Here is a 223,627-nt window from a genome sequence, read left to right as displayed (position 1 = left end):
GTACATCCAGTACGAGGGCTTGCACCCGGCACGCCGAGAGCACGCGCCGGACGCCGCTCCTTGACGGGCAAACGCTGCCTGCCGCGGCACTAGTGCGTGTTTGATGGATCTCCGTCCATGACCGACCCGCACCACCCCGGAATCCCCTCGCAGGCCTCCCGCCAGGACGTCGGCACATCCGCGGTTCCGGTCCTCGCCGCCACCACACCTCCCGCCATCGCGCACGTCGTGTCCCGGTCGCCCCATCCGCCGACCGTCTGCCACAGCGCTTCGGGCAGGTCGTCCAAATGGCCGGCCGCGGACCAGAGGGCGAAGGGGACCGTGTCCTGGGCGGAGAGCCGTATCCCGGAGCCGAGCACGGCCGCCGCGTGGCGCACCGACGTCCGGGAGGGGAAACCCGCCGCCCGCAGCAGGGCCGCGTGGACCTCGCCGGCCGGGACGTGCGACGCCACCTCCCGCAGGAACTCCCCACGCGAAGCCCCCCGTGTGTCCCCCGCCGCCAGCCCCGCCGCCACGGCCACCGCCACCGCTCCCGCCACCGCCTCCGGGTGGGCGTGGGTCGTCAGTGCGGAGAGGCGGGCCTGCTCGGCGGCGATCGCGAGGTCGTCGTGGAACCACGCCCCCAGCGGAGCCACCCGCATCGCCGCCCCGTTGCCGTGCGAACCCTGGCCGCCGAACTGGCCCTCCGTCACCGCCCGCCAGTCCTCGCCCTCCGCGATGCGCCGCAGCAGCCCGTGCATCGACGGGCCGTAACCGCGGTCCGGGTCGCGTGCGTACTCCGCGGCGAACGCGCGCGCCAGGATGTCCGGGCGGACCTCCCCGTGCTGCGCCAGGTGGGCGAAGAGCACGAACGCCATGGCCGAGTCGTCCGTCCAGAGCCACGGCGCCGGGCGCGGGACCCGCGCGGCCCACGGACCCTCCGGGTCCTCGTCCGAGCGGGTGAACCAGCTGTCGCCGAAGGCGTCCCCGAGGACGAGCCCCTCAAGACTTCTCCTGCCGAGTACGGCGCTCATGTCACTCCGGCCCCCCTGATCCACGAAAAGAACATCTTCGTGCGCCCTTCGGCACCCTGTCACCTCGGTTTTCGGCGCCGTGGCCCTCACCGCCCTCCTCGCCACCCCCGCCGGTCGATCACCCTGCACGACCCGGCGAGCGACGAGTGCGTCACGACGCGCGGAAGGGCCCCGTCCGCCGATGTCCGGTGGACGGGGCCCTTCCTCATGTCCGTTACGACGCCTCCGGTCCCGCCTCCGTCATGCCGTGCACGGCCGGGATCGTGCCCAGGCGGCCCTTCTGGAAGTCCTCGAAGGCCTGCTGCAGCTCGTCCTTGGTGTTCATGACGAACGGGCCGTAGTGGACCATCGGTTCGCGGATCGGCTGCCCGCCCAGCAGGACGACCTCCATGTCCGGGGTGTGGGAGTCCTGCTGCTCGTCCGCGCGGACGGTGAGCGAGGAGCCCGCGCCGAAGACCGCCGTCTGGCCCAGGTGGATCGGGCGGCGTTCCGCGCCGACGGAGCCCTTGCCCGCCAGGACGTACGCGAGACCGTTGAAGTCCTCCCGCCAGGGGAGGGTGATCTCGGCGCCGGGCGCCAGCGTCGCGTGGATCATGGTGATGGGGGTGTGGGTGATGCCGGGGCCCGCGTGGCCGTCCAGTTCACCGGCGATGACCCGCAGGAGCGCGCCGCCGTCGGGGGTGGTGAGCAGCTGGACGTTGCCGCCGCGGATGTCCTGGTAGCGCGGGGCCATCATCTTGTCCTTGGCCGGGAGGTTCACCCACAGCTGGAGGCCGTGGAAGAGACCGCCCGACATGACCAGGTGCTCCGGCGGCGCCTCGATGTGGAGGAGACCGGAGCCGGCCGTCATCCACTGGGTGTCGCCGTTGGTGATGGTGCCGCCGCCGCCCTGGCTGTCCTGGTGGTCGAAGATGCCGTCGATGATGTAGGTGACGGTCTCGAAGCCGCGGTGCGGGTGCCAGGGGGTGCCCTTCGGCTCTCCCGGCGCGTAGTCCACCTCGCCCATCTGGTCCATCATGATGAACGGGTCGAGGTGACGGTAGTGGATCCCCGCGAACGCCCGGCGAACCGGGAAGCCCTCGCCCTCGAATCCGCTCGGCGCGGTCGTGACGCCGAGCACGGGGCGGGACACGGCGTCGGCCTGCGCGGCGATGCGCGGAAGCGTCAGCGGGTTCTCGACGGTCACTGCGGGCATGGTCGGTACCTCCTTGGGCGACGTACGTCCCAGATTAGTTGAGCGTTGAACTTTCTGCCACCCCACAACGACGAAAGCCCGGAGGACATTCCCTCCGGGCCACGACGTCCCCCAGACGGGGTCAGTTGCTGAAGTAGAGGTACTTCCACGCGCCGGTCGTCGTCGAGTTCACGGTGTCACCGGACGAACCGTTGACGTACACCGAGCGCACGCGCACCTTCCAGCCGGCCTCGCCGGGCGCCCCCAGCGACACGGCCGACTTCCCGTTCGACCCGACCGGGGCCCAGAACGGGTCGGCCGGGTACCACGAACCCTGGTAGTAGACCTGCAGGTCGAAGCGCTGCTGGCGACCCGGGTAGTAGGTCATCGTCGTGGTGAGCAGCGGGTCGGTGTTCTTGTGGAACCAGTAGTACGACGTCGAGCCGATCTTCGCCGTCTTGTAGTGCTTGGACACGGCGGTGGAGATCTTGACCCGGGCGTAGGACGTGACCTTCACGGTCTTCGGCTTGTAGCGGGAGTCGCCCGAGAAGACCGCGGTGACGGCGGTGTCGCGGGTCATGTCCACCCACGCGGCGATGTTGCCGCTGGAGTTGACCTTGCCCCGCTTGATCAGCTTCTTCGGCTTGTCGCCGCCGAAGGGGTCCGCCCAGATCTCGACCGTACGGTTCTTGTACGTCGTCCCCAGGTGCGCCGTGAACTTGACGTCGGCGCCGTAGTTGTACAGCTTGCCGTTGTTGTTCAGGCTCAGCGCCGTCGAGGCGCGGGAGACCGCGACCTTGTCGGAGGCGGTGGCGCCGGTGTGGTCGGCGTCGCCCGCGTAGGTGACCTTGTAGGTGACCGTGCCGCCGGCCGGCGGGGTGTCGGTGAAGGAGTACGTGCCGTTCGACGCGACCGTGACGGCGGCCAGCTTCTTGCCGCTCGGGCTCTCCAGGTCGGTCCGGGTGACCGCGAGCTTCGTGCCCGCCGCGAACGGGACGTTCGCCGTGATCTTGCCGGTGACCGTGAGCTTCTTGGCGCGGGGCGCGGACGCGGGGGCGTTGACCGTGAGGGTCGGCACGCTCAGCGCCGGGCCGGTGAACGCCTTCAGGGTGTAGGTGTTGTCCGCGTTGCCCGCCAGCGCGAACACCCGGGAGGAGTCGGGGGCCCAGGTCACGTCGCCCATGCTGGAGGACCCGGCCTCGAAGCTGCGCACCGGCTTGGTGGCGCCCGGCTTGTAGACGTTGACGTGACGGTCGTAGGCCGATGCGATCAGGCCGCCCGGCGACACGTCGCCCACCCAGGCCGTCTCGGAGAGGGCCGTACCCTCCGTGAGGGCGCCGTCGGCGTACGACAGCTTGCGGTAGCCGTTCCACAGCAGCTGGGTGGTGCCGGGCACGAGGTCGATGTCGTTGGACCAGCGGTCGCCGTCGGTCTTGGCGACCACCTGCGGGGTGGCGCCGGAGACGTCGAGGAGGTTGATCGCGCCCGAGCTGGTCCCGTTGTCGGTGTAGGACAGGAGGCCGGGGGCGGCCGGGTTCGCGTCGAGGAGTCCCGAGTTGTAGTACGGGGCGACCGTCTCCGGGAGCTGCGCCAGGGTCACCGCGGCGGCGGTGTCGGTGGCGGACGGGTCGACGGAGCCCAGGTTGCCGTGCATGCCGTCCGCGTCCGTCGTCCGGTACGAGAACCAGAGCCTGCCGCCCGCGAACGCGACCTGGTGCGGCTCGGCGCCGACACCGATGTCGTACGTGGACTTGATCTCCAGGGTGGCCGCGTCGAGCGCCACGATCGCGTGCCCGGCCGGCAGGGCCGCGTACAGGGTGGCGCCGTCGTCCGCCACCGCCAGGTCGCTGACGTCGCCGAAGCCGACGTTCAGGTCGACGAGGGTGCCGCTGTAGTCGGTGGCCAGGATCCGGCCGTTGGCCTGGTCGGCGACGAAGACGCGCTTCAGCGCGCCGTCCGCTACGAGACCGACGGGCGTGGTGAGGACGGCCGGGGCGGCCGAGGCGGTACCGGCCGCGGCGATACTCAGAGCCGCGGAGCTGAAGAGGACCGCGAGTGCCGTCGCGGCCGACGTGCTGCGCATACGCACAGTGATGAACCCCCACAGGAAAACCCGGGATTGCCGGGTGTGATGAGAGCGCCGCGCGGCACCCGGACGCGACCGCGGTGAAGCGGTGACGCACGGGGCGCGGCTGCCGAGGGCAACCCTATGGCATGCCTGTGACAAAGAGGGAGGGGATTTATACGGAGGGGGACATACCGGGCGAGCGGCCGAACGCGCCGGTCAGCGGTCGGCCATCCATCCGAAAAGGCCGGGCGGTGATCGCCGGTCGCCGGTCAGCCGTACATCCGCCGCATCGCGAAGTCGACCATCTGTTCGACCGCCTTCGCGTCGAAGACCATCCGGTGCTCGCCCTCCATGTCCAGGACGAAGCCGTAGCCGGTGGGGAGGAGGTCGATCACCTCGGCGCCGGTGATGACGAAGTACTTGGACTCCTTGCCCGCGTACCGGCGCAGCTCCTTGAGGGAGCTGAACATCGGGATCACCGGCTGCTGGGTGTTGTGCAGGGCCAGGAAGCCGGGGTTGTCGCCGCGCGGGCAGTAGACCTTGGAGGTCGCGAAGACCTGCTGGAAGTCCTCGGCGGCGAGCTGCCCGGTGGTGAAGGCGCGGACGGCGTCCGCGAGCGAGGGCGGGGACGGCTCGGGGTACAGGGGCGGCTGCTGCTGCCCGTAACCGCCGCCCATCGGCTGTCCCTGCGGCGGCGGGGCGTACTGCTGCTGCTGGCCCATGTTCTGGTCGTAGCCGTACATGCGCGCAAGCGTACCGAGCGCCCCGGGCCCGTGTGAGCCGGTGTGCACCGGTGGGGCCCGTCACAGTTCGACGGATCGGGTTGCGACTTATTACCGGCGGGTAGCATCATCGGGAGCCACTAGTAGGTACTAATCGGTAAGCGAACTGCGCGAGGATCCAAGTGCCTCGCCGATCTCTCTACGGAGCCGTCGCCATGGGGCACTACAAGTCGAATCTCCGCGACATCGAGTTCAACCTCTTCGAAGTACTGGGACGCGACAAGCTGTACGGCACCGGCCCGTTCGGGGAGATGGACACCGAGACCGCGAAGAGCATCCTCGAGGAGCTCACCCGCCTCGCGGAGAACGAGCTGGCGGAGTCCTTCACCGACGCCGACCGCAACCCGCCGGTCTTCGACCCGGAGACGAACACCGCGCCGGTCCCGGCGTCCTTCAAGAAGAGCTACAAGGCCTTCATGGACTCGGAGTACTGGCGCCTCGGCCTGCCCGAGGAGATCGGCGGCACCACCGCCCCGCCATCGCTGATCTGGGCGTACGCGGAACTGGTCCTGGGCGCCAACCCGGCCGTGTGGATGTACTCCTCCGGCCCGGCCTTCGCCGGCATCCTCCACAGCGAGGGCAACGAGGCACAGAAGAAGATCGCCCAGATCGCCGTCGAGCGGACCTGGGGCTCCACCATGGTCCTCACCGAGCCGGACGCCGGTTCGGACGTCGGCGCCGGCCGCACCAAGGCGGTCCCGCAGGAGGACGGCTCCTGGCACATCGAGGGCGTGAAGCGCTTCATCACCTCCGGCGAGCACGACATGGAGGAGAACATCCTCCACTACGTGCTGGCGCGCCCCGAGGGTTCCGGCCCCGGCACCAAGGGCCTGTCCCTGTTCCTCGTCCCCAAGTACCTCTTCGACTTCGAGACCGGCGAGCTGGGCGAGCGCAACGGCGTCTACGCCACGAACGTCGAGCACAAGATGGGCCTGAAGGCCTCCAACACCTGCGAGATGACCTTCGGCGACCGGCACCCCGCCAAGGGCTGGCTGATCGGCGACAGGCACGACGGCATCCGCCAGATGTTCCGGATCATCGAGTTCGCCCGCATGATGGTCGGCACGAAGGCGATCTCCACGCTGTCGACCGGCTACCTCAACGCGCTCGAGTACGCCAAGGAGCGCGTCCAGGGGCCCGACCTGGCGAACTTCATGGACAAGACCGCGCCCAAGGTCACCATCACCCACCACCCCGACGTCCGCCGCTCGCTGATCACGCAGAAGGCGTACGCGGAGGGCATGCGCGCCCTCGTCCTCTACACCGCCTCGATCCAGGACGCCATCGCCGTCAAGGAGGCGAACGGCGAGGACGCCAAGACCGAGCACGCGCTGAACGACCTGCTCCTGCCGATCGTCAAGGGCTACGGCTCCGAGAAGGGCTACGAGCAGCTCGCCCAGTCGCTGCAGACCTTCGGCGGCTCCGGCTTCCTGCAGGAGTACCCGATCGAGCAGTACATCCGCGACGCCAAGATCGACACCCTGTACGAGGGCACGACCGCGATCCAGGGCCAGGACTACTTCTTCCGGAAGATCGTCCGCAACCAGGGCGCCGCGCTGAACTCGCTCGCCGAGGACATCAAGAAGTTCCTGGCGCTCGGCACCGGCGGCGAGGAACTGGCGGGCGCCCGCGAGCACCTCGCCAAGGCCGCCGTCGAGCTGGAGGCGATCGTCGGCCTGATGCTGACCCACCTCGCGGCCACCGAGCAGGACGTCAAGAACATCTACAAGGTGGGCCTGAACACCACCCGCCTGCTGCTCGCCTCCGGTGACGTGGTCGTCGGCTACCTGCTGCTCAAGGGCGCCGCGGTCGCCGCCGAGAAGCTGGAGAGCGCCTCCACCAAGGCCGTGTCGTCGAAGGACGTGGCCTTCTACACGGGCAAGATCGCCGCGGCGAAGTTCTTCGCCGCGAACGTCCTGCCCGGCGTCACCCTGGCCCGCAAGGTCGCCGAGGGCGTCGAGCTCGACCTCATGGAGCTGGACGAGGCCGCGTTCTGACGGACTCCGCCACCACGCTCACGAGGACCCGCTCCCACCACCGGGAGCGGGTCCCGGTACGTCGTTAAGGTGAACCCATGAGCGAACCCTCCCGCTTCGACCGCGGCCACACCGACGACCTCATGTCCTTCCTCACGGTGAGCCCGTCGCCGTACCACGCCGTGGCCAACGCCGCCGCGCGGCTGGAGAAGGCCGGCTTCCGGCAGGTCGCCGAGACGGACGCCTGGGACGGGACGAGCGGCGGCCGGTACGTGCTGCGCGGAGGCGCGATCGTGGCCTGGTACGTCCCCGAGGGCGCGGCGCCGCACACCCCCTTCCGGATCATCGGCGCGCACACCGACTCACCGAACCTGCGGGTCAAGCCGCTGCCCGACACCGGTGCGCACGGCTGGCGCCAGGTCGCCGTCGAGATCTACGGCGGCCCGCTGCTCAACTCCTGGCTCGACCGCGACCTCGGCCTCGCGGGCCGGCTCACCCTGCGCGACGGTACGACCCGGCTGGTGAACGTAGGCCGCCCGCTCCTGCGCGTCCCCCAGCTCGCCATCCACCTCGACCGCGCGGTCAACACCGACGGCCTCAAACTCGACAAGCAGCGCCACCTCCAGCCGGTCTGGGGCCTCGGCGGCGATGTGCGCGACGGAGACCTGATCGCCTTCCTGGAGGAGGAGGCCGGGCTGCCCGCGGGCGAGGTCACCGGCTGGGACCTGATGACGCACTCCGTGGAGCCGCCCGCCTACCTGGGCCGCGACCAGGAGCTGGTGGCCGGGCCGCGGATGGACAACCTGCTGTCCGTGCACTCCGGTACGGCGGCGCTGGCGGCCGTGGCCACGGGCGGTGCGGACCTGCCGTACATCCCGGTCCTCGCCGCCTTCGACCACGAGGAGAACGGCTCGCAGTCCGACACCGGCGCGGACGGGCCGCTCCTCGGCAGCGTCCTGGAGCGCTCGGTGTTCGCGCGTGGAGGATCGTACGAGGACCGGGCGCGCGCCTTCGCGGGCACGGTCTGCCTCTCCTCCGACACCGGCCACGCCGTCCACCCCAACTACGCGGAGCGCCACGACCCGACGCACCACCCCCGGGTCAACGGCGGCCCCATCCTCAAGGTCAACGTCAACAACCGCTACGCCACGGACGGTTCGGGCCGCGCGGTGTTCGCCGCGGCCTGCGAGAAGGCGAACGTCCCGTTCCAGACCTTCGTCTCCAACAACTCCATGCCGTGCGGCACGACGATCGGCCCGATCACCGCGGCCCGGCACGGCATCCGCACGGTCGACATCGGAGTGGCGATCCTCTCGATGCACAGCGCCCGCGAGTTGTGCGGCGACACCGACCCGTATCTGCTGGCGGCCGCCCTGACGGCGTTCCTGGAAGGCTAGTGCCCCGGCAGGCAACGTTCGCCCCGTCGGCAATCGTTCCTGCCGGGGCACTAGTTCGCGAACATCGGGGTACCCGGAGGCGGAGGCCGGAACGTCCGGCTCACCGACAGGGAGGCGACGCCATGGGCCTCGGCGGATGCATCATCCTCATCGCCGTGGGAGCCATCCTCACGTTCGCGACCGACTGGCACATGCAGGGGGTCAACCTCGACCTGGTCGGCGTCATCCTGATGATCGTCGGCCTCATCGGCGTGACGACGTTCAGCAGCATCGCCCGCCGCCGGCGCGTGGTGGTGCCACCGCCCACCACGACGGTGGTCGAGGACCACCAGCGCAGGGAGCCCCCTTACTGACTCTTCATCACGAAACGGACGCACAGGAAAATTAAAGACAACCGTGAGCAGTCCGTTACTCGGGACAACTTGTCGGCTTATAGAGACTTCGTGAAGACTTGTGGGGACTGAGGGCCCGGCGTGCACAGTGCCGGGCCCGCTTTCTTCGCAACAGGGGGTCCCGGCGTGCTCGACCTCGCGGCACCCAGTGGTCCGCGACCGCACCGCGCGCGTCGCCACGCCTCCCGCCGGGCACACGCGGCCCCCGAGGAACCGGCCACGAGACCACGCCTCGCCGTCCTGATACCGGCCCACAACGAGGCGGACCGCATCGCCGCCGCCATCGACGGACTGCGCGACCAGACCCGGCGGCCCGACCTCGTCGTCGTGGTCTGCGACAACTGCACCGACGACACCGCAGAGATCGCCGTCGCGCACGGTGCCCAGGTCTTCCACACCCAGGGCAACACCCACAAGAAGGCCGGCGCCCTCAACCAGGCCATCGCCTGGATGCTGCCCCATCTCGACGACCGCGACCTGCTCCTGGTCCAGGACGCCGACACCGTCCTCGACCCCTGGTTCGCCGAGACCGCGCTCGCCACCTTCAACCGCAAGGTCGGCGCCGTCGGCGGCGTCTTCTACGGCGAGGAGGGCGGCGGCCTCCTCGGTCTGCTCCAGCGCATGGAGTTCCACCGCTACGCCTGGGAACTGGAGCGCACCGGCGGCAAGGCGCAGGTCCTCACCGGCACCGGCACCATGTTCCGCGCCCGCGTGCTGCGCGAGGTGCGGGCCGCCCGCCGCGCCGGCGTCATCGGCGGCGGCACCGGCTACTACAGCCTCGCCTCGCTCACCGAGGACGACGAGATGACGAAGGCGGTCAAGACCCTCGGCTACCGGGCCATGTCCCCGGCCGCCTGCGCCGTCACCACCGAGGTCATGCCGACCCTGGGCAAGCTGTGGCACCAGCGGCTGCGCTGGCAGCGCGGCGCCCTGGAGAACCTGCGCGACTACGGCTGGACCCGGGTCACCGCCCGCTACTTCGCCCAGCAGTTCCTGATGGGCTTCGGCGCGCTGTCCTTCCTGGTCTACCTCACCTACATGGTCACGTACACCACCCTGTACGGCTGGCCGGGCTTCTCGCCGTTCTGGACGGCGATCGGCCTGATCTTCGTGGTCGAGAAGACCGTCTCCGTACGCCGCGCCGGCCCCAGGGCCGTCCTGGTCGCGGCGCTGATGCTCCCGGAGATGCTCTACGACCTCTTCCAGCATGCCGTCTACTTCACCTCGCTGTGGGGGATGTTGCGCCGCAGCGAGGAGAAGTGGGTGGCGACATGACCCCGCCCCCCACCATGCACCCTCTCTAGGAGAAGCACGATGTACGGAAGAGTGATCGGCGCCGGAACCACGGGCGCCGGCGGCGCCACGCTGGCCGCGACCGGCCTGTGGTTGAACAGCATGGCGCTGCTCGTCACCGCCACCACCCTGGTGGCCGCGGGCGCGGCCCTCTACAAGCTGGCCCCGCGCCCGCGCCGCCGCTGAGCCCCGGGGGGCCTACTGAGGGTCCATCCCGGCCAGGACCAACGGCAGCCGGTCCGCCCCGCCCTCGGTGAGGCGGACCGGAACGCCCCAGTCCTGCTGGTGGACATGGCACGCCGGATACTCGATGGCCGGGTCGTCGTCGCACGAGGCCGCCATCGCGGAGACGTGCAGGACCCCTTCCTCGATCCCGGGGTTGAGCTCCAGCGTCCGGGAGAGGTCGGTGTCCGCGCCCTCGCCCTGGAGGAGCAGGTCAGCCGGGGTGGAGGAGACCAGCAGCCGGGTCGACGGGCCGTACCGCGTGTCGAGCTTCTGGCCGGCCGGGGCCTGGAAGACGACGTCCAACCGCAGCTTGCCCGGCGCCACTTCGGTGGCGGCGCGCTGCGTCCGATGGGCGACGGCCTCCACTCGCACCGCCTCCTCCGGCAGCCGCAGCCGGGTCAGCCGGTGCCGGGCGGACTCCACGACCACGACGTCCCCGCCGACGAGCACCGCGTCGCTGGGCTCCCGCAGGTCCGTGGCGAGGGTCGTGACCTCGCCGGTCGCGGGGTCGTAGCGGCGCAGTGCGTGGTTGTAGGTGTCGCTGACGGCGACCGAGCCGTCGGGCAGCGCGGTCACGCCCAGCGGATGCTGGAGCAGCGCCTGCCCCGCGGCCCCGTCCCGGTGCCCGAAGTCGAACAGCCCGGTGCCGACGGCGGTGTGGACGACGCCCTCCCGGTCCGCCCACCTGAGCGCGGACGTCTCGGAGTCGGCGATCCACAGCCGCTGCCCGTCGGCGGAGACCGCGAGCCCGGACGGCTGCGCGAACCACGCCTCGGCGACCGGCCCGTCGACGAGCCCCTCGTTGGTGGTACCGGCGGCGACGGCCACGGTCCCCGCCTCGGGGTCGTAGGTCCACAGCTGGTGGATGCCGGCCATGGCGATCCACACGCGCCCGTCGAACAGGGCCACGTCCCACGGCGAGGAGAGGTCGGTCTCGCGCCCGGGACCCGAGACCGGCGACCCCTGCCACCACTGCCTGCCCGTGCCCGCCAGCGTCGTCACCGCTCCGGAGGCGAGGTCGAGGCGCCGCAGCGCGTGATTGACGGTGTCGGCGACGACCACGGAGGTGTCGTCGAGGAGCGCGAGCCCCTGCGGCTCGTTGAAAGCCGCCGTGCCGGCGCCGCCGTCGGCGAAGCCACGCGCCCCGGACCCGATCCTCCGGACGACGCTCTCGCCGTCGGCGGCCAACTCGACCAGCTGATGCCGTGTGGTGTCACTGACGAGGAAGTTCCCGCCCGGCAGCACGAGGGCCTTGCCGGGGAAACGCAGGGCCGTCGGCTCCGGCTCCGGTGCCACGTACGGTCCGTCGCCGCGCCGCAGCGTGCCCTTCGCCTCGTGCTCGGCCTCCAGCTCCGCCACCAGCCGCTCGATGGCGTGCACATGCCCCTCACCGGCGTGCTGCGCGACGACGTACCCCTCGGGGTCGATCACGACGAGCGTGGGCCAGGCGCGCACCGCGTACTGCTTCCACGTCGCGAGCTCCGGGTCGTCCAGCACCGGATGCCCGACTCCGTACCGCTCCACCGCGTCCACGACGGCCTGGTGCTCCGCCTCGTGCACGAACTTCGGCGAGTGCACCCCGATGACGACGACGGTGTCCCGGTGCTTCTCCTCCAGCTCCCGCAGCTCATCGAGAACATGCAGACAGTTCACACAGCAGAAGGTCCAGAAATCCAGGACGACTATGCGTCCGCGCAGGTCGGCGAGGGTGTACTGCTGCCCGCCCGTGTTCAGCCAGCCGCCCTTGCCGATCAGCTCGGGGGCGCGGACACGAACGCGGCGGGGGGCCTTGTCGGGTGCGGAGTCGGTCATGCGTCAAGAGTGCCACCCGCCACCGACAGTCACGTCGGCGCGTGCCCCGCCGCCGCGTCCGCAGGACGACCGTGCGCGTGCGGCGCGAGACCGGACTCGGCCCGTCGGCCTACAGCCGGCGTTTCGGACCGGCCGCCGGGGAACCGGTGACGACATGAGATTCCTCGTACGCGAGCGGCTGCTCGCCTTCGGTGACGACTACTGGATCGAGGACGACCGCGGCAACAGGGTGTACCTCGTCGACGGCAAGGCGATCCGGCTGCGGGACACCTTCGAGCTGAAGGACACGCAGGGGCGCGTCCTGATCGACATCCACAAGAAGATGTTCGCCCTGCGCGACACGATGGTGATCGAGCGGGACGGCGAGCCGCTGGCGACCGTACGGCGCAAGCGGCTGTCACTCCTGCGCAACCACTACCGGGTGACCCTCGCGGACGGCCGCACCGAGCTCGACGTCAGCGGGAAGATCCTCGACCGGGAGTTCGCCGTCGAGTACGACGGCGAACTGCTCGCCGTCGTCTCCCGGCGCTGGCTGCACGTGCGCGAGACGTACGGCGTCGACGTCGTGCGGGAGGACGCGGACCCGGCGCTGCTGATCGCGGTGACGGTGTGCGTGATCCACCTGGCCGACAGGGAACGGGACGACGGCTGAGGGCCGGGCGGGCCCACCCGGCCGTCCGGGCCCGGCACGGGCTGTGGGCCGTACAACCATCCTTCGGCCTGGCATGTCTGACCTCATGTCAGACGCCGACCTCGGTTGGCTTTCCGAACCTGTCCGCCGGGAAGGCCGGCCCTCTCGCCGTTCCCGGCACTTCTCCTGTGGAGAGTGCATGCGTATTCGCGTTCCCGCGGCCGCCGCCGTCGTCTGCGGCGCTCTCGCGCTGACCGGCGCCACCGTTCCCACTGCCCAGGCGGCCGACACGGCGGGTGCCGCGCGCCCCTGGCAGCTAGCCCACTCCGCCCCCGCAACGGGGAAGTCCGCCTTCACGGCATCCGCCGCCGAGCCGTACAAGCTGGCGGTGACCTTCTCGAACGTGAAGATCGCGGGCAACAAGTCCGCGGTGTCCGTGGGCACGAGTGCCATCGTGCACGTGCCCTACAGCTTCACCCTCACGGCGACCAACGTGGACGGCCTCACCGACGACGACTTCTACGTCGGCCTGGACCTGTACCGGGGCTCCGCCTCGTCCCCGACGGCCGACCTGTACGGAGACAACGCGGCGACGTGCAGCGTCACCTCCTCCACGTCCTCCTCCGAGGGGGTCGTCACCGTGGAGACCTGCAAGGGGACCGTCGACATCTACCCCAAGTACGACCTCCACAACTCCGACGCCGGAACGAGCTGGCATTCGGTGGCCTGGGCCGTCGCCTACAACGGCCAGAACCCCAGCAACCCGGCGGACGTCAGCAAGATCGGCACCGCTGCCAGGACCGGGCTCTCCTCACCCGCGGTCCAGCGCCTGTCCAGGCTCACGACGAACGCGGCGCCCGAGCCGGTCAAGAAGGGCAAGACGGTCACGGTCACCGGTGCTCTCACCCGCGCGAACTGGGAGACCCACAAGTACGCCGGTTACACGGGCCAGAAGGTCAGGCTGCAGTTCCGCAAGAAGGGCACCAGCGTCTACAAGACCCTCAAGACCATCAGCTCCGACAGCCACGGCAACCTCAAGACGACCTACAAGGCGACGGCCGACGGTTACTGGCGCTACTCCTTCGCGGGAACGTCCACCACCCCGGCCGTCTCGGCCGCGGGCGACTACGTCGACGTCAAGTGACCACGCGCCCGTGCCGGGCGTCGCGAGCCGGTGAACCTTTCCGGTCGCAGCACTACGCCGTGTAAGGCCTGGTGGGCGGCTGGAGGGCGGGTACCCGGTCCTTCAGGGCCGGGAACTGCTCGCGGGTCGTGGCGACCTTCGCCGGGTCGAAGTCGACCGTGAGGACCTCTTCGCCCGGGCCCGCCTCGGCCAGCACCTCGCCCCACGGATCCACCACGATCGAGTGACCCGCCTGTGGAACTCCGGCATGCGTCCCGGCCGTTCCACAGGCGAGCACGAACGCCTGGTTCTCGACCGCCCGAGCCTGGGCCAGCAGCGTCCAGTGCGCCCGGCGGCGCTCCGGCCACCCCGCGGGGATCACCAGGGTCTCGGCACCGGCGTCGACGAGACCGCGGAAGAGTTCGGGGAAGCGGAGGTCGTAGCAGGTCGCCAGGCCGAGCGTGGTGCCCGGCAGCCGGACCGTCACCAGCTCCCGCCCCGCGCCCATCAGCACGGCCTCGCCCTTGTCGAAGCCGAAGCGGTGGATCTTGCGGTAGGCGGCGGCCGGCTCACCGGAGGGGGAGAAGACGAGAGACGTGTTGTAAAGGGGGCCCTCGGGGTCCCGTTCCGGGATCGATCCCGCGTGCAGCCACACGCCCGCGTCGCTCGCGGCCTTGGCCATCGCCTCGTACGTCGGACCCTGGAGCGGCTCGGCCTCGGCGGCGAACTCCTCGTAGGCGAAGGCCCCGGTGGTCCACAGTTCCGGCAGCACCACGAGGTCCGCCGCGCCGGCCTGCTCCCGCACCAGCGAGGCGACCCGAGCCCGCCGCGATTCGACCGATTCGCCCTCTTCTACGGCGATCTGGATCAGAGAGGCGCGCACACTACCACCGTCCTGGCATTCGAGCCGTCCACACGGGCCTACGATCGTCACACGAAAGCACTGCCGGGGTGCCTCACAGCAGCGTAACTTAGCGTTTCACGACACCCGCCGACAGCCGCCGACCGTCACCGTCTCCCGCTGGCAACGCCGCCACCCGCCGCCATCACTGCCCGTGCACCGACCGCCGAGGGGTCCCGTTCCGTGAGTCTGCATCCCACCCTCCAGCCCTACGCCGACGCCTGGACCCACTCCATCGAAGCGATATCCGAGCTGGTGCAGCCGCTCGCGGAGGGCGAGTGGAACCGGCGAACCCCGTGCCCCGGCTGGTCGGTCCGCGATGTGGTCTCGCATGTGATCGGTCTCGACAGCGAGATGTACGGCGACCCGCGCCCGATCCACTCACTCCCCCGCGATCTTTTCCACGTCACCAACGACATCCAGCGGTACATGGAGATGCAGGTCGACGTCCGCCGCCACCACACCGCGCCGGAGATGACCTCCGAACTGGAACTGATGATCATCCGGCGCAACCGGCAGCTGCGGGGCGAGTCGCGCCAGCCGGACGCCGTCGTGCGCGGCCCCCTCGGCACGGAGCTGACGTTCGAGGAGTCGATGCGGGCGCACGCCTTCAACGTGTGGGTACACGAACAGGACCTGCGCGCCGCCCTCGGCCACCCGGGCAACCTCGACTCCCCGGGCGCGCACATCGCCCGTGACGTGCTGCTCGCCGAGCTGCCGGCCGTCGTCGCCGACCGCGCCGACGCCCCGCGCAGCTCCGCCGTCGTCTTCGACGTCAACGGCCCGATCGAGTTCCTGCGCACCATCCGGGTCGACATCCAGGGCCGCGGCACCCTGGAGACGGTCCCCGCGCTCGGCCCCGCCGCCTCCTTCACCCTCGACTGGGAGACGTACGTCCGGCTGGCATGCGGCCGGGTGTCCCTGGAATCCGTCGCGGACCGGGTGAAGGCGGAGGGCGAACCGGAACTGACGGCGGCGATCCTGCGGAACTTCGCCGTCACGAAGTAACCACGTGGCGGACAACGGAACGGGCCCGCCGCGTGGATCACGGCGGGCCCGTCCTGTCACGGGTCAGCCCAGCTTTGCGAAGCCGTAGTTCAGCAGCTTCGTGGCGTCCGTGGCTCGCTGCGTGACGGAGCTGGAAGCCAGCACCGTGCCGACAACGGTCTTGCCGTTGCGGGTGGCGGCGAAGACGAGGCAGTACTTCGCCTCCGGGCCGGAGCCCGTCTTCACACCGATGGTGCCGCTGTAACTGCTCAGCAGCGTGTTGGTGTTGGTCCAGGCACCCATGGTGCGGATGGAGCCGGTCTTGGTGACCGTCTTGGCGGTGTACGACTTGGTCTTGACGACCGTGCGGAACGTCGAGTTCTTCAGCGCCTTGCTGGCGAGAACCGTCAGGTCCTTGGCGGTGGAGTAGTTGGAGCCGTTGCCGATGCCGTCGAACGAGTCGAAGTGCGTGTTCGTCATACCGAACGACTTCGCCTTGTTGTTCATCTTGGCGATGAAGTTCTTCACGCGGGCGGCCCGCGTCGTACCCGTGCCGAACTTGTCGGCCAGCGCGTAGGCGGCGTCGCAGCCGGACGGCAGCATCAGCCCGTAGAGCAGCTGACGGACGGTGACCTTGTCACCCACGATCAGGTGCGCGGACGACGCGTTGTTCGCGACGATGTAGTCGCTGTACGCCTTCTGGATGGTGACCTTGGCGTCCAGATTCAGGTTCGTCTGCGACAGCACGACGGCCGCGCTCATGATCTTCGTGGTGGATCCGGTGGAAAGCTTGGTGTTGGCGCCCTTGCCGTACAGCTGCGCGCTGTTGGCGTTGTTCATCACGTAGCCGGTCTTGGCAACGATCGTGGGCGTCGTGACGGCCTGCGCGGGTGCCGCGGCGAGGACTCCTCCGGCGAGCACTGCACTGGCCGTGGTGAGGACGGCGGCGGCTCGGCGAACTCGGATGCCCTTGATGGCGGTTATCAACTGAAATACCCCGATTATGTCGGATTTCCGTGAGGTGCGGCCGAGTTGGCATGGGGAAAGTTGGTGGGGCCGCACGTGTGTGACACGTAAGTAGCACAGAAGGTTGTGCGCCCGCTGGGGCGAATTTCTGATTACCCCTGGTTCCCTCGCAGTCGGCTGTCCGGGGCACGGGCCAACTCGGTCCCGCATGCTGGACCTTCCTCGCGATGCGTACGTGTTGTATCTATCCTGTGGCCATGCCGTCCTCAGCCCCGCCCGCGCTCGTGAAGGATCCGTCGCCGATCAAACAGCCGCCCGCCGCCGAGCGGGTCTACGCCCACGTCAAGCAGGGTGTCCTGGACCGTCGTTACGAAGGCGGCACCCTCCTCACCGAGGGCGAGCTCGCCGAGGCCGTCGGGGTCTCCCGCACCCCCGTGCGGGAGGCGCTGCTGCGGCTCGAGGTGGAAGGGCTGATCAAGCTCTACCCGAAGAAGGGCGCGCTGGTCCTGCCGGTGTCCGCGCAGGAGATCGCGGACGTGGTGGAGACCCGGCTGCTGGTCGAGGAGCACGCGGCGCGCAAGGCCGTGCCCGCGCCCGCCGGCCTCATCGAACGCCTCGAGGAACTGCTCGCGAAGCAGAAGGAGCAGGCCGCGGCCGGCGACCTGGCGGGCGCAGCGGTCACGGACCGCTGCTTCCACGCGGAGATCGTCCGCAGCGGGGGCAACGAGATCCTGTCCCGGCTCTACGACCAGCTCCGCGACCGCCAGTTGCGCATGGGCGTCGCCGTCCTGCACTCCCACCCCGACCGGATCGCCAAGACGCTGACCGAGCACGAGGAGATCCTCGAGGCGCTGCGCGCGGGGGATGCCGAGGGGGCCGTCGGGCTCGTCCACCGGCACATCGGCTGGTTCTCGCACCTGGCCCGCGGGGAGGTCCGATGAGCACCGCCCGGCCCGGAGCGAACTCCACCCTTCCGGGTGACCCGCCCGGCGGCCGTCGCGCGATGACCGTCTGGGGGATAGGCGTCTCCGTCTACTTCGTCGCCGTCATCTTCCGTACGTCGCTGGGAGTCGCCGGTCTCGACGCGGCCGAACGCTTCCAGGTGAACGCCTCGGCCCTGTCGACCTTCTCGATCCTCCAGCTCCTCGTCTACGCGGGCATGCAGATACCGGTCGGCCTGCTGGTGGACCGGCTCGGCACCAAGAAGGTGCTGACGATCGGCGTCGTCCTGTTCACCGCCGGACAGCTGGGCTTCGCCCTGTCCCCGACGTACGGCACGGCCCTCGCCTCACGCGCGCTGCTCGGCTGCGGTGACGCGATGACGTTCATCAGTGTGCTGCGGCTCGGGACCCGCTGGTTCCCGGCGCGGCGCGGACCGCTGGTGGCACAACTGGCGGGCCTCGCCGGGATGGCGGGGAACCTGGTCTCCACCCTGCTGCTGGCCCGTCTGCTGCACGGGGTCGGCTGGACGGCGGCGTTCGCGGGCAGCTCCGTGGCGGGTGTCGTCGTCCTGGTGCTGCTCGTCCTCTTCCTGAAGGACCACCCGGAGGGTCACGAACCGGAGCCCTTCCCGCACCGGGGCGCCGCGTACGTCCGCCGTCAGATCGCCGCGTCGTGGCGGGAGCCGGGGACCCGGCTGGGCCTGTGGGTGCACTTCACCACACAGTTCCCGGCGATGGTGTTCCTGCTGCTGTGGGGGCTGCCGTTCCTGGTGGAGGCGCAGGGGCTGTCGCGGGCCACGGCCGGCGAACTGCTGACCCTGGTCGTCCTGTCCAACATGGTCGTGGGCCTGGTCTACGGCCAGATCGTCGCCCGCCACCACGGGGCGCGGCTCCCGCTGGCGCTGGGCACGGTGGGCGCCACGGCGCTGATGTGGGCGGTGACCCTGGCCTACCCGGCCGAACACGCCCCCATGTGGCTGCTGATCCTGCTCTGCTCGGTGCTGGGCGCCTGTGGCCCCGCCTCGATGCTCGGCTTCGACTTCGCGCGACCCGCGAACCCGCCGGAGCGTCAGGGAACGGCCTCCGGGATCACCAACATGGGTGGTTTCGTGGCGTCCATGACGACGCTGTTCCTGGTCGGTGTGCTGCTGGACGCGACCGGCGGGGACTACACGATCGCGTTCTCGGTCGTCTTCGTCCTCCAGGCCCTCGGTGTCAGCCAGATCCTGCGACTGCGCAGGCGGGCGGCGAAGCGGGAACGTGAGCGGCTGGTGGCGAGCCGGGTGGAGACGGTGCACGTGCCGGCGTAGTCGGCAGCACGGCCCTCCGACCCCGCCCTGCCGGTGGCGGCCCCCGCCGGAACAGGGGCCGCCCGTTGCTCCGGCTCCTACGCCCAGGTGATCAGCCGCTTGGGCTGTTCCAGGATCGCCGCCACGTCCGCCAGGACCTTCGAGCCCAGTTCGCCGTCGACCAGCCGGTGGTCGAAGGAGAGCGCCAGGGTCGTCACCTGACGGGGCTTGACCTTGCCCTTGTGGACCCACGGCTGGAGCCTGATCGCACCGACCGCGAGGATCGCGGACTCGCCGGGGTTGAGAATCGGAGTGCCGGTGTCGACGCCGAACACGCCGACGTTGGTGATCGTCACCGTGCCGCCCTGCATGGCGGCGGGGGACGTCCTGCCCTCGCGCGCCGTGGAGACCAGCTCGCTCAGCGACTCGGCCAGCTGGGGCAGCGTCATCGCCTGCGCGTCCTTGATGTTGGGGACGAGCAGGCCCCTGGGCGTGGCGGCGGCGATGCCCAGGTTGACGTAGTGCTTGACCACGATCTCCTGCGCGGCCTCGTCCCAGGAGGCGTTGATCTCCGGGTGGCGCCGGATCGCGACCAGCAGGGCCTTGGCGATCAGCAGCAGCGGATTGACCCGCAGCCCCTGCATGTCGTACTTCTCGGGGGCCTGCTTCAGCTCTTCGACGAGCTTCAGCGTGCGGGTGACGTCGACCGTCACGAACTCGGTGACATGCGGCGCGGTGAACGCCGAGCCGACCATCGCCGCCGCCGTCGCCTTGCGGACGCCCTTGACCGGGACACGGGTCTCGCGGGCCGAGTCGTACGACACCACCGGCGCCGCCACGGGGACGGCGGCCGGCGCGGGAGCCGGGGCCTGCGGGGTGGCGGTGACCGGCTCGGGGGCCTGGGCCGGGGCCGCCGCCGCGTGGACGTCCTCGCGGGTGATGACGCCGTCCGGGCCGGTCGGGACCACCGCCGTGAGGTCCACGCCGAGGTCCTTGGCCAGCTTGCGCACCGGCGGCTTCGCCAGCGGGCGGTCCTTCACGGCGGCGCCCCCGTGGCCGTTCAGCTCGGCCTGGACGGCGGCCGCCGCGGGCTCCTGGGCCGGGATGCCGGTGCCCGTGCCCTTGCGGGGGCGGCGCTTGGTGGAGGAGGCGGCCACGCCGTAGCCGACGAGGACCGGCTGACGGCCGGAGCCCGCCGGCTTCTTCTCCTCGGCGGGTGCCTTCGCGGGCGCGGGAGCCCCGGCCGCCGCGTCCGCGGGGGCGCCGCCCGCGCCCGCCACTTCCACCGCGATGATCGACGTGCCCACGTCGACCGTGGTGCCCTCGGCGAAGTGCAGCGCGCGGACCACGCCGTCGTAGGGGATGGGCAGTTCGACGGCGGCCTTGGCCGTCTCGACCTCGCACACCACCTGCCCGTCGGTCACCGTGTCACCGGGCTGGACGAACCACTTGAGGATCTCGGCCTCGGTGAGGCCCTCGCCCACGTCCGGCATCTTGAACTCGCGTACGGACGCTTCCGTCATCGTCGTCACGACCCTCTCCTCAGTACGCCAGGGCACGGTCGACGGCGTCGAGTACCCGGTCCAGGCCCGGCAGGTACTCCTCCTCCAGGCGGGCCGGCGGGTACGGGGCGTGATAGCCGCCGACCCGAAGCACCGGGGCCTCCAGGTGGTAGAAACACCGCTCGGTGATCCGGGCGGCGATCTCCGCGCCGGAACCGAAGAACACCGGCGCCTCGTGGACCACGACCAGCCGGCGGGTCTTCTCCACCGACGTCTGGATGGAGTCGAAGTCGAGGGGCGAGACCGAACGCAGGTCCAGGACCTCCAGGTCACGGCCCTCCTCGGCGGCCGCGGCGGCGACCTCCTGGCAGAGCTTGACCATCGGACCGTACGCGGCCAGCGTCAGATCGGTGCCCGCACGGACCACCTGGGCCTTGTGCAGCGGGCCGGGGATGGCCTCGGTGCTGACCTCGCCCTTGTCCCAGTAGCGCCGCTTGGGCTCGAAGAAGATCACCGGGTCGTCGCTCTGGATGGCCTGCTGCATCATCCAGTACGCGTCGGACGCGTTGGACGGGGAGACGATCTTCAGTCCGGCCACGTGCGCGAACAGCGCCTCGGGGGACTCCGAGTGGTGCTCGACCGCGCCGATGCCGCCGCCGTAGGGGATACGCACGACGACCGGGAGCTTGACCTTGCCCAGCGAGCGGGCGTGCATCTTCGCGAGCTGCGTGACGATCTGGTCGTAGGCCGGGAAGACGAAGCCGTCGAACTGGATCTCCACCACCGGCCGGTAGCCGCGCAGCGCCAGGCCGATCGCCGTGCCCACGATGCCGGACTCCGCGAGCGGGGTGTCGATGACGCGGCTCTCGCCGAAGTCCTTCTGCAGACCGTCCGTCACCCGGAAGACACCGCCGAGCTTGCCGACGTCCTCGCCCATGATCAGGACCTTGGGGTCGGTCTCCAGGGCGCGGCGCAGCGACTCGTTGATCGCCTTGGCCAGGGCCATGTTCGTGAACGTGGTGTCGGCCATCTCACTTACCCCCGTCTTCGTCCGCGAACGACGCCTGGTAGGCGGCGAACTGGGCACGCTCCTCGTCGACGAGCGCGTGCCCGTCCGCGTACACGTTCTCGAAGATGGCGAAGTGGTCCGGGTCCGGCATGGCACGGACCACTTCGCGCACTCGCCTTCCCAACGCCTCGCTCTCGGCCTCGAGTTCCGCGAAGAATCCCTCGTCCGCGTGGTTTGAGGTCTCCAGGTGGCGGCGAAGGCGCAGGATCGGGTCCTTCGCCTCCCACGCCTCGCGCTCCTCGTCGGCCCGGTACTTCGTCGGGTCGTCGGAGGTGGTGTGGGCGCCCATGCGGTAGGTGTACGCCTCTACGAGGGTGGGGCCCTCGCCGCTGCGGGCCCGCTCCAGGGCCCAGCGGGTGACGGCGAGACAGGCCAGCACGTCGTTGCCGTCGACGCGGACGCCGGGGAAGCCGTAGCCCTGCGCGCGCTGGTACAGCGGGACGCGGGTCTGCTTCTCGGTCGGCTCGGAGATCGCCCACTGGTTGTTCTGGCAGAAGAACACCACCGGCGCGTTGTAGACGGCGGAGAAGGTGAACGATTCGGCCACGTCGCCCTGGCTGCTGGCGCCGTCGCCGAAGTAGGCGATCACCGCGCTGTCCGCGCCGTCCTTGGCGACGCCCATCGCGTATCCGGTCGCGTGCAGCGTCTGGGAGCCGATGACGATCGTGTAGAGCTGGAAGTTGTTGCTGTTCGGGTCCCAGCCACCGTTGTTCACCCCCCGGAACATGCCGAGCAGGTTGGTGGGGTCGACCCCTCGGCACCAGGCCACACCGTGCTCGCGGTAGGTCGGGAAGACGTAGTCGTCGTCGCGCAGGGCCCGGCCGGAGCCGATCTGGGCGGCCTCCTGGCCGAGCAGGGACGCCCACAGGCCCAGCTCGCCCTGGCGCTGCAGTGCGGTGGCCTCGGCGTCGAAACGACGGGTGAGCACCATGTCGCGGTAGAGGCCGCGGAGCTCTTCGGGGGTGACACCGGCGACGTACTTGTCGTACTCGGCGTTCTTCACGCGCTTGCCCTCGGGCGTCAGCAGCTGTACGAGTTGGGGCTCGGCGCCTGGCGCGTTCCTTGCGGTCGTGCGCTTGCCGGCCGTGCTCTTGGTTCCGGCGCTGCGTCGCGGTTTGCGCGCGGCAGTGCTCTCCACGGTCACGTGTGCTCCTCCGTCGGTCCGGCTACCCGGGTTCGCCGGGAGCCTGGGGGTCCCCCCAGCTCCGTTCAGGAGCCTGGGGGAGGCTCACCTGCACCCCCGCGGTCGCACGGGGTGGGTGCGGCCAGACGGGCACAGGCGTGACAGGTGCCCCGGCGAGCGCCCTGCAACAGGCACGTTACCCACAGCTCCACATTTCTGTGAAACCCCTCCTGACCTGCGTTTTTGCTTGGATTTCCAAGTAAATCGCCAAATCGGGGACTCTGCCTGGTCACAGCCTTGCAGGGGGCCGGAACAACGGCACGTTATCCCGGTGACCCAGGTCACGGGAAGGGTTCACTTACGGGAACCGCGTCCGAAAATCCGATGCGAATTTCAGCCATCCGGCCGCAGGAGCCCCCGCCCGCCCCTCGCCTCCCGGAACGAACATCCCGCGATCACCTGTGACAGCCGATGACCTTCTGTGACAGTTCCCAGTTCACGTGCAGGCGCACGCCATCCTCGACATCCCGTGCTCAGCCGGGGCGACACCCCCGTCGGCGTTCGCCGACCGAGCGGACCGAGCGGACCGAGCCCGAGCCGCACGAAACACACACGCGCGCGTGGAGCCTTGTCACGGCTCCACGCGCGCGTGGTGGAAAAATGGCCGAAATCGGCGGAAACGACAGACGGTGGACGGGGCGGCGGACGCCGGTCAGTTGCCGAGGTTGCCGAGGGTCGTCGTCCCCTGGTCCGTACCGCTCGTGGTCCCCTCCGTCTCACCGGTCCCGCCGTCCGCCCCGGGGTCGCCGGTGCCGGGGTCCGTGCCCGTCGGCTCGCTCGACGGCGCCGACTCCGTGTCCGTCGCCGTCGGCTGGCTGGTGACCGTCTGGGACGGGGTGTACGACGGGGTGTGGGAGGGCGTGTACGACGGGGTGTAGTTCTGGCCGGCCCCCGAACCCGTGCTGTCGTCCGTGTTGTCGTCCGTGGAGGTCTCGCTCTCCTCGTCCGTCGGGGACGCGCTGGGCTGCTCCTCGGTCGCGGACTGCGTGGCGCTCGGCGACTTCGTGGTGCCGTTGTCGCCGGTGCCCGAACTCTTGTTGTTCAGGGCGAGCGCGACGCCCGCGGCGATGGCGATCACCGCGAGGACGGCGAGAATCCACAGCTTGCCGCGGCCGCTGCCCCTGTTGCCGTGCCCCTCGAACCCGCCGTCGTCACCGCCGCCGTACCCCGTGGGCAGGATCGGCTGGGGGATCTGCGAGGTGCTGGAGCCGTCGTGGTGCGGCATCACCGTGGTGCCCGCGTAGCCGCCCGCGGCCGCGCCCCCGGCGACCGGTCCGGTGTTCCAGGTGCCGGTGTGGCCGCCCTGGTCGTAGAGCATCTGCAGCGCGTACTGGACGAGTCCGCGCATCTCCTCGGCCGTCTGGAAACGGTCGTCGGGCTCCTTGGCGAGGGACCGCATGACGAGGCCGTCGAGTTCCGGCGGGCACTCGCCGCCCGAGGTCTGGGACGGCGGCACCGGAATGTCCTGGACGTGCTGGTAGACCACCGACAGCGGAGTCTCGCCGGTGAACGGCGGGCGCAGCGCCAGGAGTTCGTAGAGCAGGCAGCCCGTCGCGTACAGGTCGGAGCGGTGGTCGACGGCCTTGCCCAGCGCCTGCTCCGGGGAGAGGTACTGCGGGGTGCCCATGACCATGCCGGTCTGCGTCATCGTCGTGGACGCGCCGTGCAGGGCGCGCGCGATGCCGAAGTCCATCACCTTGACGGCGCCGTTGTGCGTGATGATCACGTTGGCGGGCTTGATGTCACGGTGCACGATGCCGTGCTGGTGCGAGTAGGCGAGCGCCTCCAGCACCCCGGAGGTGATGATCAGGGCCTGCTCGGGGCCCGGTGCCTCAGCGTTGAGGAGCAGGTCACGGATCGTGCGCCCCTCGACGATCTCCATCACGATGTACGGCACGCTCTGGCCGCCCACGAAGTCCTCGCCGGAGTCGTAAACGGCGACGATCGCGTGGTGGTTGAGGCCGGCCACGGACTGCGCCTCACGCGTGAAGCGGGCCTTGGACACCGGGTCCTCGGCGAGGTCCGCGCGCAGCAGTTTGACCGCTACGGTCCGGCCGAGCCGTACGTCCTCGGCCGCGAAAACCTCGGCCATACCGCCCCGGCCGAGTCTGCGGGTGAGCCGGTACCGGCCGTCGCCGACCAGCCCGCCGTTGCCCCAGTTCTCCGGCGCGTCTGACATACCGCCGCCAGCCGCCTCGGGGTCGGACGGGCCCTGAGCGCGCTGCTGTGCCATCAGTCCTCGCCGTCGTTTCTGCCCGCGGTGCGCGCGGTGTTGTCACGGTCTCCGTCGGCCACGCTACAGCCTCCGCGCAAGCCGCCGGTCCGGGATGAGCCCCTGATGAGCCCCGCGGCCGTTCCAGGGCGGACCGGCCATCAAACCCGGACAACGGGTCGGCGTGCAAATTGTGTGTACCGGCCGTACGGCACCTGTAACGCTTGCGCGACGCTTCTTTCTCGTAGGGTCACGGAACGGGCACCGAGCTTGACGTGTCAGTGCCCTGCGGCAGACTTGGCCGGGAATAGCACTATCGATCAACGATGGTCAACGGCATCGGCGACAGTCCACGGCACCGTCGACGGCGTCCGAAGGCCTACGGGGGACTCAGAGGATGAGCCAGGACGGCGCACACGGCCAAGGCCCCGGGCGGGCCATCGCCGGCGGCCGCTATCAGCTGCGCGACTTGCTCGGCCAGGGCGGCATGGCCTCGGTGCACCTCGCGTACGACTCCGTGCTGGACCGCCAGGTCGCGATCAAGACACTCCACACCGAGCTGGGCCGCGAACAGGCCTTCCGCGAGCGGTTCCGCCGCGAGGCCCAGGCAGTGGCCAAGCTCACGCACACCAACATCGTCTCCGTCTTCGACACCGGCGAGGACGACGTGAACGGCCTGACTACGCCGTACATCGTCATGGAGTACGTCGAGGGCCGCCCGCTCGGCTCGGTGCTCGACGAGGACGTACGGCAGCACGGCGCGATGCCCGCCGACAAGGCGCTGAAGATCACGGCGGACGTGCTGGCCGCGCTGGAGATCAGTCACGAGATGGGGCTGGTCCACCGCGACATCAAGCCGGGCAACGTGATGATGACGAAGCGCGGTGTCGTCAAGGTCATGGACTTCGGCATCGCGCGCGCGATGCAGTCCGGTGTGACGTCGATGACGCAGACCGGCATGGTCGTCGGCACCCCGCAGTACCTCTCGCCCGAACAGGCCCTGGGCCGTGGTGTGGACGCCCGCTCCGACCTGTACTCGGTCGGCATCATGCTGTTCCAACTGGTCACCGGGCGGCTGCCGTTCGACGCCGACTCGCCGCTGGCGATCGCGTACGCGCACGTGCAGGAGGAGCCGGTGGCGCCCTCCTCGATCAACCGCTCGCTGCCGCCGGCCGTGGACGCGCTCGTCGCCCGCGCGCTGAAGAAGAACCCGAACGAGCGTTTCCCGACCGCCGTCGCCATGCGTGACGAGTGCCTGCGCATCGCCGCCTCCCTCCAGCCGGCCGCGCCGAGCATCGTCCCCGGCACCCCGCCGCAGAGCGGCTCGGGCGTCGGCTCCGCCGTGTTCCCGCCGGTCGGCCAGAACACCCCCCGGCCGCCCGTGGACCACGTCCGGACGCCGTACCAGCCTGCCCCAACGCCCGCCCCGAACAACCCGTACGGCACCCCGGCGCCCGCCCCTGCGTCGTACGGCTACCCGCAGCAGGGCGGCTACCAGACGCCCGCTCCGGCCTACGGCCACCAGCAGGGGCCGCCGACGCCCCCGGCGTACCACCTCCCCCCGCAGCACCCGACGGCGGTGCCGCCGGGCGGCGGCAGGAACAGCAAGCTGGTGGTCATCGGCTCGGCCGTGGTCGCGGTGGTGGCGGTGGGCGGGTTTCTGATGAGCCTCACGTTCAACAGGAGCGACAGCAGCGGCGGCGGCAGCGCCGACTCCAGCGCCTCGGCGTCGGCGACGAAGGCGGCGGGCTACCGCGGCCCGGACACGTCCAAGACGATCGAGTCGACCGAGTGCACCGAGCCGGAGGAGTCGTACAACGACCCCGACAAGGTCCGGATCCCGAGCTTCAAGTACAAGTACCTCGCGTCGGTCAAGGAGTGCTTCCAGGCCGCCGGCTGGAAGATGAAGATCAAGTACGTGGACGAGAACACGTACGGCGACGGCGCGGTCATGGACCAGTTCCCGTCCGCCGGTACGGACGTCGACCCGGACGCCGTGCCGGAGATAGAGCTGAGCGTGTCGACGGGCAACCCGGCGTCGTCCTGAGAGGGAAAGAGGGGCAGAGAAAGAGGGCCCGGCTCACCGCCGGGCCCTGCGTCGTCCACGGCTCTGACAGCGTGGTCGGTCCTGGGTGTACTGATCACGAGCGTTGTCGACGCCCGGTACCCGGGTCACCCGAAGGCAACCGACTAGAGGTACGGCCCGCCCGTCCGGCCGCCCGCGCGCGGGTCGTCACCGCCCTCGTGGCCCCCCACCCCCGGCGGCAGCGCGCGGCGCATCTGCTCCAGCTGGGCACGCGCGGCCATCTGCTGCGCGAACAGCGTGGTCTGGATGCCGTGGAACAGGCCCTCCAGCCAGCCGACCAACTGGGCCTGGGCGATCCGCAGTTCCGCGTCGCTGGGCGTCGACTCCTCGTTGAAGGGCAGTGAGAGCCGCTCCAGTTCCTCGACGAGCTCCGGCGCGAGACCGTCCTCCAGCTCCTTCACCGAGCTTGAGTGGATCTCCTTGAGCCGGGCCCGGCTCGCCTCGTCCAGGGGGGCCGCGCGCACCTCCTCCAGCAGCTGCTTGATCATGCTGCCGATCCGCATGACCTTCGCCGGCTGCTCGACCTGCTCCGTCACCGGGATCTCACGGGAGTCCTCGTCCGCGTCCACGCCACCGAGTGCCATGCCGTCCTGGCCCACGACCAGGATCTTCTGGGCGGTCTCCGGCGACCTTTCGTTCCTCGGCATCTCCATGCCGCCATTCTCTCGCACTGCCCCACCTCATCACCGTGGAGCCCCCCAGGGAAGGTGATCCACAGTTTCCCGCCCGGATCCTGCCGGGATCTCGCCCGGATCCTGCCCGGATCCCGCGCGGAGCAGTCCGGAATGCGGGTTGATGAGGCGAATGTGAATCTTGTTCCCTGAATCGTCGACTTCTTGTTCCGTCGGCGACCGGACCCGGGAGGAGGGAGCGAGCGTGACTCCATGGCGGCGGGGGTTGTGCGCGGTGGGGGTGGGAGCGGCGGTGGTCCTGCCCGGGTGCGGCCCGGCCTACGCCGCCGGGCCGGCGAACGCCGCCATGTCGGCGTCGGCCGCTCCGTCCCCCTCCCCATCTCCCTCCGAGCCCGAGCGCGCCGGGAGCCGGGCCGGTGAGGGGCGGGCACGGCCGGGACGCCCGGACGAGGACCGCGACGAGCACGCCGAGGACGAGGACACCGGCGACGGCACGGGCGGGGAGGGGGTGGGCGAGGACGACTCCGAGGCCACCGGCGATCCCGACGCCGAGTCGACGCCCGACGGCGATGCCGATCCGGACGCGGAGAGCGACACGGGGACCGACGCGGGGGACGGCTCCGAGTCGCCCGCCGGCGTCGCACCGGAGGGGTCCGAGGCGCCGCAGGACGGGCTGCGGCAGGCCGCAGCGCCGGGCGAGCGGGCCGACGGGCCGGTGCTGCGGATCCTGCCGCTGGGCAGCGGACTGGTCCTCATCGGGCTGGGCCTCGCCCTCGGCCTCGCCGCCCTGCGGCTGCGGCGGTCCTGAACCGTCGGCTCTCCGGGAGAGCTCAGGGTGCGACGAGCAGCACCTTGCCGACGTGACCGCTGTCCTCGAGGATCCGGTGCGCTGCGGCCGCTTCGCTCATCGGGAGTTCGCGGTCGACGACGGGGCGGATGTGGCCGTCCGCGATCAGCGGCCAGACATGTTCGCGTACGGCCGCGACGATGGCCGCCTTCTCCTCCAGCGGGCGGGCCCGCAACGAGGTCGCGCTGATGGCGCCGCGCTTGCCCAGGAGCGCACCGATGTTCAGCTCGCCCTTGATGCCGCCCTGCATGCCGATGATCGCGAGTCGTCCGTTGACGGCGAGGCTCTGGACGTTGCGGTCCAGGTACTTCGCGCCCATGTTGTCGAGGATGACGTCGGCGCCCGCGCCGCCGGTGGCCGCCTTCAGCTCTGCGACGAAGTCCTGGTCGCGGTAGTTGATCAGGATGTCGGCGCCGAGTTCGGCGCACTGGTCCAGCTTCTCCTTCGTGCCCGCGGTGACGGCGATCCGCGCTCCGGCCGCCCTGGCGAGCTGGATCGCCATGGTGCCGATGCCGCTGGAGCCGCCGTGCACGAGCAGCGTCTCACCGGGTCGCAGGTGGGCGATCATGAAGACGTTCGACCACACCGTGCAGGTCACCTCGGGCAGCGCGGCCGCCCGCCGGAGGTCGGTCCCGTCCGGCACGGGCAGCAGCTGGCCGGCCGGCACCGCGACCTTCTCGGCGTAGCCGCCGCCCGAGAGCAGCGCGCACACCTCGTCCCCGACAGCCCAGCCGGAGACGCCGGTCCCCAGCGCGATCACCCGTCCGGAGCACTCCAGGCCGGGGTAGGGGGAGGCGCCGGGCGGCGGGTTGTAGAAGCCCTGCCTCTGCAGGATGTCGGCACGGTTGACGGCGCTGGCCACCACCTCGACCAGGACCTCGCCCTCGCCGGGTACGGGATCGGGGACCTCGTCCCAGACCAGCGCCTCGGGACCACCAGGTTCAGGAATCGTGATCGCATGCATGAGGGCGACGCTACCCCTCCACCCCGGGCCGGGATCCGCCGGGGAAATCGGCATGCCGCAGGTGACTCAGCCGACGCGGACGATCGTGATCAGCCGGTCCGTCGGTTCCAGGACGCCGATGGCGGGATCGTCGTAGGGGAGAACCCGGTGCCCGCGTACGACACTGACCACCAGGTCGGTCATGTCGCGCGGGCCGCGGCCCGCCTCCGCCTTGGTGACGGTCCGCTCGACCAGGTCCAGGCCGCTGCCCTGCTGTATGAGGTCCTCCATGACCAAGCCGGCCGACGGGCTGAGCACGGAGAGCCCCAGCAGCCGGCCGGCCGCTCCGGCGCTGGTGATGACCTGGTCGGCGCCGGACTGCCTGAGCAGCGGCGCGTTCTCCTCCTCCCGCACCGCGGCCACGATCTTCGCCTCGGGGTTGAGCTGGCGTGCCGTCAGCGCCACCAGGACGGCCGTGTCGTCGCGCTGGGTCGCGATGATGATCCGCCCCGCCCGCTGCACCTCCGCCCGCCGCAGCACGTCACTGCGGGTGGCGTCGCCGACCACGCCCTCGTAGCCCTCGGCGGTGGCCGCGTCGATCGCCTTCGCGCTGGGGTCGATCACCACGACCCGGTCCTTGCGCACCCCCGACACGCACACCGTCCGGATCGCGGACCGCCCCTTCGTGCCGAAGCCGACGACGACAATGTGGTCGCGCAAGGGGACCTCCGGGATCGGGAACAGGTCGCAACAGGCGTGGCTCGCCGGACGTGTTGCTTCACGACGGGCGCGAACCCGCCGGGAACCATGGTGCCCATCGATCGGACCGCGACCACAGGGGGCACGCGATGAAGGACCAGGAACGACATTCCGCCCGGCCGGTGCGGCTCTCCCTCTTCAGATCCCTCTGGTACCGCTCCCGGACCGAGGCGCGGGACGACGCCGAGGCGGGACGCTCCATCACGATGCCCGTGAGCGCCGGCGTGCCACCGCTCCAGCAGGTGCTGCGCCGGCTCGCCCTCGGCCTGCTGGTACTGGCCCTGACCACGCTGATCGTCTACGCCGACCACGACGGCTACAACGACAACTCCGACGGCTCCGTCGACTTCCTGGACGCCGCCTACTACGCCACCGTCACGCTCTCCACCACCGGCTACGGCGACATCACCCCCGTCAGCGACACCGCACGGCTGGTCAACATCCTCGTCATCACCCCGCTGCGGGTGCTGTTCCTGATCATCCTGGTCGGCACCACCCTGGAGGTGCTCACCGACCGCACCCGCCAGCAGGTCCGCATCCACCGCTGGCGAATGCGCACCCGCGATCATGTCGTGGTCGTCGGCTACGGCACGAAGGGCCGGCACGCCGTGCAGACCCTCGTGGGGCAGGGCATCACCAGGAACCGGATCGTGATCGTCGACGTACAGCACAAGGCCGCCGACCTGGCCGGCGACGACGGGCTGGTGACGGTGATCGGGGACGCCACCCGCAGCGAGGTGCTGCGGCGGGCCGAGGTCCAGCATGCCTCCCGGGTGATCGTCGCCTCGCAGCGCGACGACACGGCCGCCCTGGTCACCCTCACCGCCCGCCAGCTGAACCCTCGGGCCACGATCGTCGTCGCCGCCCGGGAGGACGAGAACGTGCCGCTGCTCAAGCAGTCCGGCGCGGACACCGTGGTCACCAGTTCCTCGTCCGCGGGCCGGCTGCTCGGTGTCTCCATGGTCAGCCCGACCGTGGCGAAGACCCTGGAGGACCTGATGACCCTGGGCAGCGGGCTGGACCTCGTCGAGCGTTCCGTCACCGAGAAGGAGGCGGGACAGCCGCCCCGCAGCTCCAAGGACCTGGTCGTGGCCGTGGTGCGGGACAGGCAGCTGCTCGACTACACCGATCCCCGGCTCGAGCGGCTCCAGCAGGGGGACCGCGTGATCACGGTCCGCCGGGCCACGGCGCGGGCCCCCGAGCGGGCGTGACGGCGATTCACCGGGCAGACGGACGATGTTTCACGTGAAACCGGGGATGTTTCGCGCGAACGGCCTGTTTCACGTGAAACAGGCCGCGACCCCGGCCGAAGCCCACGGCAGGTCGAGGAGTTCCGTCTCCTGACCCGCCCGGACACCGCCAGGCGGTACGACGGCCAGCGCGTCGGCCGCCGCGACGCCCCGCAGCATGGCCGGCCCGTTGTAGTGCAACGGCACGGCGTGGTCACCCCGCAGCACCACCGGGACGAGCCGGGTGTCGGAGGGATGCCCGTGCGCCGCCTCCCTCAGGGGCAGCGTGTACGGCTCGGGGGCCGGTCGGGCGGCCAGGGTGCCCAGCAGCGGTTCGGCAAGCGTGAGCAGCCCGGAGACGGCCGCGAGGGGGTTGCCGGGCAGTCCGACGAGGTGCTGGTCCTCCCGGATGCGGGCCAGCAGCATGGGGTGACCGGGACGTACCTGGACGCCGTCGACGAGGAGTTCGGCCCCGACGCGGCGCAGCACGGGGTGGACGTGGTCGACGGGACCCGAGGCGGTCCCGCCGGTGGTCACGACCAGGTCGGCGGTGGAGGCCGTGACGGCCCGGTGCAGAGCCTCCGCGTCGTCGCCGAGCCGGCGCACGGCCGTGACCTCGGCGCCCAGGGCCCGCAGCCACGGCGGCAGCATCGGGCCGAGCGCGTCCCGGATGAGCCCGTCGTGCGGACGGCCCTCGGTGAGCAGTTCGTCACCCAGGACGAACACCTCGACCCGGGGGCGCGGGACGACGGCCAGCGTGTCGTACCCGGCGGCGGCGGCGAGTCCGAGGACGGCCGGGGTCACCATCGCACCGGAGGGCAGCAGCTGGTCGCCGCTACGGCACTCCTGGCCACGTGGGCGGATGTCCTGGCCGTGGCTCATGTCCCGGACGGGGTGGAGCCGGTCCTGTGCGTCGATGCGGCCGTGCTCGCTGCGCAGTACCGCGGTGGTGTCCGGGGGGATGCGGGCGCCGGTGGCGATCCGGGCGGCCTCTCCGTCGGCGAGAGGGCCTGGCGCGGCGCTCCCGGCCAGCACGCCCTCGTCCCGGACGCGCCAGGGGCCGGGGCCCGCGACCGCCCAGCCGTCCATGGCGGACGTGTCGAAGGAGGGCAGGTCGGTGAGGGCGGTCAGAGGGGCGGCGAGGACGTGTCCCAGGGCGTCTCCGAGGGTCACCGAGACGGGGGCGCGGCGGGCCGCCCGGGGGCGGGCGGCCCGGCCCGCGATCGTGCGGGCCTCGGGCCAGGGGGTGGCCCGGGAGCGGCCGGGCCGGTCGTTCCGGTCCTCCGGCGCACGGGAGGGACGGGACGCGTCCTTCCCGGCCGGGCCGTTCGCGTCCCGGGTGGGGGACTTGCCGTCGTTCACCAGGGCGAGCACCTCCTCGACATCGAGTTCCTCGTCGTCGCAGGTCTCGTCATCGCGAATCCCGGTGTCCTGGCCGCCCCGGGTGCCGCGGGCGGTCATCCGGCGTCCGGTCCCGTGGCGTCGCCGGGCTTGGCCTCGGCCTCCTGCTCGGCCTCCGCGGCCCAGCGCAGGGCGAGGGCGGCTGCCTTGCGGGCGGCCTCGGCGACGGCCTCGGGTCCTCCCTGGGTCTGTGCGGCCGCGTAGCCGACCAGGAAGGTCGTCAGCGGCGCCGCGGGCCGGGCGACCCCGTGCGCGGCGTCGCGGGCGAGGTCGAGGAGGACGCCGGTGTCGACATCGAGGTCGATGCCCAGTTCGTCCTTGACTGCGGAAATCCATTCATCCAACACGTGCCCATGCTCCCTGATACGTGCTCTGGCGGCGGCGATGTCGTCCCAGGTGTCGCAGTCGAAGGCGGCGACGGGGTCGGGGACGCGGGTGAGGTCGAGCCCGGCGGTCAGCCGGCGCAGCGGCAGCCCGGCGAGAGTGCCGTGAGCCGCGCCGAGCAGCCCCAGCTCCCGGCGCAGGGCGGCCGTGCGATAGGCGGCGACGAGTGGCTGGTCGCGGCCGTCGGCGTCGGTGAGCAGCGCGCCTTCGGCGCGGCCGGCCCGCAGGGCGCCCAGGAGGCGCCGTACCGTGCCGGGCGCGAGGAAGGGCAGGTCGGCGGAGAGGACGAGGACGTCGTCGGCCGTGGTGGGGCGCAGTCCGGCGTCGAGCGCGGCGACGGGGCCCGCGCCGGGCGGGTCCTCACGCGCCCAGCGCACCGGACGGGCGGTGGTCCTGGGGTCCGCGACGACGACCGTCGTCCGCGCGTCGGCGCAGGCGCCCAGCACCCGGTCGAGCAGCGGGCGCCCGCCGACCCGCACCCCGGGCTTGTCCGCACCGCCGAGCCGCCGGGCGCCTCCGCCGGCGAGCACCACGGCGTCGTACGCGCCGGTGGTGCCGCCGGGCTCGTTGGAGGTCATCCCCCGAGTATGCGGGCCGCCGTGGGGGTGAGGGCACCCCCGGCCATGGGGAACCCGGGAGCGGACACGGGGTCACAGTGTGCGCAGCAGCACCGCCGGCTGTTCGACGCAGTCCGCGACGTACCGCAGGAATCCCCCGGCCGTGCCGCCGTCGCACACCCGGTGGTCGAAGGTCAGCGAGAGCTGGACGACCTGGCGGACGGCCAGCTCGCCCTCGTGCACCCAGGGCCTGGGGACGATCCGGCCGACGCCGAGCATGGCCGCCTCCGGGTGGTTGATGATCGGCGTGGAGCCGTCGACGCCGAACACTCCGTAGTTGTTGAGCGTGAAGGTCCCGCCGGTCAGCTCCGCGGGGGTGAGGCGGCCGGCCCGGGCGGCCTCGGTGAGCCTGGCGAACTCCGCGGTGAGCCCCTCGGCGCCCCGGGCGTGCGCGTCGCGGACGACGGGCACGACGAGTCCCCGCTCGGTCTGTGCGGCGAAGCCGAGGTGCACCTGCTCGAAGCGGACGATCTCCCTGGCCTCGAGGTCGACGGTGGAGTTGAGGTCGGGGAACCGGGCCAGGGCGGCGGTGCAGATCCGGGCCAGCAGCGCGAGCAGGGAGATCTTCGGGCGGCCCGGTGCGTTCATGGCGGTGCGGGCGCGCATGAGCTCGGTCGCGTCGGCGTCCACCCAGCAGGTCGCGTCGGGGATCTCGCGACGGCTGCGGGAGAGCTTGTCGGCGACGGCGCCCCGGACGCCCTTGAGGGGGATGCGGTTGCCGTCGGCCGGAAGGGCCACGGGCGCCGGCTCGGGTGCGGGTGTCCGCAGCGCGTTCTCCACGTCCGCGCGCAGGATCAGTCCTTCGGGGCCCGAGCCCCGGAGTTCGCGCAGATCGAGGCCGTTCTCCCGGGCGAGGCGGCGCACCAGGGGCGAGATGACGGGCACGGGCCCGCCCGTCACCGGCGGAGCGCTCGCCTGCACGACGGGGCCGGCCGGAGCCTGCCGTACCCGGCGCCTGCGGGCAGGCGCCTGCGAGGTGCCGTATCCCACCAGCACGTTCCCCGAGCTCTCCGCCTCGTCGCCGGAGGCCGGGGGACCGACCGCGACCGTGATCAGCGGGGCGCCCACGGGCAGTTCGGCGCCCTCCTCGCCGAAGCGGGCGGTGACCACACCACCGTAGGGGCAGGGCACCTCCACCATCGCCTTGGCCGTCTCGACCTCGACGACGGGCTGGTCGACGGCGACCACGTCTCCGACCTGGACCAGCCAGCGCACGATCTCCGCCTCGGTGAGTCCCTCGCCGAGGTCGGGGAGCTTGAACTCCAGCACCTGTGCCATCAGTCCCCCGCTTCCCACTGCAGCCGTGCCACGACGTCCAGGACACGGTCGACGCCGGGCAGGTGATGCCGCTCCAGCATCGGCGGCGGGTAGGGGATGTCGAAGCCGGCGACGCGCAGCACCGGTGCCTCCAGGTGGTGGAAGCAGCGTTCCGTGACCCTGGCCGCGATCTCCGCGCCGGGACCGCCGAAGGAGCCCGACTCGTGGACGACGACCGCCCTGCCGGTGCGCCGTACGGACGCGGCGACCGTCTCGTCGTCGAAGGGCACCAGGGACCGCAGGTCGACGACCTCGAGGTCCCAGCCCTCGGCGCGTGCGGCCTCCGCGGCCTCGAGGCAGACCGGCACGGACGGACCGTACGTGATGAGGGTGGCGCTGTGGCCGGGGCGGCGGACCACCGCACGGCCGATCGGTTCGACAGGCGTCGGCTCCTGCGGGTTCCAGGCGTCCTTCGACCAGTACAGGCGCTTGGGTTCGAGGAAGACGACCGGGTCGTCGGAGGCGATGGCGGCGCGCAACAGGCCGTAGGCGTCGGCGACCGTGGCGGGCGTGACGACATGGAGCCCCGGAGTCGCCATGTAGTACGCCTCGGACGAGTCGCTGTGGTGCTCGACGCCGCCGATGCCGCCCCCGTAGGGGACCCGGATGGTGAGCGGGAGCGGCATCGCGCCCCGCGTGCGGTTGCGCATGCGGGACACGTGCGAGATCAGCTGCTCGAACGCCGGGTAGGCGAACGCGTCGAACTGCATCTCGACGACCGGGCGCAGACCGTACATGGCCATGCCGACGGCGGTGCCCAGGATGCCGGCCTCGGCGAGCGGGGTGTCGGTGCAGCGGTCCTCGCCGAACTCCTTCGCGAGCCCGTCGGTGACCCGGAAGACGCCGCCGAGGGTGCCCACGTCCTCACCCAGGACGTGCACGGCCGGGTCGGCGGCCATCGCGTCCCGCATGGCGCGCGTGAGGGCCTGCGCCATGGTCGCGGGCTTGAGGGCGACCGTCGTCATCGGTGGCCGCCTTCCGGGTCGTCCCGTTCCGCGTCGAGTTCAGCGCGCAGCAGGGCGCGCTGTTCGCGCAGGTGGGGCGTGTCCTCGGCGTACACGTGGGCGAAGAGGTCCATGGGGTCGAGCACCGGGTCCTCGTTCATACGGGCGCGCAGGTCGGCGGCCATCGCCTCGGCGGCGTCCCGCGCGGCCCGCCTGACGTCCTCGTCGAGCAGCCCGCGCGCGGTGAGCTCGCGTTCGATGAGCAGGACTGGGTCGTGCTCGCGCCAGGTCTCGACCTCCGCGTCGCCGCGGTAGCGGGTGGCGTCGTCGGCGTTGGTGTGGGCCTCGATGCGGTACGTGACGGCCTCGACGAGGGTGGGGCCGCCGCCCTCGCGCGCACGGCGTACGGCGTCGCCGAGGACCTCGTGCACGGCGGCCGCGTCGTTGCCGTCGACCAGGCGGCCGGGCATGCCGTAGCCGACGGCCTTGTGGGCGAGGGAGGGTGCGGCGGTCTGCTTGGCGAGCGGCACGGAGATCGCGAAGCCGTTGTTCTGGACGAGGAAGACGACCGGGGCCTGCCAGACCGCGGCGAAGTTCAGCGCCTCGTGGAAGTCGCCCTCGCTGGTGCCGCCGTCGCCGACCAGGGCGAGCGCCACCACGTCGTCGCCCTTGAGGCGGGCGGCGTGGGCGAGGCCCACCGCGTGCGGGAGCTGGGTGGCGAGCGGGGTGCACAGGGGGGCCACGCGGTGTTCGTGGGGGTCGTAGCCGGTGTGCCAGTCGCCGCGCAGCAGCGTGAGCGCCGCCACCGGGTCCACGCCGCGGGCGACGACCGCGAGGGTGTCGCGGTAGCTGGGGAAGAGCCAGTCACGGTCCTCGAGCGCCAGTGCGGCGGCGACCTCGCATGCCTCCTGGCCGGTGCTGGAGGGGTAGACGGCGAGCCGGCCCTGTTTGGTGAGGGCGGTGGCCTGGGTGTTGTAGCGGCGGCCGAGCACCAGTTGCGCGTACAGCCGCAGCAGCAGCTGCGGGTCGGCCTGCGCGGCCTTCTCGGTGCCGAGAACGCGGTAGGGCTGGGCATCGGGCAGCAGCGGCGCGGGGTCGCTGCGGGGCTGCCAGGCGGGCGGCGGGGTCGGCCGGTAGGCGCCCCGCTGCTCCATGACCGTCATGACGGCACCTCCTCGTGGGAGCGGTGTGGGAGGCGGGGCATTCTGTGACCCGTCTCACCTACCGATTGTTCGGTCGTCGGCACAATTTGGCTACTGGCCCCCCGAGGCTGTGGACAAACGGTTCTCCACAGCTTGAGATGGACGCAGTACGTCCACGGCGGAGAGGCGGGGCCACGTGGCACCTGAACAAATGGCCGAGGGCCCGGAGGGCAGTGCGGTGCCGACGCTGTCCGAAGGGCCGCAGAGCGGTGCCGCACTGCCGCCGCCGCGTCCGCTCGACGCGATCGACCGGGACATCCTGCAGATGCTCCAGGCCGACGGCCGTGCCTCGATACGGTCCGTCGCCGAGCGGGTGCACGTCTCCCGCGCCAACGCCTACGCCCGGATCAACCGGCTCGTCGAGGACGGGGTGATCCGCGGCTTCGGCGCCCGGGTGAACCATGAGCGCGCGGGGCAGGGCACGAGCGCGTACATCACGCTGAAGATCGTGCAGAACTCCTGGCGTACCGTGCGCGAGCAGCTCAGACAGCTGCCCGGCGCCTCCCACATCGCCTTGGTCGGGGGCGATTTCGATGTGCTGCTCCTGGTGCACACGCCCGACAACCGGGCGCTGCGCGAGGTGGTGCTCACCCGGCTCCAGGAGATCCCCGAGGTGCTCAGCACCCGCACGCTGCTGGTGTTCGAGGAGGAGGACCTCGAGCCGCAGGGGTGAGCCCCCTAGACCGTGCGCAGGCCGCCGAAGACCAGCCGCGCCACCGCTTCGGCCACGTCGTCCTCCGCCATTCCTCGGCCGCCCGGGCGGTACCACTCCACGATCGAGTTGATCATGCCGAAGACCAGCCGGGTGGCGAGCCGCACCTCCACGTCCGGGCGGACGTCCCCGTCGGCGGCGGCCGCCTTCAGCAGTTCGGCCACCCGGTGGTCGAAGTCGCGGCGGCGCTCCAGGGCCCACCGCTCGGTGTCGGTGTTGCCGCGAACGCGCAGCAGCAGCGTCACATAGGGCAGTTCGCCGATGAGCACCTCGACCATCCGCCGCACGACGTACTCCAGGCGCTCGACGGACCGCCCCACGCACGCGTGCTCCTCGTCGAGGATCCCGAACAGGCCGTCCAGGGCGCGGCTGACCGCCCTGCGCAGCAGTTCCTCCTTGCCGGCGACATGGTGGTAGATCGACGACTTGGAGATGCCGGCCGCCTTGGAGAGGTGCTCCATGGAGGTGCCGTCGTAGCCGCGCTCGTTGAAGACCTGGACGGCGACGGAGAGCAGGGTCTCCGGGGTGTACGTGTCGCGTTTGACGGTGGTCACGAGGCGCCCTCCCGCTTCTCGGTGGCGAAGGAGTGCCGGTAGAGCGCGAGGGACGGCGCGTAGCGGCCGGAAGGGTCGCGCTCGTGCAGGTCGTCGAGGAGGGAGAAGGCCCACATACGGCCCAGGCGGCGGCTCCATTCGAAGGGACCGAGGGGGTAGTTCACGCCGAGGCGCATCGCGGTGTCGATGTCCTCCTCGGTGGCGACGCCCTTGGCGACGGCGTCGTGCGCGAGGTCGACGATCCGGGCGACCGTGCGGGCGACGATCATGCCGGGGACGTCGCCGATGACGCTGACGTCCTTGCCGAGCGCCTGGAACAGGCCGATCGCCTCGGCGAGGGTCTGCTGCGAGGTGTCCTGGGAGGCGGACAGGGCGATCCGGGTGGCCTTGCGGTAGTCCAGGGCGAGGTCGAAGTAGACGACGTCGCGGAACTCCACGGAGGTCTGGCCGTCGGCCAGGGCGAGCTGGCCGCCGCCGGGCAGCACCAGGCGGGTGCCGTGGTCCTCCTCGTCGTCGCGGACCTGGATGCCCGCCTCGCGGATCAGCGCCAGGAGTTCGCAGGCGGGGCCCAGGTCGCCCTCGGCGACGACGTAGGCGGGCGCCTGCTGCTTCTCCGCGGTGTGCGGCTCGTCCCGCTCGGCGTCACCGGTCTCATCGGGATAGTCGTACCAGCCCTGGCCGGTCTTGCGGCCCAGGCGGCCGGACTCGACCAGGCGTCGCTGGGCGAGCGAGGGGGTGAAGCGCACGTCCTGGAAGAAGGCCTGCCACACGGAGTGCGTCACCGACTCGTTGACGTCCTGCCCGATCAGGTCGGTCAGCTCGAACGCGCCCATCCGGAAGCCGCCGGACTCGCGCAGCACCGCGTCGATGGTGGCCGGGTCGGCGCCCTGCGCCTCGTAGACGGCGAACGCCTCGGCGTAGAAGGGCCGCGCGATGCGGTTGACGATGAAGCCGGGGGTGTCGGCGCAGGCCACGGGGGTCTTGCCCCAGGAGCGTGCGGTCTCGTACGCGCGCGTGGCCGACGTGACGTCGGTGGCGTACCCGGAGACGACCTCGACCAGCGGCAGCAGCGGCGCGGGGTTGAAGAAGTGCAGGCCCACCAGGCGGCCCGGGCTGCGCAGGGCACCGCCGATGGCGGTCACCGACAGGGACGAGGTGTTGGTGGCGAGCAGACAGTCCTCGCCGACCACGTCCTCCAGCCGGCGGAACAGGTCCTGCTTGGCATCCAGCTGCTCGAGGACGGCCTCGACGACCAGGCTGCAGTCCGCGAGGTCGGCGAGGCTCTCGGCGGGCAGCAGACGGGCGCGTGCGGCGTCGCGGTCGGCGGCGGCGAGACGGTTCTTCCCGACGAGCCGGTCGAGGCGCTCGCCGATCGCGGCGGCCGCTTCCCGGGCCCGGCCGGGGACGGCGTCATACAGCCGTACGAGGTGGCCCGCGACCAACGCGACCTGGGCGATGCCCTGGCCCATGGTGCCGGTGCCGACGACGGCCACGGGGCTGCTGAGGTCGAGTGCTGTCATGTGCGCGATCCTCCCGCACGGGGTTTTCCACAGATGCGGCAGGCCCCCTTGTCCCGACCGATCGTTCGGTTACTCTAGCCCTGACTGGCCGTTCCTGCCCAGGTTTCCGCCAGGTCACGGGCTCGAAGAAGAGTTCTCACCACGAGGAGTTGGTCCCGCATGGCCACCGCCGAACTGTCCGCGCACGACCTGATCGCCCAGCACCGGCCCACCCTCGACCAGGCCCTGGAAGCGATCCGCACCCGCGCGTACTGGTCCCCGCACCCGGAGCACCCCAAGGCCTACGGGGAGTCCGGCAGCCTGGACGCCGCGGCCGGCAAGGCCGCCTTCGACGCCGTCCTCGGCACCCGGCTCGACCTCGGCCAGCCCGGCACGGACGACTGGGTGGGCGGTGAGGTCTCGCCGTACGGCATCGAACTCGGCGTCACGTACCCGCACGCGGACGTGGACGTGCTGCTGCCCGCCATGAAAGCCGGACAGCGCGCCTGGCGGGACGCGGGCCCGGAGGTCCGCGCGCTGGTCTGTCTGGAGATCCTCAAGCGGATCAGCGACCGGACGCACGAGTTCGCGCACGCGGTCATGCACACCTCCGGCCAGGCGTTCATGATGGCGTTCCAGGCCGGCGGCCCGCACGCCCAGGACCGCGGTCTGGAGGCGGTGGCGTACGCGTACGCGGAGCAGGTCCGCACGCCCGCCGCGGCGGAGTGGAGCAAGCCCCAGGGCAAGCGGGACCCGCTCACGATGACCAAGAGCTTCACCCCCGTCCCCCGCGGCATCGCCCTGCTGATCGGCTGCAACACCTTCCCGACGTGGAACGGCTATCCGGGCCTGTTCGCGTCCCTCGCCACCGGCAACGCGGTCCTGGTCAAGCCGCACCCGCGCGCGGTGCTGCCGCTCGCGCTGACGGTGGGCGTCGCGCGCGAGGCGCTCGCGTCGGCCGGCTTCGACCCGAACCTGGTGGCGCTCGCCGCCGAACGGCCCGGCGAGGGCATCGCCAAGGCCCTGGCGACCCGCCCCGAGGTCAGGATCGTCGACTACACGGGCTCGACCGCCTTCGGCGACTGGCTGGAGACCAACGCCCGCCAGGCGCAGGTCTACACGGAGAAGGCCGGCGTCAACACGGTCCTGGTGGAGTCGACCGCCGACTACAAGGGCATGCTCGCCAACCTGGCGTTCTCGCTGTCCCTCTACAGCGGCCAGATGTGCACCACCCCGCAGAACCTGCTGATCCCCCGCGACGGCATCCGCACCGACCAGGGCCCGAAGACCTACGACGAGGTGGTCGCCGACCTCGCCCGCTCCGTCGACGGCCTGCTCGGCGACGACGCGCGCGCGAACGCGCTGCTGGGCGCGATCGTCAACCCGGACGTCAAGGCCCGCCTGGAGGCGGCCGCGGGCCTCGGCGAGGTCGCTCTCGCCTCCCGCGAGGTGACCAACCCGGAGTTCCCGGACGCGGTCGTGCGCACCCCGGTGATCGTCAAGCTGGACGGCGCGCGGAAGTACTGGGAGGGAGCCGACGACGAGGCGGCCTACCTGAGCGAGTGCTTCGGCCCGGTCTCCTTCGCGGTCGCCGTCGACTCGCCGGCCGACGCCCTCGCCCTGCTGCGGCGCACGGTGCGCGAGAAGGGCGCGATGACGGTCGGCGCGTACACGACGGACGCCGAGGTCGAGCGGGAGGTCGAGGAGGTCTGCTTCGAGGAGGCCGCCCAGCTCTCCCTGAACCTCACCGGCGGGGTGTACGTCAACCAGACGGCCGCCTTCTCCGACTTCCACGGCTCGGGCGGCAACCCGGCGGCGAACGCCGCGCTGTGCGACGGCGCGTTCGTGGCGAACCGCTTCCGGGTGGTGGAGGTCCGCCGGGACTCCTAAGACTCCAGTCGGGTCAGAAGCCCTGTGCGCTCCAGTGGTACAGCGTCATCGCCACGCTGGTCGCGAGGTTGTAGCTGGAGACCTGGGGGCGCATCGGCAGGGACAGCAGGTGGTCGGCCCGCGCGCGCAGCCCGGCGGAGAGCCCGCTGCGCTCCGAGCCGAAGGCCAGCAGGGCGTCGTCCGGGAGCTTCACGCCCCGCAGGTCGGCGCCCTCCGCGTCGAGCGCGAACACCGGGCCTGCCGGCAGGTCCGGCACGTCCAGCCGCTCGACGGCGGTCGCGAAGTGCAGTCCCGCGCCGCCGCGCACCACCGTCGGATGCCAGGGGTCGAGCGTGCCCGTGGTGATCACGCCGGTCGCCCCGAAACCGGCCGCCAGCCGGATCACGGCCCCCGCGTTGCCCAGGTTGCGCGGGTTGTCGAGGACCACGACCGGCGCGGTGCGGGGGGTGTGCGCCAGCCTCGCCAGCCGGTCCGCCCGGGAGGGCCGTACGGCCAGGGCGGCCACGGCCGTGGGATGCGGGCGGGGCACGAGCGCGGCGTACGTCGTCTCCGGCACCTCCGTCAGGAGGGCGGCCAGGCTCTGGCGCACGTCGGGGGCCAGCTCGTCGGCGAGGGCGAGTGCCGCCGCCCGGTCGGCGGTGACCGCCACCGGGACCTCGGCGCCGAAGCGCACGGCGTGCTTGAGGGCGTGGAAGCCGTCGAGCAGCACATGCGAGTCGGCGAGGCGGTGCCAGCGGCTCAGCGGGTCGGTCATGGCGCGGAGCCTACGTGGCTGGGCTCGGGATTCTCCGGGGCCCGCTGCTCCGGCACCGGGGTGCGGCCGTCGGCGGAGAACACCAGCGCACGCGCGCGTGCCGTCCAGCCGCCCAGCCGGCGCAGGAACGAGGTCGGCAGGAAGACCGCGTCCGTCGCGATCATCGCCAGCGAGAAGAACGGCAGTCCGAGCACCACGGCGATCACCGCGTGCTCGGTCATCATCGCCACCAGCAGTACGTTCTTCACCCGTCGATTGAACAGCGTGAAGGGGAAGGCGACCTGCACGATCACCGTGCCGTAGGTCGCGAGCATGACCAGGGTGCCGCTGGTGGCCAGCAGGTGGCCGAGCTCGGGCCAGGGGGAGAAGTAGTCCAGCTGCAGGGGGTAGTAGACGGCGGTGCCGTCCTGCCAGCGCGAGCCCTGGATCTTGTACCAGCCGGCCGTCGAGTAGATCAGACAGGCCTCGGCCATGATCACGAGCAGTGCGGCGTTGTGCAGGATGTTGCCGATGACGTCGAGCAGGATCCGCGGCTCGGCGGACTTGGTACGGCGTCCCACCGCCCACCACAGGGCCTGCGCGACCCACACCGCCCACAACAGCGCCGGAATCGTCCAGGCGCTGTGGAACCGGCCCGCCACCGTCACGATGGTCAGCGCGACCCCGGAGACGAGCCACAGGGCGGGCCCGACCCGGTCGGCGACCCGCTCCCCACGCGCGCGTGCCGCCCGGCGCGCGTCGAGCGACCACACCTGGCCGCAGCGCGTGAAGACCAGGTAGATCGCCATCAGGTGCAGGACGTTGTCGCCGCCGTCCCCCATGAAGACGCTGCGGTTCTGCAAGGACAGCACACCGACCATGAACAGCACCGACATGGTGCGGGTGCGCCAGCCCACCAGCAGCAGCGCGCTCGCCAGCACGGCGAGCAGGTACACGGCCTCGAACCACACCCGCCCGTCCGACCACATCAGCGCCGTGAAGGCGCCGTTGGTGCCGATCAGCTGCCGGGCCAGGACCGAGTTCCAGGGGCCGTCGGGGCCGTAGAGCTCCTCGCGGTGGGGCAGTTCACGCAGCAGGAACAGCAGCCAGGTCGCGCTGAAGCCGATCCGGACCAGGGCGCTCTGGTACGGGCCGTGCGCCGCCTCGGTGACCCGGGCTATCGCGGCGGACACCGTCAGGGTGAAGCGGTTCACCGCACGCCTCCCTCTGCCTCGCCGTCCGGCACGGCCCACCAGGGCAGCACCCGGTACACCGGCGTCGTCGACACCTTCTCGTCGCTCCACTTCGGCGGAGTCACGTTGGTGGTGCTGGAGCGGACCTGGACCCGTTCGATCACACCGTCGCCGCCGGCCGCGCCGCCGCGGTCCAGCCGCAGCACCACGATGCGGCGCAGATAGGTCTCGGAGAGGGCGCCGCGCAGGCCGACCCGGCGGTTGTCGCTGCCGTGCGAGCCGGTGAAGAAGTCCCAGGCGCGCCGCAGCTCGTTCTGCTGGGTGTGGCTGGGCAGCAGGTTGCCGTCGATCTCCCTGCCGTCCTGTGCGGACAGGTCGTACCAGCCGGTGGTGCGCGAGCCGCCGTCCGCGTCGGTGATCTGGGCGCGGACCTGGACGTCGATGTTCTGCTGCAGCGGGTTCGGCGCGAACAGCTTCCAGTTCTGTTCGAACTCGGGGTAGACCCAGTCGTCGATCGCAGTGCCGTGTGCCTTGGTGACCGTGTTCGACGGGGCGACGTGCAGGAAGACCATTCCCAGGTGCACGCAGACGGTGACCGCCACGACGGCCAGCGCCAGGGCGGCGCCTATCTGGTAGCGCGGGGAGAGTGCCGCCACGCCGGTGCGGGGTTCGGGCGGCGGCGCGTCGTCACCGGGTGGCCCCGCTTGGGGTTCCCCCGTCGGCCTCTGGGCCAGGGAGGCGTCGGAGCCTCCGTCGTACGCGTCCATTCCGCCCGTCCCCGCTTCCGGTCGTCTTCCCTTGCCGCTGTCGCCCCGTGCCCGCTGCGTCGCGCAATCGCGAACGGTACTCAGGCCCACCCGTCCGGCGCAGCCCCTCCCCGGTTATCCACAGCGGTTGACACCTTACGACGGCCGTCCCACCATGGAATCGCACGGACCGAACGATCGGTCGGGACATCTGGGAGTGATCGAGGGGGACCGCATGGCGACAGCAGCCGCGCACCGGACGACCGACACGCGAAGGGACGCGACGGCGGACGGCGAGGCGTACCAGCGTGCCTTCGACGCCGCCGTGGCCGCCGAAGAGCGCATCGAGCCCCGCGACTGGATGCCCGACGCCTACCGCGCGACGCTGGTGCGCCAGATCGCCCAGCACGCCCACTCCGAGATCATCGGCATGCAGCCCGAGGCCAACTGGATCACGCGCGCGCCCTCACTGCGCCGCAAGGCCATCCTGATGGCGAAGGTCCAGGACGAGGCCGGGCACGGCCTCTACCTGTACAGCGCGGCCGAGACCCTGGGCGCATCCCGGGAGGACCTGCTCGACAAGCTGCACACCGGCCGCCAGAAGTACTCCTCGATCTTCAACTACCCGACCCTGACCTGGGCGGACGTCGGCGCGATCGGCTGGCTGGTGGACGGCGCCGCGATCACCAACCAGGTCCCCCTGTGCCGCTGCTCCTACGGCCCGTACGCGCGCGCGATGGTCCGCATCTGCAAGGAGGAGTCCTTCCACCAGCGCCAGGGCTACGAACTGCTGCTGGCCCTCAGCAGGGGCACCCCCGAACAGCACGCGATGGCTCAGGACGCCGTGGACCGCTGGTGGTGGCCGTCGCTGATGATGTTCGGTCCGCCCGACGACGAGTCCGCGCACTCCGCGCAGTCCACGGCCTGGAAGATCAAGCGCCACTCCAACGACGAGCTGCGCCAGCGCTTCGTCGACATCTGCGTCCCGCAGGCGGAGTCCCTCGGCCTCACCCTGCCCGACCCGGACCTCAGGTGGAACGAACAGCGGGGGCACCACGACTTCGGCCCGATCGACTGGACGGAGTTCAAGGAGGTCCTCAAGGGCAACGGCCCGTGCAACGAACAGCGGATCACCCAGCGCCGGCGGGCGCACGACGAGGGCGCGTGGGTCAGGGAGGCGGCCGCCTCCTACGCGGCCAAGCACACCGGCGAGAGGAAAGTGGGACAGGCATGACGAACACCGACTGGCCGCTGTGGGAGGTCTTCGTGCGCTCCCGGCGCGGCCTGGCCCACACCCACGCCGGCAGCCTGCACGCACCGGACGCGGAGTTCGCCCTGCGCAACGCCCGCGACCTCTACACCCGGCGCGGCGAGGGCGTCTCCATCTGGGTCGTGCCGTCCTCGGTGGTCACCGCCTCCTCACCGGACGAGAAGGACCCGTTCTTCGAGCCGTCGGCCGACAAGCCCTACCGGCACCCCACGTTCTACGAGATCCCGGAGGGGGTTGAGCACCTGTGACGGCACGTGTGACGACCGCGCAGACCGGCACCGCCGCGCTCGCCCTCGGCGACGACGCCCTGGTGCTCTCCCACCGCCTCGGGGAGTGGATGGGCCACGCGCCCGTGCTGGAGGAGGAGGTCGCCCTCGCCAACATCGCGCTGGACCTGCTGGGCCAGGCCCGCATCCTGCTGTCGACGGCCGGCGACGAGGACGAACTGGCCTATCTCCGAGAGGAACGCGCCTTCCGCAACCTCCAGTTGGTCGAGCAGCCCAACGGCGACTTCGCGCACACCATCGCCCGCCAGCTGTACTTCTCGACCTACCAGCATCTGCTGTACGCCGAACTGGCCGCCGGCGACGGGCCGTTCGCCGGTCTCGCCGCCAAGGCGGTCAAGGAGGTCGCCTACCACCGCGACCACGCCGAGCAGTGGACCCTGCGGCTCGGCGACGGCACCGAGGAGAGCCACCGGCGGCTCGGGCGGGCGTGCGCGGCCCTGTGGCGGTTCACCGGCGAGATGTTCCGCCCGGTGGACGGGCTGGACGTCGACCCGGCCGGGCTGGAGGCGTCCTGGCTGGAGTCCGTCGGGGACGTGCTGCGGCGGGCCACCGTGCCGCTCCCCGAAGGACCTCGGTCCGGGGGGTGGACGGCCGGCGCGGGCCGCGAGGGCCTGCACACCGAGTCCTTCGGACGGATGCTCGCCGAGATGCAGCACCTGCACCGCAGCCATCCGGGGGCGGCATGGTGACCACCACCGCGCTGGAGGCGGAACTCCTCGAGATCGCCGGTTCGGTCCCCGACCCCGAACTGCCGGTGCTGACCCTCCAGGAGCTCGGCGTGCTGCGCGCGGTGCACCTGAGCGGGGCGGACGCCGTCGAGGTCGAACTGACCCCGACGTACACCGGCTGCCCGGCCGTCGAGGCGATGTCCCTGGACATCGAGCGGGCGCTGCGCGCGCACGGCATGCGCGAGGTCACCGTCCGCACGGTGCTCGCGCCCGCCTGGTCGACCGACGACATCACCGCCGAAGGCCGCCGCAAACTGCGGGAGTTCGGCATAGCGCCACCGCGCGCGGTGCGCGACAAGGGTCCCGTGTCGCTGGACCTCGGCCCGACCCGCACCCTGGAGGCCCGCACCCTGGAGGAGCCGGACCCGGTGCGCTGCCCGCACTGCGGCTCCGCCGACACCGAGCTGCTCAGCCGGTTCTCGTCCACCGCGTGCAAGGCGCTGCGGCGCTGCCTCGCCTGCCGTGAACCCTTCGACCACTTCAAGGAGTTGTGATGGCCCGCTTCCACCCGCTCCCGGTGGCCGCGGTGGACCGGCTCACCGACGACTCCGTCGCCCTCACCCTCACCGTCCCCGGGGAACTGCGCGAGGAGTACCGGCACGCGGCCGGCCAGCACCTCGCCCTGCGGCTCCTGGCCGACGGCACCGAGATCCGGCGGACCTACTCGATCTGCTCGCCCGCGCCCGACCCGGCCGGCGAGGGACCGCGCACCCTGCGGGTGGGCGTGCGGCTGGTCGAGGGCGGGGCGTTCTCGACGTACGCGCTGAAGGAGATCGCCGTCGGGGACGAGCTGGAGGTGATGACTCCGGCGGGGCGCTTCACCCTCGCCCCGGCACCCGGGCTGTACGCGGCGATCGTCGGCGGCAGCGGGATCACCCCGGTCCTGTCCATCGTCTCGACCCTGCTGGCGCGCGAGCCCGGCGCCCGGTTCTGTCTGATCCGCGGCGACCGCACGGCCGCGTCGACGATGTTCCTGGAGGAGGTCGCCGACCTCAAGGACCGGTATCCCGATCGACTGCAGCTGGTCACCGTCCTCTCCCGGGAGGAGCAGCAGGCGGGGCTGCCGTCCGGGCGGCTGGACCGGGAGCGGCTGACCGCGCTGCTGCCGGCGCTGCTGCCCGTGGCGGACGTGGCGGGCTGGTTCCTGTGCGGGCCGTTCGGCCTGGTGCAGGGCGCCGAGCGGACCCTGCGGGAGCTGGGCGTCGGCCGGTCCCGGATCCATGAGGAGATCTTCCACGTGGACAGCGCGGCGCCCGCGCCGGCCGCGGCACCGCCCGCGGACGCCACCGTGACGGCCCGGCTGGACGGCCGCGGCGGCAGCTGGCCGGTGCGCGACGGGGAATCGGTCCTGGAGACCGTGCTGCGGGGCCGGCCCGACGCTCCCTACGCGTGCAAGGGCGGGGTGTGCGGGACCTGCCGGGCCTTCCTGGTCTCCGGCGAGGTGCGCATGGACCGCAACTTCGCGCTGGAACGGGAGGAGACGGAGGCGGGATACGTGCTGGCGTGCCAGTCGCATCCGCTGACGGAGACGGTGGAGGTGGACTTCGACCGCTGAAGCGCCCACGGTGACCGACGACCGACCGTTCCCTTCTTCTAGAACCTGTTCTATCTTGACGCGCGATCGACACTCCGTCAGATCAGCTCACCCGTCGGAAGGACAGGCCGTGGACTTCACCTTCACCGAGGAGCAGCAGGCGGCGGCGGAGGCGGCGCGTGGCGTGTTCGCCGACGTCGCGCCCGACGGTGTGCCGAGCCCCGCCCTCACCCAGGGCTCCGCCGTCGCCGACGACCTCGACCGGACACTGTGGGACAGGCTCGCCGCCGCGGACCTGCTGAGCCTGCTGCTCGACGAGGAATCCGGCGGGGCCGGCCTGGACGCCATCGCGCTGTGCCTGGTGCTGCGCGAGGCGGGGAAGGTGCTCGCCCGGGTACCACTGCTGGAGAGCAGCGCGGCGGCCGCCGCCGTACAGGCCTACGGCGGCCAGGAGCTGAGGTCCTCGTTGCTCGCCCGGGCCGGGCGGGGCGAGACCGTGCTGACCGTCGCGGCCAGTGGCCGCACCGGGCACGACGCGGCCGAACTCGCCGTCAGCGCACGGCGGGACGGGGAGGCGTGGGTGCTGGACGGGACACAGACGGCGGTGCCGTGGGCGTACGAGGCGGACTTCGTCGTCGTACCGGCGCACACCGGGGACGACCGCACGGTCCTCGCGGTGATCGCGCGCGGACACGAGGGGGCCGTGCTCGCCGAACAGATCTCCACCACCGGTGAGCGGCTCGGTGAGCTGCGGCTGGAGTCGGCGCGGATCCCGGACCGGGACGTCATCACCGCCGAGGGCGCCTGGGAGTGGCTGCGGGCGCTGCTGGCCACCGGCACCTGCGCGCTGGCCCTCGGCCTCGGTGACCGCGTCCTGGCGATGACCAGCGACTACGCGAGCAAGCGGGAGCAGTTCGGGCACCCGATCGCGAGTTTCCAGGCCGTCGCCGTACAGACCGCCGACCGCTACATCGACCTGCGGGCGATGGAGGTCACCCTGTGGCAGGCGGCATGGCGGATCGCCTCCGGGGCACCCGGCGCACTGCCCGCATCCGGCGATGTCGCGGTGGCCAAGATCTGGGCCTCCGACGGGGTACGGCGGATCGCGCAGACGGCACAGCACCTGCACGGCGGGTTCGGCGCCGACGTCGACTATCCGCTGCACCGCTACCACGCCTGGGCCAAGCATCTGGAGCTGTCGCTCGGCCCGGCGGCGGCACACGAGGAGGCCCTCGGCGACCTGCTGGCCGCCCACCTCCTCGGAGCCTGAGAGTCCCGCGCCAGGGACCGCGCCACGGACTACACGACGGAACCGGGCTGTCCGCCGTCCGTCACGACGGGACGGCCCAGGGCCTGCCAGAGCTGCATGCCGCCGTCGACGTTCGCGGCGTCGACGCCCTGCTGGACCAGGTACTGGGTGACCTGGGCCGAGCGCCCGCCGGAGCGGCAGATCACGTGGACCCGTCCGCCCTCCGGGGCGGCCTTGGTCAGCTCGCCGAAGCGGGCGACGAACTCGCTCATGGGAATGTGCAGGGCCGCCGCGGCGTGACCCGCCTGCCACTCGTCGTCCTCCCGGACGTCCAGCAGGAAGTCGCCGTCCTTGAGGTCGCCGACCTCGACCGTGGGCACACCAGATCCGAACATCATGCGCCCGACGCTACCCGACCAGCTCGGCCAGCTCCGCCTCCCGGGCGGCGACGTCCGACAGCAGCTGCTCGGCGATCTCGTCCAGGAGGCGGTCCGGGTCGTCCGGAGCCATCCGCAGCATGGAGCCGATGGCACTCTCCTCGAGGTTGCGGGCGACGAGCGTGAGCATTTCCTTGCGCTCGGCCAGCCACTCCAGGCGGGCGTAGAGCTCCTCGCTGGGCGTCGGGCGGCGCTCGGCCGGCGCCGGGCCGGCCGCCCACTCCTCGGCCAGCTCCCGCAGCAGGGCCTCGTCGCCACGGGCGTAGGCGGCGTTGACACGCGTGATGAACTCCTCACGCCGGGCCCGCTCCGCGTCCTCCTGTGCCAGGTCGGGGTGGGCCTTGCGGGCCAGCTCGCGATAGAGCTTGCGGGCCTCCTCGCTGGGCCGTACCCGCTCGGGGGGCCGCACCGACTGGTCCGTGAGCATCGCCGCGGCCTCCGGGAAGAGCCCCTCCCCGTCCATCCAGCCGTGGAACAGCTCCTCGACCCCCGGCATCGGCAGCACCCGTGCCCGTGCCTCCTGAGCCTTGCGCAGGTCCTCGGGATCGCCGGAGCGGGTCGCCCTGGCCTCGGCTATCTGAGCGTCCAGCTCGTCGAGCCGGGCGTACATGGGCCCGAGTTTCTGGTGGTGGAGCCGCGAGAAGTTCTCGACCTCGACGCGGAAGGTCTCCACCGCGATCTCGAACTCGATCAACGCCTGTTCGGCGGCCCGCACGGCCTGTTCCAGCCGCTCCTCGGGCCGCGACTGCTCAGCTTCGGGGGTCGTCACGCGACCAGCCTAGGCCAAGGCCGGGGCGGCCGACGCGACGCAAGTCATCCGCTCACCCCGTGGCAGTCGTCCGCTCACACCCCTGTCTCCGCCGCGATCCGCCCCGCCCGGACCGCCGTCAGCAGATCCGCGTGGTCGGCCTCCGTGCGGTCGGCGTAGGTGACGGCGAAGTCGGCGATCGCCTCGTCCAGTTCGTCGTTCTTGCCGCAGTAGCCGGCGATCAGGCGCGGGTCGGCGCTGTGGGAGTGGGCGCGGGCCAGCAGGGCGCCGGTCATCCGGCCGTAGTCGTCGATCTGGTCGGCGGCGAGCGCGGCGGGGTCGACGCTGCCCTTGCGGTTGCGGAACTGCCGTACCTGGAAGGGCCGGCCGTCGACGGTCGTCCAGCCCAGCAGGATGTCGCTGACGACCTGCATCCGCTTCTGGCCCAGGACCACCCGGCGGCCCTCGTGGTCGACGGCCGGGGTCTCGAAGCCCGCGGTCAGCAGATGCGGCAGCAGAGCCGAGGCGCGCGCCTCCTTCACCTGGAGGATCAGCGGCTCACCGCGGTGGTCCAGCAGCAGGACGACGTACGAGCGGGTGCCCACGCTCCCGGTGCCGACGACGCGGAAGGCGACGTCGTGCACGGCGTGCCGGGACAGCAGGGGGTGGCGGTCCTCGGAGAGCGTGGCCACATACGGTTCCAGGGACCGGGCCACCGCCGCGGCCTCCGCGTCGGGGATCCGGCGCAGCACCGGCGGGGCGCCGACGAAACGGCGGCCGCCGTCCTCGGTCGCCTCGGTCGACTTCGCCGCGAACCGTCCGCTCGTGTTGGCCCGCGCCTTCTCCGAGACCCGCTCCAGGGTGCCCAGCAGATCGTGGGCGTCGGTGTGGGAGACGAGCTCCTCGTCGGCGATCGCGTTCCACGCGTCCAGCACCGGCAGCTTCGCCAGCAGGCGCATCGTCCGGCGATAGGACCCGGCCGCGTCATGGGCCGCCTTGCGGCACATGTCCTCGTCGGCGCCGGCCTCCCGGCCGGCGAGCACCAGGGAGGCGGCGAGCCGCTTGAGGTCCCACTCCCAGGGACCGTGGACCGTCTCGTCGAAGTCGTTCAGGTCGATGACCAGGCCGCCGCGGGCGTCTCCGTACAGGCCGAAGTTGGCCGCGTGGGCGTCGCCGCAGATCTGGGCGCGGATCCGGGTCATGGGGGTGCGGGCGAGGTCGTGGGCCATGAGGCCGGCCGAGCCGCGCAGGAACGCGAAGGGGGTGGCCGCCATCCGTCCGACCCGTATCGGCGTCAGCTCCGGGATACGGCCCTGGTTGGACTCCTCGACCGCCGTCACCGCGTCCGGGCGGCCGGCGTCCAGGTCGAGCCCGGCGTGCGTGGCGCGCGGCACCAGCTCGCGCAGCGCCTTGCCCTGATCCTTGGGCGAGGCCGACTCCGCCCCTTCGCGACGCCACTCGGTGAATCCCCGCACCGGAGGCAGTCTGCGCGCCGCCCCGTCCACCCTTGCCCCGACCTCGGTCAAGACGACCGCCTCCCCCGCTCACACGGTCCGCATCGATCAATTCGAGCCGACCGTACAGCGCGACGGCCCAAAGGCGTGAGCCCCTGTCGCCACCGACGTGTTTCACGTGAAACAAGCCGTCACCGGGACAAGCGTCACCACAGACACGGCAGCTCCACGACCACCACCGTCGGCCCCCCGGCCGGACTGCTCACCCTCATCTCCCCGTCAAGAGCCGCCACCCGCCGCCGAACGCCCGACATCCCGGTGCCCGCCCCCTCCTCGGCCCCGCCGAACCCCTCGTCCCGTACGACGGCCCGCAGCCCCTTGCGCAATCGCTCCAGCTCGACGGTCACCAACGGTGAGCCGCTGTGCTTGGCGGCGTTGGTCAGCGCCTCGGTCACGGCGAAGTAGGCGGCGGTCTCCACGGCAGCAGGCGCCCTGACGCCGTCCTCGAGGCCCTTCACCGTCACCGTCGCCTCCACACCACTGCCGGCCGCCAACGCCCGCACCGCCCCCACCAGCCCCCGGTCGGTGAGGATCGGCGGGTGGATGCCCCGGACGACGTGCCGCAGTTCCGTCAGCGCCTGCTCCGCCTGGCCCTGCGCGTCTGCCATCAGCCTGCGCGCCGCGCCCGGGTCACGGTCGAAGGCCCGCTGGGCCAGCCCGAGCCGCATGGACAGAGCGACCAGACGGGCCTGGGCACCGTCGTGCAGATCGCGTTCGATACGGCGGAGTTCGGCCCCGTGCGCGGCGATCGCGTCGGCGCGGGTCTCGGTCAGCACGCGCACCCGGGCGGCGAGCCGTGCCTTCGGGGACGGCTTCAGCAGCACGGTCGACCAGCGGGCCTCGAGGTCGGCGAGCCGCACGATCCACGGCAGGACCAGCGGAGCGCGACGCAGCAGCCCCACCCGCACGCCGTCGACGGGCAGCGCGAGCAGCCACAGCGGCACGGCGGGCAGCACCAGCCAGCCGTAGACGTAGTGGGCGGCCATCCAGCGCAGATCGGCGAGGGTCGCGGGGTCACGGACGGCCGTGCGCAACCGCTCCCGCAGCGGGCCGGTGAGCGGCTCGTACGCCTCCGGGATCTCCCGGCCCGTCCAGGCCCGCACCTGGCGGCGCTTGGCACCGGCGATCCGGCGGATCAGCAGCACCGTCTCGGGCAGCAGCCACGCGCCGACGACGGTGAGTGTGCCGACGATCGCGATGAGCAGCACGGCGGTGAACAGACACGTGCCGAAAGCCATCACCGCGGCGACCCCCAGCCGCCCGGTGCCCCGCGCTGCCGGCCGGAGTGATGTGCCCATACGCCCACGCTAGGTGGCGCCCCGCCCGGACGCGGGGTAGCAGACCACCGCGGACATGGTGTAGCCCACTACACCGGGTCGTAGGACCTGGATCGATCCTGAGATGTTCCTCACACACGGTGACCATCGCGGACAACGCAAAAGCCCCGCAGGTCCGAGACCTACGGGGCTTTCAGCTGTGCGCGAGGGGGGAGTTGAACCCCCACGCCCTTGCGGGCACTGGAACCTGAATCCAGCGCGTCTGCCTATTCCGCCACCCGCGCATTGGGTGTGTCTTCCGGCTCCTGGACTCTTCGGCCCGGCGCCTTCCGACACGCAGAACATTAGCACGCGGGGCAGGGTGCGTTCACATCCCTTATCCGGGGCAGAGGTCACGTGAGGAGGCGCGCGGCAACCCCGTACGTCTCGGCGGTGACTGGTTCACGTATCAACCTCGTACCTAAGGCGGCCGTCTCCCCAGGAGCCGGACGAGGTCCACAGTCGGGTGCGGGACACTGGTCCTCGGCCGCCTCTACGATCCTGGGCAGAAAACAGGTACGGAAGAGGGCGTCGACACCGCGTCGACGGGGCCGACAGGGGGAACCAGCCGATTCGACGGCGCGTGGATACGATCAGTAAGCAGTACCAGGTAAGCAGCACAGGCAGCAGGACACAGGACGCAGGTCACGACGGAGGAGGTGCCCCATGGGAGTCCTGAAGAAATTCGAGCAGCGTCTCGAGGGTCTGGTCAACGGCACCTTCGCCAAGGTCTTCAAGTCCGAGGTCCAGCCCGTGGAGATCGCCGGAGCGCTCCAGCGCGAGTGCGACAACAACGCGACGATCTGGAACCGGGACCGGACCGTCGTACCCAACGACTTCATCGTGGAGCTGAGCGCGCCGGACTACGAGCGCCTCAGCCCGTACTCCGGCCAGCTCGGCGACGAGCTCGCCGGCATGGTGCGCGACTACGCGAAGCAGCAGCGCTACACCTTCATGGGACCGATCAAGGTCAACCTGGAGAAGGCGGACGACCTCGACACCGGTCTGTACCGGGTACGCAGCCGTACGCTCGCCTCCTCCACCAACCAGCAGGCACCCACCGGCGCACCCACGGGCGCACCGGCCGGCGGCGGCCGTCCGGCCGGCGGCTACGGCTACCCGCCCGCCGGCGCACCGGGCGCGCCCCCCATGCCCGCCGCCCCGCCCCCGGGCGCCGGCGGCTACGGCTACCCGCCCACCGCGGGCGCCCAGCGCCCCGGCGCGGCAGGCGGCGGCCTCGCCGGCGCACCGGCACCCGGCGCGCGGACCCGGCACTGGATCGAGATCAACGGCGCACGCCACCAAATCTCCCGAGGATCACTCGTGCTGGGCCGCTCCACCGAGGCCGACGTGCGGATCGACGACCCCGGCGTCTCCCGCCGGCACTGTGAGATCCGGACCGGTTCGCCCTCGACGATCCAGGATCTCGGCTCCACCAACGGCATCGTGGTGGACGGGCAGCACACCACCCGCGCTACGCTCCGCGACGGCTCGCGGATCGTCGTGGGCAGCACCACCGTTATCTATAGGCAAGCCGAAGGGTGAAGCGGGGGCAATGTCAGAGCTGACCCTCACGGTCATGCGGCTGGGTTTCCTGGCCGTACTGTGGCTGTTCGTGATCGTGGCCGTGCAGGTCATCCGCAGCGACCTGTTCGGTACGCGCGTCACTCAGCGCGGCGCCCGCCGGGAACCCGCCCGACCGCAACAGGACCGGCGCCAGCAGGCGCCCCCGCAGCAGCGCCAGCAGCCTGCCGCGGGTGGCCGCCGTGGGCGCAACGCCCCGACCAAACTCGTCGTGTCCGAGGGCATCCTCACGGGCACCACCGTCGCGCTCCAGGGGCAGACCATCACCCTGGGCCGCGCACATGACAGCACGATCGTGCTGGACGACGACTACGCCTCCAGCCGCCATGCCAGGATCTACCCGGACCGTGACGGCCAGTGGATCGTCGAGGACCTGGGCTCCACCAACGGCACGTACCTCGACCGGACACGGCTGACGACCCCCACACCGATCCCGCTGGGCGCGCCGATCCGTATCGGCAAGACCGTCATCGAGCTGCGGAAGTAGTGCTACATCATGAGTGAGCGCGAGCGGAGCGAGCACGCCACGGTGACCGGCACCCCGGGCCCCGGCGCGCTCCCGACCGGAGGGTGGGCAGTGTGGCTCGACACGACCGGCTGTACCCGGGGCCGACAGGCGAGGTGCGCATGAGCCTCTCACTGCGCTTCGCCGCCGGATCGCACAAAGGCATGATCCGGGAGGGCAACGAGGACTCCGGTTACGCCGGTCCCCGCCTGCTCGCGATCGCCGACGGCATGGGCGGCGCCGCCGCCGGTGAGGTCGCCTCCTCCGAGGCCATCTCCACCATCGTCGCCCTCGACGACGACGTCCCCGGCTCCGACGTCCTCACCTCGCTAGGCACCGCCGTCCAGCGCGCCAACGACCAGTTGCGCTCCCTGGTCGAGGAGGACCCCCAGCTCGAGGGCATGGGGACCACCCTCACCGCCCTGCTGTGGACCGGCCAGCGCCTCGGCCTGGTCCACGTCGGCGACTCCCGCGCCTACCTGCTCCGCGACGGCGTCCTCACCCAGATCACCCAGGACCACACCTGGGTGCAGCGCCTCGTCGACGAGGGCCGCATCACCGAGGAAGAGGCCACCACCCACCCCCAGCGCTCCCTGCTGATGCGCGCGCTCGGCAGCGGCGAGCACGTCGAGCCCGATCTGTCGATCCGCGAGGTCCGGGCAGGCGACCGCTATCTGATCTGCTCCGACGGTCTGTCCGGCGTCGTCTCCCACCAGACGCTCGAGGACACCCTCGCCAGCTACCAGGGCCCGCAGGAGACCGTGCAGGAGCTGATCCAGCTCGCGCTGCGCGGCGGCGGCCCCGACAACATCACGGTCATCGTCGCCGACGTCCTCGACCTGGACACCGGTGACACCCTCGCCGGACAGCTCTCCGACACCCCGGTCGTGGTCGGCGCCGTCGCCGAGAACCAGCACCAGCTGCACGACAACGGCATCATGCAGACCCCGGCAGGGCGTGCCTCGAACCTGGGCCGCCGACGCCACGGCAACGGCGGGGGCGGCGAGTTCGGCCCGCCCGGCTCCGGCGGCGACATCACCGGCTTCATCGACACGGGCGGCTTCCCCGAGTACACCGACGACGACTTCGTCAAGCCCCGCAAGGGCCGCAGGTGGCTGAAGAGATCCTTCTACACCGTGCTCACCCTGGCCGTCATCGGCGGCGGTCTGTACGGCGGCTACCGCTGGACGCAGACGCAGTACTACGTCGGCACCAACGGCGAGCACCTCGCGCTGTACCGGGGCATCAGCCAGGACCTGGCCTGGGTCTCGCTCTCGAAGGTGGAGAAGGACCACCCCGAGATCGAACTCAAGTACCTCCCGCAGTACCAGCAGAAGCAGGTCCAGGCCACGATCCCCGAGAACGACCTGAGCAGCGCCCGGAAGAAGATCGACGAACTGTCGGTGCAGGCGTCCGCGTGCAAGAAGCAGGCGCAGTCCGACGGAACCAAGACCACGGCCAGTTCGAAGACCGGCTCCGGCCAGGCCGCCGGCGGCACGGGAACCACTCCCGTGTCCCTCACGTCCAAGGCATCACCGAGCCCGACCTCGACCCCGACACCGAACTCGAGCGAGACTCCGGGTTCGCCGTCCCAGTCCCCGTCCGCGTCGCCCACTCCCAGCCCCGGCCCCACTCTCTCGGAGGAAGAGCAGAAGGTCGTCTCGCGGTGCGGTGAGCAGTAGGCAAGCCGTGAGAGGCCCTGTCACGCCATGAGCAGTTCTACCAACACGTCGACGCACCACACGTCCACGATCGGCTCGATCGGCACCCCGAGCCGGCGCAACACCGAGCTCGCGCTCCTGGTGTTCGCCGTCCTGATCCCGGTCTTCGCCTACGCCAACGTGGGCCTCGCGATCAACGAGCAGGTACCGGCCGGTCTGCTGAGCTACGGCCTCGGCCTCGGCCTGCTGGCCGGCGTCGCCCATCTCGTCGTACGCAAGTTCGCGCCGTACGCGGATCCGCTGCTGCTGCCGCTTGCCACCCTGCTCAACGGGCTCGGCCTGGTCGCCATCTGGAGACTCGACCAGTCGAAGTACCTCCAGCAGGCCCAGCAGGCCGGCACCGCCGCGCCGCGCCAGCTGCTGTACACGGCGATGGGCATCGCGCTCTTCATCGTGGTGCTGATCTTCCTCAAGGACCACCGTGTCCTGCAGCGCTACACCTACATCTCCATGGTCGGCGCGCTCTTCCTGCTGCTGCTCCCGCTCGTCCCCGGCCTCGGCCAGAACATCTACGGCGCCAAGATCTGGATCTCGGTCGCCGGCTTCTCCATCCAGCCCGGTGAGTTCGCGAAGATCGTGCTGGCGATCTTCTTCGCCGGCTACCTGATGGTGAAGCGCGACGCGCTCGCGCTCGCCAGCCGCCGCGTCCTCGGCCTGTACCTGCCGCGTGGCCGCGACCTCGGCCCGATCATCGTGGTCTGGATCATCTCGATCCTGATCCTGGTCTTCGAGACGGACCTCGGCACCTCGCTGCTGTTCTTCGGAATGTTCGTCATCATGCTGTACGTCGCCACCGAGCGGACCAGCTGGATCGTCTTCGGTCTGCTGATGTCCTCGGTCGGCGCCGTCGGCGTGGCCCAGTTCGAGAGCCACGTCCAGCAGCGTGTCCAGGCCTGGCTCGACCCGATGAACGAGTACAAGCTCTCCCAGAAGGGCATCATCGGTCACTCCGAGCAGGCCATGCAGGCGCTGTGGGCGTTCGGCTCCGGCGGCACCCTCGGCACCGGCTGGGGCCAGGGCCACTCCGAGCTGATCAAGTTCGCCGCCAACTCCGACTTCATCCTCGCCACCTTCGGCGAGGAGCTGGGCCTGGCCGGCATCATGGCGCTCCTGCTGCTGTACGGCCTGATCGCGGAGCGCGGTGTGCGCACCGCCCTCGCCGCCCGCGACCCGTTCGGCAAGCTGCTCGCCATCGGCCTCTCCGGCGCCTTCGCCCTGCAGGTCTTCGTCGTGGCCGGCGGTGTGATGGGCCTCATCCCGCTGACCGGTATGACGATGCCCTTCCTCGCGTACGGCGGTTCCTCCGTGATCGCCAACTGGGCCCTGATCGGCATCCTGATCAGAATCAGCGACACCGCGCGCCGCCCGGCGCCCGCCCCTGCCTCCAACCCCGACGCCGAGATGACCCAGGTGGTCCGCCCGTCATGAACAAGCCCCTGCGCCGGATCGCGATCTTCTGCGGCCTCCTGGTCCTCACCCTGCTGCTGCGCGACAACTACCTGCAGTACGTCAAGGCGGACAGCCTCGCGAGCGACACCAAGAACCGCCGCGTCAACATCACCCGCTACTCCACCCCGCGCGGCGACATCATCGTCGACGGCAAGGCCATCACCGGTTCGGTGGAGACCAGCGGCGACTACAAGTACAAGCGCACCTGGACCAACGGCGCCATGTGGGCGCCGGTCACCGGCTACTCCTCGCAGGCCTTCGGCGCCACCCAGCTGGAGAAGCTCGAGGACGGCATCCTCAGCGGCAACGACGACCGGCTCTTCTTCCGCAACACCCTGGACATGATCACGGGCAAGCAGAAGGAGGGCGGCAGCGTCGTCACCACCCTCAACGCGGCCGCGCAGAAGGCCGCCTACGAGGGCCTGGGCAGCAAGAAGGGCGCCGTCGCCGCGATCGAGCCGTCCACCGGCAAGATCCTGGCCCTGGTCTCCACGCCGTCGTACGACCCGTCGAAGTTCGCCGGCTCCTCCGACAAGGACTCGGAGGCCTGGCTGAAGGTCCTGAAGAAGAACGACCCCGACGAGCCGATGCTGAACCGCGCGCTGCGCGAGACCTACCCGCCGGGCTCCACGTTCAAGGTGGTCACGGCCGCGGCCGCGCTGGAGAACGGCGAGGTCGACGGCATCGACGACAAGACCGAGACGCCGGACCCGTACCAGCTGCCGCAGTCCACCTACAAGCTCCACAACGAGGGCAGCGGGTGTGAGAACGCCAGCCTGCGGTTCGCGCTGATGGTCTCCTGCAACACCGTCTTCGCGAAGATGGCCGACAACGTCGGCAGCGCGAAGATGATCGAGCAGGCGGAGAAGTTCGGCTTCAACGAGAACAAGCTGGACACCCCGGTCCGCGCCGCCGAGAGCGTCTACCCCAAGGACAACCGGCCGCAGAACGCCCAGGACGGCATCGGCCAGGCCTCCAACCGCGCCACCCCGCTGCAGATGGCCATGGTCGCCTCGGCGGTCGCCAACGACGGCAAGCTGATGAAGCCGTACATGGTCGACGAGCTCAAGGCGCCGAACCTGGACACCCTGGAGACGACCGAGCCGCAGGAGCTGTCCCAGGCCGTCTCCTCGGAGACCGCGCAGAAGCTGCAGCAGATGATGGAGACGGTCGTCAACGACCCGCGGGGCACCGGCAGCAAGGCGAAGATCGACAACGTCACCGTGGGCGGCAAGACCGGTACCGCCCAGCACGGCCTGAACAACAGCGAGAAGCCGTACGCCTGGTTCATCTCGTACGCGAAGCTGTCGGACGGCAGTGCGCCGGTGGCCGTCGCGGTCGTCGTCGAGGACGGCGCGGCCAATCGCGAGGACATCACCGGCGGCGGTCTCGCCGGTCCGATCGCAAGGGACGTGATGAAGGCAGTCATCGACAGCAAGAAGTGACCCCCATCACGTTGCCTGCACATCGGTGCACGTTGCGATACCGGTCCTGCATCGGGTGACGGGCTTGGCCAGGTCACGACGCGCGGTCCGGGTACGGTATGCCCGGACGGCAGCCTCCGACCGCACACGTGTGCCGGTCGGGACCGACGGAGAGGGCTGGTAGGTAGCTATGGAAGAGCCGCGTCGCCTCGGCGGCCGGTACGAGCTGGGCCATGTGCTCGGTCGTGGTGGCATGGCGGAGGTCTACCTCGCGCATGACACCCGCCTCGGCCGCACCGTGGCGGTGAAGACGCTGCGCGTGGACCTCGCGCGCGACCCTTCCTTCCAGGCCCGGTTCCGCCGGGAGGCCCAGTCGGCCGCCTCGCTCAACCACCCCGCGATCGTCGCGGTCTACGACACGGGCGAGGACTACATCGACGGGGTCTCGATCCCGTACATCGTCATGGAGTACGTCGACGGCTCCACACTCCGTGAACTGCTCCACTCCGGCCGCAAGCTGCTGCCGGAGCGGACGCTGGAGATGACCATCGGCATCCTCCAGGGCCTGGAGTACGCGCACAGAAGCGGCATCGTGCACCGTGACATCAAGCCGGCGAACGTCATGCTGACGCGGGGCGGCCAGGTCAAGGTCATGGACTTCGGCATCGCCCGCGCGATGGGCGACTCCGGGATGACGATGACGCAGACGGCCGCGGTGATCGGCACCGCCCAGTACCTCTCGCCGGAGCAGGCGAAGGGCGAGCAGGTCGACGCGCGGTCGGACCTGTACTCGACCGGCTGTCTGCTGTACGAGCTCCTGACGGTACGGCCGCCCTTCGTCGGGGACTCCCCGGTGGCCGTGGCCTACCAGCACGTCCGCGAGGAGCCCCAGCCGCCGAGCGTCTTCGACCCCGAGATCACGCCCGAGATGGACGCCATCGTCCTGAAGGCGCTGGTCAAGGACCCGAACTACCGCTACCAGTCCGCCGACGAGATGCGCGCCGACATCGAGGCCTGCCTCGACGGCCAGCCGGTCGCGGCGACGGCGGCGATGGGCTCCGTCGGCTACGGCTACGGCGACGACCAGGCCACCACGGCCATGCGCTCCGCGGGCGTCGGCGCCACCTCGATGCTGCCGCCCATGAACCCCGACGACGGGGGCTACGGCTACAACGACTACGACGACCGGCCCGACCGGCGCCGCCAGAAGAAGTCGAACACCTCGACGATCCTGCTGGTCGTGGCCGCGGTCCTGGTGCTGGTCGGGGCGATCCTGATCGGCAAGTGGGCGTTCAGCGGCGACGGCGTGAACAACGAGAACGTGGCGGTGCCCAGCCTGGTCGGCCAGACCGAGGCGGACGCCAGACAGCAGCTGACGAACATCGACCTCAAGGTCGGGGAGGTCACGCAGAAGGCCTGCGAGGCCCAGCCCAAGGGCAAGATCTGCACTCAGGATCCCGACCCCAAGACCAGTGTCAAGAAGAACACCGCGGTCAACCTGGTGGTGTCGACGGGCGCGCCGAAGGTGGCGGTGCCGAGTGTGCTCGGCAAGACCCTCGACGAGGCGAAGACGGTCCTCGAGGACGACAAGTACCAGTTCACGGTGGAGACGAAGGAAGAGGTCTCCACCGAGACGGCGGGCACCGTCATCGACCAGGACCCGAACCTCGGCGACGAGGTGGAGAAGGGCACCACCGTCACCCTCACCATCGCGAAGGCCGAGGCGAAGGCGACCGTCCCGGACGTCTCCAACCAGACCTGTGACGCGGCCAAGGCCCAGATGCAGGCGAACAACCTCACCGGCAACTGCGTCGAGGTCGACACCCAGGACCAGAACCAGATCGGCAAGGTCATCTCGACCAGCCCGGCCATCGGCTCCCAGGTCGACAAGGGCTCCACGGTCACGATCCAGATCGGCAAGAGCAGCCAGACCCAGGTTCCGTCCAACCTCCAGGGCATGAGCCTGAAGGACGCCAAGCAGGCGATCCAGGACGCCGGCCTGACGGTCGGCAACATCACCGGCTCCCAGGACGACAACGCCCAGGTCATCAGCTCGGACCCGAGCCCCGGCAGCACGGTAGACAAGGGGACGGCGGTCAACCTGATCGCCTTCGGTGGCGGCGGCAACAACGGCGACAACGGCGGCGGCGGCGGCTTCAACTAGCCACCGGCCTGGCCTGAACAGCGAGTGAGGGGCTCCCCCGGACGTTTCCGGCGGGGCCCTTCACTCGTTTGCAGCACATGATCGACGAAACCGTGCTGCTGGAATCCAAGTCCCTCCGCGAGAGGGTGCGGGACCGGACCGAGGTCCTCGACCGGGTGAAGGCGCTGTCGCTGTTGCCGGACGGGGTGCATGTGACTACGGCGATGGTGGCGGCGTACTTCAACGTCACCGTGGATGCCATCCGGCACCTCGTCCAGGACCATCGGACCGAGCTGGAGAACAGCGGCTACCACGTTTTGGCAGGTTCACGACTGAGTGACTTCAAGTCACTCAGTGGTGTCGCAACCCGCACCCGCTCCCTCGCCCTCTTCCCCCGCCGAGCCGTCCTCAACGTCGCCATGCTGCTCCGGGACAGCGAAGTCGCACGTCAGGTGCGTACGTACCTGCTCGACATGGAGTATCTGGCCCGTTCACAGCCTGTGGATAACTCTGTCCACAGGGGGATCGAGTCGCTCGACCGGCTGGTGGACGAGCGCATCGACGAGCGCATCGTCCACATCCTGGGGACGACGGTCGTCCCCCTGTTCAACGCCCTGATCGAGACGTCGGGCGAGCACCGCAGGGAGCTGATCGCGCTGCGGACGGACGTGCGGAGCGTGCAGATCAGGCTCCGTCAGCATCGGGCTCGGCTGCGGAGGCTGGAGGGACGGCAGACCTCCTGAACGGAGGTCTGCCGCGTCAGCTCAGTTCCTTCGGCGGAGTCCGGTCCGCGTTCACCTTGTCCACGCGGACCAGCTCCCCCCACACCACGTACCGGTAGCGCGAGGTGTACACGGGGGTGCACGTCGTCAACGTGATGTAGTGGCCGGCCTTCGACCTGCCGGACTCCTTCGGGATCCCGCCCAGCACCTCGACGTTGTACTTCGAGGTCTCGGGGAGGACGGCGTAGACCTTGTAGACGTACCAGTCGTCCCGCGTCTCGAAGACGATCGGGTCGCCCTTCTTCAGCTTGTCGATGTTGTGGAACTTCGCGCCGTGGCCGTCGCGGTGGGCGGCGAGGGCGAAGTTGCCGTTCTTGTCGCTGCTGGGGAGCGTGGCCTTGACGGGGTCGGTGTAGTAGCCGGCGACGCCCTCGTTGAGGATGTCCGTCGAGGTGCCCTTCTCGACCAGGACCTCGCCGTTCTTCATGGCCGGGACGTGCAGGAACCCGATGCCGTCCTTGGTGTCGAGCGCGCCGGGCCCGGTGTCCTCCTGGGCCCAGGTCTCGCGCACCTTGTCGGCCTGCTTGTCCGCGTGCCGGTCGGCGATCACGTTCGTCCACCAGAGCGAGTAGACGACGAACAGGCCCAGTACCAGACCCGCCGTGATGAGGAGTTCCCCGAAGACGCTCACGGCGAAGGCGATCCGCCCGCGTCGGGGTTGTCCCGGCGCGGGCGAGGACGCGTCCCCTTCGTCGGCGTACCCGGCGTGCCCGGTGTCGCCGGTGGTCGCTGCCACGTTCACTCTGCCCCTACTCGACTGCTCGACCTCGACAACATGCCCAGCTACTGGACGAGCGCATCCGGCTTGCCCTTGCTGCGCGGCCGTTCCTCGACCATCTTGCCCCAGACGATCAGCCGGTACTTGCTGGTGAACTCCGGCGTACAGGTGGTGAGGGTGATGTAGCGGCCCGGACCGGTGAAGCCGGACTGCGGGGGCACGGGTTCGAGGACGCTGGTGTTGCTGGGCGACGTCACCGGCAGCGAGGACGCCATCTTGTAGACGAAGTACTCGTCCTGCGTCTCCACCACGATGGCGTCACCCGGCTGGAGCTTGTTGATGTACCGGAACGGCTCGCCGTGCGTGTTGCGGTGCCCCGCGAGTCCGAAGTTGCCGGTCTTCGCGTCGGGCATGGCGGTCGTGAGGTCGCCTTCGCCGTAGTGCCCGACCATGCCCTTGTCGAGCACCTTCTTGTTGCTGACGCCCTCCGCGATCGGCACGACCACGTCCAGCTTGGGGATGTGCAGGATCGCGAAGCCCTGCCCGGGGGAGAACGTCCCCGGGTTGCGTTTGCCGCTCGCCCAGTCGTCCTGGAGGCTGCTGGCCTCCTTGCTGGCCTGCGCGTGCGCCCGCACGTTGGTCCACCACAGCTGGTAGCTGACGAACAGCAGCATCAGCACACCGGTCGTGATGAACACCTCACCGACCGCCCGGCTGACCAGCACCCCCGTGCTCGGTTTGCGCGCCTTCGCCTGCCGCCGGGCCTCCACCCGGGACAGCGGTCGCTCGTCCTGGGAGAGGGCGTCCGGCGAGTCCTCGACGTCCGGGGAGCCGCCGTGACGGCCGTGACGGCCCTTGGCTGCCTTTCTGCGGGCCGCTCGGCCGCCCGCTGGCGTTCCGGGCCGGGGCCCGGCCGCCGAGGCGCCAGAGGCCGATATGGGCGCATCGTCGAACGGGGACGGCGGCGGCTCCGGTATCCGCAGCGCCACCGTCTCCTCGTCGATGGGCGGAAGCTGCCGCTGATACGCCTCTGCGCCGTACGGGTCGCCGTACGCATCGCCGCGCGCCTCCCCCTGGGGATCGCCGTAGGCAACACCGCCGAAGGACTCGTACGGCGCCGTGCCGTACGAGTCCTCGCGCTCGGGGCGCAGCGCGGTCACGCCGTGGCCCTGCCCACCACCGGGGCGAGCCCCGCCGACCTCGCCACGGCGCCCTGGTCACCGCACTCCACCAGCCAGTTGGCCAGCATCCGGTGGCCGTGTTCGGTCAGCACCGACTCCGGGTGGAACTGCACGCCCTCGACGGGCAGTTCACGGTGGCGCAGCCCCATGATGATCCCGTCGTGGGTGCGGGCCGTGACCTCCAGCTCGGCCGGGACGGTCTCCGGCTCGGCGGCCAGGGAGTGGTAGCGGGTCGCCGTGAAGGGCGTGGGCAGGCCGGCGAAGACGCCCCGGCCCTCGTGCTCGACCAGCGAGGTCTTGCCGTGCAGCAGCTCGGGCGCCCGGTCCACGACACCGCCGTAGGCCACCTGCATCGACTGCATGCCCAGGCAGACGCCGAAGACGGGGACGCCGGTGGCCGCGCAGTGGCGGACCATCTCGATGCAGACGCCGGCCTCCTCGGGCGTGCCGGGGCCGGGGGACAGCAGGACGCCGTCGAAACCGTCCTGGGCGTGTGAGGTGGAGACCTCGTCGTTGCGCAGGACCTCGCACTCGGCGCCCAGTTGGTACAGGTACTGGACCAGGTTGAAGACGAAACTGTCGTAGTTGTCGACGACGAGAATGCGCGCGCTCACTGGTTGTCCACCGTCACATCGTTGAAGGGAAGCAGCGGTTCGGCCCACGGAAAGACATATTGGAACAGGACATAAACGACAGCCAGGACCAGCACGAAGGAGATCAGCGCCTTCACCCAGGCGTTTCCCGGCAGATGCCGCCAGATCCAGCCGTACATGCCGTCCCTTCCGTCGCACCACGGCACCTGACTCACGCCGTACGCCACCAGACTAACGGCGCAGGGCCTTCGGTTCGCCTGCCTCCACAGGCTGTGTGGAGTCGAGGTGCGCCCAGACGATCAGCCGGTGACTGTGGCCCCATTCGGGATCGCACGTGGTCAGCGTCAGATACCGGCCCGGACGCGTGTACCCCGACTTACGTGGCACAGCGTCGATCACCTCGATGTCGGAGGGCACGGTTTTGTAAGGCCCTTTGTCGATCCGATACGTGAACCAGGTCGTGCCGTCCGTCAGCACCACCGCGTCCCCGCGCCGCAGCTTCGGGAAGTCCTTGAAGGGGTCGCCGTAGGTGCGCCGGTGGCCCGCGACGGAGAAGTTGCCCGTCTGCCCGAGCCGCGCGGTCCCCGCGTAGTGGCCCAGCCCCTTCTTCAGGGTGCCGGTCGCCGTCCCCTCGAGAACCGGTTTGTTCCACGTGGAACCGAGCCGCGGGATGTACATCACGGCGAAGGGCTTCCCGCTCTTGTACGGCGCCGGCGGTACGGGTGCGCTCGGGCGCGCGGCCGGCTGCTGCCGCGCCCACTGGTCGTGCAGGTCGTCGATCTGGTCACCCATGACGCGGTCGGCCTGGACACCGGTCCAGAACAGCACATAGCCGACGAACAGCACGATGACGGCGCCGACGGTGATGCACAGCTCGCTGAACGTCCTGACGATCACCCGTAACGACACAGGCGCCCCCGCAGGCGGTTTACTCCACAGGCTTCGCGTAGTGCAGATCCACTGTGCCCGAGTAGCCCGGCAGAGTCACCGTCCCGTCCTCGGTGACTTTCCAGCCGAGGCCGTAGACGTTCACGTAGACCATGTAGTTCTGGATCGACGACGAGTCCGCGAGGGCCTTCTGCAGCTTCTCCGGGTCGCCGATCGCCTGGATCTTGTACGGCGGTGAGTAGACGCGGCCCTGGAGGATCAGGGTGTTGCCGACGCAGCGCACGGCGCTGGTGGAGATCAGCCGCTGGTCCATGACCTTGATGCCCTGGGCACCGCCCTTCCACAGGGCGTTCACCACGGCCTGGAGGTCCTGCTGGTGGATGACGAGGTAGTCGGGCTGCGGTTCGGGGTAGCCGGGCAGCTTGGCCGTGGCGTTCGGCGGGGCGTCGTTGAGGGTGACGGTGATCGCCTTGCCCTTGAGTTTCTGGGTGCCCGCGTTCTCCTCCAGGGCGGCCAGCTTCCTGTCCTCGGCACTCGTGCTGCCGTCGTCGGCCTCGGCCAGCGACTCCACGTCCGCGCGCAGGGTCGCGTTCGACTCGTCCAGTTCGCCGTTCTTGCGGCTGTGCTCCTCGATGAGGTCGGACAGCTTCAGCAGGGAGGCGTCCGTGCGGATGTTGGTGCCCTTGGCGGTGTTGAAGCTGGTCATGAAGAGGAGACCGGCGAGGGCGAAGACACCCGCGGTGAGTATCCGCACGGGCCGGAGGCGACCACGGGAACGGGGCGTTGATCCCGTCCCGGGGGAGTCGGCAGAATTGCTCAACGTACCCTTATCTCCTTCGGCGCCGTAGAAGCACTACGCTAACGGACGCCCGGGGGAGCCCTTCAGTACCCTCCACACAGGCCCCGAGCCCGACCCAGCACCTGCGCGGCCACGCAGCGCATCGACAGGAGAGACCCTCGTGCCGAAGTCACGTATCCGCAAGAAGGCCGACTACACGCCGCCGCCGGCGAAGCAGGCGACCGCACTCAAGCTGAACAACCGTGCCTGGGTCGCGCCCGTGATGCTGGCCATGTTCCTGATCGGGCTGGCCTGGATCGTCGTCTTCTACGTCACCGACGGCTCGCTGCCGATCGACGGCCTGGACAACTGGAACATCGTCGTCGGCTTCGGGTTCATCGCGGCGGGGTTCGGCGTCTCCACTCAGTGGAAGTAGCCGGCCCCAGCAGCTCTCCCCAGGGCTGTTCAGTGAGTTATCCACAGGCCTGAGGTCGCTTTCCACAGATGGGGAAAAGAAACGACGATCTGTGGATAACTCACCGGAGGTTGACGCCGGTATGACGTGACTACCGGCAGTCACCACCCCTCGAAAATCCGTTCGCCCCCTGCCTGACCTGCGAAAACAGCGGTCGTCGACAGGGGGCTTCGCCATCCCCGCACGTTGTGCACAAGATTCACCACCCACTGTGGACAACAGTGCGCTCAGGTGAGCTGGGCGGTCCTCAGGATCGTCGTCACGACCACGGCCACCAGCACCAGGGCACAGGCGCCGTACTGCACCAGGGCCCGGCGCTCACGCGGCGCGTGGACCATGCCGTACCCCACGATCACCCCTGCCACGAGGCCGCCGATATGGGCCTCCCAGGAGATGTTGAAGGCCGGGTTGAACGTGAAGATCAGGTTGATCACGAGCAGGGCGATGATCGGCCGCATGTCGTAGCGCATCCGGCGCATCAGGACGGCGGTGGCGCCGATGAGACCGAAGATGGCGCCGGAGGCACCGAGCGACGGCTGGTTCGGTTCCGCGATCAGGTAGGTCAGGGCACTGCCCGCCAGACCGGAGACGAAGTAGAGCGTCAGATAGCGGGCCCGGCCGAGCGCCTGTTCGAGGGGGCCGCCCAGCCACCAGAGGCTGAGCATGTTGAACAGGATGTGGACATAGCCGCCGTGCAGGAACATCGCGGTCAGCAGCCGGTACCACTGGCCTTCCGACACACCCTGCACCTCGCCGTAGCCGAGGGCCGGCATGATCGCCCGGCCGACCAGCTCGAGGTGCTCGGTGAAGCGGTCGCCGACGGCGAGCTGGACCAGGAACACCGCGAGATTGACGCCCACGAGGATCTTGGTGGCCAGCCGCGGATCCGCGGCGACCGAGCCGCCGGCCAGGGTGCGCGGCCGGGACGCGGCGGGAGGGTGGTCCGTACCCGCCGCCCGGCGGACGCACTCGGGGCACTGGAAGCCGACGGAGGCGCTGACCATGCACTCGGGACAGATCGGCCGCTCGCAGCGGGTGCAGCGGACTCCGGTCTCGCGGCCCGGGTGCCGGTAGCAGGAGGACGGACCGCTGTGGGTGTCCTCCGGCCGACTGCCTGGCGCCTGGTCCATGGGCTCCCCCGGGTCGTCGTCGTGCAGGGCGTCGTACAGGGCCTTCTCCCGCTCATCCTTACGGACGAGCGGGGCGAATGGTTCCCGCCGACGCCGTCAGCGCCTCTCGACGACGACCGACTGGATGACGACGTCGTGCACCGGGCGGTTCGTGCGCGGGTTGGTCTCGGTGGCCGCGATCTCGTCCACGACCTTCTGGCCCGCCTTGCTCACGACCTCCCCGAAAATGGTGTGCTTGCGGTTGAGCCAGGCGGTCGGGGAGACGGTGATGAAGAACTGGGAGCCGTTGGTGCCCGGGCCGGCGTTGGCCATGGCCAGCAGGTAGGGCCGGTCGAAGCGCAGTTCCGGGTGGAACTCGTCGGGGAACTGGTACCCGGGGTCGCCGGTGCCGTTGCCCAGCGGGTCGCCGCCCTGGATCATGAACCCGCTCATCACGCGGTGGAAGACGGTGCCGTCGTAGAGCGGGGTGTTGGACCGCTCGCCGGTGGCCGGGTGTACCCACTCGCGCGCGCCCGTGGCCAGCTCGACGAAGTTGTCGACCGTCTTCGGGGCGAAGTCCTTGAAGAGCCGGATCTCGATGTCGCCCTTGCTGGTCCTCAAGGTGGCGTAGAGCTGCTCGGCCACGATCGTGCCTTCCGTTGTGCTCGTGTGATCCGCCGATCCTTGCACGGACGGGAGCGGGTCGCGCCGATCCGTGGCATTGTCGACGAAAGGGCCTTTCTTCCGGATCAGGCCGGCTCCGAACGACGGTGCCTTCCGGCCCGGCCGGGCGGGGTCCGGTGCGTGCAGCTGCAAGGCGGAGGAGGGCGGCGACGCGATGGGGGTTCCCCCCGCGCCTTCGGGGCAGTCGGGGAGCGTGTGCCGGCCCCGGCAGGATCCGGCAGACAGGCCCTGGGTGCCGTCGCCCCCGGTTCGTCCGCCATTGCACACGATCGACACCCGTATGCCCGCCCGCACATGCCGGGACGGCCATCGGGAGGCATGATCCGTAAAAGGGTGGAAAGTCGAAATACCGTACGCCACCGAGGAGGAGGAACCCGTGACCCGCATCGACAGCGTGCGCGCCGCGACCGGCTCGGCGAAGGACAGCGTGCTGCACGCCGCGGAAGTGGTGGCGCCCTACGCCGACACGGCCAAGGAGAGGGCCGCGCTCTACGCGCAAGAGGCCCGTGTACGACTCGCGCCCAAGGTGTCGCTGGCCGCCGAGCAGGCCCGCACCCAGTTCGACACCCGTGTCGCGCCCCGGCTGGAGCAGGCCAGGACGCATGTCCCGCCGAAGGTCGACCATGCTGCGCAGGAGGCGGCCGCCCGGACCCTGCTGGCCGCCCGCCAGGCCGCCGAGTACTCGCGCCAGGCCGCCGAATACTCCCGGCCGAAGATCGAACAGGCGGTGGCCGCGGCCGGACCCGTCAAGGACGAGGCCGCCGCACGGGGCGTCGCCGCGCTGGCCGCGCTGCGCGGCCAGGTGACCCCGAAGGAGATCGAGAGGCTGGTCCGCAGGCACCGGCGCAGGGCGCGGGCGGGGAAGGTCGGCAAGACCCTCGTGATCCTCGCCGCGGCCGCCGGCGGCGCCTTCGCGGCCTGGAAGTGGTGGGACAAGCAGACCAACCCCGACTGGCTGGTCGAGCCGCCGGCCGCCACGGAGGTTCCCGCCCCGGGCGGGCTGACCTCGGTGGACGGCAGCACGGATCCGTCCGCCCTGGATCCGGAGGTCCAGGCGAAGCAGGCCGAGGACGAGGCCGCGCGGCGCGACGACGACCGCGGCTGAGCCCGAGGCACGCACCCGGCACCCGCAGTGGGCGGAGGACTTGGAGGTCCTCCGCCCGCTGTCGCGCTTCGTCCCTGCGAACAGGGGCGTGGCGTCACGGGTTTCACGCCGGGTGCGTGCGACGTTCGCGCGGGTCGAAGTCGGCCCACAGCATCTCGGAGTCGTGGACCTCGCCGGTCGGCCTCATGCCCAGGGCCTTCGCGATGCCGGCCGATGCCCGGTGGCCGGGATGCACATGAGCCACGAACCCGGAAACCCCTTGCGCGCGCAGCCAGGCAACCATGGTGCAGGCGCCTTCCTTTCCGTAGCCGGCGCCTTGGAAAGCGTGGCCGACGACCCATGCGAGCTCGGCCTCCACACGGTCGGGGCGGGGTCGGTGGAGCGTTGCCTGAACTGTTCCGACCAGCCGCCCGCCGGTTCCCTTCCGCATCATCCAATTCAGCCAGCCCTGCCGCCCGTCGGGTGAACTGCCGACGACCTGCCGCCGATAGCGCTGCTCCAGTTCCCCTCGGGTCGGCGGAGCGCCACCGATCCATGCATGCAAACGCTCGTCGTTGAGGATCTCCGCAGCTTCTTCGGCATGTGCGATCGTCAGGGGTTCCAGGTGCAAACGCTCCCCTTGGAGGGGTACGGCGGCAGGCCAGGAATCCGTTTCGGGCATGGGGCGATCCTAATCCGGGAAGTCCTGTCAGCTTTTCCACTGTTGGGGCGTACCCCGGGAAGACTGCCGCGCCGACACCGGCACGGAACTGGCTGGCGACAGCCTCCTACCGCACGGCGAACCTCACAGCGGTGCCCGTGGGACCTGCGGTCGGTTCGGGAATCCGAGCCCGCCGCGGCCCGACCGCCCCCGCTCCCGCACTTTCGGGTGCGCGTACATGCGCGTAGGTGCGCGCACCGCGTGTGCACCGAAAAACGCCCTCCGACTCTGCGTTTCCGCAGGTCAGAGGGCGTTTGGACAGTGGAGCCTAGGGGAGTCGAACCCCTGACATCTGCCATGCAAAGACAGCGCTCTACCAACTGAGCTAAGGCCCCGGAAGGGACGCCCGGCCAGTGACCATGTACTGGCGGCCGCCGCAGACCAGAGTACCGGGTCACCGGGGGTATCTCGCAAAAAGATTGGGGGTCCCCCCGGATGACCACTCTCCGTAAGATGCTCGGCGTGGTTCGCTACAGCGAACCGGGGATTTTCCGGGGAAGCGATGGGGAGACGCAATGGACGCCGCACAGCAGGAAGCGACCGCGAGAGCGCGGGAGCTTCAGCGGAACTGGTACGGAGAGCCACTGGGGGCGCTCTTCCGTAAGCTCATCGACGATCTTGGCCTCAACCAGGCTCGTCTCGCGGGGGTGCTGGGGCTGTCCGCACCGATGCTGTCCCAGCTGATGAGCGGTCAACGGGCGAAGATCGGCAACCCCGCCGTGGTGCAGCGGGTGCAGCTGCTCCAGGAGTTGGCGGGTCAGGTCGCGGACGGCAGCGTCAGTGCCGCCGAGGCGACCGAGCGCATGGACGAGATCAAGCGGTCGCAAGGGGGCTCGGTGCTCAGCAACACCACGACTACTACCAGCAGTTCGGGGGCGCCCACGGTCAAGCGGGTGGTCCGCGAGATCCAGTCGCTGCTGCGGTCGGTGGCCGCCGCGGGCGACATCATCGACGCCGCCAACAGCCTCGCCCCGACCCACCCGGAACTGGCAGAGTTCCTCCGGGTGTACGGCGCCGGCCGCACCTCGGACGCGGTCACGCACTACCAGTCCCACCAGAGCTGATCCCCGCGCGCTGACGGGAGCGCGGAGCACGGCGACGGGGGACAGGGGCAGGGGAAGAGGCAGGGAGAGGCCACGAGGAACTCGGGGTACGAGGACTCGGGGTACGGGGGGCTCGGGGGCACGGAGGCTCGGGAGACTTCGGTGGATGTCGGGGGACATGCACGAGGCTCAAGGGGACACGGCGGGGTACGGCGGGATACGGCGGGGCAGGCACGAGGGCTCGGGCGAAAACCGGGAAGACGCGGGGGACACGGGGGTCGTATCGCTCGTCGCGGGGGTAGCGAGGGGGTAGCAGGGGGACACCTGAGGGGGAGGAGCGACGCACTGCCATGGGTGAGGTCTTCGCCGGACGCTACGAACTGGCCGACCCGATCGGACGCGGAGGGGTCGGCGCCGTGTGGCGTGCCTGGGACCACCGCCGCCGCCGGTACGTGGCCGCGAAGGTGCTCCAGCAGCGGGACGCCCACTCCCTGCTGCGGTTCGTCCGCGAGCAGGCGCTGCGGATCGACCACCCTCATGTGCTGGCGCCCGCGAGCTGGGCCGCCGACGACGACAAGGTGCTGTTCACCATGGATCTGGTGGGCGGCGGTTCACTGGTCCACCTCGTCGGCGACTACGGACCGCTGCCGCCGGGGTTCGTCTGCACCCTGCTCGACCAGTTGCTGTCCGGGCTCGCCGCGGTGCACGCCGAGGGGGTGGTCCACCGTGACATCAAGCCGGCGAACGTGCTGCTGGAGGCCACCGGCACCGCCCGCCCCCGTCTGCGCCTGTCCGACTTCGGCATCGCGATGCGGCTGGGCGAGCCGCGCCTGACCGAGACCAACCTCGTGGTGGGCACCCCCGGTTACCTGGCCCCCGAGCAGATGCTGGGCTCCGAACCCGACTTCCCCGCCGACCTGTTCGCCGTGGGACTGGTCGCGCTGTACCTCCTGCAAGGCGCCAAACCGGACGCCAAGGCGCTCGTCCAGTACTTCGCGGAACACGGAACTCCGAGCGCTCCCAAGGGGATTCCCGAGCCGTTGTGGCAGTTCGTGGCCATGCTGCTGCAGCCCGACCCGCAGGCCCGGTTCCGTACGGCCACGGGGGCGCGCAAGGCGCTGGCGGCCGCCGCCGAACTCCTTCCCGAGCCCGGCCCCGACGACGAACTGATCGAGATCTTCGACCAACTCGGCCCCCTGCCCAAGGGGTTCGGGCCCGACGGCCCGCTGAAGCCGCCGGCGCGGAGCACCACCGGACCGACACCCCTGCCCGCCCCGCCGGACACGCCACCCAGTACGGGCCAACCGGCCTCAGGGTCAGTGCCGGCCCGTCCGGAGGCACCTCCGGAACCGGTCCGTCCGGGCACAGATTCGCTGCCCGCCCGACCCACCACACCCCCGGTGCCGGCCCCCCACCCGTCCTGGACCGGCACAGGAGCCGCACAGCAGCCCCCCACTCCCTCCCCCAGCCCGACGCCCACCCCACCTCCCTCCATGTCGGACACCGGCAGTTTCCATCTGCCGCCCCCACTGCCGACGGTCACGGGCACGCCCACCCCCACACCGACACCCACTCCAACGCCGACACCCACACCCACCCCGACACCCACACCGGTCCCGTACGAGACGACCCTCGCCCTCTCCGCCCTCCCAGGCCCCGGTGGCCCCGGAGGTCAGCGCATCGACACCGGCACCGCCTCCTACACCGCCCAGGACCCCCACCGGACCCCGTCGGCTCCGCATCCGGAGCTTCCGAGGCGCGGGCACCGGCGGGCCGTACGACGCGCCCGGCCCGGGCCGCCCGCCAAGGTGGCCGTACCGCTGCTGCTGCTCGCACTGGCGTGTTACGCCGTGGGGTTCTGGGCGCTGACGAGAATCTAGGCGGACTGAGCGGACCGGGCCGACCGGGCGGCCTGGGCGGACCGGGCCGGCGTCCTGCGGCGGGCGGTCAGGGTCCACACGCCGAGGAAGAGCAGCAGCGCGCTCCCCGTACCGATACCGCCCACCGCCACCGCCGTCATCACGGGGTCGGCGCCGCCCGCCACGCCCGTGCCGTCGCCGTCGTCGCCCAGCGTGCCCGTGGCGATGGCCCCGTGCGGCACCGACTGTCCCAGGTACCCCGGCCCGGCCTCCGCGGTTCCGTCCAGCCGGACACGCAGCGTCACCTCGTAGGGGCCGTCACCGAACTGCTCGCCGATGCCGGAGGCCAGGTGGACGACCAGGTAGTAGGAGCCGGCGAATCGCAGGCTGCTCACCGGGTCGGTGGGCGCGTACCGGTTGCCGTACCGGACCGGCGGGACGGGGTCCAGGGAGGCCGACTTCTGGGTGCCCGCATAGCCGATGCCCCGGGCCTCGACCTTGGCACGCACCGGGTTGTAGAGGGTCAGTTCCAGCGCGTCGACCACGTACGCGGTACCCGGGTCCCGGCCCGCCGCGGCGCTGCTCACCTCGGCCTCGGCGTACAGCTGCTGCCCCCAGCCGACGGGCACCTTGTAGAAGACGGTCTCACCCGGGACGGCCTCGTCCCGCCAGACGCCCGGCTGTACGGCGACCGCCCGGCTGAAGCCCGCGCCGCCGGGGCGGCTGACCGGCTCGCCGGCGGGTGGCGCGGGCGTCGCCGAGTTCCACGCCCCGGGCCCGGTCGTGGCGGCGGCCTTCGCGAGCGCCGGCTCGGAGACGGGGGCGAGCTCCAGGGTCCAGGGGTCCGCGGAGCCCTCACCGGTGCCCGTGTCCAGCCGTTCGACGACCACGTAGTAGGTGCCCGGGTCCTGGCACAGCCCCATCCCGGGCCGGATCTCCCGCGCCGCCAGGGCCGTCACCGGCTGCGGGCTGAGCGCGGCGCCGACCGTCGCGGAGTCGCTGGAGCAGGTCGCGCTGTTCGCGTCCTGTATGGAGACGCTGATGCCGTCGGCGACGGCGGGCGTGGCACCGGAACCGGGGACCGCGGTGACGGAGACGTACGTGGTGGACTTCCCGTCGAGTGTGAGGCGGTAGTAGGCCTTCTCACCGGCCGGGAGGGTGCTGCGGTAGGTCGCGCCGGACCGCAGGCTGTCGGCACCGGCGGTGCTCTTCGCGGCCTGCGCGTCCTGGACGTCGTCGGCGAAGGCGTACGCCGGGACGTCCGGTGCGGCGACGGCGCGGGGGACACCGGGCGCCGCCACGCACAGCAGCGCGCCCACGAGCACGGCGCACAACCCAGCCGCCGCACGCCCCGTACGCCCCGTACGCCGGGCCATCCGCACCCGCCCCCTCGTCTTGGTCCGAACGTGGCCCATCCTGCCCCGCGGCCCCGGACTCCGCCCCCCGATTCCGTGCGGACGTCCGAAACACCCGCCTCGAGCCGCCCTAACCGCAACCCGAGAACTCCGCAACCCGAGAACCAGGGACACACAAAACCCCGACCGCTACGGCGGTCGGGGTCTGATTCGATCTCAGTCTCTGGTGTCGGTACTCACGAACCCGTGGGCACGGAGTCAGTCGCCTCCGTCCACAGATCCTGCTCGGCGCGATCCGCCTGGATCTGGCGGTACACGAGGAGCCCGCCGATGGCGGCCAGTGCGACCAGGAGAAGCTTCTTCACCGCGCGACCTCGTCTTTCCTTGACGTAGGGGACCTCTGGCGCCCGACTATACACACGACCGATACCGATCGGTGACCTGCGTCGGCCTCCCAACTCCCGCCCACGGCAGCTCGTAAACCTGTCTTCCCTCATGCACCCGTCCGGGTGGTGTTCATCGGAACATCGCCACGCCGCGTGCGTCGGTCCCGCACTTCCCGACCCCCATACACATCATGAGGAAAGTACGCAAATCGACCAACCCGAAAGTGAGGGTCATGACCGAGAACCGGGTCATGAAGCTGTGGACCGCCATCGTCACCGCCTTCCTCGCGCTGGCGACGGCGCTCGGATTCGCCGCCTCGACCGCCGCCCCCGCGGCCGCGCAGACCGGACCGGCGCACCCCGGCAGCGAGGCCACCACCGGCGAGCGGAGCGCCTCCGCCGCGCGGACGACGACCTGGCCGGCCGCCTCCCCGTGGAACCGGCCGCACGCCCGGTCCCTGCCCCCCACGATGAAGCAGCGCATCCGCGCCGAGGCCCACGGCAAGTCCCCGGGCTGCCGCCACCGCCCCCTTCCCGACGAGGAGGCGGCCGAGCACACCGACGACGCCTGCGAGTCCGACGAGTCCCCGGAGGCCCTCGAACCCTCGATCCCCCTCCAGCGCTGAGACCGGGACACACCGCCTCGACTTCGCTTCGACTTCTTCCTCACCCTCTGTACCACCCGACGTGACGGCGACTTGCGTACAGCCCGCACGATGCAGGCCCGGCGGCTCCCCGGAGCGACCGGGCCTTCGCCGCGCCACCACGCCCGCGCATAACCTGAGACCGTGTCATATGACTGCCAACGCACCCCCGTCGTCCGCGACAACGGCCGGCACCAGTGGGAGAAGGACCGGGCGCGCGCGCCGAAGGCGGTGCGCTTCACCAGCGGGGCGACGGAGCACGACACCGGACTACACCGTCCCGACCTGATCTTTCACGCGCGGTACCGCGAGATCGGGGCACCGGCCGAGCTGGCGGACGCGTTCGGCGTCCCGGCGGGCACCATGCTCCTGGAGCGTTCCTACCGGACCCGGCACGGCGCCGAGAACGCGCCCTTGGCCCTGGTCACCTCCTATCTCGTGCACGCGATGATCGCCGTCAACCCCGCCCTCCTCGAAGAGGCGAACGAGCCCTGGCCCGGCGGCACCCAGAGCCAGCTGCACAGCGTGGGCATCGAGCTGGACCGCGTCGAGGAACGCCTCGTGGCCCGTCCGCCGACCCCCGCCGAGGCCCGCGACCTGGACCTGCCCTCCGGCGCGCCCGTGATCCTGCTGCGCAAGACGTCGTACGACGTCGGCGACCGCGTCGTGAACCTCGCCGACGTGACCCTGCCCGCGGACCGCACGGAGCTGCTGTTCACCACCCGTCTGGAAAGGTGGTGAGGGCCACCATGGCCGCCACGACAGCCACGACAGCCACGACAGCCACGACAGCCACGACCAGGCGTGTCGTCGTCGTCACCGCCGTGCACGCCCCCTCCGCCCGGCATCTGCCCGAGGCCTGGACGTCGCTGCGCGAACAGGAACTGCCCGCCGGCTGGGAGTGGCACTGGGTGATACAGGAGGACGGCAGGAGCGACGACGTCGCCGCGTACGTCCCCGACGACACCCGGGTGACCTTCCGCCAGGGGCGCCCCGGCGGGCCCGGAGTCGCCCGCACCATCGCGCTGGCGCACGCCGAGGGCGAGTACGTGAAGGTCCTCGACGCCGACGACCGGCTCACGCCCGGCGCCCTCGCGCGGGACCTGGCCGCGCTCGAGGCCGACCCCGCCCTCGGCTGGGCGACCTCCCGGGTCCTGGACCTGCTGCCCGACGGCAGCACGGTCGGCTTCCCGGACGATCCCGAGGGCGGCCCGGTGGAGCGCGGCGCCGTACTCGACCACTGGCGGGCGCACGACTACCGCGCACAGGTCCACCCGGCGTCCCTCTTCGTCCGCCGCGACCTGCTGACGGCCCTCGGCGGCTGGATGGCGTTGCCCGCGTCCGAGGACACCGGCCTGCTGCTCGCGCTCAACGCGGTCAGCCGCGGCTGGTTCACCCCGGAGGCCGGGCTCCTCTACCGCAAGTGGGACGGACAGGTCACCGGCCAGGCCGCGCACGTCGACCCCGCCGAGCGGACGGCCCGGATGGCGGTCGTGGAAACCAGGGCACGCGCCCTCGCGAACTCCGGCTGGAGCTACCCGACGGCCGGCTGACCCACGGCCGGAACTATCCGGCGGCGGCCTGGCCTGCGGCTGCGGCCATCCAGTGGGCGACCCTGCGCAGGGTCGTCTCGTCCACCTGGTCGACCAGGGCGCGTACGGCGGTGGCGTCGTCCTCGGTGAGGTCGTAGAGGCCCGCCTTGCTCAGGCCCGCCATCAGGACCTGGTGCCGCCGGTCCTCCATGCGTTCCGCGAGCTTGGTCGGGGCCTGAGCGCCGGCACCGGGCGAGGAGACCCCTGAGTCCCCTGGCTCCTCCGCCGGCTCTTCCGCGGCGGCCGCGGGGGCGGGGGCCGCGTCGAAGCGGTGCCAGTCCCCGCCCTTCGGGCCCCACAGGGCGACCGTCACCTCCTCGCCCCGCGCCCGTTTGACCTGGGTCATCTCGCCCATCGCGTACAGCACCGGCGTCCTGTCCGGCGACTCGGCGGCGGGCCGCCAGGACGCCGAGGGCGGGTCGTAGAACATCGCGACCCAGCGGGGAGCCCCCGACGGCTGCGGGCTCTGGGGACGGGTCTCCATGGCGCTCATCCCTTCCGTATCGGCACGTTCCGTATCGGCACGGCAGGGCGACCATATCTGACGGACCGTCAGCTATCCAGAGCCCGAGGCCTCCGGGGGCCCGGACCGTTCACTGCCTCGCGGCGATCGCCGCCCGCGCCCGCTGCCGGAACGCCTCCAGCTTGTCCACCGGCTCCGTCAGCTGCCGGCTGCGGGAGCGGATGCTCACGTCGTGCCCCCCGGCCGCCCGGCGCAGCGCGCCCACCGTGGCCCGCTCACGCGGGATGTGCCGGAAGGGGTCGAAGGAGTACCAGCGCATCGCGTTCTCGTGGGTCATCTTCGCGATGTCGGAGTCCGGGACCGCGCAGTCCGTCAGGACGCCGTGGAGCTGCTCGGGCGCGTCCGGCCACAAGGAGTCGCTGTGCGGGTAGTCGCCCTCCCAGGCGATGTTGTCGATCCCGATGTCGTGACGCAGCCGGATGCCCAGCTTGTCGGTGATGAAGCAGGTCAGGAAGTGCTCCCGGAAGACCTCCGAGGGGAGCTTGCCGCCGAAGTCCTGGAGGGTCCAGGCGGCGTGCATCTCGAAGGTGCGGTCCACCCGCTCCAGGAAGTACGGGATCCAGCCCGTGCCGCCCTCCGACAGGGCGATCCTGAGGTCGGGGAACTCCTTCAGCACCCGGGACCACAGCAGGTCGGACGCGGCCGAGACCAGGTTGATCGGCTGGAGCGTGATCATCACGTCCGGCGGCGAGTCCACGGCCGGGATGGCGAGCCGGCCCGAGGAACCGATGTGGATGGACAGGACGGTGCCCGTGTCGGAGGCCGCCTGCCACAGGGGGTTCCAGTAGGGATCGTGGAAGCTCGGGTAGCCGAGCACCGCCGGGTTCTCCGGGAACGTCATCGAGTGACAGCCCTTGGCGGCGACCCTGCGCAGCTCGGCCGCGCACAGCTCGGCGTCCCAGATGGCGGGCAGAGCCATTGGGATGAAGCGCCCGGGATACGCCCCGCACCACTCGTCCATGTGCCAGTCGTTGTACGCGCGCACCAGGGCGAGCGAGAACTCGGAGTCCTCGGTGGCGAACATCCTGGCCGAGAAGCCGGGAAAGGACGGGAAGTTCATCTGGGCGAGGATGCCGCCCGCGTTCATGTCCTTGATCCGCTCGTGGACGTCGTAACAACCGGGCCGGATCTCGTCCATGCCCTGGGGATCGAGGCCGTACTCCTCCTTGGGCCGCCCGGCGACCGCGTTGAGCGCGGCGTTGCCCACGGTGTTGTCGCGGAACTGCCAGACGTCGCTGCCGTCCTCGCGGTGGACGAGCCGCGGGGCGTCGTCCCGGTACCGCTTCGGCAGGTGGTTCACGAAGATGTCCGGCGGCTCGATGATGTGGTCGTCCACGCTGATCAGGATCAGATCGTCCCGTTGCATGTCGGTCCTCCCGCACGCCCTGCTGGATCCGCACTCTCGATTTTTGAAAACTACATTCTCATAAGAGGCGAATCAAGCATCCGGGCAGACAGAGCGGTCGCCGAACGGGAGGGTCCCGTTCTCAGCCAAAGGTGATCGAGAAGTGGCCCCTGAAGGGAATCGACGCTTGAGGACGGCGGCTCCTGGGTAGCTCGACCCGGTTCGGAACCGAGGAGCAGAAGTGACCCGTGCGTACCGCCCGTGCCGCCGGGCACGCCACACCGTTCGGCACCGGTCCCTCCCCTCGTGCGGACCGCTGCCGAACGGTGCGGGTGCCGTCGGACCGTGCCCGGGAATCCTCCCAGCCATACCCCCGCGCGAGGAGACCCCCGACATCCGGTCACTGATGTAACCGCAGGTCAGACGTATAGAGTGAGTTTTCCGGTCCGGATTCCAGGCCCGGATCCAGGTGCGGGGGAAGTAAGGGGTGGAGGCCTTGAGTTTCGACTCAGGGGCACGTACGGCCTTCGCGGAACGTCTCGCGCTGCTCTACCGGGAGGCCGGCAATCCGCCTCTCAAGCGGGTGTCCGAGGCGGTCGTCCGGCTGCAGCGGGTCGACGAGCGGGGACGGCCCGTCCGGGTGTCCGCCCAGCGGATCAGCGACTGGCGCCGGGCCCGCAACGTGCCCGCGCAGTTCGCCGCCCTCGCCGCCGTGCTGGCCGTCCTCATCCCCGAGGCCCGGCGTGCCCGGCCCGCCCCCGTCTCCCCCGGTCTCTACGACACGGTCCAGTGGCAGCGCCTGTGGGAACGCGCGCTGGCCGACCCGGTCGGAGCCGGCGAGGCCGCCGAGGCGACGGAGAAGGAACCGCACCCCGCCGAGGCCGCCGGCGTCCCCGGAGGCGTGTGCCCCTACCGGGGCCTGGCCTCCTACCGTCAGCAGGACGCCCGCTGGTTCTACGGCCGGGAGCGCAGCACCGACGCGCTGGTCGCCCAGCTGCGCGCGGCGCAGCGCTCCGGCGGCCTGGTGATGCTGGTGGGCGCCTCGGGCGCGGGCAAGTCCTCCCTGCTGAGCGCCGGCCTGGTCCCCGCGCTGCGCGACGGCGCGCTCGGTGACACGAACGGCGCGGGGAGGGACGTACTGCACCTCGTCCCCGGAGCGGATCCGCTCGCGGAACTGACCGACCGGATCCCGGAACTCGCGCCGCTGGTCGGCACGGCGCCCCCGCCCCCCGGCACCCCCGCCTTCGCCCGGGCCGTGCGCCAGGCCCTGTCCTCGTGGGCGCGCCGGGACACGCCGGACCCCGCCCGGCCGGTCCTCATCGTGGACCAGTTCGAGGAGGCCTTCACCCTCTGCTCCGACGAGGTGAGCCGCCGTACCTTCGTCCGGTTACTGCACGCCGCCGCCACGCCCGCCGGGCCCGGGGAGCAGGCCCCGGCGCTCGTCGTCCTCGGGGTCCGCGCCGACTTCTACGAACCCTGCCTCACCCACCCCGAGCTGGCCGACGCCCTCCAGCACCGGCACATGGTCCTCGGTCCGCTGACCTCCGCCGAGCTGCGGGAGGCGGTGACCGGTCCCGCCAAGGCCGTGGGCCTGGAGCTGGAACCCGGGCTGGCGGAGCTCATCGTCCGGGAGGTCAGCGCGGACGGCCCGCGCGGGGCGCACGACCCCGGTGTCCTGCCGCTGCTCTCGCACGCCCTGCTCGCCACCTGGCAGCGCCGCAAGGCGGGCCGGCTGACCCTGGCCGGCTACCGCGCGGCCGGCGGCATCCAGGGCGCGGTCGCCGCGACGGCCGAGCGCGCCTGGTCCGGCCTGGACCCGGCCGCCCGCACGGCGGCCCGGCTGCTCCTCCTGCGGCTCGTCCGGCTCGGCGAGGACACCCAGGCCACCCGCCGACGGGGCACCCGCCGCCAGCTCGCCGCGGAGTCGACGGACCCCGGCAAGACCGAGGAGTCCCTCGAGGCGCTGGTGCGCGCCCGGCTGGTGACCCTGGACGCGGAGTCCGTGGAGATCACCCACGAGGCGCTGCTGACCGCGTGGCCGCGGCTGCGGGAGTGGATCGACGAGGACCGCAGCGACCATCTGCTGCGCCAGCGGCTGGAGGAGGACGGCCGGGCCTGGGAGGGCTCGAACCGCGACTCGTCCCTCCTCTACCGGGGCTCCCGCCTCGAACAGGCCCACAGCTGGGCGAAGTCGGCCGGTGACACCTTCCTGACCCGCGGCGCGATGGACTTCCTGGCCGCCTCCGTACGGCTGCGCCGGCGCACGGTGTGGATCAGCCGGGCCGCGGTGTCCGCCCTCGTCGTCCTGGCGATGCTGGCGGTCGGCGCGGCGGTGGTCGCCTGGCAGCAGCGCAACGACGCCGTGTTCGAACAGGTGGTCGCCGAGGCGGACCGCGTCCAGTACACGGACCCGTCGCTGTCCGCGCAGCTCGACCTGGTCGCCCACCGGCTGCGCCCCGGCGACGAGGGCGCGCGCAACCGGCTCCTCTCGATCGTCAACGCCCCGCTGGCCACCCCACTGCTCGGCCACACCGGCGCCGTCTACCTGACCTCGTTCAGTCCGGACGGCAGAACGCTGGCCACCGCGAGCTACGACCGCACGGTCCGCCTGTGGAACGTGGCGGACCCGTCCCGCCCGAGGCCCCTGGGCAAACCCCTGACCGGCCACGGGAGCTGGGTGAGCACCGCGGTCTTCAGCCCGGACGGCAAGGTGCTCGCCAGTGCCGGCGACGACGGCACGATCCGGCTGTGGGACGTGAGCGACCCCGCGGCCCCCCGCCCCGTGGGGCGGCCCCTGACGGCCCGCGGCGGCGGCACGGTCTACCTGGTGGCCTTCAGCCCCGACGGCCGCACCCTGGCCTCCGCCCACGAGGACGGCAGGGTCCGTCTCTGGGACGTCCGGAAGCCGGACGCCGCCAAGGCGTCGGCCACCCTCACCGGCCATACGGCGGCCGCCCGCACCGTCGCGTTCAGCCCCGACGGCAGGACACTGGCCTCCGGCGGCGACGACAACGCCGTCCGGCTCTGGAACACGGCCGACCCGCGCCACCCGCGCCCCCTCGGCAGGCCGCTCACCGGCCACGACGACACGGTGCACTCCGTGGCCTTCAGCCCCGACGGCCGTACGCTGGCCAGCGGCAGCGCGGACGACACCGTACGGCTGTGGAACCTGGCCGACCCCGCGCACGCGGCCGCCCTCGGCGCCCCGCTCACCGGCCACACCGGCCCGGTCTGGTCGGTGTCCTTCAGCCCGGACGGCAGGATGCTCGCCGGCGCCAGCGCGGACAGCACGGCGATCCTGTGGAACGTCAGCGACCGGGCGGACCCCTCGCAGGTGGGCGAGCCCCTCGCGGGCAGCAGCGGCGAGATGTACGCCCTGGGCTTCAGCCCCGACGGCAGAACCCTGGCCACCGGCAGCGGAGACAACAAGGTGCGCCTGTGGTCGATCCCGCGGTCGGACATGATCGGCCACACGGGCGCGTTCCGCGCGGACGGCCGGCTGCTCGCCACGGCGGCCCGCGACGGCCGGGTCCGCCTGTGGAACGTCGAGAGGCCCGGCCGTCCCCAACCCCTCGGCAAGCCGTTCATGCCCGCCGACGGCGGCTACCGCTCCCTCGTCTTCTCCCCGGACGGCCGCACCCTCGCAGTGCTGACCGGGAACCGCGCGGTGTACCTCTGGAACATCGGCGACCCCGCCCGGCCGGTCTCCTACGGCCCGCCCATCACCCTGCGCACCCGCTTCACGGGCCCCGACGCGCTCGCCTACAGCCCCGACGGCCGCACCCTGGCCACCGGCTACAACGACCGCACCATCCGCCTCTGGAACGTCACCGACCCCTCCCGCATCACTCCCTACGGCGACGCCCTCACGGGCCACAAGGGCTACGTCAACGCCCTCGCCTTCAGCCCCGACGGCCGCACCCTGGCGAGCGGCAGCGCGGACGGCACCATCCGCCTCTGGAACGTCACCGACCCGAGCCGTACGACCTCCCTCGGCAGCCCCCTCAAGGGCCATCTCGGCCCGGTCAACGCACTCGTCTACAGCCCCGACGGCAAGACCCTCGCCTCCGGCAGCGACGACGACACGGTCCGCCTCTGGAACATCGCGGACCCCGCCCGCGCCACCTCCCTCGGCTCCCCCCTCACCGGCCACACCGAGGCCGTCGTCTCCCTGACGTTCAGCCGGGACGGCGCCACCCTGGCCAGCGGCGGCAACGACAACACGGTCCGCCTCTGGAACGTCAGCGTCCCCTCCGACGCCTCCCCCATCGGCCAGTCGATGAGCCCCAACGCCAAGACCGGCAACTTCCTCTCCTTCAGCCCGGGCAGCCGCATGCTCGGCGTCTCCAGCGGCGCCGACACGATCCGCATCTGGAACCTCGACGTCGACCAGGCGATCACCCGCATCTGCTCCACCACCGAGAACGTCCTGACCTCCGAGAAGTGGCACGAGTACCTGCCACGCCTCTCGTACGACCCCCCGTGCGACACCTGACGGGACAGTGATCCCGATCACAACTCGGCACCGAGCCCCACCAGTCACCTCCCGCCGACCAGCCACCCTTGTTAGCCTTGGCCCAAGCCCGGTCGCTAGTGCATCCCCCGTCACCAGCGACCGGGCCTTTTGTATGCCGTGTCGCATGTCCTGTTGTATGCGCCGCGGGCCGATCGTCGGAGCGGACCGTTCACTCGTGACCCGGATCGGTCGGCCGGCGCAGCGTTGGCGGCAGCGGCTGGGTCGATGCCGCCAGGATCTGTTCGTTTCCCGTCCACTGGCGGCGAATCCAATTTTCTGCCTACTGAGATTTAAGAAGACAACCCGCTCGACCCATAACGTGCAACGCGGGGCGCAGATTACATAAATTAAAAAACGCTCTCAGCAAAGTCTCCCTCGCCACGGTCACTCATTTGCCGCGCAACTGGAGGAGCCGACGGGGCGTTAGCAGGACATGACGAAACCAATGCCCCTTGGCCTGCCCCGCCGCGGAGCGCGGACGGAGAATTCGTCCTGTGCCAGTGATATGACAGTGGGGAGATACGCCTACACGCCTGGTACGGCGTACTCGACCCTGGAGGTCCGGGGCACCCTGCACCGGGGCACCCGGCACGGGGACGGTGAACGGGTCGAAACCCGGGTCACCGAGTCACTGCTCATCGAGTTTCTCACGCTGTTGGACGCGGTCCAGAAGGAACTCGATCAGCGGTGGAGCGGCCAGAGGAAGTCTGACTGCCACGCGGACCGCATGTGACTGGGTGAATCACCATGAATCACGACTACCCGGATCTCTCATTCACGCAGCGTGAATGGTACCCCGACGCATACTCTTTCGGGTCGGGTACGGGCTGGCACAGCAGTCCTGTCGAGGGCCTGCACTCGGGAGCCCCCTTGGAACCCCCTGATACAGGGTGGGACCCGGTCGAGGAACTTGCCTATCTCCTGCAGGACGCCGTACCGGCGGAGCGGGCGACCACCGTGCCGCCGCCGCGCAGCGAGCCGCCGTCCGACGTCGACTTCGCCGACCCGTTGGAGAACCTGGCACAGATCACGGCGCAACTGCCGCCCATCCGACGTTCTTCCGCGGGGCACCGGAAGATCCGGGGCGGAAAACTGCAATGCAGGTGGATGCAGACCGGCAGCTTCGTGATCGTCGCATTCGTTGCCGTCATCGTGGCGATGGTCAGCGTCTTCGGAGCCATGGCGGCCTACGCACCTCTGCAGCACATCACGGCCGGCGCGAAGGGCGGGAAGAATTCCTGGTGGCCCGTTCTCGTCTACGGCCCCTGGATCGTTGCTTCTCTCTCCATCCTGCGCACGGCCCTGCATCAACGCCGGGCTCTGCACTCGTGGTTCGTCGTTCTCATCTTCTCCTCTGTCGCGATGATGCTGTGCGTCGCGCAGGCCGAACGGACCTTCGCCGGTATCGCCGGAGCGGCCCTGCCTGCCATCGCGTCCCTGGCCTGCTTCCAGCAACTCGTCCGGCAGATCACATTGACTCTGCCGCCGCGAAAGAGCACGTCCCGCCATCGGCAGTAGCCGAACACAGAGCCGGCCGCCCAGCCTCGGGCCGGCAACGTGATGGAACCTCCGAGGAGATCCGGAACAGCTCGGAAGCACGGGCGGGCCGGCGACAGCGCGCGCGAGGCCGTCTGCATGCCCGCCGAGCCGCTGGAAGATCCACTCATCGGCCGATGTCAGCCGTGACCGTCGTCGATACAAGCCGTGGACGGCAAAGACCCCCGGTCCATCCGGACCGGGGGTCTTCTCGCTGTGGGGCTAACAGGATTTGAACCTGTGGCCTCATCCTTATCAGGGATGCGCTCTAACCAACTGAGCTATAGCCCCGCCGCGCTCTGCGGTGTGTGTCCCGCGCGCTGACTCCTGAAGGTTAGCGCACGACGTGGGCAGTCCCAAAATCGATACCCCGGGGACCGCCCACGGATGGTTTAGCCGCAGTTCACTCGTCCTCTGCGAGCGTCAGCTCGATACCGCCGACGAAGCCCGCGGAGAGGTTGTAGATGAAGGCGCCCAGGGTGGCCAGCGCCGTCGCGAGGACGACGTCGATGACCGCGATGATCGAGGTGAACGTCAGGACGTGGGGGAGGGACAGGAAGGCCTGCAGGTCGAAGCCGTTCGACTCGTTGGAGCCGGTGGCCTCCGAGATGGTGCCGCCGACCGACGAGAAGACGCCCATCGCGTCCATGACCATCCACAGCACCGCCGCCGCGACGATCGTGCAGATGCCGAGCGCGATCGACAGCAGGAAGCTGACCTTCATCACGGACCACGGGTCGGCCTTCGCCACCCGCAGCCGCGCCTTGCGCACACGCGGCACGGTCCGCGCACCGGCACCGGTGCGCGGGCGGCGTACCGCACCGGTCTGGGCCGGCTGCACGGCCGCCGCCGGCTGCGACGGGTAGGCCTGCGGCGGGTGGTAGGGCCCGGCGGCCTGCTGGGGCTGCCGCTCACCGGGCAACGGTGAGGCGGGCTGCTGCTGGGCCTGTGGGCCTCGCGTGTCCGTCACGGATCCCCCTTGGGAGCCCTTGGATCCCTTGGTTCCTTGTGTGTCGGGCGAGGAGGAGGACGAGTCGGCCGCCGAGGGCTTGATCGCCTTCAGCTGGGTCGTGTGGGTGTCAGCCACCGGCCCTTCCGTGCTCCGCGCGCCGGTCGTGCGCGCGTCCTCCGCCGGCGCGGCGGAGCCACGGCCGCCGCCGTCCTTGTCCGTACCGGCGGACGTCTCGGCGCCTGTGGCTCCGCTCACGATGACTCTCTCCTCGTGCTACTCGGCCGAGGGCGTCTCACCCTCGTCCGTGCCGCTGGTCGCGGCGTCCTCGGCGGTCTCGTCCACGGTGTCCGCACCGTCGACCTCCTCCGCCTCCCGCCCTGCCTCGGCGTTACGTGCGATGCCCACGACGGCATCGCGCTTGCCCAGGTTGATCAGTTGGACGCCCATGGTGTCACGGCCCGTCTCCCTGACCTCGTTGACTCGCGTACGAATCACACCACCTGACAACGTGATGGCGAGGATCTCGTCGGTCTCCTCGACCACCAGCGCGCCGACAAGCGAACCACGGTCCTCCACGATCTTGGCGGCCTTGATGCCGAGGCCGCCGCGACCCTGGACGCGGTACTCGTCGACGCCGGTCCGCTTCGCGTACCCGCCGTCTGTGGCAGTGAACACGAACGTACCGGGTCGAACAACATTCATCGAGAGGAGCTGGTCCCCTTCGCGGAAGCTCATGCCCTTGACACCCGAGGTGGCGCGGCCCATGGGGCGGAGTGTTTCGTCCGTGGCGGTGAAGCGGATCGACTGTGCCTTCTTGCTGATCAACAGCAGATCGTCGTCGGCCGAGACGAGTTCGGCGCCGATCAGTTCGTCGTCCGAACCGTCCTCCGTCTCACGGAGGTTGATCGCGATGACACCGCCGGAGCGGGGCGAATCGTAATCCTTCAGCGGCGTCTTCTTGACCAAGCCGCCCTTGGTGGCGAGCACCAGGTAGGGCGCCGCCTCGTAGTCGCGGATCGCGAGGATCTCGGCGATCGCCTCGTCCGGCTGGAAGGCGAGCAGGTTGGCCACGTGCTGGCCGCGTGCGTCCCGGCCGGCGTCGGGGAGTTCGTAGGCCTTCGCGCGGTACACGCGGCCCTTGTTGGTGAAGAACAGCAGCCAGTGGTGCGTGGTCGAGACGAAGAAGTGGTCGACGATGTCGTCTTCCTTCAGCTTCGCGCCGCGCACGCCCTTGCCGCCGCGCTTCTGCGCGCGGTAGTCGTCCGCCTTGGTGCGCTTGACGTAGCCGCCGCGCGTGACGGTGACGACGATGTCCTCCTCGGCGATCAGGTCCTCGATGGACATGTCACCGTCGTAGGGCACCAGCATGCTCTTGCGGTCGTCGCCGTACTTCTCGACGATGGCGGCGAGTTCCTCGCTGACGATGCCGCGCTGGCGGACCGGCGAGGCCAGGATCGCGTTGTACTCCGTGATCTTCGCCTGGAGTTCGTCGTGCTCCTGGATGATCTTCTGGCGCTCCAGGGCGGCGAGGCGGCGCAGCTGCATCTCGAGGATGGCGTTCGCCTGGATCTCGTCGATCTCCAGGAGCCCCATCAGGCCCGTACGCGCGACGTCGACGGTCTCGCTGCCCCGGATGAGCGCGATGACGTCGTCGATGGCGTCCAGGGCCTTGAGGAGGCCGCGGAGGATGTGGGCGCGCTCCTCGGCCTTGCGCAGACGGAAGCGCGTACGGCGGACTACGACCTCGATCTGGTGCGTCACCCAGTGGCGGATGAACGCGTCCAGGGACAGCGTGCGCGGGACGCCGTCGACCAGGGCCAGCATGTTGGCGCCGAAGTTCGACTGCAGATCCGTGTGCTTGTAGAGGTTGTTCAGGACGACCTTGGCGACCGCGTCCCGCTTCAGGACGATCACCAGGCGCTGGCCGGTGCGGGACGACGTCTCGTCGCGGACGTCCGCGATGCCGCCGACCTTGCCGTCCTTCACCAGGTCGGCGATCTTCTGCGCGAGGTTGTCGGGATTGACCTGGTAGGGCAGCTCCGTGACCACCAGGCACTGGCGGTTCTGGATCTCCTCGACCTCGACGACCGCCCGCATGGTGATCGAGCCGCGGCCCGTGCGGTAGGCCTCCTCGATGCCCTTACGGCCGACCACGAGCGCACCGGTGGGGAAGTCGGGGCCCTTGATGCGCTCGATGAGGGCGTCCAGGAGCTCCTCGTGGGAGGCCTCCGGGTTCTCCAGGTACCACTGGGCGCCGGCCGCGACCTCGCGCAGGTTGTGCGGCGGGATGTTGGTCGCCATGCCGACCGCGATGCCCGCCGAGCCGTTGATCAGCAGGTTGGGGAAGCGGGCCGGCAGGACGGTCGGCTCCTGGGAGCGGCCGTCGTAGTTGTCCGTGAAGTCGACGGTCTCCTCGTCGATGTCGCGGACCATCTCCATCGACAGCGGCGCCATCTTGCACTCGGTGTACCGCATGGCGGCCGCCGGGTCGTTGCCCGGGGAGCCGAAGTTGCCGTTGGAGTCCACCAGCGGCATCCGCATCGACCACGGCTGGGCGAGGCGCACGAGGGCGTCGTAGATCGAGGAGTCGCCGTGGGGGTGGTAGTTGCCCATGACGTCGCCCACGACACGGGCGCACTTGTAGAAGCCGCGCTCGGGGCGGTAGCCGCCGTCGTACATGGCGTACAGCACGCGGCGGTGGACGGGCTTGAGGCCGTCCCGTACGTCCGGCAGGGCTCGGGACACGATGACGGACATCGCGTAGTCGAGATACGAACGCTGCATCTCCGTCTCGAGCCCGACGGGCTCGATGCGCATGGCGATGTCGCCGCCCTCTTCAGGGGTGACGGGGGTGTTGTCGTCGGTCATTGCTGGTGGGGATCCTTCCTGATGCGGTCAGCTGAGACCGACTCAGATGTCGAGGAAGCGGACGTCCTTGGCGTTGCGCTGGATGAACGCGCGGCGGGCCTCGACGTCCTCGCCCATGAGGACCGAGAAGAGGTCGTCGGCCTGGGCGGCGTCGTCGAGGGTGACCTGGCCGAGGACCCGGTGTTCCTGGTCCATGGTGGTCACGCGCAGCTCCTCGGCGTTCATCTCGCCGAGACCCTTGAAGCGCTGGATCGAGTCCTCCCGCACGCGCTTGCCGCGCTGCCGGCCCATCTCGATCAGCGCGTCGCGCTCGCGGTCGGAGTACGCGTACTCGATGTCGTCCCGGCCCCACTTGATCTTGTACAGCGGGGGACGGGAGAGGTACACGTGCCCGGCCTCGACCAGCGGCCGCATGAAGCGGAACAGGAAGGTCAGCAGCAGGGTGCTGATGTGCTGGCCGTCCACGTCGGCGTCCGCCATCAGGATGATCTTGTGATAGCGCAGCTTCTCGATGTCGAAGTCCTCGTGGACCCCGGTGCCGAAGGCCGAGATCAGCGCCTGGATCTCCTGGTTCTGCAGGATCTTGTCGATCCGCGCCTTCTCCACGTTGAGGATCTTGCCGCGGATCGGGAGGATCGCCTGGTACTGCGGGTTGCGGCCGGACTTGGCCGAGCCGCCGGCGGAGTCACCCTCGACGATGAAGATCTCGCACTTGATCGGGTCGTTCGACTGGCAGTCCGAGAGCTTGCCCGGCAGCGACGCCGACTCCAGGAGGCCCTTACGACGCGTCAGGTCCCGGGCCTTGCGGGCCGCCACGCGCGCGGTGGCCGCCTGGATACCCTTGCGGACGATGTCGGCGGCCTCGACCGGGTTGCGGTCCAGCCAGTCGTTGAGGTGCTCGTAGACCGCCTTCTGGACGAAGGTCTTCGCCTCGGTGTTGCCCAGCTTGGTCTTGGTCTGGCCCTCGAACTGCGGCTCGCTCAGCTTGACCGAGATGATCGCGGTCAGACCCTCGCGGATGTCGTCACCCGTGAGGTTGTCGTCCTTCTCGCGCAGCAGCTTCTTGTCGCGCGCGTACTTGTTGACCAGGTTGGTCAGCGCCGCGCGGAAGCCCTCCTCGTGGGTACCGCCCTCGTGCGTGTGGATGATGTTGGCGAAGGAGTACACGCCCTCGCTGTAACCGCTGTTCCACTGCATCGCGACCTCGAGGGAGAGGCTGCGCTCCCTGTCCTCGGCCTCGAGGTCGATCACCGTCGGGTGCACCACGTCGCCCTTGCGGGAGTTGAGGTACTTCACGAAGTCGACGATGCCGCCCTCGTAGTGGTACGTGACGGTCTTGACCTCGTCCTTGACGTCGGCGCCCGCCTCGTCCGCCCCGGCCGTGGCCTTCGCCGACTCGCGCTCGTCGGTGAGTTTGATCGTCAAACCCTTGTTGAGGAACGCCATCTCCTGGAAGCGCCGCGAGAGCGTCTCGAAGGAGTACTCGGTGGTCTCGAAGATGTCCGGGTCGGCCCAGAAGGTGACCGAGGTGCCGGTCTGCTCGATGGCCTCGTGCTTGGCCAGCGGGGCGGTGGGGACGCCCATCTTGTAGTCCTGCGTCCAGCGGTGCCCGTCGGTCCGCACCTCGACGGCCACCTTGGACGACAGCGCGTTCACCACGGAGACGCCCACGCCGTGCAGGCCGCCGGAGACCGCGTAGCCTCCGCCGCCGAACTTGCCGCCCGCGTGCAGCACGGTCAGCACGACCTCGACGGCGGGCTTGCCCTCGGAGGGGACGATGCCCACCGGGATGCCACGGCCGTTGTCGATGACGCGGACGCCGCCGTCGGCCAGGATCGTCACGTCGATCGTGTCCGCGTGGCCGGCCAGCGCCTCGTCGACGGAGTTGTCCACGACCTCGTAGACGAGGTGGTGCAGACCACGCTCGCCCGTGGAGCCGATGTACATACCGGGGCGCTTGCGGACCGCGTCCAGGCCCTCGAGGACGGTGATGGCGCTGGCGTCGTACGAGGCGGTGACCTCGGCGTTCGAGGTGCCCGCCGCGCTCTTCGCGCCGGCGTCGGTGGACGGGATGTTCTCGTTGGGGTTGCCGGAATCGGCCACGAAGCGCCCTTTCTGGCACAGCACGAGCCAGGCTCCTCGGCAGGTTGCCGGAGCGGCTGCGGCATGTTGCGTTGGTAAGCCTTGATCAGCGTTGCTCAGCTTTTCCCGGGCGGTCCCCACGTTCGGGGCGGGATTGGCTTCCAGTCTACCGGTAGCGCCGACAGTGATGGGGGTTTGCCGGTACCTGAGTCCGGATGTGGCGCCCTCAACCGGTCTCCGACGGGTCCCGATATACGGAAGGGGGCTCCAAGAGGCTCACAGCGGCACTCAGCGCTTCCGGGTGTCAACCCTTGGCTACCGTGGAGTCAGGTCGGAATTCGCAACCGCGTGCGGGCTGTTCACAGCCCTCGGCGGGACGTTCGCGCACCCACGGGAAAACGGCCGGGGCGGTACACGATCACCGCCCCGGCCATCCCCCACACGTGACACAGATCACCCATAGGTATCGCCGGGACCCGTGCTGCCGGGGGCCCGCAGCGGGCCGTAGCGGCGGGGCGGACCGCCCGGCCCCTGTACCTTGATCAGCTTCACCCGGCCGTGCCCGAGGTCCTGGTTGAGCCGAGCGACCAGGGTCGGCGCCAGCAGTCGCAGGTTCGTCGCCCAGGCCGTGGAGTCGCAGCGCACCACCAGCACCCGTTCGTCCTCGTCGTAGCGCTCCGGCACACAGTGCTTGGCCACGTCCTCACCGACGATCTCCGGCCAGCGCCCCATCACCCCGCCCACCGCGGCCGGCGCCTCCCAGCCGCGCTCGGTGAGCAGCCGGTTGATCGCCGCCCCCAGCGCCATGGGGTCCCGCCCGTCCGCCCGCGCGCCGGAGCGCAGGCCGCCCCCGCGCCGCGCCTGCTTCTTCTGCTGCGCCGCGTCCCCACGCGCGCGTGCCTGTTCCCGTGCCGCCCTGAGCGCCACGCGTGCGAGGTCGACACCCGAGGGCTCGGCCGGCTTCCCCTGCTCCGGCTGCTCGCTCATACGCGCTCCACCGCCCCGTCCGCCACGGTGTACCGCGCCCCGCTCAGCAGCTCCGGTACGTCGTCGTCGACCGCGGCCGTCACCAGCACCTGTTCCCCGGGCGCGACCAGCTCCGCCAGCCGCTCCCGCCGGCGCGCGTCGAGCTCCGCGAACACGTCGTCGAGCACCAGCACCGGCTCGTTGCCCTCGGCCCGCAGCAGATCGTAGGAGGCCAGCCGCAGCGCGAGCGCGTACGACCAGGACTCGCCGTGCGAGGCGTACCCCTTGGCGGGCAGCTGGCCGAGTTTGAGAACCACATCGTCCCGATGAGGCCCCACGAGGGTGACGCCCCGCTCGATCTCCTGCTTGCGGGCGTCCGCGAGCGCGGCCGTCAGCTGCGCGTAGAGGTCCTCGCGCGTGTGGGCCTCCCCGGGCGCGGACGCCTTGTACTCCAGCGCCAGCGGACCGCCGCCCGGCGCCAGTTGCTCGTACGCCTTGTCCGCGAGCGGCTGGACCGCGGCGACCAGGTCGAGCCGCTGCGCGAGCAACTCCGCCCCCACCCGTGCGAGATGCTGGTCCCACACGTCGAGCGTGGACAGGTCCATGGATCGTCCCCCGTGCCGCCGGGCCAGGGCCGCCGTCTTCAGCAGGGTGTTGCGCTGCTTGAGCACCCGCTCGTAGTCGGACCGCACGCCCGCCATGCGCGGGGAGCGCGCCGTGATCAGCTCGTCGAGGAACCGCCGCCGCTCCCCGGGGTCGCCCTTGACGAGCGCGAGGTCCTCGGGCGCGAACAGCACGGTCCGTACGATGCCCAGCACGTCCCGGGGCCTGACCTGCGAGGACCGGTTGATGCGGGCGCGGTTGGCCTTGCCGGGGTTGAGCTCGAGCTCGACCAGTTGCTGCCGCTCGCCCTGCCGCACCTGGGCCCGGATGATCGCGCGGTCGGCGCCCATGCGGACCAGGGGGGCGTCGGAGGCGACCCGGTGGCTGCCGAGGGTGGCGAGATAGCCGACGGCCTCGACGAGGTTCGTCTTCCCCTGCCCGTTGGGGCCGACGAACGCGGTGACGCCCGGGTCGAGCGGGACCTCGACCCGGGCGTACGAACGGAAGTCGGCCAGCGACAGATGCGTGACGTGCATGGTCGTTCGCCGACCTCCCCCAGCGTTCAGTAGGTGACTGGTTACTTCGTCTCGACCGCGTGGCCGCCGAACTGGTTGCGCAGCGCCGCGATCATCTTCATCTGCGGGGAGTCCTCCTGGCGGGAGGAGAACCGCGCGAACAGGGAGGCGGTGATCGCGGGCAGCGGCACGGCGTTGTCTATCGCCGCCTCGACCGTCCAGCGTCCCTCGCCGGAGTCCTGCGCCCAGCCCTTCAGCTTGTCGAGGTGCTCGTCCTCGTCGAGGGCGTTGACCGCGAGGTCCAGCAGCCAGGAGCGGATGACCGTGCCGTCCTGCCAGGAGCGGAAGACCTCGCGCACGTCCGTGACGGAGTCGACCTTCTCCAGCAGCTCCCAGCCCTCGGCGTAGGCCTGCATCATGGCGTACTCGATGCCGTTGTGGACCATCTTGGCGAAGTGGCCGGCGCCGACCCTGCCGGCGTGCACCGCGCCGAGGTCGCCCTCGGGCTTGAGGGCGTCGAAGACGGGCTGCACCCGGGCGACGTGCTCCGCGTCGCCGCCGTACATCAGCGCGTAGCCGTTCTGCAGGCCCCAGACGCCGCCGGAGACACCGCAGTCGACGAAGCCGATGCCCTTGGCGGCCAGTTCCCCGGCGTGCTTCTCGTCGTCCGTCCAGCGGGAGTTGCCGCCGTCCACGACGACGTCGCCGGGTTCGAGCAGTTCGGCCAGCTCGTCGATCGTGGACTGGGTCGGGGCGCCGGCCGGGACCATCACCCACACCACGCGCGGGCCCGCGAGCTTGCCCACAAGCTCTTCGAGGCTGTGGACGTCGGCGAGGTCCGGGTTGCGGTCGTATCCGACGACGGTGTGGCCCGCGCGGCGGATCCGCTCGCGCATGTTGCCGCCCATCTTGCCGAGGCCGACGAGACCGAGCTCCATCAGTTGTTCCTTAGGTCGCTGTGTGGCGTGTGGGGCACCTTCGTACCCATGTCCGAGCCTAAACCCGGACCGTCACGCACAGCTGTGGGCATACGCGCTCATACGTAGCGGCCCACGCGCGAGCGCACCTGCGGTTTCGTCTGCTGTCCCACCCACAGGCCGGGCGGTCCTTCTCCACGGCCTGTGGACGACTTCAGGCGGCTCAGGCGCTCCGGAGCCCCGGGCTCAGCCGCTGAGACGCACCGGCATGATCAGGTACTTGTAGGCCTCGTCCGCCTCGGCGTCCACCGCCGGCTTGCCGCTGAGCAGCGCGGGCTTGGTGGAGGTCGTGAAGGACAGCTGGGCGACCGGGGAGTCGATGGCGCTGAGGCCGTCGAGCAGGAAGGTCGGGTTGAAGGCGATCGAGATGTCGTCGCCCTCCAGGTGGGCGTCGACCCTCTCCACAGCCTGTGCGTCGTCGCTGGAGCCTGCCTCCAGGATGAGCACGCCCTGCTCGAAGCTGAGCCGCACCGGGGTGTTGCGCTCGGCGACCAGGGCCACACGCTTGACGGCCTCCACGAAGGGGGCGGTCTCGATCACGGCGACGGAGTTGAACTCGGTCGGGAACAGCGTGCGGTACTTCGGCAGGTCGCCCTCGAGCAGACGCGTGGTCGTGCGCCGCCCGGCGCCCTCGAAACCGATCAGACCCTCGCCCGCACCCGAGCCGGAGAGCGCCAGGATGACGCTGTCGCCGCTCGTGAGGGCCTTGGCGGTGTCCAGGAGCGTCTTGGCGGGCACCAGGGCGACCGCGGAGGCGTCGGGGTTCTCCGGCTTCCACAGGAACTCGCGGACCGCGAAGCGGTAGCGGTCGGTGGAGGCGAGCGTGACGGTGTCGCCCTCGATCTCGATGCGCACACCGGTCAGCACCGGAAGGGTGTCGTCACGTCCGGCGGCGATGGCGACCTGGGCGGCGGCGGAGGCGAAGACCTCGCCGGGGACGGTGCCCGTCGCGTTCGGCATCTGGGGCAGTGACGGGTACTCCTCCACAGGCAGTGTGTGGAGGGTGAAGCGGGAGGAGCCGCAGACCACCGTCGCCCGTACACCGTCTGTGGAAATCTCGACCGGGCGGTTGGGGAGAGCGCGGCAGATGTCGGCCAGCAGGCGGCCGGAGACCAGGACCGTGCCCTCTTCCTCGACCTCGGCCTCGACGGACACGCGCGCGGAGACCTCGTAGTCGAAGCTGGAGAGGCTCAGCGCGCCGTCCTCCGCCTTCAGCAGCAGGCCGGCGAGGACAGGCGCCGGCGGACGGGCCGGGAGGCTGCGCGCCGCCCAGGCCACGGCCTCCGCGAGTACGTCGCGTTCCACCCGGATCTTCACTCTTGCCGCCTCCTGCTGTTGCCGGCGCTTCTCGCCCTGCCTGGCCTTCGTCGTCTGTCTCGGTGTGGTCACTGCCCGGGGAGGGAAGGACCACCGGGACCAGTCTGACGCACCGCACTGACAGTAGGTGCCTCTCGGGGTCAAGTCGTGACGAGGGGCAGCCGGGCACCGGAGGGCGAGTTGTGCACAGGCCCCGCTTCGAAACGGATTCCGAGCTCTCTCTAGTTGTTAGTAGTAGTAGGGCCTGTGGATACCGTGGATAACTCCGTTTTCGCAGCTCAGAGGCGAGATTTTATCCACCGGGCCTGGGGACGGAGGCGGTGGATAACCGGGTCCGTCTGTGGAGAACAGAAAGTTCTGCACACTCCATGCACAGGGAGGGGCGACTTGTCCCCAACGTCGTCCCCAGCTTTACCCACCTTTCCCACAGCCCAACCCGGCAACTTCATGTGACGCCTTTCACTCGTCCCGGCGAGAAGGCGCGTCGGGTTGCCGAACAGTGGACAGCGATGTGGAGAAGCGGCCGATCGCTGGGGACAACCGCCCAGATCCTGTGGGCAAGCGGTGGACAACTTCACGCACAGGCTGTGGACGATCTCTCCGTCCACAGCCTGTGGAGATCTTTTGTCCACGAATCCACAACCTGTTGAGCTGCACCGATCGTCCATCGGCAGGTCCGCCTGTGGATACAGTCTGGACAACTTCCCGGTCCCCAGGGTGTGGACGGAAAAAACTCACCGAATCTGTGGAGAGAGGCCGTAACCCGGCCCCGATTCGAACACCGCGACTCCGGCCCCGAGCCCGGGGCCGGCCCGTTCCCGGCCCGAGCCGGCTCCCCCGCCCCGGCCCGAACCCTCCGCACACCGAAAAAGGGCGCCCCGGGATCGCTCCCGGGGCGCCCAGCGGCGGACGGGCGGGCCTCAGCCGGCCTTGATGCGGTTGGTCAGCTCGGTCACCTGGTTGTAGATGGAGCGACGCTCGGCCATCAGGTTGCGGATCTTGCGGTCCGCGTGCATCACCGTCGTGTGGTCGCGGCCCCCGAACAGCGCGCCGATCTTCGGCAGCGAGAGGTCCGTGAGCTCGCGGCACAGGTACATGGCGATCTGGCGGGCCGTGACCAGCGCGCGCCCGCGTGAGGTCCCGCACAGGTCCTCGACCGTGAGACCGAAGTAGTCGGCGGTCGCGCCCATGATCGCCGTGGAGGTGATCTCGGGGGCGGAGTCCTCGCCGCCGGGGATCAGGTCCTTGAGGACGATCTCCGTCAGGCCCAGGTCCACCGGCTGCCGGTTGAGCGAGGCGAACGCCGTCACCCGGATCAGCGCGCCCTCCAGCTCGCGGATGTTGCGCGAGATGCGGGACGCGATGAACTCCAGCACCTCCGGCGGGGCGTTGAGCTGCTCCTGCACGGCCTTCTTGCGCAGGATCGCGATCCGCGTCTCCAGCTCGGGCGGCTGGACGTCGGTGATCAGCCCCCACTCGAAACGGTTCCGCAGCCGGTCCTCCAGCGTCACCAGCTGCTTCGGCGGCCGGTCGGAGGACAGCACGATCTGCTTGTTGGCGTTGTGGAGCGTGTTGAAGGTGTGGAAGAACTCCTCCTGCGTCGACTCCTTGTCCGCCAGGAACTGGATGTCGTCCACCAGAAGGATGTCCATCTCGCGGTACCGCTTGCGGAAGCTGTCGCCCTTGCCGTCGCGGATGGAGTTGATGAACTCGTTGGTGAACTCCTCCGAGCTCACGTACCGCACGCGCGTGCCGGGGTAGAGGCTCCGCGCGTAGTGTCCGATCGCGTGCAGCAGGTGCGTCTTGCCGAGTCCCGACTCGCCGTAGATGAACAGGGGGTTGTACGCCTTCGCCGGTGCCTCGGCGACGGCGACCGCGGCCGCGTGCGCGAAGCGGTTGGAGGCGCCGATGACGAAGGTGTCGAAGAGGTACTTCGGGTTGAGGCGCGCGGTGGGCTCACCCGGCCCGCTCGGGGACGGGGACGGGCCGCCCGGCAGTCCGGGGCCGCCGGGACGCTGCGGCGGACCCGAACCGGCGTTCGGCTCGGGCAGCTCCCGCCGGCCCGCGTCCCGCTGGTCGTAGTCGGGCCGCTTCTGCTCGTAGGGCGAGGAGTCGTACGGCGGCCGCTCCATCGCCTGGGGGCGGTAGTCCTGCGCCGGCTGACCGTAGGAGTCCTGGCCGTACGAGTCCTGGGAGTAGGTGTCCTGGGACGGGGAGCCGTACGGGTCCTTGGCCGGGGGGCCGTAGGAGTCCTGCGACGGCGAGGCGTAGGGGTCGCGCTCCGGGAAGCCGAGCCGCTGCTGCTGCCAGCTGTACTCGTCCTGCTGCGGCCGCGGCCAGGCCCCGGGCTCGGGACGCTGGTACTCCGACGGGTACGCGGGACGTGCGCTCGGCAGCTGGTCCCCGCGCGAGCCGTCGCCGGAGGGGCCCGGGCGCTCGGCGCGGTGCCGGCCGTAACCGTCGTACGAGTTGTCGTACGTGCTGTCGTAGCGGCCCTTGGGCTCGTCGTACGGGCCGGACGGGAGCTCGGGCTCCTCGTAGCGCGGCTGCGACTGCTGCTGGACCGGGGGCGTTGGCGGGGCCGGGGGTTCACCGACGGAGTCGTCGACTGTGATCGCGATGCGGATGGGGCGGCCGCACTCGCGGCTCAGCGACTCGCTGACGATCGGGGCGAGCCTGCCCTCGAGTACGCCCTTCGCGAATTCGTTCGGCACCGCGAGCAGGGCGGTGTCGGCGACCAGCGCGAGCGGCTGGCAGCGCCGGATCCAGCGCTCGTCCTTCGCCTCGACCCCCTGGGCACGACCCTCCCCGAGGAGCTGCTCCAGTACTCGTGGCCACACTGCGGCAAGATCGGCAGGCACATCAGCCACAGGGCACGCTCTCTCGTGGGTCCCACGAACGTGTGGTTGCGGGACGGGTCGGGATTCGACTCGGCGGGAGCCAAGAACAGGGGACAAAGGAACGAATCGGAGTCCAGTCACGGTAGTCAGGGCGGCGGGTGCGGTTCAAGTTGTTGTCCCCAGGCTGTGGATAGTGTCTCCCGGTGCCCCCTGGTTTGACCGGATGGCGCAGCCGCGCGTACCGTAACCAGGTCGAGTTGTCGATGGCTGCTGCCGCCTGCCTCCGATGGGCACAGATCGCGTCAGGTGATCGGGAAGCGGTGCACTCGGGCGTAACGAGAGCTACTCGTGGGCGCACGGTGACAGCCAGGACGGCACCCGCCACACCGATTTGATTTCTGGAGCCCCCGAGTGAGCAAGCGCACCTTCCAGCCGAACAACCGTCGTCGCGCCAAGACCCACGGCTTCCGGCTGCGTATGCGTACCCGTGCCGGCCGCGCGATCCTCGCGTCCCGCCGTAGCAAGGGTCGCGCCCGTCTGTCCGCCTGATCCCGGTCAGGTCATGCCGTCGTGCTGCCCACCGAGAACCGGCTGAGGCGGCGCGAGGACTTCGCGACCGCGGTACGACGAGGTCGTCGGGCCGGACGCCCGACCCTCGTCGTCCACCTTCGAAGCGGTGCCACGGACCCGCACGCGCCTGGGGAGAGCGCTCCCCCGACGCGTGCGGGTTTCGTCGTGAGCAAGGCAGTGGGAGGCGCGGTCGTCCGCAACCAGGTGAAGCGCAGGCTTCGCCATCTGATGCGGGATCGAGTCGTCCTGCTGCCCCCCGGTAGCCTGGTAGTCGTACGGGCGCTGCCCGGTGCGGGCGACGCCGACCACGCACAGCTGGCCCAAGACCTGGATGCCGCCCTTCAACGGCTGCTGGGAGGGGGCGCGCGATGAAGTACCCGCTGCTGGCTCTGATCAAGCTGTACCAGTGGACGATCAGTCCACTGCTCGGGCCGGTGTGCAAGTACTACCCGTCGTGTTCCCACTACGGCTACACGGCGATCGACCGGCACGGCGCGATCAAGGGAACGGCACTCACCGCCTGGCGCATCCTGCGGTGCAACCCGTGGTCGCTGGGAGGCGTGGACCATGTCCCGCCGCGGAAGCGCCCGCGGTGGCACGAAATGCTGCGCGACGCCTGGCGTGCACGCAGGGGCGGGACCTCCGCCGCCGAAACGGCCACCGAGGAGAATCCTTCTTCGAGCCCGGCCGCAGAGACACCGTCCCATGCCCAAGGAGCATGATTAGTGGACACGATTGCCAGCCTTTTCAGCTTCATCACGACACCCGTTTCGTGGGTCATCGTCCAGTTCCACACGGTGTACGGCGCCATCTTCGGCCCCGACACCGGGTGGGCCTGGGGCTTGTCCATCGTGTCCCTGGTGATTCTGATCCGTATCTGCCTGATCCCGCTCTTCGTGAAGCAGATCAAGTCGACGCGGGCCATGCAGACGCTGCAGCCCGAGATGAAGAAGATCCAGGAGCGCTACAAGAACGACAAACAGCGTCAGTCCGAAGAGATGATGAAGCTGTACAAGGAGACGGGCACCAACCCGCTCTCCTCGTGCCTTCCCATCCTGGCGCAGTCCCCGTTCTTCTTCGCCCTGTACCACGTGCTCAACGGCATCGCGACGGGCGACACCATCGGCGTGATCAACCAGAGCCTGCTGGAGAGCGCCCAGAAGGCGCACATCTTCGGTGCTCCGCTGGCCGCGAAGTTCACCGACGGCTCCGCGAAGGTGGAGTCGCTCGGTGCCTCGCTCACCGACGTCCGCGTGGTCACCGCGATCATGATCGTCCTGATGTCGGCCTCGCAGTTCTTCACCCAGCGCCAGCTGATGACGAAGAACGTCGACACCTCGGTGAAGACGCCGTTCATGCAGCAGCAGAAGATGCTGATGTACGTCTTCCCGGTCATGTTCGCCGTCTTCGGCATCAACTTCCCCGTCGGTGTCCTCGTCTACTGGCTGACCACCAACGTGTGGACCATGGGCCAGCAGATGTACGTCATCCGCAACAACCCGACCCCGGGTTCCAAGGCGCAGGCCGCGTACCTGGAGCGCCTGTACAAGCACGTCACGCACGCCGGCAAGACGCGCCGCCGCAGCGAGAAGACCATCATCAAGGCCATCGTCGCCAAGGGCCGCGACCGCAACGAGGCCGAGCGCAAGTTCATCAACGGTCTGACCAAGGCGGGCCTCGCGGCCCAGGCGGACGGCACCGTGATGAAGAGCGACGCCCAGACCGTTGTGGAGACCGAGGACGGCACGACCGCGACCGCGGCCACCGCCAAGCGGCAGCAGCCCAAGCGGCAGACGAAGTCCCAGCGTCAGTCCGGCGGCCCGAAGGCGGCCGGCGAGACCACCTCGCTGAGCAAGGCCGACGAGCCCGAGGACGCCAAGCCGTCCGACGCCCCCCGGCAGACCGCTCCCAAGCCCGGCTCCTCAGGCCGCAGCAAGGCGCAGTCCGGGCAGCGCAAGGGTGGCCCGCAGCGCCCCAAGTCCCCGTCCAAGAAGTAAGAAGGAGCTCATCCCGTGACGGAAGGCACCACCTCCGCCGCCGCCGAGGGTGCAGACACCCTGACCCGCCTGGAGCAGGAGGGCGAGATCGCGGCGGACTACCTCGAGGGTCTGCTGGACATCGCCGATCTCGACGGCGACATCGACATGGATGTGGAGGCCGACCGCGCCTCCGTCTCGATCATCAGCGACGCGGGCACCCGTGACCTGCAGAAGCTGGTCGGCCGGGACGGCGAGGTGCTGGAGGCGCTGCAGGAGCTGACGCGCCTGGCCGTGCACCGGGAGACCGGCGACCGCAGCCGGCTGATGCTGGACATCGCGGGCTACCGGGCCAGGAAGCGCGCCGAGCTCTCCGAGCTGGGTGCCAAGGCCGCGGCCGACGCGAAGAACAGCGGCGAGCCGGTGAAGCTGAAGCCGATGACGCCCTTCGAGCGCAAGGTCGTCCACGACGCCGTCAAGGCCGCAGGGCTGCGCAGCGAGTCCGAGGGCGAGGAGCCGCAGCGCTTCGTCGTCGTACTCCCCAACTGATTCGGTACGTACGTCTCTCCCGGCCCCGTCTGCCCGCAGGCGGGGCCGGTCTTTGTCAGCCTGGTAGTTCTGGTGGTCGGTGCCAGAAACGCCGACGCGGTACGGAAGGACGGTCCCCGTGACGGAGGCAGCGGAGCTCCCCCCTGCGCCCGACGTGGCACGCGAGGTATTCGGTGATCGCTACACGGATGCGGTCCGCTATGCCGAGCTGCTCGCCGAGGCAGGCGTGCAGCGCGGGCTGATCGGCCCGCGAGAGGTGCCCCGCCTGTGGGAGAGGCACATCCTGAACTGTGCCGTGCTCTCCGAGGTCGTGCCTGACGGCGTGACCGTGTGCGACGTCGGCTCGGGCGCCGGGCTGCCCGGCATCCCCCTGGCGCTCGTGCGCGAGGACCTGAAGATCACCCTTCTGGAGCCGCTCCTGCGGCGCACGAACTTCCTGACCGAAGTCGTCGAGCTCCTCGGCCTGGACCATGTCACCGTCGTGCGGGGCCGGGCCGAGGAGGTCATGGGCCAGCTCCCTCCCGTCCATGTCGTGACCGCCCGTGCCGTAGCGCCTCTGGACCGCCTGGCCACCTGGGGGATCCCTCTGCTGCGTCCCTATGGCGAGATGCTCGCCCTCAAGGGTGACGCCGCCGAGGAGGAGCTGAAGAGTGCGGCCACCGCACTGACCAAGCTCGGTGCGGTCGGCACCTCGATCCTCCAGGTCGGCGAGGGCATCGTCGACCCTCTCTCCACGGTGGTACGGGTCGAGGTCGGAGAAAGCCCCGGCGGAGTGCGGTTCGCGGCCAAACGGGCGAAGGCGGCCCGGACGGGGAGGGCTCGACGTCGTCGTTGACGGTGGGGACGCTGTGCCGTCGCTGTTGACGGTGAGGCGTACTCCACACCAGCTGCCAAACCTGCGCATGACGGAGTGTCGCGACAGTTCGGGTACGAGCGCTGTGCATCGTGTTTCACGTGAAACGTCGCTCCCTGCTCCACGGCATCATCAGCCGCGGCCGCGCCGCAGCCGAACCCCGCGACCGTAAGCCACTCGGTTCACTCGATAAGGGACGGGAGTTGTCCACAGAGGTGGATTTCTCCACAGAACCCCAGGCCTCACTGGTTCGCGACCCCGAAGACATGGCAGGCTCTGTTCATTGCGAGCTTGAAGTCGAGGAGAGTGAATCCTTGCGGTCCGACGCCAACATCGCGGGACCGATGGCCGATCCGGTCCCCGGTCCCCGTACCGAGTCCTTGGGGGAGGATGTTTCACGTGAAACACCACCTCCGATGGACGACACTCCGATCGGTCGTGCTGCCCAACTGGCGGTGGAGGCACTGGGCCGCGCCGGCGAAGGGCTGCCACGCCCTGAGCAGACCCGGATCATCGTGGTCGCCAACCAGAAGGGCGGAGTCGGCAAGACGACGACGACCGTCAACCTTGCCGCTTCCCTGGCCCTGCACGGCGGCCGTGTCCTGGTGATCGACCTCGACCCGCAGGGCAATGCGTCCACAGCCCTGGGAATCGACCACCATGCCGAGGTTCCGTCCATCTACGACGTACTGGTCGAGAGCCGCCCGCTTGCGGAGGTCGTCCAGCCGGTCCCCGATGTCGAAGGCCTCTTCTGTGCCCCTGCCACGATCGATCTCGCGGGTGCGGAGATCGAGCTCGTGTCCCTGGTGGCCCGAGAGAGCCGGCTGCAGCGGGCCATCCAGGCCTACGAGCAGCCCCTCGACTACGTCCTCATCGACTGCCCGCCCTCGCTCGGCCTGCTGACGGTCAACGCGCTGGTGGCCGGCGCGGAGGTCCTCATCCCGATCCAGTGCGAGTACTACGCGCTGGAGGGGCTTGGGCAGCTGCTGCGCAATGTCGACCTGGTGCGGGGGCACCTCAACCCTGACCTGCATGTGTCGACCATCCTGCTCACCATGTACGACGGCCGGACGCGCCTGGCGTCCCAGGTCGCGGAGGAGGTGCGCACCCACTTCGGTGACGAGGTGCTGCGGACGAGCATTCCTCGCTCGGTCCGTATCTCCGAGGCGCCGAGCTATGGACAGACGGTGCTGACGTACGATCCGGGATCGAGTGGTGCCCTTTCCTACCTTGAGGCGGCACGAGAGATCGCGCTGAGGGGTGTGGGTATCAGCTACGACGCCACTCACGCCCATATCGGCGCCCAGAACAACCCGAGCATGGTGGAGGGGATCCAGTGAGTGAGCGACGCAGGGGGTTGGGCCGAGGCCTCGGTGCACTGATCCCTGCTGCCCCGACGGAGAAGATGCCGACGCAGACGTCCGGGGGAAGCGGGGGCTCCTCGTCCTCTGCGGGTGGTCCCGTCCTGACGACGGACCGTGGGGTGGCGGCGGCGAAGGTGGCCACGCTCCCGCCTGTTTCACGTGAAACAGAGGAGCAGGCGGCGTACGGGACGGTGGGCACTCCTGCGGCACCCATCGGCGCGTACTTCGCGGAGATCCCCCTCGACGCGATCTCGCCCAACCCTCGCCAGCCGCGTGAGGTCTTCGACGAGTACGCCTTGGAAGAACTGGTCACCTCCATCAAGGAGGTCGGCCTTCTCCAGCCGGTCGTCGTACGCGAGGTGGGTCCGGAGCGCTATGAGCTCATCATGGGTGAGCGGCGCTGGCGCGCCTGCCGGGAGGCCGAACTCGAAGCCATTCCGGCGATCGTGCGGGCCACGGACGACGAGAAGCTTCTCCTGGACGCCCTCCTCGAGAACCTCCACCGGGCCCAGCTCAACCCGCTGGAAGAGGCGATGGCCTACGACCAGCTGCTGAAGGACTTCAACTGCACGCACGACCAGCTGGCGGACCGAATCGGCCGGTCCCGCCCGCAGGTCTCCAACACCCTGCGTCTGCTGAAGCTCTCGCCGGCCGTGCAGAACCGGGTGGCTGCCGGGGTGCTCTCCGCGGGGCACGCCCGCGCGCTGCTCTCCGTGGAGGACTCGGAGGAGCAGGAGCGGCTGGCCCACCGGATCGTGGCGGAGGGGCTCTCCGTGCGCAGTGTCGAGGAGATCGTGACCCTCATGGGCTCCCGACCGCAGACCGCTCAGCGCTCCAGGAAGCCGCGGGCCGGTGCCCTGGTCAGCCCGGCGCTCTCCGACCTCGCGACCCGGCTCTCGGACCGCTTCGAGACCCGGGTGAAGGTCGACCTGGGGCAGAAGAAGGGAAAGATCACCGTCGAGTTCGCCTCGGTGGAAGACCTGGAGCGGATTCTCGGCACCCTTGCCCCCGGGGAGGGGTTCGCCCTGCAGACGGGCATCGACGAGCGGGACTCCGAGGAAACGGAAGACTGAGCCTCGGGTCGGGTGTGTGACCGACCGACCGAGCGAGCCGTGTCCGGTGCGTCCGGAACACGGCTCGCTCTTTGCGTTCAGCCGGTATCGACGGGAATCGCATCGCGGATACGATGCGGTGGGTTATGGCGCATCCACCAGGCAGCACCTCGGACTGGGAGGCGGGGGCCATGCGAACGATGAGCCGGACCGGACTGGTGAGCGCGGGGCTGGGGCTGGGCGCGGTCGGCGGATTCGTCGGCAGTCTGCTCAGGGAACGCAGCGCTCTGACAGCCGCTCGCGACGCGCGGGCGAAGGAAGCGAGGAACAGCCTTCATGGGGCGTCGGCTCGTACCGCTCACGCTGGACAACCTTCAGGACCTTCCCAGACGCTGTCGCTCGTGTGTCTTCTGGGAGCTGGATCCCGTCAGCGGTGAGGCCGCGCTGAGAGCGGGCACGGCCACCTTGGAGAAGGAGTCCTGGATCTCCGCCGTCCTGCTGGACTGGGGCTCGTGCGGCCGGGTCGTCTACGTCGACGACGTGCCCGTCGGGTTCGTGCTCTACGCCCCGCCCGCCTATGTGCCGCGCTCGACCGCGTTTCCGACAAGCCCGGTGTCACCGGACGCCGTGCAGTTGATGACCTCGTTCATCATGCCGGGGTATCAGGGGCAGGGGCTCGGCCGGGTGATGGTGCAGACGGTCGCCAAGGATCTGCTGCGCCGGGGGTTCAAGGCGATCGAGGCGTTCGGTGACGCCCGCTGGAAGGAGCCCGCCTGTCTGCTGCCGGCCGACCATCTGCTGGCGGTGGGCTTCAAGACGGTACGCCCGCATCCCACCCACCCCCGGCTGCGGCTGGAGCTGCGCACCACGCTCTCCTGGAAGGAAGACGTGGAGATGGCCCTTGACCGATTGCTGGGCGCGGTGCAGAAGGAGCCTGTGCTGCGGCCGTTGTAGAGAGGTGCGGGTACGACGATGGGCCGACCCTTCGGGCCGGCCCATTCGTGTTTCACGTGAAACAGTGCGTCACTCGGAGATGAAGGTCTCCAGGTCGCGAACGAGCGCGGCCTTCGGCTTGGCGCCGACGATCGTCTTGGCGACCTCGCCGTCCTGGTAGACGTTCAGCGTCGGGATCGACATGACGCCGTACTTGGCGGCAGTGTTCGGGTTCTCGTCGATGTTGAGCTTGACGATCTCGATCTTGTCGCCGTGCTCGGCCGCGATGGCCTCGAGCGAGGGAGCGATCTGGCGGCACGGGCCGCACCACTCCGCCCAGAAGTCCACCAGAACGGGCTTGTCGCTCTTGAGGACGACCTCATCGAAGTCGGCGTCGGTCACATGCTTCAGGGTGCCGGCCACTGGGGGCTCCTTATGTTCCTTGTGCGGTGAGGGTGGGAGAGGAAGGTCAGACGGTGGTCTTCTCGGGCTCTGCCTGCTCCTCGTCCGCGAGAGCGGCGAGGAAGCGCTCGGCGTCGAGAGCGGCGGAACAACCGGTGCCGGCTGCGGTGATCGCCTGGCGGTAGGTGTGGTCGACCACGTCACCGGCGGCGAAGACACCGGTGAGGTTCGTCCGGGTGGAGGGGGCGGCGACCGTCAGGTAGCCCTCCTCGTCCAGGTCGAGCTGTCCCTTGAAGAGCTCGGTGCGCGGGTCGTGGCCGATCGCGATGAACAGGCCGGTCACCGCCAGGTCGGAGAGCTCGCCGGTCTTGAGGTTGCGCAGCTTCAGTCCGGCCAGCTTCGGGTCGCCCTGGATCTCGGCGACCTCGCTGTCCCAGACGAACTTGATCTTCGGGTCGGCGAAGGCACGCTCCTGCATCGCCTTGGAGGCGCGCAGGGTGTCCCGGCGGTGGACGATCGTGACGGACTTGGCGAAGCGCGAGAGGAAGGTGGCCTCCTCCATGGCGGTGTCGCCACCGCCGATCACGGCGATGTCGTGGTCCTTGAAGAAGAACCCGTCACACGTGGCGCACCAGGAGACACCGCGGCCGGAGAGGGCGTCCTCGTTCGGCAGTCCGAGCTTGCGGTGCTGGGAGCCGGTGGTGACGATGACGGCCTTCGCGCGGTGGACGGTGCCGGCGGTGTCCGTGACGGTCTTGATCTCACCGGTGAGGTCGACGGAGACGATGTCGTCCGGGACGAGCTCGGCGCCGAAGCGCTCGGCCTGGGCACGCATGTTGTCCATGAGCTCGGGGCCCATGATGCCGTCCTGGAAACCGGGGAAGTTCTCCACCTCGGTGGTGTTCATCAGCGCGCCGCCCGCGGTGACGGCCCCCTCGAACACCAGCGGCTTCAGCGACGCGCGCGCGGTGTAGAGGGCCGCCGTGTAGCCGGCGGGCCCGGAGCCGATGATGATCACGTTACGGACGTCGCTCACGGCTTGTTCCTCGTCTCTGGTCTGCGTCGTTCGACCGGGGGAGCTTCTCTGACTCTCACCCCACCCAACGGATCCTAAGGGGCGCGCATTCCCGGTGTGTCCGGGCACACCACGGGACAACCCCGTAGGGAACGCTCATGGGGAGGGAGTCGCAGGTGGGACGTCAGCGGCGCGGGTAGGAGGCCCTCAGAAGGATCTTGGCGGCGCCCACCGACGGGTGCTGCACACAGGTCCGGTCCATGAGGTAGGCGTCCACCTTGGTGCTGTCCGAGGAGTCGGGCAGCACGACGAGCAGAGCGGGGGTCCTCTGGTACGTCCCCTCCGCCGTGGCGAGGGCCGCGTCGTCGCGGCCGATGCCCTTCTGGACGCAGGCGGGGACCGTGGGCAGCTGGAAGATCTTGGTCTCGGGGGACGCGGCGCCGCCGTCGACTCCCAGACTGTCCGGCTGCTTGGAGCCCTGAGCCTTGTCGAGAAGATGCGTGACCCGCTGTTCCAGCGTGCCCTTGGCGAAGGTGTCCGCGGTGGAGGGCTGCCCGTGCGCCGTCGTGCTGGAGTCATCGTCGTGCGTCAGGGAGGACACCAGGACTCCGCCGAGCCCCAGGGCGGCGACGCCGAGGAGAGTGCCCAGGACGGCGATCCTTCGGCGGGGACCGCCTCGCTTGCGCCCCGGGCCGGTGCCGGCTCGGGCGCGCCCTGCGGGCCGGTCCGCTGCCGACGGTGTTTCACGTGAAACATGGGGCACCTCGGCCGCCAGGGCGGCGTCGATGCGCTGGGCGATGTCGTCCGGCATCCGTGACGGGCCGGGGACGTCGCCCAGAAGGCCGCGGATCTCTTCGAGGGAAGCGTGGACATCGGCGCAGAGGGCGCAGTCCTCCAGGTGCCGGCGTACGTCGTCACTCCGGGCGGGGGTGAGCAGGCCCTCGGTGAGGTCGGAGATCTCCGCGACATCCGGGTGCCCGGTCGTGTCCGTCGTCGATGTCACGTTCGCCCACCTCCGCCCTTCACAGCTGCTGAATCGCCTGTCCCGGCGCCGTCCGGCCCCTCGTCCCGAGGTTCCGCTGCCGGTGGGACGGATGTCCCCTGCGCCCGGTTCCGCCCCCCACCGCCTTCCTTCTCGTCGCCGGTGCTTCCCGGTCGTAGATGGGTGAGCAGCGGCAGGAGTCTGGCTCTGCCCCGGGCACAGCGGCTCTTGACCGTGCCGGTCGGGACATCGAGCATTCGGGCGGCCTCGGCGACGGGATAGCCCTGCATGTCCACCAGGACGAGGGCGGCCCGCTGGTCGGGCGGGAGCGTGCCGAGCGCCTCGCAGAGCTGGCGGTGCAGGTCGTTGCGTTCCGCGGGGGCGGAGGCCGACTCGTGCGGCTCGAGCAGCTGCTCCAGGCGTTCGGTGTCGTCGACCGGAGAGGTCTTGCGGGAGGCCGCCTTGCGGGCCCGGTCCAGGCAGGCGTTCACCGTGATGCGGTGCAGCCAGGTCGTGACGGCGGACTGGCCCCGGAAGGTGTGGGCGGCCCGATAGGCGGACACGAGGGCGTCCTGGACGGCGTCAGCGGCTTCCTCGCGGTCCCCCAGGGTTCGCAGGGCCACCGCCCACAGCCGGTCCCGATGCCGACGCACAATCTCCCCGAAGGCCTCGGGGTCACCCTCCACATGCCGGGCGAGGAGGTCCTGATCGCTTGCTGCGGCATGCCCGCCGCCTTCCGCCATCAGATCCCCTCGCCTTCCCGTGAGACATCAGCCCGTGAACTTCACGTCGGTGATGGCCTGCTTGTAGCCGGCGCTACTGTAGCCGTCGGACGGGGCGTTCGGGACGGCTGTGATCCAAAGCAGCACGTAACGCGTCTTCACGGACTTGGACGCCTTCACGGCGAGCGAGGTGCCGCTCGTGGTGGAGGTTCCGATCTCCTTCATCCCGGAGATCCCTGTGGAAGGGCTCAGCGAGTCCGTGCCGTACAACTGCACCGTGGTGTGGTCTCCGCCGTACCGCAGCCCTATCGACGCTGCGGAGATCTCCTTGGCCGAGCCGAGGTCGTAGACGATGCCCACGCCGGGCTTGTAGGGAGCCAGAGCGGGACCGGCGTTGTACCGCTTCGTCCGCCAGTACGTCGAGCTGTCCCCGTCGTACGTGTTGGCCACGTCACCCGGAGCCTGGGCGTCCCCGCTGGCGACGTACTCCTTGGCGCCTTGGATCTTCAGCGTCGTGACCGGCTCCGGCGAGGCGCTGTTCTTGTCGCCGTCGTCCGTCGTCTGGGTCTTGTTGGTGTCGTCGGACTTGCCCTGGTCCATCAGGGCGTCCGCGAGCTGCCAGCTGCCCAGACCGAGCGCCGCGATGAGCAGGCCGGAGACTGCCCACTTCAGGGCGCGGCCGGTACGGCTCTGCAGCGGGGGAGGCGGGGTCGGCACCGCCTGGGTGCTGCCCGGGTGGGGTGCGGGGCGGCCGTAGGTGCCCTGTTGGTAGGTCGTGCGCTGGTACTCCGGCGGCGCGGTGAACGCGGGCTCCGGCGGGCGGATGCGGGGCATCTCGCCGATCGCCTTCACCAGCTCCTCGGGCGTGGTGCACGCCGCCTCGTGCCGGGAGGCGGTCGCACCGTCGTTGGCGAGGGCGCGCATGGCGAGCTCGGACAGGCCCCGGTGGACTCCAGCGCGGACCTGGTCGGGAGCGATCAGACCGACGTCCTTGGGCAGCCCGGACAGGCCGTGGGCGTCGTTCTCGTACGGCCAGCGCTGGGTGAGCGCCGCGTACAGCAGGGCGCCGATCGCCTCGGTGTCGGTGCGCTGCGGAGTGTCGGAGCTGATGCCGCGCAGAGCGGCGTTGACCGCGAGCCCGCGGATACGCCACTGACCGGTGGAGGTGCGCAGCACGGCGCTGGGGTTCAGCCGCAGATGCGACAGGCCCTCGCGGTGCGCGGCAGCCATCGCGGAGGCGATCTGACTGACCATCTGGTACGCGTCGTGCGGCTCCAGCGGGCCGGACGCCAGCAGTGCGGTCAGTTCGGTGGCGTCGGGCAGCCACTCGTGGACGACGTAGACGAGGTCGTTCTCATCGACGGCGTCCAGTACCTGGACGAAGCGAGGGTCGCCGAGCAGCGCCGAGGAGCGGGCCGCGGCCAGCACCGTACGGGCGCGCGCGTGGTCCGCGGGCAGCACATGGACGCCCACGGCACGACGCAGTTTCTCGTCGACGGCACGCCAACTGCTGAATCCGTCCAGACGGGTGACGCACTCCTCGAGACGGTAGCGTCTGGCGAGCTTGTGGCCGCTGTGCAGTTCAGGCGGTGAGGTCTTGCCGGGACGCTCCGTCCCGTCACTCCCCTGCGCCTCGTCGCTGTCCGTGTCCCGCTCCCGGTTCTTGGCCACCCCGTCGGCCGTGGACTGGTCCGCCTGTGCGGTCAGCGGCTCGTCGCCGCTGTTGTCTGCCACGTCGACGGCAGCCGTGCTCCGTTCCGCCACCGTCGTTCCTGCCTCCCCATCCAGTGCGCGCCGTCCGACCTCGTGCGCGCCGTCCGACGCCGGATCCAATTGTGCCCACAGTCCGCCGCTATGCACGACACGCGGCGGCGAACGATGGTTGTGCGCTTGCGGTCCCGTTCAGGGTCTGTCCGGGAGATCATGCCCGAGAAGGGGGGTCCGGCGCGCGCTCCCCCGGATGAGGGACCCCCGGCTCCCGCTCAATCTCGTTCATGAGGCACTGTCCTTTCCCGCGATCCGGTCTGCCGGGGCACTAGCGACCCAGCCGTCCGCGGACCATGCCGACGAGGGAGTTGAGCTCCTCGATGCGCATGCGGCGGGCGGCGACGAAGAAGATGCCGAGCAGCAGCACTCCGCCGGCCAGCAGGGCCGCGAAGGAGCCGACGACACCCTGGCCCAGGCTGTGCGCGATGCCGTAGCAGGCCGCGCCGCTCACGAGGGCGGCCGGTACGGAGGCGATGCACAGCCGGGCGTAGGTGCGCATGACGTGCGAACCGTCGAGGTCGCCGCCGAGCCGCTTGCGCAGCCGGTTCCAGGCGACGCCTACACCGATCGCGTAGGCCAGGCCATAGGCGGCCGCCATGCCCGCGACGGCCCAGCGGGCCGGCAGGACGAAGTAGCAGACCGCCGAGGCGCTCGCGTTCACCGCGGCCACGATGACCGTGTTGTAGAAGGGGGTGCGGGTGTCTTCGTAGGCGTAGAAGGCGCGCAGGACGACGTACTGCACGGAGTAGGGGATCAGGCCGAGGCCGAAGGCCATCAGCATGAAGCCCATGTTGGTGGCCTCGCTGGTGCCGGAGGAGCCGAAGATCAGGGTGCACATCGGGATGCCGAGCGCGAGGAAGCCGAAGGCGATCGGCACGATCGCCACGGCCGTGGTGCGCAGGCCCTGGGAGATGTCGTCGCGGACCGCGCCGGCGTCGCCCTCGGCCGCCGAGCGGGAGATGCGCGGCAGCAGGGCGGCCATCAGGGAGACGGTGATGATGGCCTGCGGCAGGCCCCAGATCAGCTGGGCGTTGGCGTAGGCGGCGAAGCCGGTGCCGTCGACGGGCGAGTCCTTGCCGGCCGACGTGGACAGCTGGGTGACGACGAGGGCGCCGGCCTGGTTGGCCAGGACGAACAGGACGGTCCACTTGGCGAGGGTCGCCGCCTTGCCGAGGCCGTGGCCCTTCCAGTCGAAGCGCAGTCGCAGCCGGAAGCCGGTCTCGCGCAGGTACGGGATCATCGCGAGGGCCTGCACGACGAGGCCGAGCAGGACTCCGATGCCGAGGAGCCGCTCGCCCTCCGGGGGGATGGTGGTGACCTTCATGCCGGAGTCGGCGGCGGTGCCGTAGACCCAGATGAACATGCCCAGCGTCACGATGATGACGATGTTGTTCAGGACCGGAGTCCACATCATCGCGCCGAACTTTCCGCGCGCGTTGAGGATCTGCCCCATCACCACATGGACGCCCATGAAGAAGATCGAGGGCAGGAAGTAGCGGACGAAGGTGATGCCCACCTGGTTGGCCGCCGGGTCGCTGGCGACCGAGTCGGACAGGAGGCGGATCAGGACGGGCGCCGCGGCGATCGCGGCGACCGTGAGCACGCCGAGCGCCACCATGACCAGGGTCAGCAGACGGTTGGCGTAGGCCTCGCCGCCGTCCTCGTCCTCCTTCATCGCGCGCACGAGCTGCGGCACGAAGACGGAGTTGAGGCCGCCGCCGACGGTCAGGATGTAGATCATCGTCGGCAGCTGGTAGGCGACCTGGAAGGTGTCGCCGAGGAGGCCGACGCCGAGGGCCGAGACGATCAGCGCGGAGCGGACGAACCCGGTGAGGCGGGAGACCATCGTGCCCGCGGCCATCACGGCACTGGACTTCAGCAGCCCGGCGGCGCGGCCGCCCTTCTTCGCGGCGGGGGCGGCGGCCGGGTCGGGAACCTCGGCCGGCGTGGCGGTGAGGTTCATGGTCTGGTCGGTCGCCGACGGCGTGGCCGTCGGGGCCTGGTACTGCGCCGCTGCCTGCCCGCCCGGGGCCTGGGCGGGGCCCGGCACCGCAGGGGACTCCGTCGGCGGCCGGTGGCCGCTCTGCTGCTGGTCCCGGAAGAGATGGGCGAACGCGTCGGGCTGGTGCTGCTCCTCGGCGGAGTGCGACACCAGGTCGTCCACGCCCACGAACTGGGTGGTGCGCGGGTCGTCGCCGTACGGCAGGTACTGGGTCGGCCCGGCGGGCTCGGGCGCGGGCGGCTGGGCCCACACGCGCGGATCGGGCGCGTACGGGGACTGCGCGGGAGGGCCGTACAGAGGCTGTTGTGGCTGGTAGGTGCCCGGAGGCGGCGGGGGGTGCGCGGCACGGTCGTAGAGCGCCTCGGCGACCGGGTCCTGCGCGGTGAGGTCCTGGGACCGGTAGGGGTCCTGGTCGTAGGCGTCCTGGAGGTACATGTCCGCGGAGTGCTGCGGCGACGGCCGGCCGTGCGCGGGCGGCGGGCCCTCGGGGTGACCCGAGTTGCCCGCGGCCTCGCCGCGGTCACCCTCGTACGGCGCGTTCATGGTTACCCCACCTCATCGTCCCGGGCCGACCGGCCACGACATCCTCAACGGTCCACTCTCTCACCCGTCCCCGAAGGGTCCGTGCTTTCCGCTGCGGTGTCCGGGGTCCCGTCACTCGGCTGCTGCGGGTCGTCTGCCCCGGACAGGCTGCCCGATTCCTGCTCGCAGCGGTCCTCGTGGGCCTCGGCGCCGCCCGGCTGCTGCGGGCCGCCGTCGGGCTCGCCCGCCTCCTCGGCGCCGCCCTCCTCGGCCTCGCGGGCCGCTGCCCTCTTGCGCTGGGTGTACATGCGGAAACCGGCCAGGACGAGCAGGAGGACACCGCCGCCGATGACCAGCATCACGGTGGGTGTGATCTCGGTGACCTTCACATCGAACTGCACTGCGTCGCCGTACTTCTGGCCGTCCAGGGTGTACAGCTGGGCGGTCACCGTCGTCTGGCCGTTCACATTGGCGGACGTGGTGAACTTCACCGTCGTGCTGTGCCCGCCGGAGACCTCGATGGGCTGCTCGTCGAAGACATGGCCGCCGATCTCCAGGCGGGTGTCGTTGGCCGAGGTGAGCCGCAGGATCAGGTGGTCGACACCCTGCACCAGGTTGTTCTGCACGGTCACCGGGATCGTGGCGCTGCGCCCGGAGAGCTTGGTCTCCGACTTGTCGATCAGTTTGACCTGGTCGGTGAGGGTGTCGAGGTAGGCCTGCACTCCCTGGCGGAAGGTGCTCGCCGCGGTGGACAGGCCCCGCCAGGACGTGGACATCTCCCGGTTGACGGCCCGCCCGAAGGGGGTCACCACGCGGGACTGGTCGGAGAGGATCACCTTGAAGTTGTCGAGTGTGTCCTGCGTGATCGCGATCTGTTCGAAGGCCGACCGCGGCAGTTCCTGTCGGCGCAGCGAGGAGGGGTACGCCGACCGCGGCGGCACCCTGGTGGTGGCGTCGCTGTCGGGCTTGGCGGCGGCGGCCGCCGAAAGCTCCTGGGACTGGGACCAGCTGCCGCCCTGGAGCGCGGTGACCGCCGCCGCCATCGCCTGGGCCTGGCTCGCGGTCGGCATCCGCTGGGGGGCGACCACGATGCTGCGCTGCTTGTGCGTCTGCAGGTTCATTTCGAGGCTCTGGGCGAGGAACTCCTGCACCGCGAGCGTCGACGCGGTCGCCTTCGTCAGATCGCCCTGGAACGCCGTCGACAGGCGGGCGTCCGCGACCACCGCCGTGGTGCCGCCGCCGATGGGCCGGGCAGCGGACGGGGTGTAGGACAGCCCCCCGGTCTCGGTCAGGCTGTCGCTGCGCGCGATCACCTTGTCGGCGCCCGCGGACGTGGCGACCTTCACGATCGACGGGTCGACGGCGCCCTCCACCGGCCAGGCGAAATCGGTGCTCGGAGTCACGTGCAGCACCGTCTCCACCGTGGTGGCGGCCACGTCGGTGGCGGCCTTGAGCTGACTCAGCGAGCCGGCGACACCGGTCCCGTTGTGCGCCAGGGAGGCCAGGTCGGGGTCGGCGAAGGGCAGAGCCACGACCTCCCGGTCCGTCACGGCGTCCTGCAGGTCGGCGAGCCACTTCTTGGCGATCGCCTGGTGGGTGCCGGCCGTGGTGGTGTTGCCGTCGGTGCGGATCCGGTAGCTGCCGGTCATCGCGTCCACGGCGGCCAGCAGGTCCGGGTCGATCACCCAGGTGACGTCGAGTTCCCTGCCCAGGCTCAGGAGCTGGTCGAGGCGGCCCCCGGGGGCGATCTCCTCGGCCAGGTCGTCGTCGAGGAAGACCGGCGTCTGTTGTGCGTTCGAGCCCGTCTCCGCCGTCATGTGGACGGTGGAGACCAACGGCCACAGCACGGTCGTCTTCGTCGCCGTGTCCGCCCCGTCGGGCTGCCAGGGCAGGAAGGTCCGCTGGATGCCCAGCACCTGATCCCACGGCTGCGCCGACGTCTCCCCGGAGAGGAGGACCCCGAGCGGATAGACACCGTCGTCGCCGAGATCGAGCTTGTCGACCGGTACGGAGATGCTGAAGTGCTCGGCCACGCCCGGCGTCAGTTTGGAGAACTCGGCGACGTACTTGCCCCCCACCTCCGAGCCGTAGCCGCCGCTGACGACGTCCGCGTTCTTGGCTGCGTCGTCGATCGACGAGCGGGTGGTCAACGCGGGCCCCACCGACAGGCCCACGTGGGCGTCCGTGACGGCCTGCTTGCCGTTGTTGGTCACCGTCCCGGAGACGGTCACTGTGTCGCCGTCGGAGGGGACGGCCGGGCTGAGGGTGTCGACGGCGACGGCCACCGTGTTCCCGCCGGAGGCCTCCTTGGGGGCGGCGGGGGTGTCCGCGTGCGCGGGCAGCTGGAGCAGACCGGCCAGCAGGGGCGCCCCGGCGAGCAGTGCTCCGGTGCGCCGCAGCCACCGGCGGGCAGGTGAGGGACTCATCCCCGGGAAGTCTGCCGCCTCGGCCACGCGTTCGCCCGTCCCTAGTCGTCGTCAGTGGTCGTCGGATTGTGCGTCCACGCATGGTAACGATGTGCGCTGAGGGGAAGTGCCGCGGACTGCTCCACAAGATCAGATGGAGACGGTCGGCCTGTCCTCTATGTTCCCGTATAGGGGAACCGGCTGTGAAATGAAGTCAAATGCTGATCTTCAGCGGCTATCGGGCGAGGTGTCCGGCGGACATAACCGGGGCGCCCCGGGGCGGCCGGGCCACGTACCCTCTTCTGTTGTGCCGAACGCCAACGAAGACATCTCCCCTGCCCTCAGCGAGGCGCAGCACCGCGCCGTGAGCGAGCTGCTGCGGGTCGCGCCGGTCGCCGACGACCTCGCCCGCCGTTTCCAGGAAGCCGGGTTCTCCCTCGCCCTGGTCGGCGGCTCGGTCCGGGACGCGCTCCTCGGCCGGCTCGGCAACGATCTGGACTTCACGACGGATGCCCGCCCCGAGGACGTCCTGAAGATCGTGCGGCCGTGGGCGGACGCGGTGTGGGATGTCGGGATCGCCTTCGGTACGGTCGGTGCCCAGAAGGGCGCCCGTGTCGGAGACGTCGACCGAAGCTTTCAGATCGAGGTCACGACGTACCGCTCCGAGGCGTACGACCGCACCTCGCGCAAGCCCGAGGTGTCCTACGGTGACTCCATCGAGCAGGACCTCGTCCGGCGTGACTTCACCGTCAACGCGATGGCCGTGGCCCTGCCGGAGAAGGACTTCATCGACCCGCATGGCGGCCTGGAGGACCTCGCCGCCCGAGTGCTGCGCACCCCGGGCACGCCCGAGGAGTCCTTCTCGGACGACCCGCTGCGGATGATGCGGGCCGCCCGTTTCGCCGCCCAGCTCGACTTCGAGGTCGCACCCGAGGTCGTCACGGCGATGAAGGGCATGTGCGACCGTCTCGACATCGTCTCCGCGGAACGTGTACGGGACGAGCTGAACAAGCTGATCGTCTCCGCCCACCCGCGCAAGGGCCTGAGCCTGCTGGTCGACACCGGTCTCGCCGATCATGTGCTGCCGGAGCTGCCCGCCCTGCGGCTGGAGAGCGACGAGCACCATCGGCACAAGGACGTCTACGAGCACACGCTGATCGTCCTGGAGCAGGCGATCGCACTCGAGGAGAACGGCCCGGACCTCGTTCTGCGGCTTGCCGCGCTGCTCCATGACATCGGCAAGCCGCGCACCCGCCGGTTCGAGAAGGACGGCCGGGTCTCGTTCCATCACCACGAGGTGGTCGGGGCGAAGATGACGAAGAAGCGTATGACGGCGCTGAAGTACTCCAACGAGCTGGTGAAGGATGTCTCCCGTCTCGTCGAGCTCCATCTGCGTTTCCACGGCTACGGCACCGGCGAGTGGACCGACTCGGCCGTCCGGCGTTACGTCCGGGACGCCGGACCGCTTCTGGAGCGTCTCCACAAGCTGACCCGCTCGGACTGCACGACCCGCAACAAGCGCAAGGCGGTGGCGCTGTCCCGGGCGTACGACGGCCTGGAGGAGCGCATCGCCCGGCTCAAGGAGCAGGAGGAGCTCGACTCCATCCGCCCCGACCTCGACGGCAACCAGATCATGGACATCCTGGGTGTGGGTCCCGGCCCCGTCGTGGGCAAGGCGTACAACCTTCTGCTGGAACTCCGCCTGGAGAACGGGCCGATGGAGTACGACGCGGCGGTGGCGGCCCTCAAGGAGTGGTGGGCCGAGCAAGGCTGAGTCCGTGAAACGGGGTCATGTTTCACGTGAAACATGACCCCGGGAGATGGCGAAGGGCCGATGTTTCACGTGAAACATCGGCCCTTCGGCGTGGCAGCCGGGCTACTGGCTGACTTCCTTCAGTGCTACTTGACTTCCGTCAGGCAGAGCACCACGTCGTGCCCACCGCCGTACTGGACGTAGGAGATCGTTGCCTCCGTGACGGCCTCACACTTGCTGTCGTCGCTGGAGCCGTCGAACTTCTGGACGACCTTGTACTGGGCGTCACCGGAAGAGCAGTCGACCTCGTTGAGGTCCGCGTTGGAGTCGGTGCCGTCGTTGTGCATGCAGGAGCCCACCGAGGTGGTCTCCGCGTCGTCACGTGTCAGGAACCAGCCAGCGCCGAACTTGAGGAGGCCGACGATGACGGCAATGACGATGGCGCCGATGATGCGTATCGCCTTCTTGCCCATGCGCTTGCCGGCCGGCGCCGGCGGCGGAACCGGGGTGGGGGCGCCCTGGTTCGGGAACGGCGCGTAGGGCTGCTGCGGCGGCACACCCGGCTGGCCGGGCTGCTGCGCCACGGGGCCGGTGGGCGTCTGGGCGTACGGGTTCTGGCCCTGTGGAGGCGGCGGAGTAGTCACTTCTGGGTCCCCCCTGGAACGTGGGTGCGCATGGCGCGTCGGAGCGCATGGCGCGAAATAAGACCCACGTAAAGTACAACCCGCCACTGACAGCCCAGTGCCCCTATGGATACTCCGTGTCTTTGATGTGACACTTACGGACGCTCAAAGCGGGCCATAGCCGCAGCAATTGCTCCATAGATAACGGCAACTGTTATGACCAGCGCCGCCGATCGGCCGTCCGGCGGCAGCATCAGGGCGGCGACTCCGGCGGCTCCGACGAAGGCGACGTTGAACAGGACGTCGTAGAGGGAGAAGATCCGGCCGCGGAAGCCGTCCGCCACGGAGGACTGGACGACCGTGTCGGTGGCGATCTTCGCGCCCTGGGTGACGAGCCCCAGGACGAACGCCGCGACGAACGTGGTGGCCCGGGTGAACGGGAGCATCAGGGCGAGTTCCAGGACGGCTGCGGTCGCGGAGCACACGACGATCCAGCGGCCCGGGCCCAGCCGTCCCGCCGCCGGCGGAGTCAGCACGGCCGCGACGAAGAAACCGACCCCGGAGATACCCACCGCCAGGCCGAGCAGGGCCAGTCCCTGGTCGGGGTCCGAGGACCAGGCGTACCGGCAGAGCATCAGCACCACGACGGTCAGGGCGCCGTAGCAGAACCGCATCAGCGTGATCGAGCCCAGCGCCCAGGCGGCCTCCCTGCGCTTCGGCTCGGTCAGGTGGCGGACGCCGGAGGCGAGGCCGCGGGCCGTGCCCCGCAGAGCGGCCGTCAGCCGGGCGGGGATCCGTTCCCGGTCCGGTCCGAGCAGATCCACGGCCATGGTCAGCGACATGAACGCGGAGCACAGGTACAGCCCGCTGCCCAGCAGCACCACCGCCGCGTCGGTGTCCGCGACCACCAGCCGCACGACGAAGGCGAGGCCGCCGCCCGCGACGGCGGCCAGCGTCCCGGCGGTCGGGGAGAGGGAGTTCGCCAGGACCAGCCGCTCGGCGTCGACCACGCGGGGCAGGGCCGCCGACAGACCGGCGAGGACGAAGCGGTTGACCGCGGTGACGCACAGGGCGGAGGCGTAGAAGAGCCAGTCGGGGACGTGGCCGAGCATCAGGACGGCCGTCGCGGACGCCAGCAGGGCGCGCAGCAGGTTGCCGTAGAGCAAGACCTGGCGGCGGCGCCAGCGGTCCAGCAGGACGCCGGCGAAGGGGCCGACGAGGGAGTACGGCAGCAGCAGGACCGCCATCGCGGAGGCGATCGCGCCGGGCGAGGTCTGCTTCTCCGGGGAGAAGACCACGTAGGCGGCGAGTGCGACCTGGTAGACGCCGTCGGCGCACTGGGAGAGCAGCCGTACGGCGAGCAGGCGCCGGAAGGTGCCGATGCGCAGCAGGACGCGCAGATCACGGACGACGGCCATGGGGCACAGCCTCACACACGGGGAAGGTCCCCGGGTCATGCGACCCGGGGACCCTTCTCAGCCCTGGCAGGAGCGAATTTCAGTGGGGGGTCGGGCTAGCGCTCGACCTCGCCACGGATGAACTTCTCGACGTTCTCGCGGGCCTCGTCGTCGAAGTACTGGACCGGCGGGGACTTCATGAAGTAGCTGGAGGCCGACAGGATCGGGCCGCCGATGCCGCGGTCCTTGGCGATCTTCGCGGCGCGCAGGGCGTCGATGATGACACCCGCGGAGTTCGGGGAGTCCCAGACCTCGAGCTTGTACTCCAGGTTCAGCGGGACGTCACCGAAGGCACGGCCCTCGAGACGGACGTACGCCCACTTGCGGTCGTCGAGCCAGGCGACGTAGTCGGACGGGCCGATGTGGACGTTCTTCTCACCGAGGTCCCGGTCGGGGATCTGGGAGGTGACGGCCTGCGTCTTGGAGATCTTCTTGGACTCGAGGCGGTCACGCTCGAGCATGTTCTTGAAGTCCATGTTGCCGCCGACGTTCAGCTGCATCGTGCGGTCCAGGATGACGCCGCGGTCCTCGAACAGCTTCGCCATGACGCGGTGCGTGATGGTGGCGCCGACCTGGGACTTGATGTCGTCGCCGACGATCGGGACGCCCGCCTCGGTGAACTTGTCGGCCCACGCCTTGGTGCCGGCGATGAAGACCGGGAGGGCGTTGACGAAGGCGACCTTGGCGTCGATGGCGCACTGGGCGTAGAACTTCGCCGCGTCCTCGGAGCCGACGGGCAGGTAGCAGACGAGAACGTCGACCTGCTTGTCCCTGAGGACCTGGACGACGTCGACCGGCTCCTCGGCGGACTCCTCGATGGTCTCGCGGTAGTACTTGCCGAGACCGTCCAGGGTGTGGCCGCGCTGCACGGTGACACCGGTGGCGGGCACGTCGCAGATCTTGATGGTGTTGTTCTCGGAGGCGCCGATGGCGTCCGAGAGGTCAAGGCCGACCTTCTTGGCGTCCACGTCGAACGCGGCGACGAACTCGACGTCACGGACGTGGTAGTCACCGAACTGGACATGCATCAGGCCCGGGACCCTGGACGCCGGGTCGGCGTCCTTGTAGTACTCCACGCCCTGTACCAGCGACGCGGCGCAGTTGCCCACGCCGACGACGGCTACGCGAACCGAACCCATTCCGGCTGCTCCCTGTTGTGTACGTGTGAGGCCCTGGATGGGCGCTCACTTGGTGGTGTCGCCGGGCGTATCCGTCCCGGGGGTGTCCCCGGGACGGGGCAGGACGCCCGGCGCTCCAGTGGTGTTCTGCCGAGCGGACTCCTCGGAAGCGGAACCCTTCAGGTCCCGTCCGGCCCGCTCGCTCTCGATGAGCTCGTTCAGCCAGCGCACTTCGCGCTCCACGGACTCCATCCCGTGGCGCTGGAGCTCAAGCGTGTAGTCGTCGAGGCGTTCCCGGGTACGCGCCAGGGAGGCGCGCATCTTCTCCAGGCGCTCCTCCAGCCGGCTGCGGCGGCCTTCGAGGACTCGCATACGGACGTCGCGCGAGGTCTGCCCGAAGAAGGCGAAACGAGCCGCGAAGTGCTCGTCCTCGTACGCGTCGGGGCCCGTCTGCGAGAGCAGGTCCTCGAAGTGTTCCTTACCATCCGCCGTCAACCGGTAGACGATCTTGGCGCGACGCCCCGCGAGTGATGCCGCGAGCGCGTCCTCCGGGGCGTTCCCCGGCTCCTCGATCAACCAGCCGTTGGCGACCAGCGTCTTGAGGCAGGGGTACAGCGTCCCGTAGCTGAAGGCACGGAACACGCCCAGCGAGGTGTTGAGCCGTTTGCGCAGCTCATAGCCGTGCATCGGGGACTCGCGGAGCAGGCCGAGGACGGCGAACTCGAGGATGCCGGAACGCCGGCTCATCGTCGCCTCCTCTCGCTCGCCACTCGCTTATCTCGCTCCGATGTATCGACTCGATACATCAAGACGATAGAACGGCCTTCCGGATGCGACAAGAGGGGCAGCGGTGAACGGGATCACATCACCGTTTCTTCGCAGACGACTTGCCCGGTTTGGGGTCAACCTTGGGGCTGGGCAGGTTTTGGCGGTGCGTAGTCTGTGCGCCATGCAAACCACCGGAACCCATGGGACGCCGGGGGGCGTCGAGGCCTCCGGTGCCGTACGGGTGAATGCGCAACCGACCGCATCCGTACTTCGGGGGGACAGGAAACCAGCCGCCCATTCCAGGCGCGCACGGATGCGCCTGCCCTAGGAGTAATCGTTCGATGAGCGAGCACCGTCGCAAACCGCCGCAGCCGCAGGGAGGCGGACGTGCCGCGGCTCGACGCGGCCAGTCCGGGCCTCCCGCCGGCCGCCGCGCGGCACCGCGAGGCGCCACCGGATCTCCTTCCGACTATGGGTTGGGCCTCGGGTCGGGAAGCGAGGAGCAGTCGTACGGCGGCCGCGCCGAGTCCCGACGCGCCGCCCAGCGAGGCTCGAGCGGGCGGCGCAGAGCGGCCGAACCCGCAGCGGGGCGCCGCGGCGTCCCGGCAGGGCCGGGCCGGGGCAGAGGACGCGAGACGCCCGACAGGAAACGCCTGATCGACTATCCGCGCGCCGACCGCTACGGCTGGCAACGCTGGATGCCCTCCTGGAAACTTGTCACCGGCCTGTTCATCGCCTTCTTCGGCAGCCTGGTGGCCGCCGCGGGCATCGGCTACGCCATGGTGGGCATCCCCGACGTGGCCAAGACGGCGTCGGCCCAGAACAACGTCTACTTCTGGAGCGACGACAGCCCGATGGTCGCCTCCGGCGGCGAGACGAACCGGCAGAACGTCAGCCTCGCGCAGATCCCGGAGGCGATGCGCTACGCGGTGATCTCGCAGGAGAACAAGACCTTCTACGACGACAACGGCATCGACCCCAAGGGCATCGCCCGCGCCGTCTTCAACATGGCCCGCGGCGGACAGACGCAGGGTGGTTCGACCATCACCCAGCAGTACGTCAAGAACGCGATGCTCGACGACCAGTCCCAGACGGTCTCCCGCAAGCTCAAGGAGATCTTCGTGTCCATCAAGGTGGGCGCAGAGGTCGACAAGAACCAGATCCTCGAGGGCTACCTCAACACCGCGTACTACGGCCGCGGCGCCTACGGCATCCAGGCCGCCGCCCGCGCGTACTTCGACAAGGACGCCCTCAAGCTGAACCCGGGCGAGTGCGCGTTCCTGGCCGCCACGCTGAAGGGCGCCACGTACTACGACCCGGCGGGCGCGACCTCCATCGACCCGGTGGGCGCCACGCCCGAGAAGAACAGCGAGCGGGCCCTGCGCCAGATGCAGGACACCCTGGACAAGATGGTCGAGTACGGCCACCTCGACGCTTCGGAGCGGGCCAAGTACACGAAGCTCCCCGCGTGGAAGAACCCCCGGACGAACAACGACCTGAAGGGGCAGATCGGCTACCTCGTCGACCTCGCCAACAGCTACCTGGTCACCCACAGCAAGGAAACCGGGATCACCCAGAACCGGCTTCAGCAGGGCGGCCTGTCGATCCACACGACCTTCGACAAGAAGAAGGTCCTCGAGCTCGAGGCCTCGGTGTCGAAGGTCCAGAAGGCCAACATCAAGCCGAAGCAACGGCCGGACACCGACACGCACGTCCAGTTCGGCGGCGCGTCCGTGGAGCCGGACACCGGCGCCATCCGGGCCATCTACGGCGGTGAGGACGCCACCAAGCACTTCACCGACAACGCCGACCAGACCGGCGCCCAGGTCGGCTCGACCTTCAAGCCGTTCGTGCTGGCCGCCGCGATGACCTGGGGCGTGCGCGACCCCGACCTGGGCTCGTCGCAGGCACAGGACGAGCGCACGATCGTCTCCCCGAAGAGCCTGTTCAGCGGCAAGAACAAGCTCAAGATCAAGGACTACAACGACACGGTCTGGAAGAACGAGAAGGGCGAGGAGTGGCTCCAGACCAATGACGGCAACGAGTCCTACGGCTCCCCGCCCAACTACAAGATCGACCTGCGGGAGGCCATGCGTGAGTCGGTGAACTCCGCCTTCGTGCAGCTCGGCATGGACGTCGGCCTCGACAAGGTGAAGGACGCCGCGATCAGCGCCGGCCTGCGCAAGGAGAGCCTCGCCGGCACCACCTTCCCCTCGTTCTCGATCGGTATCTCCGACCCGAGCGCGATCCGCATGGCGGGTGCGTACGCCACCTTCGCCGCGAGCGGCAAGCAGCGTGACCCGTACTCCGTGGAGAAGGTCACGAGCGAGGAGGGCCAGATCTACACGCACGAGGCGGTGACGAACCAGGCCTTCACCTCCAAGGTCGCCGACAACGTCACGGACGTCCTGAAGACCGTGGTCGACAAGGGCACCGGTACCAACGCCCAGCTGACCGGACGCGATGTGGCCGGCAAGACCGGTACCACCGACGGCAACAAGTCGGCCTGGTTCGTGGGCTACACGCCGCAGCTGTCCACCGCGATCACCATGTTCCGTCTGGACGACAACGAGAAGAACAAGAACCGCACGTTCCTGGAGATGTACGGAACGGGCGGGCAGAAGAAGATCCACGGCGCCTCGTTCCCGGCTCAGATCTGGCACGACTACATGGAGGACGCCCTGAAGGGCACTCCGGTCAAGGACTTCCCGGATCCTGAGTCCATCGGCGAGGTCGTCAACGCGGAGCCGTCCCAGACGCCGACCCCGACGTTCACCCAGACCGAGGAGGCGTCGCCGTCGCCGACCCCGACACCCACGGCGACGCAGCCCGAGACCTCCCCCTCGCCGACCGACACCTGCAACACCTTCATCGGGTGCCAGAACGGCACGGGCGGCACGGACGCGGGCACGACGGACGGCGGCACGGGCGGGCAGAGCTCACCGTCACCCACCGACACCTCGACGGAGGACACCTCCAACGGCAACCAGAACGGAGGCCTCTTCAGAGGATCGACGGGATGACGAGCCCGACATGACGCCGCGATGAGACGCATCGGGGGCCCGCCGACCCGGCGGGCCCCCGATGCGTCTGTCCACAGGGCCGCCGCCTCGACCGCGGGCCCGCCCCGGCACCTCTGGGCCGTCCGTGGGGACGCGCACAGCGACGTACGGCAGGATGTGGCCATGCCCAGTGCAGAATCGACGCCAGTGCGCGTGCACGAGCCGGACCCGGTACCGCCGACCAGGAACGACGAGGTGGCCGCGGCCGGCAGTGAGCTGATCGGCGGTCCCCTCGGCCGACGGGCCCTGCTCGGGACGTCCTGGTGGACCCCGGTACGGGTCGTCGCGCTCGTCGCGATCGGGATGTTCGCCCTCGGAATGATCCAGAAGCTGCCGTGCTACGACAGCGGCTGGTTCTTCGGCGCCAGCACCCAGTACACGCACGCCTGCTACTCGGACATCCCGCACCTCTACCAGGGGCGCGGCTTCGCCGACGGTCTCGTGCCGTACTTCGACAAGCTCCCCGGCGACATGGACTACCTCGAGTACCCGGTGCTGACCGGTGTGTTCATGGAGGTGGCCGCCTGGCTGACCCCGGGCAGCGGCAGCATCCAGCACCAGGAACAGTGGTACTGGATGGCCAACGCCGGGATGCTGATGCTCTGCGCGGCCGTCATCGCCGTCTGCGTGAGCCGTACGCACGCCCGGCGCCCCTGGGACGGCCTGCTGGTCGCCCTGGCCCCCGCCTTCGCGCTGACCGCCACCATCAACTGGGACCTGCTGGCGGTCGCCCTGACGGCCGCCGCGATGATGATGTGGTCGCGCAGGCGTCCGCTCGCCTTCGGCGTCCTCCTGGGGCTCGCCACGGCCGCCAAGCTCTACCCCGTCTTCCTGCTCGGACCGCTGCTCGTCCTGTGCTGGCGCGCGGGGAAGTGGCGGGACTTCGGCAAGGCCCTCGGGAGCGCCGCCGTCGCCTGGCTGGTGGTGAACCTGCCGGTGATGCTCTTCGCCTTCGAGGGGTGGTCGAAGTTCTACCGGTTCAGCCAGGAGCGCGGCGTCGACTTCGGCTCCTTCTGGCTGATCCTGGCCCAGAACTCCAGCGACCCCCTCACCACGGACAGCGTGAACACCTTCGCCACCCTCATGGTGGTGGTGTGCGCCCTGGGCATCGGCTGGCTGACACTGAGCGCGCCGCGCCGCCCGCGCTTCGCCCAGCTGGCCTTCCTCATCGTGGCGGCCTTCATCCTGACCAACAAGGTCTACTCGCCGCAGTACGTCCTGTGGCTGGTGCCGCTCGCCGTGCTGGCCCGGCCCAAGTGGCGGGACTTCCTGATCTGGCAGGCCTGCGAGGTCGCGTACTACCTGGGCATCTGGATGTACCTCGCGTACACGACCAGCGGAGACGCCCACAAGGGACTGCCGACCGACGGCTACCACTGGGCCATCGGCCTGCACCTGCTCGGCACCCTCTACCTGTGCGCCGTGGTCGTGCGGGACATCCTGATGCCGGAGCGGGACGTGGTGCGCCGGGCCGGCGACGACGATCCCTCAGGGGGTGTGCTCGACGGGGCGGAGGACGTGTTCGTCCTGGGTGCCGCGGCGCATCCGCCGCGGCACGCCACGCAGTACGACGGACCCCAGGTGGAGTGGGGCACGCAGAACGAGGTGGAGTGGGGCAGGCGGGACGCCGCCGACGGTTCGCCGTGAGCGGACGGGGCGCCGCCGGGACGTGAAAGAGGCCGTACGCGGGGTTCCGCGTACGGCCTCTGCGCCGTCCTGGGGAGGTACGGGCTCAGCGGTCCACGATCCGGTCGAACTGCGTGGTCGTGTGCCGCAGATGGGCCACCAGCTCGTCGCCCACGGTCGGCTCCGGAGCGTCCGCCGGCACGAACAGGATGGACACCTGCATGTGCGGCGGCTCGGCGAACCAGCGCTGCTTGCCGCCCCAGACGAACGGCGAGAGGTTCCGGTTCACCGTGGCGAGACCGGCCCGGGCGACGCCCTTGGCGCGCGGCATGACGCCGTGCAGGGCCTTGGGGGCCTCCAGCCCCACCCCGTGCGACGTACCGCCCGCCACGACGACCAGGAAGCCGTCCGAGGCCGCCTTCTGCTGGCGGTAGCCGAAGCGGTCGCCCTTGGCGACGCGCGTGACGTCCAGGACCGCCCCGCGGTACTCGGTGGCGTCGTGGTCCCCCAGCCACAGCCGGGTGCCGATCCGGGCGCGGAAGCGGGTCTGCGGGAACTGCTGCTGCAGCCGGACGAGTTCGTCGGCCTTGAGATGGCTGACGAACATGGTGTGCAGCGGCAGCCGGGCCGCACGCAGCCGGTCCATCCAGCCGATGACCTCCTCGACGGCGTCGGAGCCGTCGGTGCGGTCCAGCGGCAGGTGTATGGCGAAGCCCTCCAGCCGGACGTTCTCGATCGCGGCGTGCAGCTGCGGCAGGTCCTGCTCGCTGATCCCGTGCCGCTTCATCGACGACATCACCTCGATGACCACGCGGGCGCCCACGAGGCCGTACACGCCGTCGATCGACGACACCGAGCGCACGACCCGGTCCGGCAGCGGAACCGGTTCCTCACCGCGCCGGTACGGCGTCAGCACCAGCAGGTCGCCGCCGAAGAAATCCTTGATGCGCGCGGCCTCGTACGTCGTGCCGACGGCGAGGATGTCCGAGCCGAGCCGCGTGGCCTCCTCCGCCAGCCGCTCGTGCCCGAAGCCGTAGCCGTTGCCCTTGCAGACCGGGACGAGCCCCGGGAACTGCTCCTGCACGTGCTTGTGGTGCGCCCGCCAGCGCGCGGTGTCGACGTAGAGCGTGAGCGCCATGGCCGGACCCGGGACCTTTCTCGTGGCTGGGGTAGAGGGAGGTGCGTCAGAGGTGCCAGAGGTATGGAATCACTGAACGTGACGTCAGCGGCGCGACATGTAGATGTCGAGTGCCTTGTGGAGCAGCTTGTTCAACGGGAAGTCCCACTCGCCGAGGTACTCGGCGGCCTGGCCGCCCGTGCCGACCTTGAACTGGATCAGGCCGAAGAGGTGGTCGGTCTCGTCCAGCGAGTCCGAGATGCCGCGCAGGTCGTACACGGTGGCGCCGAGCGCGTAGGCGTCGCGCAGCATCCGCCACTGCATGGCGTTCGACGGGCGGAACTCGCGGCCGATGTTGTCGGAGGCGCCGTAGGAGTACCAGACGTGCCCGCCCACGATCAGCATGGTCGCCGCCGACAGGTTCACCCCGTTGTGGCGGGCGAAGTACAGCCGCATCCGGTTGGGGTCCTCGGTGTTGAGGGCCGACCACATGCGCTGGAAGTACGACAGCGGGCGCGGCCGGAAGTGGTCGCGCACGGCCGTGATCTCGTACAGCCGCTGCCACTCCTCGAGGTCCTGGTAGCCGCCCTGGACGACCTCGACACCGGCCTTCTCGGCCTTCTTGATGTTGCGGCGCCAGAGCTGGTTGAAGTTCTTGTGGACCTCTTCGAGAGAACGGTTCGCCAGCGGCACCTGGTAGACGTAGCGCGGCTGGACGTCGCCGAAGCCGGCGCCGCCGTCCTCGCCCTGCTGCCAGCCCATCCGGCGCAGCTTGTCGGCCACCTCGAAGGCGCGCGGCTCGATGAAATCGGCCTCGATGTCGCGCAGCCGCTTCACGTCCGGGTTCTGGATGCCCGCCTTGATGGACGTGGCCTCCCAGCGCCGGATGATCACCGGCGGGCCCATCTTGACCGAGAACGCGCCCTGCTGCTTGAGGTGGGCGAGCATCGGCTCCAGCCACTCGGTCAGATTCGGCGCGTACCAGTTGATGACCGGGCCCTCGGGCAGGTAGGCCAGGTAGCGCTTGATCTTGGGCAGCTGGCGGTAGAGGACCAGACCCACGCCGACGAGTTCATTGGTACGACCGTCGAACCAGCCGAGGCTCTCCGAACGCCACTCCGCCTTGACGTCTGCCCAGGCAGGAACCTGCATGTGGCTTGCCGACGGCAGGCTCTGGATGTACGCCAGATGCTGCTCGCGGCTGATCGTCCTCAGGGTCAGGCTCATTCGGGGCGCTCCTCGGGCTGGTGTGTCCCCATGGGTACAGGGGCTCCTGGCTCTCGCGCCGAAGCCTACTGCGCCTCGCGCGTGGCCTGACTGGGCGTACGGCACCTTCGCCCCGGCCAGTTGGCGGCCGGGGCGTTACGGCAGGGTTCGTAGTTGTTCTACGAACCTTTCGATGATGACGGTGTCGGTGGTGCGGTGATGACGGTGGCGTCGGTGCCGTCAGGTCACCACAGCCCGCCGAAGAGGCCGCCGTGCGCCATGCCGAGGAAGAAGCCGACGCCGGATGCACCGAGGCCCAGGATCAGACCGAAGCGCTCACGGGTGGTCTCGGAGATCCACTGTCCGTACGCGCCGGTCAGGATCCCCACCAGGCCGGTCCAGGAGCTGATCAGATGCAGGTTGTCGAACTGAGCCGTGACGAAGGACACCACTCCGAGCACCAGGGTCACGGCCGTCAGCGTGTCCTGGACTGGGTGGGACTTGCCGTCGGTGGCGAAGAGGGAACCGACTCCGGTGTTGGGTCGCAATGCCTGTGCCATAGGGCACCTCCTGCGGAAGGCGGCGCACGGTAGCGCCATACACACCCGATGTGTACAGATTGGCGGTCCCCACGGCCTGATTTCAACCGGAAGCACGTGTGCAGGTAGTCTGTACCCTCTGCACCGGTGTCTGCCCAGCCACGGCCGGGAACTCCGCCCAGGTCAGCGCGGGGGCGTCGCAAGCCGCCCCCGATTGTCAGTGGCTGCCGATACCGTTGCGCACGCATCACAACCCTCCTGCCACGGAACGACCGTGGCCGCTGAGTCCAAAGGAGGTGGGTTCCACATGCGTCACTACGAGGTGATGGTCATCCTCGACCCCGATCTGGAGGAGCGCGCTGTCGCCCCCCTGATCGAGAACTTCCTCTCCGTCGTCCGTGAGGGCAACGGCAAGGTCGAGAAGGTCGACACCTGGGGCCGTCGTCGTCTCTCGTACGAGATCAAGAAGAAGCCCGAGGGCATCTACTCGGTCATCGACCTGCAGGCCGAGCCTGCGGTCGTCAAGGAGCTCGACCGCCAGCTGAACCTGAACGAGTCGGTCCTCCGGACCAAGGTCCTCCGCCCCGAGACCCACTGAGCTCTCCCGCTCAGTCGATCTCGGGATTCTGAGTAGCAGCACAAGCAGCCAGCACAGCAAACCCGCCGAGAGGTTCCCCATGGCAGGCGAGACCGTCATCACGGTCGTCGGCAATCTTGTCGACGACCCCGAGCTGCGCTTCACCCCCTCGGGTGCGGCGGTCGCGAAGTTCCGCGTCGCGTCCACCCCCCGCACCTTCGACCGTCAGACGAACGAGTGGAAGGACGGCGAGAGCCTGTTCCTGACCTGCTCGGTCTGGCGCCAGGCGGCGGAGAACGTCGCGGAGTCGCTCCAGCGGGGCATGCGCGTCATCGTGCAGGGCCGGCTGAAGCAGCGGTCCTACGAGGACCGTGAGGGTGTCAAGCGCACGGTCTACGAGCTGGACGTCGAGGAAGTCGGCGCCAGCCTGCGCAGTGCCACGGCCAAGGTCACCAAGACCAGCGGTGGTGGCGGTGGACGCGGTGCCCAGGGTGGTTACAACGGCGGTGGCGGCCAGGCAGGCGGCGGCTGGGGCGGTGGCTCCGGCGGCGGTCAGCAGGGCGGCGGCGCGCCTGCCGACGACCCGTGGGCGACCGGCGCTCCCGCCGGTGGCAACCAGAGCGGTGGCGGCGGCGGTGGCTGGGGCGGAAACTCCGGCGGCGCCGGAGGCGGCTACTCGGACGAGCCCCCCTTCTAGGGCTCGTATCCCCACTTCTTGATCACACAGGAGAAACACCATGGCGAAGCCGCCTGTGCGCAAGCCTAAGAAGAAGGTCTGCGCTTTCTGCAAGGACAAGGTCACGTACGTGGACTACAAGGACACGAACATGCTGCGGAAGTTCATTTCCGACCGCGGCAAGATCCGTGCCCGCCGCGTGACCGGCAACTGCACGCAGCACCAGCGTGACGTCGCCACGGCCGTGAAGAACAGCCGTGAGATGGCGCTGCTGCCCTACACCGCCCAGGCGCGATAAGGGAAGGGTGACCGAAACATGAAGATCATCCTCACCCACGAGGTCTCTGGCCTCGGTGCCGCCGGCGACGTCGTCGACGTCAAGGACGGCTACGCTCGCAACTACCTGATCCCGCGGAACTTCGCGATCCGCTGGACCAAGGGCGGCGAGAAGGACGTCGAGCAGATCCGTCGCGCTCGCAAGATCCACGAGATCCAGACCATCGAGCAGGCCAACGCCGTGAAGGCCCGGCTCGAGGGCGTCAAGGTCCGCCTGGCCGTTCGCTCCGGCGACGCCGGTCGTCTCTTCGGTTCCGTCACCCCGGCCGACATCGCCTCGGCGATCAAGGCTTCCGGTGGCCCCGAGGTCGACAAGCGCCGTATCGAGCTCGGCGCGCCCATCAAGACCCTGGGCGCTCACGAGACGTCCGTGCGTCTGCACCCCGAGGTTGCCGCCAAGGTCAACATCGAGGTCGTCGCGGCCTGATTGCCGCATCCGGCGTGAACAGCTTCGGCTGAACAGCTGAGAAGGGGCCGCACCCGCTGGGGTGCGGCCCCTTCTGTGTGCTCGGGGCCGGAGGTGCCTCGGATGTTTCACGTGAAACGCCGGTTTCACGTGAAACAGTCAGCGGGCCGGTCGATCAGCCTCCCGGCCAGTCGGCGGGTCCGAGGGGGCGCGGGTCATGGGTCGGCCGGCCGTGGGGTCAGTCAGCGGGTCGCGCCGGTGACGATCCACCGGCCTGAGTGGGCTCGCAGCCAGAGCGTCAGCATACGAACGGTCATCATCAGCGTCATCGCTCCCCAGAGAGCGGTGAGACCGCCGCCGAGGACGGGAACGAGCAGTGCCACAGGAGCGAAGACCGCGAGGGTGAGCACCATCGCCCAGGCGAGATACGGTCCGTCTCCCGCGCCCATCAGTACTCCGTCCAGCACGAAGACGATGCCGCAGACGGGCTGGGAGAGCGCCACCACGAGCAGTGCGGGCAGCGCGGCGGCCCGCACCGCGGAGTCGCTGGTGAACAGCGGCAGGAACACGGGCCGGGCCGCGATGACCAGCAGGGCGAGCCCCAGTCCGACGGCGATGCCCCACTGGACCATGCGGCGGCACGCCTCGCGGGCGCCCTGGGCGTCGCCCGCGCCGAGGTACCGGCCGATGATGGCCTGCCCGGCGATGGCGATGGCGTCGAGTGCGAAGGCGAGGAGGCTCCACAGGGACAGGGCGATCTGGTGCGCCGCGATGTCGGCGTCCCCGAGACGGGCCGCGATGGCGGTGGCGATCATCAGGATCGCCCGCAGGGAGAGCGTACGGACCAGCAGTGGTACGCCCGCCTGGGCCGACGCCCGTATGCCGGCGGCATCGGGGCGCAGTGAGGCACCGTGGCGGCGGGCCCCTCGGATCACCACGGCGAGATAGACCGCGGCCATCGCGCACTGGGCGATGACCGTGCCCCAGGCGGAGCCCGCGATCCCCAGGCCCGCACCGTAGACGAGGGTGACGTTCAGAACGGCGTTGGCGACGAAACCCGCGACCGCGACGTACAGGGGGGTCTTCGTGTCCTGGAGTCCGCGCAGTACGCCGGTCGCGGCGAGGACGACGAGCATGGCCGGGATGCCGAGCACCGAGATGCGCAGATAGGTCGTCGCGTAGGGCATGGCGGTGTCCGAGGCGCCGAAGAGCTCCACGAGTGCCGGGGCGGCGGGGAGTACGACGGCGACGACGGCCGCGCCCAGAAGCAGCGCCAGCCAGATGCCGTCCATGCCCTGGCGGATCGCCGCCGGGAGATCGCCGGCTCCCACGCGGCGGGCCACGGCGGCCGTGGTGGCATAGGCGAGGAAGACGAAGATGCTGACGGCTGTTGTCAGAAGCGCGGAGGCGACGCCGAGTCCGGCGAGCTGGGCGGTGCCCAGGTGGCCGACGATCGCGCTGTCGGCCAGCACGAAGAGAGGCTCGGCGACGAGGGCGCCGAAGGCCGGGACGGCCAGCGCGACGATCTCTCGATCGTGCTGTCGCCGGGTGGCCCTGGGGGTCACGGGAGCCTGTGTCATGGCCATCAACCTAATCGTCCACAGGTAAGAGATGCAACTCGCTTGTGGTCCTTACTTGCCATCTGGTCGCACGCTGTTTCGTGCACCGTTCGAAGCGATCTTGGGCTGACTGGGGAAGTTTTTCTTCTGCACAGCCGGTGGATCGTGAAGGTGCAGGTCAGAGGGTGGTGGTGAGAAAAGACGAGGGCTTGTTCACAGGGCTGTCCACCGGGTCGTGCACAGGTTTTGCGGAGTTCTCCACAGCATCGGGGCCGTCGTCCACATGGCCTGTGGATAACCAGATTGGCTGACGGTGCCGACGGGCCTAACGTGGTCCGGCGCCCCTCCATCCGCCGGTCGGTGAAAACCTCTCAAAACCGGCGCGCTCGAACCGGAGTCGGGTCTCTCAATTGTCAGTGTCGTGCCGTACAACAGAGGGCACGGCGAGGTCCGCGCGGCGGACGGGAGGAGGTGGCTCGGTTGAGCATTTCCGAGCCCTTGGACGACCCGTGGGCCGACAGCGGACCCGGTGATCGTCTGCCCCCCGCCCGTCGCCGCGGTGACGGCGGCCGCAGTCGCGACGAGCAGCACGAGCGAGGCCGGGAAGGCGGCGACTGGGAGGGCGGCACCGCCTTCGAGCGGGTACCGCCGCAGGACCTGGACGCCGAACAGTCCGTCCTGGGCGGCATGCTCCTCTCCAAGGACGCCATCGCCGACGTCGTCGAGATCCTCAAGGGCCACGACTTCTACAAGCCCGCGCACGAGACGATCTACCAGGCGATCCTCGACGTCTACGCCAAGGGCGAACCGGCCGACCCCATCACCATCGCCGCCGAGCTCACCAAACGCGGTGAGATCAACAAGGTGGGCGGCGCCTCGTACCTGCACACCCTCGTCCAGACCGTGCCGACGGCCGCCAACGCCGAGTACTACGCGGAGATCGTGCACGAACGAGCGGTCCTGCGCCGCCTCGTCGAGGCCGGCACCCGCATCACCCAGATGGGATACGCGGCCGACGACGACGTCGACGAGATCGTCAACCGCGCCCAGGCCGAGATCTACGCCGTCACCGAGCAGCGCACCAGCGAGGACTACCTCCCGCTCGGCGACATCATGGAAGGCGCCCTCGACGAGATCGAGGCGATCGGCTCCCGCAGCGGCGAGATGACCGGCGTACCCACCGGCTTCACCGACCTCGACTCGCTCACCAACGGCCTGCACCCGGGCCAGATGATCGTCATCGCCGCGCGTCCCGCCATGGGCAAGTCCACCCTCGCGCTCGACTTCGCCCGGGCCGCATCGATCAAGCACAATCTGCCGAGCGTCATCTTCTCCCTCGAAATGGGCCGCAACGAGATCGCGATGCGTCTCCTGTCCGCCGAGGCCCGCGTGGCCCTGCACCACATGCGCTCCGGCACCATGACCGACGAGGACTGGACACGGCTGGCCCGCCGGATGCCCGAGGTGTCGTCCGCGCCGCTGTTCATCGACGACTCCCCGAACCTGTCGATGATGGAGATCCGGGCGAAGTGCCGCCGGCTCAAGCAGCGCAATGACATCAAGCTCGTGATCATCGACTATCTGCAGCTGATGCAGTCCGGCGGTTCCAAGCGCTCCGAGAGCCGTCAGCAGGAGGTCTCGGACATGTCCCGTAACCTCAAGCTCCTCGCCAAGGAGCTCGAGGTCCCGGTGATCGCGCTCTCCCAGCTCAACCGAGGCCCCGAGCAGCGCACGGACAAGAAACCGATGGTGTCCGACCTGCGTGAGTCCGGCTCCATCGAGCAGGACGCAGACATGGTGATCCTGCTGCACCGCGAGGACGCCTACGAGAAGGAGTCACCGCGCGCGGGCGAGGCCGACATCATCGTCGGCAAGCACCGAAACGGCCCGACGGCCACGATCACCGTCGCCTTCCAGGGCCACTACTCCCGCTTCGTGGACATGGCACAGACCTGATCCGGCCCCGGGCGCTCAGCGCCTCGTCTCGTACCTGGTCAGGATCACGCCGCCGGGAAACGTCCGCGTCTCCACCAGGTTCAGGTTCACCCAGTTGTCCAGCGCGGTGAAGAACGGCGTGCCGCCGCCCACCAGGACCGGCGCGGTGGCCAGCACGTACTCGTCGATCAGCCCGGCCCGCATGGCCGCCCCGGCGAGCGTCGCGCCGCCGATGTCCATCGGGCCGCCGTCCTCGGCCTTGAGCCGGGTGATCTCGGCGACCGCGTCGCCGGTGACCAGACGGGTGTTCCAGTCGACCTTGTCGATCGTCGAGGAGAACACCACCTTCGACATGTCCCGCCAGCGGCGCGCGAACTCGATCTCCGCCGGGGTGGCGCCCGGCTGCTCGTCGACGGTCGGCCAGTAGGGGCTCATCGTCTGCCACAGCTTGCGTCCGTACAGCGACAGGTCGGTCGCCTGCAACTGGTCGGACCAGAACTGGAACAGCTCGTCGCTCGGCGGTCCGCTCCAGCCGATGTCGTCGCCGGGCGCGGCGATATAGCCGTCCAGGGTCAGGTTCATGCCGTAGATCAGTTTCCGCATGGCGCCAGCCTTCCGTGAGTCGGTCTCGCGCGTACAGACCGGCGCGGCGCGGGAAACTCATCGGTGCGCGATCTGAGCAGGTCAGAGAAGACCGACATGTCATCGGCGGCGAGACCCTCCACCCCGGGCGAAACGAACTCGACGCCGGGCCCGGGGGCATGTGGACTGGGCCCATGACGACACCTCAGGACGAGCTGCTCCCCGCCACCCGGAGATCACTGCTGCACCGGATCGCCGTCGCCCAGACCGACGGGCGTACACCCTCGCTCGTCGCCGCGGTCGTGCGGGACGGGCGGGCCATCTGGCACGGGTCGCGCACCTCGGTCGACGGGCACGCGCCGGACGAGAACGTGCAGTACCGGATCGGCTCGATCACCAAGACCTTCACCGCCGTTCTCGTGCTGCGGCTGCGTGACGAAGGGGTGCTCGACCTCGGGGACCCGCTGGAGAAGCATCTGCCCGGCACCGGGGCGGGGGAGGCCACGATCGCCCAACTCCTCGCCCACACGAGCGGGCTGGCGGCCGAGACGCCCGGCCCCTGGTGGGAGCGGACGCCGGGCTCGCTGCGGCCCGAACTGGCCGACGTCCTCGGCGACGGGGTCGCCCCGCATCCGGCCGGCCGCCGTCATCACTACTCCAACCCCGGCTATGCCCTGCTGGGTGCTCTCGTCGAAGAGCTGAGAGGAGTCTCGTGGGAAGAGGCGCTCAGGCGTGAAGTGCTCGAACCGCTGGGTCTCGATCGCACCAGTGTCCGGCCGCAGGCTCCGGCCGCGGGTGGCTGGGCAGTGCATCCCTGGGCCGACGTGATGCAGCCGGAACGCCTGGAGGACTACGGGCGGCTGGCCCCCGCGGGCCAGCTCTGGTCCACAACCGGGGATCTCGCGCGGTTCACGGCCTTCCTGCTGCGGGGGGACGAGCGGGTGCTCGGCGCGGAGACACTGCGGGAGATGCGGACGCCCGCGGCTCCGGTCGAGGCCGCGGATGTGGCGGACGGTGCCACGTACGGACTCGGCATGCAGATCCTGCACCGGGACGGGCGGCTGCTCGTCGGCCACTCCGGCTCGGTGCCCGGCTTCCTGGCGTCCCTCATCATCGGTGTGGAGGACGATGTCGCCGCCGTGGTGCTCACCAACTGCACCTCCGGTCTCATGACCTTCTCGTTGGCGGCTGATCTCGTCCGTATCGTTGCCGAGGCCGAGCCGAGAATCCCGGAGCCATGGCGGCCGCTGCGGGAGGTCGACTCCTCCGTCCTGGAGCTGGCGGGTCAGTGGTACTGGGGGACCAGCTGCTTCGCCCTGCGTGTCACGGCCGACGGACTCATCTCCTTGGGGCCACTGTCCGGCGGCGGCCGGCGCTCACGCTTCCGGGCGAACGGGGACGGGACCTGGACGGGCCTGGAGGGCTACTTCGCCGGAGAGCCTCTGCGGGCCGTACGGAGGCCGGACGGAAGCGTGGACCATCTGGACCTCGGGTCGTTCGTGTTCACGCGCCAGCCGTACGAGGAGGGTGCCGCTGTGCCCGGTGGGGTCGACCCGGAAGGATGGCGGGGGATCGGCTGACGCTTTTCCTACGGCGACGGAGCGCTCTGTTTCACGTGAAACAGAGCGCTCCTGTGGTCAGAGCTGGAGTTTGAAGCCTTCGTGCGAGGCCTCGAAGCCCAGCCGCTCGTAGAAGCGGTGGGCGTCCGTGCGGGTCTTGTCGGACGTCAGCTGCACCAGTTGGCAGTCAGCGCGACGTGACTCCTCGATCGCCCATTCGATGAACCGCGTGCCCAGACCGCTGCCGCGCTCGTCGGCGTGCACGCGCACGCCTTCGATGACAGACCGCGTGGCGCCGCGGCGGGAGAGACCGGGAATGAACGTGAGCTGGAGAGTGCCGACGACGCGACCTTCGCGGACGGCGACGACCAGACGCTGGTTGGGGTCGGCGCTGAGCCGCCGCAGGGCCGCCAGGTAAGGGGTCAGGTCGTCCGGCGACTCACGCTGGGCGCCCAGAGGGTCGTCCGCGAGCATCCCGACGATCGCGGGCAGGTCGTCGGCGACAGCACTCCGTATCTCAAGATCTCCCATGTCCGTAGCCTATGCGGGGGCCGGAACGTCAGGGATGGGCTCGACGCCTCAGCCGGCCGCCACCGTGAGCGGGGCGAACCGCCGGGTCCAGTCGCCCGGCAGTTCCCCGATCCCGTAGGTCATGACGGTGTTGAAGAAGACGGACTCCAGGCCCCGTGCCTTCACCCACGCCAGCAACTCCTCGTGCCGCACGTCGATGTCGGTCCGCAGCGGCCGGTCGGTGTGGGCGGCGAGGGAGGACAGGAGGGCCTTCGCGGTCTCCGTGTCGCGGGCGATCAGCGGACCCACGACGTGGGTGGTCATGTTGGGCCAGGCCGCCGCGTAACCGACGATCCGGCCGCTGTCCTCGGCGACCCGCAACTGGTCGGCGAAGGCGGGCAGCCGGGTGATCACATGCGTGCGATCGGAGCCGAACACCTCCTCGTCGAGCCGGAGAATCCTCGGCAGATCCTCGGCCGTGGCTGCACGGGTGCCGATGACCGGTGTCGAGGCGTCCGGGGTGAAGGGTCCGCACACCATCTCGGCCCGGCCCGTGGCCTTGAAGCCCAGTTCCTCGTACAGCGGGCGGCCGACCGGTGTCGCGTGCAGGGTCAGCGGGGTCGTACCCATCGCGGAGACGACATGCCGCATGAGGCGGCGGCCGATGCCCTGCCGGGCATGCCGCTCGGCGACCAGCACCATACCGATGGCTCCGAGGTCGGGGCGGTCGTACGGACCGTACGAAGTGACGACGCAGGCGGCGACCAGACCCCCGTCAGGGTCGTCGATGCCATACCCCTTGCCGGCGGAGAGCAGGAGAACCCACTTGTGCTCCTCGCGCGGCCACCCCCGGTCCTCGGACAGGTCGGCGCAGGCGGTGAGATCGCGGTGCGTCAGACGGCGGATGGGCAGAGCGGCTGGGGAAGGAGTCGGCACGCAGGTCAGGCTGTCCGACGGACACCTCTGACGTCCACCTGTTTCTCAGGAGACGCACGCGCTTTTGGCCATGCCATGGTCAACTGCACAGCGCTTGGACCACGGAATGGTGTTTCACGTGAAACGAGCGGCTGTTTCACGTGAAACCGTGCTGCGCCATGAAGGAGGTGCATCATCACCAGATACTGACGGCGTGCCCGTTAGCCTCGGCTCATGGCGAGACTTCATCTCTTCGATCTCGACGGCACTCTGCTGCACGGCACCTCCGCACCGCGGGAGATCTCCCGTCAACTCGGTCTGGAGGCCGAGGCGGTGGCTCTGGATCTCGCTGCCGCCACCGGGCGGATCGAGCCGCCGGAGTATGCGGTCCGGGTGCATGCGCTGTGGGCGAGCCTCACCGAGGAACATGTCACGGCGGCGTTCGAGGCGGCTCCATGGCTGGATCGCATCCGAGATGTCTGGGCGGATCTCAGGAGCAGAGGGGAGTACTGCGCTGTCGTCTCGCTCTCGCCCTCTTTCTTTGTGGAAAAACTCACGGCCTGGGGTGCGCACGCGGCCCATGGCTCCCGTTTCCCGGCGCTGCCTTTCGTCGAGCCCGTGGATCCGGCGGGGGTCCTCAGCGCCGCCGCGAAGGTGGTGATCGCCGATCGGCTGTGCGCAGAGTTCGGAGTGACGCGGGAGGACTGTGTCGCCTACGGCGACTCGCTCTCCGACAAAGACCTGTTCGGAGCCGTCTCCGTCTCCGTGGCAGTCAATGCGGACCATCATCTGACGAGCCTCGCCACACATTCCTACACGGGGAGGGATCTATGGGATGCCTATGAATTGGCGCTCCACGTCCGGTAGTTGAGGGACTCGACGGTTCACGTCCCAGGTCCCTCCCGGAGGGAGGGAAGGGGGGACTTGTGCCGTCGACGGCGGCCGGTATGGTCGACTCCGGTTCGCTTTCGGGACATGGACGCGCTGGATCCGGCGCATACATTCCCCGCGAACCGAGAAGGAGCAACGCAGCTTGACGGGGACGGAGAGAACGAGGAACCGCACTCTCGCCTCATGCGTTCGTGCAGAGCGGTACAAGGGGGAGGGCCGCGGCCGTCCCGGGCGCGGAACCGAACGGAAAAGCAATCCGTCTGCGGGGGAAGCAGGCACCTTCCGATCCAGGAAGTGCGCAGACCGACCGAAAGATGTTCGAGGCGAGGCACACCATGGACGCTCCGACCACCAAGTCGGCCGACAACGGCACGTCCGGCGGCGGGGACGGATGGTTCACGCCGCGCAAGCAGCCGGAGTCGGCTGCCGGGGGCGAGCAGGGCGCGTCGGACGGCCGTCGGCTGGCCGCTCTGCGCCCGGTGGGCCGCGGCACTTCCACAGCCGAGGGTGATCGTCCCCAGGGCGGGAGCGGGGACTCGGGGCATCGAATAGACACCGGCCCTCCGGGCCCGAATCCCGGCCCGGAAGCGTCGACCACCCCCGCGTCGACCACCCCCGCGTCGACCCCGCCCGGGGCGACCGCCCCGGTGTCCGCGCACCACCCGGCACGGGACGAGCCCAGGCCCCCCGCCGAGCGCCTGATGTCCTTCCAGGATCAAGCACCTGTCCCGGTGCAGGCCGGGGCCCGCAGAGAAGCACCCGAGCGGCCCGCGTCGGCCGATCCTCGCCGTTCCGCCCCGCAGCCCGCGCCCGCCGCGCCCCCCGCCTCCTACCCGGCTCCCGATGCCCCGCTCGCCGACCCCCAGGTCTCCACTCAGCGGTCCGTCCCGGACGCCTCGCCGGACGCCGTCCTCGTCCGCCGGACCATGACCGAGGTGGCCCCCGTGGCCGACAAGGTCACCTCGTACTTCTACGCACTGCTTTTCGTCCGTCACCCCGACCTGCGCCCGCTCTTCCCGCCCGCGATGGACGCCCAGCGCGACCGGCTGCTCAAGGCACTGCTGATCGCTGCCGAGCACATCGACAACACTCCGGTTCTCGTCGACTACTTGCAGAACCTCGGCCGTGGCCACCGCAAGTACGGCACCCGGGCCGAGCACTACCCGGCCGTCGGGGAGTGCCTGATCGGTGCGCTGAGCAAGTACGCCGGCGCCGTGTGGGGGGACGAGACGGAGGCCGCCTGGGTCCGCACCTACACGACGATCTCGCAGGTCATGATCGACGCGGCGGCCGCGGACGAACTCCGGGCGCCGGCCTGGTGGCACGCGGAGATCGTCTCCCACGAGCTGAGAACGCCGGACATCGCCGTAGTCACCGTCCGACCGGACCAGCCCTACCCCTTCCTCGCCGGACAGTACGCGAGCCTCGAGACACCGTGGTGGCCGCGGATCTGGCGGCACTACTCGTTCGCTTCCGCGCCCCGCTCCGACGGACTGCTGACGTTCCACGTGAAGGCCATCCCCGCGGGCTGGGTCTCCAACGCCCTGGTGCACCGCGCCCGGCCCGGTGACGTCGTACGTCTCGGACCGCCGGCCGGCTCGATGACCGTCGACCACACCAGGGCCAGCGGACTGCTCTGCGTGGGCGGCGGCACCGGCATCGCTCCCATCAAGGCACTGGTCGAGGATGTCGCCGAGCATGGCACGCGCCGCCCGGTCGAGGTCTTCTACGGCGCCCGCACCGATCACGACCTCTATGACATCGACACGATGCTCAGGCTCCAGCAGTCCCACCACTGGCTGGAGATCCGCCCGGTGGTCGACCGGCACGGTCTGCTGCAACTGCCGGACGCGATACGCACCTTCGGGCCCTGGCCCGGGTACGACGCCTACGTCTCCGGTCCGCCCGGCATGATCAGCAGCGGAGTGGACGCCCTACGCGGCGCCGGCTTTCCCCTGGAGCGCATACGGCACGACTCGGTCGAGGAACTCGTCGCTGCCGGAGACTGACCGGGCGCCCCGTCGGTCACACCGCGGGGGAGCCGCAGCGCAGGTACCTCAGCCGAGGTCCGGGGCGTGCATGGCCCGGACACCCTCGATGTTGCCGTCGAGGTAGTGCCGCAGCGACAGCGGTACGAGGTGGACGGAGGCGATCCCCACCCGGGTGAACGGAACCCGGACGATCTCGTACTCGCCGGCGGGCTCGTCGACCTCGGGACCGTGCCGCTGGGCCGGGTCCATGGATTCCAGCCGGCAGACGAAGAAGTGCTGCACCTTCACGCCGGTCGCGCCGCCGTCGTCGCCGATGTGCTCGACGGTGTCGACGAAGCAGGGAACCACGTCGGTGATCTTCGCGCCGAGCTCCTCGTGCACCTCGCGGTGCAGGGCATCGACGACGGTCGTGTCATCCGGCTCGACGCCACCACCGGGCGTGACCCAGTAGGGGTCCACGCCGGGCTTGGTGCGCTTGATCAGGATCAGGTCATCGCCGTCCAGCAGGACGGCACGGGCGGTGCGCTTGACCACGGGTCGGACGGTCATGGGAGAAATGTGGCCCCGCATGTTCCACGTGAAACATCGCGAAACGTGACGGACCGACTGCATCCCGTAATACCCGGGAAATGGCCTCCCCGACCCCGCTCAGCACCACTCCCCAGCGGCCTCGAGCAGCCACTCGTGGGCCCGCGCGACCTGCGGCATCGCCAGGGTGCCGGTCCGCGCCACCAGGACGTACGTCCGCAGCGGAGGCACGGCGGGCTCGTACGGTGCGACGACATCACCGCGCTCCAGAGCGGAGACGCAGAGATAGCGGGGCAGGACCGCGAGGCCGGCGCCCGCCACCGTGCAGGCGAGGACCGCGCGCAGGTCGGGGACGATGACCGTGCCGGAGGCGGCGGGGCGGGAGTCGAAGACGGAGGCCCAGTAGCGGGAGACGAGCGGCAGCGACTCGTGCACCTCGACGACAGGGAGGTTCTCCAGCGCCGAGGCTCCCTTGTGCCGCAGCTTTCCGGTGTCGATCCGCTCCGCCCACTGCGGGGCGGCGACCAGGACGTGCTCCTCGTCGCACAGCGGGGTGGCCGTGAGCAGGGCGCCGCGGGGCCGGGCCGTGCTGATGGCGAGGTCGTGGTGGCCGGCCGCCAGCCCCTCCAGAACCTCTTCGGCGTTGCCGAAGGAGACGCGCAGGGCGAGTCCCTGCCCGTCGTCGCCGGTCAGCCCGGTGAGGGCGGGCAAGGCCCGCTCGGCGGTGAACTCAGGCGGACCGGCGAGATGCAGGGATCGTAAGGAGGACTCGTCGTCGAGACCGGTCTCGGTGATCTCGACCAGGGCGTCGAGATGGGGAGCGGCCTTGTGGGCGAGTTCGTCGCCCATCGTCGTCGGGGTCACTCCGCGGGCCTGGCGCAGGAACAGGGGATGCCCCAGCTGCCGTTCCAGTGTGCGGATCTGGGAGGTGACGGCCGGCTGCGAGAGACCCAGCAGAGCGGCGGCGCGGGTGAACGAACCAGCCCGGTGCACGGTCACGAAGGTGCGCAGCAAGGCCAGATCCATGGAGGGTTCTTCCCCTTTCCTGCCGTTCTCCCGGCTCGGGGGCGGGCTCTGCTCCCGGGGCGGAGGCAGGCCCAACTATAAATATGTCGATAGGCCCCTGTCGTTACCGTGATTGGACACTGACACAGAGTCAACTAGCCTGGTTCGCGCGGTTCTTCACGCAGGGAACCGAGGACGGTCCGAGCCACGAGGGGGGAGGCTCGGACCGTCCGCCGTGTGGAGCGGAAGGCCGTCCGGACGTGCGTGAACCGGTCATGCCGCCGACTCCCCCAGGGCACGCAGCACATCCGCCACCAGATCATCGGGATCCTCGGCGCCGACGGAGAGGCGCACGAAGCCCTCCGGTACCGCGTCGCCGCCCCAGCGCCCCCGCCGTTCGGCGGTGGAACGCACCCCGCCGAAGCTCGTCGCGTCGTCCACGAGTCGCAGTGCTTCCAGAAACCGTTCGGCACGCGCGCGCGTGGGCAGCGTGAACGAGACCACGCATCCGAAGCGCCGCATCTGCCGCGCGGCGACCTTGTGGGACGGGTCGTCGGGCAGGCCCGGGTAGCGCAGCCCGGTCACCTCCGGCCGCCCCCGCAGTGCCTCGGCCACCGCCTGCGCAGTGGCCGCCTGCCGGTCGACACGCAGCTGCAGCGTGGCGATCGACCGGTGCGCGAGCCAGGCCTCCATCGGCCCGGGAATCGCCCCTACGATCTTGCGCCACCGCCGTACGGCCGTCATGGGCTCGCCGGCCCGGCCGGTGACATAGCCGAGGAGGACGTCTCCGTGGCCGGTGAGCTGCTTGGTGCCGCTGGCCACCGAGAAGTCGGCGCCGAGCTCCAGCGGACGCTGCCCGAGCGGGGTCGCGAGCGTGTTGTCGACGGCCACGAGCGCACCACGCGCGTGTGCCGCCTCGACGAGCCGCCGGATGTCGCACACGTCGAGCCCGGGGTTCGACGGCGACTCGATCCACAGCAGCCGGGCGCCGTCCAGGACGCCGAGCTGGGCGTCGTCACCGGTGGGCGCGGTGCGCACCTCGATGCCGTACCCCTCCAACTGCGCCCGCACCAGGGGCAGCGCCTGGTAGCCGTCGGCGGGCAGGACGACCGTGTCCCCGGCGCGCAGCTGGGAGAAGAGGACCGACGAGATCGCGGCCATGCCGGAGGCGAAGGCGAGTGTCTCGACGCCGTCCTGCCCCGGCGCCTCCAGTTCGCCGATGGCGCGTTCCAGATGCGTCCAGGTCGGGTTCTCGTCACGGCCGTAGGCGTAGGGGCCCGTGGGCTCGCCCGGCAGGTGGAAGTGCGCGGCGAACACCGGTCCGGGGAGGGTCGGTTCGTGCTTCACCGGCTCGGGCAGTCCGGCCCGCACCGCGCGCGTGCCCTCACCGGAGTCCGGGAACGGGGTTCCGGCGGTCGGGGAGTCACTCATGGCGCCCGTCCTTCCAGGTCCTCGCTCACGGCGTCCAGCAGACCGCTGCTCGCCGCCTCCACCATCTCGAGGCACTCCTCGAAGCCGCCGCGGCCTCCGTAATAGGGGTCGGGAACGTCGAGGTCGTCGCCGGCCCCGGGATCGTAGGAGCGCAGCAGGCGTACCTTCCGGACGTCCTCCTCGGTGCGCGCCAGCCGGCGCAGGGCCTTGAGGTGGCCGGTGTCCAGCGCGATCACCAGGTCGAGGCGGGCGAACCAGGACGGCTCGAACACCCGGGCCGTGTGGTCGAGGGCGTAACCGTTCTCCTCCAGGACGCCGAGAGTGCGCGGGTCGGCACCCTCGCCCTCGTGCCAGTCCCCGGTGCCGGCGCTGTCGACCTCGACCAGACCCTCGAGCCCGGCGTCCGCCACGCGCGCGCGGAAGACCGATTCGGCCATCGGCGAGCGGCAGATGTTGCCCGTGCAGACGAAGCAGACGCGATAGGTCATCGCGAGCTCAGTCCTCGTCGGGCAGGACGACGTTGAGCGCCCAGGAGACGACGGAGATGATCAGGCCGCCGAGGACCGCGGTCCAGAAGCCCTCGACGTGGAAGCTCACGTCGAGCTTGTCGGCCAGCCACGAGGTCAGCAGCAGCATCAGGGCGTTGACCACCAGGGTGATCAGGCCGAGCGTCAGGATGAACAAGGGGAAGGTGAGTACCTTGACGATCGGTTTGACCAGGAAGTTCACCAGGCCGAAGAGCAGGGCGACCACTATCAGAGTGCCGATCTTCTTGCCCGTGCCGTCACCGGTCAGAGTGATCTTGTCGAGCAGCCAGACGGCGACCGCCAGGGCACCCGCGTTGGCGATCGTCTTGACTACGAAATTCTTCATGTGTCTGATCGTGGCAGAGAGATCGGCAACGAGAACAGGGCGAGGGCGGACGAACACGATGAAGGCATTCCGGCTGGACGAACTGGAGGCGGAGCGAGCCGCCAACGACGGCGCTTACCTGCAGTTTCTACGAGAGCGGAACATGTCCGTCGGCCTGTACGCGCTCGACGCCGGAGAACATGATCCACAGAATCCGCACAACCAGGACGAGGTGTACTTCGTCGCGAGCGGGCGCGCCTCCATCACCGTCGGCCTGGAGACCACCCAGGTCGCGCGCGGCAGCGTGGTGTACGTCCCTGCCGGAGTCGCCCACAAGTTCCATCACATCAGCGAGGATCTGAGGGTCCTGGTGGTGTTCTCTCCGCCCGAGGCGTGACCCGCAGCCCCGGGATCCCTAGGGGATGGATCAGGGGAGGACAAGGGACGCGAGGCCCCCGCCGGTACCCCTCACGGATCTAGCATCGACGGCAGGACACAGGAAGCATCCGGACTCGACAGGAGTTCCGGACGACGAGGACAAGGACAAAGGCGATGCGAGAGATCTTCGCGGGACTGCCGTGGTGGGTGAAGTGGGTGGCGGTGCCGGTCATCGCCCTGGTCGTGTTCGGCGGCCTGATAGCCAACGTCGTCGGCTTCGTGGTCTATCTGCTGTTCAAGCTGCTGATCTTCGTGGCCCTGGTCGGCGGACTGATCTACGTCGTGCGGAAGTTCATGGCGGGTTCCTCCTCGCGCGGCGACTGGTGAACGGCGCGGGAGGCGGCGGGCGGTAACAGGAATCGCCTGTTCGCTCGGCCGGGGGAAGTTTCCCGGAGGACCCGTTCGCCGGCGGTGGCGGACGGTTAAAGTCCGGAACTCGACGCGGGGACGACCCCCGCGAGCGGCGTACCCCCTCCCGTGTCCCCCGCACGGGGCCGCCCTCTCGCGCTTCGGGAGTGACCCCCTTGGCCCTGGTTGACACCGCATCCGCGGAACCGCAGGCACCCCTCGCCCGGCCCCGTTCCTCCGCGCCCCCGCTCCAGCGTCCGCCCGGCGCGGCGCTCCCCGAACAGCCTCGCTCCACACCGGCGCGGCAGCCGCACCCTGCCGCGACCCTCATCGGCTCCGTCCAGCGCGCCATGCGGCTGCTGGAGTCCGTCGCCGAGCACGAGTCCGGAGCACCGGCCAAGCAACTCGCCCGTGAGACGGGCCTCGCCCTCCCCACGGCCTACCACCTCCTGCGCACCCTGGTGCACGAGGGCTATCTGCGCCGGGACAAGGGCCTCTTCTTCCTCGGCGAGGCAGCCGAGCGACTGGGCAGCAGCGGAGCGGCGCAGAAACGTCGCAGCACAGTCGCCGACACCCTCGCCCACTGGCGCGATTCGATCGGTGTCCCCGTGTACTACGCCCGGTACCGCGACGGCGAGATCGAGATCATGTGCGTCTCCGACACCCCGGACAACCCCGCGGTGGAGGAGTGGGCCGACTTCCGCGAGACCGGGCACGCGCACGCCATCGGCCAGTGCCTGCTGTCCCAACTCGACGAGGCCACTCGCCGAGACCACCTGGACCGCTATCCCGTGCAGTCGATCACCCCGTACACGGTGCGCGACGACCACACCCTCCTGCGGCGCCTGGAAAGGATGCGACGCATGGAACCGGTCGTGGAGAGGCAGGAATACGCACTGGGCACGGTGTGCGCCGCGGTCCCGATCACGGTGGGCACCACCGTGGCGACCATGGCCATCTCCCTGCCCGGCCATCAGGCCGGCCGGCTGCTCCCGGCCGCACGGCAGTTGCAGAGCGAAGTGGGGCGGAAGCTGGGATCGATCGCGATCTCTATCAGTATCTGAAAACTTACTCCTTGTGATCTGTCGTACACGTTCAGCAAGATGCCTCCAGTGTCAGGGGTTGATTACCGGCCATTCCACGGCAAATGACGGGGTAACGCGATGCGCGAGTCCGTGCAGGCAGTACAGGCAGAGGTCATGATGAACTTCCTCGTCTCCGAGGAGCTCTCGTTCCGCATCCCGGTGGAACTGGGCTATGAGTCACGCGACCCCTATGCCGTACGGCTCACCTTCCATCTGCCCGGCGACGCCCCGGTGACCTGGGCCTTCGGGCGTGAGCTGCTCATCGACGGGGTGGGCCGGCCGTGCGGGGAGGGGGACGTACGGGTCGCGCCCCTCGACCCCGATGCGCTCGGCGAGGTTCTGATCCGGCTTCAGGTGGGCGGTGACCAGGCGCTGTTCCGGTCCTCCACGGCTCCCCTGGTGGCTTTCCTGGACCGCACCGACAAACTGGTCCCCCTCGGCCAGGAGGGGGCGCTCGCCGACTTCGACGCCCACCTCGACGAGGCACTGGACCGGATCCTCGCGGAGGAGCAGAGCGCCGGGTGAGCCAGGACGGCGGAACGCTTCGCCATCGGGGTGGGGGGCTGAAGTAACGCTTCTTCTGATGATCGGCGGACCTGGGCCGGGGCGTGGGCGTGCGGGTGCCCGGCAGGCAGGTGGCCCGGCCGCCGGGGCAGCCGGGACGCTCAGCGCTTGCGGCGCTTGCCCCGGCCGCCCCGCGACTGGGCCTGGCCCGCGGGCACAGCTCCGGCCAGGGCGCCCTCCGGCACCGGCATGGCCGCCTGTACCCGTTCCGGACGGTCGGCGGCGACCACGAGGGCCGCCAGGGCCGTGGTGACCGGCACGGAAGCCACGAGCCCGATCGATCCCACCAGCGTGCGCACGATCTCCTCGGCGACCAGCTCACTGTTGGCGACCGTGCCGACGCTGCTCTGCGCGATCGAGAAGAGCAGCAGCAGTGGCAGCGCGGCACCCGCGTAGGCGAGGACCAGCGTGTTCACGACGGACGCGATGTGGTCGCGGCCGATACGGATACCGGCCCGGTACAGCCCGCGCCGGCCCATGGCCGGATTGGCCTCGTGCAACTCCCAGACCGCGGACGTCTGGGTGACCGTCACGTCGTCGAGGACACCGAGCGAGCCGATGATGATGCCGGCGAGCAGCAGACCGCTCATGTCGATCGACGGGTACAGGCTGTGGATCAGGCCGGTGCTGTCGTCCGTGTTGCCGGTGAGCGCGGCCCAGTCGACGAACCACGAGCCCAGGAAGCCGATCAGCAGCAGCGAGATGAGTGTGCCGAGCACCGCGACGGAGGTGCGGGCCGAGAGGCCGTGGCACAGATACAGGGCGATCAGCATGATGGCGCTCGACCCGACCACGGCCACGAGCAGCGGGTTGGAGCCCTGCAGGATCGCCGGCAGGATGAAGAAGTTCAGGATGAGGAAGCTGGCGGCGAGCGCCACCAGTGCCATGACGCCACGCAGCCGTCCGACGACCACGACGGCGACCGCGAAGATGAGGGCCAGGACGGTCATCGGGACACGGCGGTTCACGTCGGTCACCGAGTACTGGAGATCCTTCGGCGCCGAGGGCTCGTAGGCGACCACGACCTTCTCGCCCTCGTGCAACTGCCGTGACTGGTCGGGCTGGACGATCTCGGTGAACGTGCGGCCCTTGTCGTCACCGGTGTCCACGCGGATCGTTGCCCGCTTGCAGGTGCCGTTCGCCTGCTGCTCGGCGGAGGATCCGCCGGCCGTGGCGGTGCCGCCGGTGGAGGTGCCACCGGAGGCGTTCACCGACTTGCAGCTCACGCTCACGACTTTGCTGACCGTGGCCTGCTGGGTCTGCCGGTCGAAGCCGACGCCGGTGCGCTGGTGCGCCGGGGCACCGCCCGGCCACAGCACCACGAGCCCCGCCAGCACCGCCGCGGCGAACGGGATGAGGATGACCGCGATGACCTTGCGCAGATGCTTGGAGACGGGGGCGGCGGGGCCGTGGCTGTGGCTGTGCCCGTGCCCGTGCGCCTGGTGGTCGCCGTGCGCCTGCCGACCGTCCCGCCCCTCACCGGAGCCAGGGCCGTGCGCATGGCCGTGCTCACCCTCATGCCCGCCGCCGTGCCCGCCACCGAAGTCGCGGTTGCCGTTGGGGCCTTGAGCGGGGCTGGGCCGGGGTGGGTAGCCAGGACCGTTCACCGGGTCGTTCCCCGGCCTGCTCCCGGGACCGTTGCCGACGCCCGGCCTCTGGGGCGGCTCGGGCGGCGGGAAGGAGGGATGGGGTGTCGTGGTCACCGCCCGATCATCGCAAGAACGACAGGGGCCCTCTGTTCACCGCGCCCGAATTGACGCTAGCGTGGAGTCACCTTTGCACACGCGGGAGCTCGGAGCACCGGGCTGAGAGGGCGCTGACCTACGTCTTTGCGCTGTTTCACGTGGAACGTCATCACTGTCGAGTGATGTTTCACATGAAACAACGGCAGGCGGTAGCCGCTGCGTCGACCGCTGAACCTGTTACCGGGTAATGCCGGCGTAGGGAGATAGGTCTCATGACCAACAAGGACGCACGCACGCCTGCCTCCATTCAGGACGAAAAGTCCCGAGAGGCCGGGAAGTCCGTCGGCTGGCACAAGGGGTATGTCGAGGGCACCCGCCCCGACCTGCGGGTGCCGGTCCGCCAGGTGCACCTCACCAACGGTCGGTCGGTCACGCTGTACGACACCTCCGGCCCGTACACCGATCCGCTCGTCGACACCGACGTCCGCAGGGGCCTGGAGCCGTTGCGCGAGAACTGGATCATCGCCCGCGGCGACACCGAGGAGTACACGGGCCGCCCCGTCCGCCCCGAGGACGACGGCATCAAGCACACCTCGCCCCGCGGAGGTCTGCGCAACCTCGACGCCGTGTTCCCGGGACGGCCGCGGCTGCCGCGCCGGAGCCGGGACGGTGAGGCGGTCACTCAGCTCGCGTATGCGCGTCGCGGGGAGATCACCCCCGAGATGGAGTTCGTGGCCCTCCGGGAGAACATTTCGCCAGAAGTGGTGCGCGAGGAGATCGCGGCGGGCCGAGCGGTGCTGCCGGCCAACGTCAACCACCCGGAGAGCGAGCCGATGATCATCGGCAAGCGGTTCCTGGTGAAGGTCAACGCCAACATCGGCAACTCCGCGGTGACGTCCTCCATCGAGGAAGAGGTCGAGAAGATGACCTGGGCGACCCGTTGGGGCGCCGACACGGTCATGGACCTGTCCACCGGCCGCAACATCCACACGACCCGTGAGTGGGTGCTGCGCAACTCCCCCGTCCCCATCGGCACGGTGCCGCTCTACCAGGCGCTGGAGAAGGTCGACGGCAAGGCAGAGGAACTGACCTGGGAGATCTACAAGGACACCGTCGTCGAGCAGGCCGAGCAGGGCGTGGACTACATGACGGTCCACGCGGGCGTACGCCTCCCGTTCGTGCCGCTGACGGCGAACCGCAAGACCGGCATCGTCTCGCGCGGCGGCTCGATCATGGCCGCCTGGTGCCTCGCGCACCACAAGGAGTCCTTCCTGTACGAGAACTTCGAGGAGCTCTGCGAGATCCTCGCCGCCTACGACGTCACGTACTCGCTGGGCGACGGCCTGCGGCCGGGTTCGATCGCCGACGCCAACGACGAGGCGCAGTTCGCGGAGTTGCGCACACTCGGGGAACTCAACACGATCGCCAAGCGTTTCAACGTACAGACCATGATCGAGGGCCCGGGCCATGTCCCGATGCACAAGATCAAGGAGAACATCGACCTTCAGCAGGAGATCTGCGATGAAGCTCCGTTCTATACGCTCGGCCCGCTGACGACGGACGTCGCACCGGCCTACGACCACATCACCTCCGGTATCGGCGCCGCGATGATCGCCTGGTGGGGCACGGCGATGCTCTGTTACGTCACACCCAAGGAGCACCTGGGCCTCCCCGACCGCGACGACGTCAAGACGGGCGTCATCACCTACAAGATCGCAGCCCACGCGGCCGATCTCGCCAAGGGGCACCCCGGCGCGCAGGAATGGGACGACGCGCTGTCCGACGCCCGCTTCGAGTTCCGCTGGGAGGACCAGTTCAACCTGGCCCTCGACCCGGACACGGCACGGGAGTTCCATGACGAGACCCTCCCGGCGGAGCCGGCCAAGACGGCCCACTTCTGCTCGATGTGCGGGCCGAAGTTCTGCAGCATGAAGATCAGCCGAAGCATCACAGAGCGGTTCGGCGACAAGGCCGCAGAGGGAGCCTCGCCCGAGGAGATCGCCGAGGGGATGCTCCGGAAATCCAAGGAGTTCGCGGCCGGCGGCAACAGGGTGTACCTGCCGCTCGCGGACTGACACGGCTGGATCGGCTCCGCCGTTCCTTCCGGAACAGGTCGGTCGGCCGTGCGTGTTCTCCGACCGGTTCGGCTTGCGCTCCCCTTGTCCCGGACCGAGGGGTCGGGGATGTCCGGGGGCGCAAGCCGAGGGCCTATTCCGGCTGGTGCTCCGGGCCGCCGAAGTCCGGGCTCGTGTAGTCCGGGCTGCTGAAGCTCGGGCGCGGGCCCGCCGCGGGGCCGTCGTCGGGGCTGGTGAAGCCCGGACGGTCGTAGCCGATCTTCGGAAGCCTGCCGGTGGGGGCCGGCGGGGTCGGTTCGGAGTGCAGCGCGGCCGTGGTGGCCGGGTCGGTGAGGGCCTCCCGCAGGAACGGCAGGAGCCCGCGTTCCAGCAGGGCTTCGCGCCAGGCCTCCTTGGCCCGGGCGACCTCGCTGCTCAGTTCGCCGTACGGTCCGGCCGCCAGGGAAGGGCGGTTGCGCAGGGCGGTGAGCAGCAGTCCGACCGTGGCCACGAGGATCGCGGCGGCGGCGATGGCACCGAAGGCCCATCCGACGTTGAGCATGGCCTGGGCGACCGCCTGCTCGGGTTCGAGCGCCTTGAGCAGGTACCCGACGAGCAGGAAGATCACCGCGGCGGTACCGGCGAGGACGGGGGTGAGCACGGCGGCGACGGCGACGGCGCCCGCCCCGGCGGTCTCGGCGACCTGGGCCGCCTCCCCCATGGTGGTGGCGAGCCCCATCGTTGCCGCGCCCGGCTCGCCCGAGCCGGATTCGTGCACGGACGAGGGGGTGGACGGCGCCGGGTGGCGCAGTTCCTCGCGGACCTTCACATAGTGCTGGTACTCGGTCGCCGCGGCCGCCGTGATGAGTGCGGAGGCGTTGAGCGCCATGGTGCGCAGCTGTTCGGGGTTGAGCCGCTGTCCGACAGCGGCCAGTTCCGGGTGGTGTGGTGCGGAGCGCAGCGCCTCGTCGAGGATCCGCTCGTACTCCTGGCGGTCCTCACTGTGCAGGTGCTGCGGAACGCTGTTCATGTGCATCCCCCGATGCTCCGTAGGGCTTGGGGCTCGCATGCCAACGAGCCGTCGGGCAGAAACGGAGGGGAGCCTGCTACGGATAAGGCGATGGTAGAGCGGCGACGGCATGCGGTGACAGGGGGTTTGCCGAAATTGGCCCCTGGCCTGCGGTGCCGTCGACCGGTCCGAAGAGGGTCACGGCGGCCCCGGTAACGCTCAGCCGTCCAGGGGCAGTTGCTGGACCAGCAGTTTTCCGGCCATGGTCACGCCGCCGTCCATGGCGATGGCCAGCCCGTCGGCGTAGACGTGCGGGCCCTCGACGTGCGGGCCGCCGCTGTCCTCGCCGTCGTCCTCGGAGCCGACTTCGCCCAGCAGGTAGGGAATCGGGCTGTGTCCGTGAACGATGCGGGTGCCGCCGTACGTATCGAGCAGGGAACGGACGGCGTCGGCTCCACCTTCGTCCCGGAAGGAGAAGCGCTTGGTGAACTTGCGGAACAGGTCCCACACCTCGTCCGCGTCGTTGCGCGTGATCGTCTCGCGGACGGTGTCGTTGACCGCCTCGATCGAGTCGCCGTAGTCGAGGTAGGCGGTGGTGTCGGAGTGGACGAGCAGATGACCGTCGACCTCCTCGACGGCGTCGAGACGGGCCATCCACTGCAGATGGTGGTCCTGGAGGCGGTCCATGTCGTGCTTCTGGCCGCCGTTGAGCAGCCAGGCGGCCTGGAAGGTGGCGGTGCCCGCGCCGGAGTTGACGGGGGTGTCGCCGAAGCGCTTGGCGCCGAGCAGGAGCAGCTCGTGGTTGCCCATGAGCGCCTTGCAGTAGCCGCCCGCGGCGGCGGCCTCGGCGGACAGCCGCATCACGAGGTCGATGACGCCGATGCCGTCCGGGCCCCGGTCGGTGAAGTCGCCGAGGAACCACAGCCGGGAGGTGCCGGCGCACCAGTGGCCGGCCGTGTCGATCAGACCCTTCTCCTGCAGCGCGGCCACCAGCTCCTCGAGGTAGCCGTGCACGTCGCCGACGACGAACAGCGGGCCCGGGCCGGTCGTGGGCACCGGAGCGGGGGCGGGCGCCGGGTCGACGGCCACCTGGAGCGTGTCGCCCCGCTGGACGACGGGCAGGTCGCGCTGCGTGGGCGTGTAGCCGTCCGGGTGTTCCAGGGGTTCTTCGAGGGGCGGCGCGGCGTTGCCCGGATGCACGCTGTCGTCGTACGGCCCGGTCTCGTGGACGTACGCGGGCACCCGGAAGTCGCGCAACGTCGCCGTCCGCTCCACCTCGGGTCCCTGACCGGCCCCCTGAGTCATCAGACCCCTCCACCATCGCGCCGCATCTGCACCCTCCGGGCTGCCTGGTCGCAGCCGCCCGTGGATGCCGTGCGCCCATCATAGGAATGCGGATCGGGCCGTGTGACGACCCAGGGGTGGTGAATCGGAGCGAGGCTCCAGTTCGTCGCGGCTTTCGCCCCGATTGGGCCGGGCTTCGGCATCCCTCACTCACCCCGCCCGCACCGCTCGGTCACCCTCATCTCACGCCCGACCGGTTCCACCGACGGGGCGCGGCGGTGGTTTCCGGGGTGGCTTCGGAGCGCCTGGGGGGCGCGCGGTGGGGGCGTGCGGGGGTTTCGCGAGTGGCGGGTGAGACAGTTGCATGAGCGCCGAATGTGACAGCCGGTGAGGAAGCGGCGGGTGTGACGAGGGCCGCAGCCGGGCCCGGGCGTGCTGCGGTCAGGAGGCGGGCAGGCGCCCCCGGCGGAGCGGCCTCGGAGGCGGAGGTCCCCGGAGGGTGGCAGCGGCCCGCGAGGGGCCGTCTCGGAGCCCGGGGAACAGGCCCCGGAGGGCCGCAGCGTCCCCGGGGCCGTACGCCCGTTCTCAGCCCTTCTCCGGCGCCCGAGGAGGGCTCACCGTGGTCCGTGGCGGACGTCGCTGGGACGAGGTACGCACGATCAGCTCGGTCGGTATCACCTGTTCGACCGGCGAATCCGACTCCACACCCTCGATCGCGTCGATGAGCAGCTGGACCACCGCCGTACCGATACGGCGGGGCTTGAGGGAGAGCGTGGTGATGGGCGGCTCGGTGCCGGCGTACCCGGTGGACTCGCTGCAGCACACCAGCAGCAGGTCCTCCGGCACCCGCAGCCCGTAGCGGCGGGCTGCGGCGAGCAGATCGGTGCCGTTGGGGTCGAACAGGCCGTAGACGGCGTCCGGGCGGTCGGGGCGGGCCAGCAGCCGGTCGGCGGCGACGGCGCCCGCGCACGGGTCGTGGGCGGGGTACGCCTCGTACACCGGGTCCTGGCCGACCCGCTCGCACCAGCGCAGATAGGCCGTGGTGGACAGACGGGTGTACGTGTCGGTGGTGGTCCCCGTCAGCAGGCCGATACGGCGGGCGCCAGCGTCGGCCAGATGGTCGAGGATGTCGAGGACGGCGGCCTCGTGGTCGTTGTCGACCCATGCGGTGACCGGCAGCGAGCCGACCGGGCGGCCGTCGGAGACGACCGGTAACCCCTGGCGTACGAGCTCGCCGACGACCGGATCCTGGTCGGACGGATCGATGACGACCGTGCCGTCCAGGGCGACGTTCGACCACACGTCGTGGCGCGAGGTCGCGGGGAGGATGACGAGCGCGTAGCCGCGGGCGAGTGCCGCCGAGGTGGCGGCGCGCGCCATCTCCGCGAAGTACGCGAACTCGGTGAAGGTGAAAGGTTCATCCCCGTACGTCGTCACGGTCAGGCCGATGAGACCCGACTTGCCGGTACGGAGGGTTCGGGCCGCTGCCGACGGGCGATAGCCCAGTCGGTCGGCGACCTCGCGGACATGGCGGCGGGTGGCGTCCGGGAGCCTGCCCTTGCCGTTGAGGGCGTCGGAGACGGTCGTGATGGAGACTCCGGCGGCGGCGGCCACGTCCCTGATGCCCGCCCGGCCCGGCCGGTTGCCTCGGCGTGAGGTTTCCGCGCGGCTCACCTGGTGCTTCCCTGCTGCTGTCATGGCGAGCCGATAGTAGGGCTCATTCGGTGGGGTAGGGCGGACGCATATGCACGCGTTGACAGGCACGTTTCTGCAAGGCAAAAGGGGATCAATTGCCTTAGAAAACAAGTCAGTTGAGCGTTCACATGGCAGGACGTGACCTGTGAGCACGCATGAGCCTGCCAAGGCACCGATGTTTCGAAGAGGTCTCAACTCACCTGCACGAGGGATGCGCGCCACGGCGTGAGCCACCGGCGCGTAGATATATGTATGACACGCCCCCTGACGTGTACGCCTTCGTTGGCCTTCGTCCGCAGACATCACGGAAAGGCACCCGGTCCCGCCGGAGGAGGCTCCGCACCTGTACGCACCCGCGCCGAATCCTCATATGGTGAGCAGTATTGAAGCCGGGAGCCGGTGGTGTCACGAGGAGGACTGCGGTGAGCGAGACGAGCCCCAAGCTGCGCGCCGAGTTGGCGGGGATTCCCACCTACAAGCCGGGCCGGCCCGCCGCGGCCGACGGCCCGGTGGCCTACAAACTCTCCTCCAACGAGAACCCCTACCCGCCGCTCCCCGGCGTGATGGAGGCCGTGACGGCCGCTGCCGCGAATTTCAACCGCTACCCGGACCTGGCGTGCACGGCCCTGGTGGACGAACTCTCCGACTGCTTCGGCGTCCCCGCCTCCCATCTGGCCACCGGCACCGGCTCGGTCGGAGTCGCCCAGCAGCTGGTCCAGTCGACCGCGGGCCGCGGCGACGAGGTGATCTACGCCTGGCGGTCCTTCGAGGCGTACCCGATCATCACCCGGATCAGCGGTGCCACGCCGGTGCAGGTGCCGCTGACCTCGGGTGATGTGCACGATCTGGACGCGATGGCCGATGCGATCACCGACCGGACCCGGCTGATCTTCGTCTGCAACCCCAACAACCCGACCGGCACGGTCGTACGGCGGGCCGAGCTCGAGCGGTTCCTCGACCGGGTGCCGGGCGATGTCCTGGTGGTGCTCGACGAGGCTTACCGCGAGTTCATCCGCGACGCCGAGGTGCCGGACGGCGTCGAGCTGTACCGGAGCCGGCCGAACGTCTGTGTCCTGCGGACGTTCTCGAAGGCGTACGGCCTCGCGGGTCTGCGGGTCGGCTTCGCGATCGCCCATGAGCCGGTGGCGACCGCGCTGCGCAAGACGGCGGTGCCGTTCGGTGTGAGCCAACTCGCACAGGAGGCCGCGATCGCCTCGCTGCGGGCCGAGGACGAGTTGTTCGGCCGGGTCGGTTCCCTCGTGGGCGAGCGGACCAGGGTGGTCGACGGACTGCGCGCCCAGGGCTGGACGGTGCCGGAGTCGCAGGCCAACTTCGTGTGGCTGCGGCTGGGGGAGCGGACGGCGGCGTTCGCGGAGTCCTGTGAGCAGCACGGGGTCGTGATCAGGCCGTTCCCGGGTGAGGGCGTGCGTGTGACGGTCGGCGAGACCGAGGCGAACGACATCTTCCTGAAGGCGGCGGAGGGCTTCCGTAAGGAACTGTGAGCGGTGGCTGCGGCCTCGGGGCGCCTTGGTTTCACGTGGAACCGGGGCGCCCTTCGCGCGCCATGGGCCGACCGGTCCACCCCTCTCAGGGACCCTTGGTCCGCAGTAGGGACCCCCCGCCTCTCCTGCAACGAACAGCTATGCGTCATACTTGCTTGTGAATGTGAACGCTTTCACAAGCGTGTCGCACCTGTGTGTTCCACCAGCCTGTGAGGTAAGGAGCGGCGACGTGGACCTGGCTTTGGCGCCGGAGACCCTGGCGCGCTGGCAGTTCGGCATCACGACCGTCTACCACTTCCTGTTCGTTCCCCTGACGATCTCCCTCGCGGCCCTGACCGCGGGGCTGCAGACCGCCTGGGTGCGCACCGAGAAGGAGAAGTACCTCAGGGCGACCAAGTTCTGGGGCAAGCTCTTCCTGATCAACATCGCGATGGGTGTCGTCACCGGCATCGTGCAGGAATTCCAGTTCGGCATGAACTGGTCCGACTACTCGCGCTTCGTCGGCGACGTCTTCGGCGCCCCGCTGGCCTTCGAGGCCCTGATCGCCTTCTTCTTCGAGTCCACCTTCATCGGGCTGTGGATCTTCGGCTGGGACAAGCTGCCGAAGAAGATCCATCTGGCCTGTATCTGGATGGTCTCGATCGGCACGATCCTGTCGGCCTACTTCATCCTCGCGGCCAACTCGTGGATGCAGCATCCGGTCGGCTACCGGATCAACAAGGAGAAGGGCCGGGCCGAGCTCACCGACTTCTGGGCCGTGCTGACCCAGAACACCGCGCTCGCCCAGGTCTTCCACACCCTGTCGGCGGCCTTCCTCACCGGCGGCGCCTTCATGGTGGGCATCGCCGCCTACCACCTGTTCCGCAAGAAGCACATCACCGCCATGAAGACCTCGCTGCGCCTCGGCCTGGTCACCGTGGTCATCGCCGGCCTGCTCACGGCGATCAGCGGTGACACCCTCGGCAAGGTCATGTTCAAGCAGCAGCCGATGAAGATGGCAGCCGCCGAGGCCCTGTGGGACGGCCAGGACTCCGCGCCGTTCTCGATCTTCGCCTACGGCGACGTGGAGAAGGGCCACAACAGTGTGGCCATCGAGATCCCCGGCCTGCTGTCGTTCCTCGCCAACGACGACTTCACCTCGTACGTCCCCGGCATCAACGACGTCAACAAAGCCGAGCAGGAGAAGTACGGCCCCGGCGACTACCGGCCCAACATCCCCGTCACCTTCTGGGGCTTCCGCTGGATGATCGGCTTCGGCATGGCCTCCTTCGCCATCGGCCTCGCCGGACTCTGGCTCACCCGCAAGAAGTTCATGCTGCCCCAGCACCTGCGGGTCGGCGACGACGAAGTGCCCCACCTGGTCCTGTTCAAGAACAAGGCCCTCAGCCCCAAGCTCTCCAGGCTCTACTGGCTGGTGGCCATCTGGACCCTCGGCTTCCCGCTGATCGCCAACTCCTGGGGCTGGATCTTCACCGAGATGGGCCGCCAGCCCTGGGTCGTCTACGGCGTCCTGCAGACCCGGCACGCGGTCTCCCCCGGCGTCTCCCAGGCCGAGGTCCTCACCTCCATGATCGTCTTCACGGCCCTGTACGCCGTCCTCGCCGTCGTCGAGGTCAAGCTGCTGGTGAAGTACGTGAAGGCAGGCCCGCCCGAGCTCACCGAGGCCGACCTCAACCCGCCCACGAAGATCGGCGGCGACTCCCGTGACGCCGACAAGCCGATGGCCTTCTCGTACTAGGCCGAGGGAGCTGCACAGTCATGGAACTGCACGACGTCTGGTTCGTCCTGATCGCCGTCCTGTGGACCGGCTACTTCTTCCTGGAGGGCTTCGACTTCGGGGTCGGCATCCTCACCAAGCTGCTCGCCCGCGACCGGTCCGAGAAGCGGGTGCTCATCAACACCATCGGGCCAGTCTGGGACGGCAACGAGGTGTGGCTGCTCACGGCGGGCGGCGCGACGTTCGCCGCCTTCCCAGAGTGGTACGCCACGCTCTTCTCCGGCTTCTACCTGCCCCTGCTGCTCATCCTGGTCTGCCTGATCGTCCGGGGCGTCGCCTTCGAGTACCGGGCCAAGCGACCCGAGGAGCACTGGCAGCGCAACTGGGAGACCGCGATCTTCTGGACCTCGCTCCTTCCCGCCTTCCTGTGGGGTGTGGCCTTCGGCAACATCGCGCGAGGCGTGAAGATCGACCGGAACTTCGAGTACGTCGGCAACCTCTGGGACCTGCTCAACCCGTACGCCCTGCTCGGCGGTCTGGTCACCTTGACGCTGTTCACCTTCCACGGTGCGGTGTTCACGGCTCTCAAGACCGTCGGTGAGATCCGGGAGCGCGCGCGGAAGCTGGCCCTTCGGGTCGGTCTGGTCACCGCTGTTCTCGCCCTGGTCTTCCTGCTGTGGACGCAGATCGACAGCGGAGACGCCAAGAGTCTGGTCGCGCTGGTGGTGGCGGTCGCCGCCCTGGTCGCGGCACTCGTGGCCAACCAGGCGGGACGCGAGGGCTGGTCGTTCGCCTTCTCGGGGGTCACCATCGTGGCCGCCGTGGCCATGCTCTTCCTGACGCTCTTTCCGAACGTCATGCCGTCCACGCTCGACGCGGACTGGAGCCTCACGGTGACCAACGCCTCATCGAGCCCCTACACCCTGAAGATCATGACCTGGTGCGCGGCGATCGCCACGCCGCTGGTGATGCTCTACCAGGGGTGGACGTACTGGGTGTTCCGCAAGCGGATCGGTACGCAGCACATCGCCGACGCCGCGCACTGAGTCCGACCGGGGTGTGTTTCACGTGAAACACACCCCACGGGACCGAAGGGCATGTTTCACGTGAAACCAATCGATCCGCGCCTGCTCCGATACGCCCGTGCGACACGCGTCTTCCTGGTGGCGGTCGTCGCGCTGGGCGCCCTCGGGGCCGTGCTCGTCATCGCCCAGGCGATGCTTGTCGCCGAGGTGGTGGTCGGAGCCTTCCAGCACGGCCTGTCCGTGGCCGCACTCCGCACTCCCCTGCTGCTGTTGGTGGCCGTGGCGGTAGGCCGAGCGCTGATCGCCTGGCTCACCGAGCTCTCCGCGCACCGCGCGAGCGCCGCTGTGAAATCGGAGCTGCGGGGGCGGCTGCTGGAGCGTGCTGCCGCCCTGGGGCCCGGCTGGCTCGGCGGGCAGCGCACCGGTTCGCTGGTCGCCCTCGCCACCCGGGGCGTGGACGCCCTCGACGACTACTTCTCCCGCTATCTCCCGCAGCTGGGGCTGGCGGTGGTCGTGCCGTTCGCGGTGCTGGCGCGGATCGTCACCGAGGACTGGGTCTCGGCGGCCATCATCGTCGCCACCCTCCCCCTGATCCCGGTCTTCATGATGCTGATCGGCTGGGCCACGCAGGCGCGGATGGACCGGCAGTGGCGGCTGCTGTCCCGGCTCTCCGGGCACTTCCTGGACGTGGTCGCCGGGCTGCCCACGCTCAAGGTGTTCGGACGGGCCAAGGCGCAGGCCGAGTCGATCCGGCGGATCACCGGTGAGTACCGCCAGGCGACCATGCGGACACTGCGGATCGCCTTCATCTCGTCGTTCGCGCTGGAGTTGCTCTCCACGCTCTCGGTGGCACTGGTCGCCGTGACGATCGGCATGCGGCTCGTGCACGGCGAGATGGATCTGTACATCGGTTTGGTCATCCTCGTGCTCGCGCCCGAGGCGTATCTGCCGCTGCGGCAGGTTGGGGCGCAGTACCACGCGGCCGCGGAGGGGCTGGCGGCCGCGGAGGAGATCTTCGCCGTGCTGGAGACACCGGTTCCGGCGTCGGGTACGGCAGCGGTCCCGACGGGCCGGCTGGCCCTCGAGGGCGTGACGGTCCGCTACCCCGGACGTACGTCCGACGCGGTGTCGGACGTGACCTTCGCCCTCGAACCGGGGGAGACCGTGGCGCTCGTCGGCCCGAGCGGTGTGGGCAAGTCGACGCTGCTGCACACCCTCCTGGGCTTCGTGCGGCCGACCGAGGGCCGGGTGCGGATCGGGGGAGTCGACCTCGCCGACCTCGATCTGGAGCAGTGGCGTTCGCGGATCGCGTGGGTGCCGCAGCGGCCGCATCTTTACGCCGGAACGATCGCCGAGAACGTACGGCTGGCGCGTCCCGACGCCGACGAGGCCGCGGTACGCCGGGCGCTGGCGGACGCGGGGGCGCTGGACTTCGTGGCCGCGCTGCCCGACGGGCTCGGCACCGTTCTGGGCGAGGACGGGTCCGGGCTCTCCGCCGGGCAGCGGCAGCGGCTCGCGCTGGCCCGCGCCTTCCTCGCGGACCGGCCCGTGCTGCTGCTGGACGAGCCGACGGCAGCGCTCGACGGCGAGACCGAGGCGGAGGTCGTGGCGGCCGTACGGCGCCTCGCGGCCGGGCGGACCGTCCTGTTGGTGGTGCACCGGCCGGCGCTGCTGGGGGTGGCGGACCGGGTCGTGCGCCTGGACACGGAAAGCCGGCAGGCGGAACTGGCCGGCTCCGAGGCTCACCGTCCCGTGCACACCGCCCCGCAGGCCGTTCCCGGCCCGTTGGAGGAGGGAGCCGGCACCATCACGACAGCGCCCGGGACCGGGGCCGGCGTCCTCGCCCGGATCCGTGGCATGGCGGGCGCCCGCCGCGGTCGGCTCCTTCTCGCACTGCTGCTCGGCAGTCTCGCCCTCGGCAGCGCCGTAGGGCTGATGGCGACCTCTGGCTGGCTCATCTCACGGGCCTCGCAGCAGCCGCCGGTCCTGTATCTGATGGTGGCCGTCACGGCGACCCGCGCCTTCGGCATCGGGCGGGCTGTGTTCCGGTACGCCGAGCGGCTCGTGTCGCACGACGCCGTGCTGCGGATGCTGGCCGACACCAGGGTCGCCGTCTTCCGGCGCCTGGAGCGGTTGGCGCCCGCGGGGCTGCGCACGACCCGCCGGGGCGACCTTCTGACCCGGCTGGTCGCCGATGTGGACGCCCTGCAGGACTACTGGCTGCGCTGGCTCCTGCCCGCCGCTGCCGGAGCCGTCGTGTCGGCCGGTTCGGTCGCGTTCACGGCATGGCTGCTGCCCGAGGCGGGGGCGGTGCTGGCGGCCGGACTGCTGGCGGCCGGGGTGGGTGTCCCGCTGGTCACCGGTGCGGTGGCACGCCGGGCCGAGCGTCGGCTCGCGCCCGCCCGAGGGGTGCTCGCCACGCGCACGGCGGACCTGCTCACCGGCACCGCCGAGCTGACCGTCGCGGGCGCCCTGCCCGCGCGTACCGCCGAGGTGCGCGCGGCCGACGGCGTGCTCACCCGGATCGCCTCGCGGGCGGCCACCGCCACCGCGCTCGGCGACGGCCTGAGTGCGCTCGTGTCCGGGCTGACCGTCGCGGCCGCCGCGCTCGTGGGGGCCTCGGCGGTCGCCGCCGGGCGGCTGGACGGCGTGACCATGGCGGTGGTCGTCCTGACCCCGCTGGCCGCCTTCGAGGCTGTGCTGGGACTGCCGCTCGCCGTGCAGTACCGCCAGCGGGTGCGCAGGAGCGCGGAACGGGTGTACGAGGTACTGGACTCCCCCGAGCCGGTGCACGAGCCGGAGCGGCCCCGGCAGGCGCCCGCCTCGCCCTTCCCGCTCGTCGTCACGGGGCTCACCGCCCGCCACGCCGGGCAGGAGCGGGACGCGCTGGCCGGCGTCGACCTGACCCTGGTGCGGGGACGCCGGATCGCCGTCGTGGGGCCGTCCGGCTCCGGCAAGACGACGCTCGCGCAGGTACTGCTGCGGTTCCTGGACACGGAGGCGGGCTCTTACACGCTCGGTGGGGTGGACGCCCAGGCCCTGGACGGCGACGGCGTACGGCGGTTCGTCGGACTGTGTGCGCAGGACGCGCACCTCTTCGACAGCTCGGTCCGCGAGAACCTGCTTCTGGCCAGGAAGGGCGCGAGTGAGGACGAACTGCGGGACGCGCTGGGCCGGGCGCGGCTGCTGGACTGGGCGGACGGGCTGCCCGACGGGCTGGACACGCTTGTCGGCGAGCACGGCGCCCGGCTCTCCGGCGGCCAGCGCCAGCGGCTCGCGCTGGCCCGGGCGCTGCTCGCCGACTTCCCCGTGCTGGTGCTCGACGAGCCCGCCGAACATCTCGACCTGCCGACCGCCGACGCGCTCACCGCGGACCTGCTGACGGCCACCGAGGGCCGGACGACCCTGCTCATCACCCACCGGCTGGCGGGGCTCGAGCAGGTGGACGAGGTGCTGGTGCTGGACGCGGGCCGGGTCGTGCAGCGCGGTACGTACCCGGAACTGGTCGCCGTGGAGGGGCCGTTGCGCAGGATGGCCGAGCGGGAGGCGGCTGCGGAGCTGCTGGTGGCGCTCTCGTAGGCCCGGGCGTCCGGCCCGGGGCCGTCGTTGGGCCATCAGGGGCGGGGTGTCCCCCGGCCGTACGACTCCAACAGGACCGGACCGGGTCGGCCGGGTCACGATCGCTGACATGCGCTCACTTCGCCGTCCTTCCAGGCTCGTTGCGGTGCTGCTGTTCTCGGCCGCCGTGCTCGCGGCCCGGCCGACGGCGGCGGACGGGGAGCCCGGCGACGGCCCGGACGCGGGGCTCAGTGCGCAGGTGGAGCGGCTGTACGAGGACGCGTCGGTGGCCACGCAGCGGTACGAGGAGGGCCGGCGGGCGGCTGAGGTGCAGGAGGTGGAGGTCAGGCGGCTGGAGGGACTCCTCGCCCGCGAACGGCGGGAGATCACCGTGCTGCGGGAGGAGCTGGGCAGGATCGCCCGTTCCCAGTACCGCGAGGGGGGCGGGCTGCCGCTCGCCGCGCAGTTGGTGCTGGCGAGCAGTCCGGACGCGCTGATGCGCGGTCAGCATGTGTTCTCCCAGGTGAATCTGGCCGTCGGGAACGCGATCGGCAAGAGCCGCCGGGCCCGGGCGCGGCTGTCCGCCGACGAGGCGAGGGCCACCGCGGCCTGGCAGGCGGTCGAGCGGCGCAGGATCGAGCTCGCCGGCCTGAAGAAGGGCATCGAGGACAAGCTCGAGGAGGCCCGGTGGCAGTTGCAGGGGGAGGCGGACGCGTCGGTGGCCGCCGGGTCCTGCCGTGGGGCCGTGCGCCTCGGCCAGCCGTCGGCGCGGTTCACGGGCGAGTGGGTCACCCCCGTCGAGACGTACACCCTGTCCGCGGGCTTCGGCAGTGGCGGCGACCGCTGGGTGAACCGGCACACCGGTCAGGACTTCGCGGTGCCGATCGGGACGCCCGTGCGGGCGGTCGGCGCGGGGCGCGTGGTGCGCGTGGCCTGCGGGGGCGCCTTCGGTATCCAGGTCGTGATCCGGCACGCCGACGGCTACTGCACCCAGTACGCCCATCTCGCCGCCGTCACCGTCGACCAGGGCGACCGGGTGACGCCCGGCCAGTGGATCGGCCAGTCCGGCACCAGCGGCAATTCCACCGGTCCGCATCTGCACTTCGAGGTGCGGGTCACCCCGGAACTGGGCTCGTCCATCGATCCGGTCCCGTGGCTGGCTTCCCGTGGTGTGCCCGTCGCGTAGAGCGCGCGCAGGGAGTGCACGGGGGACACCCGTGGAACGTGCGGGGAACTACACCCGCTCGGCGATCAGCTGTTCGATGACGACGGCGACCCCGTCCTCGTTGTTGGCGACCGTCTGTCCCGAGGCCGCGGCGATCACGTCCGGGTGCGCGTTGCCCATCGCGTACGACCGTCCCGCCCAGGTCAGCATCTCCACGTCGTTGGGCATGTCGCCGAAGGCGACGACCTCCTCGTGCGAGATACCGCGCTCGGCGCAGCACAGGGCGAGCGTGCTGGCCTTGGAGACGTTCGGGCCGCTGAGCTCCAGCAGGGCGCTGGGGCTGGAGCGGGTGACATTGGCACGGTCGCCCACGGCCAGCCGCGCCAGGGTGAGGAAGGCGTCGGGGTCCATCGTGGGGTGGAAGGCGAGGATCTTCAGCACCGGCTCGTCGACTCCGGGCCCGTCGGGCGCGAGCAGGTGCTCGGCCGGTGACAGGGAGTCGGGGACCTCCAGGTGCATCTTGGGGTAGCCCGGCTCCTGGTGGAAGCCGTATGTCTGCTCCACCGCGTACATCGTGCCGGGCGCCGCCTCGCGGAGCAGCCGTACGGCGTCCAGCGCGTTCTCCCGTTCCAGCGCGCGCACCTTCACGAACCGGTGGGCGCCGGGGCCGCCGTGCAGGTCGACCACGGCGGCGCCGTTGCCGCAGATCGCCAGGCCGTGTCCGTGGACGTGTTCGCTGACGACGTCCATCCAGCGGGCCGGGCGGCCGGTGACGAAGAAGACCTCGATGCCCGCCTCCTCGGCGGCGGCGAGGGCGGCGACCGTGCGGGGGGACACCGACTGGTCGTCGCGCAGCAGAGTGCCGTCCAGATCGGTGGCGATCAGCCGCGGCGGGAGGGGGGCGGCCGGGGTCTCGGGTTGTCGAGTTGCTGAGGTCACCGGGCCATTCTCGCGCATATGCCCGCAAGGCCGTGGGGGAGGCCGCACCTGCGAGGCACTGAGACGCCCCTCACGTCCCTCAGGTTCACCGCTCGTGTCCATCCGTCCTGGCCCTCATCGTCAGCCGAGTTGGGCCGGAGCCTCCATGGCGATCTGCTCGAAGACCTTCTCGTCCGCGGCGAAATCGGACTCCGGGATCGGCCAGTGGACCACCAGGTCGGTGAAGCCGAGCTCCTGATAACGGCCGGCGAAGTCCACGAAGGCGTCCAGGGACGCGAGCGGGCGGCCGCGGTCCGGGGTGAACCCGGTGAGCAGGATCTTGTCCAGCCCGGTCACGTTCCGTCCCTGGGCGGCACAGGCGTCGGCGAGCTTCTCGACCTGACCGCGAATGGCCTGAACCGACTGCTCAGGAGTGCCCCGCTCGTACAGCTTGGGATCGCCCGTGGTCACCCAGGCCTGTCCATGCCGTGCCGCGAGCCGTAGTCCGCGCGGTCCGGTGGCCGCGACGGCGAAGGGCAGCCGGGGACGCTGGACACAGCCGGGAATGTTGCGTGCCTCGTGCGCCGAGTAGTGGTCGCCCTCGTAGGACACGGAGTCCTCGGTGAGCAGCCGGTCGAGCAGCGGCACGAACTCGGCGAACCGGTCGGCCCGCTCGCGCGGGGTCCACGGCTCCTGACCGAGGGCGGTGGCGTCGAAGCCGGTGCCGCCCGCGCCGATGCCGAGGGTCACCCGGCCGCCGGAGATGTCGTCCAGGGAGATCAGTTCCTTGGCGAGGGGCACCGGGTGCCGGAAGTTCGGCGAGGTCACCAGGGTGCCCAGACGCAGGCGCTCGGTGACACCCGCTGCGGCGGTGAGCGTGGGGATCGCGCCGAACCAGGGGCCGTCACGGAAGCTGCGCCAGGACAGATGGTCGTAGGTGTACGCGGTGTGGAAGCCGAGCTGCTCGGCGCGCGTCCAGACCGAGCGACCCCCTTCGTTCCAGCGGAGGTACGGGAGGATCACAGTGCTCAGACGCAGACTCATGTCATCGAGCGTATGCGGCCGAACGCGTTTCACGTGAAACAGTCACCGTACGCGGCCGGCCAGCCACGGACTGAGGGCGAAGGAGATGAACTCCTTGTGCACCCGGTCGCCGGGCAGCGGAACCACCAGGTGGGCGCTCGGCGGGAAACGGCGGGTCTTCACCCATGCATGGCCCTCGTAGAGAGCGCGCAGGAAGGCGGGCACGTCGTCGCGGTCCACGTCGGGACACGCCAGGCCGTCGACGGTGATCAGGGCGTCGTCGTCCGCGTAGAGCCGCACGCTCACGCTGGGCCGGCCGCCCAGCTCGACGTAGGCCTCGTGGGGCAGCGAACCATCCGGGTCGGTCGTGACGCCGATGCCCGCGGTGGTGCGGCGGGAGGTCTGGTCGGCGCCGATGTCATGGGTGACGGAGCATTCGAGACCGTACGCGTCGGCGATCGCCCGGAGCGCGGTGACGGCGGCCTCGGTGGTCGGGAGATGGTCCATACCGTTCATCATGAAGGGTCAGTGGCGTTCCGGAAGCCGCAGATACCGCGGTGGTACCGCCTTGGTCAGCCACACGCCGTTCGCGCTGAGGTGGAAGACGTGGCCGTCGCGGTGCATGGCTCCGGCGTCCACGGAGAGCACGACGGGGCGGCCCCGGCGGCCCCCCACCCGGGTCGCGGTCTCCCGGTCCGCCGAGAGGTGCACGTCGTGCCGGTTCATGGGCCGCAGCCCCTCGGCGCGGATCGCGTCCAGGGAGCGGGCCACGGTCCCGTGGTAGAGGTACGGCGGCGGGGTCGCCGGGGGCAGTCCGAGGTCGACCTCGATGCTGTGGCCCTGGCTGGCGCGGATCCGGGTGCCCTCGATGGCGAAGCGCTTCTTGTCGTTGGCGGCGACGACATGGTCCAGCTCCGCCCGGGCGAAGCGGAACCCTTGTGCGGCGCACGCCGCGATGAGTTCGTCGATCTCGACCCAGCCGGCCTCGTCGAGGGTGAGGCCGATGCGCTCGGGCTGATGGCGCAGGTGTTTCGAGAGGTACTTGGACACCTTCACGGCGCGTCTCTCGTCCATGTTTCTCTCGTCTCTGTGTCTCTCCTTCACCCTCTCAGCATGGCGGGAGAGACACGGGTCACGCATTTTCTTTTGCGCTCGATGTTTGATCCACAACCAACAGCAGTTATCCACAGGCCAGTTGGCGCTTCTGTGGACAACTGGCCGTCGTTACGTGCCCTTTCGTCAAGATCGACTGATCGGGCGGGATTTGGGGAGAGCCGCTCCAAGTCCCCTCACACCGGCGGTTGCAGCCTGGCTACCGCCCTCAACACCTTTGGTGCGAAACGCGACAGGGCGTACGCTCCCCGCGCCTCCGGCGTCACCGGGACGACCGCCTCGTTACGGGCCACGGCGCGCAGGATCGCGTCCGCGACCTTCTCCGGCGGATAGTTGCGCAGCCGGTACACGCGAGCCGCGCGCTCCCGGCGTCGCTTCTCCTCCGCCGTATCGACGCCCACGAAGGTCGCCGTCGAGGTGATGCCGGTGTTCACGAGCCCAGGGCAGACCGCCGTAACCCCGATGCCCCGCCCGGCCAGTTCGGCACGCAGGCACTCGCTCAGCATCAGGACGGCCGCCTTGGAGGTGCTGTAGGCGGGCAGCGCCCTGGACGGCTGAAAGGCCGCCGCCGACGCGGTGTTGACGATGTGGCCGCCCTGGCCGCGCTCGGCCATGCGCCGCCCGAAGAGGCGGCATCCGTGGATCACCCCCCACAGGTTGACGTCCAGGACCCGGCGCCAGTCGTCGGGCGTCGTGTCGAAGAACGAACCGGACAGCCCTGTACCGGCGTTGTTCACCAGCACGTCCAACACCCCGTACTCGGAGTGCACCTTGGCGGCGAGCTTCTCCATCTCCTGTTCGGCGGAGACGTCCACGGTCTCCGCCCAGGCCTCGGGCGCGCCGGTCAGACCGGCCAGCTCCGCGGTGCGGGCCGCGCTCTCCGCGTCCCGGTCGACGGCGATCACGCGTGCCCCGGCCTCGGCGAAGGCGACCGCGGTCGCCCGCCCGATCCCGCTCCCCGCACCCGTGACCAGCACCAACTGCCCGCCGAATCGGTCGGAATACCGTCCCGTGGGCCGGGGTCGCGGCTCACCGCCCGCCTCCACGGACATGATGAACTCCGTGATCCAGGTGCTGAGCAGGTCCGGACGCGTACGCGGAATCCAGTGCTTCGCGGGAAGCGTGCGCCGGGTCAACGCCGGTACCCACCGCTCCAGTTCGTCGTAGAGCCGCTCCGACAGGAACATGTCCCCCAAGGGCGTGACGAGCTGCACCGGCACGTGCGCGTGCGCGTCGGCACGCGGTCGGCGCAGCCGGGTTCGTACGTTGTCCCGGTACAGCCAGGCGCCGTTGGCCGCGTCCGACGGCAGCGACGACGTCGGGTAGTCGTCCACCGGCACCTTCTCGATCCTTCGCAGGATGTCCGGCCAGCGCTTGCCGAGCGGTCCGCGCCAGGCGAGTTCGGGCACCGCGGGCGTGTGCAGCAGATACACGTACCAGGACCTGGCGCCCTGGCCGAGGAGTTGGCCGACCCGGCGCGGAGTGGGCCTGGTGAGCCGCTTGTCGATCCAGTGGCCGAAGTGGTCGAGGGACGGCCCGGACATCGAGGTGAAGGACGCGACGCGGCCCCTGGTGCGCTCTACCGTCACGAACTCCCAGGACTGCACCGAACCCCAGTCGTGTCCCACGAGGTGCACCGGCCGGCCAGGGCTGACCGCGTCCGCGACGGCAAGGAAGTCGTCCGTCAGCTTCTCCAGGGTGAACCCGCCCCGCAGCGGCTTCGGCGCGGTGGACCGGCCGTGGCCCCGGACGTCGTAGAGGACCACGTGGAAGCGGTCGGCCAGCCGGACCGCGACCTCGGACCACACCTCCTTGCTGTCCGGATAGCCGTGCACCAGCACGACCGTGGGCCGCCCGGGATCCCCCAGCTCGGCCACGCACAGCTCGATCCCGCCGGTCCGCACCCGGCGCTCGCGCGCTCCCTCCAGCATGCTCACTGCCCCTCCGCCCCCATGTCCGCCCAGCGACACCGAACCACGCCGAATCTGGCACTTGTTAGAGAAAGCGTCAACAGGGCGGGCCTCAAGCCCCTGGGAGCCAGATCCCGTAACTCTCAGGCAGGGTGTCCCCTACGGACCCGTACATCTGAGGTGTGATGCAAAGACGGCTCTCAGGTCTGACGAACTTCGTGGCGTGCGTCACTAAATTCATAGCCGTGACTGTGATCGCGACCGAAAGCCTGAGCAAGCGGTTCCCCCGGGTGACCGCGCTCGACCGGCTGTCCATGGACATCGGACCCGGTGTGACCGGACTTGTCGGTGCCAACGGCGCCGGCAAGTCCACGCTCATCAAGATCCTGCTGGGTCTCTCGCCCGCCACCGAGGGCAGCGCCGAGGTGCTCGGCCTCGACGTGGCCACCAAGGGCGCCACCATCCGCGAGCGGGTCGGCTACATGCCGGAACACGACTGCCTGCCGCCCGACGTCTCGGCCACCGAGTTCGTCGTGCACATGGCCCGTATGTCCGGCCTGCCGCCCACCGCCGCCCGCGAGCGCACCGCGGACACCCTGCGCCATGTCGGGCTGTACGAGGAGCGCTACCGCCCCATAGGCGGCTACTCCACCGGCATGAAGCAGCGCGTGAAACTCGCCCAGGCGCTGGTGCACGACCCGCAGCTGGTCTTCCTGGACGAGCCGACCAACGGCCTCGACCCGGTCGGCCGCGACGAGATGCTCGGCCTGATCCGCCGCATCCACACCGACTTCGGCATCTCGGTCCTGGTCACCTCCCATCTCCTCGGCGAGCTCGAGCGCACCTGCGACCACGTCGTCGTCATCGACGGCGGCAAGCTTCTGCGTTCCAGCTCCACCACCGACTTCACCCAGACCACCACCACCCTCGCGATCGAGGTCACCGACACCGACACCCACCCGGACGGCACCCGCGCCGTCCGCGAGGCCCTCCAGGCGCGCGGTGTCGACGTGGTGGACTCCGGCGGCGGTCTGCCGGGCGCGGGCCACATCCTGCTGCTCACCGCACAGGGCGACGACACCTACGACGTCGTCCGGGACGTGGTCGCCGACCTCGGCCTCGGCCTGGTCCGTATGGAACAGCGCAGGCACCACATCTCCGAGGTCTTCAAGGACAGCGACGACAACGACCGTGACGAGCAGCGGAAGGAGGCCGTCGGCCATGGCAGTTGAGCACCCGGTCACCGCCCCCTCGGGCGACCAGACCCGCATCCACAACATCGGCTACCGCAGCTACGACGGCCCCCGCCTCGGCCGCGCCTACGCCCGCCGCTCCCTGTACTCGCAGTCGCTGCGCGGCGCCTACGGCCTCGGCCGCTCGGTGAAGTCCAAGGTGCTGCCCATGCTGCTGTTCGTGGTGATGTGCGTGCCCGCGGCCATCATGGTCGCCGTCGCGGTCGCCACGAAGGCCAAGGAACTCCCCCTGGACTACACGCGCTACGCGATCGTCATGCAGGCCGTCATCAGCCTGTACGTCGCCTCGCAGGCTCCCCAGTCCGTCTCCCGCGATCTGCGCTTCAAGACCGTCCCGCTGTACTTCTCGCGGCCCATCGAGACCGCGGACTACGTGCGCGCCAAGTTCGCGGCGCTGGCCTCGGCGCTGTTCATCCTCACCGCCGCCCCTCTGCTCGTGCTCTACGTCGGCGCGTTGCTGGCCAAGCTCGACTTCGCCGACCAGACCGAGGGATTCGGTCAGGGACTCCTCTCCGTGGCACTTCTCTCGCTGTTCTTCGCCGGCCTCGGCCTGGTCATCGCCTCGATCACCCCGCGCCGCGGCTTCGGTATCGCGGCCGTCATCGCCGTCCTGACCATCTCCTACGGCGCGGTCTCCACCCTCCAGGGCATCGCCGACGCCCAGGACAGCGGCGGCGCGATCGCCTGGATCGGCCTGTTCTCGCCGGTCACACTCATCGACGGAGTGCAGTCCGCGTTCCTGGGCGCCAACTCGGCCTTCCCGGGCGGCATAGGGCCCTCCAAGGGCGAAGGAGCGGTGTTCCTCCTGGTCGTCCTCGGACTGACAGCCGCCAGCTACGGCCTCCTGATGCGCCGCTACCGGAAGGTGGGTCTGTGACCACACTCAGCATCGACCACGTCTCCCGCTGGTTCGGCAACGTGGTCGCCGTCAACGACATCACCATGACCATCGGCCCCGGAGTCACCGGCCTGCTCGGCCCCAACGGCGCCGGAAAGTCCACCCTCATCAACATGATGGGCGGCTTCCTGGCCCCTTCCACCGGCACGGTCACCCTCGACGGACAGCAGGTCTGGCGCAACGAGTCGATCTACAAGCACATCGGCATCGTCCCCGAGCGCGAGGCGATGTACGACTTCCTCACCGGCCGTGAATTCGTCGTCGCCAACGCCGAGTTGCACGGACTCGGGGACAAGGCCGCCCAGCGCGCCCTGGCCACGGTCGAGATGGAGTACGCGCAGGACCGGAAGATCTCCACGTACTCCAAGGGCATGCGGCAGCGCGTGAAGATGGCGAGCGCCCTCGTCCACGAGCCGTCGCTGCTCCTGCTGGACGAACCCTTCAACGGCATGGACCCGCGGCAGCGCATGCAGCTGATGGACCTGCTGCGGCGCATGGGCGACGAGGGCCGCACCGTGCTGTTCTCCTCGCACATCCTCGAAGAGGTCGAACAGCTCGCCTGGCACATCGAGGTCGTCGTCGCCGGACGGCACGCGGCCAGCGGCGACTTCCGCAAGATCCGCCGTCTGATGACCGACCGTCCGCACCGCTACCTGGTGCGCTCCAGCGACGACCGCACCCTCGCGGCCGCGCTGATCGCCGACCCGTCGACCTCCGGCATCGAAGTCGACCTGGCGGAGGGCGCCCTGCGCATCCAGGCCGTCGACTTCGGCCGCTTCACCACGCTGCTGCCGAGGGTCGCCAGGGACCACGGCATCCGGCTGCTGGCGGTCTCGCCGTCGGACGAGTCCCTCGAGTCCGTGTTCTCGTACCTGGTCGCGGCGTAGGAGGCCCAAGATGTACGACCCCACCGTCGCCCGGCTCACCTACCGGGCCCTGCTCGGCCGCCGTCGGGCCCTCATCCTGGGCGCCCTGCCCCTGCTGCTGATCGCGATCTCCGCCGTGGTGCGGGGTCTCGCGCACGCCGACGACCAGACGGCCGCCGACCTGCTGGGCGGGCTCGCGCTCGCCACCATGGTGCCGATCATCGGCGTCATCGCGGGCACCGGCGCGATCGGCCCCGAGATCGACGACGGCTCCGTGGTGTACCTGCTGTCCAAGCCGCTGAAGCGGCCCACGATCATCTTCACCAAGCTGATCGTGGCGATAGCCGTCACCATGGTCTTCTCGGCCCTGCCCACGCTGATCGCCGGGTTCATCCTCAACAACAACGGCCAGCAGATCGCCGTCGCCTACACCGTAGCGGCCCTGGTCGCCTCCATCGCCTACGCGGCGCTCTTCCTGCTGCTGGGCACGGTGTCGCGGCACGCGGTGGTCTTCGGCCTCGTCTACGCCCTGATCTGGGAGGCCCTGTTCGGCTCCCTGGTGCCGGGGGCCCGCACCCTCAGCGTCCAGCAGTGGTCGCTGGCCGTCGCCCACAAGGTGGCCGGCGGTGACCTGGTGACGTCGGACGTCGGACTGACGACGGCCACGGTGTTCCTGGTCGCGGTGACCGTCCTGGCCACCTGGTACGCCGGGCAGAAGCTGCGGGCGCTGACGCTCGCGGGCGAGGAGTAGACGAAGGACGGGTGCGGGCCGTCGTGACTTCTTGACGGCGGCTTCACCCCTCCCCGGGCACACTGGGCAAGGCGGATACGGCTGGGAGGACCGGGATGGCGGAGGACATACCGTTGAGCGACGGTCGTGGACGGTCCGGGGACGAGGTCTGGGACGGCCTCGTCCTGGACGAGGACTTCGTGAGGGCCGCCGAGACCTCCGAACCGTCCGCGCGGGCCCGGATGCTGGCCGCGCGGTGGCGGGCGGAGGATCCCGAGCCGCAGCCGTGGCGCTCGGACGAGCCGCCCGCGGGCTGGTTCTTCAGCAAGGCCCGCCGCCGCAGGTGGCGCCGCCGGTAGCAGGCACCGGGGAATCCCTCCCCTACGGCCGTTTTATTCGGTGGCGTCCAACTCGTCCCCCGGGCACAGTGGTTGCCGTACACCACGTGTACAGCACAGACCGGGAGAGGAGCGGGGCGATGTCCATGCACGGCAGTCCGTCCGGCTCCCGACAGGGCAGTCGGCTGTTCGCCTGAGAGCTGCCCGGGGCGGCCGCTTCGAGCACGCGATGTCGCTCTCGCGTGGGCCGCCCACCCGGAGGATTGGCCGAGCGGTAAGGCACTGGCTTGCGCTGTCCTCGATCGACAGCGAGTCAAGGTCGGGTGTGAAAGCCCGCGCACGTTCGATCCGTGCATCCTCCGCGAGACGTTGTCACCGGGACCGCTCCGGTGACCGTCAGCCCAGCAGCCGTTCCACCACCACCGCGATGCCGTCCTCCTCGTTGGACGACGTCACCTCGTCCGCCACGGCCTTCAGCTCCTCGTGGGCGTTGGCCATGGCCACGCTCCGGGATGCCCAGGCGAACATCGGGATGTCGTTGGGCATGTCACCGAAGGCGATCGTGTCGGCGGCCTTGAAGCCCAGCCGACGGGCCGCCAGGGAGAGACCCGTGGCCTTGGTGAGGCCGAGGGGGAGCAGCTCCACGATGCCCTCGCCGGCCATCGCGACGGTGACGAAGCCGCCCGCGGCCCGACGGGCAGCCTCCGCCAGCTCGTCGTCCGAGAGCGCCGGATGCTGTATGTAGATCTTGTTCAGTGGCGCAGCCCAGAGGTCGGACACGTCCGTGAAGGGTGTCGACGGGAGCTTGCCGGTGACCGCGTACCCGGGGCCGATCAGTATCTCGCCGTCCAGGCCGTCCCGGCTCGCCGCCAGGTACAGCGGGCCGACCTCCGCCTCGATCTTCGCGAGGGCCACCCCGGCCAGCCGGCGGTCCAGGGTCACCGACGTCAGCAGGCGGTGCTCGCCGAAGTCGTACACCTGCGCGCCCTGGCCGCAGACCGCGAGGCCCCGGTAGCCGAGGTCGTCGAGGATGTGCCGGGTCCAGGGAGCCGAGCGGCCCGTGACGACGATGTGCGCGGCGCCCGCCGCGGTGGCCGCGTCGAGGGCGTCACGGGTGCGCCGCGAGACCGACTCGTCGGAGCGCAGGAGCGTTCCGTCGAGGTCGGTCGCGATCAGCTGGTACGGGAATCCGCCGGTGGTGGACGCGCTGCTCACTTGGCGGCCGGCTCCAGGACCTCCCGGCCGCCGAGGTACGGGCGCAGCACCTCGGGCACGCGCACGGAACCGTCGGCCTGCTGATGGTTCTCGAGGATCGCCACGATCGTGCGCGGGACGGCGCACAGCGTGCCGTTCAGAGTCGCCAGGGGGCGTACGGTCTTCCCCTCGCGGACCCGGATCGACAGGCGGCGGGACTGGAACTCGGTGCAGTCCGAGGTCGAGGTCAGTTCGCGGTACTTGCCCTGGGTCGGGATCCAGGCCTCGCAGTCGAACTTGCGGGCGGCCGAGGCGCCGAGGTCACCGGTGGCGACGTCGATCACGCGGAACGGCAGCTCCAGCGAGGTCAGCCACTGCTTCTCCCACTCCAGCAGGCGCTGGTGCTCGGCCTGGGAGTCCTCGGGCGCGACGTAGGAGAACATCTCCACCTTGTCGAACTGGTGGACGCGGAAGATGCCCTTGGTGTCCTTGCCGTGCGAGCCGGCCTCGCGGCGGAAGCACGGGGAGAAACCGGCGTAGCGCAGCGGAAGCCGCTCAGCGTCGATGATCTCGTCCATGTGGTACGCGGCGAGCGGGACCTCGGAGGTGCCGACCAGGTAGAGGTCGTCGTTGGCGAGGTGGTAGACGTCCTGGGCCGCCTGTCCGAGGAAGCCGGTGCCCGCCATCGACTGCGGGCGGACCAGGGCCGGGGTGAGCATCGGCGTGAAACCGGCCGCCGTGGCCTGCGCGATCGCCGCGTTGACCAGGGCCAGCTCCAGCAGGGCGCCGACGCCGGTCAGGAAGTAGAAGCGGGAGCCGGAGACCTTGGCGCCGCGCTCGACGTCGATCGCGCCGAGGAGCTGTCCGAGCTCGAGGTGGTCCCTGGGCTCGAAGCCCTCGGCGCCGAAGTCGCGGATCGTGCCGTGCGTCTCCCGCGTGACGAAGTCCTCCTCGCCGCCGACGGGCACGTCGGGGTGGACGAGGTTGCCGAGCCGCAGAAGCAGTTCCTGGGTCTCGGTGTCGGCCGCGTCGCGCTCGGCGTCGGCGGTCTTGACGTCGGCCGCGAGCTGGCCTGCCTTCTTCAGCAGCTCGGCCTTCTCGTCCGCGGAGGCCTTGGGGATCAGCTTGCCGAGCGACTTCTGCTCGGCGCGCAGTTCGTCGAAGCGGACGCCGGACGACCTGCGCCGCTCGTCGGCGGAGAGGAGGGAGTCGACGAGCGCGACGTCCTCTCCACGGGCGCGCTGGGACGCGCGCACACGGTCGGGGTCCTCACGGAGCAGGCGAAGGTCAATCACACGGTCAAGGCTACCGGTGCCGGGTTGCCGCTCACGACTCACTATCCCGAACCGTGTGCCGAACATCCTGAATCATGGCTTACGTTCAGTTATGAGGCAATTGCCGCCTGTGTCAATGAAAGGTGTCTCACTCCCTGGGACGGGGCATGTGACAGGCGTCTCGTTGACTCGATTTCCTTGTGGAGAGCGGGACTTGGGGGGCGAGTTGTCCACAGGGATCCACACCCCGAGTGAGTTATCCACAGGGTGTGCGAAAGACCTGTGGACATCGGAATCGATCATTTCGAGGCCGGTCCGAGGGGAGGCGAATTCCTCGACCGAACCCACCTCGCGTCCGCTTTCGGGTGGAAAAGGGTCGCCCCAAAGGGTTGTTCGAAGGAAACGGGTGGACGAAGGGTGACATGCGGGTGGACGGCCGCCCCGAGGGGCCGTAGGCCGATTTGTCGACTGAGTGGCACTTCGTTGTCGACTTGTCCCCAGGTCGAGAAGCCTCCCTGTGGATAACTTCTGTGGATAACGAAGATATGCAGGTAGGACTGCCCGGAACCCGGCCGGGACCCCGCCCGCTCGCTGGTCTAGAACCGGCCGTCCTGGCAGCGCGCCACCCAGTCCGCGGCTGCCGCGAACTCCCCGTCCGAGGTCCCGGCCGTCGGAGCGGGCAGGTCCCCGGCGGCGGTCACGTCCGCGCGCGGGTACGAACCGAGGAACCGCACATCGCGGCAGATCCGCTTCAGGCCCATCAACGCCTCCGCCACCCGGCGGTCGGAGATGTGACCCTCGGCGTCGATGCAGAAGCAGTAGTTGCCGATGCCGGCGCCGGTCGGCCGGGACTGCAGCAGCATGAGGTTGATACCGCGGGTGGCGAACTCGCCGAGCAGGTCGCGCAGCCCACCGGGGTGATCGTCGCGCTGCCACAGCACGACCGACGTCTTGTCCCCGCCGGTCGGCGCCGCGGGCCGCGCGGGCCTGCCCACCAGCACGAACCGGGTCTGGGCGTTCTCGGCGTCGTGGATACCCGACTCCAGGACCGTGAGCCCGTACCGGGCGGCCGCGAACTCGCCCGCGAAGGCGGCGTCGTAGCGGCCCTCCTGGACCAGCCGGGCGGCGTCCGCGTTCGAGGCGGCCGACTCCCAGACGGCGTCCGGGAGGTTCGCCTTGAGCCAGTTGCGCACCTGCGGCTGGGCGGCCGGATGCGCGGAGACCGTCTTGATGTCCGACAGCTCGGTGTCGGGGCGCACCAGCAGCGCGAAGGTGATCGACAGCAGCACCTCGCGGTAGATCATCAGCGGCGCGCCCGCGACCAGCTCGTCGAGGGTCGTGGTGATGCCGCCCTCGACGGAGTTCTCGATCGGAACGAACGCCGCCTCGGCCTCGCCGGCGCGGACCGCGTCGAGCGCCGACTGCACCGACACATAAGGGATCAGCTGCCGGGTGGCGGTCTCCGGAAGCGTACGCAGCGCGACCTCCGTGAAGGTGCCCTCGGGACCGAGATACGCATAGCTGGCTGGCATGACCTCACCCTAATGGCCCTCGGAAGCTCAGGACCCTGGAAAGGGACTGCCTCACCCTTCCAGCAACGCCTGCCCCACGTAGTCCCCCTCCGCGGCCCCGCCCGGGACCGCGAACAGGCCGCTGGACTCGTGGCGGATGTACCGGGAGAGGGCGTCGCCGCGGTCCAGCTTGCGCTGCACGGTGACGAAGCCGCGCAGCGGGTCCGCCTGCCAGCAGACGAACAGCAGGCCCGCGTCCGGAGTGCCGTCAGCGTCGATGCCGTCGTGGAAGGAGAACGGCCGTCGCAGCATGGCCGCGCCGCCGTTCTGGTCGGGGCGGGTGATCCGGGCGTGCGCGTTGAGCGGGACGACCAGATCGCCCTTCGCGTCGGTCTTCTCCAGGTCCATAGCGGTCGTCTCGGAGCCCCCGGACAGCGGTGCCCCGTTGGCCTTCCGGCGTCCGATGACCTGCTCCTGGGCGTGGAGCGACAGCTTCTCCCAGTCGTCGAGGAGCATGCGGATGCGGCGTACGACGGCGTAGGAGCCGTTCGCCATCCACGCCGGGTCCTTCGTGCTGCCCGCCGGGACGAAGATGCGCTCGTCGAAGTCGGATTCGCTCGGCTTGGGATTACGGGTGCCGTCCATCTGACCCATCAGATTGCGGGCCGTCATGGGATGGGCCGTCGCGCCCGGTGTCCGGTTGAAGCCGTTCATCTGCCAGCGGACCTTCGCCGCGCTGCCCGTGTCCTTCTGGATCGCACGCAGGGCGTGGAAGGCCACCAGGGCGTCGTTCGCGCCGATCTGCACCCACAGATCACCGTTGCTGCGGGCCTTGTCGAGATGGTCGGAGGAGAAGTCCGGCAGCGGGTCCAGGGCGACCGGGCGCTGCTTCTCCAGACCGGTACGGGCGAAGAAGCTGTTCCCGAAGCCGAAGGTGATCGTCAGCGAGGACGGACCGGCGTCCCGGGCGACATCAGTGTCGTCGTTCGGGGCCGCCTCGCCCGCCATCAGCCGCCGCGCCGTCTCCGACCAGCGGCGCAGCAGCGCGGCGGCCTCCTTCCGCGCCGCTCCGGCCGCGAGGTCGAAGGCGACGAGATGGCCGCGCGCCTGAAGGCCCTCGGTGATGCCGGGCTGATGTTTCACGTGAAACCGCGCCTGCCCGGCTCCGATCGAGGACAGCGGCGTCGCCTCGGCCGGTGCCGCCGCGTAACCCGCCGTGGCGCCCGCCGCGCCGAGCACGAGCCCGGTGGCACCGGTGGTGCCGAGCAGCATGCGCCGCGTCACACCCTTGCGTGCCGAGGGCTCGTCCGGCGCGATGTCCGGCGTGGGGGCCTGGGGAATGGTCTGGTCGGACATGGTGCGGTTCAGCCGATCTGCGCGTTCTTGGAGACGGTCACCTGGTCGATGTCGGAGGTCCGCACGGTCACGGCGATCTTCCACTCGCCGGCCATGGGGATCTGCACGCCCTTCGCCGCCCAGTGCCCGGTGGCGATGTGGTCGGGGCTGACGGGCAGCGGACCGATGCTCTTGGACTCGAGGGTGAAGGCGACCTTGACCTCGGGGACGTCGAAGGCGCGTCCGTTGGGCCGGGTCACATAGACATGCATCTCGTTGGCGCCGACGCCCGCGGGGTCGAGGTCGACACTGACGATGCCCTTGCCGTCGGTGCCTCCGGTGTCGAAGGACATGTCGAGGGTCAGCGCGCTCGAGGTGCCGTCCGAGGCGCCGGCCGAGGAGGACCCCGCGGAGGAGGAGGCCGAGGTCTTCTTGGCGGCCGCCTCCAGCTCCGTTCGGCCTGGTTCGGTCGACGTCAGCGCGGTCGTGACGGCAAGCAGCACGACGGCCACGACGGCCTCGGCGAGCACCGAGCGGCGCAGTCCGGAGCGGCCCGGGTCACCGTCACGCAGCCGCTTCTCCCGCGTGGCGTCGACGGCGGCCTGCTGCCGGGCGAGCTGGGTGGCCCGCTTGCTGTCCCCGGAGGCCGCCTTGGCGCCGCCGTCGCCGGTGCCCGCGGCAGCCGTGACGCGCTCCTTCTCCGGAGCTTCCTCCCGTACGTCCTCCTCGGTCTCCTCGGTCTCCCCGGCACGCGCGGCGGCCACCGCCGTGTCCGCCAGCCGCGAGGTCCACCGGCGGGAGATCCACGCGATGCCGACGAGCAGGGCGACCAGTCCGATCTTGACGAGGAGGAGCCGGCCGTAACGGGTCTCGGTGAAGGCCGACCAGGAGCCGAGCTGGCGCCAGGACTGGTAGACGCCCGTCGCGACCAGGGCGACGACGCTGCCGAAGGCGACCTGGGAGAAGCGATGGACGGCCCCGGCCTCGACGGGCCGGTCGGCGGGCGCCCGGAAGAGGGCGACGAGCAGTGCGGCGAGCCCGCCCAGCCAGCCGGCGACCGCCAGCAGATGGAGGACGTCGACGGGCATCGCGATGCCCGGCTGCAGCCCGGTCGAGGCGTGCTCGGCCATCGCCCAGCTCGCCGCGAGGCCCGCGGCCACGACGGTCCCGCCGATCGCCAGCCCGAAGGTCAGATCCCGCTTCTCCTCGCCCTCCCGCTTGTCGTAGGCGCCGAAGAGGACGGCGATGAACAGCGCGGCCGCGGCGAGCAGCAGCAGCCGGGAGACGAGGGCGGCGCCCGTCTTGGTCTGCAGGACCTGCCCGAGCAGTTCCAGGTCGAAGATGTCGCCGACCTTCCCGGAACGGGTGTAGGAGCCGCGCAGGAGCAGTAGGAACAGGGTGGCCGCGGTCATCGCGAGCCAGCCGGAGACCACCAGCCGCTGCAGCGCGCGCACCCCGGTGCCGCGCTGCCAGCAGGCCAGGACGAAGGCGCCGCCGCCCACCATCACGATGAACCCGGCGTACGACACGTACCGTCCGAAGCCGTAGAGCCAGCCGACGATGCCGCCGCCGGCCGTCTGGTCGGACACCGAGACGCTGGTCTTGGAGGGGGAGCCGATGGAGAAGGTGAAGGCGCCGGCGACGGGGTGGCTGTCGGCGGAGACGACCTGGTAGGTCACGGTGTAGGTGCCGTCGGGCAGCCCCGAGTGCAGTGGGACGGCGTACGACGTACCGCTGGTGTTGGACGGTTTGCCGTCGTCGACCCGGGCGCCCTTGGGGTCGAGGACGCGCAGCGAGTCGTCGTTCATGGAGACGGTCTCGGAGAAGGTCAGCGTCACCTGGGTGGGCGCCTTGTCGACCACCACCCCCTGTGCGGGGTCGCTGCCGGTCAGCGCGGCGTGTGCGGAGGCCGGTGCGGCGCCGGCCAGGAGCGCGCCGGCGACCGCCAGGAACAGCAGCACGAACATCCGGACGCGGGGGGCGATGGTCTGCGTCAAGGTGGTCCCTCCCTCAGTGGCCGGTTTTAGGGGTGTACACGGCCGACTCCACCGGGATCTCGACCTTCACCGGGCCGGACTCGGCGAAGTGCAGTTCGACGGCGACCTTCTCGCCCTGCACCGGCTTGCGCTTCAGCTTCTCGAACATCAGGTGGTTACCGCCGCTCTTGAACACGAGTTGACCGTGTGCGGGGACATCGAGGGAGGCGACCTGCTCCATCGCGGACCCGACGGTCTCGTGCAGGGTGACACTGCCCGCGGCGGCGCTGGTGACGGACGTCAGCTCGTCCTTCGCGCCGCCCTTGTTGACGATGGTGAGGAAGCCCGCTGCCATGGTGTCGGAGACCGGCTGCGGTATGTAGGCGGACTCGACGGACAGTTCGGCCGCGCCGTCGGAACCGGAACCGCAGCCCGTCAGGAGGAGCACCCCGCAGAGTACGGCGGTGCTCCCGGCGAGGCACCTCACGGGTTCTGCCCCTTGACGATCTTGGGGAGGTCCTTGATGTAGTCGTCGACCGTGGCGTCCTCGCCGTACAGCAGGTAACCGCCGTCCGTCTTGGGGGAGAAGGCGATGACCTGGGTGCCGTGGGTGGAGACGATCTTGCCGTTCTTGTCCTTGTGCGGGGCCTCGACGGAGATGCCGAGACTGCGCGCGGCGGCCTGGATGGTGGCGAACTTGCCGGACAGCCCGACGACCTGGGGGTCGATGCCCTTGAGCCACTTGCCGAGCGCGGCCGGGGTGTCCCGGTCGGGGTCGGTGGTGACGAACACCACGCGCAACTTGTCCTGGTCCGCCTTGGACAGCTGCTTCTTGGCGACGGCGATGTTGTTCATCGTCAGCGGGCAGACGTCGGGGCAGTTGGTGTAGCCGAAGTAGATCAGCGTGGGGTGGCCGGCGGTCTCCTTGCGGAGGTCGTACGACTTGCCCTGGGTGTCGGTGAGGACCAGGTCCGGCTTGGTGAAGGGCTGGTCCAGCACGGTCGCGGCCTGCTGCTTGCCGCCCTCCTCGGCCACGGCGGCGACGGAGTTGTCGGTGCCGCCGTCCCCGCTGGAGCACGCGGTGAGGGTGAGGGTGGCGGCGGCGAGCAGCGCGGCCGCGGCGTACGTCTTCTTGCGCATAGAAAAATGTCCCAGATGTGTGAAATCCGGCGCGCACCGGGGGTGTACGGACCAGGTGTACGGGCTGGCGGAGCCGTACGAGGCCGGTGCACGGCCCCCGGTGCGCGGCACGGACGTGCGGGTCAGGCGTCGGAGGTGGTCCGACGGCGGCCGGCGAGCACCCCGTAGGCCACGCCCGCGGCGCCGACGACGATGCCGACCACGCCGAGGACACGGGCGGTGGTGTCGGTGCCGTCGGAGGAGCCGGCGGAGGCCTCGGTCGTCGAGGCGGTGGCCTCGGCGCCGTCGGAGGACTTGTCGGAGACCTCCTCGGCGGTCGAGGTGCCGTGGTGGTCGCCCTCGGAGGCGGCGGCCAGGGTGAGCACGGGCGCCGGGTTCTCCGGCTCCTCCGCGCCGTCCTCCTGCACCTCGATCCAGCGCACGACCTCCTTGTCGGAGTACGTCTGGACGGCCTTGAAGACGAGTGCGTCGGCGTCCTCGGGAAGCGCGCCTACGGACACCGGGAACTTCTGGAAGAAGCCGACCTCGATGCCCTTGCCGGTGGCGGTCCACGTGATCTTGGAGACGGCCTCGGAGATCTGCTGGCCGTGCACCTCGATGGGCTTGTCGAGCTTGGCCTTGGTGACCTGGATCTTCCAGCCGCTGATCGGCTCCGGCATCGCGGAGGCCAGCGGGTGGTCGGTGGGGAAGTTCACCTCGACCTTGCTGGTCCGGGCGTCGTCGCGCTCGTTGGGAACCTTGAAGTCGACGACCGCGTAACCGCCCTTGGCGGCCGTGCCCTCCGCCTGCACGGAGACGTGCGCGAGGGCGGGCGAGGACAGGCCGAGGACGGCGAGGCCGGCGACAGCGGTGGCGGCGGCGAGACGGGAAACCTTCATGGAAGCGAGCACTCCACTCTGAGCGAGGTCGACGGTGAGGAGGGGCGTGGCCACGAACGTGACCACGCGCGCGTGCCGCACGACGGCGGCCACTCCTCCCGCGGAGTGCGGAGTGCTGGTCGAGTCGCGTCAGGCAGCGAGGACGAGAACCGGCGCGGCCGGCGGGCCGCGTCTGGTCACCGTGTGCTGGAGTGCGGTGGTCCGGAGTTCGGCCGGAGCGGAATGAGCGGTGCGCGGGGAGCGCGGGCCCGCTTCCGGCGTGGCCGGCAGTCCCGCCAGCAGGGCACGCACCAGCGCGAGTGCCCCGCGCAGGGACCGTACGGACGCGCCCTCCGCGACGCCGTGCGCCGACAGCCGGAGCAGCCGCCGCAGGGCCGTGTCGCCGCGCCGCAGCAGCCAGCCCGCGGCGACCGCCGCGAGGAGGTGGCCGAGCAGCATGGGGAGGGGCGGCAGGAGGGACATCGACGAGCCGGTGGCGGACAGGGCGTCAGCGGGGTGGTGCATGGAGCCCATGCCGCTCATACCGCTCATGTCCGTGCCGGTCGCGCTGTCGTAGATCCGTGCGTCGACGAGGATCTTCCGAGCCTGGGCGGGGCTGATCGCCGCAGCCGTGGCCCCGCACACCAGCCGGGCGGCCCGTGCCACGAGCGCGGCGTCGTACGCGGTCCCCGAGGTGGCTGTCGTGGTGCTGTGCTGTCCGAGCCCGAACAGCGTGTGCAGCACGGTCTGTCCGACGGCGAGCAGCGCCGCGATGCCCGGCAGCGAACGCTCGCGTCCGGCGAGCGGCACGACGACCGCGAGGGCCCCGAGGAATCCGGCGGCCAGTGTCCACGGCGGAACGGTGGCGCAGGAGGCCATCGTGTGCCCCGCCGCGGCCAGCACGACACAGACCGCGGCGAACACCGCGGCCCGCAGCAGTCGTAGATCGCGTCCGGAGCGCTCACCGTGGGGGGCAGTCATGGCGGGCTCATCATCGCACTGGGAATACCGCCGCCATACGGCAGGTCCACAAGATGCGGTACGGCTCGCTACGATCCGGAAGATCGCATTCTGTGAAGACTGGTGCGACTGATGCCACCTGTGCCCCACATACACCGATTCCTGCTATCTGTGCATCCCCCATATGGGCGGCATCACGCGGAATTCGCGCTTACATACGCGTCCGGGCGGCAATACGTATCGGTATGTCGAGCCGCGGCCAGGAGGCTGGAGCATGAGCATCTGGTGGTCACTCCATCTGCGGCGCGAAGCCGCGAGCGTTCCGCTCGCCCGCCGTCTTCTGCTCGGCACCATGGAGACGGCGGGGGTCGATCCGGACATCAGTTACGACCTCTCGGTGGCGCTGAGCGAGGCCTGTGCCAACGCCGTCGAGCACGGCGGGGACACCGTGCACGGCGGCTTGTCGGAGGCGTACCGGGTCACCGCCTATCTCGACGGCGAGAAGTGCCGCATCGAGGTCGCCGACTCGGGACCGGGCTTCACGGGCGAGCGCACCGCCCCGGCACCGCTGCGCGCGAGCCAGGACGCCGAGCAGGGCAGAGGACTCTTCCTGATCCAGGAACTCGCCGACCACGTCCACATCGGCAACAAGCCGGGATTCGGCGGCGCGGTGGTCAGCTTCGACAAGATCCTGAAGTGGCGCAAGGACGCCCCCCTGATGGCCGTATGACGACGCCTCAGGTCGGCCGGGCCGACAGGGAACTTCAGCTTTCTCAGTTCTCACAGGTTCCTCTCAGCGTTCTTTCAGCCCGCTGATTGCCGGCGTTCCTAACTTCCTGGTCATGACGGGAAACCACAAGGACACCAGCATCACCCGGCGCCGTGCGCTCGTGGTGACGGGCGGTACGGTCGCGGCCGGCGGACTCGCCGTCGCGGGCTACCAGTCGGCGTTCGCCGACACCGAGACGGACACCGCGGCGAGCGCTGACGCCACCTCGACCAGCAGCGAGTGCATGACGCTGATGAGCAGCGTCACGGAAGGGCCCTACTACCTCGACGGTGCCTTGGTGCGCAAGGACATCACCGAGGGCAAGAGCGGCGTACCGCTGACCCTGCGCCTCACCGTCGTCGACGCCACCGACGGCTGCACCCCGGTCAAGGGTGCCGCCGTCGAGATCTGGCACTGCGACGCCTGGGGCTACTACTCCGGCTACACCACCGCCAACCCCGGTGGCTCGGCGCCCGCGGAGAGCGAGGAAGGCGACTCCGCGAACGACGACACCTACCTGCGCGGGTACCAGATCGCCAACGCCAACGGGGTCGTCAAGTTCGAGACGATCTTCCCCGGCTGGTACACCCCGCGCACCTGCCACATCCACGTCAAGGTGCACACCGGCGGCGAGAAGGAGGACGGCACCTACGAGGGCGGCAAGGTCAACTACACCGGCCAGCTCTTCTTCGACGACACGATCGCCGAGGAGATCTTCACCCTCGAGCCGTACTCGAAGCACTCCGGCAGCTACACCACCCTCGACAACGACATGGTGTACGACGGCGGAGGCGCCTCGAGCGGCCTGCTGACCCTCAAGGCCGTCCACAAGAAGGACCCTTCCAAGGGCTACAAGGGGTCTCTCACCCTCGGCGTCGACCCGGACGCCGAGAACACGGGCGCGGGCAGCGGCGGTGGCGGCACACCCCCGGGCGACGCCCCGACGGGCACCCCGCCGAGCGACGCCCCCTCCGCCTCCGCGTCCTCGTAAGGCGGTGCCATGACACGCCGTGAGGACGATGTGCTCGCGCAGGCCGCCGTGGCCGCGCTGACCGGTCAGCTGGCCCTCGCACCCAAGCCGGGCCTGCCCGACCCCCGTGACCTGGACGCCCGCGTCACCCGCAGGGACCACTGCGGGCTGCGCTGGTCGGCCAAGGCGCTCGCACCCGGCCTCGCGGCGATGGCCGCGGCCGCCCGCCGCACCGGCGAGCCCACGCCCCGGCTCCGCGCGGAGCTGGGCGCGATAGGGCGGTGCACCGAGCATTCGGTGGGCCTGGCCGGCGGTGGGCACCGGGGTGCCCTGTGGACGCTCGGCCTGCTGGTCGCGGCGGCCGCGCTCGACCCCCGCGCGCGGGGGACCGGGATCACCGCGACCGCCAAACGGATAGCCGCGCACCCCGACCGGGCCGCCCCCCGCCGCCCGTCGCGCGGTTCGACGGTGTCGGCGAAGTACGGCGCCGCGGGCGCCCGGGGTGAGGCACGCGCCGGATTCCCGCACGTACGGCGGGCCCTGGACGCCCTGGCCAAGGCCCGCTCGGCCGGCGCGGGCGAGGCCGAGGCGCGGCTCGACGCCCTGCTGACCGTGATGTCCACCCTCCAGGACACCGAACTCCTGCACACCGCGGGCCCGCTGGGACTGCGCCATGTGCAGGCGGGCGCCCGCGGCGTCCTGGAGGCGGGCGGCACGGCCACGGACGCCGGCCGCGAGGCCCTGACCGCGTTCGACGCGGACCTCCACGCGCGCGCGTGGAGCCCCCGGGGCAGCGCGGGCCTGCTGGCGGGCGCCCTGTTCGTGGACTCCCTGCCGGTGAGCGCACTGGTACGGGCCGCCTGACCCGGACGGCGAACGGCCGGGCACACCCCTCGTGCCCGGCCGTCGGAAAACCTCAGCCCTTCAGCGCAGCCATCCACGCCTCGACCTCGTCCGACCGCCGGGGCAGCGCGGCGGACAGGTTCCGGTTGCCGTCCTCGGTCACCAGGATGTCGTCCTCGATCCGGACACCGATCCCCCGGTACTCCTCCGGCACGGTGAGATCGTCGGACTGGAAGTACAGCCCCGGCTCCACGGTCAGCACCATGCCGGGCTCCAGCGCCCCGTCGACGTACGACTCCACACGCGCGGCGGCGCAGTCGTGGACGTCCATGCCGAGCATGTGACCCGTGCCGTGCAGCGTCCAGCGGCGCTGCAGGCCCAGTTCCAGCACCCGCTCCACCGGCCCCTCGACCAGCCCCCACTCGACGATCCGCTCGGCGAGCACGCGCTGCGCCGCGTCGTGGAAGTCGCGGTACTTGCCGCCCGGCCCGACCGCGGCGATCCCGGCCTCCTGGGCGTCGTACACGGCGTCGTAGATCTTCTTCTGGATGTCGGAGAAGCGTCCGCCGATCGGCAGCGTGCGCGTGACGTCCGCCGTGTAGTACGTGTGCGTCTCGACGCCGGCGTCCAGCAGCAGCAGTTCGCCCGTGCGGACCGGCCCGTCGTTGCGCACCCAGTGCAGTGTGCAGGCGTGCGGACCGGCCGCGGCGATGGTGCCGTAGCCGACGTCGTTGCCCTCCACGCGCGCGCGGAGGAAGAACGTTCCCTCGATGTAGCGCTCGGAGGTGGCCTCGGCCTTGTCGAGGACCTTCACGACGTCCTCGAAGCCGCGGACCGTGGAGTCGACGGCCTTCTGCAGCTCGCCGATCTCGAAGCCGTCCTTGACCAGCCGCACCTCGGAGAGGAAGAGGCGCAGTTCCTCGTCCCGCTCGCCGGTGACCTTGTCGGTCAGGGCCGCCTCGATCCCGGCGTCGTACCCGCGCACGACCCGCACCGGGCCGGTGGCCTCGCGCAGCAGGCCGGCCAGCTCGCGGACGTCGGCGGCGGGGATGCCGTACAGCTGCTCCGCCTCCGTGAGGGAGTGGCGGCGGCCGACCCACAGCTCACCCTGGCCGGAGAGCCAGAACTCGCCGTTCTCACGGTCGGAGCGCGGCAGGAGGTAGATCGTCGCGACATGGCCCTCACCCTGGGGCTCCAGGACCAGGACGCCGTCCTCCGTCTGGTTGCCGGTGAGGTAGGCGTACTCGACGGACGCGCGGAACGGGTAGTCCGTGTCGTTCGAACGGGTCTTCAGATTGCCCGCGGGGACCACCAGGCGCTCGCCCGGGAACCGCGCCGAGAGCGCGGCGCGCCGGGCGGCGGTCTCGGCGGCCTGGGCGATCGGCTCCAGACCTCGCAGTTCGGTGTCGGCCCAGCCCGACTTCATGTTCTCGGCAAGCTCGTCGGACACGCCCGGGTACAGGCCGTTCTTGCGCTGCTTGATGGGCTCCTCGGCCTCCTCCGGGGTCTCCGGGGCCGCTGCGTCGGCAGCGGAATCAGACACTGCCGGGGTTTCCGGGGTGAGCTCCTCGGCCACGGTCATCCTCCTAGATACGGCACTGGACCCCCTCCATCGTACGGTCGTACGTAAGGGGGCCCAGGGCAGAAGGTCCTGTCGCCGGTGTTCAGTCGAAGCGTGCCGCCAGCAGTACCACGTCCTCCTCGCTGTCCTGCGCGGCGAGTCCGTCCGGCAGGACCGTGCGCAGCACGTGGTCGGCGATCGCGCCGGGGTCGCGGCGCAGCGCGCGCGGCACCCCCGCGGCGGCGGCGTGCAGCCGGGCGAAGGCGCGGTCGACGGGGTCGCCGGTGCGGTGCAGCAGACCGTCGGTGTAGAGCAGCACCGTCTCGCCCGGCTCGGGTTCCAGCTCCACGCTGGGCGCCTCCCAGCAGGCCAGCATGCCCAGCGGCGCGGAGACGGAGGTCTCCACGAACTCCGTGCGCCGCTCGCCCACCAGCAGCGGCGGACAGTGCCCGGCCCCGGCCAGGGTGATCCTGCGCAGGGCCGGCTCGCAGTAGGCGAACAGGGCGGTCGCGGACCGGGCGGGCTCGGTCAGTCTGAGCAGCAGTTCCAGGTCGGAGAGGACGGCGACCGGGTCCTCGCCCTCCATCACGGCGTACGCCCGCAGGGAGGCGCGCAGCCGGCCCATCGCGGCGACGGCGCTCGGTCCGGACCCGGTGACCGAGCCGACCGCGAGCCCGAGGGCCGCGTCCGGCAGCGGCAGCGCGTCGTACCAGTCGCCGCCCCCGCGTGGTCCGGTACGGTGCCGGGCCGCGAGCTGGACGCCGGCCACCCTGGGCAGCCGGGACGGCAGCAGTTCCTCGGCCATCGTCGCCATGGACGCTCGCGTGCGCTCCAGTTCGAGCAGCCGGGCGAGGTGCTCGGCGGCGGTGCGGACGTACAGGCCGGCCAGGTGGCGCGGGCGCTCGCCCGGCTCGGCGGGCTCGTCGTAGAGCCAGACGGCCGCCCCGAGGCGGCCCGGGGTGCCCTCGGTGACCAGGGGCAGCGCGTAGCTGGCGGCGTAGCCGAGGCGGGCGGCGACCTCGCGGTGGCGCGGGTCCAGACCGTCCTCGGAGAGCAGGTCGGGCTCGGCGATCTCGCCCTCGCCGCCGGGCAGTCCGTCGAGGATCCGGCCGTAGGACAGGGCGCTGCGCGGCACGGTCTCGATGTGACCGAGATCGGCGCGGCCGAGGCCGAGGCCGATCGTGGTGTCCGGACCGAGGCCGTCGGCCGGTTCCAGGACGACGAGACCGCGCCGGGCGCCCACGAGGGCGGCTCCGGCCTGGAGCAGTTCGGTGAGGGCGTCGGGCAGCGTGTCCGTCCGGGCCAGGCGTTCGGTCAGTTCGTGCAGGGTCGTGAGGTCCGAGACCCATCCGGCGAGCCGGTCCTGCAGGAGCACGCCCGGTCCGGAGGGGGCCGCGGGGACCGGTGGGGTGCCCGAGGAGACGGGCGCGGGCGCGACAGTGTGTGCGGGTGAGGGAACCGTTGAATCGATTCCAGCCACTTTCGGAGGGTGAGGGGCGTTCATGGCGCCCGGCTCTCGGACCGGAGCGTATTGCTCAAAAGCATCGCAAACCCCCATGTCAATCTGCGCCGCTAGCAGTGTCTCCACATGTACACGTACTCGTAAGGAGATGTCCAGCATTGTCCAGCTGGGACGGCTGGTGTCCGTGAGGCTTTGGGGGGAATCAGACATGTTTCCTCCAGCCCCTTGTGAAAGAGCAAAGTTGGCTTAAAACTGACTCGGGTAACGGGTGTTTGAGGTCGACTGGGTTTGCTCCACGGAGCGTCACAGCGGTCGTGATGGGTACGTACTCGGTAAGGACCAGGGGTCGTCGGGGGCCACCCGGAACCTGGTGACCGACCCGGGCGTCTTAGCCACCGACGACCGTGCCCCATCCTCCCGTGGCGGAGGCAGAGAGAAATACGGCGAGCGGCAAAACGCCAGACTTCGCCACCCCACGCCACGCCCAGGCATTTGATGGACGCAAGTCGGCGGAGCGGCCGCGGAAGCAGCCAGAGCTCGGCCCACAGGGGTTCCCCTTGTCAAGGACAGGGGTGTGATGCGCCAAAAGGTACGCCCAGTGAACTGATCGACACATGGTGTGATGTGGCCCACGGTGTTGCCAGCGGTGCAACGGAAAGGAACGAGCGCTCATGCGCGAGATCCTCGGAAAGCGACGCAGGCTCCTGTCCCAGTCCAGCGACAAGGGTCCTGAGTTGATCGACTCGGCCCTGACCTTCGCGACGGAATGGCAGTGGCCCGTCCTCCCGGGAGCGGCAGCGGACCAGCGGAGCACGTCCCGCTGCACCTGCCCCGACCCGGAGTGCGCGATGCCCGGCGCTCATCCCTTCGACCCGGACCTCCTCGTGGCCACCACCGACGCCCGCATGGTGCGCTGGTGGTGGACCAACCGGCCGTCCGCTCCGATCATCCTGGCCACCGGGGGCAAGGCCCCCTGCGCGGTCAGCCTCCCCGCCCTCGCGGCGTCCCGCGCGCTCGTGGCGCTGGACCGGCAGGGCATGCGGCTCGGCCCGGTGGTCGCCTCGCCCACCCGCTGGGCGATCCTCGTCCGGCCGTACTCCATGGAACAGCTGGGCGAACTGCTGTACGCCAAGGACTTCGTCCCCGGCTCCCTCCGCTTCCACAGTGAGGGCGGCTACCTCGCCCTGCCGCCGTCCGAGACCGGCCGCGGCGACATCCGGTGGGAACGCGCCCCGCTGCCCGGCTCGGCCTCCCCCTGGGTGCCCGACGTCGAGGCCGTGGTGGACGCCGTGGTCGACGCCCTCACTCGTACGGGTGTGAGCGCCCCCGAGTTGTAGGGGTGTCGGGCGTGCGGCGGCGGTGACGAGCGGCTACGCCCCTTATCTTCCGCAGTATGCAGCTTTCTTCTGGGGGGCTACCCCCAGACTCCCGTTGGGTCCGTCTCCTCGGCCTCGCCGGCGCAGTGGTCTGCGCACTCGCACTGCCGCTGGCCATGGCGTCGGCGGGGCCCGTCGGAGACGACGGGCCTTTCGCCGTCGACTCCCTGATCTCCGACGACGACGTCCACGGTGCGGACCCCAAGGCGCCCGCCGCCGACGGCGGCCACGGCAAGGGCCCCCGGGCGCCCTCCGCCGTTCCGTCGCGTTCTCCCCGGTTGCTCGGCATGGGCCTGGCAACCGCCGCCCGCTGCGGTCCCGAACTCGGCTCGCCCGAAGGCGTCGAGGCGCAGACCTGTGTCCTCACCCAGGGCGACGAGACCTGGGCGCGCACCTACTACCGCAACGCCACCGGCCGCGCCCTGGCCGCCGTCCTGAGCCTCATGGGGCCCGGGGGGCGCTCGGTGCAGATGAGGTGTGCGGTGGGCGCGGAGGACGAGCCGGAGACCTGCGAGACACCCCGTGAACGGAGCCGGGAGGCGCCGGCCGCCTACACCGCGGTCTCGGAGTTCGCGGAGGCGGCCGGCGAGGGACCGCTCCTGCTGCGCTCCGGAAGCAACTCGGCTGCTGAAACGGGCAGTTGACATGACCCACCGCGGTGTCACCACCGCCGGGCATGCAAGAACCCGGTTGCTGGCGACGGGGGATGCACCAGCAACCGGGCTATTGGAACGGTAACAAGAGATCGGCCTCAAGCAAATTCGATCTCTTGAGTTCATCGGGCTTTCGGACATCCGCCGATCGGCCGTTTCTGGCTCCGACTCGCCTTGCGCGAACGGCAGTTGTGAGCGGAGTCACGCCTTCCGGTGGGGCGGAGCCGGGTCCGGCCGGACCCCCGGCCGGACCCGGCTCCGCCCTCTGTGTCTCAGCTGAGGGTCACCTGTCGGTTGGTGAGCCCGCCGCGCGCGCGACGCTCGTCGGCGGTGAGCGTCGCGTCCGAGGCCAGGGCGGTCGCGAGGCGCTCCGCGAACTCGGCGGCGGGCTTCTCCACGTCGTCCGCCGAGACCCCGCTCGGCAGGTCCCAGACCGGCACTGTCAGGCCGTGTGCCCGGAAGGAGCCCACCAGCCGGGTGCCCTCACCGAGGCTGGAACGACCCGCCGCGTGCAGCCGCGCGAGAGCGTCGAGAAGCCGCTCCTCCGGGTGCGGCATGACCCAGCGCAGGTGGTTCTTGTCGGGGGTCTCGCACCAGTAGGCCGCGTCCACACCGGTCAGCTTCACGGTCGGGATCGCCGCCGCGTTGGCCCGCTCGAGGGAGGCGGCCACCTCCGGGGTGGCGTTCTCCGGGTCCGGAACCCAGAACTCGAAACCGTCGTGCACAACTGGCTCGAACACGCCTTCGGCGTCGAGGAGATCCTGCATCCGCGGACCGTCCGCCGGGGCACGGCGGGCCTGCACCGGAGTACCCGGCTCCGCCTCCAGGGCCCGCTGGAGGGTGTCCGCCAGGTCACGGCTGATGTCACCGGACGGTGTGTCGTTCTGCAGGCCGAGCAGGACCGAGCCGTCGTCGCGGCGCAGGGCGGGCCAGGCCATCGGCAGGACCGTGGCGAGCGTGACCGAGGGGACGCCCTCGGGCAGACCGTCCTTCAGCGTCAGCTCGACGGTGGCGGCCGGGACCAGCTCGCGCAGCGCCACCCAGTCGCACTCGCCCGGCAGGCCGTCGAACGGACGCTGCACCAGCTCGGTCACGGCATGCGCGGCGGCCCGGCCGTGACAGGCCTTGTAGCGGCGGCCGCTGCCGCAGGGGCAGGGCTCCCGGGCGCCGACGACCGGAACCTCGCCATCGGTGAGCTGCGGCCGGCCGGCCTTCGTCTGGGGTCGCTTCTTGGCCATCTGGGTGTCTCCCGGGTACGGCTCGTCTGGTACGGCGGGAGCCTAGCCGCTCGTACGCGCGACCACGGGAACCTGTGGACAACGGGGTGGCTGTGGACAACGGGCCGATCCCGGAACGCGCGCCCTACGGCCCGGCCGGCCCTGTGCGACGGTCCCGTCCCGGACACTGGCGTGTCGGGCTCTGGTCAGTCCATGTCCTCGAACGCGTCCGCGAAGTCGAGTCCCGGCATCGACGAGACCGCCGGGGCCGCGATCCGGGAGGCGAAGTCGTCCCGTCGGCGGCCGGCGTCGGGGTCGTGGACGTCCGCGTGGACGAGGGCCCACACCGTGACCTCGCCGCGGGCGTCGTCCCGTACGCCCCAGTCGTCGGAGAGAGCCGTGATGATGTTCAGTCCCCGGCCGCCGTGGGCGGTGACGGAGGGGGTGGCCGGTGACGGGCGGGTCGGACCGCCGCCGTCGGTCACCTCGACGACCAGCCGGCCGCCCGGATCGACCCGCCACGCGGCCCGGACGTCGCCGTCCCCGGCCAGCGCGTCGCCCAGGGGCCTGCCGTGCTTGCAGGCGTTGCTCAACAGTTCGGAAAGGATCAGTACGGCGTCGTCGACGACCGATTCCGACACTCCGCCCCTGCGCAGCTGATCGCGCATGCGGTGTCTCGCTTCCCCCACGCCCGCAGGGCCATGGGATACGGCCATGCTCGACGACGTGGGCACCTCCTGTGCCACCACCAACGCCACCCCCGAGACCTCCTTCGCCCCACGCCACGGTGTGGATGCCCCATTGGCCTGTACCGGAAACCGGCCAATCCAGGTCCTCAGACGCATTCCCAACGGTCGGACACGGAACGAACGCGCCGGAGCACTCCCTGTGAGGGACCCGTAGTCGTGTGGCTGGAATTCTTCAGTTTGGCCGAGAACGGAGGATGCTTGATGTGAACAGTGGGGTCAAGGGGTATGGATGGGGCTTCTGGGACTTCTGTGACTTCCTATAAGGGCAATTGGTGCGAACTAGGTAAAAGCGCTGCCTCAGCGGCCCAGCCGTCGCAACACCGCGCGCGGACGGTTGGTGATGATCGCGTCGACGCCCAGGTCGGCGCAGAGGTCGACATCCTCCGCCTCGTTCACCGTCCACACGTGCACCCGGTGGCCGGCCTGCTTCAGGCGCTCGACGTACAGGGGATGGTTGCGCACGATCCTGATCGAGGGTCCCGCGATCCCGACTCCCACGGGCAGCCGCCCGTCGCGCAGCCGGGGCGTGACGAACTGCATCAGATAGACCGTCGGCAGCGTCGGCGCGGCCGCGCGGATCCGGTGCAGCGAACGCGCCGAGAAACTCATGACGCGTACCTGCGAGTCCGCCGCCGACGCGGGAGCGTCCAGGCCGAACCGCTTCAGGAGCACCAGCAGCCGTTCCTCCACCTGTCCGGCCCAGCGCGTCGGATGCTTGGTCTCGATGGCCAGTTCGACCCTGCGGCCCGCGCCGGACACCAGCTCCAGCAGCCGCTCCAGGGTCAGTACGGAGGTCTCCGCGCGGTCCTCGGGCCGCACCTCCCAGTCGGGCTCCTCGTCACGCGCGTGCCACGCCTCGCGCGCCTCCCGCGTCTTCCAGGAGCCGAAGTCCAGCGCCGCGAGATCGGCGAGCTCCAGGGCGGACACGGCACCGCGCCCGTTGGACGTACGGTTGACTCGTCGGTCGTGCACGCAGACGAGATGGCCGTCCGCGGTCAGCCGTACATCGCACTCGAGGGCGTCCGCACCGTCCTCGATCGCCTTCTTGTACGCGGCCAGGGTGTGCTCGGGGGCCTCTTCGGAAGCTCCGCGGTGAGCGACGACTTGAATGGTGTGCTGTCGTGCGTGGGTCACCGCGTCATGGTGCCACCCGAACCATCTGAGAACAGTCTGAGATGTTTCGAAGATGCGTGCTTACTGCACCAAAAGTCCCTTATAAAGAATGTCCGGGGACCCACAGCCACCGCTTATGGTGCTCTGACGGCCCGTGGGAAAAGCTGAGCAGTACAAAAGCGCACGCACAGCTACCGCCGCGCCGGGTCGACGACAAGCGTGAACGGGCGAGACCTAGTGCGACCGACGACAACAGCCGTGGATCGAGGAGAAGAGCTGTGAGCACCGAGAACGAGGGCACAACAGAGGGCACGCCGGTCCCCCCGGCCCCGTCCGCACCCCCCGTGCCGGTGGAGCAGTCCTCGGCCACCGCCCCACAGACGCCCGCCGCCGACGCGGGCGCACCCACCACTCCGCTCCCGCAGACCCCGCCCGCCCCGGCCGCTCCGGCGGGCGACTGGCCGCCGCCGACCGCCCCGCAGGCGGCTCCGGCCGCCGCTGAGGGCGACTGGCCCGCACCGACCGCTCCCCAGGCCTCCCAGGCCGACTGGCCGGCGCCCCCGGCGCCGCAGGCCGCTGCCCCGGCCGGCGCGGCCCCCGGCGGCTGGCAGAGCCCGCCGAACGCCCCCCTGTACGCCGACGCGGGCACGCACGCGTACGGCGACGGCGGAGCGGGCGGCGCAGGCATGGGTGACGCGGGCGCGGGCGGTGCCGGAGGCATGGGCCCCGGTGGCTGGGGTGCCTCCTATCAGCAGCCCGCGCCCAAGTCCGGCCGTGGCCGCGGTGGGCTCGTCGCCGCGGTGCTCGTCGCCGCGCTCGTCGCGGGCGGCGTGGGCGGCGGCCTTGGCTACACCCTCGCCAAGAACGACGACGACACCGGCTCGACCACCGTCTCCGCCTCCACCGGCGGCGGCGACGTCAAGCGCGCCGCCGACACGGTCGCGGGCGTCGCCCAGCGGGCCCTGCCCAGCACGGTCACCATCGAGGCCGAGTCCAGCAACGGCGAGGGCGGCACCGGCACCGGCTTCGTCTTCGACACCCAGGGCCACATCGTCACCAACAACCACGTCGTCGCGGACGCGGTCGACGGCGGCAAGGTGACGGCCACCTTCCCGAGCGGCAAGAAGTACGACGCCGAGGTCGTCGGCCACGCCCAGGGCTACGACGTGGCGGTCATCAAGCTCAAGAACGCCCCCTCGGACCTGAAGCCCCTGACCCTGGGCGACTCCGACAAGGTGGCGGTCGGCGACTCGACCATCGCCATCGGCGCCCCCTTCGGCCTGTCCAACACGGTCACGACGGGCATCATCAGCGCGAAGAACCGCCCGGTCGCGTCCTCGGACGGCACCGGCAGCAGCTCCTCCTACATGAGCGCCCTGCAGACCGACGCGTCGATCAACCCGGGCAACTCCGGCGGCCCGCTCCTGGACGCCCAGGGCAATGTCATCGGCATCAACTCCGCGATCCAGTCCACCGGCAGCGGCGGCCTGGGCGGCACCTCGCAGTCCGGCTCGATCGGCCTCGGCTTCGCCATCCCGATCAACCAGGCCAAGTACGTCGCCCAGCAGCTGATCAAGACCGGTGAGCCGGTGTACGCCAAGATCGGCGCGTCCGTCTCGCTGGAGGACGCGACGGGCGGTGCGAAGATCACCGACCAGGGTTCGGGCGGCGCCTCCGCGATCGAGTCGGGCGGCCCCGCCGCCAAGGCGGGACTCAAGTCCGGCGACGTCATCACCAAGCTCGACGACACCGTGATCGACTCCGGCCCGACCCTCATCGGCGAGATCTGGACCCACCAGCCCGGCGACAAGGTCACGATCACCTACGAGCGCGACGGCAAGTCCCACACCGTCGAACTCACCCTCGGCTCCCGCAACGGCGACAGCTGACCCGATCCCACGCGCGCGTAGCTCCCCGGCTCAGCACCGCCTGACCCCCACGCGCGCGTGCCCACCTGTTGCCCGTCCCCGCGCCGCCGATCACCAGCGGCGCGGGGCGGGTTGCCCGACGGCCCGGGGAACGGTCTTGCAGCGAAGCGGGGTTTTCCTCCGCCGGCACGACGCGAAGCCGGAGCCGCGGCGGAGGGGAACGCGACCGCGCCGGTGGACCCCGTGGGGACCACACCCTCCGCGAGCCACCCGAGACCGGTACTCTGTACCCGCTCCACCCCAGGTGGGAAGGGGCGCAGGTGGGTTGCCCGAGCGGCCTAAGGGAACGGTCTTGAAAACCGTCGTGGCGCGAGTCACCGTGGGTTCAAATCCCACACCCACCGCGGCGCAGGTCAGAGACTTGCAGATCAGAAGGGGTGCCTCTCACCGCGAGGCACCCCTTCTCGGTCACGGCCGAGCCCTGCCGCTCGCCACCGAGACGACCCCCTCCGCCCGCTGAAGTCCCTGCAGGGCCATGGGACAGGGCGCGGCGGGGGATCCGGCCACCAGGGGTCCTGTGGTCGGGCTCGCCCGGGAGCCCGCGGTCCTGTGGGGCATCAGGCGGGCTTGTCCTGGGGGTACCAGCGGAGTTCCACCGTGTTGCCGTCCGGGTCCTCGACGTAGATCGATGTGGCGGAGCCCCGGGCGCCGTAGCGGGGGACCGGGCCTTCCAGGACCGTGAAGGTCTTCGCCGCGACGACCTCGTCCCAGTCCAGCGGATCCACGGTGAGACAGAGGTGGTCGACGTTGGAATCCTTCCGGTCCCGCCCTGGCCGGGCCACCAGGTCGATGATGGTTTCCGGGGTGATCCGCACCGAGGGGAACGGGGCCTTCCCGGCCCGCCACTCGTCGACCCGTACCGGTGCCAGGCCCAGGAGGCCGGTGTAGAAGGCCAGGGACCGTTCCACGTCGTCGACGTTGAGGACCAGGTGGTCGAATGCCCTGACGTGTACAGAGGTCATTTCTTCTCCCGATAGGGGTGCGGGTCGTGGGCGGGGGCGCACCGGCCGCCGCCGGTGTTCAGGCCACCGGCGGTCGGCACATCCGCGCCGCCGACGCGATCGTCGAGCGGGCCTCGCGTTCGGTCAAGCCGGTGCCGATCGCGGCCCTGACGAGCGCTTCGGTGAGCGTTTCGCCGATGCCGTTCTCGTAGGCCCGGCAGGCCGCCCAGAACAGCCGGGTGTTGCGCTGGCCCTCGTGCGCCGCGAGGACGAACTGGACCAGTCCCCGCCCGTGCGCGCCACCCGGCGCGGAGGCCGCCCCCGGTTCCCCGGCCTCCGCCGTCCGCCGCGGCGCGAGCAGCAGCCGCAGCAGCCCCCGCGGGCAGGGCGCCGGCGTCAGGTGGCCGGTGCCCGGCGCGGTGGTGTAGACGCCGTGGGCGGTGCGGGAGCCGGGGCCGACCAGGTAGCCGCCGGCGCCCCGGATGTCGATGCCGGGGGCGAGACGGCCTGCCGAGTTGGGGACGACGACGTCGGTCGGGCCGGTGAGCCAGAGGTGGCGGCCGCCGGACGGGGTGCGGACGACGATCGTGGGCGGGATGGTGAAGAGGTGGCGCAGGGCAAGCTCGCGCAGGGCACTGGTGGAGTCGGTGTCCGACTTGGTGTCCAGGTCGACGCCGATGAGGTGATGCGGAGGCAGGCCGCAGGCGATGCCGTATCCGGTGGCCCAGGGGGCGGCGGCGAAGAGCGCGCGGATGCGCGAGGGGTCGGTGGAGGCGTCGTACACGCCGTGGCCGAAGCGGCCGCACTCGCCGTGGCAGGGCGGGGCGGACGGGTCGTCGTCCCGGTGGGGAGAGCGCAGGGCGGGGAGTTTGGTCCGGGACAGGGGGATGACGGCCAGGCCGTGTTCGGCGGCCGACAGGGCGTGGGCGAGGGCCGTCGTGGCGGCCTGCCGGGGGTACCGGTCCGGGTGCCGGCGGGGGTGCCGGTCGGTGCTGGCCATAACTCCATAGTCGTACTGGTGTTCGAAAAAGGGAAGAGGGCGAGAGTGCGACGCCCCGACGGGGCTGCGGGCGTCGGCAGAAGTGGCGGAACGCTTCACCTCTTGTGGGGCTTGGGTGACAGCTGTCCGACTTGCCGAGGGTTATGACGTCACGGGCAGGAAAAGTGGTGTCGGGGGTTTATCGACTTGTCATCACGCTTGCGTGCTAATCGCGGCATCCAGGACGGTTCGCCGGGGATTCGGTGGGCAACCCTGGTCTCGCGACGTCGTGACCTCGCCGGGGCGTTCGGCCGACTGCCCTGGTGGAAGCCGTATTTCAATGGTTCTGGAGGAACACCATGGCAAGCATCCGTACCGCCCGCGTGATCGCCGCCGTTTCCGCGCTTCCACTGGCAGCCGCTCTCTTCACCGGCGTCGCGGTGGCCGACAACGGCGGCTTCGCGGACGACGGATCGAACGCCGGAGTCGCGAGCGTCGTGGGCAGTGGCGTCGGACACGACAACAATGGCAACGCCTCGACCACGCAGCAGAACGCGGTCGGCTCCGGAGCCTCGAACCAGAGCAACACCGCACAGGTCGACGACGCCGCGTTCGCGGCGGTCAACCAGGGCAACAGCGGCGTGGCGGTCGGCTTCGCCCCGCTGTTCCGGTGAGCTGAGGGGGTCGGGGCGCCTGTCCCCCGACCCGACGCGCTCCGGGGGGTGTGACTGCGCCGGCGCGGCGGTACTCCGGTACCGCCGCGTCGGCGTGCTCGCGTGCCCGCACACCACTCGGCCGGGCCGCCCGCGGCATCCGACGGCTGGCGTGACCTTGACAGGCAACGGTATCTGACGGACAGTCAGAAACCTGTCGCGGTAACCGTTCAGGAGGGAGCGCGGTCGTGGACGACGACGGGCTGGACGGCCGCCCGCACGACCCGGGCCGACTCGACGGACCGGACGGACTCCGCGGAACCGACGGCCCCGACGGCCCCGACGGCCGCGACGGACCTGGCGGACCGGACGGACGCCACGGACCCGACGGACTCCACGGGCGGCTGAAGGCCTACGAAGGCCGTGCCGCCGCCGTCGCAGGCACCGGCCGGGACCCCGTCAACCTGCCCATGATCCGGCACTGGTGCGAGGCCATGGGCGACCGGAACCCCGCCTACGCCGGCCCCGACGCGATCGCCCCGCCCACCATGCTCCAGGCCTGGATCATGGGCGGTCTGGACGGCCACGCGGGCGGCCGCGCCCGGCCCTACGAAGAACTCCTCGCCCTCCTCGACGAGGAGGGCTGCACATCGGTCGTCGCCACCGACTGCGAGCAGGAGTACCTCCGTCCCCTGCGCCCCGGCGACGAGGTCGCGTTCGACACCGTGATCGAGTCGGTGTCGGAGCGCAAGACGACCAAGCTGGGCACCGGCCACTTCGTCACCACCCGGACCGATGTCAGGGTCGGCTCCGAGCTGGTCGGCACCCACCGCTTCCGGATCCTCAAGTACGCCCCCGCCCGCAGGAAGCAGCGTGAGCGCCGCCCTCGCCCGGTGGTCAACCGCGACAACGCGGGCTTCTGGGAGGGCGTGCGCGAGCACCGTCTCCTGATCCAGCGCTGCACCGCCTGCGCCACCCTCCGCTTCCCGTGGCTGCCCGGCTGCCACGCCTGTGGCTGCCCGGACTGGGACACCGTCGAGGCGGAGGGCACGGGGACCGTGTTCTCGTACGTCGTCATGCACCACCCGCCGTTCCCGGCCTTCGAGCCGCCCTACGCGATCGGGCTCGTCGAACTCGCCGAAGGGGTGCGGATCGTGAGCAACGTGGTCGGGGTGCCGTACGACAAGGTGCGGATCGGGATGCCGGTACGGCTCGAGTTCCGGCGCTACGACGAGGAGTTGACGCTTCCGGTGTTCCAGGGGGTGGCGCAGTGAGGGCGGGGGACGTGCTGCCGCCCCTGGAGATCGAGGTCACCCGCACCCTGATCGTGGCCGGCGCGCTCGCCTCACGCGACTACCAGGACGTCCACCACGACCCCGAGGCCGCCCGCGCCAAGGGCTCCCCGGACGTCTTCATGAACATCCTCACCACCAACGGCCTGGTCGGCCGCTACATCACCGACACCTTCGGCCCGGAGGCCGTGATCCGCAAGGTCGCCATCCGGCTCGGGGTGCCCAACTACCCCGGCGACACGATGGTGTTGCGCGGCACGGTCGAGGACGTACGGGACGGGGACACGGTCGTTGTGCGGATCACCGGGGACAACGGCATCGGCCGGCACGTCGGCGGCACCGTGACGGTCACCCTCCCGAGGCGGGACGTGGCGCGCGGCATCGGCACCGTGACGGTCACCGTCCAGGACGGGGACGAGCGATGAGCGTACGCGCGCGTGACGGCCTCGGCGGACGCGCCGCGATCGTCGGCATCGGCGCCACCGAGTTCTCCAAGAACTCGGGACGCAGCGAACTGCGGCTGGCGGCCGAGGCGGTGCGGGCGGCGCTCGACGACGCCGGGCTCACGGCGGCCGACGTGGACGGTCTGGTGACGTTCACCATGGACACCAGCCCCGAGATCACCGTGGCCCAGGCCTGCGGGATGGGCGAGCTGTCCTTCTTCTCCCGGGTCCACTACGGCGGCGGGGCGGCCTGCGCGACCGTGCAGCAGGCGGCCCTGGCCATCGCCACGGGCGTGGCCGAGGTGGTGGTCTGCTACCGCGCCTTCAACGAGCGCTCCGGCCGCCGCTTCGGCTCCGGGGTCACACACCGCGAACCCACCGCCGAGGGGGTCGCGCTCGGCTGGTCGCTCCCCTTCGGGCTGCTCACCCCGGCCTCCTGGGTGGCGATGGCGGCCCAGCGGTACCTGCACACCTACGGGTTGACCCCCGAGGAGGCGTTCGGGCCGGTCGCCGTGACCGCCCGCGGACACGCGGCGGCGAACCCGGCGGCGTACTTCCACGACCGGCCGATCACCCTCGCCGAGCACGCGGCCTCCCGCTGGATCGCCGAGCCGCTCAGGCTGCTGGACTGCTGCCAGGAGACCGACGGCGGGCAGGCGCTCGTCGTCACCTCGGTGGAGCGGGCCCGGGACCTGCCGCACCCGCCCGCCGTCGTCGCCGCGGCCGCTCAGGGCGCGGGCCGGGCCCAGGAGCAGATGACCAGCTTCTACCGCGACGACCTGACCGGCCTGCCCGAGATGGCCGTGGTCGCCCGCCAGCTCTGGCGCACCTCCGGGCTCGCGCCCGCCGACATCGACGTGGGGATCGTCTACGACCACTTCACGCCGTTCGTGCTGATGCAGCTGGAGGAGTTCGGCTTCTGCGCGCCCGGCGAGGCGGCCGGCTTCGTCGCGGCGGAGCGGCTGCCGCTCAACACCCACGGCGGCCAGCTCGGGGAGGCGTACCTCCACGGGATGAACGGGATCGCGGAGGCCGTACGCCAACTGCGCGGCACCTCCGTGAACCAGGTACCCGGCGCGGCACGGACGCTGGTGACGGCGGGGACGGGAGTGCCGACCTCGGGCCTGGTCCTGGCCTCCGACGACTGAGCCCTCCCCTCCGGCGGCCGATCCCTCCCCCTACCGCGGGCTGCTCCCTCCCCGAGAACCCTCAGGGGTCATCCCGTAGTAGTCGTCCTCCTCCCCTCCACCTTCAGGAGGTGGAGGGGGCACCACCCCTACAACCTGAGGGGGACCCGTCTTCGGGACCTGCGGGCGATCCCCCCGAGCAGGGCCGGAACCTAGCGTGGAGCCATGACCACACCCGTCTGCACGAGCGCTTCGAACGGCATGAGGCGGCCGGCTCCGTACCCGTCCTTCGCGTCGTACGTCCGGGCCCGCCAGCCGGTGCTTCTGCGCACCGCCCGGTCGCTGACCGCCAACCCGAGCGACGCCGAGGACCTGCTGCAGACCGCCCTCACCAAGACGTACGTCGCGTGGGAGCGGATCGAGGACCACCGGGCGCTCGACGGCTATGTCCGCCGGGCCCTGCTGAACACGCGCACGTCGCAGTGGCGCAAGCGCAAGGTCGACGAGTACGTCTGCGACGAGCTGCCCGAACCGGAGGCGGCGCCGGGCGAGGACGACCAGGCCGAGCGGCAGGCGTTGCACGACGCGATGTGGCGGGCGATCATGAAGCTGCCGGACCGGCAGCGAGCGATGGTCGTCCTCAGGTACTACGAGGATCTCAGTGAGGCCCAGACGGCCGAAGTCCTCGGCGTCTCGGTGGGCACGGTGAAGTCGGCGGTGTCCCGGGCCCTCGGCAAGCTCCGCGAGGACCCTGAGCTGGTGCTTGTCCGGTAGCCGGATGACCAGCGGTGTGACGTCGGGTTTTGACCAGGGCTTGGAATTGACCTGATCGATCGTCTCTCCCTAGTGACATACCGCGCGGTATGTGAGCAGAATCAGGCCGACCGTTACACCGCGCAGGCAATGTCGCCGCACTGGGAGGACGCCGTGCTGAGCACCATGCAGGACGTACCGCTGCTGATCTCGAGGATCCTGACCCACGGGACGAAGATCCACGGCTCGTCACAGGTGACCACCTGGACGGGCGAGGGCGAGCCGCAGCGCCGCTCCTTCGCCGAGATCGGCGCCCGCGCCGCCCGGCTGGCACACGCCCTGCGCGACGACCTCGGAGTCGAGGGCGACGAACGTGTGGCCACTCTCATGTGGAACAACGCCGAGCACGTCGAGGCGTACTTCGCGGTCCCCTCCATGGGCGCCGTCCTGCACACCCTCAACCTGAGGCTGCCCGCCGAGCAACTGGTGTGGATCGTGGGCCACGCCGCCGACCGGGTCGTGCTGGCCAACGGCTCCCTGCTCCCGCTGCTCGCCCCGCTGCTCCCGCACCTCAAGACGGTCGAGCACGTGATCGTCTCGGGCCCGGGCGACCGTTCCCTCCTCGCGGACGCCCGTCCGCAGATCCACGAGTACGAGGACCTCATCGCCGGAAAGCCGGACACCTTCGACTGGCCCGAGCTGGACGAACGTGCGGCCGCCGCCATGTGCTACACCTCCGGCACGACCGGCGACCCCAAGGGCGTGGTCTACAGCCACCGCTCCATCTACCTGCACTCCATGCAGGTCAACATGGCCCAGTCGATGGGCCTCACCGACCAGGACACCTCGCTGATGGTGGTCCCCCAGTTCCATGTCAACGCCTGGGGCCTGCCGCACGCCACCTTCATGACCGGCGTGAACATGCTGATGCCGGATCGTTTCCTCCAGCCCGCCCCGCTCGCCGAGATGATCGAGACCGAGAAGCCGACCCACGCGGCCGCCGTCCCCACCATCTGGCAGGGCCTGCTCGCCGAGCTCACCGCCAGGCCGCGGGACGTCTCCTCCCTCACCCAGGTCACCATCGGCGGCGCGGCCTGCCCGCCCGCCCTCATGGAGGCCTTCGACAACCTCGGCATGCGGGTCTGTCACGCCTGGGGCATGACGGAGACCTCCCCGCTCGGCACCATCGCCCGCCCGCCGGCCCAGGTCGTCGGCACCGACGAGGAATTCGCCTACCGCCTCACCCAGGGCCGATTCCCGGCCGGCGTGGAGGCCCGCCTCAGCGGCCCCGGCGGCGAGCGCCTCCCCTGGGACGGCGAGTCGGCCGGTGAACTGGAGGTGCGCGGCCCGTGGATCGCGGGCGCCTACTACAACGGCCCCGACGCCGAACCGCTGCGCCCCGCCGACAAGTTCAGCGAGGACGGCTGGCTGAAGACGGGCGACGTCGGCACCATCTCCCCCGACGGGTTCCTCACCCTCACCGACCGTGCGAAGGACGTCATCAAGTCCGGCGGCGAGTGGATCTCCTCGGTGGAACTGGAGAACGCCCTGATGTCCCACCCGGACGTCGCCGAGGCGGCCGTGGTCGCCGTCCCCGACGACAGGTGGGGCGAGCGCCCGCTCGCCACGGTCGTCCTCAAGGAGGGCGGCACCGCCGACTTCGAGACCCTCCGCGCCTTCCTCGCCGAGGAGGGGAAGATCGCCAAGTGGCAGCTCCCGGAGCGCTGGACGATCGTCGAGGCGGTCCCGAAGACCAGCGTGGGCAAGTTCGACAAGAAGGTGCTGCGCAGGCGGTACGCGGAGGGGGAGCTCGACGTCACCCGGCTCTGAGTGCCGTTCGGTCTGAGGGCCGTTGACTCTCGGGTCCTTTGACTCTCGGGTCCTTTGACTCTCAGGGCGTTTGACTCTCCGGACCGTTGACTCTCAGGACTGTTGACAGGACCGTTCACGCGTACGCCGGGCAGGTCACCTCGCGGCACCTGCCCGGCGTACACCGTCTTCACCGTCGCACGGTCGTGGTGTGGCTCACCGTCGTCGTACGGCCGTCGTGCTCCAGCCCAGTGCCAGCCACACCCCCGCCACCGCGACCACCCCGCCCCAGCCGAAGTGGGTGAAGGCGAGGCCGGCCAGGGCTGAGGCGGTGGCTCCGCCGGCGAAGCCCGCGACGACATAGGCGCTGTTGGCGGTGGCCGGGGCGGAGGTGGTGGTCAGGGCGAGGGTCTGGTTGGCGACGTGCGAGGCGACCAGCGCCGCGTGGATCACGATCGCGGCCACGAAGAGCGCCGCCGGCACCTGCCCGCCCAGCCAGAAGAGGGGAACGGAGACGGCGGCGAGGAGATACGCGTTCCGTACGACCTTCGCCGCACCGAAGCGGTCGACCAGGCCGCCCGCCAGCGGGGCCACCACGCTCGCGGCCAGTCCGAAGAGGCCGAAGAGTCCGGCGGTCGCGGTCGACAGGGCGTACGGCTCGCCCGTCAGCAGCAGCGCCAGCGAGGTCCACAGCGCGCTCCAGGCCCCGTACATCCCGGCCTGCCGGACGCAGGCCCGCCACAGGTCGGGGGAGCGGCGGACCAGGCCGGGCATGGAGCGCAGGCCGGAGAAGAGCCCGCCCTCGCGGCGCGGGCGGTCGCGTTCGGAGGGCAGTGCGGCGGCGGTCAGCAGGCCCAGGACGGCGGTCAGGCCGGCCGCGCCGACGAACACCGGCCGCCAGCCGAAGGCCTGACCGGCGAGGCTGCCGAGCACGCGGGCCGCGACGACACCGGTGAACAGCCCGGCGACGACGGCGGCGACGTGGCGCGCCCGGTGATGGGCGGGGGCACGTTCGGCGACCAGCGGGACGAGCAGCTGCGGGACGACTGTCGCGGCGGAGGCGACGAGTACGGCGGCCGCGAGACCCGCGGCGCCGGTGGCCGCGGCCCCGGCGACCAGCGCCGCCGCGGTGACCAGGGAGAGGACGGCGACCAGCGGACGGCGGTTCACCCGGTCGCCGAGCGGGGCGAAGAAGAGCAGACCGGCCGCGTAGCCGAACTGCGCCACCGAGGCGAGCCAGGCCACCGCCGAGGGCGTGGAGCCGAAGTCGCGGGCGATGAGGGGGAGCAGCGGGGCCGTGAGGTAGATGTTGCCCGCGGTGACGGCGGTGCACAGGGCGATGAGGACGAGGAGGAGGTCCCGCCCGCGGCGGGCTGTCGGTGCCGGTACCGGGTGCGTGGTGCGCTGTGGGGCGGTGACGGGGGACGGCGAGGTCGCCATGGCGAGGTGCTCCTTAGAGCCGACTCCAGTAACTAACCAGTTGGTTGGAACGCTGGGTGCAACAGTCTGCGCCGGGCGCGCATTCCCGTCAACCAACTAGTTGGTTGACGGGTGGCTACCATGGCCCCATGGCAACGACCAGGGACCCCGAGGCCACCAGGGCGCGGATCTTCGACGCCGCCGTCAGTGAGTTCGCCCGCCACGGCATCGCCGGCGCCCGCATCGACCGCATCGCGGCCGAGGCCAAGGCCAACAAGCAGCTCATCTACGCCTACTTCGGCAACAAGGCCGAGCTGTTCTCCCAGGTCCTCGGCCGCAGCATGGTTCACCTGGCGGCCGCCGTCCCCGTCGACCCGGACGACGTCGAGGGCTGGCTCGACCGCCTCATGGACTACCACGCCGCCCACCCCGAATTCCTGCGCCTCCTCTACTGGGAGGGCATCGAGTACGGCACCGGCGAACTCCCCGACGAGGCCGAACGGCAGGCCCACTACGCCCGCAAGATCGCCGCCATGCAGGACGGCCAGGACCGGGGCGTGATCTCCGACGCGCTCCCCGCGCGCGACCTGCTCTTCCTGCTGATCGCGCTGGCCAACTGGGCCACCGTCGTCCCCCAGATGAGCCGCATCCTGGCCGGCGCCGAGGGCAGCGACCGTGACCGCCTGCGCGCCTCGATCAAGGAGGCGGCGCGCAGGATCATCGCGAAGTAGAGACGTGTCCTGTTTCTGCGGTTCTGTGTCAGTTGGTGCCGATGCGGGCCAGCAGGTCCACGATCCTGCTCTGCACATCGGCGCTGGTGGACCGCTCGGCCAGGAAGAGCACCGTCTCCCCCGACGCCAGCCGCGGCAGGTCGGCCTGGTCGACGGCGGCGGTGTAGACGACCAGCGGAGTGCGGTTGAGCTGGCCGTTCGCCCGCAGCCAGTCCAGGATCCCGGCCTGACGCCGGTGCACCTGCATCAGATCCATCACCACGAGGTTCGGCCGCAGCTGCCCCGCGAGGGTCACGGCATCCGCGTCGCTCGCCGCCCGCGCGACCTGCATCCCGCGCCGCTCGAGCGTCGCGGTCAGCGCCAACGCGATCTCCGCGTGCTCCTCGATGAGCAGCACCCGGGGCGGATGCTGCTCACTGTCCCGCGGCGCCAGCGCCTTCAGCAGTACGGCGGGGTCGGCGCCGTACGCCGCCTCGCGCGTCGCCTGCCCCAGCCCGGCCGTGACAAGCACCGGAACCTCCGCGGCGACCGCCGCCTGCCGCAGTGACTGCAGCGCGGTACGGGTGATCGGCCCGGTCAGCGGGTCCACGAACAGCGCGGCCGGGAAGGCGGCGATCTGCGAGTCGACCTCCTCGCGCGAGTGCACGATCACGGGCCGGTAGCCGCGGTCGCTGAGCGCCTGCTGCGTGCTCACGTCCGGCGCGGGCCACACGAGCAGCCGGCGCGGGTTGTCCAGCGGCTCCGGCGGCAGCTCGTCGTCCAACGGCACCGGGCGCGGCGGATCCGCCACCTCCACGGCCCCACCGGGACCGTCCAGGGGCTCGGGCCCCTCGGCGGCGTTCACGTCCGGCGCCCCTATGGCGTACGACCGCCCGGCACCTTCGGTGGCCCCCGGCACGAGCCGTGCCTGCCCGGCGAGGGACGGGGTCTGCTGGGGGATGCCCGGCTGGGGAGCCATGGGCTGGCCGCCCAGCGACGGCGGCTGGGGCATGGCCCCCTGGGACAGAGACCTCTGGGACCCCTGGGATCCTTGGGACGCCTGGGGCACGGGCGCCTGGCCCGTCGGGACGGGCTGCTCGGCCGACGGGTGCGGACGAGCCGTCTGCTCCGGACGGGCGGACGGGTCCGGCGGCGTACCCAGCTTGCGGCGCCGCCCGGAACCGCCGGGCGAGTGCGGGGCGGGGGTGGCCGTGGCCTGCGCGGCGGACTGCGCCTGCTGCACCTGCGCGGCCTGCCGGGTGAAGGGGACGCCCTGGCCCAGCGTCCGCACGCTGATGGCCCGGCCCTGCGTCGAGTTCGGGTCGAGGGGCGCCGCCGCGGGGGCTGCCGCCGCCTCGGCGGGGAGGGGCTGCGCCGCGGGAGCCACGGGGGGCACCGGGGCCTCGGGCGGGAGGGGGGTGCCCGTGCTGGGGGTGGCGGTGGGCCCCGCGGGCGCGGGCGAGGCGGTGCCGGGAGCGGCTTCGGCCGGGAGGGGCGCGCCCTGCGCGGGGGTGGCGTTCGTGGGGTGCGGCAGCTGCGGAGGATGCTGCAGGGCCGGCGGCGCCTGGGGCGGGATCGCCTGGGCGGGAAGAGGCTGAGCGGCGACGGGCGGTACGCCCGGGAGCTGGGCCTGGGGCTGAGCCTGGGCCGGAACGGCGGCCGTCTCCGCGGGCTGGCCCACGGCACGCCGACGACGCCCGGTGGGCGCGCTCGTGGGGTGCGGCTGGGGCGGCGTGTGGTCGTCGGCCTGGTCGTGCGGGACGGAGTCGTGCCGACGGTGGTCGATCAGGGCGTCCTCGGACGAGCCCTGAGCGGGAATCTGAGCGACGGGGACCTGCCCCGGAGCCGGCACGGGACCGGGAACCTGCCCCGGAACCGGAACGGGACCCGGGACCTGCCCCGGAACCGGAACCGGACCGGGGACCTGCCCCGGAATCGGACCGGGCATCGAAGGCGGGACCGGACCGGGAGCCGGAGACGGCACCGGACCGGGAACCGGCGCGGGAAGTGCTCCGGCGGACTGGGGCTGCCCGGGCGCCCCCGAGCCACCGCCGCCGTCAGGTCCTCCTGCCGCCCCGGTCGGCATACCGGCCGCAGCCGCCGCCGCGGCGGCGGTCGCCGTACCGGCTGCCGCACCGTCGGTCGCACGGTCGGCCTCCGCCGGCGGCAGGGCGAACACGGTGCGCGGCCCCGCCTCCTGCGCGGCGGCGCGCTCCGTCGCGGCGGCCAGCGCACGCCGACGGCGCCCGCTCGGCTGCCCCTGCTCGGCGGACCCGGCCGACCCGGAGGGATCCGCGGGCCCGGCGGTGTTCGCGATGGCCGCGGGCAGGGCCGGCGGCAGGGCGTTCTGCGGTCCGTCGTCGGCCCGTCGGGCCCGTCGTCCGGCGGCCGGTGCGGGCACGCCCTGCGGCGGTACGGTCCCGCCCAGTCCCGTGCCCACGGCCGCGGTCCCCGCCGCGTGCTCGGCGGCCGTCACCACGGCACCCTCGGCCACTCCCGCGGCGCCGCCCGCGTCCTCGGCGGGACGTCCGCGCCGGCGCCCGGTGCCGCCGGACGCCTCCTCGGGCGTTCCCTCCGGCAGCGCGGCCACCGGTTCCTCTGCGGCAGGCCCACGCCGACGCCGCCGTCCGGTGGGAGCGGCGCCCTCGGCCTCCGAGCCCTCCGCCGGGCCCGGAACCTCGCCCTCCAGGAAGGCGTCCACGGAGACCCGGCGCGCGCGCCGGCGCCCGGAGATCTGCTCGGCGCCCTCCGCGTCCTGCGGGCCCCCCTGGACGTTCTGGACGTTCTGAATGGCCGGCAGCGCTGCGGGAACTGGTGCGGCGACGGCGCCCGCCCCACCCCCGAGGGGGACTTCGAGGACGTACGCGCTGCCGCTCATGCCCGGCACCTCGTGCGTCTGCAGCACACCGCCGTGGGCCCGCACGATCCCCCGCACGATCGGCTCGTGCACCGGATCTCCCCCGGCGTACGGTCCGCGCACCTCGATCCGCACGACCTCCCCACGCTGGGCGGCCGCCACGACGACGGTGTTGTCCATGTAACCGCCCGCCGAGACGGGCGCGTTGCCGGTGGCGTCGACGCCCGCGACATCGGCGACGAGATGCGCGAGCGCGGTCGCGAGGAGCCGTGCGTCGACCTCGGCCTCGATGGGCGGCGCGTGCACGGCGAACTGCACCCGCCCGGGCCCGATGAGCTCGACGGCCCCGTCGACCCCCGCCGCCACGACGGCGTCGAGCATCACCTTCGTACGGGAGATCGCCTCGCTGCCGGCGTCGAGCCGCTGGTACCCGAGGACGTTGTCGATGAGGGTCGTGATCCGCGAATATCCCGCCGAAAGGTGATGGAGCACCTGGTTGGCCTCGGGCCACAGCTGTCCGGCGTCGTCCGCGGCGAGGGCGGCCAGCTCGCGTCGCAGCTCGTCCAGCGGTCCGCGCAGGGAGGTCGCGAGGAGGGTGAGCAGCTGGTCGTAGCGCCCGGCGAGGGCGTCGTAACGGTCCTTCTCCCGCTCGCCGAGCGCGGCGTAGCGCTCCTCGCCCGCCGCGAGCTCCTCGGCGTGCTGCTCGGTCAGCTCCTCCAGATCGGTGACGTGCTTCTGGCGCAGGGCGGTGAGGTCGGAGGCGTGCTCCTCGGAGAGCCGTTCCAGCTCGTCCGTGTGCCGCTTCTCGACGGCTTCCTTCTCCTCGGCGAGGGAGTCGTAGGCCCGCCGGTCGGTGAAGGTCATCACGGCACCGACGAGCTGGTCGCCGTCCCGCACGGGAGCGGTGGTCAGATCGACCGACACCTTCTCCCCGCCCTTGGACCACAGCACCTGCCCCCGCACCCGGTGCTTGCGCCCGGAGCGCAGGGTGTCGGCGAGCGGCGACTCGTCGTACGGGAAGGGGGAGCCGTCGGAGCGCGAGTGCACGACGAGGGTGTGCAGCTCCTTGCCCCCGAGATCACTCGCCCGATACCCCAGGATCTGAGCGGCGGCGGGATTGACGAGCACGATCCGCCCGTCGGTGTCGGTTCCCACGACACCCTCCGACGCGGCCCGCAGAATCATCTCGGTCTGCCGCTGCGACCGCGCCAGCTCGGCCTCGGTGTCCACCGTCCCGGACAGATCGCGTACGACGAGCATCAGCAGCTCGTCGGCGGCGTAGCCGTACCCGTCGTAGGCCTGCTGTCCGTTTTCGAGATTGGCGCTGGTGACCTCGACGGGAAACTCCGACCCGTCGGTGCGCCGCGCGACCATCCGCGTCGGCTTGGTCCGCCCGCGCGGATCCATGTGATCGGGCCGCCGCATGGACCCCGGGATGAGCTTCGAGTCGAACTGCGGCAGCAGATCGAGCAGCCCCCGCCCCACCAGAGCCGTACCCGGGGTCTCGAAGGCCTCGAGCGCGATGGTGTTCGCGTTGACGACGGTCCCGTTGGCGTTGACCAGGACCAACGCATCGGGGAGCGCGTCGAGTATGGCTGCGAGGCGAGCAGCGCCTCGGGATGGCCTGCTGCTCACGAGTCGCTTCCTCCCTGTTACCGCACCTTGCCGACCGCTCGGGCCATATTGCCAACCGGCCCGCAACGTGTCACGCGAGGGAGTCTAAGGGCTGGGGTGCGTCTCACGGCCCCGGATGAGAGGGAGCTCGCACGGTGAAGTGATGCAGAACGTGTGACCGTACGACTGACCTTCGCGGGAGTTTCACGGCACGGATGTCTCCGCCGTGCGACACCTGTGCCCGACCGCCCGCCCCACTCCGGACCGGAATCCGGTCGCCCGCCCCAGACGACCCCGGCTCCCGACACCCCTCCCACAGCCGGACGGCCTCCCCGCACATCGCGATCCCGGCCGGGCGATCACCGCCCCCCGGACGCCCCCCCCGGCCGGCCCTCGCCTTCGTACGGCATCCGGCCCCCTTTACGCCCGGACCTGCGACGCGACCGCACCGGCGCGACTCCCGGCACGGCTCCCGGCACGGCGCCGCACCGGGGGAACACCTTTGCCCTGCGACCCGAGTGCCTAGTACCGTAGACGTCGATTGGTGACACGACGCTCGACTGTGTCATCATCTGCACGCACCACTCGCACACACGCGAGCGGTTGTGCGGGAGGCGTCGCCTAGTCCGGTCTATGGCGCCGCACTGCTAATGCGGTTTGGGTCTTAAAGCCCATCGAGGGTTCAAATCCCTCCGCCTCCGCGCGATCACCGAAGCCCCGGTCCGTCCACGGTCCGGGGCTTCGTCGTTCCCTACCCTCGCCAGATGCCGTTTCTGCAGGTCACAAGGGGTATGGCAAACGGATTTCACATGTCGGGGCCAGTCATGTAATGTTCTTCCTGTCGCCGCGAGCGGCCCGGAAGGGCAGGAAGCGAAGACAAGAAAAACCGAATAACAAGCACTCGTAGCTTAACGGATAGAGCATCTGACTACGGATCAGAAGGTTGCAGGTTCGAATCCTGCCGAGTGCACACAGGTCAAGGGCCCCGGAGAGATCCGGGGCCTTTGGTGTTTACGGGCCGTACAGCAGCGAAGTACGGCAACGGTTGATGTCAGACACCTCAGGGCTTGACGGCGGCCCGCTTCGCCTCCGGCCATCGCCGCGCAGGACTTCTGGGCGGTGCCACAGGACCCGAGTCGCTTCGGGGTGACGAGGTCATTGCCCCACGACAACAATCGGCCGGCCAGGACGTCTCGCCGCCCTCCACGATGGGCGCATGGACCGGTTGCAGCACAGCGCTTGGCAGTACGTGGCGGAGGTAATCCCTCCCGAGGAACTTCCGATGCTCGCTGCGCACGCGCTCGCCGACGGGCGTGACTCCCCCGCCCTGCGCGAGCTGGCCGGGCTTCCGCGCCGCAGCGACCCGGTCGAGGTCCGCGAACTGTACGTGCTGGCCCTGCGCGAACTCGGCATACCCCTTCCCGACGAGGAGACGGCCGGCCGATGTCTCCTGGTGAGCCTCGCGTTCGGCCTCGTGAAAGGCGAGCTGAGCCCCAGGGACGTGGCCGATCGGCTGTCGATGACTGTCGCGGCCCGAACCCGGGAGGAGACACGGTTCCTCTCCGCCGCAGCGGACTACAGCGAATGGCTCGGACCCGACGAGCTCCCCGGATGGGAGAACGACCTCACCGTCGCGGCCCGCTCGTTGGCCGCCGCCACCGACCTCGGCCCCGATGTCGGCGAGCCGGGTGCCCGACCCGACCGACCAACCAGTGGAGAGCCGGGGTCGCCGCCCGACGGCAGCCACGAACTCCGCCACGGCGGCCCTGATTCGTCCGGGACGCCGTCGCTAGGATCCCTGCCCATGGACACCAGGGGCGGGGATTCCTCACATCAGGACGCGGACCGTGGTACGGCCGTGGAGTTCGTCTATCGTCTGACGGCCGCGGACTTCGAGGAGGCGCTCCGGGCGCGGGCTCGTAGGTCGCCGGCGGGCCGGGCCCAGGTGCTCATGGGGCCGGTGATCGCGGTGATCGCCGTGGCCGTCTTCTCGGCCCTCCGTGATGTCACGCTGCCCGTGGTGATCATCACGCTGGTGCTGTGCGTGGCAGCCACGTCCTGGGGTGCCGTACGGGGGCTGCGCACCATGGCCCGTCGGATGTTCAGCGTCCTGGAGCCGTACGGGGAGTGTCACATGGTCGCCGACGGCCGCGGCGTGGCCACCACCGGCGAACGGGCGTCCGCCACCGTCGAATGGACGGTGTTCCGGCAGTACCTGGAGACACCCGGGCTCTTCGTGCTGCTGGGCGGAGACCGCGCGGCCGGAATCGCGGTACTCGCCAAGAGGGGAGCCCGGGACCCCGAGGACGTGGACCGGCTTCGGTCGATCCTGGACCGGAATCTGAAGCGCCTTTAGACGGGGGCGGTTGCCGCTTCTCCTCACGAGCCCGTACCCCTTCTACGTGGTTTCACTGATGTCGTCGGCCCGGCCGGCCCGTAGCGTTCGGCGGGCCTGGCGGGTGACTCGCTGTTCCGTGGCGTACCGAGAGGCACTTCGGGGCCCGACCGAGCACGGTGGTCTCCCGTAGGCAGACCCGGGTCGATCGCGAGGGACGGGAACCGTTGAACGGGGCAGGACGGATCATCGACGGGCGGTTCGAGCTGCTGGAGCGGCTCGGTTCCGGGGGCATGGGCACGGTGTGGCGGGCGCGGGACACCGCCCTGCACCGCGACGTCGCCTTGAAGGAGGTCCGCCCCGCCGTCCCGAGGCCCGCCGGGGAAGACCCCGAGTCCACGCATCTGCAGCACGAGCGGGTGCAGCACGAGCGGGTGCTGCGCGAGGCCCGTGCCCTCGCCAGGCTGAGGCACCCCAACGTGGTGACGATCCACCACATCGTCGACCAGGACCCGTACCCCTGGCTCGTCATGGAGTTCGTGCCGGGACGGTCCCTCCAGGACCGGCTGGAAACCGGCCCGCTGGACCCCCGGGAGGCGGCTCGCGTCGGCCGTGACGTGCTGGCCGCGTTGCGCGCCGCCCACGCCGCCGGTGTCCACCACCGCGACGTCAAACCGGCCAACATCCTGCTGCGGGAGGACACGGAGGGGGCGGAGGGCTCGGAGGGCGCCTGGACCGCGGTCCTGACCGACTTCGGCATCGCCGGGTTCCCGGGGGTGAGCCGGCTGACCCAGACCGGGGAAATGATCGGCTCGCCCGAATACATGGCCCCGGAGCGCGTCCGCGGAGCCGACGACGCCCCGGCATCCGATCTCTGGTCCCTCGGCATGACCCTGTACGTCGCGGTGGAGGGGACGAGCCCGATGCGGCGTGGCACCGGCCTGGCCACCCTCGCCGCCGTGCTCGGCGAGCCGGTGCCACCGCCGCTGCACGCGGGCCCCTTGGCCCCGGTCCTGTCGCAGCTGCTCGTACCGGATCCGCAGGCCCGGCCGGACGCCTCCCGGCTGGACGCGCTGCTCGCCGCCGTGGCCGACGGCACCGCGGCACCGACGGTGCCGTCCTGGCCCGCACCGGATCCCGCGCCCGGGCCGAAGAGCCCGGCGGCGGACGAACCCTCCGGTCGCGGGACCGACGGACCGACGCCCACCGTCCGGTGGAAGGCGCCGACGTCCCGTCCTGCCTCCCGGCGGGTGGCGCCGGCCGTGGCGGCCGCCGTGGTCTCCGCGGCGCTGGTCGCCGCGGCTTCGTACCTGGCCCTGACGTCGTCCTCGGACGCCGACGCCCAGGCCGCGGGCGGGACCGGAGCCACCGCGACGGTCACCACGACCGCGGTCGCGGTGACGGCGAGCGGGAGTGCCACGAAGAGTTCCGACCCGCGTCGCGGATCCGGGAGCAGCGCCGGAACCTCCGGAGCGACGGCCGCGGCGGCCTCCGCGGTCGAAGCCGCCGCCGGGCGCACGGCCGGGACCTCCGGGTCCGAGGAGTCCGCCGGGCCGTCGGACGACTCCGGCTCGGCCGCCTCGGGTCCGGGCTCGACGGCGACGGCGACCGTGACGGCGACTTCGGCCGACGGCGGGACGGTCGTGTCGTCCGGCGCGCTGCGGGGCAGCCAGTCCGGCAGATGCCTGACGGCGAACCTGTACGCAGCCGCGATCAAGACGTGCACGGGGCTGGCCGGACAGGTGTGGGCGTACGGCGCGAACGGCAGCCTGAAGGGCGCGCACGGTTACCTGACGGCGACGGCCGGGAGCAACGCGCTCAGGACCACCGCCGACTACACCGGTGACGGGTTGCAACGCTGGCATCCGACCTCCGGCGGCGAGATCGTCAACGAGGAGACGGGCTACTGCGTGAACGTCGACGGGCAGGCGACCGACGACGGCAGCAAGGTGTCCCTGCACACCTGCTCCGGCAGGACGAATCAGGTGTGGGTCTGGCAGTGACTCCGAACGGCGTCGGCTGCTTCCCGCCTCGTTCCGACGAGTGAATCCAGCCGCTTCGCGAGGGTGGCCGCGGTGACAGCGGGAAGGCCCTTGTACATCGGACAATCGATGGGCAGGAAGCACCCGTATGCCGAAGTTCCTCATCCAGGCCACCTACACGCCCGAGGGCACCAGAGGGCTGCTCAAGGAGGGCGCGAGCGGCCGTCGCGCCGCCGTCGAGCAGGTCGTCACCGGCCTCGGCGGGAAGGTCGAGGCCATGTACTTCGCCTTCGGGGAGGACGACCTCGTCCTCATCGTCGACTTCCCCGACCCGGTCTCCATGGCCGCCGTCAGCCTCACCGTCAAGGCGAGCGGAGCCCTCCGCACACGGGCGACTCCTCTCCTCACCCTCGACGAGATCGATGAGGCCACCCGCCGGCAGGTCACCTTCCGCACTCCCGGCACGGCGGCCCGCTCGACCTGACCGTCACCGAGGCTCGGCGGTGAGGCCAGCGGGCCTCAGCGGTCGCGGAGTTCCTCCCGGTAGGTGTTCGCCAGCACCGTCGCGCGCGTGAACCGGTCCGTCAGGACCGGGGTGCGGCCGCGGGCGGAGTGGGGGATGCGGGTGCGCGACACCGGGGCCCGCGGCGGACGTCCGGGGTGCGTCGGATGCCGGCTCGCCGGGCGTGTACCCGCAGGTCGGGGCGCGTTGTCAGTGGCCGGGTCTAGCGTTGTGGCTGATGGCACAGGCATGGAAGTGCGCGGGGCTCCGATGGGCGGCGGAGGGTCCCGTGCTGATGTGGGACGGGGGGCGCCGTAGTCCTCTGGTCCGGGGCGGAAAGGTGGCCTTCGCGGTCGCGGCAGGGGGTGTACGGCGGTGTGTCGGGGCGCGGGGGAACACGTGTCCGTCGGGAGCGGCGGTGCCGGCGAGGAGTGCGGGGGGCCGGTGCGAGGAGTGTGCGCGGCTCGACCGGGCGCACTCCGTCGCGGCGGACGGGATCGCGGACGACCCCCGCCCCTACCGGGTGTATCTGGCCTGGTTCGGGCCCGGGCTGGTCAAGGTCGGGATCACGGCCGTCGAGCGGGGGGCCGCCCGGCTGCTGGAGCAGGGGGCGGTCTGCTTCAGCTGGCTGGGCAGCGGGCCGCTGATGGCCACCCGGCGGACCGAGGAGCTGCTGCGGGCGGCGCTGCGCGTACCGGACCGGATTCCGTACGGCGTGAAGCGGGCGGTGCGGGCCGCCCTGCCGGAAGACGAGGGCGAACGGGCCGGGGAGATCCGGGAGTTGCACGCCCGCGCGGTCGAACTGGGCGGCTGGCCGGAGACATTGATCCGCGAGCCGTTCCGTCCCGTCGATCATCTGCGGGTGTTCGGGCTGGACACGGCACCCGCCGCCCGGGGGGAGGTGCGCGAGCTCGTTCCCGGAGGTTCGGTGAGCGGGGAACTGGTTGCGGCCGCCGGGCCCGATCTTCATCTGGCCGGCGGGGAGGGGGAGGTGGTCGTGCTCGACACGCGGCTGATGAGGGGGTGGGAGCTGCTTCCGGTCGCTTCGCAGGGGCCGGGGGTCTGGCTGCCGGTGCGGGAGTTCAAGGCGGAGAGACCCCTGCAGGACGGGCTGTTCTGACAGGATTCGCCACCTTCTGTCACTCCCGTACCAGTCCGAGATCAACTCGGCGTCAGGCGTTGCCAGGCATTGCCTGAGAGGCTCCTGTGAGTTTCTTAGGGAAATCACAGGTTGTCGAAAGAGTGCTCTCAGAGGACACCGACAAGGTGTCTCCATGACCACGACCTCGCCCCAGGGGCGCACCGAACTGCTGAGGCCGGACGGGAGCCCCGTCCGAGTGCTTGTGGTGGACGACGAGTTGTCGATCACCGAACTGCTGTCCATGGCCCTTCGCTATGAAGGGTGGCAGATCCGGAGCGCCGGCGACGGCACCGGTGCCATCCAGACCGCGCGCGAGTTCCGGCCCGACGCCGTCGTCCTCGACATGATGCTCCCCGACATGGACGGGCTGACGGTCCTGGGGCGGCTGCGGCGCGAACTGCCGGACGTTCCGGTGCTGTTCCTGACTGCCAAGGACGCTGTCGAGGACCGTATCGCCGGCCTCACCGCCGGTGGCGACGACTACGTCACCAAGCCGTTCAGCCTCGAGGAGGTCGTGGCGCGGCTGCGGGGACTCATCCGGCGCTCCGGTGCCGCCGACCGGCGCTCCGACTCCGTGCTCGTCGTCGGTGACCTCACCCTCGACGAGGACAGTCACGAGGTCTCGCGGGCCGGGGAGAACATCCACCTCACCGCGACCGAGTTCGAGCTGCTGCGCTTCCTGATGCGCAACCCGCGGCGCGTGCTCAGCAAGGCGCAGATCCTGGACCGCGTGTGGTCGTACGACTTCGGCGGCCAGGCCAACGTCGTCGAGCTGTACATCTCGTACCTGCGGCGCAAGATAGACGCCGGCCGCGAGCCGATGATCCACACCCGGCGTGGGGCCGGTTACCTGATCAAGCCCGCCGTGTCATGAGCGGGCGACGACGGCCGCGTCCGCAGAAGCGACGAGCAGGGAAGCCGCGCACCCTGCGTACCCGGCTCGTCGTCGTGGCCGTGACCCTGATCGCGGTGGTCTGCGCGGTGATCGGCACGGTCACCACGCTGGTGCTGCGGGACCATCTGTACGGGCAGTTGGAGGGCTCTTTGAAGGAGTCCGCCATGCGCGCATCCGGCGGGCCCGTCGGAGGCCCTGGAGACAAGGGCGGCGTCAAGAACGGCAACGCCACCACCACCGACGCGCCCAAGCAGCAGACGACCGACCTCGGTGACTTCGTCACCCGGGCCCCGGGTCCCCAGAAGACCCTCGCGGCCAAGATCGAGAACGGCTCGATCACCAGCGCCAAGGTCGGCAACAAGAAGAACATCTCCGCCGGCTACACACAGATGAGCCCCGAGGACCTCAACGAGACGCAGATCAAGGCGCTCGGCTCCGTCGCACAGGACACGAAGGCACACACCGTCGACCTCCCCGGTCTCGGCACCTACCTGGTCCAGTACATCAAAGGCAACAACGGCAGCTTCTACGTCGGCATCCCCACCTCCGACGTGGACGGCACCATCAACACCCTGATCATCGTCGAGATCAGCCTCACCGTCGCCGGCCTCATCGCCGCCGGTCTCGCCGGCACCGTCATGGTCGGCGTGGCCACCCGCCCGCTGCGCAAGGTCGCCGCCACCGCCACCCGGGTCTCCGAGCTCCCCCTGCACACCGGTGAGGTCAACCTCAGCGAGCGCGTGCCCGAGTCGGAGACCGATCCGCATACCGAGGTCGGCCAGGTCGGTGCCGCGCTGAACCGGATGCTGAACCACGTCCACGGCGCCCTGCACGCCCGCCAGGAGAGCGAGATGCGGGTCCGGCAGTTCGTCGCGGACGCCAGCCACGAGCTGCGCACGCCCCTCGCCTCGATCCGCGGCTACGCCGAGCTGACCCGGCGCGGACGCGAGGAGGTCGGGCCCGACACCAAGCACGCCCTCGGCCGTATCGAGTCCGAGGCGGGGCGTATGACACTCCTCGTCGAGGATCTGCTGCTCCTCGCCCGCCTCGACGCCGGGCGGCCCCTCCAGTTCGAGCAGACCGACCTCGTACCGCTGGTCATCGACACCATCAGCGACGCCCGTGCCGCCGGACGCGAGCACGTCTGGCGCCTCGAACTCCCCGACGAGCCCGCGCTCGTGTCCGCCGACTCGGCGCGGCTGCAGCAGGTGCTCGTCAACCTGCTGGCCAACGCCCGCACCCACACCCCGCCCGGTACGACCGTCACCGCGCGCGTGCAGCGACGTGGGCCGTGGCTGTGCGTGGACGTGCAGGACAACGGCCAGGGAATTCCGCCGGACCTCCTTCCGCACGTCTTCGAACGGTTCGCGCGTGGCGATTCGGCGCGCTCCCGGTCCACGGGCTCCACCGGCCTCGGTCTCGCCATCGTGCAGGCCGTGGCGACCGCGCACGGCGGTGCCGTGACCGTGGACAGCGTGCCCGGGCACACCGTGTTCACGGTGCACCTGCCCGCCCTGGCCCCCGCCGTCCCCCAGCCCGCCCCCGAAACGAACTGGCAACTGGACTCACAGGTCGAGCACAGTGCCACCACATGGGTGCAACAGGGCGTTTGACGAAAGTCGTTGGCATGCGAACCGACTCTTCTCCCGGCACCCTGCCGGCGCGGGAGCACCTCCCGGCCGACACCGCCGGTACGCCTGTCCTGGACGTAGTGATCCCCGTCTACAACGAGGAGAAGGACCTCCAGCCGTGCGTCCAGAGACTGCACGACCATTTGACGCGTACGTTTCCGTACTCCTTCCGCATCACGATCGCGGACAACGCGTCGACGGACACCACCCCCGAGGTGGCGCGCCGGCTGGAGACGCGTATCCCGGAGGTCAGGAACTTCCGGCTCGAGCAGAAGGGCCGCGGCCGTGCGCTGCGGACCGTCTGGTCGGCCTCGGACGCCCCGATCCTGGCCTACATGGACGTGGACCTGTCCACCGACCTCAACGCGCTGCTGCCGCTGGTGGCCCCGCTGATCTCCGGTCACTCCGACCTGGCGATCGGCTCCCGGCTCGCCCGCAGCTCCCGGGTGGTGCGCGGGCCCAAGCGGGAGTTCATCAGCCGCGCCTACAACCTGATCCTGCGGGGCTCGCTCCAGGCCCGCTTCTCCGACGCCCAGTGCGGCTTCAAGGCGATCCGGCGTGATGTCGCGCAGGTGCTGCTGCCGCTGGTGGAGGACACCGGCTGGTTCTTCGACACCGAGATGCTGGTGCTCGCCGAGCGCGCCGGCCTGAGAATCCACGAGGTGCCGGTCGACTGGGTCGACGACCCCGACTCCACCGTGCACATCGTGAAGACGGCGACCGAGGACCTCAAGGGCGTCTGGCGGGTGGGCAGGGCCCTGGCCACCGGCTCCCTGTCACTGGACCGGCTCGCCCGCCCGTTCGGCGACGACCCCCGTGACCGCGAGATCCAGGACGTGCCCAAGGGCCTGGCCCGCCAGCTCGTCGGCTTCTGCGTCGTGGGCGGCCTGTCGACCCTCTTCTACCTGCTGCTCTACAGCGCCTTCCGCCAGTTCGGCGGCTCGCAGCTCGCCAACGCGCTCGCCCTGCTGGTGTCCGCGGTCGCCAACACCGCCGCCAACCGGCGCCTGACCTTCGGGGTCCGCGGCCGGGGCGGGGCCGTCAAGCACCAGGCGCAGGGCCTGGTCGTCTTCGGTATCGGCCTGGCGCTGACCAGCGGCTCGCTCGTCGCCCTGAACGCGGCGACCTCCGACCCCGGGCACTCCACCGAACTCGCGGTGCTCATCGCCGCCAACCTCGCGGCGACGATCCTGCGCTTCCTGCTCTTCCGCGCGTGGGTGTTCTCGGACCGACGGGAGGACGACGACGCGACGTCGACCGTGGTCGCCGCCCACCTCCCGGCCCAGCCGGCCCACCCGGCGTACCCGACCGGACCGTCGTACGGCCCGCAGCACCCGGCCCCGCCGACCGCGCCGTCGTACGCGCCGCGGTCCAGGAACGGCGGCACCGCCACCTTCGCGGACGCCACCGGCCACGAGACCGCCTACGGCACCACCTACGAGACCACTCAGTTCCGCGCCGGCGAAGCCGCGGACGGCACCTGGAGGGACGCCACCATGCGACTGCAGCCGGTGCGCCCCCACGACACCGACCCGGGGGACGACGCCCGATGACCACCCACCTCGACCAACCGACGACCAACTGGGGCCCGTCCCCCACCGCGCCGCCGCCACAGGCACCGGTCGCTCCTGCCCCCGATTCGGGTGAGCCGAAGCAGCCACTGCACAGCAGACTGTGGCGCGGCCGCCCCGAGGACCCCCGCTGGGTCCGCCCGGCCTTCCTCGGCCTGCTGGCCGCGACCCTCCTCCTCTACCTCTACAACCTGAGCGCCTCCGGCTACGCCAACTCCTTCTACTCCGCGGCGGTCCAGGCGGGCAGCCAGTCCTGGAAGGCCTTCTTCTTCGGCTCGCTGGACGCGGGCAACGCCATCACCGTCGACAAGCCCCCGGCCTCGCTGTGGCCGATGGAACTGTCGGTCCGCATCTTCGGCCTGAACTCGTGGGCGATCCTCGCCCCCGAGGTGCTGATGGGCGTCGGTACGGTCGCCGTCGTCTACGCCTCCGTGCGCCGCCGGTTCAGCGCCGCGGCCGGCCTGATCGCGGGCACCGTGCTCGCGCTCACCCCCGTCGCCGCGCTGATGTTCCGGTTCAACAACCCGGACGCGATGCTGGCCCTGCTGATGGCCGTGGCCTGCTACTTCACCGCCCGCGCGGTCGAGGACGGCCGGACGAAGTGGCTGGTGTGGGCCGGCGTCGCGATCGGCTTCGCGTTCCTCGCCAAGACGCTCCAGGCGTTCCTCATCCTCCCGCCGCTCGCGATCGTGTACGCGGTCTGCGCGCCGGTGTCGGTGAAGAAGCGGTTCGGCCAGCTGGCCGCCGCCACCGGTGCGCTGCTCGTGTCGGGCGGCTGGTGGGTCGCGATCGTCGAGCTGTGGCCCGCGTCCTCCCGCCCCTACATCGGCGGCTCGCAGAACAACAGCTTCCTCGAGCTGACCTTCGGCTACAACGGTCTCGGCCGCCTCAACGGCGAGGAGACCGGCAGCGTCGGCGGCGGCGGTGGCGGCGGCAACACCGGCCAGTGGGGTGAGACCGGCTGGGACCGGATGTTCAACTCCGAGATCGGCGGTCAGATCTCCTGGCTGCTGCCGGCCGCGCTGATCCTGCTGGTCGCCGGTCTGGTGGCCACCCGCAGGCTGCAGCGCACCTCGGCCACCCGCGGTCTGTTCCTCGTCTGGGGCGGCTCGCTGCTGATCACCATGGTCGTCTTCAGCTACATGGCGGGCATCTTCCACCAGTACTACACGGTGGCCCTCGCCCCCTACATGGCGGCCGTGATCGGCATGGGCGCCGGTCTGCTGTGGGAGAAGCGTGCCGAGCTGTGGGCCTCGATCACCCTCGCGGCCTCGGTCGTCGCGGCGGCGTCGTGGTCGTACGTCCTGCTCAACCGCACCTCCGACTACCTGCCCTGGCTGAAGTGGCTGGTCCTGATCGGCGGTCTGACCGCCGCGCTCGGCCTCGTCTTCGCGGGCCGGATCACCCGTCAGCTCGCCCTCGCGGCGGCCTCCCTCGGCCTGGTGGCCTCCCTCGCCGGCCCGACCGCGTACACCATCAGCACCCTGCAGACGGGCCACACCGGCTCCATCGTGACGGCGGGCCCGGCGGGCGCGTCCATGATGGGCGGCGGTCCGGGCGGCGGCGGTGGCCGGGGCGGCTTCGGCGGCAACGGCGGCGGCGGCTTCGGCGGCGGCCAGAACCAGCAGGGCCAGAACCAGCAGAACGGCAACGGCAACACCCAGAACGGCGGCGGCTTCCCCGGCGGCGGTCAGATGGGCGGCGGCATGCCGGGCCAGAACCAGCAGAACGGGAACGGCAGCACCCAGGGCCAGGGCCAGGGCCAGAACCAGCAGGGCGGTCCCGGCGGTCAGACCGGTGACGGCGGCGGCATGGGCGGCGGCGGTGGCGTCGGCGGTCTGCTGAACGGCGCGAGCGTCACCGACGAGGCCAAGAAGCTGCTGGAGACGGACTCCGGCAAGTACACCTGGGCGGCGGCCGCGATCGGTGCCCAGAACGCGGCGAGCTACCAGCTGGCCACCGGCGACGCGGTCATGGCGATCGGCGGCTTCAACGGCACCGACCCGTCCCCGACGCTGGCGCAGTTCAAGAAGTACGTGGCGGACGGCAAGATCCACTACTTCATCAGCAGCGGCTCCGGCGGCGGCATGGGCGGCAGCAGCAGCGGTACGTCCTCGCAGATCACCTCCTGGGTCGAGGCCAACTTCAAGAAGGTGACGGTCGGTTCGGCCACCTTCTACGACCTGACACAGAAGGCCTGACGGCGGTCCGTCCTGGTCCTCGCCGTCGGGTCGCAGATCCTGGCGAGCATCCTGCGCATCCCCGCCCTCATCGTCCTGCTGCCGGTAGGGTTCGCCGCCGGCGCG

The 223,627-nt window shown here is 70.5% G+C and carries 192 protein-coding genes, 7 tRNA genes and 2 pseudogenes; 99 read left to right on the top strand and 102 right to left on the bottom strand.

Annotated elements, in window-relative coordinates:
• Positions 1-89: 89 nt before the first annotated feature.
• From ABT057_RS18610 to ABT057_RS18595, 4 genes are all read right to left on the bottom strand, one after another.
• Complete coding sequence (locus tag ABT057_RS18610; RefSeq protein WP_352344136.1) at positions 90-1,013, bottom strand: ADP-ribosylglycohydrolase family protein; 924 nt, start codon at positions 1,011-1,013, stop codon at positions 90-92.
• 214 nt (positions 1,014-1,227) lie between these two features.
• Positions 1,228-2,208, bottom strand: coding sequence for a pirin family protein (locus ABT057_RS18605; RefSeq protein ID WP_352344135.1), 981 nt, complete (start codon positions 2,206-2,208; stop codon positions 1,228-1,230).
• A gap of 121 nt (positions 2,209-2,329) precedes the next feature.
• Positions 2,330-4,270: a YncE family protein gene (locus tag ABT057_RS18600; protein ID WP_352344134.1), complete on the bottom strand. Its 1,941-nt coding sequence runs from the start codon at positions 4,268-4,270 to the stop codon at positions 2,330-2,332.
• 254 nt (positions 4,271-4,524) lie between these two features.
• Entirely contained in the window at positions 4,525-4,998 is a 474-nt protein-coding gene (locus tag ABT057_RS18595; protein WP_352344133.1) for an SseB family protein, read from the bottom strand.
• Positions 4,999-5,192: 194 nt separating this feature from the next.
• Between ABT057_RS18595 and ABT057_RS18590 the strand changes: the two genes are divergently transcribed.
• The 5 genes from ABT057_RS18590 (at position 5,193) to ABT057_RS18570 (ending at position 10,281) form a co-directional block, all read left to right on the top strand.
• Positions 5,193-7,034, top strand: coding sequence for an acyl-CoA dehydrogenase (locus ABT057_RS18590; protein WP_352344132.1), 1,842 nt, complete (start codon positions 5,193-5,195; stop codon positions 7,032-7,034).
• 77 nt (positions 7,035-7,111) lie between these two features.
• Positions 7,112-8,410 (top strand): M18 family aminopeptidase, encoded by a 1,299-nt coding sequence (locus ABT057_RS18585; RefSeq protein WP_352344131.1) that lies wholly within the window; start codon positions 7,112-7,114, stop codon positions 8,408-8,410.
• A gap of 122 nt (positions 8,411-8,532) precedes the next feature.
• Positions 8,533-8,763 (top strand): DUF6458 family protein, encoded by a 231-nt coding sequence (locus ABT057_RS18580; protein WP_352344130.1) that lies wholly within the window; start codon positions 8,533-8,535, stop codon positions 8,761-8,763.
• Positions 8,764-8,928: 165 nt separating this feature from the next.
• Positions 8,929-10,077, top strand: coding sequence for a glycosyltransferase family 2 protein (locus ABT057_RS18575; protein WP_352344129.1), 1,149 nt, complete (start codon positions 8,929-8,931; stop codon positions 10,075-10,077).
• Positions 10,078-10,116: 39 nt separating this feature from the next.
• Complete coding sequence (locus ABT057_RS18570; protein WP_352344128.1) at positions 10,117-10,281, top strand: hypothetical protein; 165 nt, start codon at positions 10,117-10,119, stop codon at positions 10,279-10,281.
• A 12-nt stretch (positions 10,282-10,293) separates the two neighbouring features.
• Here ABT057_RS18570 and ABT057_RS18565 read toward each other — a convergent pair whose 3' ends face one another.
• The gene (locus ABT057_RS18565; RefSeq protein WP_352344127.1) at positions 10,294-12,132 is read right to left on the bottom strand and encodes an NHL domain-containing thioredoxin family protein; all 1,839 of its coding nucleotides are present in this window, start codon (positions 12,130-12,132) and stop codon (positions 10,294-10,296) included.
• Between the two features lie 154 nt (positions 12,133-12,286).
• On the opposite strand from ABT057_RS18565, the gene ABT057_RS18560 reads away from it, so the two are divergent.
• A complete protein-coding gene (locus tag ABT057_RS18560; protein ID WP_352344126.1) occupies positions 12,287-12,784 on the top strand; it encodes an LURP-one-related/scramblase family protein in 498 nt (165 codons plus the stop codon).
• Between the two features lie 178 nt (positions 12,785-12,962).
• Complete coding sequence (locus ABT057_RS18555) at positions 12,963-13,907, top strand: hypothetical protein (RefSeq protein WP_352344125.1); 945 nt, start codon at positions 12,963-12,965, stop codon at positions 13,905-13,907.
• A 52-nt stretch (positions 13,908-13,959) separates the two neighbouring features.
• Here ABT057_RS18555 and ABT057_RS18550 read toward each other — a convergent pair whose 3' ends face one another.
• Positions 13,960-14,769, bottom strand: a complete 810-nt coding sequence (locus ABT057_RS18550) for a carbon-nitrogen family hydrolase (RefSeq protein ID WP_352344124.1) — start codon at positions 14,767-14,769, stop codon at positions 13,960-13,962.
• A gap of 201 nt (positions 14,770-14,970) precedes the next feature.
• Here ABT057_RS18550 and ABT057_RS18545 point away from each other — a divergent pair, with 201 nt between their 5' ends.
• A complete protein-coding gene (locus ABT057_RS18545; RefSeq protein WP_352344123.1) occupies positions 14,971-15,795 on the top strand; it encodes a maleylpyruvate isomerase family mycothiol-dependent enzyme in 825 nt (274 codons plus the stop codon).
• A gap of 63 nt (positions 15,796-15,858) precedes the next feature.
• Here the strand turns inward: ABT057_RS18545 and ABT057_RS18540 are convergent, their stop codons facing one another.
• Positions 15,859-16,761, bottom strand: a complete 903-nt coding sequence (locus tag ABT057_RS18540) for a D-alanyl-D-alanine carboxypeptidase family protein (protein ID WP_352344122.1) — start codon at positions 16,759-16,761, stop codon at positions 15,859-15,861.
• Between the two features lie 236 nt (positions 16,762-16,997).
• On the opposite strand from ABT057_RS18540, the gene ABT057_RS18535 reads away from it, so the two are divergent.
• Entirely contained in the window at positions 16,998-17,681 is a 684-nt protein-coding gene (locus tag ABT057_RS18535) for a GntR family transcriptional regulator (protein WP_352344121.1), read from the top strand.
• 62 nt (positions 17,682-17,743) lie between these two features.
• Entirely contained in the window at positions 17,744-18,991 is a 1,248-nt protein-coding gene (locus ABT057_RS18530) for an MFS transporter (protein ID WP_352344148.1), read from the top strand.
• Between the two features lie 77 nt (positions 18,992-19,068).
• On the opposite strand, the gene ABT057_RS18525 is transcribed toward ABT057_RS18530, so the two are convergent.
• The 4 genes from ABT057_RS18525 to ABT057_RS18510 form a co-directional block, all read right to left on the bottom strand.
• Positions 19,069-20,502, bottom strand: a complete 1,434-nt coding sequence (locus ABT057_RS18525) for a dihydrolipoamide acetyltransferase family protein (protein ID WP_352344120.1) — start codon at positions 20,500-20,502, stop codon at positions 19,069-19,071.
• A gap of 10 nt (positions 20,503-20,512) precedes the next feature.
• Positions 20,513-21,502, bottom strand: coding sequence for an alpha-ketoacid dehydrogenase subunit beta (locus tag ABT057_RS18520; RefSeq protein WP_352344119.1), 990 nt, complete (start codon positions 21,500-21,502; stop codon positions 20,513-20,515).
• Position 21,503: 1 nt separating this feature from the next.
• On the bottom strand, positions 21,504-22,685 hold the full coding sequence (gene pdhA / locus ABT057_RS18515; RefSeq protein ID WP_352344118.1) for a pyruvate dehydrogenase (acetyl-transferring) E1 component subunit alpha: 1,182 nt from the start codon (positions 22,683-22,685) through the stop codon (positions 21,504-21,506).
• Between the two features lie 691 nt (positions 22,686-23,376).
• Positions 23,377-24,903 (bottom strand): protein kinase domain-containing protein, encoded by a 1,527-nt coding sequence (locus ABT057_RS18510; RefSeq protein WP_502973936.1) that lies wholly within the window; start codon positions 24,901-24,903, stop codon positions 23,377-23,379.
• A 430-nt stretch (positions 24,904-25,333) separates the two neighbouring features.
• Here ABT057_RS18510 and ABT057_RS18505 point away from each other — a divergent pair, with 430 nt between their 5' ends.
• A complete protein-coding gene (locus tag ABT057_RS18505) occupies positions 25,334-26,983 on the top strand; it encodes a protein kinase domain-containing protein (RefSeq protein ID WP_352344117.1) in 1,650 nt (549 codons plus the stop codon).
• Positions 26,984-27,126: 143 nt separating this feature from the next.
• Here the strand turns inward: ABT057_RS18505 and ABT057_RS18500 are convergent, their stop codons facing one another.
• The gene (locus ABT057_RS18500) at positions 27,127-27,675 is read right to left on the bottom strand and encodes a bacterial proteasome activator family protein (protein WP_352344116.1); all 549 of its coding nucleotides are present in this window, start codon (positions 27,673-27,675) and stop codon (positions 27,127-27,129) included.
• A 223-nt stretch (positions 27,676-27,898) separates the two neighbouring features.
• Here ABT057_RS18500 and ABT057_RS18495 point away from each other — a divergent pair, with 223 nt between their 5' ends.
• Complete coding sequence (locus tag ABT057_RS18495; protein ID WP_352344115.1) at positions 27,899-28,462, top strand: hypothetical protein; 564 nt, start codon at positions 27,899-27,901, stop codon at positions 28,460-28,462.
• Between the two features lie 22 nt (positions 28,463-28,484).
• Here the strand turns inward: ABT057_RS18495 and ABT057_RS18490 are convergent, their stop codons facing one another.
• Both ABT057_RS18490 and ABT057_RS18485 read right to left on the bottom strand, forming a co-directional pair.
• Positions 28,485-29,465: an NAD(P)H-quinone oxidoreductase gene (locus ABT057_RS18490; RefSeq protein ID WP_352344114.1), complete on the bottom strand. Its 981-nt coding sequence runs from the start codon at positions 29,463-29,465 to the stop codon at positions 28,485-28,487.
• A 66-nt stretch (positions 29,466-29,531) separates the two neighbouring features.
• A pseudogene (locus tag ABT057_RS18485) lies at positions 29,532-30,164 on the bottom strand (potassium channel family protein); the annotation flags it as partial.
• Between the two features lie 128 nt (positions 30,165-30,292).
• Here ABT057_RS18485 and ABT057_RS18480 point away from each other — a divergent pair.
• On the top strand, positions 30,293-31,414 hold the full coding sequence (locus tag ABT057_RS18480) for a potassium channel family protein (protein ID WP_352344113.1): 1,122 nt from the start codon (positions 30,293-30,295) through the stop codon (positions 31,412-31,414).
• A gap of 69 nt (positions 31,415-31,483) precedes the next feature.
• Here ABT057_RS18480 and ABT057_RS18475 read toward each other — a convergent pair whose 3' ends face one another.
• The 5 genes from ABT057_RS18475 to pdhA (ABT057_RS18455) all read right to left on the bottom strand — a co-directional run bounded on the left by ABT057_RS18475 (position 31,484) and on the right by pdhA (ABT057_RS18455) (position 37,258).
• A complete protein-coding gene (locus ABT057_RS18475) occupies positions 31,484-32,893 on the bottom strand; it encodes a molybdopterin molybdotransferase MoeA (RefSeq protein ID WP_352344112.1) in 1,410 nt (469 codons plus the stop codon).
• The gene (locus tag ABT057_RS18470) at positions 32,890-33,795 is read right to left on the bottom strand and encodes an NTP transferase domain-containing protein (RefSeq protein WP_352344111.1); all 906 of its coding nucleotides are present in this window, start codon (positions 33,793-33,795) and stop codon (positions 32,890-32,892) included. The genes ABT057_RS18475 and ABT057_RS18470 overlap by 4 nt, the downstream gene beginning before the upstream one ends.
• A gap of 72 nt (positions 33,796-33,867) precedes the next feature.
• Positions 33,868-35,112, bottom strand: a complete 1,245-nt coding sequence (locus ABT057_RS18465; protein WP_352344110.1) for a dihydrolipoamide acetyltransferase family protein — start codon at positions 35,110-35,112, stop codon at positions 33,868-33,870.
• The gene (locus tag ABT057_RS18460) at positions 35,112-36,116 is read right to left on the bottom strand and encodes an alpha-ketoacid dehydrogenase subunit beta (RefSeq protein ID WP_352344109.1); all 1,005 of its coding nucleotides are present in this window, start codon (positions 36,114-36,116) and stop codon (positions 35,112-35,114) included. Before ABT057_RS18460 ends, ABT057_RS18465 begins: the two co-directional genes overlap by 1 nt.
• Positions 36,113-37,258, bottom strand: a complete 1,146-nt coding sequence (pdhA, locus tag ABT057_RS18455) for a pyruvate dehydrogenase (acetyl-transferring) E1 component subunit alpha (protein WP_352344108.1) — start codon at positions 37,256-37,258, stop codon at positions 36,113-36,115. Before pdhA (ABT057_RS18455) ends, ABT057_RS18460 begins: the two co-directional genes overlap by 4 nt.
• Positions 37,259-37,448: 190 nt before the next feature.
• Between pdhA (ABT057_RS18455) and ABT057_RS18450 the strand changes: the two genes are divergently transcribed.
• Positions 37,449-37,970, top strand: coding sequence for an Lrp/AsnC family transcriptional regulator (locus ABT057_RS18450; RefSeq protein ID WP_502973937.1), 522 nt, complete (start codon positions 37,449-37,451; stop codon positions 37,968-37,970).
• 5 nt (positions 37,971-37,975) lie between these two features.
• Here ABT057_RS18450 and ABT057_RS18445 read toward each other — a convergent pair whose 3' ends face one another.
• Both ABT057_RS18445 and ABT057_RS18440 read right to left on the bottom strand, forming a co-directional pair.
• A complete protein-coding gene (locus tag ABT057_RS18445; RefSeq protein WP_352344107.1) occupies positions 37,976-38,563 on the bottom strand; it encodes a TetR/AcrR family transcriptional regulator in 588 nt (195 codons plus the stop codon).
• Complete coding sequence (locus ABT057_RS18440; protein WP_352344106.1) at positions 38,560-40,083, bottom strand: 3-hydroxyacyl-CoA dehydrogenase; 1,524 nt, start codon at positions 40,081-40,083, stop codon at positions 38,560-38,562. Before ABT057_RS18440 ends, ABT057_RS18445 begins: the two co-directional genes overlap by 4 nt.
• Positions 40,084-40,242: 159 nt before the next feature.
• Between ABT057_RS18440 and paaN the strand changes: the two genes are divergently transcribed.
• Positions 40,243-41,952, top strand: coding sequence for a phenylacetic acid degradation protein PaaN (gene paaN, locus ABT057_RS18435; RefSeq protein ID WP_352344105.1), 1,710 nt, complete (start codon positions 40,243-40,245; stop codon positions 41,950-41,952).
• Positions 41,953-41,965: 13 nt separating this feature from the next.
• On the opposite strand, the gene ABT057_RS18430 is transcribed toward paaN, so the two are convergent.
• The 3 genes from ABT057_RS18430 to ABT057_RS18420 are packed head-to-tail and all read right to left on the bottom strand — an operon-like array spanning position 41,966 to position 44,645.
• A complete protein-coding gene (locus tag ABT057_RS18430) occupies positions 41,966-42,706 on the bottom strand; it encodes a TrmH family RNA methyltransferase (protein ID WP_352344104.1) in 741 nt (246 codons plus the stop codon).
• Entirely contained in the window at positions 42,703-43,899 is a 1,197-nt protein-coding gene (locus ABT057_RS18425; RefSeq protein ID WP_352344103.1) for an HTTM domain-containing protein, read from the bottom strand. Before ABT057_RS18425 ends, ABT057_RS18430 begins: the two co-directional genes overlap by 4 nt.
• Positions 43,896-44,645 carry a DUF5819 family protein gene (locus ABT057_RS18420; protein WP_352344102.1) on the bottom strand — a complete coding sequence of 250 codons (750 nt, stop codon included), beginning with the start codon at positions 44,643-44,645 and terminating at the stop codon, positions 43,896-43,898. Before ABT057_RS18420 ends, ABT057_RS18425 begins: the two co-directional genes overlap by 4 nt.
• Positions 44,646-44,859: 214 nt before the next feature.
• On the opposite strand from ABT057_RS18420, the gene paaA reads away from it, so the two are divergent.
• The 6 genes from paaA to ABT057_RS18390 all read left to right on the top strand — a co-directional run bounded on the left by paaA (position 44,860) and on the right by ABT057_RS18390 (position 49,713).
• Complete coding sequence (paaA, locus tag ABT057_RS18415; protein ID WP_352344101.1) at positions 44,860-45,858, top strand: 1,2-phenylacetyl-CoA epoxidase subunit PaaA; 999 nt, start codon at positions 44,860-44,862, stop codon at positions 45,856-45,858.
• A complete protein-coding gene (gene paaB, locus ABT057_RS18410; RefSeq protein WP_352344100.1) occupies positions 45,855-46,142 on the top strand; it encodes a 1,2-phenylacetyl-CoA epoxidase subunit PaaB in 288 nt (95 codons plus the stop codon). Before paaA ends, paaB begins: the two co-directional genes overlap by 4 nt.
• Positions 46,139-46,870 (top strand): 1,2-phenylacetyl-CoA epoxidase subunit PaaC, encoded by a 732-nt coding sequence (gene paaC / locus ABT057_RS18405; protein WP_352344099.1) that lies wholly within the window; start codon positions 46,139-46,141, stop codon positions 46,868-46,870. The genes paaB and paaC overlap by 4 nt, the downstream gene beginning before the upstream one ends.
• Positions 46,864-47,403, top strand: a complete 540-nt coding sequence (paaD, locus tag ABT057_RS18400) for a 1,2-phenylacetyl-CoA epoxidase subunit PaaD (protein ID WP_352344098.1) — start codon at positions 46,864-46,866, stop codon at positions 47,401-47,403. Before paaC ends, paaD begins: the two co-directional genes overlap by 7 nt.
• The gene (locus ABT057_RS18395; protein WP_352344097.1) at positions 47,403-48,464 is read left to right on the top strand and encodes a 2Fe-2S iron-sulfur cluster-binding protein; all 1,062 of its coding nucleotides are present in this window, start codon (positions 47,403-47,405) and stop codon (positions 48,462-48,464) included. The genes paaD and ABT057_RS18395 overlap by 1 nt, the downstream gene beginning before the upstream one ends.
• Before the next feature lie 109 nt (positions 48,465-48,573).
• Entirely contained in the window at positions 48,574-49,713 is a 1,140-nt protein-coding gene (locus ABT057_RS18390) for an acyl-CoA dehydrogenase family protein (RefSeq protein ID WP_352344096.1), read from the top strand.
• A gap of 29 nt (positions 49,714-49,742) precedes the next feature.
• On the opposite strand, the gene ABT057_RS18385 is transcribed toward ABT057_RS18390, so the two are convergent.
• The 5 genes from ABT057_RS18385 to ABT057_RS18365 all read right to left on the bottom strand — a co-directional run bounded on the left by ABT057_RS18385 (position 49,743) and on the right by ABT057_RS18365 (position 53,952).
• Positions 49,743-50,072, bottom strand: a complete 330-nt coding sequence (locus ABT057_RS18385) for a rhodanese-like domain-containing protein (protein WP_352344145.1) — start codon at positions 50,070-50,072, stop codon at positions 49,743-49,745.
• 28 nt (positions 50,073-50,100) lie between these two features.
• Positions 50,101-50,898: a J domain-containing protein gene (locus ABT057_RS18380; RefSeq protein WP_352344095.1), complete on the bottom strand. Its 798-nt coding sequence runs from the start codon at positions 50,896-50,898 to the stop codon at positions 50,101-50,103.
• A 74-nt stretch (positions 50,899-50,972) separates the two neighbouring features.
• The gene (locus ABT057_RS18375; RefSeq protein WP_352344094.1) at positions 50,973-52,403 is read right to left on the bottom strand and encodes a DUF2252 domain-containing protein; all 1,431 of its coding nucleotides are present in this window, start codon (positions 52,401-52,403) and stop codon (positions 50,973-50,975) included.
• 134 nt (positions 52,404-52,537) lie between these two features.
• A complete protein-coding gene (locus ABT057_RS18370) occupies positions 52,538-53,689 on the bottom strand; it encodes a sensor histidine kinase (protein WP_352344093.1) in 1,152 nt (383 codons plus the stop codon).
• Positions 53,690-53,868: 179 nt separating this feature from the next.
• A tRNA-Leu gene (locus tag ABT057_RS18365) sits at positions 53,869-53,952 on the bottom strand.
• A 421-nt stretch (positions 53,953-54,373) separates the two neighbouring features.
• On the opposite strand from ABT057_RS18365, the gene ABT057_RS18360 reads away from it, so the two are divergent.
• The 7 genes from ABT057_RS18360 (at position 54,374) to ABT057_RS18330 (ending at position 63,276) form a co-directional block, all read left to right on the top strand.
• Entirely contained in the window at positions 54,374-55,252 is an 879-nt protein-coding gene (locus ABT057_RS18360) for an FHA domain-containing protein (RefSeq protein ID WP_352344092.1), read from the top strand.
• 10 nt (positions 55,253-55,262) lie between these two features.
• Positions 55,263-55,778 (top strand): FHA domain-containing protein FhaB/FipA, encoded by a 516-nt coding sequence (locus tag ABT057_RS18355; protein WP_352344091.1) that lies wholly within the window; start codon positions 55,263-55,265, stop codon positions 55,776-55,778.
• A gap of 140 nt (positions 55,779-55,918) precedes the next feature.
• Positions 55,919-57,478 (top strand): Stp1/IreP family PP2C-type Ser/Thr phosphatase, encoded by a 1,560-nt coding sequence (locus ABT057_RS18350; RefSeq protein ID WP_352344090.1) that lies wholly within the window; start codon positions 55,919-55,921, stop codon positions 57,476-57,478.
• A gap of 27 nt (positions 57,479-57,505) precedes the next feature.
• Positions 57,506-58,945 carry an FtsW/RodA/SpoVE family cell cycle protein gene (locus ABT057_RS18345; RefSeq protein WP_352344089.1) on the top strand — a complete coding sequence of 480 codons (1,440 nt, stop codon included), beginning with the start codon at positions 57,506-57,508 and terminating at the stop codon, positions 58,943-58,945.
• Positions 58,942-60,411 carry a peptidoglycan D,D-transpeptidase FtsI family protein gene (locus tag ABT057_RS18340; protein WP_352344088.1) on the top strand — a complete coding sequence of 490 codons (1,470 nt, stop codon included), beginning with the start codon at positions 58,942-58,944 and terminating at the stop codon, positions 60,409-60,411. Before ABT057_RS18345 ends, ABT057_RS18340 begins: the two co-directional genes overlap by 4 nt.
• A gap of 169 nt (positions 60,412-60,580) precedes the next feature.
• Positions 60,581-62,554 (top strand): Stk1 family PASTA domain-containing Ser/Thr kinase, encoded by a 1,974-nt coding sequence (gene pknB, locus ABT057_RS18335; protein WP_352344087.1) that lies wholly within the window; start codon positions 60,581-60,583, stop codon positions 62,552-62,554.
• Between the two features lie 77 nt (positions 62,555-62,631).
• Positions 62,632-63,276, top strand: coding sequence for a restriction endonuclease (locus ABT057_RS18330; RefSeq protein WP_352344086.1), 645 nt, complete (start codon positions 62,632-62,634; stop codon positions 63,274-63,276).
• 16 nt (positions 63,277-63,292) lie between these two features.
• On the opposite strand, the gene ABT057_RS18325 is transcribed toward ABT057_RS18330, so the two are convergent.
• The 6 genes from ABT057_RS18325 to ABT057_RS18300 are packed head-to-tail and all read right to left on the bottom strand — an operon-like array spanning position 63,293 to position 67,515.
• Positions 63,293-64,057 (bottom strand): class E sortase, encoded by a 765-nt coding sequence (locus ABT057_RS18325; protein WP_502973935.1) that lies wholly within the window; start codon positions 64,055-64,057, stop codon positions 63,293-63,295.
• A gap of 41 nt (positions 64,058-64,098) precedes the next feature.
• A complete protein-coding gene (locus ABT057_RS18320) occupies positions 64,099-65,193 on the bottom strand; it encodes a class E sortase (RefSeq protein ID WP_352344084.1) in 1,095 nt (364 codons plus the stop codon).
• Positions 65,190-65,828 carry an aminodeoxychorismate/anthranilate synthase component II gene (locus tag ABT057_RS18315; RefSeq protein WP_352344083.1) on the bottom strand — a complete coding sequence of 213 codons (639 nt, stop codon included), beginning with the start codon at positions 65,826-65,828 and terminating at the stop codon, positions 65,190-65,192. The genes ABT057_RS18320 and ABT057_RS18315 overlap by 4 nt, the downstream gene beginning before the upstream one ends.
• On the bottom strand, positions 65,825-66,034 hold the full coding sequence (locus ABT057_RS18310; RefSeq protein ID WP_352344082.1) for a hypothetical protein: 210 nt from the start codon (positions 66,032-66,034) through the stop codon (positions 65,825-65,827). Before ABT057_RS18310 ends, ABT057_RS18315 begins: the two co-directional genes overlap by 4 nt.
• Before the next feature lie 4 nt (positions 66,035-66,038).
• Positions 66,039-66,716, bottom strand: a complete 678-nt coding sequence (locus ABT057_RS18305; protein ID WP_352344081.1) for a class E sortase — start codon at positions 66,714-66,716, stop codon at positions 66,039-66,041.
• 19 nt (positions 66,717-66,735) lie between these two features.
• Entirely contained in the window at positions 66,736-67,515 is a 780-nt protein-coding gene (locus ABT057_RS18300; protein WP_352344080.1) for a DUF881 domain-containing protein, read from the bottom strand.
• A gap of 139 nt (positions 67,516-67,654) precedes the next feature.
• On the opposite strand from ABT057_RS18300, the gene crgA reads away from it, so the two are divergent.
• Positions 67,655-67,909, top strand: a complete 255-nt coding sequence (gene crgA / locus ABT057_RS18295; RefSeq protein ID WP_352344079.1) for a cell division protein CrgA — start codon at positions 67,655-67,657, stop codon at positions 67,907-67,909.
• A gap of 266 nt (positions 67,910-68,175) precedes the next feature.
• Here crgA and ABT057_RS18290 read toward each other — a convergent pair whose 3' ends face one another.
• Both ABT057_RS18290 and ABT057_RS18285 read right to left on the bottom strand, forming a co-directional pair.
• Positions 68,176-69,078: a rhomboid family intramembrane serine protease gene (locus ABT057_RS18290; protein WP_352344078.1), complete on the bottom strand. Its 903-nt coding sequence runs from the start codon at positions 69,076-69,078 to the stop codon at positions 68,176-68,178.
• Positions 69,079-69,174: 96 nt separating this feature from the next.
• Complete coding sequence (locus ABT057_RS18285) at positions 69,175-69,702, bottom strand: peptidylprolyl isomerase (protein WP_352344077.1); 528 nt, start codon at positions 69,700-69,702, stop codon at positions 69,175-69,177.
• Positions 69,703-70,117: 415 nt separating this feature from the next.
• Between ABT057_RS18285 and ABT057_RS18280 the strand changes: the two genes are divergently transcribed.
• Positions 70,118-70,846, top strand: coding sequence for a DUF5324 family protein (locus tag ABT057_RS18280; protein ID WP_352344076.1), 729 nt, complete (start codon positions 70,118-70,120; stop codon positions 70,844-70,846).
• A gap of 103 nt (positions 70,847-70,949) precedes the next feature.
• On the opposite strand, the gene ABT057_RS18275 is transcribed toward ABT057_RS18280, so the two are convergent.
• Positions 70,950-71,507, bottom strand: a complete 558-nt coding sequence (locus tag ABT057_RS18275) for a GNAT family N-acetyltransferase (protein ID WP_352344075.1) — start codon at positions 71,505-71,507, stop codon at positions 70,950-70,952.
• Positions 71,508-71,808: 301 nt separating this feature from the next.
• A tRNA-Ala gene (locus ABT057_RS18270) sits at positions 71,809-71,881 on the bottom strand.
• 180 nt (positions 71,882-72,061) lie between these two features.
• Between ABT057_RS18270 and ABT057_RS18265 the strand changes: the two genes are divergently transcribed.
• Positions 72,062-72,610, top strand: coding sequence for a helix-turn-helix domain-containing protein (locus ABT057_RS18265; protein WP_352344074.1), 549 nt, complete (start codon positions 72,062-72,064; stop codon positions 72,608-72,610).
• 329 nt (positions 72,611-72,939) lie between these two features.
• Positions 72,940-74,469: a serine/threonine-protein kinase gene (locus tag ABT057_RS18260; protein ID WP_352344073.1), complete on the top strand. Its 1,530-nt coding sequence runs from the start codon at positions 72,940-72,942 to the stop codon at positions 74,467-74,469.
• Here the strand turns inward: ABT057_RS18260 and ABT057_RS18255 are convergent.
• Positions 74,466-75,773 carry a hypothetical protein gene (locus ABT057_RS18255; RefSeq protein WP_352344072.1) on the bottom strand — a complete coding sequence of 436 codons (1,308 nt, stop codon included), beginning with the start codon at positions 75,771-75,773 and terminating at the stop codon, positions 74,466-74,468. The two genes, ABT057_RS18260 and ABT057_RS18255, sit on opposite strands and share 4 nt — an antisense overlap.
• A gap of 266 nt (positions 75,774-76,039) precedes the next feature.
• The gene (locus ABT057_RS18250; RefSeq protein WP_003999697.1) at positions 76,040-76,168 is read right to left on the bottom strand and encodes a DLW-39 family protein; all 129 of its coding nucleotides are present in this window, start codon (positions 76,166-76,168) and stop codon (positions 76,040-76,042) included.
• 254 nt (positions 76,169-76,422) lie between these two features.
• Here ABT057_RS18250 and ABT057_RS18245 point away from each other — a divergent pair, with 254 nt between their 5' ends.
• The 3 genes from ABT057_RS18245 to ABT057_RS18235 all read left to right on the top strand — a co-directional run bounded on the left by ABT057_RS18245 (position 76,423) and on the right by ABT057_RS18235 (position 78,386).
• Positions 76,423-76,815: a DUF6344 domain-containing protein gene (locus ABT057_RS18245; protein WP_352344071.1), complete on the top strand. Its 393-nt coding sequence runs from the start codon at positions 76,423-76,425 to the stop codon at positions 76,813-76,815.
• Positions 76,816-76,977: 162 nt separating this feature from the next.
• Complete coding sequence (locus tag ABT057_RS18240; RefSeq protein ID WP_352344070.1) at positions 76,978-77,574, top strand: UTRA domain-containing protein; 597 nt, start codon at positions 76,978-76,980, stop codon at positions 77,572-77,574.
• Between the two features lie 8 nt (positions 77,575-77,582).
• Positions 77,583-78,386 carry a glycosyltransferase family 2 protein gene (locus tag ABT057_RS18235; protein ID WP_352344069.1) on the top strand — a complete coding sequence of 268 codons (804 nt, stop codon included), beginning with the start codon at positions 77,583-77,585 and terminating at the stop codon, positions 78,384-78,386.
• Between the two features lie 13 nt (positions 78,387-78,399).
• Here ABT057_RS18235 and ABT057_RS18230 read toward each other — a convergent pair whose 3' ends face one another.
• Both ABT057_RS18230 and ABT057_RS18225 read right to left on the bottom strand, forming a co-directional pair.
• Complete coding sequence (locus tag ABT057_RS18230) at positions 78,400-78,909, bottom strand: hypothetical protein (protein WP_352344068.1); 510 nt, start codon at positions 78,907-78,909, stop codon at positions 78,400-78,402.
• 109 nt (positions 78,910-79,018) lie between these two features.
• A complete protein-coding gene (locus ABT057_RS18225) occupies positions 79,019-80,314 on the bottom strand; it encodes an amidohydrolase family protein (RefSeq protein ID WP_352344067.1) in 1,296 nt (431 codons plus the stop codon).
• Positions 80,315-80,780: 466 nt separating this feature from the next.
• On the opposite strand from ABT057_RS18225, the gene ABT057_RS18220 reads away from it, so the two are divergent.
• From ABT057_RS18220 to ABT057_RS18210, 3 genes are all read left to right on the top strand, one after another.
• A complete protein-coding gene (locus ABT057_RS18220; protein ID WP_352344066.1) occupies positions 80,781-84,788 on the top strand; it encodes an nSTAND1 domain-containing NTPase in 4,008 nt (1,335 codons plus the stop codon).
• 526 nt (positions 84,789-85,314) lie between these two features.
• Entirely contained in the window at positions 85,315-85,542 is a 228-nt protein-coding gene (locus tag ABT057_RS18215; protein WP_352344065.1) for a hypothetical protein, read from the top strand.
• 14 nt (positions 85,543-85,556) lie between these two features.
• Entirely contained in the window at positions 85,557-86,327 is a 771-nt protein-coding gene (locus tag ABT057_RS18210; protein ID WP_352344064.1) for a DUF2637 domain-containing protein, read from the top strand.
• A 235-nt stretch (positions 86,328-86,562) separates the two neighbouring features.
• Here the strand turns inward: ABT057_RS18210 and ABT057_RS18205 are convergent.
• The 9 genes from ABT057_RS18205 to dnaA form a co-directional block, all read right to left on the bottom strand.
• Positions 86,563-86,636: transfer RNA gene (locus tag ABT057_RS18205), tRNA-Ile, on the bottom strand.
• Positions 86,637-86,748: 112 nt separating this feature from the next.
• On the bottom strand, positions 86,749-87,552 hold the full coding sequence (locus ABT057_RS18200; RefSeq protein ID WP_352344063.1) for a DUF3566 domain-containing protein: 804 nt from the start codon (positions 87,550-87,552) through the stop codon (positions 86,749-86,751).
• A gap of 18 nt (positions 87,553-87,570) precedes the next feature.
• Complete coding sequence (gyrA, locus tag ABT057_RS18195) at positions 87,571-90,165, bottom strand: DNA gyrase subunit A (RefSeq protein WP_352344062.1); 2,595 nt, start codon at positions 90,163-90,165, stop codon at positions 87,571-87,573.
• 42 nt (positions 90,166-90,207) lie between these two features.
• Positions 90,208-92,292: a DNA topoisomerase (ATP-hydrolyzing) subunit B gene (gene gyrB, locus ABT057_RS18190; protein WP_352344061.1), complete on the bottom strand. Its 2,085-nt coding sequence runs from the start codon at positions 92,290-92,292 to the stop codon at positions 90,208-90,210.
• Between the two features lie 408 nt (positions 92,293-92,700).
• The gene (locus tag ABT057_RS18185; RefSeq protein WP_352344060.1) at positions 92,701-93,234 is read right to left on the bottom strand and encodes a DciA family protein; all 534 of its coding nucleotides are present in this window, start codon (positions 93,232-93,234) and stop codon (positions 92,701-92,703) included.
• Positions 93,231-94,352, bottom strand: coding sequence for a DNA replication/repair protein RecF (gene recF / locus ABT057_RS18180; RefSeq protein ID WP_352344059.1), 1,122 nt, complete (start codon positions 94,350-94,352; stop codon positions 93,231-93,233). Before recF ends, ABT057_RS18185 begins: the two co-directional genes overlap by 4 nt.
• A 41-nt stretch (positions 94,353-94,393) precedes the next feature.
• Positions 94,394-95,269, bottom strand: a complete 876-nt coding sequence (gene gnd, locus ABT057_RS18175) for a phosphogluconate dehydrogenase (NAD(+)-dependent, decarboxylating) (protein WP_352344058.1) — start codon at positions 95,267-95,269, stop codon at positions 94,394-94,396.
• 225 nt (positions 95,270-95,494) lie between these two features.
• Positions 95,495-96,625, bottom strand: a complete 1,131-nt coding sequence (gene dnaN / locus ABT057_RS18170; protein WP_352344144.1) for a DNA polymerase III subunit beta — start codon at positions 96,623-96,625, stop codon at positions 95,495-95,497.
• Between the two features lie 920 nt (positions 96,626-97,545).
• Positions 97,546-99,495: a chromosomal replication initiator protein DnaA gene (gene dnaA, locus ABT057_RS18165; RefSeq protein WP_352344057.1), complete on the bottom strand. Its 1,950-nt coding sequence runs from the start codon at positions 99,493-99,495 to the stop codon at positions 97,546-97,548.
• A 381-nt stretch (positions 99,496-99,876) separates the two neighbouring features.
• Between dnaA and rpmH the strand changes: the two genes are divergently transcribed.
• From rpmH to ABT057_RS18120, 9 genes are all read left to right on the top strand, one after another.
• On the top strand, positions 99,877-100,014 hold the full coding sequence (gene rpmH / locus ABT057_RS18160) for a 50S ribosomal protein L34 (protein WP_003956500.1): 138 nt from the start codon (positions 99,877-99,879) through the stop codon (positions 100,012-100,014).
• 21 nt (positions 100,015-100,035) lie between these two features.
• A complete protein-coding gene (rnpA, locus tag ABT057_RS18155) occupies positions 100,036-100,407 on the top strand; it encodes a ribonuclease P protein component (protein ID WP_352344056.1) in 372 nt (123 codons plus the stop codon).
• On the top strand, positions 100,404-100,757 hold the full coding sequence (yidD, locus tag ABT057_RS18150; RefSeq protein WP_352344055.1) for a membrane protein insertion efficiency factor YidD: 354 nt from the start codon (positions 100,404-100,406) through the stop codon (positions 100,755-100,757). Before rnpA ends, yidD begins: the two co-directional genes overlap by 4 nt.
• A gap of 3 nt (positions 100,758-100,760) precedes the next feature.
• Positions 100,761-102,032, top strand: a complete 1,272-nt coding sequence (gene yidC / locus ABT057_RS18145; protein WP_352344054.1) for a membrane protein insertase YidC — start codon at positions 100,761-100,763, stop codon at positions 102,030-102,032.
• Positions 102,033-102,047: 15 nt separating this feature from the next.
• Positions 102,048-102,560 carry a Jag family protein gene (locus ABT057_RS18140; RefSeq protein ID WP_352344053.1) on the top strand — a complete coding sequence of 171 codons (513 nt, stop codon included), beginning with the start codon at positions 102,048-102,050 and terminating at the stop codon, positions 102,558-102,560.
• A gap of 118 nt (positions 102,561-102,678) precedes the next feature.
• The gene (gene rsmG, locus ABT057_RS18135) at positions 102,679-103,395 is read left to right on the top strand and encodes a 16S rRNA (guanine(527)-N(7))-methyltransferase RsmG (RefSeq protein WP_352344052.1); all 717 of its coding nucleotides are present in this window, start codon (positions 102,679-102,681) and stop codon (positions 103,393-103,395) included.
• Positions 103,396-103,679: 284 nt separating this feature from the next.
• Positions 103,680-104,753, top strand: a complete 1,074-nt coding sequence (locus ABT057_RS18130) for an AAA family ATPase (protein WP_352344143.1) — start codon at positions 103,680-103,682, stop codon at positions 104,751-104,753.
• Positions 104,750-105,850 carry a ParB/RepB/Spo0J family partition protein gene (locus tag ABT057_RS18125; protein ID WP_352344051.1) on the top strand — a complete coding sequence of 367 codons (1,101 nt, stop codon included), beginning with the start codon at positions 104,750-104,752 and terminating at the stop codon, positions 105,848-105,850. The genes ABT057_RS18130 and ABT057_RS18125 overlap by 4 nt, the downstream gene beginning before the upstream one ends.
• A 315-nt stretch (positions 105,851-106,165) precedes the next feature.
• Positions 106,166-106,783, top strand: a complete 618-nt coding sequence (locus tag ABT057_RS18120; protein ID WP_352344050.1) for a GNAT family N-acetyltransferase — start codon at positions 106,166-106,168, stop codon at positions 106,781-106,783.
• 69 nt (positions 106,784-106,852) lie between these two features.
• On the opposite strand, the gene trxA is transcribed toward ABT057_RS18120, so the two are convergent.
• The 7 genes from trxA to ABT057_RS18085 form a co-directional block, all read right to left on the bottom strand.
• Complete coding sequence (trxA, locus tag ABT057_RS18115) at positions 106,853-107,185, bottom strand: thioredoxin (RefSeq protein ID WP_352344049.1); 333 nt, start codon at positions 107,183-107,185, stop codon at positions 106,853-106,855.
• 46 nt (positions 107,186-107,231) lie between these two features.
• Positions 107,232-108,200 (bottom strand): thioredoxin-disulfide reductase, encoded by a 969-nt coding sequence (trxB, locus tag ABT057_RS18110; protein ID WP_352344048.1) that lies wholly within the window; start codon positions 108,198-108,200, stop codon positions 107,232-107,234.
• 163 nt (positions 108,201-108,363) lie between these two features.
• Positions 108,364-109,182, bottom strand: coding sequence for an anti-sigma factor family protein (locus tag ABT057_RS18105; protein WP_352344047.1), 819 nt, complete (start codon positions 109,180-109,182; stop codon positions 108,364-108,366).
• Complete coding sequence (gene sigM / locus ABT057_RS18100) at positions 109,179-109,904, bottom strand: RNA polymerase sigma factor SigM (protein ID WP_352344046.1); 726 nt, start codon at positions 109,902-109,904, stop codon at positions 109,179-109,181. The genes ABT057_RS18105 and sigM overlap by 4 nt, the downstream gene beginning before the upstream one ends.
• 27 nt (positions 109,905-109,931) lie before the next feature.
• Positions 109,932-111,647 carry a protein kinase family protein gene (locus tag ABT057_RS18095; RefSeq protein ID WP_352344045.1) on the bottom strand — a complete coding sequence of 572 codons (1,716 nt, stop codon included), beginning with the start codon at positions 111,645-111,647 and terminating at the stop codon, positions 109,932-109,934.
• 271 nt (positions 111,648-111,918) lie between these two features.
• The gene (gene murJ, locus ABT057_RS18090) at positions 111,919-114,195 is read right to left on the bottom strand and encodes a murein biosynthesis integral membrane protein MurJ (RefSeq protein ID WP_352344044.1); all 2,277 of its coding nucleotides are present in this window, start codon (positions 114,193-114,195) and stop codon (positions 111,919-111,921) included.
• A gap of 44 nt (positions 114,196-114,239) precedes the next feature.
• A complete protein-coding gene (locus ABT057_RS18085) occupies positions 114,240-116,627 on the bottom strand; it encodes a DUF6049 family protein (protein WP_352344043.1) in 2,388 nt (795 codons plus the stop codon).
• A 259-nt stretch (positions 116,628-116,886) separates the two neighbouring features.
• Here ABT057_RS18085 and ABT057_RS18080 point away from each other — a divergent pair, with 259 nt between their 5' ends.
• Positions 116,887-118,353 carry a CCA tRNA nucleotidyltransferase gene (locus ABT057_RS18080; RefSeq protein ID WP_352344042.1) on the top strand — a complete coding sequence of 489 codons (1,467 nt, stop codon included), beginning with the start codon at positions 116,887-116,889 and terminating at the stop codon, positions 118,351-118,353.
• Between the two features lie 125 nt (positions 118,354-118,478).
• Here the strand turns inward: ABT057_RS18080 and ABT057_RS18075 are convergent, their stop codons facing one another.
• The 4 genes from ABT057_RS18075 to ABT057_RS18060 form a co-directional block, all read right to left on the bottom strand.
• Positions 118,479-118,976, bottom strand: coding sequence for an LppU/SCO3897 family protein (locus ABT057_RS18075; protein ID WP_352344041.1), 498 nt, complete (start codon positions 118,974-118,976; stop codon positions 118,479-118,481).
• Between the two features lie 134 nt (positions 118,977-119,110).
• Positions 119,111-120,373: an MFS transporter gene (locus tag ABT057_RS18070; RefSeq protein WP_352344040.1), complete on the bottom strand. Its 1,263-nt coding sequence runs from the start codon at positions 120,371-120,373 to the stop codon at positions 119,111-119,113.
• A 95-nt stretch (positions 120,374-120,468) separates the two neighbouring features.
• Positions 120,469-121,551, bottom strand: a complete 1,083-nt coding sequence (locus ABT057_RS18065) for an inositol-3-phosphate synthase (protein WP_352344039.1) — start codon at positions 121,549-121,551, stop codon at positions 120,469-120,471.
• A gap of 45 nt (positions 121,552-121,596) precedes the next feature.
• Positions 121,597-122,277 carry a PadR family transcriptional regulator gene (locus ABT057_RS18060; RefSeq protein ID WP_352344038.1) on the bottom strand — a complete coding sequence of 227 codons (681 nt, stop codon included), beginning with the start codon at positions 122,275-122,277 and terminating at the stop codon, positions 121,597-121,599.
• Positions 122,278-122,639: 362 nt separating this feature from the next.
• Between ABT057_RS18060 and ABT057_RS18055 the strand changes: the two genes are divergently transcribed.
• Entirely contained in the window at positions 122,640-125,321 is a 2,682-nt protein-coding gene (locus ABT057_RS18055; protein ID WP_352344037.1) for a transglycosylase domain-containing protein, read from the top strand.
• Between the two features lie 162 nt (positions 125,322-125,483).
• Positions 125,484-127,007 carry a glycosyltransferase family 87 protein gene (locus tag ABT057_RS18050; protein WP_352344036.1) on the top strand — a complete coding sequence of 508 codons (1,524 nt, stop codon included), beginning with the start codon at positions 125,484-125,486 and terminating at the stop codon, positions 127,005-127,007.
• 85 nt (positions 127,008-127,092) lie between these two features.
• Here the strand turns inward: ABT057_RS18050 and ABT057_RS18045 are convergent, their stop codons facing one another.
• From ABT057_RS18045 to ABT057_RS18035, 3 genes are all read right to left on the bottom strand, one after another.
• A complete protein-coding gene (locus ABT057_RS18045) occupies positions 127,093-128,124 on the bottom strand; it encodes an alanine racemase (protein ID WP_352344035.1) in 1,032 nt (343 codons plus the stop codon).
• A gap of 84 nt (positions 128,125-128,208) precedes the next feature.
• Entirely contained in the window at positions 128,209-129,330 is a 1,122-nt protein-coding gene (gene femX / locus ABT057_RS18040) for a peptidoglycan bridge formation glycyltransferase FemX (RefSeq protein ID WP_352344034.1), read from the bottom strand.
• Between the two features lie 224 nt (positions 129,331-129,554).
• Complete coding sequence (locus ABT057_RS18035; RefSeq protein ID WP_352344033.1) at positions 129,555-129,869, bottom strand: hypothetical protein; 315 nt, start codon at positions 129,867-129,869, stop codon at positions 129,555-129,557.
• Between the two features lie 286 nt (positions 129,870-130,155).
• Between ABT057_RS18035 and rpsF the strand changes: the two genes are divergently transcribed.
• From rpsF to rplI, 4 genes are all read left to right on the top strand, one after another.
• Positions 130,156-130,446, top strand: a complete 291-nt coding sequence (gene rpsF, locus ABT057_RS18030; RefSeq protein WP_007383258.1) for a 30S ribosomal protein S6 — start codon at positions 130,156-130,158, stop codon at positions 130,444-130,446.
• Positions 130,447-130,525: 79 nt separating this feature from the next.
• A complete protein-coding gene (locus tag ABT057_RS18025; protein ID WP_352344032.1) occupies positions 130,526-131,122 on the top strand; it encodes a single-stranded DNA-binding protein in 597 nt (198 codons plus the stop codon).
• Between the two features lie 40 nt (positions 131,123-131,162).
• Positions 131,163-131,399 (top strand): 30S ribosomal protein S18, encoded by a 237-nt coding sequence (rpsR, locus tag ABT057_RS18020; protein ID WP_020130672.1) that lies wholly within the window; start codon positions 131,163-131,165, stop codon positions 131,397-131,399.
• 18 nt (positions 131,400-131,417) lie between these two features.
• The gene (rplI, locus tag ABT057_RS18015; protein WP_067018185.1) at positions 131,418-131,864 is read left to right on the top strand and encodes a 50S ribosomal protein L9; all 447 of its coding nucleotides are present in this window, start codon (positions 131,418-131,420) and stop codon (positions 131,862-131,864) included.
• A 221-nt stretch (positions 131,865-132,085) separates the two neighbouring features.
• Here rplI and ABT057_RS18010 read toward each other — a convergent pair whose 3' ends face one another.
• Complete coding sequence (locus tag ABT057_RS18010) at positions 132,086-133,423, bottom strand: MATE family efflux transporter (RefSeq protein ID WP_352344031.1); 1,338 nt, start codon at positions 133,421-133,423, stop codon at positions 132,086-132,088.
• 459 nt (positions 133,424-133,882) lie between these two features.
• Between ABT057_RS18010 and dnaB the strand changes: the two genes are divergently transcribed.
• Positions 133,883-135,358 (top strand): replicative DNA helicase, encoded by a 1,476-nt coding sequence (dnaB, locus tag ABT057_RS18005; RefSeq protein WP_352344030.1) that lies wholly within the window; start codon positions 133,883-133,885, stop codon positions 135,356-135,358.
• Positions 135,359-135,373: 15 nt separating this feature from the next.
• Here dnaB and ABT057_RS18000 read toward each other — a convergent pair whose 3' ends face one another.
• A complete protein-coding gene (locus ABT057_RS18000; protein ID WP_352344029.1) occupies positions 135,374-135,940 on the bottom strand; it encodes a dihydrofolate reductase family protein in 567 nt (188 codons plus the stop codon).
• A 173-nt stretch (positions 135,941-136,113) separates the two neighbouring features.
• Between ABT057_RS18000 and ABT057_RS17995 the strand changes: the two genes are divergently transcribed.
• The gene (locus tag ABT057_RS17995) at positions 136,114-137,499 is read left to right on the top strand and encodes a serine hydrolase domain-containing protein (RefSeq protein ID WP_352344028.1); all 1,386 of its coding nucleotides are present in this window, start codon (positions 136,114-136,116) and stop codon (positions 137,497-137,499) included.
• Between the two features lie 57 nt (positions 137,500-137,556).
• Here ABT057_RS17995 and ABT057_RS17990 read toward each other — a convergent pair whose 3' ends face one another.
• Both ABT057_RS17990 and ABT057_RS17985 read right to left on the bottom strand, forming a co-directional pair.
• Positions 137,557-138,009, bottom strand: coding sequence for a GNAT family N-acetyltransferase (locus tag ABT057_RS17990; protein ID WP_352344027.1), 453 nt, complete (start codon positions 138,007-138,009; stop codon positions 137,557-137,559).
• A gap of 48 nt (positions 138,010-138,057) precedes the next feature.
• Entirely contained in the window at positions 138,058-138,924 is an 867-nt protein-coding gene (locus tag ABT057_RS17985) for a GNAT family N-acetyltransferase (protein WP_352344026.1), read from the bottom strand.
• 213 nt (positions 138,925-139,137) lie between these two features.
• Between ABT057_RS17985 and ABT057_RS17980 the strand changes: the two genes are divergently transcribed.
• A complete protein-coding gene (locus ABT057_RS17980; RefSeq protein WP_352344025.1) occupies positions 139,138-139,770 on the top strand; it encodes an HAD family hydrolase in 633 nt (210 codons plus the stop codon).
• A gap of 338 nt (positions 139,771-140,108) precedes the next feature.
• Positions 140,109-141,803 carry a globin domain-containing protein gene (locus ABT057_RS17975; protein ID WP_352344024.1) on the top strand — a complete coding sequence of 565 codons (1,695 nt, stop codon included), beginning with the start codon at positions 140,109-140,111 and terminating at the stop codon, positions 141,801-141,803.
• Between the two features lie 48 nt (positions 141,804-141,851).
• Here the strand turns inward: ABT057_RS17975 and ABT057_RS17970 are convergent, their stop codons facing one another.
• The 5 genes from ABT057_RS17970 to ABT057_RS17950 all read right to left on the bottom strand — a co-directional run bounded on the left by ABT057_RS17970 (position 141,852) and on the right by ABT057_RS17950 (position 145,622).
• The gene (locus ABT057_RS17970; RefSeq protein WP_352344023.1) at positions 141,852-142,334 is read right to left on the bottom strand and encodes an NUDIX domain-containing protein; all 483 of its coding nucleotides are present in this window, start codon (positions 142,332-142,334) and stop codon (positions 141,852-141,854) included.
• A gap of 99 nt (positions 142,335-142,433) precedes the next feature.
• A complete protein-coding gene (locus ABT057_RS17965) occupies positions 142,434-143,339 on the bottom strand; it encodes a LysR family transcriptional regulator (protein ID WP_352344022.1) in 906 nt (301 codons plus the stop codon).
• Between the two features lie 252 nt (positions 143,340-143,591).
• Entirely contained in the window at positions 143,592-144,749 is a 1,158-nt protein-coding gene (locus ABT057_RS17960; RefSeq protein WP_352344021.1) for a cystathionine gamma-lyase, read from the bottom strand.
• Positions 144,746-145,237: a low molecular weight protein-tyrosine-phosphatase gene (locus ABT057_RS17955; protein ID WP_352344020.1), complete on the bottom strand. Its 492-nt coding sequence runs from the start codon at positions 145,235-145,237 to the stop codon at positions 144,746-144,748. Before ABT057_RS17955 ends, ABT057_RS17960 begins: the two co-directional genes overlap by 4 nt.
• A gap of 7 nt (positions 145,238-145,244) precedes the next feature.
• A complete protein-coding gene (locus tag ABT057_RS17950; RefSeq protein WP_352344019.1) occupies positions 145,245-145,622 on the bottom strand; it encodes a phage holin family protein in 378 nt (125 codons plus the stop codon).
• Positions 145,623-145,680: 58 nt separating this feature from the next.
• Between ABT057_RS17950 and ABT057_RS17945 the strand changes: the two genes are divergently transcribed.
• The 4 genes from ABT057_RS17945 (at position 145,681) to ABT057_RS17930 (ending at position 147,997) form a co-directional block, all read left to right on the top strand.
• On the top strand, positions 145,681-145,998 hold the full coding sequence (locus ABT057_RS17945; RefSeq protein ID WP_352344018.1) for a cupin domain-containing protein: 318 nt from the start codon (positions 145,681-145,683) through the stop codon (positions 145,996-145,998).
• 155 nt (positions 145,999-146,153) lie between these two features.
• Positions 146,154-146,366, top strand: coding sequence for a DUF5326 family protein (locus ABT057_RS17940; RefSeq protein WP_352344017.1), 213 nt, complete (start codon positions 146,154-146,156; stop codon positions 146,364-146,366).
• 197 nt (positions 146,367-146,563) lie between these two features.
• Positions 146,564-147,451, top strand: coding sequence for an IclR family transcriptional regulator (locus ABT057_RS17935; protein ID WP_352344016.1), 888 nt, complete (start codon positions 146,564-146,566; stop codon positions 147,449-147,451).
• A gap of 99 nt (positions 147,452-147,550) precedes the next feature.
• Positions 147,551-147,997, top strand: a complete 447-nt coding sequence (locus ABT057_RS17930) for an SsgA family sporulation/cell division regulator (RefSeq protein WP_352344015.1) — start codon at positions 147,551-147,553, stop codon at positions 147,995-147,997.
• 140 nt (positions 147,998-148,137) lie between these two features.
• Here the strand turns inward: ABT057_RS17930 and ABT057_RS17925 are convergent, their stop codons facing one another.
• The gene (locus tag ABT057_RS17925; RefSeq protein WP_352344014.1) at positions 148,138-149,739 is read right to left on the bottom strand and encodes a YibE/F family protein; all 1,602 of its coding nucleotides are present in this window, start codon (positions 149,737-149,739) and stop codon (positions 148,138-148,140) included.
• Positions 149,740-149,993: 254 nt separating this feature from the next.
• Between ABT057_RS17925 and thiC the strand changes: the two genes are divergently transcribed.
• Entirely contained in the window at positions 149,994-151,796 is a 1,803-nt protein-coding gene (gene thiC, locus ABT057_RS17920) for a phosphomethylpyrimidine synthase ThiC (protein WP_352344013.1), read from the top strand.
• A 133-nt stretch (positions 151,797-151,929) separates the two neighbouring features.
• Here thiC and ABT057_RS17915 read toward each other — a convergent pair whose 3' ends face one another.
• The 3 genes from ABT057_RS17915 to ABT057_RS17905 form a co-directional block, all read right to left on the bottom strand.
• Positions 151,930-152,811 carry a hypothetical protein gene (locus ABT057_RS17915; RefSeq protein ID WP_352344012.1) on the bottom strand — a complete coding sequence of 294 codons (882 nt, stop codon included), beginning with the start codon at positions 152,809-152,811 and terminating at the stop codon, positions 151,930-151,932.
• Positions 152,812-153,003: 192 nt separating this feature from the next.
• Positions 153,004-154,089: a metallophosphoesterase gene (locus tag ABT057_RS17910; RefSeq protein WP_352344011.1), complete on the bottom strand. Its 1,086-nt coding sequence runs from the start codon at positions 154,087-154,089 to the stop codon at positions 153,004-153,006.
• 564 nt (positions 154,090-154,653) lie between these two features.
• Positions 154,654-155,766, bottom strand: a complete 1,113-nt coding sequence (locus tag ABT057_RS17905) for a LacI family DNA-binding transcriptional regulator (protein ID WP_352344010.1) — start codon at positions 155,764-155,766, stop codon at positions 154,654-154,656.
• 419 nt (positions 155,767-156,185) lie between these two features.
• On the opposite strand from ABT057_RS17905, the gene hisC reads away from it, so the two are divergent.
• The 5 genes from hisC to ABT057_RS17880 all read left to right on the top strand — a co-directional run bounded on the left by hisC (position 156,186) and on the right by ABT057_RS17880 (position 164,751).
• A complete protein-coding gene (hisC, locus tag ABT057_RS17900) occupies positions 156,186-157,265 on the top strand; it encodes a histidinol-phosphate transaminase (RefSeq protein ID WP_352344009.1) in 1,080 nt (359 codons plus the stop codon).
• A 229-nt stretch (positions 157,266-157,494) separates the two neighbouring features.
• On the top strand, positions 157,495-159,003 hold the full coding sequence (locus tag ABT057_RS17895; RefSeq protein ID WP_352344008.1) for a cytochrome ubiquinol oxidase subunit I: 1,509 nt from the start codon (positions 157,495-157,497) through the stop codon (positions 159,001-159,003).
• A 20-nt stretch (positions 159,004-159,023) separates the two neighbouring features.
• Entirely contained in the window at positions 159,024-160,028 is a 1,005-nt protein-coding gene (cydB, locus tag ABT057_RS17890; protein WP_352344007.1) for a cytochrome d ubiquinol oxidase subunit II, read from the top strand.
• A 51-nt stretch (positions 160,029-160,079) separates the two neighbouring features.
• A complete protein-coding gene (gene cydD / locus ABT057_RS17885; protein WP_352344006.1) occupies positions 160,080-163,586 on the top strand; it encodes a thiol reductant ABC exporter subunit CydD in 3,507 nt (1,168 codons plus the stop codon).
• A gap of 109 nt (positions 163,587-163,695) precedes the next feature.
• The gene (locus tag ABT057_RS17880) at positions 163,696-164,751 is read left to right on the top strand and encodes a M23 family metallopeptidase (RefSeq protein ID WP_352344005.1); all 1,056 of its coding nucleotides are present in this window, start codon (positions 163,696-163,698) and stop codon (positions 164,749-164,751) included.
• Positions 164,752-164,799: 48 nt separating this feature from the next.
• On the opposite strand, the gene ABT057_RS17875 is transcribed toward ABT057_RS17880, so the two are convergent.
• The 5 genes from ABT057_RS17875 to ABT057_RS17855 form a co-directional block, all read right to left on the bottom strand.
• A complete protein-coding gene (locus tag ABT057_RS17875; RefSeq protein ID WP_352344004.1) occupies positions 164,800-165,687 on the bottom strand; it encodes an HAD-IIB family hydrolase in 888 nt (295 codons plus the stop codon).
• Positions 165,688-165,789: 102 nt separating this feature from the next.
• A complete protein-coding gene (locus tag ABT057_RS17870) occupies positions 165,790-166,692 on the bottom strand; it encodes an LLM class flavin-dependent oxidoreductase (protein WP_352344003.1) in 903 nt (300 codons plus the stop codon).
• A 42-nt stretch (positions 166,693-166,734) separates the two neighbouring features.
• Complete coding sequence (locus ABT057_RS17865) at positions 166,735-167,178, bottom strand: hypothetical protein (protein WP_352344002.1); 444 nt, start codon at positions 167,176-167,178, stop codon at positions 166,735-166,737.
• Between the two features lie 18 nt (positions 167,179-167,196).
• Positions 167,197-167,745 carry an RNA 2'-phosphotransferase gene (locus ABT057_RS17860; RefSeq protein ID WP_352344001.1) on the bottom strand — a complete coding sequence of 183 codons (549 nt, stop codon included), beginning with the start codon at positions 167,743-167,745 and terminating at the stop codon, positions 167,197-167,199.
• A 215-nt stretch (positions 167,746-167,960) separates the two neighbouring features.
• Positions 167,961-169,715 (bottom strand): SDR family oxidoreductase, encoded by a 1,755-nt coding sequence (locus ABT057_RS17855; RefSeq protein ID WP_352344142.1) that lies wholly within the window; start codon positions 169,713-169,715, stop codon positions 167,961-167,963.
• Between the two features lie 230 nt (positions 169,716-169,945).
• Between ABT057_RS17855 and ABT057_RS17850 the strand changes: the two genes are divergently transcribed.
• The 6 genes from ABT057_RS17850 to ABT057_RS17825 all read left to right on the top strand — a co-directional run bounded on the left by ABT057_RS17850 (position 169,946) and on the right by ABT057_RS17825 (position 174,141).
• The gene (locus tag ABT057_RS17850; RefSeq protein WP_352344141.1) at positions 169,946-170,926 is read left to right on the top strand and encodes an ABC transporter ATP-binding protein; all 981 of its coding nucleotides are present in this window, start codon (positions 169,946-169,948) and stop codon (positions 170,924-170,926) included.
• On the top strand, positions 170,916-171,824 hold the full coding sequence (locus ABT057_RS17845) for an ABC transporter permease (protein WP_352344000.1): 909 nt from the start codon (positions 170,916-170,918) through the stop codon (positions 171,822-171,824). Before ABT057_RS17850 ends, ABT057_RS17845 begins: the two co-directional genes overlap by 11 nt.
• Positions 171,821-172,732, top strand: coding sequence for an ABC transporter ATP-binding protein (locus tag ABT057_RS17840; RefSeq protein WP_352343999.1), 912 nt, complete (start codon positions 171,821-171,823; stop codon positions 172,730-172,732). Before ABT057_RS17845 ends, ABT057_RS17840 begins: the two co-directional genes overlap by 4 nt.
• A gap of 10 nt (positions 172,733-172,742) precedes the next feature.
• Positions 172,743-173,462 carry an ABC transporter permease subunit gene (locus tag ABT057_RS17835; RefSeq protein WP_352343998.1) on the top strand — a complete coding sequence of 240 codons (720 nt, stop codon included), beginning with the start codon at positions 172,743-172,745 and terminating at the stop codon, positions 173,460-173,462.
• A 95-nt stretch (positions 173,463-173,557) separates the two neighbouring features.
• Positions 173,558-173,800 carry an SGM_3592 family protein gene (locus tag ABT057_RS17830; protein ID WP_352343997.1) on the top strand — a complete coding sequence of 81 codons (243 nt, stop codon included), beginning with the start codon at positions 173,558-173,560 and terminating at the stop codon, positions 173,798-173,800.
• A 236-nt stretch (positions 173,801-174,036) separates the two neighbouring features.
• Positions 174,037-174,141, top strand: a tRNA-OTHER gene (locus ABT057_RS17825).
• Between the two features lie 34 nt (positions 174,142-174,175).
• Here the strand turns inward: ABT057_RS17825 and ABT057_RS17820 are convergent.
• From ABT057_RS17820 to ABT057_RS17780, 9 genes are all read right to left on the bottom strand, one after another.
• On the bottom strand, positions 174,176-174,994 hold the full coding sequence (locus tag ABT057_RS17820; protein WP_352343996.1) for an HAD family hydrolase: 819 nt from the start codon (positions 174,992-174,994) through the stop codon (positions 174,176-174,178).
• Positions 174,991-176,268 (bottom strand): serine--tRNA ligase, encoded by a 1,278-nt coding sequence (gene serS, locus ABT057_RS17815; RefSeq protein ID WP_352343995.1) that lies wholly within the window; start codon positions 176,266-176,268, stop codon positions 174,991-174,993. The genes ABT057_RS17820 and serS overlap by 4 nt, the downstream gene beginning before the upstream one ends.
• A 575-nt stretch (positions 176,269-176,843) precedes the next feature.
• Positions 176,844-177,779, bottom strand: a complete 936-nt coding sequence (gene pheA / locus ABT057_RS17810) for a prephenate dehydratase (RefSeq protein WP_352343994.1) — start codon at positions 177,777-177,779, stop codon at positions 176,844-176,846.
• A gap of 51 nt (positions 177,780-177,830) precedes the next feature.
• Positions 177,831-179,114: an iron uptake transporter deferrochelatase/peroxidase subunit gene (gene efeB / locus ABT057_RS17805; protein WP_352343993.1), complete on the bottom strand. Its 1,284-nt coding sequence runs from the start codon at positions 179,112-179,114 to the stop codon at positions 177,831-177,833.
• Positions 179,115-179,122: 8 nt separating this feature from the next.
• On the bottom strand, positions 179,123-181,090 hold the full coding sequence (locus ABT057_RS17800) for a copper resistance CopC/CopD family protein (RefSeq protein ID WP_352343992.1): 1,968 nt from the start codon (positions 181,088-181,090) through the stop codon (positions 179,123-179,125).
• Between the two features lie 13 nt (positions 181,091-181,103).
• Positions 181,104-181,556 carry a copper chaperone PCu(A)C gene (locus ABT057_RS17795; RefSeq protein ID WP_352343991.1) on the bottom strand — a complete coding sequence of 151 codons (453 nt, stop codon included), beginning with the start codon at positions 181,554-181,556 and terminating at the stop codon, positions 181,104-181,106.
• The gene (locus tag ABT057_RS17790) at positions 181,553-182,209 is read right to left on the bottom strand and encodes an SCO family protein (protein ID WP_352343990.1); all 657 of its coding nucleotides are present in this window, start codon (positions 182,207-182,209) and stop codon (positions 181,553-181,555) included. The genes ABT057_RS17795 and ABT057_RS17790 overlap by 4 nt, the downstream gene beginning before the upstream one ends.
• 122 nt (positions 182,210-182,331) lie before the next feature.
• Positions 182,332-183,087: a YcnI family copper-binding membrane protein gene (locus tag ABT057_RS17785; protein WP_352344140.1), complete on the bottom strand. Its 756-nt coding sequence runs from the start codon at positions 183,085-183,087 to the stop codon at positions 182,332-182,334.
• Positions 183,088-183,216: 129 nt separating this feature from the next.
• Positions 183,217-184,047, bottom strand: a complete 831-nt coding sequence (locus ABT057_RS17780) for a hypothetical protein (protein ID WP_352343989.1) — start codon at positions 184,045-184,047, stop codon at positions 183,217-183,219.
• 253 nt (positions 184,048-184,300) lie between these two features.
• Between ABT057_RS17780 and ABT057_RS17775 the strand changes: the two genes are divergently transcribed.
• The 3 genes from ABT057_RS17775 to ABT057_RS17765 all read left to right on the top strand — a co-directional run bounded on the left by ABT057_RS17775 (position 184,301) and on the right by ABT057_RS17765 (position 186,629).
• Entirely contained in the window at positions 184,301-184,756 is a 456-nt protein-coding gene (locus tag ABT057_RS17775; protein ID WP_352343988.1) for an ATP-binding protein, read from the top strand.
• A gap of 112 nt (positions 184,757-184,868) precedes the next feature.
• Positions 184,869-185,786 (top strand): intradiol ring-cleavage dioxygenase, encoded by a 918-nt coding sequence (locus ABT057_RS17770; RefSeq protein WP_352343987.1) that lies wholly within the window; start codon positions 184,869-184,871, stop codon positions 185,784-185,786.
• 9 nt (positions 185,787-185,795) lie between these two features.
• Positions 185,796-186,629 carry a triphosphoribosyl-dephospho-CoA synthase gene (locus ABT057_RS17765; protein ID WP_352343986.1) on the top strand — a complete coding sequence of 278 codons (834 nt, stop codon included), beginning with the start codon at positions 185,796-185,798 and terminating at the stop codon, positions 186,627-186,629.
• A gap of 52 nt (positions 186,630-186,681) precedes the next feature.
• Here the strand turns inward: ABT057_RS17765 and ABT057_RS17760 are convergent, their stop codons facing one another.
• Entirely contained in the window at positions 186,682-188,184 is a 1,503-nt protein-coding gene (locus ABT057_RS17760; RefSeq protein WP_352343985.1) for an aminopeptidase P family protein, read from the bottom strand.
• Between the two features lie 88 nt (positions 188,185-188,272).
• Positions 188,273-189,790, bottom strand: a complete 1,518-nt coding sequence (locus ABT057_RS17755) for a PP2C family protein-serine/threonine phosphatase (RefSeq protein ID WP_352344139.1) — start codon at positions 189,788-189,790, stop codon at positions 188,273-188,275.
• Between the two features lie 512 nt (positions 189,791-190,302).
• On the opposite strand from ABT057_RS17755, the gene ABT057_RS17750 reads away from it, so the two are divergent.
• Positions 190,303-190,968 carry a bifunctional DNA primase/polymerase gene (locus ABT057_RS17750; RefSeq protein WP_352343984.1) on the top strand — a complete coding sequence of 222 codons (666 nt, stop codon included), beginning with the start codon at positions 190,303-190,305 and terminating at the stop codon, positions 190,966-190,968.
• 56 nt (positions 190,969-191,024) lie between these two features.
• On the top strand, positions 191,025-191,651 hold the full coding sequence (locus ABT057_RS17745; protein WP_352343983.1) for a hypothetical protein: 627 nt from the start codon (positions 191,025-191,027) through the stop codon (positions 191,649-191,651).
• A gap of 281 nt (positions 191,652-191,932) precedes the next feature.
• Here ABT057_RS17745 and ABT057_RS17740 read toward each other — a convergent pair whose 3' ends face one another.
• The 3 genes from ABT057_RS17740 to ABT057_RS17730 form a co-directional block, all read right to left on the bottom strand.
• Positions 191,933-192,898 carry a DUF5926 family protein gene (locus tag ABT057_RS17740; RefSeq protein ID WP_352343982.1) on the bottom strand — a complete coding sequence of 322 codons (966 nt, stop codon included), beginning with the start codon at positions 192,896-192,898 and terminating at the stop codon, positions 191,933-191,935.
• 185 nt (positions 192,899-193,083) lie between these two features.
• Positions 193,084-193,722, bottom strand: a complete 639-nt coding sequence (locus tag ABT057_RS17735; protein ID WP_352343981.1) for an ATP-binding protein — start codon at positions 193,720-193,722, stop codon at positions 193,084-193,086.
• Positions 193,723-193,923: 201 nt separating this feature from the next.
• Positions 193,924-194,760, bottom strand: coding sequence for a glycerophosphodiester phosphodiesterase (locus ABT057_RS17730; protein WP_352343980.1), 837 nt, complete (start codon positions 194,758-194,760; stop codon positions 193,924-193,926).
• Positions 194,761-195,017: 257 nt separating this feature from the next.
• On the opposite strand from ABT057_RS17730, the gene ABT057_RS17725 reads away from it, so the two are divergent.
• The gene (locus ABT057_RS17725) at positions 195,018-196,628 is read left to right on the top strand and encodes a S1C family serine protease (RefSeq protein ID WP_352343979.1); all 1,611 of its coding nucleotides are present in this window, start codon (positions 195,018-195,020) and stop codon (positions 196,626-196,628) included.
• A gap of 298 nt (positions 196,629-196,926) precedes the next feature.
• Positions 196,927-197,011 (top strand) — tRNA-Ser (locus ABT057_RS17720).
• Positions 197,012-197,224: 213 nt separating this feature from the next.
• On the opposite strand, the gene ABT057_RS17715 is transcribed toward ABT057_RS17720, so the two are convergent.
• Positions 197,225-197,629: a VOC family protein gene (locus tag ABT057_RS17715; protein WP_352343978.1), complete on the bottom strand. Its 405-nt coding sequence runs from the start codon at positions 197,627-197,629 to the stop codon at positions 197,225-197,227.
• Positions 197,630-197,687: 58 nt separating this feature from the next.
• Positions 197,688-198,608, bottom strand: coding sequence for a bifunctional DNA primase/polymerase (locus ABT057_RS17710; protein WP_352343977.1), 921 nt, complete (start codon positions 198,606-198,608; stop codon positions 197,688-197,690).
• Positions 198,609-198,946: 338 nt separating this feature from the next.
• Between ABT057_RS17710 and ABT057_RS17705 the strand changes: the two genes are divergently transcribed.
• From ABT057_RS17705 to ABT057_RS17680, 6 genes are all read left to right on the top strand, one after another.
• Positions 198,947-199,261 carry a hypothetical protein gene (locus ABT057_RS17705; RefSeq protein ID WP_352343976.1) on the top strand — a complete coding sequence of 105 codons (315 nt, stop codon included), beginning with the start codon at positions 198,947-198,949 and terminating at the stop codon, positions 199,259-199,261.
• A 383-nt stretch (positions 199,262-199,644) separates the two neighbouring features.
• Positions 199,645-200,514 carry a bifunctional MaoC family dehydratase N-terminal/OB-fold nucleic acid binding domain-containing protein gene (locus ABT057_RS17700; protein WP_352344138.1) on the top strand — a complete coding sequence of 290 codons (870 nt, stop codon included), beginning with the start codon at positions 199,645-199,647 and terminating at the stop codon, positions 200,512-200,514.
• On the top strand, positions 200,511-200,957 hold the full coding sequence (locus ABT057_RS17695; protein ID WP_352343975.1) for a MaoC family dehydratase: 447 nt from the start codon (positions 200,511-200,513) through the stop codon (positions 200,955-200,957). Before ABT057_RS17700 ends, ABT057_RS17695 begins: the two co-directional genes overlap by 4 nt.
• Positions 200,954-202,123: a lipid-transfer protein gene (locus tag ABT057_RS17690; RefSeq protein WP_352343974.1), complete on the top strand. Its 1,170-nt coding sequence runs from the start codon at positions 200,954-200,956 to the stop codon at positions 202,121-202,123. Before ABT057_RS17695 ends, ABT057_RS17690 begins: the two co-directional genes overlap by 4 nt.
• A gap of 204 nt (positions 202,124-202,327) precedes the next feature.
• Positions 202,328-202,876: a SigE family RNA polymerase sigma factor gene (locus tag ABT057_RS17685; protein WP_352343973.1), complete on the top strand. Its 549-nt coding sequence runs from the start codon at positions 202,328-202,330 to the stop codon at positions 202,874-202,876.
• Between the two features lie 129 nt (positions 202,877-203,005).
• Positions 203,006-204,685 carry a long-chain fatty acid--CoA ligase gene (locus tag ABT057_RS17680; protein ID WP_352343972.1) on the top strand — a complete coding sequence of 560 codons (1,680 nt, stop codon included), beginning with the start codon at positions 203,006-203,008 and terminating at the stop codon, positions 204,683-204,685.
• Positions 204,686-204,880: 195 nt separating this feature from the next.
• On the opposite strand, the gene ABT057_RS17675 is transcribed toward ABT057_RS17680, so the two are convergent.
• Positions 204,881-206,104: an MFS transporter gene (locus tag ABT057_RS17675; protein ID WP_352343971.1), complete on the bottom strand. Its 1,224-nt coding sequence runs from the start codon at positions 206,102-206,104 to the stop codon at positions 204,881-204,883.
• Between the two features lie 128 nt (positions 206,105-206,232).
• On the opposite strand from ABT057_RS17675, the gene ABT057_RS17670 reads away from it, so the two are divergent.
• The gene (locus ABT057_RS17670; RefSeq protein ID WP_352343970.1) at positions 206,233-206,814 is read left to right on the top strand and encodes a TetR/AcrR family transcriptional regulator; all 582 of its coding nucleotides are present in this window, start codon (positions 206,233-206,235) and stop codon (positions 206,812-206,814) included.
• Positions 206,815-206,842: 28 nt separating this feature from the next.
• On the opposite strand, the gene ABT057_RS17665 is transcribed toward ABT057_RS17670, so the two are convergent.
• On the bottom strand, positions 206,843-211,285 hold the full coding sequence (locus tag ABT057_RS17665; protein WP_352343969.1) for a hybrid sensor histidine kinase/response regulator: 4,443 nt from the start codon (positions 211,283-211,285) through the stop codon (positions 206,843-206,845).
• A gap of 589 nt (positions 211,286-211,874) precedes the next feature.
• On the opposite strand from ABT057_RS17665, the gene ABT057_RS17660 reads away from it, so the two are divergent.
• The 11 genes and pseudogenes from ABT057_RS17660 (at position 211,875) to ABT057_RS17610 (ending at position 223,522) form a co-directional block, all read left to right on the top strand.
• Positions 211,875-211,965, top strand: a tRNA-Ser gene (locus ABT057_RS17660).
• Between the two features lie 196 nt (positions 211,966-212,161).
• Positions 212,162-212,234: transfer RNA gene (locus ABT057_RS17655), tRNA-Arg, on the top strand.
• A 312-nt stretch (positions 212,235-212,546) separates the two neighbouring features.
• Entirely contained in the window at positions 212,547-213,620 is a 1,074-nt protein-coding gene (locus tag ABT057_RS17650; RefSeq protein WP_352343968.1) for a hypothetical protein, read from the top strand.
• Positions 213,621-213,826: 206 nt separating this feature from the next.
• On the top strand, positions 213,827-215,602 hold the full coding sequence (locus ABT057_RS17645) for a protein kinase domain-containing protein (RefSeq protein WP_502973934.1): 1,776 nt from the start codon (positions 213,827-213,829) through the stop codon (positions 215,600-215,602).
• Positions 215,603-215,729: 127 nt separating this feature from the next.
• Positions 215,730-216,065 carry a GYD domain-containing protein gene (locus ABT057_RS17640; RefSeq protein WP_352343967.1) on the top strand — a complete coding sequence of 112 codons (336 nt, stop codon included), beginning with the start codon at positions 215,730-215,732 and terminating at the stop codon, positions 216,063-216,065.
• Positions 216,066-216,173: 108 nt separating this feature from the next.
• Positions 216,174-216,401: pseudogene (locus ABT057_RS17635) on the top strand (HGxxPAAW family protein); the annotation flags it as partial.
• Entirely contained in the window at positions 216,322-217,203 is an 882-nt protein-coding gene (locus ABT057_RS17630) for a DUF2797 domain-containing protein (RefSeq protein ID WP_352343966.1), read from the top strand. The pseudogene ABT057_RS17635 and the gene ABT057_RS17630, both read left to right, overlap by 80 nt.
• Positions 217,204-217,357: 154 nt before the next feature.
• Positions 217,358-218,098, top strand: a complete 741-nt coding sequence (locus tag ABT057_RS17625; protein ID WP_352343965.1) for a response regulator transcription factor — start codon at positions 217,358-217,360, stop codon at positions 218,096-218,098.
• Positions 218,095-219,732 (top strand): sensor histidine kinase, encoded by a 1,638-nt coding sequence (locus tag ABT057_RS17620; protein ID WP_352343964.1) that lies wholly within the window; start codon positions 218,095-218,097, stop codon positions 219,730-219,732. Before ABT057_RS17625 ends, ABT057_RS17620 begins: the two co-directional genes overlap by 4 nt.
• 14 nt (positions 219,733-219,746) lie before the next feature.
• Positions 219,747-221,303: a bifunctional glycosyltransferase family 2/GtrA family protein gene (locus ABT057_RS17615; RefSeq protein WP_352343963.1), complete on the top strand. Its 1,557-nt coding sequence runs from the start codon at positions 219,747-219,749 to the stop codon at positions 221,301-221,303.
• Entirely contained in the window at positions 221,300-223,522 is a 2,223-nt protein-coding gene (locus ABT057_RS17610; protein WP_352343962.1) for a glycosyltransferase family 39 protein, read from the top strand. The genes ABT057_RS17615 and ABT057_RS17610 overlap by 4 nt, the downstream gene beginning before the upstream one ends.
• The last annotated feature ends 105 nt before the right edge of the window (positions 223,523-223,627 follow it).

It is taken from the genome of Streptomyces sp. NPDC002588, from assembly GCF_040295925.1.
GTDB lineage: Bacteria > Actinomycetota > Actinomycetes > Streptomycetales > Streptomycetaceae > Streptomyces.
This window is presented reverse-complemented; position numbering and strand designations above follow the sequence as displayed.

Bases quoted from the DNA above. Each gene is read 5' to 3' on its own strand.
- rplI (WP_067018185.1), top strand. From the start codon at position 131,418: ATGAAGATCATCCTCACCCACGAGGTCTCTGGCCTCGGTGCCGCCGGC.
- ABT057_RS18430 (WP_352344104.1), bottom strand. From the start codon at position 42,706: ATGACCGACCCGCTGAGCCGCTGGCACCGCCTCGCCGACTCGCATGTG.
- ABT057_RS17970 (WP_352344023.1), bottom strand. From the start codon at position 142,334: ATGACCGTCCGACCCGTGGTCAAGCGCACCGCCCGTGCCGTCCTGCTG.
- paaB (WP_352344100.1), top strand. From the start codon at position 45,855: ATGACGAACACCGACTGGCCGCTGTGGGAGGTCTTCGTGCGCTCCCGG.
- gyrA (WP_352344062.1), bottom strand. From the start codon at position 90,165: ATGACCGACGACAACACCCCCGTCACCCCTGAAGAGGGCGGCGACATC.
- ABT057_RS17680 (WP_352343972.1), top strand. From the start codon at position 203,006: ATGTCGCCGCACTGGGAGGACGCCGTGCTGAGCACCATGCAGGACGTA.
- ABT057_RS18060 (WP_352344038.1), bottom strand. From the start codon at position 122,277: ATGAGCCGGCGTTCCGGCATCCTCGAGTTCGCCGTCCTCGGCCTGCTC.
- ABT057_RS17675 (WP_352343971.1), bottom strand. From the start codon at position 206,104: ATGGCGACCTCGCCGTCCCCCGTCACCGCCCCACAGCGCACCACGCAC.
- ABT057_RS17690 (WP_352343974.1), top strand. From the start codon at position 200,954: ATGAGCGTACGCGCGCGTGACGGCCTCGGCGGACGCGCCGCGATCGTC.
- ABT057_RS18460 (WP_352344109.1), bottom strand. From the start codon at position 36,116: ATGACGACGGTCGCCCTCAAGCCCGCGACCATGGCGCAGGCCCTCACG.
- paaA (WP_352344101.1), top strand. From the start codon at position 44,860: ATGGCGACAGCAGCCGCGCACCGGACGACCGACACGCGAAGGGACGCG.
- ABT057_RS18450 (WP_502973937.1), top strand. From the start codon at position 37,449: ATGGCCGAGGGCCCGGAGGGCAGTGCGGTGCCGACGCTGTCCGAAGGG.
- ABT057_RS17615 (WP_352343963.1), top strand. From the start codon at position 219,747: ATGCGAACCGACTCTTCTCCCGGCACCCTGCCGGCGCGGGAGCACCTC.
- ABT057_RS18595 (WP_352344133.1), bottom strand. From the start codon at position 4,998: ATGTACGGCTACGACCAGAACATGGGCCAGCAGCAGCAGTACGCCCCG.
- ABT057_RS17865 (WP_352344002.1), bottom strand. From the start codon at position 167,178: ATGGACCATCTCCCGACCACCGAGGCCGCCGTCACCGCGCTCCGGGCG.
- ABT057_RS17630 (WP_352343966.1), top strand. From the start codon at position 216,322: ATGGCACAGGCATGGAAGTGCGCGGGGCTCCGATGGGCGGCGGAGGGT.
- ABT057_RS17790 (WP_352343990.1), bottom strand. From the start codon at position 182,209: ATGCGCAAGAAGACGTACGCCGCGGCCGCGCTGCTCGCCGCCGCCACC.
- pknB (WP_352344087.1), top strand. From the start codon at position 60,581: ATGGAAGAGCCGCGTCGCCTCGGCGGCCGGTACGAGCTGGGCCATGTG.
- ABT057_RS18580 (WP_352344130.1), top strand. From the start codon at position 8,533: ATGGGCCTCGGCGGATGCATCATCCTCATCGCCGTGGGAGCCATCCTC.
- ABT057_RS18275 (WP_352344075.1), bottom strand. From the start codon at position 71,507: ATGCCCGAAACGGATTCCTGGCCTGCCGCCGTACCCCTCCAAGGGGAG.
- gnd (WP_352344058.1), bottom strand. From the start codon at position 95,269: ATGGAGCTCGGTCTCGTCGGCCTCGGCAAGATGGGCGGCAACATGCGC.
- ABT057_RS18585 (WP_352344131.1), top strand. From the start codon at position 7,112: ATGAGCGAACCCTCCCGCTTCGACCGCGGCCACACCGACGACCTCATG.
- ABT057_RS18520 (WP_352344119.1), bottom strand. From the start codon at position 21,502: ATGGCCGACACCACGTTCACGAACATGGCCCTGGCCAAGGCGATCAAC.
- ABT057_RS17870 (WP_352344003.1), bottom strand. From the start codon at position 166,692: ATGAGTCTGCGTCTGAGCACTGTGATCCTCCCGTACCTCCGCTGGAAC.
- ABT057_RS18050 (WP_352344036.1), top strand. From the start codon at position 125,484: ATGCCCAGTGCAGAATCGACGCCAGTGCGCGTGCACGAGCCGGACCCG.
- ABT057_RS18345 (WP_352344089.1), top strand. From the start codon at position 57,506: ATGAGCAGTTCTACCAACACGTCGACGCACCACACGTCCACGATCGGC.
- ABT057_RS18290 (WP_352344078.1), bottom strand. From the start codon at position 69,078: ATGGACCAGGCGCCAGGCAGTCGGCCGGAGGACACCCACAGCGGTCCG.
- ABT057_RS17980 (WP_352344025.1), top strand. From the start codon at position 139,138: ATGGCGAGACTTCATCTCTTCGATCTCGACGGCACTCTGCTGCACGGC.
- efeB (WP_352343993.1), bottom strand. From the start codon at position 179,114: ATGTCCGACCAGACCATTCCCCAGGCCCCCACGCCGGACATCGCGCCG.
- ABT057_RS17960 (WP_352344021.1), bottom strand. From the start codon at position 144,749: ATGAGTGACTCCCCGACCGCCGGAACCCCGTTCCCGGACTCCGGTGAG.
- ABT057_RS17845 (WP_352344000.1), top strand. From the start codon at position 170,916: ATGGCAGTTGAGCACCCGGTCACCGCCCCCTCGGGCGACCAGACCCGC.
- ABT057_RS17620 (WP_352343964.1), top strand. From the start codon at position 218,095: ATGAGCGGGCGACGACGGCCGCGTCCGCAGAAGCGACGAGCAGGGAAG.
- ABT057_RS17625 (WP_352343965.1), top strand. From the start codon at position 217,358: ATGACCACGACCTCGCCCCAGGGGCGCACCGAACTGCTGAGGCCGGAC.
- ABT057_RS17955 (WP_352344020.1), bottom strand. From the start codon at position 145,237: ATGACCTATCGCGTCTGCTTCGTCTGCACGGGCAACATCTGCCGCTCG.
- ABT057_RS18355 (WP_352344091.1), top strand. From the start codon at position 55,263: ATGTCAGAGCTGACCCTCACGGTCATGCGGCTGGGTTTCCTGGCCGTA.
- ABT057_RS17975 (WP_352344024.1), top strand. From the start codon at position 140,109: ATGTTCGAGGCGAGGCACACCATGGACGCTCCGACCACCAAGTCGGCC.
- ABT057_RS17905 (WP_352344010.1), bottom strand. From the start codon at position 155,766: ATGACAGCAGCAGGGAAGCACCAGGTGAGCCGCGCGGAAACCTCACGC.
- ABT057_RS18395 (WP_352344097.1), top strand. From the start codon at position 47,403: ATGGCCCGCTTCCACCCGCTCCCGGTGGCCGCGGTGGACCGGCTCACC.
- ABT057_RS17685 (WP_352343973.1), top strand. From the start codon at position 202,328: ATGACCACACCCGTCTGCACGAGCGCTTCGAACGGCATGAGGCGGCCG.
- ABT057_RS17740 (WP_352343982.1), bottom strand. From the start codon at position 192,898: ATGGCCAAGAAGCGACCCCAGACGAAGGCCGGCCGGCCGCAGCTCACC.
- ABT057_RS17710 (WP_352343977.1), bottom strand. From the start codon at position 198,608: ATGGCCAGCACCGACCGGCACCCCCGCCGGCACCCGGACCGGTACCCC.
- ABT057_RS18555 (WP_352344125.1), top strand. From the start codon at position 12,963: ATGCGTATTCGCGTTCCCGCGGCCGCCGCCGTCGTCTGCGGCGCTCTC.
- ABT057_RS17780 (WP_352343989.1), bottom strand. From the start codon at position 184,047: ATGACTGCCCCCCACGGTGAGCGCTCCGGACGCGATCTACGACTGCTG.
- femX (WP_352344034.1), bottom strand. From the start codon at position 129,330: ATGAGCCTGACCCTGAGGACGATCAGCCGCGAGCAGCATCTGGCGTAC.
- ABT057_RS17610 (WP_352343962.1), top strand. From the start codon at position 221,300: ATGACCACCCACCTCGACCAACCGACGACCAACTGGGGCCCGTCCCCC.
- ABT057_RS18475 (WP_352344112.1), bottom strand. From the start codon at position 32,893: ATGACCGCCCGCGGCACCCGGGGCGGCCAGGACACCGGGATTCGCGAT.
- ABT057_RS17880 (WP_352344005.1), top strand. From the start codon at position 163,696: ATGCGCTCACTTCGCCGTCCTTCCAGGCTCGTTGCGGTGCTGCTGTTC.
- ABT057_RS18210 (WP_352344064.1), top strand. From the start codon at position 85,557: ATGAATCACGACTACCCGGATCTCTCATTCACGCAGCGTGAATGGTAC.
- ABT057_RS17910 (WP_352344011.1), bottom strand. From the start codon at position 154,089: ATGACTCAGGGGGCCGGTCAGGGACCCGAGGTGGAGCGGACGGCGACG.
- ABT057_RS18070 (WP_352344040.1), bottom strand. From the start codon at position 120,373: ATGGCCGTCGTCCGTGATCTGCGCGTCCTGCTGCGCATCGGCACCTTC.
- ABT057_RS17990 (WP_352344027.1), bottom strand. From the start codon at position 138,009: ATGGGAGATCTTGAGATACGGAGTGCTGTCGCCGACGACCTGCCCGCG.
- ABT057_RS17775 (WP_352343988.1), top strand. From the start codon at position 184,301: ATGAGCATCTGGTGGTCACTCCATCTGCGGCGCGAAGCCGCGAGCGTT.
- ABT057_RS17705 (WP_352343976.1), top strand. From the start codon at position 198,947: ATGGCAAGCATCCGTACCGCCCGCGTGATCGCCGCCGTTTCCGCGCTT.
- ABT057_RS17640 (WP_352343967.1), top strand. From the start codon at position 215,730: ATGCCGAAGTTCCTCATCCAGGCCACCTACACGCCCGAGGGCACCAGA.
- ABT057_RS18470 (WP_352344111.1), bottom strand. From the start codon at position 33,795: ATGACCTCCAACGAGCCCGGCGGCACCACCGGCGCGTACGACGCCGTG.
- pdhA (WP_352344108.1), bottom strand. From the start codon at position 37,258: ATGACGGTCATGGAGCAGCGGGGCGCCTACCGGCCGACCCCGCCGCCC.
- rpsF (WP_007383258.1), top strand. From the start codon at position 130,156: ATGCGTCACTACGAGGTGATGGTCATCCTCGACCCCGATCTGGAGGAG.
- ABT057_RS18570 (WP_352344128.1), top strand. From the start codon at position 10,117: ATGTACGGAAGAGTGATCGGCGCCGGAACCACGGGCGCCGGCGGCGCC.
- ABT057_RS17860 (WP_352344001.1), bottom strand. From the start codon at position 167,745: ATGGACGAGAGACGCGCCGTGAAGGTGTCCAAGTACCTCTCGAAACAC.
- ABT057_RS18490 (WP_352344114.1), bottom strand. From the start codon at position 29,465: ATGCATGCGATCACGATTCCTGAACCTGGTGGTCCCGAGGCGCTGGTC.
- ABT057_RS17735 (WP_352343981.1), bottom strand. From the start codon at position 193,722: ATGCGTCTGAGGACCTGGATTGGCCGGTTTCCGGTACAGGCCAATGGG.
- ABT057_RS18350 (WP_352344090.1), top strand. From the start codon at position 55,919: ATGAGCCTCTCACTGCGCTTCGCCGCCGGATCGCACAAAGGCATGATC.
- ABT057_RS18440 (WP_352344106.1), bottom strand. From the start codon at position 40,083: ATGACAGCACTCGACCTCAGCAGCCCCGTGGCCGTCGTCGGCACCGGC.
- ABT057_RS18185 (WP_352344060.1), bottom strand. From the start codon at position 93,234: ATGAGCGAGCAGCCGGAGCAGGGGAAGCCGGCCGAGCCCTCGGGTGTC.
- ABT057_RS18610 (WP_352344136.1), bottom strand. From the start codon at position 1,013: ATGAGCGCCGTACTCGGCAGGAGAAGTCTTGAGGGGCTCGTCCTCGGG.
- ABT057_RS18465 (WP_352344110.1), bottom strand. From the start codon at position 35,112: ATGGCACAGGTGCTGGAGTTCAAGCTCCCCGACCTCGGCGAGGGACTC.
- ABT057_RS18370 (WP_352344093.1), bottom strand. From the start codon at position 53,689: ATGGGCACATCACTCCGGCCGGCAGCGCGGGGCACCGGGCGGCTGGGG.
- ABT057_RS18265 (WP_352344074.1), top strand. From the start codon at position 72,062: ATGGACGCCGCACAGCAGGAAGCGACCGCGAGAGCGCGGGAGCTTCAG.
- ABT057_RS18235 (WP_352344069.1), top strand. From the start codon at position 77,583: ATGGCCGCCACGACAGCCACGACAGCCACGACAGCCACGACAGCCACG.
- ABT057_RS18130 (WP_352344143.1), top strand. From the start codon at position 103,680: ATGGCAGGCTCTGTTCATTGCGAGCTTGAAGTCGAGGAGAGTGAATCC.
- ABT057_RS17950 (WP_352344019.1), bottom strand. From the start codon at position 145,622: ATGAAGAATTTCGTAGTCAAGACGATCGCCAACGCGGGTGCCCTGGCG.
- ABT057_RS17715 (WP_352343978.1), bottom strand. From the start codon at position 197,629: ATGACCTCTGTACACGTCAGGGCATTCGACCACCTGGTCCTCAACGTC.
- ABT057_RS18035 (WP_352344033.1), bottom strand. From the start codon at position 129,869: ATGGCACAGGCATTGCGACCCAACACCGGAGTCGGTTCCCTCTTCGCC.
- ABT057_RS18560 (WP_352344126.1), top strand. From the start codon at position 12,287: ATGAGATTCCTCGTACGCGAGCGGCTGCTCGCCTTCGGTGACGACTAC.
- ABT057_RS18510 (WP_502973936.1), bottom strand. From the start codon at position 24,903: ATGTCAGACGCGCCGGAGAACTGGGGCAACGGCGGGCTGGTCGGCGAC.
- ABT057_RS18340 (WP_352344088.1), top strand. From the start codon at position 58,942: ATGAACAAGCCCCTGCGCCGGATCGCGATCTTCTGCGGCCTCCTGGTC.
- ABT057_RS18065 (WP_352344039.1), bottom strand. From the start codon at position 121,551: ATGGGTTCGGTTCGCGTAGCCGTCGTCGGCGTGGGCAACTGCGCCGCG.
- ABT057_RS17745 (WP_352343983.1), top strand. From the start codon at position 191,025: ATGCAGCTTTCTTCTGGGGGGCTACCCCCAGACTCCCGTTGGGTCCGT.
- thiC (WP_352344013.1), top strand. From the start codon at position 149,994: ATGACCAACAAGGACGCACGCACGCCTGCCTCCATTCAGGACGAAAAG.
- ABT057_RS18120 (WP_352344050.1), top strand. From the start codon at position 106,166: ATGGGGCGTCGGCTCGTACCGCTCACGCTGGACAACCTTCAGGACCTT.
- ABT057_RS18530 (WP_352344148.1), top strand. From the start codon at position 17,744: ATGACCGTCTGGGGGATAGGCGTCTCCGTCTACTTCGTCGCCGTCATC.
- ABT057_RS17875 (WP_352344004.1), bottom strand. From the start codon at position 165,687: ATGCGCGAGAATGGCCCGGTGACCTCAGCAACTCGACAACCCGAGACC.
- ABT057_RS18565 (WP_352344127.1), bottom strand. From the start codon at position 12,132: ATGACCGACTCCGCACCCGACAAGGCCCCCCGCCGCGTTCGTGTCCGC.
- ABT057_RS17670 (WP_352343970.1), top strand. From the start codon at position 206,233: ATGGCAACGACCAGGGACCCCGAGGCCACCAGGGCGCGGATCTTCGAC.
- ABT057_RS17835 (WP_352343998.1), top strand. From the start codon at position 172,743: ATGTACGACCCCACCGTCGCCCGGCTCACCTACCGGGCCCTGCTCGGC.
- paaN (WP_352344105.1), top strand. From the start codon at position 40,243: ATGGCCACCGCCGAACTGTCCGCGCACGACCTGATCGCCCAGCACCGG.
- ABT057_RS17930 (WP_352344015.1), top strand. From the start codon at position 147,551: ATGCGCGAGTCCGTGCAGGCAGTACAGGCAGAGGTCATGATGAACTTC.
- ABT057_RS18230 (WP_352344068.1), bottom strand. From the start codon at position 78,909: ATGGAGACCCGTCCCCAGAGCCCGCAGCCGTCGGGGGCTCCCCGCTGG.
- ABT057_RS18025 (WP_352344032.1), top strand. From the start codon at position 130,526: ATGGCAGGCGAGACCGTCATCACGGTCGTCGGCAATCTTGTCGACGAC.
- paaD (WP_352344098.1), top strand. From the start codon at position 46,864: ATGGTGACCACCACCGCGCTGGAGGCGGAACTCCTCGAGATCGCCGGT.
- ABT057_RS18330 (WP_352344086.1), top strand. From the start codon at position 62,632: ATGATCGACGAAACCGTGCTGCTGGAATCCAAGTCCCTCCGCGAGAGG.
- ABT057_RS18245 (WP_352344071.1), top strand. From the start codon at position 76,423: ATGACCGAGAACCGGGTCATGAAGCTGTGGACCGCCATCGTCACCGCC.
- ABT057_RS17855 (WP_352344142.1), bottom strand. From the start codon at position 169,715: ATGCTGGAGGGAGCGCGCGAGCGCCGGGTGCGGACCGGCGGGATCGAG.
- ABT057_RS17995 (WP_352344028.1), top strand. From the start codon at position 136,114: ATGACGACACCTCAGGACGAGCTGCTCCCCGCCACCCGGAGATCACTG.
- ABT057_RS17830 (WP_352343997.1), top strand. From the start codon at position 173,558: ATGGCGGAGGACATACCGTTGAGCGACGGTCGTGGACGGTCCGGGGAC.
- ABT057_RS18225 (WP_352344067.1), bottom strand. From the start codon at position 80,314: ATGCAACGGGACGATCTGATCCTGATCAGCGTGGACGACCACATCATC.
- ABT057_RS17945 (WP_352344018.1), top strand. From the start codon at position 145,681: ATGAAGGCATTCCGGCTGGACGAACTGGAGGCGGAGCGAGCCGCCAAC.
- ABT057_RS18535 (WP_352344121.1), top strand. From the start codon at position 16,998: ATGCCGTCCTCAGCCCCGCCCGCGCTCGTGAAGGATCCGTCGCCGATC.
- pheA (WP_352343994.1), bottom strand. From the start codon at position 177,779: ATGCCAGCCAGCTATGCGTATCTCGGTCCCGAGGGCACCTTCACGGAG.
- ABT057_RS18500 (WP_352344116.1), bottom strand. From the start codon at position 27,675: ATGGAGATGCCGAGGAACGAAAGGTCGCCGGAGACCGCCCAGAAGATC.
- ABT057_RS18505 (WP_352344117.1), top strand. From the start codon at position 25,334: ATGAGCCAGGACGGCGCACACGGCCAAGGCCCCGGGCGGGCCATCGCC.
- ABT057_RS17940 (WP_352344017.1), top strand. From the start codon at position 146,154: ATGCGAGAGATCTTCGCGGGACTGCCGTGGTGGGTGAAGTGGGTGGCG.
- ABT057_RS17755 (WP_352344139.1), bottom strand. From the start codon at position 189,790: ATGCTGGACATCTCCTTACGAGTACGTGTACATGTGGAGACACTGCTA.
- ABT057_RS17785 (WP_352344140.1), bottom strand. From the start codon at position 183,087: ATGAAGGTTTCCCGTCTCGCCGCCGCCACCGCTGTCGCCGGCCTCGCC.
- ABT057_RS17750 (WP_352343984.1), top strand. From the start codon at position 190,303: ATGCGCGAGATCCTCGGAAAGCGACGCAGGCTCCTGTCCCAGTCCAGC.
- ABT057_RS18260 (WP_352344073.1), top strand. From the start codon at position 72,940: ATGGGTGAGGTCTTCGCCGGACGCTACGAACTGGCCGACCCGATCGGA.
- ABT057_RS18215 (WP_352344065.1), top strand. From the start codon at position 85,315: ATGACAGTGGGGAGATACGCCTACACGCCTGGTACGGCGTACTCGACC.
- ABT057_RS17765 (WP_352343986.1), top strand. From the start codon at position 185,796: ATGACACGCCGTGAGGACGATGTGCTCGCGCAGGCCGCCGTGGCCGCG.
- rpsR (WP_020130672.1), top strand. From the start codon at position 131,163: ATGGCGAAGCCGCCTGTGCGCAAGCCTAAGAAGAAGGTCTGCGCTTTC.
- cydB (WP_352344007.1), top strand. From the start codon at position 159,024: ATGGAACTGCACGACGTCTGGTTCGTCCTGATCGCCGTCCTGTGGACC.
- ABT057_RS18480 (WP_352344113.1), top strand. From the start codon at position 30,293: ATGAAGGACCAGGAACGACATTCCGCCCGGCCGGTGCGGCTCTCCCTC.
- ABT057_RS18605 (WP_352344135.1), bottom strand. From the start codon at position 2,208: ATGCCCGCAGTGACCGTCGAGAACCCGCTGACGCTTCCGCGCATCGCC.
- cydD (WP_352344006.1), top strand. From the start codon at position 160,080: ATGTTTCACGTGAAACCAATCGATCCGCGCCTGCTCCGATACGCCCGT.
- ABT057_RS17650 (WP_352343968.1), top strand. From the start codon at position 212,547: ATGCTCGCTGCGCACGCGCTCGCCGACGGGCGTGACTCCCCCGCCCTG.
- ABT057_RS18600 (WP_352344134.1), bottom strand. From the start codon at position 4,270: ATGCGCAGCACGTCGGCCGCGACGGCACTCGCGGTCCTCTTCAGCTCC.
- yidD (WP_352344055.1), top strand. From the start codon at position 100,404: ATGAAGTACCCGCTGCTGGCTCTGATCAAGCTGTACCAGTGGACGATC.
- ABT057_RS18045 (WP_352344035.1), bottom strand. From the start codon at position 128,124: ATGGCGCTCACGCTCTACGTCGACACCGCGCGCTGGCGGGCGCACCAC.
- ABT057_RS18420 (WP_352344102.1), bottom strand. From the start codon at position 44,645: ATGGACGCGTACGACGGAGGCTCCGACGCCTCCCTGGCCCAGAGGCCG.
- ABT057_RS18000 (WP_352344029.1), bottom strand. From the start codon at position 135,940: ATGCGGAAACTGATCTACGGCATGAACCTGACCCTGGACGGCTATATC.
- ABT057_RS17770 (WP_352343987.1), top strand. From the start codon at position 184,869: ATGACGGGAAACCACAAGGACACCAGCATCACCCGGCGCCGTGCGCTC.
- ABT057_RS18010 (WP_352344031.1), bottom strand. From the start codon at position 133,423: ATGACACAGGCTCCCGTGACCCCCAGGGCCACCCGGCGACAGCACGAT.
- murJ (WP_352344044.1), bottom strand. From the start codon at position 114,195: ATGAACGCGCCGTACGAGGGTGACCGCGGCGAGGCCGCGGGCAACTCG.
- ABT057_RS17965 (WP_352344022.1), bottom strand. From the start codon at position 143,339: ATGGATCTGGCCTTGCTGCGCACCTTCGTGACCGTGCACCGGGCTGGT.
- ABT057_RS18590 (WP_352344132.1), top strand. From the start codon at position 5,193: ATGGGGCACTACAAGTCGAATCTCCGCGACATCGAGTTCAACCTCTTC.
- recF (WP_352344059.1), bottom strand. From the start codon at position 94,352: ATGCACGTCACGCATCTGTCGCTGGCCGACTTCCGTTCGTACGCCCGG.
- ABT057_RS18360 (WP_352344092.1), top strand. From the start codon at position 54,374: ATGGGAGTCCTGAAGAAATTCGAGCAGCGTCTCGAGGGTCTGGTCAAC.
- sigM (WP_352344046.1), bottom strand. From the start codon at position 109,904: ATGGCGGAAGGCGGCGGGCATGCCGCAGCAAGCGATCAGGACCTCCTC.
- ABT057_RS17915 (WP_352344012.1), bottom strand. From the start codon at position 152,811: ATGCACATGAACAGCGTTCCGCAGCACCTGCACAGTGAGGACCGCCAG.
- ABT057_RS18055 (WP_352344037.1), top strand. From the start codon at position 122,640: ATGAGCGAGCACCGTCGCAAACCGCCGCAGCCGCAGGGAGGCGGACGT.